The following is a 167,235-nucleotide window of genomic DNA, read 5'->3' as shown; positions in this document are numbered from 1 at the left end:
GAAATCATCATAAGTGCCCACACAGATAATTGATTGCTAATTGTTAAAGAGCGTGCTTCTTATCAGAAGCGAGGCTTTCACCTCAGTGTTCTTGCGAACCGTATTCTTTCAAACCTTGACTTCGTTGCCGTTGTCGCCGTCTGTGGATGCGCATTATAGGGAGTTTAAGAAAGCCTGCAAGCGATATTTTAAAATAAAATACCGTTCGGCGATTTTTTAACCCAAACGGCAGTTTATTGTTTATTTAATCGGCAAATATCAGATAAATGATTCGAAACAGCCTGCTGCAAGCTTACGATTATTGTACTCGGTGACCATTTTTTGCATCTGCTCTTCATCATAAGGCTGCAAATTACTTAAGATCATGCGTTTTTCGCCTTTGCCAATTTGCTTATCGTCTTCTGTCAAAATAAAACTAAGTGTGACATTGCCTCTTTTACCTTCTACATCCAGCTTACTTGCCGCTAAGCTTAGTTTAGGTTTGCTTGTTGGCAACTGGTCAAAAGACAATGTCATGCTCTCATATATTACTAGAGGACGCTGTGGATGAATCATCACGCCCTGCTCTGCCATAAGCGGCTGCAGAATATGTGGGAAATTTTGACCTGAGAATTGTACGTAATCCTGAAACAGCGGTTCAATAACATGTAAGTCATGGCTATGTTCGCCGGAGAAATTGATGCTGAGATACACTTTACCTTGCTCATCACAAACTTGGATAAGACCTTCCTCTAACTTACAATGCAACAGCACATCAGCACTTACCATGCCTGAAAACTGACAGCTTAACTGCTGACTGACACCATAACGCGTTAATAAATAGCTAAACAGCAAATCACCAGGCACACAAAACCGTTTTGCATCCACGTCGTGAATAGGGTTGAAATCCCCCGCTACCTGCTTTGCAAACGTACATGAGTGTTGGCGACTGAAACTGAAAGCGTCACCATGGCGACTAACAAAAGCATCTAACAACATTAACTATTCACTCTATTATTCTTTTAGGCTGATATTCTAGCCGAAATCAGGCGACAGATGGTCTAGCCAGTGGCGTACTGTGGTGACTGTCTGGCCCACGACGTCGTGACACGAATAATGCATTACCGCCAAGTCGTTTAGCTTCGAATTTTGCCGCAGTCGATAAAGCGGCTACATCATGATGGCTATGACAATGCTTTGCATCTGGTAAAGCAATACCAATAGCAAGCGACAATAAAGGGTAAAAGCATGTGTCTCCGGTACGACTTAATGCAGTAATACCACCTTTTTGTACATCGTCATAGGCGTAGTAAGCAGGAATTTTTGCCGCAAACATATCAAGAATGTGTTGGCAAAGGGATTCAATTTGCTCCGACGGGGAAATGACCACAAAATCATCACCTCCAATATGCCCTATAAAGCATTCACAAGCCGCAGCTTGTTGCTGAATGATCTCCGCGAGTAATTGCAACACGGTATCCCCTTTACTGTAACCATAAATGTCATTAAAGGGTTTGAAATGGTTTAAGTCTAAATACGCTACAGCAAAATCGGCTTTTTGATTTAATAATCTATCGATTTCTCGATAGATGGGGACATTACCTGGTAAAAATGTGAGGGGATTGGCATAACGTGCATGCTGCAATTTATGCTCACTCACTTTCTTTAATAATTGACGAACGGAACCAAGGCCTAAATATTCCCCTTTACGGCATATGATGAAAAACCAACTGCCGGTATGATGATCGTCCTCAGCGACAATTTGACTAACATCATCTAGCGAACTATCCGCTTCAACCATGACCACGTTTTTATTCATGATCTGTCCAACCGTTTTTTTGGCATGTAAAGCACGACCATAAGGTTGAGCAAATAGAGCTTGTAATTCGTCGCGACAAATTAATCCCAGCGGGATCTTTTGATTAATCACAGCCATGCTGTGTAAAGAAGGAGTGGAACGAAATAACTCGAATACGTCACTTGCCAGCATATTAAGTGGTACTGTTGGCACCGCTTGCACTAATTGCTCGATATGATCCTGTCCTGCTAACGTAGGCAATGACGAAGCAAACCAATGTTTGGCATGAACAGCCTTAAAGCCAATTTGCGGGCGACCCAATAAATAACCCTGTGCTAAATCTGCGCCTAATTCCCGACACATCATTAACTCTTCCTGCGTTTCAATGCCTTCTGCAACAATTAATGCGCCTGTTGCTTTGGCTAAACGAATGATATTTTGCACAAACGCTTTTTTAGTCGGATCGCGATGAACATCACTGATAAAATAACGATCTATCTTTACGATGTCAGGTTCTAACTCTGACCATAATTTTAAACCAGAAAAGCCGCTGCCTAAATCATCAATCGCAATTAAGAAGCCCAGTTCCCGATAATGATGAACGGCTTTCACCAACAGCGTGGCATCTTCAACTTGGTATTGTTCAGAAATCTCAATGACGACACGCGCCGGATCTAAACCGGCTTGCTGAAGCATAGTTTTAGTTAAGCCACTTGGGTGATCTGCTGTTAATAACAATAATGGATTAACGTTTAAAAAAAGTTTGCCTGCAATACCTGCGTTAGCAAAAGCTTGGATGCTTAATTCACGACAGAGCATTTCTAACTGCTCGAGCGCTTTACAGGCCAACGCTGTTTTAAAAAGTTGCAAAGGTGAATGCAAAGGGCTGTCAGAAGGACCACGAATTAGGGCTTCAAACCCAATCACTTTAGCATCACTTAACGATATGATCGGTTGAAATAACGGCTGCAAGTTGCGTTTTTGCAGGATGTGCTGTAACTCAATACAGGAAGTGTCTGAAATAGCCATTTGCTAGTGTCCAAGTTTATTACTGCAAGAGCATAAGACAACTCTGTGACACTTACATGACTTATTAACTATCCCCTTATGCCTACGACGTCAACGTTAAAATGGCTGCAAAATAAATAATACAAAGACTAAAAGTGCTTGCTTTTTACCCAAAGTCAAACTACTGTATATATCAACAGCCTGTATTTATACACACATCTAATTTAACGCACTGTAATCAACATCTAGGTAAGCGTATGCACACAATACACAACGTTATAGGCGCTAATCAACTTGCGCAACAAGCACAGCATAATAATGCAAATATGATCATCGCCCCGCTAAACTCGCCGTTACAAGCGATGCAGCAAGCTCAAGCAGAATTACAATTATTAAAACTCGTCCACCTGCATGTTGAAACGCCAGGCTGGATTTTAGTCGTAGCGCCAACCATTAAACCCAGTAAAGCATTCTGGGAGGCATGCCAACTGCCGTTAAATAAGATACTTTTTATCCATCCCAAGCAGATAAAAGATATCAATACGACACTCAGTAAAGCGGTACAAAGCCTTACTTGCACCGTCGTAATCAATTTTGCACCCATCAGTGAAAGTGAATGTGCAACAATAATGACATTGGCAAAAAAACAAGAATGCCGTTTTTACGGTTTACACCATACACCACAAGCTAAGCATTAATAAAACACGCTAATAAGCTAAGTTAACGGATCATCTTTATATAAGTAGTCACAACGCTCACGCCAATAAGCGTATTGTTGCAAACGGTCTACCACGTTAAAATGTGTTTTAACGTCAGATGTTGCCGGACCAAACGTTATTTCGTTGTGTTATGTCTAGTGTTTTATGTGTAATAAATACTTATAAGGTGAATATACCCCATGCAGTGTTATTGTTGTTCTGGCAAAACGTTTGCGGCATGTTGCGAACCTTATTTGTTGCACAAAGCGCTACCTCGCAGTTGTGAAGCGTTAATGCGTTCACGTTACAGTGCCTATTGTCTTGGTGATAGTTGTTATCTGATAGCCACACTTGCGCCTGCTCAACGAAAAGAAGATTGCGAAGAAAATATAATGGCGTTTGCCAAAAGCGTACATTTTTATCAGCTATCAATTAGCTTGGCGGAACAACAAGAAACCGAGGGGAAAGTAAAATTTACGGCCAATTTTATCTATGATCAAAAGCAGGATCATATAACTGAATTATCTCATTTTATTTATCTTGATCGTTGGTACTATCAGAGTGGTACGTTAGACAGCACCATCGCGGTAAAAATTGGTAGAAACGATCCTTGCCCATGTCAAAGCGGAAAAAAGTTTAAGCATTGTACCTCGCACAAAACGAGCGGACAAACCTCTGTCTAGACGCCATATCCTTAATTAACCTGTTCTGGCTCATGTAACTGCTGCAGTATTTCAAATAATCCAGTTTCATCAACAGGCGTTTTGCTAGGCAATATGCCGTTTAAATGCCTTCTGGTATGGCTATCTAAATTAGCATAAACATCGCCGTCTATTTTTTTTGGGTTATTTTGTCTCACCCATGGCGCAGGATTAAGCGCATATTCTAATTTGAGTTGCGCTAAACTGATCAAAACAGCCTCACTGTGGTTACGCATCAAACGCGTATCATTTTCTTGCCACGCGAAATCCCTGTTTGGCCTAACCGATAGTTGCTGATAAAGATCATGTTGCGGCTGATGCTGCGCGGGTTCTGGCGTAAAAAAAGCAGCCATTTCGTTGACAGCAGGTGAGAGTACCGCAAGCCATAAAGCAAAGTCAGCGCGATGCTGATTCTGTAAGGCTCGATTTAATTTAGTGTCTAATTGCCACTCGTTAATAATTGGCTGCATTTTTAATACATTTAACCACGACTGCTTGCTTTATCGGCAATCAGTAAAAAAACTTTAGCAAAGCGCTTTACATCAAAACTCAATTTGATAATATGCGCCTGCACTTGTGGATCCTTTTCTGCGTTCAAATCTATATAATTCTCACTCATTATGAAAAATACCCGTTGGGGAAGGTGAGAACCTTCGTCAGGTTCGACAATGCGAAGCATTGAACAGCGACACTTGTGGCGCTGGCCTGCAAGGCGAAGCGTAGCGAGTAATCCTTCCCCCTCCACCATTCCTTTTCTGCGTTCAAATCTATTTAATTCTCACTCATTATGAAAAATACCCGTTGGGGAAGGTGAGAACCTTCGTCAGGTTCGACAATGCGAAGCATTGAACAGCGACACTTGTGGCGCTGGCCTGCAAGGCGAAGCATTGAACAGCGACACTTGTGGCGCTGGCCTGCAAGGCGAAGCGTAGCGAGTAATCCTTCCCCCTCCACCATTTCTTTTCTGCGTTTAAATCTATTTAATTCTCACTCATTATGAAAAATACCCGTTGGGGAAGGTGAGAACCTTCGTCAGGTTCGACAATGCGAAGCATTGAACAGCGACTAAAAAAGCAAAAGCCAGCACTATGCTGGCCTGCTTTAACAATAATCGCCAAATGATTATTACAACGATAATTCTTGAACGAGTTCATTAAGCAACGCACTGGCGCCAATACGCAAGCTTTTTGCATCAGCGTTTTGCCCCGTAATCTGCTCAAACATCTCCAAAATTGCCAGAGCTTGCTCAATCGTTTTAAGACCACCGGAGGCTTTAAAGCCAACGATACGATCAGCTGCGGCAATACTGGTTAAAATAATACGCGCGGCTTCTAACGTGACGCCTACAGGAACCTTACCCGTTGACGTTTTTACAAAATCGGCACCACTGGCAATTACTAACTCTGTCGCTTTAGTAATTTGTTGCGCGGTAACCAACTCTCCTGACTCAATAATCACTTTTAAACAATGTTCACCACATGCTGCCCGCACTGCCGTTAAAAAAGCCAATACGGCCTTTTCATCACCTTTAAGCAATGTATTGTAGGGCATAACACAATCAATCTCTGTCGCACCTAAGGCTAACGCCTTTGCTACATCAGATAGCACACGTTCTATTGGCTGATCACCCTCTGGGAAATTCACTACAGTTGCCAACGCTGCAGTAGGCATGCTGCTTTTTGCAAATGCCGCTGTCGTTTGTAAAAATTGCGGATAAACACAAAAGGCGGCAATGGCCACTGGTGGCTGAGGCAACGAGGTTAACCAATCTTGAACATCCTGCGGTTCATCAGTTTCATTTAAACGGGTTACATCTAATAAAGTGACTAACTGCTGTAAACGTAACGAACTCGTCATAGTCGGGTACTCTGTCAATGTCTAAAAATGGTAGGGGTTAATGTCTTTATTTTTATCGCTGTGAGGGCTATCGCCTCGTAAAATCTTTACATTCTTATCTGTGTCGTAAGTATAAAATACTGCTAAATTTGCTGCTCGCGATATCTCGCGGAATGCAAAAACATGTTACCAGCAAAGCTGATTGGGCAAGAGAGTAAACTATTATCAAGAGTAGATGCAAAAAATTTCAATGGCGGGAATTTTTTTTAAACACTGTAGTCTTACTACATGAAAAGAGTGTTTCAATGTTTAGGTAACTATTCCCTCGTTAACTATCCCCTCCCTTGAAAGATGTCCTTTGATGCCGACCTTCGGGTCGGTTTTTTTATTACTGCTTATTAATTGTTTTTATTCTTACATTAACTCGTGTTGATGCTGCTTTAACCAACTTTGCGCCGCGGCGACATCTGAATAAAACTGTGAAACAAGTTGCCAGAAGTGTGCAGAGTGATTCAAATACTGAAGATGCGCTAATTCATGAATAACGACATATTCCAACACCCAATCAGGCGCTTGCATTAAACGCCAATTAAAGCCAAGCACCCCCTGACTATCGCAATAGCCCCAGCGCCTTTTCCAATTGCCAATTCGTATTGAGGAAGGAAACACCCCCATGCGAATGGACTGTTGCTCAACTACCGTCGCCAACACGTTTTGTGCTTGTAAGGTGAAGAAACGTTGTAATTCACGCTGGATATAGCGCTCGCGTTGTATAACAGCTATCCGCGAGGGAATGGTGAGTTGCAACGCCTGCTTACTTAGCAGCACAGTTCCCCCCGTAGCAAGGGTCCAGTTAAAAGCCAAACGCTTACCATTTACTAAGATGCTGCTGCGTTCAAGCCAACTTAAAACAGGTTGAGATCTCCCGCTTTGGAGGTGTTTCAGCACCCAAGCCTGTTTTTCTTCCAACAGGCGTTTTATGTACTGCGATGACGTGCCCGTGGGTGCTCTTACTTTCAGTTGGCCTTGTACAATAGCCAATTGTATAGAACGACGCCTTGTACTAAATATTAACTCATATTGAAACGGTAACGTATTAGCTACAGCATCTGTCACCCTACCTGCTCCTATTTCGCACTGCTGAGTATTACATGTTATGATCGTAAAAATACGTAGAGTAAGATTTGGATCAACTATGAAAATTATTTCGTTTAATATTAATGGTATTCGCGCACGTTTGCATCAGCTTCAAGCGCTTATTGACAAACATCAGCCTGACATTATCGGCTTACAAGAAATCAAAGTGCAAGACAGTGAGTTTCCTCTCGCAGAAGTGCAAGCCATGGGATATCACGTTTACCATTTTGGACAAAAAGGCCACTATGGTGTGGCGATTTTAAGTAAAGCAGAAGCGATCACGATGCAATATGGTTTTCCTAGTGACGCAGAGGATGCGCAACGGCGTATGCTGATTGGTCAGTTTAGTGTTGCCAATAATAAAACACTGACCGTGTTAAATGGGTATTTTCCCCAGGGTGAAAATCGTGATCATCCCATTAAATTTCCAGCAAAAACACAATTTTATGCCGATTTACAACATTATCTGACCCATCATCATAATAGCAGCACCGATTATCTTGCGGTGATAGGCGATATTAATATTTCGCCTATCGATTTAGATATTGGCATAGGTGACGCCAACGCCAAACGTTGGTTGCGTGAGGGGAAAACCTCATTTTTACCCGAAGAACGTGCTTGGCTACAACAGCTAAAAGATTGGGGGTTAGTAGATACCTTTCGCACCTTATTTCCAGATACTACTGGCCAATATAGTTGGTTTGACTACCGCTCAAAAGGGTTCGATGACAACCGTGGTCTAAGAATTGATGTGGTTATGGCAACACCTCCCTTGGCCGGCTTATGTACAGAAGCGGGTATTGATTATGAATTAAGAGGCTTAGAACGTCCCTCTGATCATGCACCTGTTTGGTCGGTATTTACCCTCTAAACATTCGCCAGCACGTCTCATCATTAAAAGCATGCTTAACCATCAGCATGCTTAACCAAATGTATGACGAATCAGTCTATTATCTATCACCAGTATACTAAAACAGCGACATACTAAAACCAGCGACGCATCACGGTATTGTTTAGTTGCTGGTATGCTTGCTGTAACAGCTTGGCCAGATCAAAATAGCTTTTGGGTATTCCTGGCAGCATTTCAGTCTTGCCGTGTTTTTGGATTTGCTCACGTATCTCGTTGCCCCAGTTAATTAACGCGGGAGGCAGATCGCTATTTGCACGCACGCCAAGCCAGTACCAGCCTTGCAATGGCATAGTGGCAATAAATAACATCATGGCCACTATTTGACCTAAGAATGCGGCTCCAAGCAATTGGTATTGTACGACCGCCGTGATAAACGCTAAAAGTGGCAAATAACGCGCAGCAAAGTGCGTTAATAAAATAATGCGATTTTCAGGGAAAATAGCATTTAGTTCAGGTTTAGTTGGCCAAACCCGGCCATAACGTATGCCAGTACCAATATATTTAAAAAGTTTCACGGGTATGACTCCTACTGCTAGCAAACGTGACAAAACCGCTGTTAACCTACTATGTACTTTAGCACAACTTTGATAGCTACCGCGGCATTATTACTCGGCTTGATTACTGTGACGCTCAATAATTAACCAGCACAAAAAAACCAATACGCTTTAGAAAAGTCGCTCTTTTGCAATACTTGAAGCATAACTCTTGGGAGTTAAAACAAACAATATTCATGCCATCGTTTTATAGTGAATGACTTCATGATCATACATAGATAATCGCACCTTACCAACAAGGTTATCCACAGAATCTGTGGACAACAATCCACGGCTTAATTTGCCGCTTCCAAAACATCCACCACAATAAAAGTACATGAAAAAAACGCTTTGCCCTCATAAACACAAACTAACGGCGAAAACACCAGCATATATTCTGGGATTGAGCGTGATACCTGTTATAAAGGTACAACGTCTTAAACACGATTCTCTTTTTATAAACGTTTCTCTGCTTTTGAACCTATCGAGCAAACGTTCTATTACGGATTAAAATGAGCTGATCTAGTTCAAGCTTTCCGTTATCATCAGAAAGTCTATGAATAGAGGAAGGCTTCGTGTTGCAAACGGCAATCATTTGGCAGCAAGACTGGAAAAACATGCAAGGCTTAGTGATTAAAAGCCCATTTACTGGTCTGGTGATGCCGGCCAATAAACACCCTGAGCCCCTATACCAGCAGGATATTTTACCTAACAGTCTATGTGCAAAATTAGAACATGGCTTAATTATCGCGCCTTTTAATACCATGTTAAGCACCTCACGAGATCTAGGCCGTAGGTTAAGTTTAATGCACAGCTCAGGGCTAATTTTAATCATTGACTTACCTGTTTCAATACGTAAGCTTCAGGGTAAAGGATTACATTGGTTAAGCAAATCGGGTCAAAAAATAGCAGCCGGCAGCCCTTTACTACAGCTAGATTTACCCTTTTTACAGCTTAATATAGGTGAAATTTTCTGTGTGGCCTCATTGCGAGTCCCGACTAAATTCAACACGCTTTATAGCAAACAAGCGCATGTTCAGGCGAATCAAGATCCGTTGTTTGTGTTACCAATACATCAAGAGCAGTCTTAAATTAGCGGTGTAACTGCTTTGCAACCTAATTCCTGCTTTAGATAAGTTGGATCTAGGGCCATGAGCTTGATAAAGTATCTCAACACTATCGGCAACCCTATCCGCCTCGCTAAATAGCAGGGCAGTACAGATAATATTTAGAGAGTAACAGAAGACATAATATGATAATGCTTTATGGGATTAAAAATTGCGACACCATTAAAAAAGCACAGCGCTTTTTAGAACATCTGACACTGCCGTATCAGTTTCATGATTATCGCGTAGATGGCCTTAGTGCATCGCTGTTAGAGCAATTCGCTGATCAACTGGACTGGCAACAGCTTTTAAATACGCGTGGTACAACATGGCGTCAAATATCAGAAGAGCAGAAAAAAGATCTGGATCGTCCCAAAGCACTGGCATTAATGTTGGCTCAACCGGCACTGATTAAACGACCGGTACTGGTCAATGGTGAGCAATATATATTAGGCTTTTCAGAAGCGTCGTATCAACAGCTTAAAACATCAGCATAATTGAGCAGTAAAGCATGACTACATTACATCACCCAGAACACAATGCCACTCTCGCGTTAACGATGGCACTTATTGAAAAACCCTCCGTGACGCCCGACGATGCAGGTTGCCAGCAATTGATGGCTGAGCGTTTAGCGAAAATTGGCTTTGCCATTGAAATGATGCCTTTTCACGATACGCTTAATATGTGGGCCAGACACGGTCAAGGTAAACCGCTTTTTTGCTTTGCAGGGCACACTGATGTGGTACCCAGCGGCCCAGCTGAACAATGGCATACGCCTCCATTTACCCCCACTATTATTGGCGACATGCTTTACGGACGGGGCGCAGCAGACATGAAAGGCAGTTTAGCGGCGATGATCGTTGCTACTGAACGTTTTATTGCATTGCACCCAGAGCCAGCATTTAATCTCGCGTTTTTAATCACCAGTGATGAAGAAGGTCCCTTTATTAACGGTACCCCAAAAGTTATTGAAACATTAGAGGCGCGCCAAGAAAAAATTCGATGGTGCTTGGTAGGTGAACCCTCGAGTGGCAAACAACTCGGTGATGTCATTAAAAACGGTCGCCGCGGTTCATTGACGGGGCATCTTAAGGTAAAAGGAATACAAGGTCATGTTGCCTATCCTCATTTAGCCGATAATCCTGTGCATAAAGCCGCGCCTGCCCTCGCGGAACTTGCAACAACAGTATGGGATAACGGCAATGCGTTTTTTCCAGCAACCAGCTTTCAAATCGCCAATATCAAGGCCGGCACCGGCGCCTCAAACGTTATCCCAGGCGAGCTAAATGTTATGTTTAACTTCCGCTACAGTACTGAGCTTACCGCCCAACAATTAGAGCAACGTACCTGCGCTATTTTGGATAAACATCATCTTGATTACGCGATTGAATGGACCTACAACGGGCTACCCTTTTTGACAGCGGCTGGCGATTTAGTTGAGGCTACGGTAAACGCCATCACGCATGTGCAAGGCATTACACCGCAGTTAGAAACCACAGGCGGCACGTCAGATGGTCGTTTTATTGCCCCAACCGGCGCTCAGGTGATAGAACTAGGCCCCTGCAATGCCACTATCCATAAAATTAATGAATGCGTCGCCATTGCAGAATTAACACAATTGACGGACGTTTATTCAGCGTTGCTGCTAAACTTACAACATAAATTGAGTGCGTAATGGCATTTACACCGACCGCGCAATTCCTCACGGGTCAAGACAGCAGTTCGATGCAATGGATTGATCAACATCATCAATTGCATCAACAGGTTGTCCCAGCATATCAACGTTTGGTAAGCGCAATGGCTGCCGATGGCATAAGGTTAAAAGTGGTATCGTCTTGGCGTAGTTTCGAGCGCCAAGCCCGCATTTGGCAAGCTAAATGTGAGGGACGCCGTCCAGTATATAATGCCTTACAACAAGCACTAAATATCACTCAGTTGACTGGCCTTGCCAAACTCGAGGCCATTATGTTGTACTCCGCTTTACCCGGTGCGAGTCGACACCACTGGGGCACTGAGCTTGATGTTTATGATGCTGCAGCCGTTACAGCCGATTACGAGCCGCAGCTTGCCCCCGCAGAATATGCCCAAGGCGGACCTTTCCATCAGCTAAGTTGTTGGCTCCAAGAGCACGCCGCACAGTACGATTTCTTTTTACCCTATCAACATTACCAAGGCGGCGTTGCAGCAGAGCCATGGCATATCAGCTACAAACCACTTGCCAAAGAATGCCAAGCGGCTTTCAGCTTACCCATGTTGCAGCGCATTCTGCAAACTACTCCTATTGCTGAACAAGAGCAGGTCTTGCTCCATCTGCCACAGCTGTTCGAGCGGTACATTACTAACATTTATCATGAATAATCTATGAACTGGCCACTTTTTTGGGCGTTAACGCTAACATTTGGCTTTATTGTCGGCAATATTATGTTAGTGAAACATTCCGCCAAACAGCGCATGCCCAGTTTAAAGGATCATCAGCAAACTGCTGATGTCGGCCCACAACCATCCCCTACTAAGCTGATGGCTGCTGACACGCTAAATGACAAGGCAAAAATCACTCCGCCGCGTGATCAAACGCCGAATACCCCTGAGTAAAACGCTGTAGCTGATCACGTAAATTCGGTGGCGTACCTTTAATCACTAAGGTGTCTGTTTTAACATCATACTGTACACGTTCACCTAATAGTTTCTCATCAAAACTCAATGACAATCCACCCCCTGCGCCATTAAACTTTACCAACTTTTTAAGCTCTTTTACTTCCACCGGAAACTGTGCTGCCACGTCGAGTTGTTGCTCGGCACAATAATGCAAAAAACCATTTTCTTGTTCGGGATCGAGTACCGCAGATAACTCAGCTAACACCACTTCTTGCCCAGCTTTTGCTCGCTCTTCACAATAATCAAACACCTGACGACGTGCCGAGGTTTTTTCTTCGCCAGCAAACTCTGCAGCTCCCATATATTCCTCTACCGACGCTAAAACCTTGAGGCTATTTGCTCGCGCATCGGCACCTTCTTCACATCCTAAAAAATCTAGGAAAAAATCAGCAACTTTTCGTCCCGCCCGTCCACGGATAAAACTAATGTAGTTACCTTTGTCAGCATTAACATCCAATTCAGTTAGGTCAAAACGCGCCGCTAATTGCATACGACCGATATCTAAATGACGCGACGCGGCTAGCTCTAACTGCTCAGACAATTCGAAGTGATCTTTACTGCCCAGCAAACACACTAACAAATATTCGCTGGCCAAATACTGATAATGCGCTAACAGTAAATAGCCTGTTTCTGGCAATTGATGCTGACTTAACTCCACCACTAATGCATCGGTGGTCGCTTTAGCAAACCCCAAGAAATCAGTCTGCGAACGCTTCCAATCGGTTAACGCGTGGAATACCCGCGTAGATTTATCGTGATTAAAACGTGCATACCCCTTAGCAGGTTTACCGTTATAGGCTAAGTGAAGCTGCTCAACTAAATTGGCCACAGCATGACTATTACCAATCAAAGCCTCGCGATAATGCGCCTGATGTTCCCCACTATCGGTCAACGCAATAAAATTAATCGCCAAGTGCTGCATATCTACCGACATAAGTTTTCCTGTTTTTTCTGAATTCTGTTACTATTCTATCTGTTTAAGTTATGTTTATCTGAGTAATCCATGCCCATTATATCAAAATATTCTACTGACCAGATTGAAACCCTGGTAAATCAGCTACTCGAAACCTTACACGACAAAAAAGCGACCACAGAGCTTAGTTTAATGTGTTTAGGTAACGCCGTCAGCCATGTTATCAATACCTCAGTGCCCGCTGCGCAGCGCGAGGCTGTTGCTAGTTCGTTTAATCAGGCATTAAGTGATGCCGTTTCACAACGTCGCAATTAGTCTGCAATGGTGTTAGAACAAAACCTCTCTTTAGTCAAAAAAGTAAACCGGTTACTAAACTGGGGACATTGGTTTAGCTTTTTTAATATTTTACTCGCCTTGGTAATAACAGCGATGTTTTGGTGGTCAGAACCCCTGCCACAAACCGCATTAGGCTGGATTTATTTAGGACTAAATTGGTTGGGGCATACTGCATTTATTTGCTTTATGTTTTTTATTCTCACCATTTTCCCTCTTTCGTTGATTTTTCCTTATCAGCGACACATTCGAGGCTTAGCCGCTGCGTTAGCCAGTTTGGGACTGGTGGTGTTACTATTTGATGCTTATGTGTATAGCCAACTTGGTTATCACATCGGCAGCGCGTCATTAGATCAAACCATCGATTTATTGCGACAGCAGGTTGTTACCAATCTTAGAAATTTTATTTTAATTGTCTTAGTCGTTGGCGGGTTTTTATTCGCACTAGAACTGTATATCAGTAATTTTTGTTGGAAAAAAATTACGCGTTTAAGCCAATCAGGGTTAGGCAATCCCGCTTTAGCTGTGTTTTTCGGCAGTTTTATGGCAAGCCATATTATGCATATTTATGCGGATGCAACCTTAAATTGGGATATTACTCGACAAGATAATATTCTGCCCTTTTCTTATCCAGCTACAGCAAAGAGCTTACTAGCGCGGTATAAACTGGTTGATCTTACAGAACGAGCACAACGTCAAGCTGATCGACTCAATTTAAACGCGCTTTATCCTAGCGATAATCAGCTAAGCTGTAATTTGCCCATGCAAGGCTCGACGCTGATCCTTCTCACCGATGCCCTGAATAGCACGCAAACCCAATTTCTCCGTGAACAGCAATTACGCCCACATGAACCGCATTTTGTTCCAAACAATATGCCTGAAGCATTATTAAATGTACTTTACGGTCAGTTCATGGCCGAACAAAAAAATCGTCAGGCCTTGCAAGCAGCTCCCGGCTGGCTAGCGCAGATCCCGGCGGATCGTCTTACCATAGTCAATCGGAACGCCACGTTAAACGAGGTGTTGCCATGGGCGACTACAACGTTATCGGCAAGCCCATTCGCCATAGTGTTTGATGCAGATCCACAACAAAACTGGCAAGATTATCAAGATTTTTCCCAGATCGTTGTCGTCCCGTTACAAGGTCAAAATGCGCGTTTTCAATTAGCTCCAGAGGCGTTATTAATCAAGTGGCCATCATTATTTACAACGCTAAAGCAACACAGCAGCCAGCATCTCGATCTTTTACCAACCTTATTACATGCGGCAGGCTGTCAGGTACAAGGTCAATGGCTTGGCGATAATCTGTTTAGTCCAAGCTCACTGCCAAAGTTAAATATCAGTCAGCAAGACATTATTAGTATTCGTAAAGATAAAATGATGATACTCCGACAAGACGGCAGCTCTGGCGTATGGTCAGCGGGTACATTAGTGCCACTTAACGAAAGCTTGGATGTGCCGATGCTTATTGATGCATTAAAACGGCTTGAAGAATAAGGCTATTGCAATTGCTTTGGGCCTTTTAGCCGTGGACGTTTGCCAGCTAACTCCAACTCTGCTAAGTGAAATAAATTAGTAAAAACAATGGGCGGCGCTGGCTCACCAAAACACTCAATAAAAGCTAGCTCCGCTTCTTTAACCACCTGCTGACATAATTGATCATATCGACTATAACCATCATAGCTGTATGGCTCATCTAATTCTGACAATGCTAATTCCCGTTGTCGCCGCATAAAATAATTCATCAGAAATTCGTACTGTTTGATATCTAACCACTCACGGCAATCCATGAACACACCTCAGCTACTGGATAGTTATATGTTTTTCTTACTTGGCAAAAGTATACGTGAGTTAAGCGTGAAGCGATGACTTTTACATATCAAAATAATTGATTAAGGCAATTGCTAATATTCACTTTAATTAATAATGAGAACCGCTATCATTACCTCTAAGCGTCAAACGAGGAGCCGCATCATGATTAAAACATTTACCTTCGCCATTATGCATTTTAGCGTTGCTTTTGGTGTCACTTATTTAATTACCGGCGATCTGGTATTGGGTGGTTTAGTGGCTGTTATAGAACCTGCAGTTAATACCGTAGGCTATTTTTTCCACGAAAAAATCTGGAAGCGATTTGATAACAAAGGCGTCTCAGCGACGCCAATCCTAACCAAAGGCTTTCTTAAGCTATAATGCATTTGGTAATGCCCAACCAAGTAAAATAAGCTCAGCATACAAGACTAAAAACCGTTACAATACGCCCCTAACAGATTGAAATTAAGAGGCGAAGATGATTGCACTGGGTACCCTAAATACATTAACCGTAAAAAAACAGGTAAAATTTGGCTTCTACCTGGACGGTTTAAGCTGGGGTGAGATCCTACTGCCCAACAACGTCGCGCCTGCTGATCTGCAAATTGGCCAAGATATTTCGGTATTTTTATACCTCGACTCGGAAGATCAACTTATCGCCACCACGGAACGCCCGCGTATCATGGTGGGACAAGTTGCCTCGCTCCCGGTTGTTGCCATTACTAAAGTTGGCGCCTTTTTAAACTGGGGGCTAAAAAAAGATTTATTGGTGCCCTTCAGTGAACAGCAAATTCCGCTAAAAGAAGGCCAGCATTATTTGGTTTACTGCTATGTTGATTTAAGTAATCGCATCGTTGCCTCGACTAAACTGGATCGTCATTTACACAAAACCCCTGCGTCTTATCAACTAGGCGATAAAGTATCAATCATCGTCAGTGATCAAACCGATCTGGGTTACAAAGTAATTATTGAACAACAACACTGGGGAGTGTTGTATAAAAATGAAGTGTTCAAGCCACTACGTCGCGGTGATAAGTTAACTGCCTATGTTATGAAAGTCCGGGACGATGGAAAAATTGACTTACGTCTTGTCAGCACAACGCACAAACAAGCCCAAGAGCTTACCGACAATATTCTACATCGCTTGCGGAAGAATGGTGGCAAGCTAGCTCTCACCGACAAAAGTTCACCAGAAGAAGTTTATGCGGCTTTTGGTGTAAGCAAGAAAGCGTTTAAACAAGCGGTTGGAGCATTATACAAAGATAAAAAAATTGTTCTAACAGAACAAGGGCTGATTCTGGTTCCAGAAACAACACCAGACGCGTAACGCACGTCTGAGGCTAAAAATAATCTCGCTTCCGCCGTTTTCTGTTGCCATAACATCCTAACAACACTGCCATTAACTTAACCATAAACAACTCGGCCAGCATAGAAGCTGGCCGAGTGTAGCAACACGAAATAACCGGTGTAAACGTTAAATCACATTGCGGTTTTCAGGTTTTGTTAACACTAAATGCACTGCACTGGTCGCGCGTTCGCGGAAACCACCTTCACAATAGCAAAGATAGAAATGCCATAAGCGAATAAAATTATCGTCATACCCTAGTTGATGCACTGCATCTCGCTCGGCCATAAAATTATCGCACCAATCTTTTAGCGTTTTAGCATAATCAAAACCAATATCTTGGATTTGACGGATCACTAAATCTGTTTTGTCGGCAACAGCATTTGCCATACGGCTGATTGACGGTAAGCAGCCACCAGGAAAAATGTACCGTTTAATAAAATCCACTTCTCTTACATATTGTTGGTAACGATTATCAACCATGGTAATCGCTTGTAACACCATAATGCCGTCTGGTTTTAATAAACTGCTACACTTTTCAAAGTATTCATCTAGGAATTCATCACCTACCGCTTCAATCATCTCGATGGATACCAGTTTGTCAAAGCTGCCTTCAAGCTCACGATAATCTTTAAATAACAAGGTGATCTGCTGCTCTAAACCTAACTCGCGCACCCGAGCTTGAGTGTAATCAAATTGCTCTTGTGAGATCGTGGTCGTAGTTACTTTACAACCATAATGCTGAGCAGCATAAATGGCCATACTGCCCCACCCCGTACCAATTTCAATCAGATGATCACTGGCAGTTAACTGCAAACGTTCACAAATTTGCTGGAGTTTATGCTGCTGTGCTTCTGCTAAGGTAGCAGAGGCGCTGGGATAGACGGCACTTGAGTACATCATGCTTTGATCAAGAAACAATTGATACATAGCGTTACCCAAGTCATAGTGCGCAGCAATGTTGCGCTTCGATTGGGAAACCGTGTTTCGATTGCGATAATTTAGCAATTTAAGCAATGGACGGCTTAAACGCGCCCACGTTGAATCCATTTTGTCTAACACCGCAAGATTGCGCGCAAAGATTTGTACCAATGCTGTTAGATTATCACAACGCCAAAACCCATGAATGTAAGCTTCACCGCCGCCGACAGAACCTGCTAGTACCAGTTTTTGGTAAAAGGCAGGATCGATTACCGTAATCGTTGTTTTTAAATCGGCAGTTTTATCACCAAAATGCTGCTCTACACCCGCTTCTGATACTGTAATCGCGCCATGTTGTAACTGGCTTAAAAAATTTAACGTAAATTTACGACATAATCGGTCAAACCAACCGAGATTATCAAAAACCGCTTTCTCGCTAAGCGACAAACTCATACATCAGATCCCCTGGATTTAGAATGGGCATATATAGGCACCCGTTTTACCAATAACTTTAGTGCTTGCCAATAAATTCGTGTAAATATCTGTACGCTTTGCCATGGTTGGCGGATCAAAATCTTCCGGCGTACGGCTTTAGTTAAATTGAAACGGCGCAGTGTAAACCAAGCACTAAACACCGCTTTTTCTTCGCGAATGTTGGTGATACTGCAAAATAATGTTTCTGTTGGGGCTGGTATCTGCCAACGATACTGCATATCCAGCGGATTAAACGGCGATACATGAAAATCTTTATCGTGTTGATACTGCAATTGCGCTGGTATTAACTGTTGCAAGTAATAATGGCGCTCATTCCAAGGCGTATTGCTCACTTCAGCTAACAAATAGGCAAATGCTGCGTCTTCGCTATAACAGTAATATAAGTTTAGCGGGCTAAAATACAGCCCCCAACTGGCAAGGGGCGATAATAAGAATACCTGTTTAATCGGTTTGTCGCCCCCCAGCTGTTGTACTTTTTGCCGCACCGCATCACTTAAGTCAGCGCTACCTTCCAGAAAATCTTTGCGGCGAAAACTAATTGCCCCAAATCGCTCATACTGAATACCCACTGCGGCTAAGCTATCAGCGTTAAGCTCAGCACAATCTAACCAGTAGGCGCTGTAAGGATAATCAAAGCCATGTACCTTGGGTAAAAATCGTTTATGCCCAACTCTGCCGCAATATACAGCGTGGCCATTAAGCATCAATAACTTACTCCAAGCAAAGCGGCAACATCAACAGCACTGCGGGCTCCATCCTCATGAAAACCATTGTACCAATAGGCCCCGCAGAAAAAGCTGTTGCGTTGACCATTGATCTCAGCCCGACGCTGCTGACAGGCGAGTGTCATGGGGTTATAAACTGGATGCGCATAGTGATAAACCCCTAAAATTTTGTCTTTCGCTATATTTGCCGTATTGTTTAACGTAACACAAAACGTAACGGGAGCTGTTAAACGCTGCAAAATATTCATGTTATAGGTCAGTGTAGAACGATCGCTTCGTTTATTATCTAAATTATAATTCCAAGAGGCCCAAGCGGCTTTGCGTTCTGGCAATAATCGAGTATCCGTGTGTAACACCACTTCATTTTGTTGATAAGCAATCCCGCCAAGCACTGCGGTCTCTTCTACTGATGCATCACGTAACAGCGCTAACGCTTGATCGCTATGACAAGCAAACACCACTTTATCAAACTGCTCGTTTGTGCCGTCGGCATAGTGAATGGTTACGCCCTCTTCTTGACGGCTCACGCCACTGATTCGTTGTTTCAAGCGTAACTTCTCGGTGCCGGTTTTTGCTAATAGCGCCTCTACGTAACGTTTTGAACCCCCTTTAATCACCGACCACTGCGGTCTGTCACTAATATTCAATAAACCATGGTTGTTGAAAAACCGCAGAAAGAATCTAACCGGAAACTTTGGCATATCCGTAAGGCCCGCTGACCATATCGCCGCGCCCATCGGTAGCAGGTAATTATCACGGATCCCCGCGCCAAACGCATGCTTATCTAAAAATGCTCCAAGCTCGAGATCTAAATCAGGATGATCAGCCGCAACCAATTGCTTACCTAATTTATTAAATCGGGTAATTTCTAGGAGCATTTTCCAAAAAGAAGGCCGGAATATATTACGTTTTTGTGCAAACAAACTTGAGAACGTATTACCATTGTACTCTAAATTATGTTGCGTATTTTTGACAGAGAAACTCATTTCAGTTGGCAGACTATCGACACCTAACTCTGCAATAAACTTATTAAAAACAGGATATGTCCAATCGTTAAAAACAATAAAACCTGTATCAATTGCGTATCGCTGACCTTGAACATCAACCTCTACCGTTGCAGTATGCCCCCCCAAGTAATCATTCGCTTCCAGCAAGGTTACATCATGTTTTTGTTGCAACAAATACCAGCTTAGCATGCCAGAAATACCACCGCCGATTACCGCTATACGCATAAAATTCCTTAAATTTAAATATCACAGACTTTATTAGTTATCCGCCATCTTCTGGCGTACTTTGCTCGTTAACCATCCGAGTACAGGCAAATGTTGATAAACCATCTCAGTAAGATCATAGTAATCACGATGATAAATAATCTGATTGTCCTCCCAGCGCAGCGCAGTACAGCCATGCACTATGATTTCAACGCCTTTGCCAATCGCAGGATGGCTTAAGCACATTTGCCAACTTATAAACCCTTGGTTATCCGTTATTACCCCTTGATCAGCAGTAAATTTGGCATAATTAAGACGCTGATAGCCATGTTGCAAATACGAGATTAATGCATCACGGCCATTAATTTGATGCACAGGATCAATAAATTGCACATTTGGATGGTAAATAGTTTCGGTTGAAAGCAAATTGCTATTGGATAATTGATTAAAGTAATCTAAAAAATCCTGTAAACGTTTATCCAACATCGTGTTCGCCTCCAGTTTCTTTTCCTTTTACTGCTGTAAATAAGGCTAAGGTTACTTTACGAGCATTATTGTGATCCACTACCGGCGCATGATATCCCCTCGGCGTAATGGGTTTGTGTGGCCAATGGATCTCTTTTGCCGTTTTTGTCGCTAATGCGGGAATATAGCGACGAATAAAATCGCCTTTTGCATCAAAGCGCTCGCTTTGCGTAACGGGATTGAAAATTCTGAAGTACGGCGCAGCGTCTGTCCCCGTTGATGCTGCCCATTGCCAACCGCCATTATTGGCAGCAAAATCACCATCAATCAGTTTAGACATAAAGTAACGCTCGCCCCAGCGCCAATCGATATGTAAATCTTTAACAAGAAAACTGGCGGTGATCATTCTTAACCGATTATGCATCCAGCCCGTGTTATTAAGTTGCCGCATCGCCGCATCAACAATAGGATAACCGGTTTCACCTTTACACCAGGCCTCAAACAACGTTGGCGCATTAGGCCAAACAATCTTATCCGTGTCAGCTTGAAAAGCATGATGTTTAATCAGCTTGGGAAACGCTACTAAAATATGTTTGTAAAACTCTCGCCAGATCAATTCAGACAACCAGACCGATGCCCCGCTCTTTTCAACTGCTAAAGCATTGTTTGCCTCAAGTTGCAATCGTGCCACACATTGTTGCGCTGAAATCACACCGATGGCCAAATACGCCGATAAAGACGATGTGCCCTCTATAGCCGGTAAATCACGATCATTGGCGTAATCATGAACCTTGGATTGGCAAAAGGCCCGCATCTTATTTAACACATCATGTTCTGTTACTGACCAGGCTATTGAACTGTCATCACCAGGTTGCATGGCGGGCCAGTCAGGTGGCTGAATCGGTTCGCCTTGTTGAGCTAGCGGTTTAGGAAAACACTGCACGCCTTTAGCGGCTAAAGCTGCAAGCCAGTTACGCTTAAAGGGGGTAAAAACCTTATAAATATCGCCTTGTTGGGTTAATACACTGCCCGGAGGCATTACACAGAGACGATCAAACCAATGTACTGGACAGTTAAACTGACTAAGCAACTGAGTGACAGCGCTATCGCGACGCGCTTCGCGTAACTCATATTCTTGCTGGGCATAAAGGGCTACCATCCCCATAGAAAGTAACTGCTGAAATACAGTTACACAGTGCTGATAATCTGTACCTTCAACTGCCCACAGTGGGATATTCAACGTTGATAGCTCAGTGGTTAATGCCACTACACGACGACGTAACAGATCTTGCCTAATCGGCGCCATATCATGTTGTTGCCAACTTTGCGCAGTGGCGATGAAAACAGCCACCACTCGACCATTATCCGCTTGAGCAGCCAGACTTGCTGCATAAAGAGCTTGGTTGTCATGATAGCGTAAGTCATGACGCAACCAAACAACATGTAAAGGCATGTTTATCATTAGGTTTATAACCCCAATTATTATAGATTAGGTGAAACGATCAATCGGTTTATTGCAGAGAATACTCGGTAGTGAACGTAATTCTTTACAGTTTTGACTTTCATCTGGATCAATCATGCCTTAAAAAAACAAAAAACGGCAGTTAACAGTAACTGCCGTTTTGCATTAAGCCTAGTGAAACTAAGTAAACGACAAAGCCAATACGTCGTTCACATTTGACCAGTTAGGATTTGCTCGTACCCGCTTCAACGCGTGATTTAAGCTTTTGCCCTGGCCGAAAGGTCACCACACAGCGCGCTGAAATGGGAATATCTTCGCCGGTTTTTGGATTGCGACCAGGCCGTTCATTTTTGGTGCGCAAATCAAAATTACCAAAACCAGATAACTTAACCTGTTCACCCGATTCAAGTGCGGCTCGGATCTCTTCAAAAAAAGCTTCTACAATCAGCTTGGCATCGCGTTTACTCACGCCAAACTTGGTAAATAAACGTTCTGCTAAATCAGCTTTGGTAAGCGCCATTTACTAATCCCTCAACGTTGCGTCGAAATCATCTTTAAGCACGCTAACCACTTGATTAACAACAAGTTGGATATCTTTATCCTCAAGCGTACGCGCTTTATCTTGTAAGGTCAGCGCAATGGCTAGTGACTTGAAGCCCTCTGCCACACCCTGACCGGTGTATACATCAAACAATCTTAGGTCAACTAACTGATTTACGCCAACTTTTTTTATACTAGCAACAATATCGGCAAATTGCACATCTGATTTCACCACTATCGCTAAATCACGGCGATTTGCTTGATATTTTGACAGCTCTTGCGCTTGAACAATCTGCCGCTCACCTAACGCAGCCAATTCTAATTCAAACAAAAAGGCCTTGCCTTTGATGCCCAGTTTGCGTTCAGCCTCAGGATGTAAAGCCCCTAAGTAACCTGCAAGGTGTTCGTTCACATAGACCGCTGCGGTTTGTCCTGGATGTAATGCACAATGTTCAGCTGCAGTAAAACGCACCGACTGTGGATATGATAATAACGCCAATAAGGCTTCAACATCGGCTTTGAGATCATAAAAATCAACCGGGCGCTCAGCAATACTCCAGTGCTCATTGGCCAGTGAACCAACAATCACCCCGCCGATCACCGGGACTTGTCTAACGCCGCCCTCAGCCGTTGCATCAGGGATAAACTTCAAACCGTATTCAAATAAGCGTAAGCGATTTTGCTGACGACTTTGATTATATTGCACCGCTTGTAATAAGCCCGGCCATAAATTCAAACGCATGGCTGACATATCAGCAGAAATTGGATTAGGTAACACTAAAGCGTGCTGATCGGCAAACAGCGTTTGCTGAACCTTCGGATCAACAAAACTGTAAGTGATAGCTTCCTGATATCCCCGATCCACTAATACCTGACGCATTTGAGGCACGCTTAGCGCAGCTTCTTTAAATGCACGCATTTTTAAAGACGCGGCCGGGGCCACATTGGGGATATTGTTATAACCGTAAACCCGAGCAACTTCTTCAATCAGATCTTCAGCAATACTGATATCAAAACGATAGCCTGGAACCGTCACTTGCCAACCCTCAGCCGTTTCATTAACACCTAAACCAAGACGCGTCAAGATGTCAGTAACTTCGGTTTTGGCCACCTGATGGCCTAAAATACGTACTAACTTTTGCTCAGTTAAACCAATAGGTGCCTTTTGCGGTAAATGCTCGCTGGCCACGGCTTCGGTAATTGGACCTGCCTCACCGCCAACAATCTCAAGGAGTAAAGCCGTTGCTCGCTCCATCGCTGTGCGCTGTAATTCTGGATCAACGCCACGCTCATAACGGTGCGAAGCATCGGTATGTAATCCATATTGTCTTGCTTTACCGGCAATAGCTAAAGGCGCAAAAAAGGCACTTTCTAAGAAGATATCGTTTGTCTCATTGGTTACGCCGCTATGCAAACCACCAAAGATCCCCGCCATGGCTAAGGCTTTCTGCTCGTCAGCAATCAGCAGCGTATTTTCTTGCAGGCTAACTTCATTACCATCCAGTAACACCAGCTTTTCACCGGCAGTTGCCATACGCACTTTAATATCACCGGCAATGTTGGCTAAATCGAAGGCATGCATGGGATGACCCAGTTCGAGCAGAATATAATTGGTGACATCAACAATCGCATCAATGCTGCGCACACCCGAACGGCGTAGCTTTTCTGTTAACCACAAAGGGCTAGTGGCGTTAACGTTTACATTACGAATGACACGGCCTAGGTAACGCGGACAAGCAGCAGGTGCCTCAAGGACTATGGCTTTTTGCTCATCAATCGTAGGGACAACAGCAGTAATCACTGGCTCACACACGGTTAATTTATTTAGTACGCCAACTTCGCGCGCTAACCCTTTAATACCTAAACAGTCGGCCCGGTTTGGCGTTAAATCGACTTCAATCGTTACATCATCCAGCTTCAAATACTGGCGAATGTCTGTGCCAACCGGCGCATCTTGCGGTAGTTCAATAATCCCATCAGAATCTTCTGCCATGCCAAGTTCAGAGAATGAACACAACATGCCATGTGAGGGCTGGCCACGCAGTTTAGCTTTTTTGATTTCAAAATTGCCTGGCAGTACCGCACCTACCGTTGCCACGACCACTTTTAAGCCTAAACGGCAGTTTTTCGCACCACAAACAATATCCAGCAGCTCAGGACCACCAACGTTCACTTGGGTAACTTGCAGTTTGTCTGCATCAGGATGTGGGCCGCAAGCAACCACTTCACCCACTACCACACCATGAAAATCACCAGCAACCTTTTCAATACCATCAACTTCCAAGCCGGCCATCGATAATTGTTCAGATAAGGCCTGAGTATCCAGTGCGGGGTTGACCCATTCACGTAACCAGGATTCGCTAAATTTCATATTTTTAATACTCCGCTTATCTGAACTGCTTTAAAAAGCGCACATCGTTTTCAAAGAATGAACGTAAATCGGTTACGCCGTAACGCAACATAGTTAGACGTTCAACCCCCATACCAAAAGCAAAGCCGCTGTACACTTCAGGATCGATGCCAACAGAACGCAGCACATTAGGGTGCACCATACCGCAACCTAACACCTCTAACCACTTACCATTTTTGCCCATTACATCCACTTCAGCAGATGGTTCGGTAAAAGGGAAAAACGATGGCCGGAAACGGATTTTTAAGTCTTCTTCGAAAAAGTTATGTAAAAAATCGTGCAAAATGCCTTTTAGCTCGGTAAAGCTGACGTTTTTATCCACCATCAAGCCTTCAACCTGATGAAACATCGGCGTATGCGTTTGATCATAATCGTTACGATACACCCGACCCGGCGAAATAATTCGCAGCGGTGGCTGTTGCTGTTCCATGGTACGAATTTGCACGCCCGAGGTCTGCGTACGTAACATCAGTTTAGGGTTAAAGTAAAAAGTATCATGATCGGCACGCGCCGGATGATGCTCAGGGATATTTAAGGCATCAAAGTTATGAAAATCATCTTCAATTTCTGGGCCGTGCTTAGTTTCAAAACCTAGCTCGGCAAAAAAGCTTTCAATGCGCGCGATAGTGCGGCTAACCGGATGTAAACCCCCAGCGTCTAGGCCACGGCCTGGCAAGGTCACATCAATACGCTCTTGTGATAACTTGGCAGATAATTGTGCTTGCTGTAAGGCATCGCGCTTTTCGTTAAGCGCATCTTGTACTTGCTGTTTTAAATCATTAATTTGCTGACCGGCAATTTTACGCTGTTCCGGATCCATTGCCCCTAATGATTTAAGCAGCTCGGTAATGCTACCTTTTTTGCCCATAAAGGTTACTCGAACCTCTTCCAGAGCAGGAATATCACTGGCAGCAGCCACTGCTGCAAGCGCCTCATTTAAAATTGCTGTCAGGTTCATTGTTTTCCTCAACGCCACCAAGATTTACATGGTTCAAAGTTGCTAATAATACACCAGAAATAGCGCTGCTCGCAGGCTAAAGACCAGATTTTTCTATTGAAAACGTGTTTTTTTACTTACTCTTTATCGCGTTACGAAGATTCTTGCAGAATTTCACGAATAAAAGGGATGGTTAACTTTCGCTGATGCACAATCGATGCTTTATCCAGTTTGTCTAGCATCGCGACTAAGGCGCGAATATCGCGATCATGATGGTTAAGTAGATAACGTGCTGCCTCATCTGGCAATTCAATGCCACGTAAGCGGGCTTTTTGCTGAAGCAACTTTTGTTTGTCGTCATCGTTTAACAAGCGTAGTTGAAAACTGGTGCATGCGTGCAAACGCGAAACAAGATCGGGCAACGTAATGCCTAATTGGCGAGGTGCTTGGTTACCAACAATGATCAAGGCCTTACCTTGCTCTACTAACCGATTGTATAAATCAAATAGCGCAACCTGCCAATTCAAATCGCCGGCAATAGCATGAATATTATCTAAACACACCAGATCCAATTGTTCTAGGTTATCTAACATTCGGGGGTTAAGCTGTTCGCAATCCTGTAATGCCAATAATTGACTGGTAAGGCCTTGCTCTTGCGCCTGAACACAAGCCGCATAAAGCAGATGTGATTTACCACTGCCGTTAGCACCAAACAAATACACCGGCGCTTGCCCTGCCGGAGCGCGCAAGTAATGCTTTAGAAAACTCACTGCCGCACTTTGCTCTGCTGCATAAAAGCTATCTAAGGTTTCATCTTCTGGCAATGTCACCGCCAGGGTGTATTGTAATGGCTGCATCTACGATTTAGTAAAGTCAAACTCAGCTAAAATAGCCGGTGTGCTAGAAACAACGTCAAGTTGCTCTTTATCCATTTGTCCCATCAGAGCAGACTCACTATCTGTGCTCCTTTGGGTTAAATTTGGTTCAAATTGTAAGCCTTGTAATAGCTGTTCAGGCGTCATCTGTAAGCTGAGTGTAAAAACGATCTTAGACGATGATTGCTGCGCTATTTCAACCCGACTCACCCCCAACATCGTTGCCAAACGCCGCTCGATAGTCACCACATCTGCCAAGGTGTTTGCACCATTAATTTGTATCGACACGGATTGTTGCGCTGTATTGTTTAATAGAATGGCGTATTGCTGTGCCAATTGTTGGCTTAAACGCCCTGCAAATTGCTGCATCAATTGTGCGGGTTCTGTTGCAACGATCTCATCACGTAATACATTAGCATTGTGCTGGCGTAAAGCCGTTAACCGCCAGCCGGTACCCGTATCGGTATTGGTTTCTTCCAGCAATAAGACTACAGTTTGATCCGCATTATACCGTAAGCTTGCTTGATCAATTTGCGGCCAAAACCCGGCCCAAACATCTGTTTCCGTCAGTGATAATAAATCATCCATATCATACAGCGGTAGTGTAAACGGCAACGCTTGGTCCTGTAAGGCCACTTGTAAACTGCTTAACCAGACATTGTCAGCTTGACGCACAAATTGGCGCTCAGCCCCCCGTTGTTCGACGATCCAGAAAAGTAACTCAGGACGCTGCCCGCCCCAAACCGGGATCTGTAAATTACGCAGTAACTGCTGAATACGCTGCGCGTCAAGCATTACTCGTACTCGATTGCCTTGCTCCGTGCGAAGCGCTTCAAACTGTTTAACATAGCTAGCGACTTGGGTGAGTTCACTGCTGATTTGTGGCTGGCGCATAATGTCAGGCTGGCCGGTTACTCTCACTAATACCTGCTCAAAGGCTTCACGTTGCCACTGTTGTTGTGTTTGTTCAGCATTGACTTCAGCTTGATATAAAGCAGAGATCGAATTTGCATAGGCCAAGTTACTTAGAGTAAAAAATACCCATAACACCAGCACCATCAGCAACTGCTTCACATAAGTGACGAACCATTTTGCTACCAACATGTGTTCTCCTGAGCTAAAACCATCTTTTGAGCTAAGTTAAGCATAAAGCCACCCGCAGGTGGCTTTATCTAACATATTACATCCTGATGCAGCAGCATAAACACCCGGACTAATCGAAATTAATCAAGGTTTACGCCAAGGCGTTGCGCGACTTCTTCATAGGCTTCAACAACACCACCTAGTCCTTGTCTAAAGCGATCTTTGTCTAATTTTTTACGCGTAGCCTGATCCCATAATCGGCAGCCATCCGGTGAAAACTCGTCACCTAAGACAATATCACCATTAAATAAACCAAACTCTAATTTAAAATCAACCAACATCATGCCAGCGTCCGCGAATAAAGCAGATAACACTTCATTTGCCCGGTAAGTTAATTGCTTCATCTTAGCCAGTTGCTCGGCAGTAGCCCAACCGAATGATATGGCTAACGATTCGTTGACCATAGGATCATGCAAAGCATCATTTTTCAAAAAAAGCTCAAAGGTGGCCGGAGTCAAGGCCGTGCCTTCAGTTACGCCTAAACGCCGCACTAATGAGCCAGCTGCATAATTGCGCACAACACACTCTACAGGGATCATCTGCAACTTTTTAACCAATACTTCATCATCGCTTAATAGCTGTTGAACTTGAGTAGGGATCCCTGCTTGTTCAAGCTTTTGCATAATAAAGTAGTTAAATTTGTTATTGATCATGCCTTTACGATCAAGCTGCTCAATACGCTCGCCATCAAAAGCAGAGGTATCATTGCGAAAGTGCAACACTAACAAATTGTCATCTGTGGTGTTATACACTGTTTTGGCTTTTCCACGGTACAGCTCAGTTGTCTTTTGGACCATTTTCCACTCCGATCGGCAGGCACTAAAATCAGGCGCAAAGTATAATGGGCTTTGGCCTGATCGCAAATGACTTTTTAGTGGTTATTATAACTCAGCACCCACAGCACGAATAGTCACCACAAGGGGATCATATAACGCTGTAACCTCAGCAGCAGATAGCAGTTGCCCGTCTTTGTTCAACCACGAAATGGCTGTACCGTTATTCGCATTACGTGACAGCACAATTTGATAATCGCCATTAAGTAGTGGCAAGCTGGCTGGCCCATCTCTGAAGGTAACAGTGCGCCAGAAACCTCTTTCAGGTGTGGTGTAGTTAATATAATACGTAAATACTGAACGATCAAAATCCGTTACCGTGATATTTAGCTCGGGGAAAAGCAATTCAAGTTGTGACCAAACAACATCAATAGGTTGGCTGGTAATCAGCGCCGGGTTACCCGCTTGATCAAGACCAGGCTCTAGCGAGACATCTGCAACTTGGGCACGTTGTTCACGCGCAATTTGTGCTTCTGATATAGCAACTTGGTTAATTACCCGATTTAAAATATTAACTTCATTTGCTTTGATATCCATGGCATTAAGCGCTTCGCCTGGAATAAAATATTCATGCTCTAATAACGTCGTTGTCATACTAAGACTACGACCATGTGGCCGTGGTGCTAATTCAATCGCATAGCGCACTTGATCAACTGCGTTTTCAGATTTCCAAAACCAAAAACCTGCTTCACGCGAGCGTTGGATCCAACCGGTTTCGTAACGTAATCCCGCGGTATCCACCTGTGTTAGGCTGACATTTTGCGCAGCAAAAAACTGCTGCATTTGTGCAATAATAAACGGCTTGATGTCACCGGTATAATCATTACGTTCAAACCACACGCGTGACAAGGTTTCTTCTTCATCTAAACGACTGCTGCTCGCGGTCGCTAAAATTAACGTTGGAGAACGTTTATTAGCAACAACGGCGGCGTTACCTGCAGGAAGCGTAACATTAGGAATATCAAAAGCAGAGGGTTGATTTGGCACCGCCATCCCTTCTGGAATCCGCAGAGTCACCTGCTTTACGTCGTTTGTCTCTGCTGGTGTTTTGTCAAATACTGCACAGCCGCTTAACAGCACACTGGCAGCAACACAACCTTGGGCCCACTTTTGCACCTATACTACTCCTGATAATGAGTTCCGGTCTTGATAATGTATCCCGGCTTGTTGTAATGCCTGTTCGATTATAGCAATGTTAATTGGTTCCAATTGTGTCAGGGGTAAACGCAGAAAATCTGATGTAATAAGCCCCATTCGCCACAATGCCCATTTTGTTGGAATGGGGTTAGATTCGATAAATAAGTCGCGATGGAGCGCTTGCAGGCGCTGATCTTGCGCCACAACCTCAGTTTTATCGCTGCGCGCAGCGGCTTGGCAAATAGCCGACATAGCCGCCGGTGCCACATTGGCAGTCACCGATATCACGCCGTGCCCACCGGCAAGAAGAAATTGTGCAAAAGTGGCGTCATCACCACTGAGTAAACTGAAATCTGTAGGACATACTGCTTGTAACTCAGCTAAACGACTCAATGAACCTGTCGCTTCTTTAATGCCAACGATGTTTGGAATTGTAGCAAGTGCGGCTACCGTTTCTGGCAACAAATCAACTCCCGTTCGGCCCGGCACGTTATATAACACTATAGGTTTGCTGGTTGCCGCGGCCACGGCGGTAAAATGCGCCAGCATGCCTTTTTGGGTGGGTTTGTTGTAAAAAGGGGTTACCGTTAAATAACCATCAATAGGCAAATCGGCAAAAAATTGTGTTTTGGCAATCGCATCACTGGTTGACATGGCTCCATTTCCGGCCAATACCGGAATGTTACCTGCTACTTGGCGACAGACCTTGGCCATAACCGCATATTGTTCGGCAAGGCTTAAGGTAGCCGCTTCCCCCGTCGTCCCCATGATCACTAATCCATCGCTTCCCTGTTCAAGATGAAAGGCGACTAACTGTTGCAAACTATCAAAATCAACCTGACCGTCGGCGGTCATCGGTGTCACCAGGGCAACGATACTCCCACTGAACATGCTACTGCGGCTCCATAAAGATATAAAAAAGAACCCTATGTTAAAGTTAGTAGGCATTAAACACAAGAAAGCATTAGCCCAACCGTTGCTTTAGCTGTGTAGATGACATTCAAATTGGGTATGCTAAACTGCGCGCAAGCTCTTAATTTCATGCTTTTTATCAAGATAACAGGACTATTATGCCCCAACAACTCGTGGTTACGGCTATTGGGCCAGACCGAACCGGTATTGTCAGTAAGCTAGCGCGCTTGGTAACTGAATGTAATTGCAATATTATCGACAGCCGTATGGCCATTTTTGGCAGTGAGTTTACTTTTATCATGTTATTAGCAGGCGATCTGCCCGCCATCAGCCGCATTGAGCATATGCTACCCGCCTTAGGACTCGAACTTGATCTAACCACCATGAGCAAACGTACTACGGGCACACCGAGAACACAGGTTGTCGCGCATTACGTGCTAGATTACTCGGGTCCAGACAGAGTGGGTACACTGGGTGCCATAACAGGATTATTGGCAAGCCATAATATCTATATTGGTTCGTTACAGTCAGAAACCCGGTCTGGCCCAAGTGGCGTAATGATGCGCACTCAAATGACCGTTGAATTACCTGAAGGTATTGCGGCCGTGAGAATCGAAGCGGAATTAACCGTGCTTATGCAGCAACTTGGTCTCACTGGGCACTTTCAAGCACAAATTTAGTAAGCCATAAATAAGGATACCTTATGATTTCTTTAGCAATAGGTGATAAAGCGCCGTTATTCACCTTGTTTGATCAACAGAATCGCGCAGTATCACTTGCAGAGTGTTTATCGCAAAGCCGTGTTTTAGTCTATTTTTATCCCAAGGCCATGACGCCAGGTTGCACCGTTCAAGCCTGCGGCTTACGTGACGTTAAAACCGAATTACAAGCTCATAATGTTAATGTCCTGGGGATTAGCACAGACAGTCCAGCTAAATTAGCTAAATTTGCTGAACGCGATAGCCTTAACTTTACCTTACTCGCCGACGAGGATCATCAGGTTGCAGTTTCTTACGGCGCTTGGGGCTTAAAGAAGTTTATGGGTAAAGAATACGACGGCATCCATCGGCTAAGCTTTTTAATCAATCAAGATGGTACCGTGGCACACATTTTTGATACCTTTAAAACGAAAGATCATCATCAAGTTGTCCTTAATTATCTGCAACAATGAACTTTAGCGCGGCTGGCAGGCATTTGAACGGATAAAGCCTGCCTTCCAATGCCAACCCTTGTTAGCATCATCAAGCAAGATAACTAAATGAATTCCCTGAATAGCTACAGATCCTTTTGTGCTTATTGAATTCGCCATTATTACCGGAGTCAGAAATGAAAAAAACCTTCGCCCTTTCATTATTCGCCACAGGTATGCTATTTGCCACGACGCTGGTCTCGGCGCAAACCATCAATACCGAAAAAGCCACGTTAACCTTAGAAAAGGTGGCTAAAGGTTTAGAGCATCCTTGGGGATTAGCGTTTCTTCCTGACGGCCGGATGTTGGTAACCGAGCGTGCTGGGAAGCTTCGACTTGTTAACACAGATGGCAGCTTAAGTGCCCCGCTTGCCGGCTTACCTGATATTGAAGTGTCTGGCCAAGGGGGATTATTTGACGTACTACTTCATCCCGATTTTGCCAATAACAGTAAAATTTATCTAAGTTACAACGAACCCAGCAGCAATGGCAGCAGCACGGCGGTCGTTTTGGCCACACTCAAAGAAGATCGTATTACTGATTTACAAATGATTTTCAGTGCCGCTCCGAAATTTAGCAGTCGTCATCACTTCGGTGGTCGCCTTGCCATTCAAGATAATCAATATTTGTTTATCACATTGGGTGACCGTGGCCAACGCCGCGATGATGCGCAAACGCTTGATAATCATCATGGTAAAGTGATCCGACTGCACTTAGATGGCAGCGTACCTCAAGACAATCCTTATGTTAAAAACGACGCCGGATTAGCCGATATTTGGTCTTACGGTCATCGTAACATTCAAGGCGCTGCCATACATCCTACCACTGGCGAACTTTGGACACATGAGCATGGACCGCAAGGTGGGGATGAAATTAACGTCGCACGGGCAACTTACAACTATGGTTGGCCAGTTATTACCTATGGTGAAGAATACGGCGGCGGAAAGATTGGCCAAACGGCTAAAGAAGGCATGGAACAACCGCTGCATTACTGGGTACCGTCTATTGCACCCAGCGGCATGACATTTTATTTAAATGATGCCCTGCCCGGCTGGAAAAACAACGTGTTGGTCGGCTCATTACGGTATTTACAATTAGTCCGGCTTGAACTTGATGGTGAAAAAGTCACGCATGAAGAACGTATTATGATTGGACAGCGGATCCGCGATGTTCGACAAGGGCCAGACGGTGCAGTTTACTTGCTCACGGACCAAGCTGATGGCGAAATATTACGCTTAACTGCAGCTAAATAATAATGCGTAATCAGTCCTTAACGTTAACAGCAGCAAGCACGATGTTTGCTGCAACTGCGGCGGCATCAGAGCCTATGATGCCTGCCGAAACGGCTAGAACGGCAGAAGAAACGATTGAAGTTATTATCGTATCGGCCAATCAGCAGCAGCAAAATTGGCTTAATTCTGCGGCAAGCGTAAGCATCAGTACCTTGCCTGAGGCAGGATTATTAATTGATAGTGGCCAGCTTTTGCAAGGGATCCCTGGTTTGCAGGTAGATAGCCGTGCCAATTTTGCGCAAGATACTCGGTTGAGTGTACGTGGCTTTGGTAGTCGCAGCGCCTTTGGTATTCGCGGCCTCTATTTACAACAAGATGGTATCCCGTTGTCAGCACCTGATGGTCAAGGGCAATTGTCCAGTGTGGTACTTGATAAAATTGGTCAAATTGAGGTGTTGCGAGGACCATTGGCAGTGCTATACGGCAATGGCGCTGGCGGTGTTATTTCGCTTAAAAGCCGTGAACAGCTACCATCCTCTGTTGGCACACGTGTGGCGTTTAGTGATATTCACCAACAGTATCAAATAAACCTTAACCAGCAAACTGAACACGATAGCTGGCAGCTGGCAGCAAAGCATTTTGAAACTGACGGCTTTCGCCCCCACTCTGCCGCACGCAAACAACAAGTACAATTTGGTTGGCAGCGTCTACTAAATCCAGATCTTATCTTAAAGATGCGAGTGGATTTTGCCGACGATCCTCGGCTTCAAGATCCACTTAGTCTGTCAGTATCACAATGGCAAACGGATCCAGAACAAACCGCCGCCCCTGCTACGCTGTTTGATACAACAAAAACAACTCGTCAGCAACAGCTTAGCCTATCGTTACAGCAACAAGGTGAAAAACCCTGGCAGGTGGCACTTTGGCAAGGTCAACGTGAAGTCACCCAGCGATTGGCATTTACTGGAGAAGCCATTAGCTCAGCAGGCGGGGATATTGCACTTGACCGTAATTTTCATGGGATAAACGCGCAAAAAACATGGCACCTCAGCTCGCAATTTAATCATTTAATCGGCGGCGCTTGGGTTGAAAGCGATGATGCTCGTCGTGGTTTTGTTAATCAGTTTGGGCAACGTGGTGATCTGCGCAGAAATGAACAAAATGTAGCGGAGAATCGCGATCTGTATTGGCGCTTTAATTATCAACCCAGCGCAGCATGGAATATAGATGGTGGTTTACGCTACACGGAATTGCACTATCAAATAGAGGATTTCTTTATCCAGCCTGGAAATCCAGATGACAGTGGACGTAAAACCTATTACCAACATGCAGCTGCCATTGGCTTAAATTACCAATTTGCGGATGCTTGGGCGTGGTTTGTCAGCACCGGTATTGGATTTGAAGCCCCAACACTGGCCGAACTAGCCTATAAACCGGTGGGTACAGGTTTAAATCTTGAACTACAAGCCAGCGAAAATAGGCAATGGGAAAGTGGTATTAAATATCGCGCGGCAAATACCACGGCCAGTGTCAGTGTGTTCTCAATTCGCAGTAAGGATGAATTGCTGGTTGCCAGCAGTAATAACGGACGAACCAGTTATCGTAATGCAGGGAACACCGCTCGTGAAGGTGTGGAATTGAGTGTGCAGCAAGCTCTTTCACTGCACTTAAAGCATCAATTCAGCTTTACATGGTTAGATGCACGTTTTGTGTCGGCAGAATTGCAAGATAAGCGTTTACCCGGTGTAGCGAAAACAGAAGCCTATTGGCAACTGACCTATCAACCGTGGCTATCGTTGCCGCTTTTTGTAGACTGGGCAAGTAAATACCGCAGTCAAATTGCGATTGACGATAGAAATAGCGCTTTTGCGCCGGAATCTATTAGCTTTGACGCGACACTGTACGCACAACAACAACTTAATCGTTGGCAACTTCGTTATTGGCTGCAGTTGCAAAATGTTACCGATCGGCAAAACATTGGCGCAGTAGTTGTCAACCAAACCAATGGTCGCGCCTTTGAACCTGCCCCTGGACGACAACTTAGTGTGGGCTTAAGTATGGATTACCTTTGGTAAGACTGCTTGCTTTAGCTTTTACGACGTCTTAAACAAAGAGCCCAGCACATGTCTGGGCTTTTATTTTCTTTTATGCTTTGTCGATTATACTTGCTCGGATGGTTGCGTTGCTTCAGAGGGTTCGGCTGGATACACGCGAGTTGACCACGCATTCACTGTGGCTTTTACTAACGAGGCTAATGGGATAGCAAAAAATATGCCCCAAAACCCAAATAATCCGCCAAAAAACAGGACCGCGATAATAATATAAACGGGGTTCAAATCGACAACTTCTGAAAATAACAATGGTACCAGTACATTGCCATCGAGGGCTTGGATAATACCATACGCTAGCATTAAATAACCTAACTCTGCCGTAAAACCAAACTGAAATATCCCAACGACAGCTACCGGTAAGGTTACCACTGCTGCGCCTATATAAGGGATAAGAACAGAAAAGCCAACGAGCACCCCCAATAACAGGGCATAATTTAAACCGAATAACGAAAACACAACATAACTCACGGTACCTACTATTAAAATCTCCAGCACTTTACCGCGAATGTAGTTCATAATTTGCACATTCATTTCGTGCCAAACTTGACTAATTAGCTTACGTTCATTGGGTAAAAACTGGACAAATCCCGCACTAAGTTGGGCCTTATCTTTAAGCATAAAAAAGACCATGACGGGCACCAGTACCAAATAAATAAGTAACGCAACTAAGTCGACAATCGACGCGACAGACATTGATAACATATCTTTACCAAATGCCATCACACGCTCATCCACATTGTGCATCATCAGTAAAATTTGCTCTTCACTGACCATCCCAGGGAATAACTCTGGCAACTCCAAAAGATAAGTGCGCCCTAATTCAATTATTTGCGGTAAATCACGTAATAAGGTGCGGCCTTGGTACCATGCTAATGGCATCACCCACATCAACGCCAAAGTCAACACCCCCATAAATCCCATGACAATGGCAGAGGTGCTCAGTGCGCGGCTTATGCCCAATCGGCATAATCGAGATACAGGCCATTCCAGTAAATAGGCAAAGGCAATCGCGACTAATACCGGCGCTAACATGCCACTTAACCAATAAATACCAAGAAACCCCAGCAGCAACATTAAAAAAAGCGTCACAACTTGGGGATCTGAGAATTTATGGGTATACCACTTTCTTAACCAATCAAACATGTAAACACTCTTTCACGAATAACGATGCGTAGAGTATACCAAGTTCACGATAAAAGTAACGCGTCCCTTTAAGGCAAGCTATTGAGTATGATAGATTATATATAGTGCTAACAGGCTACGAATCGCATGTAGACGATTATGGCAAAGGCAATCGAGATAAAGTTGTAAAAAACGAGCGTATTGACGACGAAAATACGCAAAATACTCGTACTGTAAGCGAAACGAGAAGTGACAAACATACAGTGCCGAAAACGTACTTAATTCCAGCAGTTCGCTGCTTTCAAGGCGAAAGTATTGAACTTCCGCCTTATTTTGCTGACAAATAATCAGTAAAATCACGCGTCAACAGCATGAGACAGGTCTAACGTTATATGATGAGCCTTGCAGTAAAACCGACCCTTGCCCTTTTTTTTCTTGCCTGCTTTTTGCATGCCACACCGGCTCACGCGTTAAGTAAGCTACCAGACATTGGCGGTAACGCTTTCTCAACGTTAACACCCGAAAAGGAAAAGCAATTAGGTGATGTGATGATGCGTCAAACCCGTGGTAGCTTACCCATGGTGTATGATCCGCTTTTAGATGAATATATCAATGCCTTAGGGAACAGACTTGTCGCACGCGCTAATGATGTAAAGTTTCCGTTTAAATTCTACTGGGTTAACAATAGAAACATCAATGCCTTTGCCACCTTGGGCGGCAACATCGCTTCGCACACAGGCACGCTTGCCATTGCCGACAGTGAAAGTGAATTTGCCTCTGTTATAGCACACGAAATTGCGCACGTGACACAACGGCATATTGCCCGCTTTGTAGAAGCACAAAATCAACGCGCCCCGTTGAGTATCGCAGGATTACTCGGCGCCATTGTGTTGGCTACAGTAAACCCTGAAGCGGGCATGGCAGCCATGATGGCCTCACAAGGTGCAGCGCAACAAAGCGCGATTAACTTTACGCGCAGCAATGAGCAAGAGGCTGATCGTATTGGGATGAATATTTTGGCAGAAGCAGGCTTCGATCCAAATGCTGTACCTCAGTTTTTTGCCAAACTCAGTGAGCAAAGCCGTTTCGTAAACCAACAATTAGCATTTTTACAAACGCATCCATTATCACAAGCACGGGTGAGTGATACCCGCTTAAGAGCACAACAATATCCACAACGTTTTGTACCTGACAGTCAGGACTTTACCCTAAGCAAAGCCAGAGTACTGGCACGTTATCACCACGATACAAAAGATGCGTTAACTATTTTCACACGTAAGCTCGCGGCACCAGGTGGAAATACTCGGGCTAATCGCTATGGTTTAGCCGTCGCCTTACTCGATGACAAACAATATGATGCCGCGTTTAAAGAAATTGACGCGTTATTTCAACAAGATCCGCATAATCTATATTATCTTGACGTCTATACCGATATCTTAATTGGCCAGCAGCAATATCAAAATGCTCTAGATCTATTACAGCAGGCTTACCTGTTGCGCCCTAATAATCAAGTCGTGACACTAAACTATGCTAACGTAGCAATAAAATCGGGTAGTTATGGCCTAGCAGTTCATTTACTACGTAATTTACTTTACTACAAAGACGATAATATTTTAGCGTATGATCTCCTTTCTGAAGCGTATAAACTGCAAGAAGATTTTGCTAAGTACTATGAAGCACGCGCAGACTTATTTTATCAATTAGCGAATTATCCAAAAGCAATTGATGATTTGAACGAAGCATTAAATCATCTAAAACCTGAAGCACGGTTAGAAAACCGGCGTATTGAAGCGAAAAAACGTCAACTTCAAGCTGAATTTGATCGCCTGCAACGCATGTAAATTTGTATTGACAGTATTATAGAGACTCTTTTTATATGATAACGCTTTATCACAATCCTCGTTGCTCAAAAAGTCGCGAAGCGCTAGCCCTTTTAACCACGCTTGGGCACCCCTTTACCATCGTAGAGTATTTAAAAACCCCTTTAACGACAACTGAGCTCAAGGCATTACACACTAAACTGGCGTTGCCTGTGCGAAACATGCTTCGAGAGAAAGAAGAGGAATACAACCAGCTTGGTTTGGCCGAAACCTCTCTTACTGATCAACACCTGATAGACGCTATCGCGTTACATCCACGGTTACTCGAGCGTCCAATTGTGGTGCATGGCAATTTAGCGGCAATTGGCCGGCCACTGTCAAATATTACGGCGATTTTATCATGACGTGTACTGTGCTGATCCTTTATTACTCTCGCCATGGCTCAGTAGCCGCCTTGGCTGAAAAAATTGCCAGCGGTGTACAACTTGGAGGCGCTGAAGCAAAAATTCGTTGTATTGCTGGCTTTAATGCCGATACTCCAACAAAACACCCTATTGTGGAGTTAGCAGAACTTCGTAGCTGTGATGGTTTAGCCTTTGGTAGTCCAGTGCGTTTCGGGAACATGGCAGCAGAAGCCAAAGCTTTCTGGGACAATACCACCAGTTGCTGGCTGAAAGGTGAGCTCATCAATAAAGCAGCTGGCGTTTTCACCTCGTCTAGCAGCATGCATGGTGGTAATGAAGCAAACTTACTGAGTATGATGTTACCTTTGTTACATCATGGCATGGTGTTAATGGGGATCCCGTACAGCGAACCCGAATTGCATAAAACGCAGAGCGGAGGTACGCCTTATGGTCCAAGCCATGTTAGTGGTATGACAGCTGACACGCAGCTATCGGTAGAAGAACAACGTTTAGCCTTGGCATTCGGTAAGCGTTTGGCACACTTAAGTTTGGCTTTACATAACAAAGGATTCTCATCATCATGAGTTCACCCTCTCTTACGCCCATGTCTGCTGAAACTCAGCGTTTTTTATTACTTGGACGCCTCGGTTATTGGGGATTATGGCTATTAATTCCCATTTGGCATATTTGGTTGGCACCTGTTAGCTATGGTGCAGATCAAAATTTGAAACCTAGCACGCTTAGCACCTTAATTCTCTTATGGTTACCGTTGTGGTTTCCTATGTGGGGCATAATCACCGGTAAGGCTTACACCTTTGCTTGGGCGAATTTTATTGTAATGATTTATTTTTTGCATAGCTTAACCAATCTCTGGGTCAGTCAGGGGCTGTATTTTTGGCTATCCGTAATAGAGTTGGCATTATCTTGTTTAATGTTTTATGGCTGTACGTATTATGCGCGCAATCGCGGCCAAGAATTAGGGCTTAAAATACCCAAGTTAAAAGATGATCCCGTACGAAAAGTTTAGCGCGACTAAAACAAATCTTGTGGCATTTATAGATTAAGCAATCTGCATCGGTTTATTGCCCGTATAGCCCTTTAACTATGTTATCCCATGTTGGGAAGTTAAACCGGTTATACGAGTAGTACACCATGATTGAACAATTAGCACTATTTCCACTAAGCAGTTTTTTATTACCCAGAGGGAAACTTAAACTGCGCGTGTTTGAGCCAAGATATATTAGGCTGGTTAAAGAGGCTATGAGCAATAAACGTGACTTTGCCATCGCCACGCTTAACCCTTTTGTCAGTCAAAACCATCCAGATAGAATATTAAATCAGATCTGCAAAGTTAAGATTGAAGATTTTGAAGCATTACCCGATGGTCTATTAGGTATTACGCTTCGCGGCATCGGCCGCTATAACATCACAGAGCGCTGGCAAGAGCATGACAAACTGCATGTGGCGCAAGTTACTCCCCAATCCGATTGGCAAGGTGATATTTTGCCTGACGATTTTGCACCGTTAGCCGCATCCTTTGCACGCTTATTGAAAGACTATCCACAATTGGCCGAACTGTATCCCGAGCCAGAACTACAAGATACTTCATGGCTAGCGGCGCGATGGTTAGAACTGCTGCCTATGCAACCGGCGCTAAAAATTAGTATGGCAGCAGTAGAGCCCACTGTGTGTTTAGCACAATTACAGCGTTGGTTAGAACACAATGCCTAATGCTGGCGCCTCTCATGTTGTTAGATCGTAGCGCTTGGCGTTATTCAATACCTAAATACTTATGTACCTGCACACTTAAACGCCAATTGCGGGCAATACAGGTAGCAATTGCCAATTCCGTAGCCCGTTTTTGTTGGCTAATAGGTTGCAAATAAATCAGCTTGTCCTGCGTTGCAGTGTGGTTTAGCAGTGCCACTAACTCATCTATGTGTTTTTGCATGGCAATAGGATGTTTAATTTCATTGGCTCGCTGCATTGCAGACGTTAACACAGCGTATCCGCCTGCCATGTTAATTTTTGGCGCTACGGTTACCCAGCTTGCTGCTGGCACTCTTATTTCAAAAGTGCCACTGGTTTCAATTTGCGTCGTCAAGCCGCCAGCATGCAGTGCTTCACACAACGGAACTAAATCGTACATACATGGCTCGCCGCCAGTGATCACCACATGTTTAGCTTGAAACCCCTGCTCTTGAAAAAGTTGCAGTAGTTCCTCAGGCGTCATTTCAGCCCAATAATCGCTATCAGCACGTTTTGTTATAAGGGTCGCACGCGTTACCTGCAAATCAGGATCGATTTGCCAGGTATGCTTGGTATCACACCAAGAGCAGCCCACTGGACAGCCTTGCAGCCGAACAAAAATAGCTGGCGTACCGGTGTAATACCCCTCGCCTTGAATGGTTTGAAAAACTTCGTTAACCTTATACACCCGCTTTATATTTCCTCTTAGCGCCATCGTTATAGGCTATTAGTGCGTATTGGTCGCTTTTGCACTGACTTTTGCACTATAATGCGCGGCCAATTTTTCGGGCATTATACAAGAGAGTGTGGCTTATGACGCAAAAAGTTGTGGTTATTTATTCTGGCGGTATGGATTCCTATACCGTGTTACACAAAGCCATTCAGGCAGGTCATGAGGTGTATGCCCTCTCGTTTAATTATGGCCAGCGCCATGTAAAAGAATTGATTTGTGCCGAGCAAGTGTGTCGCGAACTGGGGATTAATCATAAAATTGTTGATATCTCGGCAATTAACCAGCTGATCGGTGGCTCTTCTTTAACCAGTGATATTGACGTACCGGAGGGCCATTACGCGGCCGATAATATGAAATCGACCGTGGTACCCAATCGCAATATGATTTTGTTGTCATTAGCCGTTGGCTATGCCGATTCACTGGGCGCACGCGCCGTCTATTACGGCGCGCATTCAGGCGATCACTTTATTTATCCAGATTGCCGTCCTGAATTTGTGCAAAAAATGAATGATGTTTGTCAAATCGCCAATTACGAGCCGGTGGATATTGTTAGCCCCTATTTAGCTCAAACCAAAATTGAAATTTTACGTGATGGTTTAGCCATGGGCCTAGATTACAGCAAAACCTGGACGTGCTATAACGGCCGAGACAAAGCCTGCGGTAAATGCGGTTCTTGCCAAGAGCGTTTAGAAGCTTTTCAATTAAACCAAACGACTGATCCGCTTAGCTATGAATGATCTATAATCGTCATTAAAACAGACAATTTGTTATAACATAGAACAAAAGCGGCCTTGTGATGGCCGTTTTTCGTTTTATACTGTCACGCTTTGCGATACTAAGGTAAAAGGTTGATTTATGTTAAAATTTTGGTTTGCAATTCCTTTCTGGCAGCGCGTATTAGGCGCGTTGCTACTGGGTGTTACCGCGGGTGTGGTGCTGGGTGAGCAAGCAACGGCCTTAAAACCTTTAGGCACATTATTTATTAATGCGATTCGTATGCTGGTTGTGCCGTTAGTCTTTTTCTCTTTAATCACCAGCATTACATCATTATCTGATAATCATAAAATGCAACGTTTAGCCTTTAAAACGGTAGGCTTGTTTTTACTTACCGCGTTTATTGCCAGCCTTATTGGCTTAACCATCGGTAGTTTAATGAATTGGGGCGAGAGCTTGCAATTGGTGGCAACCGAGGTTCGTGAACGCAACATCCCGCCAGTGGCCGATGTGCTCACAGGATTAATTCCAACCAACCCGATTGCCGCCCTTGCTGAAGGTAACGTGTTACAAATTATTTTATTTGCAGCGCTCATTGGCATTGCCATGAATGCCATTGGTGAAAAAGCCGACCCCATGAAAAAAGTCGTGCAATCGGGAGCTGATATTATGTATCAAATAACGCGAATGGTGTTAGAGCTAACGCCCATTGGGGTGTTTGGCTTAATGGCGTGGGTAGTGGGCAGTTTTGGATTAGCAACACTCTTACCATTGGCAAAGTTTATTGGTGCCATCTATCTTGCCTGCTTTATTCATATTTTAGTGGTTTACGGCGGTTTGGTTAAACTCTTTGGTAACATGCGCTATAGGGCTTTCTTTAAAGCCGTTTTACCTGCGCAACTCGTTGCTTACAGCAGCGCCAGTAGCTATGGCACTTTGCCGGTCACCTTTAAAGTCGCCACCGAAGATCTTAAGGTATCTAAAAGCTACGCCAGCTTTGTGCTGCCATTAGGGGCGACCATTAATATGGATGGTTGTGGCGGGATCTTCCCCGCTATTGCTGCAATTTTTATTGCCCATATTTATGGCATACCGCTGGACACTTTAGATTATTTATTAATTGCTGGTACGGCTACCATTGCGTCTGTCGGTACAGCCGGTGTACCGGGTACCGCTATGGTGATGTTAACAGTGACCTTAAGTGTTGTCGGTTTACCCATTGAAGGTATTGCGTTTATTGCAGCTGTCGATCGCATAGTGGATATGATGCGCACCGCAACCAATGTTACCGGTGATTTAATGGTTGCTAGGGTGATTGGTAATCAAGAACACATGCTGGAGCATTCACCTGAAACAACGTTATCTAACGCAGCACGCTAAATAACAACAAAGAACCCAATACAGAGCCCCCTTCTCGTGACTAAAAAAAGCCCGTTAGATTAACTAACGGGCTTTTTTAACCGTGTAATATGGTCTCAATGCAAGAAAACTTACGCCGTAAACAAACTTTGGTGTAACTGCTTAACTACCGCTGGTCCATCGGTATCTTGCACTAAAAAACACAAATTATGCTTAGATGCGCCATGGCAAATTAACCGCATATTGATCCGTTCAAGCGCATTAAACAGCTCACCGGCAATACCTTTACTGCTATGTAAATGGTTACCAATCACGGCTACCAAACTCAGCCCCTGCTCCACACTCACTTCGCTAAAGGTTTTTAGCTCTTCTAAAGCAGGTTCAACATTGGTACTAAACGCGCTGGTCATGCCGCCTTGATCTAAAGTTAGGGCAACACTGATTTCCGATGTTGTTACCAAATCGACCGAAATTTGATGCCGGCTTAAAGTATCAAATACCCGCGTTAAGAAACCTGCCGCATGCAGCATAGCCGGGCTTTTCACCGTAATTAAGGTTTGTGATTTACGCAAAGCAATCGCTCGATACGGTGGACGCTCTTGCACCTCTTTGGCGATCCACGTGCCGCCAGCGGCTGGCTCGCGGCTAGAACCCACAAACACAGCGATATTTTGGCGCATAGCAGGTAATAAAGTGGCCGGATGTAATACCTTGGCACCAAAGGTCGCCATTTCCGCCGCTTCATCAAAGCTAATTTCACGAATACAACGAGCATCACTGGTTAAGCGGGGATCTGTTGTAAAAATACCCACAACATCGGTCCAAATTTGCACGGTAGCCGCGTGTAAGGCTTCCGCCAGTAACGCGGCACTGTAATCAGAACCACCACGCCCTAATGTAGTGGTTTGCTCACTGTCATCGGCACCAATAAATCCCTGAGTAACGATACGATAATCACTTAAAAGCGGTGCTAAATGCACTTCAGCCAGTTCAGCAATAGTGGCTATTTGTGGCTCAGCTTTGCCAAAACGGCCATCGGTGCGCATGATTCGACGAATATCAAAACACAGCGCTTGGCTATCACGCTCAACAAGCACTTGCGCAAACAACACGGAGCTTAAGCGTTCACCAAAAGATTGAATAAGATCTTTATGCGCACTGCTGTAAAGCGCACCGCCATTTTCAATCAAGGCTTTTAACTCACCCAGTAGTAAGGCAATAGGCTCGGCCACCGCCTGTGGATGTTGTAAGCGATTCAACACATTTAAAGTAATAGATTCAATACCGGCATAAGCACCATAGCGCTGCTGCACATCGGTCGTTTGCGTAATATCCACGAGCAAATTGGTCACACCAGAACTGGCGCTCACCACCACCACACGAATATTTTCATCAGCAAGTACAATATCAGCACAACGTGACATGGCATCGAAATCAGCCACGCTAGTGCCACCAAATTTGGCAATAATAAGTTTGGACACGGGGTCTCTCTCCTTAACAGATTAGATAAGCAGAGCATGGCATTTGCTAACACGCAAAACGAGAATAGAAATAGACCGTTGCAGTAAGTAACAAAGGCCAGAAGCTCTCCACCGGATTAAAGGTGACAGTCCTAAGGATTCAGCCTTAGCAACCGGGTGCACAACCACTATTTGTTGTTTACCCTCGGCGCTAAACCCCCTCTTCTATGCTACGAGTAATAGTGCTCTGACATAGAATACCTGGCTAGCGCGCCTCTTCTGGTCTATCGAATACGATTGACGGTGCGCACTCTATCGCGTTTTGCGGTAAATTGCAAACGGCCATTTAGCCATCTAAACGTAAAGATGCACTTTTATTTTATCATCGTCAAGCGAAGTTTATCAATTATAACTTTTTTGGATATATTTTAAGCGCTCTAAAAAGGTTTCCATTTGTTTCTCTTCTTTGGCATCCGCATGCCATTTGTTATGAAAACCTAATGTGAGCTGAACCACGCCATCCGAAAAATAGGCATCATAACCATCATAGCCCTGACTCACCGTGATCCCATCTAATGTAAAGCCTGCGCCCTCTGGGGTAGTCACCGCTTTGCCATATTTTTCAATTTTGCTGTACAAGCTTAATAAAAACTTACCATCAATCTCATTCTGCATAACGCCGCCTTATCCATCCGATTTGAACCCAGTACGCTTTAACGGTATAGTTTGACTGAAAAATAGGAGAAAATAATGAAAAAAACCTTAATTATCGCTGGTCTACTCAGTGTTTTTGCTGCTAATGCGCAAATTGTTCAACCTGCACCACTCGTTTCCATCCCAACGCACGATGCCTTCTTCGATAAATTAAAGGCACTATGTGGCAAAGCCTTTGCAGGTGAAATTGCAGTCGATACCCCTGCGGCACCCGGTTTTGAAGGCGCACTTATTATGCATGTGCGTCGCTGTACCGATACTGAATTACAGATCCCATTTCATGTTGGCGATGATCATTCCCGCACCTGGATTATTACGAAAACTGGTGCAGGTTTATCGTTAAAACACGATCATCGTAATAAAGATGGTTCACATGATGTGCAAACCATGTATGGCGGTCATACAGTAGATGCTGGCTGGCCAAATTCGCAATCTTTCCCAGCTGATCAGTATTCTAAAGAACTTTTTGCTTCTCGTGGTGTGCCACAATCGAACGGCAATACGTGGCAAATGTATGTTTACCCAGAAAAGTTTACGTATCGATTGGTACGAGAAGGCCGCGAGTTTAGAGTAGAGTTTGACCTAACTAAACCGGTGGCTTTGCCTCCTGTACCTTGGGGCTATGCCGACTAATTACCCTGTTTTCGCGATGGCAGTGCTTGGCGGCACTGCTTTTCCTCCTTACAATACTTAAAACAATAAATACCAAGGAACCCCCAAATGAAACACTCCTTTATGCAGCCGGCGCTATGGTTTACCCTCGCCTCTGCTGTCGCGTTAAGTGCCTGTGGTAAACCAGCTGAAACGCCCCCACAGGTTACCCCGGCAACAGCAAGTTCCACCACTGAACTGGTTGACACCGAGTTTAATCCTAAATTAGCGGAATACATTAAAACGCTCTCTGATGATAAATTTCAGGGCCGCGCACCAGCAACCAAAGGCGAAGAACTCACCGTAGCCTATATTGAGGAACACTTTCGCCGTATTGGTTTAAAAGGCATTGACGGCGACAGTTATAAACAACCCGTATCGTTAGTGCAAATTGATCCCAAGCAAGTCAGTGCTATGACGTTAAGCGGCGGAGGCGAACAATTACCCACCACCTTAGCTTACCGTGATGATATGATTGCTTGGACTACGCAAGTGGTTGATTCGGTTGACGTAACAGAAAGCGAAATGGTATTTGTCGGCTACGGTATTGTCGCCCCAGAGTATAATTGGAATGATTACGAAGGGCTGGATGTTAAAGGCAAAACCGTGGTGATGTTTGTTAACGATCCAGGATATGCCACGCAAAATCCAGAACTGTTTAACGGCAATGCCATGACGTATTATGGCCGTTGGACCTACAAATTTGAAGAAGCCGCTCGGCAAGGTGCGGCCATGGCGCTAATTATTCACGAAACCGCGCCCGCCAGCTATGGTTGGGGTGTGGTGGCACATGGTTCACCGATTAAATTTGATTTAATCAAAGAAAATAAAAATATGGACCGTGCCAAGGTTGAAGGATGGATCACGGCTGAAACGGCAGGCAAACTCTTTGCAAATATCGGTACTGATATCGAAGCATTACGGGCGCAAGCCTTATCAGGCGATTTTAAACCGGTACCTTTGCAAGTAAATGCCTCTGTTAGTGTGAATAATAATTTGCGTGAGCTTAATTCAAGTAATGTTGTGGGATATATAGAAGGGAGTAAATACCCTGATGAATTTATCTTATACATGGCGCACTGGGATCACTTAGGGATGGATTTCTCTAACCCAACCAATACGGTGTTTAACGGTGCACAAGACAATGCCAGCGGAACTGGCGCAGTGATTGCGTTGGCAGAATATTTTGCCCAGCAACCCCAGCCTGAACGCTCTATCGCTTTTGTTCTGGTCACCGCTGAAGAGCGCGGCTTATTAGGCTCAGCATGGTATGCTGAAAATCCCGTTTTTCCGCTAGAGAAAACGGTTGCTGCTATTAATATGGATGTTATGAATGTGTACGGGCCGATGAAAGATATGGTCGTGGTGGGATTAGGGAATACCGATCTAGAAGAAATTTTAGTGAAATATACCGAACAGCAAGGCCGGTATGCGGTTAAAGAACCTAACCCAGAAGCTGGCATTGCCTACCGCTCGGACCACTTTAGTCTGTCGAAAAAAGGCGTGCCGATCCTTTATGCCAAAGGCGGTAACGATCATTACCAACTTGGCGCCGAATGGGGTGCTGCGCAGCGCGCTGAATACAATAGCTGCTGTTATCACAAAGTCGAAGACGAATGGAATGACAGCTGGGATCTGCGTGGAGCACAACAAGATCTTTTCTTGTATTATCGCGTAGGGAACGAGCTTGCAAACAGTCGACTGTGGCCTAATTGGTATCAAGGTAACGAATTCCGCGCTATTCGTGATGCGTCTGCAGCACAGCGTAATTAAGGTGCTTCTCTGAGGAATAAAGCAGCTTCGGCTGCTTTATTTTTATGTACTTAAATTCGCTCACTAGAGTTCGGTTACTTGCACTCGGTCACTTGAATTCGATTGCTTGAATTCGGTGAATTGAATTCCGTCGGTTAAATTCATAGAGAATTCAGTTAGTCTGGACTAAAGTTACCCCATGGAGCTCAAAAAGGAGCAGTGATGCGCCGTTTGCTACAATCATTAGGTTTGTTGCTACTGGGTTTACCGGTGGTCTTTGTTGTGGGCTGGTTTTATTTACAGGCCCAACTAAAGCAAGCGGGTATTAGCGAGTGGTCCATCCATCTTGAAAGCCTGTCATTGCATCAATTAACCCTAACTGATGTTCATGCAACGCTTAACCAGCCCACTTATCAGGTACAAGCAACCTTTAAGGAATTACAATTAACGTGGTCCTGGCCAGCATTTTTTCGGTTTAAACCCGAAACATTATTGCTAAACACAGCACAACTTAATTTCTACCCTCCCCTTATCTCTACAGATCCTGATTCTGAAAATCTTAGTGCTAAAAACGATGCCCTTGCAACCCCTGATCCCGTGTCACCGGCTACTCTCAGTGAGCTTGCAACAGGCCATGCAGGTAACCTCGCTGCCATGTTGGCTCTGCCAATTGATTGGGCACTGCCTGAGAATTTACCCCGCTTGATGCAATTAGAGAATGTCACGGTCACACTACCCTGTTTTACAACACGCTGCGATATTCAAGCAGATGGCCTTATCAGTAAGCATGAAAGCGCCTACTGGCAAGCTAAGCTAGCCTTTGCTAGTTCCAGCTATCAGGTACCACTGCGAATCGATTTGCGTTATGAACCGCAAGACACAGAAAACCTATTACAAGCCAGTGTTCAGCTAGAACAACAGTTTGCATTAAGCTTTAAACAGCATGTCAGCGCAGATCGCAACGCACGCACTGACATCACAATTGCATTAGCTCCGCCTTCAGAAGCGCTGTTAGCCTTACTGGACGAATGGTCTTTCGCTATACCTGATGACTGGATCAGCCAGTTTAACCAGCCGATACAGTTATTTGCCTCGGGTGAATGGCGTGTTCCCGATACCTTACCTGCTGCAGTTGGCAACGCGTTTCCTATACCAAGCGGCGATTTCCAATTGATTGCGCGAGCACCAGATGCATTTGTTATCCCAAAGATAGGCTGGTTAAAAGGTGACATAACGACCTCGCTTAGCATTCGCGAGCACCAAGTACGGCAGTGGCAATTAAAGGCTGAACTTATTTTAAGTCACCTTAGCGAAACACTGACTAGTGAAGTACTGACTAGTGAAGCACTGAGTGATCCTATTTTTGAGCAACTGACGTCGGCATTCGAGCAGCCTTTGGCGCCGCTTCACATTACATTTAGCAGCAGTGCAGTAACAAGCGAGGCTGAATTGGCTAACCTCTTGGCAGGCGCCACTGAGGAAGCGGAGAATCATCAGAAAGGGGAAAACAAAGCGGTGCCTCATGCTTTACCCATTAGCATTAAAATACACTCGGCAGCCCCCTTACAGAGTGACATAACTGCGTTATTACATTTAACGTTATTTCCGACGCTTCAACTCGATCTGCAACATGGCGTGATCGCTTTGGCGGCTGATAATCTGCACCTGCCAGCTGGCGCAACATTAAGCGATTTTCGGTTTAACAGCGCGCTGCGAGGCTCAGTTAAGCACGAGACAACGAATAATCAACCGACAACCGATTGGTCTCTATCACTGTCAGACACGACCACACTTAGCGGCTTACTTTTGCTTGTCGATACCCAAGCACAGTTACAACTACAATTATCTAATACCCAATTACGCCAAACACGCCCAAACGATATTACCGTGCAAAGCCAAGCAAACTTAACCATAACAGCCTTGACGAATCCCTATGTGATCACACAAAACTGGCGCTGGCAAAGTGATTTAACCGGCAGCCTAAGCGCCCTAGCGCTAAACGGTGAATTGACCAATGACAGTGGCATAACGCTGCTACATCAGTTGCAGTGGCAAACACCGGGGCAGCTTAAGCTAGAGTGGCAAATGAATGATCTGTTTTTACTGGCAGGTAATCCGTTACAAATGAGCTTAGCGCAGTGGCCGCCGCTGTTAACATTAAATAGAGGACGCTTAGGGGCGACAGGCCAATTACAGCTGGTCGATGAGCAGTTATCAATCAATGCCTTAATACACCTTCGTGAAATCCAAGGTTTATATGATCGAACACTGTTCAATGGTTTAACGAGCCAGCTAGGTGTTAATTATGAACAGAATAGGATCACGCTCGCTAGCCCAAGACTATATATTGCTGACATCAATCACGGTTTACAAATGGGCCCCATAGAACTAGATGCGCAGTATAGCGCCGCTATAGAACAACCACTTAATGGCCAGGTACAGCTTAACAAACTCAGTATGCAATTTATGCAAGGTGACGTAACGCTAGCACCCACATTGGTTGATCTTAGTGCGAGCGAACAACATCTTGTCCTTGTCGTGAATCAATTAGATCTAACAGAATTAGTGCGTCAACATCCCACTAACGATTTATATGCCAAAGGCAAAGTCAGTGGCCGAATCCCACTGCTGTTTAAAGACAATCAATTTAGTGTGCAAAAAGGTAGCCTAGCGGCTGAACAACCTGGTGGGCAGTTACAATACCGCAATGCTGCAGCCACTGCCGGCAATAGCAATCCCGGTATGAAGTTAGTGTTTGACGCTCTCTCCGATTTTCACTTTAATGTGCTTAGTACCGAAATAAGCTATGACCAAGATGGCAAACTGCTACTAGCCTTACAATTACAAGGTGCAAACCCCGCGGTACAACAAGGTCGCGCCATTAATTTAACGATTAATTTAGAGGAAGATTTGCCCGCTATGATTGCCAGTTTACAACTGACCAACAAACTGAACGATACCCTCACCAAACGGGTCCAACAGTACATAAAACGCCAACAAGCAGCGAAGTCCGCTGCAGGAGAAACCCCATGAAGCCACATGCGCTACTTGCGCTCGGAGCCCTTTTCGCTGTTACAGCTTGCACCCCCAGGGTGGAAGTCGCCTTGCCAAATGAGCCCATTAACATCAATCTTAACGTTAAAATTCAGCATGAAATTTATATTCGGGTAGATAAACAACTAGACGAACTCTTCAGCGATGCCAGTGGCTTATTTTAAGGAATAACATATGAAATTCATTAACATGTTGGTAAGAAGCAAGGCGTTAAAAGCACTACTTTTAAGTACTGCATTTGCGATCAGCATGCCCGTTTTAGCCATGAATTTACAACAAGCAATGAGCGCATTGCCCAATGCAAAAATTCAAGGGTTAGTGGGCGAACAACCTAATGGCTATTTGGGTGTCGTGCAAGCAAATAATCAAGACGCCGAAGCTATTGCGAAATTAATAAATGATGCACGTCGCGCCGAATATGCCCGTTTAGCCAAAGATAATAATATTGCAGTTTCCGACGTTGAGGCTATGGCAGGTCAGAAAGCCGTAGAACGCACACAGCGTGGTCACTACATTTTACTTGATGGGAATTGGCTTCAAAAACGCTAACATTGGGAAGGTACACGGCAGAAATATGCGACTTTAGTCGCATGTCTGAACCAAAAGTAATGTTGTACCATATTTAGTTGGTCTTTAACACCCACTAAGAGGTAGTAGCATGAATGCTATTTTGCTGATGTTGATGGGCCTGGGCGCCATGGCGCTCGGGTATTTTGTGTATTCTAAATTTATTTGTGAAAAAATCTTCAAAGTCGATCCAAACTTCCGCACGCCTGCACATGAAATGCAAGATGGTGTAGATTATGTCCCAACCAACAAATACATTTTGTGGGGTCATCACTTTACGTCTGTCGCCGGTGCAGCACCGATCATCGGTCCAGCAATTGCGGTAATTTGGGGCTGGGTACCCGCTTTTTTATGGGTTGTATTTGGTACTATCTTCTTTGCTGGCGTGCATGACGCAGGTGCCATTTGGGCCAGTAGCCGCAACAAAGCCAAATCTATTGGTGCTTTGACAGGCGATATCGTGGGTAATCGTGCCCGCAGTATCTTTATGATCGTTATCTTCCTTGTACTATTGATGGTTAACGCCGTCTTCGCCGTCGTGATTGCCAATCAATTAATCAGCTTCCCAAGTGCTACTGTTCCGGTGTGGGGCGCAATTATTGTGGCGTTAATTATTGGGCAGCTAATTTACCGTAAACTGATTGGTCTGTTAATGGTCACCATTATTGGTGTCGTTGCCTTATATGCCATGATTTACGCTGGCCCCATGTTCCCATTGGCATTACCTGAGAGTGTAATGGGTCTATCGGATCGCCAAGGCTGGATCATTCTGTTATTTGTGTATGCGGCTATCGCCTCTTTGTTACCTGTATGGGCATTGTTGCAGCCACGCGATTATATTAATGGTATTCAATTATTTATCGGTTTGGGTTTGCTCTATGCCGCAGTCATTTTCGCCAGCCCCGATATTGTTGCGCCAGCATTTAACACCGATGTACCAGAAGGTACACCATCGCTGATCCCATTATTGTTTGTTACCATTGCCTGTGGCGCCATCTCTGGATTCCATGGCTTAGTTGCCAGTGGTACCACGTCTAAGCAATTAGACAAAGAACCCGATGTGCGTTTTGTTGGTTATTTTGGCGCCATTGGTGAAGGTTCTTTAGCCTTAGCCGCCATTATTGCTGCAACCGCCGGTTTTGCAACCTTAGCCGATTGGCAAGCCATATATCACAGTTTTGGCCAAGGCGGTGTAGGTGCCTTTATTCGCGGTGGTGCTAATATTCTGCAAGATGGTATTGGCTTAGACGCAGTATTAGCGCAAACGCTGTTAACGGTAATGGTTGTGCTATTTGCGGGTACCACTATGGATACCGGTTTACGCTTACAACGTTACATCTTCCAAGAATGGGGCAGCATTTATAATGTGGGCTGGATGCAAAAAGCCGCACCTGCAACCTTATTGGCCGTAGGCTCGTGCTTGTTGCTCGCGTTCGGTGCGGGTGGCGATGGCTCTGGCGGCATGATGATTTGGCCATTATTCGGCACAACAAATCAGTTATTAGCTGGCTTAACCTTGCTGGTGATCACCGTTATGTTGGTCAAATTAGGTCGCCCAATGTGGTACACCTTAGCGCCATTGATTTTCTTGTTAACTATGACGACTTTGGGCTTATTAATTCAGTTAAAGAGTTTTTACGACAAAGGCGATTGGTTCCTGTTTACCCTCGATATCATCATATTAGTTGCTGCTATCTTGGTTATCCTCGAGTCAGGTTCTACGCTTAACAAACAAATCAAAGCTAATAAAACAGCTAAAAACACTGCATGAAATTCGATGCCGTAAAGGCCTGGTTCCGCCAGGCCAATTTTTATGTTGAAGAGGTCTACAATGCCCCGTATCGCTCCGCTATTGCGCGAGCGCAGCGGGAGCAAGATGATCTTTTTATGCTGCTAATATTTTCTGAAATGATGGGCGTACCCAATCCTGCCAGCTATTACACGCTTGAATTACAACCGCTGTTAATGGAAAGGTTTCATGATTGGCATCTGCGTATGGGGATGGAGCACTCACCATTGGATAATTTTAAATGTTGTTAACTGATAAACGCGTATTATTAATTGGTGGTAAGGGTGGCGTTGGTAAAACAACGGTATCCTCTGCCTTAGCCGTTTTAGCGACGCAGCGAAATAAAAAAGTATTACTGGTCTCAACAGATCCCGCTCACAGTTTAGCTGATGCATTTGCCCGTAACAAAATTGGCGATAATATTACGCGCTTAGCACCTAATTTAGACGCGCTGGAACTGGATCCCGATTTAGAAGTTGAACAGCATTTAGCGCGAGTCACCGCACAGTTAAAACGCTATACGCGGCCAGAGATGTTTGCCGAAATTGAACGGCAAATGCGCCTAACTCGGCAATCGCCCGGTGCGCAAGAAGCCGCCATGTTAGAACGCATTGCCAACACTATTGAGCTGGGTTTAGCCGAGTATGATACGGTTATTTTTGATACTGCGCCAACCGGACATACCTTACGTTTACTGAGCTTACCCGAAGCTATGGCAGCTTGGACGCAAGGTTTATTGAATGCCAACAAGCGCTCTGAAAAGTTAGGTGAGGTACTGGGACACCTTACCCCTAAAGCTGGGCGAGACATCGATAACCCACTCATTGATCCAGCTGAACATGCCACTGCAGGCATGGACGATCGGAACAAAGCCATCACAGAAACATTATTAGCACGGCAGCGGTTATTACAACGCACCCGCGCATTGTTATTAGACAAAACGCAAACGGCGTTACTCTTTGTACTCACGCCTGAAAAACTGCCAATTCTAGAAACGGGTCGAGCCGTAAAAAGTTTACAACTTGAGAAACTGCCTTTAGCGGGTTTAGTGGTGAATCGGATTTTACCCGATGATGCGGATGGACATTTTTTAGCACAACGCCGGCAACAAGAAAAACAGCATCTACAACAAATTGATCGCGATTTTGCGGCATTACCCCGCTACAAAGTCCCTTTACAGGCAACGGATATCCAAGGGTTAGCGGCATTAGAATCCATGGCAACCCTTTTAGCCAACGCCGGGCTTTAAACCGCTAAAAATGTCGCAACGAATACCATAACAAAAAATACCGTAACAAAAACTGTTAATGGTATCGCAAGAAATACCGCCAAATAATCTGAGCAGTGACGACATCACTGCTTAATTTTTAACCGCTTGTTTTGCTTTATCTATTTTATACCCTATCAATAACGTTGCCTAAATGCGCTTTTATTCATGTTCTTTTAATTTAATTTTTACTTGCATAGTATTTAATCATTACTTAGAATGCCGCTTATTGAAAGGCAAGTCATCCGAAAGGATGCACACGCAAAGCTTCGGGTCTAAAGGGTTACCTATGACAGCCGGGCTACCAAGCTCAAACACCCCGTTTGAGATGTATTCTGGTACTGCACACGACTTTTCTTTCATATTATATTAATTAATACTGATCGTCACTGTGACAAACCGGAGTCCAAAATGAAATTCAAGATCATTACTTTAGCAGCTGTATTAACCTCAACTGCCTTTATCAGCACTCCCGTTGCGGCAAACGATCAACTAGCGCAATCTATCTGTGCCTATGTCGCAGCCGACAGTCGCAACAATCTTCGTAAAACCCTATCTGATAACCGTTTACGTTTAAGTAACGTTTACGGCAGCATCGTGTGTGATGGTTTACCTTTAGTACGTTATGCCATTAAGAGTGGCGCTAACGATACTGCCGATTTCATTATTAAACAATTACCTGGTAGCCAAGTTGCCGCCTCAGGCGATGTTGAATGGGCGCAAAACAATGGTTTTGGCAGCTCACCCGTTATCGACGTGTTATTAGCACGCGCAGGTGGGTAATTACCCTCTCCTTGCTTAGTATTAACCGCTAAGCTCCTCTTCAATAAAATAGCACCTTCGGGTGCTATTTTGTTTTCCCACACTTTTATCGTTCACAATCTGTGTTTTAACGCATCAGTTTACTGCATGGCTTAACATCTGCTGTACTTTGTGCCAGTCTGTGCCTGTAACCCTCTTTATAGGTATCATTATGCGCTTATTAACCCCAAGTATTGTGGCACTAGCCGTCAGTAGTTATTTTTCACACGCGGCAGAAACGCCAACAGAGTGGCAGGTTAATGCGCCACAGGGGCAGTTTCAGCAAGTTGACATCAACGTGCAACAAGGCACATGGATGAATGTCAGTGTCAGCCCAGATGGCAGCACCTTAGTGTTTGACCTGCTTGGTGATATTTACACCATGCCTATCAGTGGCGGCCAAGCTACCGCACTAACGCAAGATATCGCTTGGAATATGCAGCCGGTATTTAGTCCTGATGGCCGTGCTATTGCGTTTACCTCAGATCGTGATGGTGGCGATAATATTTGGGTAATGGATAGCGATGGACAAAATGCCCGAGCGGTAACCAAAGAAACATTTCGTTTGTTAAACAGCCCCGCGTGGAGCCCAGATGGGCAATTTATCGTTGCCCGTAAACATTTTACGGCCAGTCGCTCTTTGGGTGCCGGTGAAGTATGGCAATATCATGTAACGGGTGGCAGTGGTGTTATGCTTACCGAGCGGGACAACGATCAAAAAGATCTGGGTGAGCCTGCGTTTTCACCTGATGGTAAGCATATTTATTTTTCGCAAGACGACACACCGGGCAAAACCTTTCACTACAGTAAAGACTCTGAAGCTGGTATCTATACGATTAAACGGTTTGAGCGGCAAACTGGGGACATAGAAGTGATCTTGGGGGGAGCTGGTGGCGCGATTAGACCAACCCCCTCGCCCGACGGCAACTATTTGGCCTATATTCGCCGGGTAGATTTTCAAAGCACGCTATTTTTATACGATCTCAAAAGCGGTGAACACATCAAACTATATGATGGTTTAGATCGTGATATGCAGGAAACCTGGGCCATTCACGGCGTTTACCCCACATTAAGTTGGACCCCAGATAATCGCAGTTTGGTATTTTGGGCGGGGGGCGAAATTAAGCAATTACACCTTGCCGATAAAAAGGTCAAAACGATCCCCTTTAGCGTCTCTACCCAAAAACAAATTCAAACAGCCGTAAGGGTGCAACAAGATCAAGACCAAACACAATTACAAACGAAAATGCATCGTTTTGTGCAAGTCTCACCCGATGGCAAACAAGCTGTTTTTACCGCGTTGGGCCATTTGTACATAACGGACTTAGACGATCCAAAACCACGGCGTCTTACTCGACAAACTACAGACTTTGAGTTTTATCCGCAATTTTCACGTGATGGTCGCGAGTTAGTGTATGTCAGTTGGAACGATCAAACCCAAGGTGCCGTAAATAGCCTTAATTTACGTAATAATCGTCTTACAAAGCTCACCAACGATCCTGGTAAATACGTTGAACCAACCTTTAGTCCAGATGGCAAAACAGTGGTGTATCGCAAGATCGGTGCCGGCAGTTTGTTACCTAAACAATGGTCGTTAAACACCGGACTTTATAAGGTTAGTAGCCGTGGCGGCAATGCTGAGTTAATCGCCAGAAACGGCCGCGCGCCTATGTTCGGCGCCAACAACGAGAAAGTATATGCCATGGATTTTGGCACAACGCCGCGATTAATCAGTATCGATTTAACCAAACATACCCAGCAAACGTTATATACCGCTAAATTTGGCACTGAATTTAAACTGTCGCCCAATGGGCAATATTTAGCCTTTGCCGATCGTTTCAAAGTGTTTGTTACTCCTTTTATTGAACGTGGCAAACCAATTGATATTGGAGCCAATGATAAACAACTTCCTGTAAAACAACTCTCCATGCGGGCTGGCGAGTACATTAGTTGGAATGCCGACAGCAATCAGCTTTACTGGAGCCTTGGACCAGACTTATACCAAGCCAGCACGGCTAACTTATTTACCGCCGATGCAAACGCCAGCCCCGATGCTAAGATCATCAATCTTAGCGTTACCGCACCTATTGATATACCGCGTGGTGTTGTTGCCTTTGTTGGGGGACAAGTAATTACCATGAAAGGCGATGAAGTATTACAAGATGCGGTTGTTGTGGTGGAAAATAATAAGATTATTGCAGTAGGAGAACAAGGTACTATTACCCTTCCTGCGAATGCCAAAATCTTTGATATCACTGGAAAAACGTTGATGCCAGGCTTATTTGACGCCCATGCCCACGGCAGCCAAGGGGTTCAACAAATTACGCCTAAACAAAACTGGCAAAATTACGCCAGCTTAACCTTTGGGGTAACCAGTATTCACGATCCATCAAACGATACCCGCGAAATTTTTAGTGCCAGTGAATTGCAACGCACAGGACAGATCGTTGGGCCACGTATTTTCTCTACCGGTACCATTTTATATGGTGCTGAGGGTGCGGGTTATACTTCCCATATTGATAGCCTAGATGATGCGAAGTTTCACTTAACCCGCTTACAAAAAGCCGGGGCTTTCAGTGTAAAAAGCTATAATCAACCTCGACGTAACCAACGCCAACAAGTGATACAAGCAGCTCGAGAACTTAATATGATGGTGGTGCCCGAAGGGGGATCGTTGATGCAGCACAATCTGACGATGATTGTTGATGGGCACACCACAATAGAACATGCGTTACCTGCGGCGAAAGTGTACGACGATGTTAAACAATTATGGCAAGCCAGTGGCACAGCCTATACCCCTACGCTTAACGTAGCTTATGGGGGTATTTGGGGTGAAAACTATTGGTATGACAAAACGGAAGTATGGAAACATCCTCGCTTAAGCCGCTATGTGCCTATGGACGAACTTGCGCCACGCAGCATGCGCCGACCTACAGCCCCCGAGCATCATTATAATCACTTTAATGTGGTTAAAACCGCAAACGAACTGAAAGACGTGGGAGTGGTGGCCAATATCGGCGCGCATGGTCAACGTGAAGGCTTAGGTGCCCACTGGGAAATTTGGATGTTTGCTCAAGGCGGCATGACGCCCCTAGATGCACTGCGCACTGCCACCCTTAACCCAGCAAAAACATTCGGTATGGATCATCAACTTGGCAGTATTGAAGTGGGTAAATTAGCCGACTTAATCGTGATTGATGGCAATCCATTAGACAATATCCGCGTCAGTGATCAAGTCATTTATACCATGGTGAATGGCCGTTTATTTGACGCTGCAAGCATGAACGAAATTGGCTTGCGGGAGCGGCAGCGACAAGCCTTCTATTTTGAGCCGCGTTAAGCATGGCTAACGGAAATAGATCGGTTTGCGTTGCGTGATCTAAACGTCATAATGGCCCGTCGGTAACAAGTCAGATGCCTAGACTGTATTGTAAAATACAGTCTAGGCAGTATTCCGCCCACCGCAACAGCGCATTTTTGGGGTTTATTTGCGATAAATCAAACGCCTTTACAGAATTAATTTAAAACGCGCGTCATTTTCATCTACACTCACTCCATCGTTTCTACACCACACTTATACCTCAATGGAGCCGCGGTGCTGCACGCTTTTGTTAAACAGCTATTCCATGCACTCAAAAACCTCTCACCTATTGTGGGAGTGGTTTTACTTTTTCAACTAGCCGTTTTTCAGACCTTACCACCAGAGCCCGTAAGTATTGTGGTGGGATTATTCGTGGTTGCCATAGGTATTGCATTGTTTTTGTTAGGGCTTGAGTTAAGCATTTTTCCTGTCGGCAAAAACCTCGCAAACCAATTTGCCCGTAAAGGCTCCCTACCATTATTGTTGTTATTTGGCTTTGCTATTGGTTTTGCGGCTGTTATTGCTGAACCCGCTCTAATTGCCGTTGCTGAGCAAGCACAACAGATCAGCGAAGGCCGCGTAAATGGACTGACATTACGCTTTATTGTTGCTAGTTCCGTGGGTGTAGTCATGGCGCTTGGCGTATTGCGTATTATTCTGGGCTGGCCTATTCATTGGTTGATGATTGGCGGCTATATCGTGGTGTTAACCGTCACTTTCTTTGCGCCGCCTGAAATTGTTGGGTTAGCTTACGACTCCGGTGGTGTTACCACCAATATTGTCACCGTACCGTTAATTGCCGCGCTTGGGCTCGGGTTGGCCAGCTCAATTAAAGGGCGTAATCCCTTAACCGATGGTTTTGGTCTCGTTGCATTAGCAGTGATGGTTCCGATGATCAGTGTGCAATTGTATGGTATTTGGGTGTATCAGTTTAGTCAGGCAACCGCTGTACTCATCACCGACGTAGCGGATAACACGCGGCATTGGTCAGTTAAGGCTATTATCGATTTAGCCACGATGATAAAAGATATCTTGCCCATGATCTTAGTGGTGCTGATTTTTCAATATGGTATTTTGCGCCGCCCCCTTGCGAATAAACTAAAAGTTAGCTTTGGCTTTTTGATGGTATTGTTTGGCTTGTACGCTTTTGTCTTAGGGCTAAAACTGGGCTTATTCCCAGTAGGCACCTTAATGGCAGAACAATTAATCGCGAAGGGAATGAACGGCTTAATTTTACTGTTTGCCTTTATGATTGGTTTTGCAACCACCATGGCAGAGCCCGCGTTAATCGCCATTGGCAATCAAGCTGAAGAAGCCGCTCATGGCAAGTTAAAAGGCGCGGTGATTCGGCTTATTGTCGCGTTTGGCGTAGCCATCGGCATCACCGTTGGCGTGTACCGTATCATTACCGGTGATTCAATTCACTACTATATTATGTTGGGTTATGTGATCGTGGTGATACTAACCGCTTTTGCCCCCCGCTATATTATTGCTCTGGCATTTGATTTAGGCGGTGTGACGACATCCGAGGTAACTGTCCCATTAGTAACCGCCTTAGGCATTGGTTTAGCGTCATCGATTGAGGGACGCAATGTGCTAATTGATGGGTTTGGCTTAATTGCCTTTGCCTCAATTTTTCCAATTATTACGGTAATGCTCTATGCCATTATCGTAGAAAAGTTAAGCAACAGAAGGAGTGCTGCAGCGTGAAATTTTCTGCCATTGTCGTCATAGCGCCAGAAGAGTTGGAACAACAAGCGATAGAAGATGCGAAAGCTGCCGGCGCTACGGGCATTACTATTTTATCTGGCCGGGGTATCGGGGGCGAAGCTAAAAAAACCTTCTTCGGTATGACCTTTGAAGGCAGCCAATCGGTGTTATTGATGATTGTCGCTAAGCATATTTCATTACCTATTTTGAAAAAAATGCAAGCCTTGTTAGTGTCCGAGGGGAAATCGAGTGGTATCGCGTTCACTGTGCCTATTGAGCATTTAACCGGTTTAGATATGGGACAAATCATGAAATTTGAACAACACTTGCATGAGCAGAACTAGGAGCTACATATGTCGATAAGATTGGTTAAAGACTTAATGGTAAAAGATGTCGTTACTATTTCGCCCTTTAGTAGCTTACGTGCTGCACTCACTTTGATGAAGCAACATAACATTAAATCCTTAGTGGTCGATCGCCAAAACCCACATGATGCTTATGGTTTAATTACGTATACCAATATATTAAAAACCATTATTGCCGAAGAAGGCGATATCGATTTAATCAATGTCTACGATGTGTGTATTAAACCGGCTATCGCCATTAGTCAAGAAATGGCGGTAAAGCATGCAGCATCGTTAATGAGCCAACATAAATTGAAACGCTTATTAGTAACTAATGATAATAAATTGGTTGGCTTATTGACCATGGACGATATGGTGTCAGATATTTTACGCCTTATCCAATAAATGGCGTCCTAACGCTAAGGCGAAGTGGCACCTTGTAGTCGTCATTTTTACTTAAGGCTGTGCGCATAAAACTTATAGCGTTACCACCATTGGCTTTAGCCCATTCAGCTTTGCAGTGGCAAGATCAGACCCGCTCAATCTGGCCACCGCAATCTTGTAAAAATGGGATTTAAGGATTTAACAAGATAAGCAACTGATTACGCTGCCCTTCTACATCTAAGCTATCAAAGGGCAAAATCAAATCGTCTTTGCCATTGCCGTTTAGGTCCATTACCCTGACGCGGCTAGCGTCTCGCGGTAACGCTAAAGCCACTTTGTCGCTATTGCGGCTAAATAACCGGCTACTGTCTGGCGCAAAAAAACGGAGTTCCCGCCCGCCCTCGCCTAACACTAGGGCTTTACGTCCATCGCCGCTAACATCCATTAATTCAAATAACGGCATATCGAAGCGCAAATTACTGATACTCACATCAATTTTAGCTTGTTGCCGAAAGTTTGCCTTTGCGGGGTATGTGCGATTTTCTGCCAGTAAGTAAAAATCGACATCTAGATTTGCACTGCCGCGTAGCAGTACCCTGACTATCGTGCCCACACCAATCTGTGTAGTGGGAATATAAAAATCTTGACGCCCATCGCCATTAAAATCAGCAATCACGACCTCGGTGGGTACCGAATCGACCTTAATTTCAGTATCGGCTTGGGCGGGATACACAATCCCCGCTTCACCTTTGCGGCCAAAAAACACCTGGAAGCGGCTACTGCGCTCTAACGCATCAGCAATCAGCTCAACGTTTAGCACAATATCAGGGATCCCATCGCCGTCTAAATCCTTAATATCTTCTAAACTCACAATACTTTGGCCACTGTAACTGCGTCCGGCATCAGAGCGTTGATCCTCTTCTTGTTCAGTTGAAAGCACCAATGGCCAATCAGGTAACCATGGGGTTGTATCAACACTGCCATCGGACTGTTGTAAAAACGCTTCAAATCGACCTTGCTGCACAAACAGCAAATCGATTAATCCATCCTGATTTACATCCATAAGATAGGGACGTCTGCCTGTATAATCGGCACGATTATTATTCCATGTTTGCACTCTGGCACTTACGGGTAAAGCATAATGCTGAAAACTGCCATCAGCTTGCTGTCGATAAAGATGCGTATGCTGAAAATCAGGCACAATAAAATCGCTAAGGCCCGATCCTAACTCAAGCGTAAAAGCACGTTCACGTAATCTTACGGGATCGACCACCCGAAAAAGAGAAAGAGTTTGCACGAGTGGCGAGATAAATCCTGTGGGTGGCGCCTCCGCGGTTCTGGGCTGCTGTTGATAATGGAAAATGCCGTCGGTTGCCAAAAATACCAATTGCTCTGTGGCGTAGCCGGCTAATTTTGCATGACTAAAGTATTGCGCTTGAGCGGGAATAGGTAATGAATAAGTTTGATATGATGCTAAATCTACCGCCGTTAACCAGCGTTCAAACTGACTAAATCCCGACACCATTAACTGATTTTGCCCAGGCAGATGCACAATACTGCCATTCGCAGGATGGGTTAAGGGCACTGTCACGCTTTCTAGTGGAAAGGCAACGCTCGCTGCTGAATACACCATGCTTACACCCAGCATGCTGGCTAAAACCGTTTTTAACACGTTACGCATTCAAGTTCCTAAAGAATTAACTGGACGTTGTTAGGCTTATGATTAAACCATTGGATATTACGGCGCACCATGCGGTAGCGTATCATTTAATTGGCGTAAAATCCGACATGGATTCCCCGCGGCTAACACATCCTCAGGGATATCTTGCGTAACAACAGAACCCGCCGCGATCACCGAGCGCGCGCCAATACGGATCCCTGGGCAAATAATCACGCCACCGCCAAGCCAGACATCGTCGCCAATGGTGATGGGCGCCGCCTGTTCTATGCCGGTTCGTCGTTCAGCCGCCGCAAGCGGATGATTAACGGTGTACAATTGCACCGCCGGTCCAAAGAAGACATTATTACCAATAGTGACAGGGGCAACATCTAAAACCACACAATTGAAATTAAAAAATACCCCATCTCCGATAAACAGATGCTTGCCATAATCACAGTGAAATGGCGGTTCAATAAACACATTATTCCCAACGGCTCCTAGTATGTCGGCCAATAATAACCGCCGTTGTTTGTGATGCGAGGGCGCACTGCTGTTATAGGTAGCAAGTTTTTGCCGAACCGCCAAGCGCATCTGTCTTAGCTCGGGATCCAGTGGATTGTACCAGGCACCCGCAAGCATTTTTTCATATTCGGTCATGGTATTCCGCTATTTTAGAATTAATCAACGTTATCCTTAGTAAAACATCACCCGTTCTTTATGGTCACGACGTTTTACCAAAGCAACTAACCTTAACACAACTTAGGCCTATTGACGTTTGCGGGGCGTTTTGTATTTGTACAAAATAAAAAAAGCCCTGTTACAGCATAACAGGGCAAAGGTTGGGATATTACAGCAAACGGGGAAGAAGCTTAACGCGCGTTGGTACTTTCAAAAATCTTATCTGCTGAGGCCGCCACAAAACCGCTGTATAGCTGGCCATTCGCCAACGGATAGCGCCGCGCAAATTCATAAAAGCAACTGGGGATCTGGGTTTCACCATCCAAAAATTGCACCGGTACAATATCGGCCAAGGTGGCAGATTGCTCTAAAAATACCTCAGGCGTGCCTTTGATCTCGCCGCCAGCGGTATTCAGTAAAAATCCTGCTTGTTTAAGTGCTGCATTTACGTCTTCTAAGGCAGCATATTTTTCTAAATAATTCACGTTTACCGTAAAATGGTTCGCGCGATAGCCCCAAGCGGCAACCCAGGCCGCGTACTCACTTTCAGCCAATAATTGCTGATAGGTGCTGCTGCTTACTTGCCAATGTGTGCCCGAATACAAAAAGTTATCAGCTGATACAGCTTCTTCAGGGATCTGTGCCACCAAGTCTTCAATCGTGCTTTTTAAAGAGGCAGAACATTTATCAAGCAGTAATTCAGAAATAAAAACTTTGGGTAAGGTAGGATCAGCATGTTCAAAATGCTTGGCGTATAACTTTTTCGCCTCAAAATGATATTCGCCTCCCTCTTTATAGCCCAGCGCCAAAAAATGTGCGGCCAATTTATCTAACGATACTTTCGGCAAATTAAAGGTGCGTAAGGCAATATGATCATTAATCACATCATCTTGCTGAGAAGAGCCTAAAAGCGCATGCACTTTTTGCGCTGATGGGGTTACCGAAAGATAGTTTTGCCACAAATTTTCAAATAAAGCGTTAACATCAGTATGCATATGAAATCCCCTGTGAATTGCTGCTGCGTAGTTTATCCCGAAGCGATTAACTTAACGCTGATCCAGATTAATAAAACGGGCAAAATCGCCCTCTTGTAATGCTAACGCCGCAGCGATAGCTGGGCTCAATAGTAACGTCCCCGTAGCGTCATCGAATTTCGCTTGCTTACCGAAGGTTGCTTTAAACTCACCTAACGCCGTATTAGCAATAGCTAAGGTATGTTCGCCTTGTATGTCCACTAGTTTCACTGGCACTTTACGGCTAGAAGCGACCGAACGAATATCGCTTAAATTGGCTTCAACCGTTGGTCCAGCGTCAAATAAGTCTATGTAGCCGCGATGTTTAAAGCCTTCTTTTTCAAGCATTTTTAACGCTGGTTTGGTATTTTCGTGTACTTGACCAATCACCTGCTGCGCTTCCACAGGCAAAAGCCCCACATAAATAGGATGACGTGGCATTAGCTCTGCGATAAACGATTTTTTACCCACACCAATCAGCTTGTCAGCCTCGGGGAATTCTATCGTTAAAAACAATTGCTGCAACCAGCCCCAAAATGGCGGTTCGCCCTGTGCATTCGTCGCGCCACGCATCTCTGCAATCACTTTATCGGCAAAGCGTTGCGGATGTTCGGCCATAAATAAAAAGCGTACCTTTGATAAAAACCGTCCGGCATGATTCCGACGATAGCTTTCACGCAAATACAGCGTACAAATTTCTGAGGCCCCCGTGTAATCATTGCAAAGTGTTAAAGTTTTCAACTGATTTAAAACATTTAATTCAGCACTGTGATGAATAACCGTATTTTGCTGAAAATGGTAAAGGGGGGTTTGTAAGCCGACTGCGGCCTCAATCCCGGTGGTGCCGACAATCTCGCCCGTTTCAGTATCTTCAAGAACAAATAAATACCCTTGATCACCCGGCGCGCTGACCTGCGCGGCAAAGCTGTGCTCTGCATGATGTATTTTTTGCCACAAACGTTCATCGTGCACAGGCAACGAAGTAAAACCATGGCCAGACTCGATGGCAATCTGCTTTAAGGCAGCAAAATCTGCAGCCGTAATAGGCCGAATAATTAACATTTAACAAGGCCTCATAAAAGAAAAATAATAATATCAGCGAGGTATATGTTAACTATTATAGTGGTCAGCAATGTCAATCTGCAGTATCATTTAGATTAAAATAACGGTGTTTAATTGCAATTTGATAAGGTCAATTAGCAAAATGCTAAATAAAGAAGATGAAAAGTTATTGGCGTTATTGCAACGCGATGCCCGTGCGAGTATTTCAGATTTAGCCAGAGCCCTATCATTATCCCGCGCTACGGTGCAACATCGGTTACAAAAGCTGCAAGACAGTGGCGTGATTAAAAGCTTTACAGTAGAGCTCAGTGATAGCTATTTAACCAATTTGGTCTCGGCGCACGTGAGTATCAAGGTAAAACAAAAACTGACAGCGCGAACCAATACAGAATTGCGGCAAATGCCACAAATATCCGCCTTATTTGCCATTAGCGGCGAATATGATTTAATTGCCATAGTCCAAGCACAAAGCACTGAACAACTCAGTCATCTCTTGGATGATATTGGTAATTTAGACGGAGTGGAACGCACGACCTCATCGGTGATTTTAGAAACCAAATTTAAACGTCAGGGCGTGTAATGCTTATAGCATCCGTGTATGCTTTATAACTAAATAGCCTTATGAAATAGCTTGTAGTAACCATTACGCATATTAAACTAGCCTTATCTAAATTTTGAGGTGAATTGTCATGCGTAAATTGATATTAGCGACGGCCTTGGTTGTCAGTACCCTTGCCCATGTCCCAGCACACGCAAAAGAAATTTTAAACAGCAGCTATGATATTTCACGCGAGCTCTTTGCTGAAATTAATCCTCTTTTTGTAGCACATTGGCAAGCAAAGACCGGTGAAACCTTAACGATCAATCAATCGCATGGCGGTTCATCCCGTCAAGCACAAGCCATTATTCAGGGGCTGCGCGCTGATGTGGTTACATTTAATCAAAGCACGGACATCGATATTCTGCATCAACGCGGTAAATTGTTACCCGAAAATTGGCGCGAACGTTTAGCCAATAATAGCTCACCATACTACTCCACCATGGCATTTTTGGTGCGTAAAGGGAATCCGAAGAATATTCAAGATTGGGCCGATTTGACCAATGAAGGCGTAACCCTGGTTTTTCCCAATCCAAAAACCTCAGGTAACGCCCGTTATACGTATTTGGGTGCCTATGGCGCGGCCAAGCAACGGTTGGCAGATGATGCCGCTGCGCGAAGCTGGATGGTTGAGTTTTTAAAACGCGTAGTGGTATTTGATACAGGTGGTCGTGGCGCGACAACATCCTTTATTGATCGTGAACTGGGTGATGTATTAATCACCTTCGAATCTGAAGTGAACAACATTATCAAGCAATACCCTGATCTTGCCTTAGAACGCGTAGTGCCGAAAACCAATATTCTCGCTGAATTCCCCGTAGCTTGGGTTGATCGCAACGTCGCCAGAAATGGTACGGAAACGCAGGCCAAAGCCTATCTTGAATTTTTGTATAGCGAGCAAGCGCAGCGCGTACTGGCCAGCTATTTTTATCGCGTTTACGATAAAACCGTCGTTAATGACACAGCTGCGCAGTTCCCAGAAACGCAATTATTTACTGTTGAAGACCAGTTTGGTAGTTGGGATGCGGTAAATACCACTCACTTTGGCAATAACGCCGAATTAGATAAATTGCTGGCAGAGGGCCGTCGCTAACCATGGCGAAACAAAACGGTAAGCGTGTGCTGCCAGGCTTTAGTGTAAGCCTTGGCAGCAGTTTATTTTTTATTGGCTTGGTGATTTTATTACCGCTCACGGGTTTGGTAATGGAAACGGCCAAACTCACCCTACCTGAATATTGGGCCATTATCAGTGATCCCCGTGTTGTGGCCTCCTACAAAGTGACCGCCTCGGCCGCGTTAGTTGCCAGTATTTTTAATTTGTTTTTTGGGCTTTTAATGGCCTGGATCTTAACGCGTTACCGTTTTCCAGGACGTTTGTTGTTAGATGGCTTAATGGATTTACCTTTCGCCTTGCCCACTGCAGTGGCAGGATTAACCTTAGCCGCATTATTTTCCACCCAAGGTTGGTATGGCCAGTATTTAGCCTTGTGGGATATTAAAGTCTCCTATACCTGGCTGGGAATTGTGGTGGCAATGACCTTTACTAGCGTGCCCTTTGTGGTACGTACTGTTCAACCGGTACTGGAAGAGTTTGGCCCTGAATACGAAGAAGCGTCAGCGACCCTCGGTGCCAGTCCCTTTCAAACCTTTTATCGCGTGATTTTGCCCGAAATAAAACCAGCCCTGTTAACAGGTACTGCGCTTTCATTTACGCGCAGTTTAGGTGAATTTGGTGCGGTGATCTTTATTGCCGGTAACTTGCCTTGGCAAACTGAAGTCACGTCATTAATGATCTTTGTACGCTTACAAGAGTTTGATTACGCCGCTGCTGCGGCCATTGCCAGTGTTGTCTTGCTGGCGTCCTTGATACTGCTTTTCTTAATTAACGGTCTACAGCAACGCTATCAGCACATCACGGGGGCCCTGAAATGAACAATAATGCGGGAAAAGGGATCCGTCGGGTATTAATTGCAACAGGGGTAACCTTAAGCGTTTTACTGTTGCTAACCCCACTACTATTGATTTTTATTGCCGCATTTTCAGCAGGCATCGGCGGGGTTATTCAGAATCTAAGTGATGCCGATATGTTGCATGCCATTGGTTTAACACTCTTAGTAGCAGGTATCACTGTTCCTATTAATTTAGTTTTCGGTACCTTAATTGCATGGTGTGTTACCCGTTTTACCTTTCCCGGTCGGCACCTGTTACTCACGTTAATTGATATTCCGTTTGCTGTTTCGCCTGTCGTAGCGGGCCTCTTGTATTTATTACTTTATGGCAGCAATGGCCCTTTTGCTCACTGGCTAGATGCGGCGGATATGCAGTTAATGTTCGCGTGGCCAGGTTTAGTATTAGTCACTATTTTTGTGTCTTGTCCTTTTGTAGTAAAAGAGTTGGTACCATTAATGTCAACGCTTGGCACCGAGCAAGAAGAAGCGGCCGTATTATTAGGCGCCAGCGGCTGGCAAGTGTTTTGGCAAATCACCCTACCCAATATCCGCTGGGCTTTACTTTATGGCGTAATTTTAACCAACGCACGTGCTGTTGGAGAGTTTGGTGCGGTATCCGTCGTATCTGGAACCATTCGCGGCCAAACCAATACATTGCCATTGCATATCGAACTCCTGCAACAAGACTATAATGCTACTGGTGCTTTTATTGCCGCGGCGTTGTTAACCTTAATGGCGATTGCGACCTTAGTGGTAAAAGCTGTATTGCAATCCGAATTGCATAAGACAAATACATAAGACAAATACATAAAACACCGACCTAAGACTGCTGAATACGCACCTCAGAGTACTGTATTCTTTTTAGCATAAGCTTTACACTGGACATCAGTAACTTAGCACTGGTTAGTCAAGGACTTTAGCGCATGTCTAACGAATTATGGATGGTGCTGGCTTTACTGCTTGGTGCTTTGGTGTGTTTTGTGATCAATAAACCCCGCTCAGATGTCGTGGCGCTGACGATACTTATCCTATTTCCGCTAACAGGCGTCTTGTCGGTCGCGGATACGCTAGCAGGTTTTAGTAATCCCACAGTCATTCTTATTGCCGCATTGTTTGTGGTGGGTGATGCCTTGGTTCGTACTGGTATTGTTTATCGATTGGGGGATTGGCTGGTAAAAACCTCAGGCAGCAGTGAAATACGTTTAGTCATTTTGCTAATGTCTAGCGCTGCCTTACTGAGTTCAGTAATGAGTTCGACGGGTGTCGTTGCGGTTTTTATTCCCGTTGTGCTCAGCGTAGCAGCCCGCTTGAAAATCCTACCTGGTCGTTTATTGATGCCGTTAGCCTTTGCGGCGCTCATTGGCGGTATGTTAACGCTTGTCGCTACCCCTCCCAATATGGTGGTAAATAATGCGTTAATGCAAAGTGGGCAGGCAGGCTTCAACTTTTTTAGTTTTACCCCGATTGGCCTGACCGCACTGATACTTGGTATCGGCTATATGTTGCTGTTGCAACATTGGTTAGCGCCAAAAACAAAGAGCGATACCCCCACACAACAGCGCCTGACGCTGGCCGATTTAGCCAAAACGTATTGTTTAACCGAGCGCGAACTCAGGCTTCGGGTTGCAAGCCATTCACCTTTACTTAACCAGCCGCTTAATGCGCTTGGACTGCGCTCAGAATACGGCATTAATGTGGTAGCGGTAGAGCGATCGCAGAAATTCCGTACCTTATTGCTGCTTGCTACCGGCCAAACAGTGGTTCAGCCTGGCGATATTTTATTAGTCGACTTAGCCGATCCGCAAATGAGCGTTATGCAAGCCTCGGCCATACTCGGCTTAGAGCCGTTGCCCCTAAGCAGCTCTTATTTTAGCTTGCACGCACACGAGCTTGGCTTGGCTGAAGTGGCCTTTCCACCCGAGTCGTCATTACCAGGCAAAAGTATCCAAGAATTAGCATTCCGTAGCCGTTACCGGCTTAATGTGCTTGGGATCCGGCGCAATGGCCAGGCCCTTAATCAGGTGTTGGTAGACGAAAAACTGCAAGCGACAGACACAATCTTAGTGGCGGGTACCTGGCAAGATATTCAGCAGTTACACCAACAAAACCGCGATTTTTTAGTGTTAAGTGTGCCGGCAGAAATTGACGAAATGACGCCAGCAGCGAAAAAGGCGCCACATGCGCTGGCCTGTTTGGCGCTGATGGTGTTTTTAATGGTCAGTGATCTGGTGCCTGCCGTAGTGGCCGTGTTAATTACCTGTTTATCACTCGGCGCCTGCCGCTGTATCGATTTAGCCAGTGCCTACAAAGCCATTAGTTGGCCCAGTATTATGCTGATTGTTGGCATGCTGCCTTTTGCTCAGGCGCTGCAACTGACGGGGGGTGTCGACTTACTGGTAAATCAGTGGCTTAGCCTAATGGGTAACGCCAGTTATCATGCCGTGCTCGCCGCGGTATTTATACTGACCACCCTACTTAGTCTGTTTATCTCTAACACCGCTACCGCTGTTTTAATGGCGCCAGTGGCTATCTCACTGGCCAGCGCCTTTCAGGCGTCGCCTTATCCCTTTGCTATGATGGTGGCGCTAGGCGCCTCAGCCGCTTTTATGACCCCAGTTGCGTCGCCAGTAAACACTTTGGTGCTGGGGCCAGGCCAATTTAAGTTTAGTGACTTTTTAAAAATTGGGACTCCCTTAACGGTTATATTATTAATTATCAGCGTTATAATGGTGCCGTGGCTGTATCCACTCCACCCTAACGGTTAATTAACGTTTACTGGCTGTTTTTTTAAGGAGAAAAATGCTGCTACTGCTGCTTATCCTTTTACCCTTTATCGGCGCTATTGCTGCAGCCTGCATGCCCGCGCATGCTCGCAATCGTGAAGCCTGGTTTGCTGCCGCTATTGCACTGAGCGGTCTGCTGATTACCTTGTCACAGTTTGCCGTGGTAAGTGAAGGGAGTATTTTACGCTACGAGATAGCGTGGTTACCTGCTTATGATCTGAACCTTATCTTTCGCATGGATGGCTTAGCCTGGTTATTCACCGTATTAATTCAAGGTATCTGTTTACTGGTGGTGCTCTACGCCCGTTATTACATGTCACCTAAGGATCCAGTACCCCGCTTTTTTGCATTTCTATTAGCCTTTATGGGTGCTATGCAAGGCGTGGTGCTTTCGGGTAATCTCATTCAGCTAGTAATGTTTTGGGAGCTGACCAGTCTCACGTCTTTTTTACTGATCGGATACTGGCATCACAGACCCGATGCGCGCCGAGGCGCTCGAATGGCCTTTACCGTGACTTCGATTGGCGGCCTGTGCTTGCTAATCGGTGTTTTGCTACTGGGGCATATTGCCGGAAGTTATGATTTAGATAAAGTGTTACTGGCGGGTGAGGTGATTCGCACACATGCATGGTACTTACCCACTTTAATTTTGATTGCCCTAGGTGCACTTACGAAAAGCGCACAATTTCCATTTCATTTTTGGTTGCCACATGCCATGGCCGCCCCCACGCCGGTATCGGCTTATTTGCACTCTGCCACCATGGTAAAAGCGGGTATTTTTTTACTTATGCGGTTATGGCCCGTATTAGCCGGCACGCCAGAATGGACATGGATTATTGGTACTGCGGGCGTGTGCACCATGCTGATCGGTGCCTTTTTAGCCATTTTTCAACACGATTTAAAAGGCTTATTGGCCTATTCCACCATTAGTCATCTAGGGTTAATTACCTGTTTACTGGGTATTGGTACACCATTAGCGATGGTTGCTGCCATTTTCCACACATTAAACCATGCCACGTTTAAGGCCTCACTGTTTATGGCTGTGGGGATCATTGATCATGAAACGGGCAGCCGCGATATGCGCACCTTAAGTGGTTTACGTCGGGTATTACCTTACACAGCGACGTTAGCTATCGTGGCCAGCGCAGCAATGGCCGGTGTTCCGCTACTAAACGGTTTTCTCTCTAAAGAAATGTTTTTTGCAGAAGCCTTATTGGTAGGCTCAGCCTCAAATTGGTGGATGTCGGCCGCAGCGGTATTAATGGCCATTTTTGGTGTGGCCTATTCGCTACGGTTTATTCAGGTATTTTTTGGCCCCTTGCAAAGCGGTGACAATTCAACACCGCATGAGCCGCCCCGTTGGATGCGCTTCCCCGTGGAGCTTTTAGTGCTCTGTTGTTTAATCGTAGGAATATTACCTGAACTCAGTATTGGCTTATTACTGGGTGCTGCAGCACAATCAGTGTTAGGCGACGCGATACCTGAATACAGCTTAGCAATTTGGCATGGTGTGAATTTGCCACTTGTAATGAGTGTGCTGGCGTTTGGTGGTGGTGTGGTGTTTTATCGTTGGCTGGTTGCACGCTGTAATTTAAAACTACGCGATAATGTACCGTTGCTGCATCGCCTAAATGGCAAAGAGGCCTACGAAACCACCATGTTGCTTTTGGCAGCAGGCGCTGCGCGCCTAGAACGCTGGCTTGGAACACGACGACTACAACCTCAATTAGTAATCCTGATCTTATTGGGCATATCGGCTGCATTGCTGATGCTGTGGTATCTGCCGACAACACTGAGCGCGTTGCAATTTACCCCAATAAATCTGCCTTTTGCCTTACTGTGGTTGGTGGGGTGTAGCTGCGCTATCGCCGCGGCATGGCAAGCAAAATATCATCGATTAGCCGCATTAATATTGGTTGGCGGCACAGGTATTGTCACCAGTTTAACCTTTTTATGGTTATCGGCACCTGATGTAGCCTTAACGCAATTAATGGTTGAAACCGTAACCACGATCTTACTTTTACTGGGTTTACGCTGGTTACCCGCCCGTATCTCAGCGCGTAAACTTAATTTAGTGGCCACGTCACGTGATAAACTGCGACGGATCCGCGATCTTAGCCTCGCGATTACCGCAGGTGTGGTACTTACACTTGTCAGTTATATCATTCTTATTCAGCCAGAAAACCAAACCATTAGCCTGTTTTTCCTTGAAAAATCACTCCCTGAAGGTGGCGGAAGCAATGTGGTAAATGTGTTATTGGTTGATTTTAGAAACCTCGATACCTTGGGTGAAATTACCGTTTTAAGCATCGTCGCATTAACCGTTTATGCCCTATTACGACGGTTTAGGCCTGCACCTGAAAGCATGCGGATCCCACCACAGCAAACCAATCCGGTAGATCCTGCTTCAAGCCAATTGCCTGGTGAACAGGCCGCTACTGGCTATTTGCAGGTCCCCGCAGTATATCTGCGCTTACTGTTACCCATTATTATCGTGGTGGCGATTTACTTTTTTATGCGGGGCCATAATTTGCCCGGTGGCGGCTTTATTGCCGGCCTGATTTTCGCCGTTGCCTTAATTATTCAATATATGTTGGCGGGTACCGCCTGGGTGGAAGCGCGCTTAAAATTACAACCTCATCGCTGGATCAGTATCGGTTTAGGGCTTGCCACCCTTTCTGGGATGGGCGCATGGCTATTTGGTTATCCGTTTCTTACCACACATACGGCCCATGTTACGCTGCCGCTATTGGGTGAGTTACATCTACCGAGTGCCTTTGTATTTGATTTAGGCGTATTTGCCGTTGTCGTAGGGACCACCATGCTTATTCTGATTGCGTTGGCACACCAAGCCGTCCGCAGCCATCGTATCCCTGGACAAAGTAATGAATATCGCGCACAACAGGAGCAAAAATAATGGAACTGATCCTGGCATTAGCGATTGGCATTTTATTTGGTTCGGGTGTTTGGCTCGTGTTACGTCCGCGCAGCTTTCAAGTCATAACAGGCTTGTTATTACTGTCTTACGCGGTCAATTTATTTATCTTTATCACCGGGCGGGTGCATATTAATAAACCCCCACTCACCCTCCCCGAGCAGGCGGCAACGGCGATGCAATATGCCGATCCCCTCCCTCAAGGTTTAGTGCTAACCGCTATTGTTATTGGTTTTGCCACAACAGCGCTGTATCTAGTGGTTTTATTGGGCTCTCGCGGCTTAACAGGTACTGATCATGTGGATGGTAAAGAGCGAGAACACGACGAATGAAGCCATTTATTGCCGAGTTACTCATTCTCCCTATTTTGCTGCCATTATTGACAGGCGCGTTGCTGGCATTAATTAATGAACGCCATCACAAAGCAAAATTTGTGATCAACCAAGTCAGTACCTTACTGTTGTTAGTGCTCGCCATTGGCCTATTCTGGTTAACGGATGGTCCTGTTACTGGCGATGATATTTTGGTGTTTTTGGCCGCGAACTGGGCAGCGCCTTTTGGTATCGTATTGGTTGGTGATAGATTAGCCACGTTGTTTATGCTGCTCGCAGCCTTACTCGCCAATTGTGCACTCATTTTTTCTTATGGCCGCTGGGCTAGGCTTGGGGTGCATTTTCATACGTTATTTCAATTATTACTGATGGGGATTAATGGCTCGCTCCTAACTGGCGATCTGTTTAATCTCTTTGTCTTTTTCGAAGTCATGTTGGCCGCATCTTATGGTTTACTGCTGCACGGTTATAATGTGAATCGGATCCGGGCCGGTATGCAATATATCGTCGTAAACTTGATTGCCTCGCTGTTTTTTTTATTGGGAATTGCGTTAGTGTACGCGGCAACAGGCACGCTAAACTTTGCTGATTTGGCTACAAAAATACCGCTGCTTGCCGAAACACAACGTCAGATGCTGCATACCGCAGCAGCTATTTTAGCCGTGGCATTTCTCACGAAAAGCGCTATGTGGCCATTGGGTTTTTGGTTACCCATTACCTACTCTGCCGCATCACCACCGGTTACTGCCATGCTCGTGTTATTAACGAAAATAGGCATATACGTCATATTAAGGCTGCATTATCTGCTGTTTGGTGACGCCGCAGGCGACTCTGCTGGGTTTGGTCAGTCTTTTTTACTGCTTGGTGGATTATTCACCCTGACCTTCGGGGCCATTGGCTTATTGGCGAGTCAAGATTCTGGACGCATTGCCAGCTATAGTGCGGTGATTTCGTCTGGCATCTTACTGGCGTTAATGGGATATGGTGAGGCCATTACGCTCAGCGCTATGTTGTTTTATTTAATCAGCTCAACACTGGCCGTAGCGGCTTTTGTGCTACTAACCGAGCTGATTGAACGCATTTATACTCCTGCAGATAGCGTATTTGCGTTAAGTATGGAGTTTTTTGCTATGGAAGAAGATAAAAAAGAGTCTGCTGGGGTAGTGATCCCGGCCGCTATGGCATTTTTGGGGCTGACCTTTGCAGCTTGCGCGCTCATCATGTCTGGGTTACCGCCGTTGTCTGGCTTTATTGCAAAATTTAGTATCTTGCATCAATTACTGCAAAGTCGAAATGATGTTGCCAGTTGGCTTTTGGTTATCTTATTGATTTTTGCCGGATTAACCGCGATTATTTCATTAATGCGCTTTGGCGTGCGCAGTTTTTGGACAGCCCAAGCAGCCCAAAGTCCGCGTTTAAAAATGAGCGAAGCCAGCCCTATCCTCTTGTTATTACTGCTTTGTATTACCATGACCATTATGGCAGGCCCACTCTATGCGTTATTAGATCGGGTGGCCGACGATTTATTACAAACACATCGCTACATTGAGCAGGTATTGCATACCGCCCCCATATCGAGGAACGATTAATGCAAACCCCTTTTTTACACCGTTGGTTACCCGCACCATTACTGTCGTTAAGTTTGGTTATTATTTGGTTATTATTAAATCAAACGCTCGCCGCAGCACACATACTGTTTGGGACAATTATTGCGATTGTCATCCCAAAAATGACTGGACGATTACGCCCACCGGCAACGCAGCTACGCAAACCTTGGGTGTTTCTAAAGCTACTCTGTTGGTCGACACTGGAGATCCTACGTTCTGCGCTCAATGTCAGTAAAATTATTCTGTTACGTAGGCAACAGAGTATCAATTCGCAGTTTATTAAGGTGCCGCTTGATTTAAAGGATCCCGTCGGGTTAGCCATTTTGTCTTGCTTAATCAATTCCACACCCGGTACCGTATGGATAGAGATCCTTCCCGATACGCATGAATTGTCGTTACATGTGTTTGACTTACAAGATACCCAGTGGTGGATTGATACGATAAAACAACGCTACGAGCAGCCACTACGAGACATGTTTGAACAGGAGCCCAAATGAGATTTTTAGTGGAGATAACCCTGTATTTTTCGCAACTTTGTTTATTGCTTGCAATGTTATGTTGTGCCCTGCGTTTGTTAAGAGGGCCAACCGCACAAGATCGGGTATTAGCCTTAGATACACTTTGGATGATTATTATGCTCTTTACACTGGTGCTTGGGATCAGCTTTGCCAGCCAAGTCTACTTTGAGTTAGCCATGCTTATTGCGCTTACTGGTTTTGTTTCGACCATTGCTCTTGCTAAGTTTTTAATGCGCGGGGAGATCATCGAATGAGTCAGTTACCAGAGACCATTCCGCTGTGGGTAGGTATTCCCGTTATGCTATTTTTGATTATCGGTAGCCTGGTAACATTGATTGGTGCACTGGGCTTGTATCGGCTGCCGCATTTTTATCAACGGATCCACGGTCCAGCCATTACCATTACATTAGGTACTGGGTGTTTTTTGCTGGCCTCAATGGTCTTTTTTACGGGTTTAGCACAGCGTCCTATCGTGCATGAACTGTTGATCACCGCCTTTGTGTTACTTACGGCGCCCGTCAGCGCCATGCTGATCATGCGTGCTGCCGTTTACCGAGATTTACGTAACGACAATAAAAAATCGACAGAAAACTTGTTAGACAGTGCCAAAAAGTAACGTTAGTGGCGATTACAGCTACTTGCTTAAAAGCCCAAAATACCACTTCTGCTTTTAACTCGCCTTGCCCTAAGGATCGCACCACCAGCGAAATATTGTTTAAGGTACCGGTTTCAATAAAGGTCCTATCGGCACTAGCAATGGTAAAAATACTGGTGAAATACAACTGCTGCACATCAGGCTTAATCAGCCAAAAGGCAAAGGGTTAGAGTTAGGGTTAGGGTTGATGAACGCATTTTAATATAACTAAAAATTTATTTTTTATAACTTATTAGAGCTTTTAGCTATTTCAAATAATCAAAGTCATGTTGCATCGCGCATTTGTTCTAAAGAAAGGACTTATGCAATAAGAGCATCGCTATTTATTGCCTTCTGGTTCCGTTATCATTGCAAGCAGTGTTGGTTTAATTAATTCATTCTATGGCAGATTTTTTCCCTATTACCAATCCGGTCGTTGTATTTGCGATTGTTGCCAGCCTGATCCTGATCTGCCCTCTTCTGCTCGCGCGCTATCGCTTACCCGGTATGATAGGGCTATTATTTGCAGGGGCCCTGCTTGGCCCCAATGCGCTAAATGTGCTGGCGCGAGACCAATCCTTTGTACTCTTTGGCACCGTCGGCTTGTTGTATATTATGTTTATTGCTGCACTTGAAATTGATATGCAGCAATTAAAACGCTCAAAATCGCATACGCTGCTGTTTGGCTTACTCACCTTTATTATTCCGCAAGCGACCGGCACCGCCATCGCCTTGCTGCTCGGCTTTGACTGGCTGTCGGCAATATTGCTAGCCAGTATGTTCGCCTCTCATACGTTGCTGGCTTACCCTATTGCCAGCCGCTTAGGCATTAGCCGCAACCCTGCCGTTACCACTGCTGTCGGCGGCACCATTATTACCGATACCCTCGCATTGTTAGTGCTGGCCGTTATCGCTACCATGGCAAAAGGCGAGCTTAGCGAGCACTATTGGCTGCAACTGGGCATAAGTTTAAGCCTGTATATTCTGGCTATTTTATTCTTATTGCCCAAGCTCGCGCGCTGGTTTTTTCGCAGTGTTGGCGGTGATGGTGTGGCCGAGTTTGTGTTTGTGCTGGCAACGGTGTTTATCTGCGCCAGCTTCTCGCACCTGGCCGGCGCGGAGCCGATTATCGGTGCCTTTTTGGCAGGCTTAGCCCTAAACCGCATTATTCCGCACAACAGCACCCTAATGAACCGGCTGCAATTTACCGGTGAAGCGATTTTTATCCCGTTCTTTTTGTTATCAGTTGGCATGCTGCTGGATGTCGGCATTTTCTTTGCCAGCGCCCGCGCTTGGGTAATAGCCTTTGCCATGGTAGCAACAGTGATTTTAACCAAATGGGCCGCTGCAGAGCTGTGCCGACTGTTTTTGGGCTACAGCAAACCGCAAGCGCGGGTGGTGTTTGGTTTAAGCGTGGCCCAGGCTGCCGCCACACTGGCCGCGACCATGGTCGGCTATGAAATAGGTTTGTTTGATGAAGCCGTGGTAAACGGCGCCATTCTTATGATTTTAGTCACCTGCTTCTTAGCACCGTGGTTGGTTGATCGCTACGGCCGGAAAATGGCCTTAAGCCAACAGCAATTACCAGAAGATAACCAAACAGAATCACGCATTCTGGTGGCACTGTCACCCGAGCAACCCGCAGAGCCCTTTTTACAGCTAGCGAAATGGCTGCGTAAACCCGGCACGGTACAACCCGTTTATGCCATGACCATTGTAGAGGAGCAATATAGCCACGACGCTAAGCTACAGCACGCGGAAAAGCTGCTAAGCAGTGCAGTAAGCTATTTAGCCGCTGCCAATATCCCGGCAGAAGCTAAGCTACGAATTGATCTGAATATCACCGATGGTATTTTACGGACACGTCGCGAACTCAGGGCAGGTGAAGTGATTGTGGGCTGGAGTGAACACAGTAGCACGTCTGAACTGTTATTTGGTTCTATGCTAAGCCGCTTATTAGCTGATCCTGCTTATACCCTGCTGGTAAAACGCCAAGTAGCCCCTCTGCAACATGGCAAAAGACTCTGTTGGTTACTACCACCCAATGCCGATTTAGAAGCTGGCTCTGCCGAAGCACTACAATTGATAAAAAGGTTATGTCAGCAACTTGGCCTTGCTTTGCATATTTATTGCCAGATAGAACAACAAACGCGGTTAAAGCTGCGCTTAAAAGCGCTGCCCGATACGCAATGGCATACCGCAACCGACTGGCTACAATTGCCAGCACTACTGCAAAAGCATAACCTCACTGGTGATTTACTGGTATTTTACGGTGTGCGCAAAGATGGCTTGGCTTGGAATAGCCATCTTCCAGAAGTGCAAAACCAATTGGCAATGCAGTTTCCAGCAACCAATATATTGGTAATTTATCCGGCTGAAACGCGTGATGAAATACCACTCGCGTGAAAAGATCAACACCCAGTTTGAGACCACCCCGTCTAACTGGGTATTGCGGAAAATCACTGCTAAGTTGGGCTTTTTAAATCCCTTCGCCCAAAAACACCTTGGTATAGCGCGGTAAAATCCAGGCCGTATCGCCCTGTTTTACATTAAGCTGCTTAAACTGCTCTTTGGGCAATTCTACATGGATCAACTGCTGATCGCTTTCAGCCAATACTTCCAAGCGCACCGCTGGGCCCACAATGGTGACCAGATCCAGCTTCACTTTAATCGCATCGGGCTGCGGCAGGTTAAACACATCAATTTCATGCGGCCGTACATAAGCTAACCCGTCTTGTTCGTCGCTATTGGTGTATTCCGGTGAAGGCACCTTCAAATCGCCAATGCTACTTTGCCCTTGTTTAACCCTGGCATGAAACAGGTTTACATTTCCTAAGAACTCATACACAAAAGGATTTGCCGGGTTGTCATACACCTGCTCGGGGGTGCCATCTTGTTCAATACGGCCTTTGTTCATCACCACTATTCTGTCAGCCACTTCCAGTGCTTCTTCCTGATCATGGGTAACAAAGACACTGGTCACATGAATTTCGTCATGCAGGCGGCGCAACCAGCGGCGTAGCTCAGCGCGTACCTTGGCATCCAGGGCACCAAAGGGCTCATCTAATAACAGCATTTTTGGCTCTACCGCCAAAGCACGGGCTAACGCGATTCGTTGGCGCTGCCCGCCAGAGAGCTGCGAAGGGTAACGGTCTGCCGTCCAGCCCAATTGTACTAGCTCGAGCAGATTATTCACTTTTTTGGCAATGTCTGCTTTAGAGGGGCGGAATTTTTTCGGCTTAACCGTTAAGCCATAAGCAACGTTTTCAAACACGGTCATATGTTTAAACAAGGCATAATGCTGAAATACAAAACCCACGCCACGCTCAGAGACATGCTGGCCGGTAATATCTTCGCTATTAAAACGGATAATGCCGCTATCGGCCTGCTCCAGCCCAGCGATAATACGCAGCAAGGTGGTTTTACCCGAACCAGAAGGCCCGAGCAGCGCCGTGAGCTCGCCGGTTTTAATGGCTAAATTCACGTTATCCAGCGCCACAAAGCTGCCGAAGGTTTTATTGACGTTTTCTATTGCGATGCTCATAACAGCCCCATTAAAGATAGCGTACTAGCATAACGGTATATTCATAAGCTACAAAGCAGGATTCGCTATCGTTTATAACCAGTAAGAATAAGCAAACTTTTACTTATGCTGGTATTACCGGTACCGGAGACCTGTGGATAAACTGGTCAGGCCGGTACCGGAGTTGGGTGGATAAGAGCTGGGTGGATAAGAGTTGGGTGAATAAGCTTTAGTTACGCCACAGTGTCACAGTAGCAGGCCGCTGTTGTTGCCATAATGCTGGCGTGGCGCGCAAGTGATCAATCATTGCTTGTGCTGCGGTTTTACAGTCAACCCCCTCATTACCGCAAGGTAAAGACGCTTGTGCATACTCCACCACAAAGGCCTGTTGCCCTTTGGCATCGGTATTGGCCTGCACCCGCTTAACGGCATAGGCTTTTGGCTGACCGTTCAGCAAAATAATATCCTGCCGATCGGTGCTGTGTTGCTGTACCTGTTGTAGCCGCTGCCAGCCATCATTGCCATTCGCCAGATAGTTCGTGGTGGCTAAGCGATATTGCTGCTCAGGCACTATCGCCTGCCAGTTACCCTCATGTAACACCGCCACCTCAGATAACTGTAAACTGCCATCCAGCCGCTCACTGGCGGTATAACGTAAATGGCTGCTATACGGGAATTTACCGGCATGGGCACCTTGCGGTAAGGTAGCTGCTATGGTTTCTTCCAGTAAGACCAACACATCCGCGCCCGTTACCGTCAGTACACTTAATGGCGCATCAAAGGGTAATACTTCCAGCCGAATATGGCCTTCATAAATGGCGCCAGCTTCAATGTTACTTCGAATATTACCGGCACCGATTAAGCTAAAATCGACCGGCCCCGCTAATAACGGCTGCACCTGAGCCGAATTTAGCCAGCTGTGCATCGCATCGGCTATATGGCCAGCTAGCTCAGAACCATGCTGATCGCTGCCGCCCGTGCCCGGTAAACGGACATGCGTAATGGTACGCTCTGTGCTGCTTATTTGCGCGCCATAAGCCTGTTGCAGTGCAGGTAAGTAGATCTCATTAATTACCTGGCGCAGTGCCGCATCTTCTTCGGTGATACGGGTATTCGGCAAGCTTTGCAGATACGCCAGTTTTTGCGCCAAGGTATCGCCGTTTACTTGGCTGTCGGCCTGACGCAGTGCGCTGCGATAAAGCTCGCGACTAGCCAGTAAGGTATTTTCACCGCGGCAATCGATAATTTGCCCCTGGCTATCAAAACTTACCGTTAAGGCCCCGACCGCCTGCGCAAATTGCCCTGCTTGCACCACGCAGGTAAAACTGTTGCCATTCGGGTTAAGTACCTGCTGGGCATAAGGCCCTTGCAGCCCCAAATACCAATGGCGGAAATCGCCCAGCAAGCTATGCGAATGGCCACCAACAATCACATCAATGCCATTTACCGCTGCCGCAACACGCAAATCACGCTGATTGCCCAAATGGGTAAGCGCCACAATATGGTTAATACCCTGCTGCTGCAAATAATCCACGGTACGCTGTGCAGCTGCCACCTCGGCTTCAAACACTAAAGCACCCGTGTCGGGCACCATGGCGCGCATATCTTCCAGCGCTAAACCAAAAATGGCTAAACGCACCGGGGTTGCCTTGTTCTGCGCCGCGCTTTGCGCTTGCCATTGCGGCTCTGGCAACCAGCGGTTATTGTCCAGTACAAAAATTTGGTAGGGTTTTAAATTGGCCACCTCGGCTAACTGCGGCTCGGCGCTTTTATCCACATTGGCGGCTAACAGCGGAAAATTAATGTTACTGGCAAAATCTGCCAGCTTGGCTAAACCAATATCAAACTCATGGTTACCCAGCGCCATCGCATCCAGCTGCATGCGGTTTAAAATATCGATATTAATTTTTTGTTCAAACAATTCAAAATAGGCACTGCCCTTAAACGCATCCCCGCCGTGCAAAAATAAACTGGGTAAACCGGCAGCTGTTGCGTTTTCGCGTAAGCGGCGCGCTTCGGTTAACAAACGTGGATGACCACCAATAAAGGTATACAGCGGGTTACCATCGCTGCCAACGACTTTGGCGGGCGACGCATCAAACTGCGAGTGCGTATCATTGATATGAATAATTTTTAACTGCAAGCCAACCGCAGGCGCTTGAGTGTTCGCGGCAGCAGATTCAACCGCAGCACGTTCAGTATAGGGTAAACTACAGGCAAAGAGCGCAGAGGTAAGGCTTAGTGCTAACAAAGTACGACAAAGGTTCATGCAACATCCTAAAAAATGCCAACAATAGCGCCTTGCGAATTAACTCAAGGCGCTTACAGCGAAGCTAAAGGCAAAATAAAGCGGGCTGGCAAAACTCACCTACCCCAATACGATACTAATTACAAAATTATACCCAAAATCATTGAAGATACGAGTAGGCGGCAACTGAGCGCATCCCCAAGAGCATAGTTAACCTATGTGACTGGGGTAAGTGAAGGCAGCTAACACCCCCGTATCTACAAAGATTAAGGGGATAGGCTATAAAAGTGCAGCAGACAGCGCTTCAGCCTGCGCTTTAATTTCTGCCATATCACCTTGCTCAGCACCATGGGCTTTTAAGTTACGTAAATGCGCGGGGATCAGATGAAAATGCAAATGCGGCACGGTTTGGCCGGCTTCAGTACCATTTAGCTGCATCAACACTACACCGGTTGCACCTAATACCTGCTTTTGTGCCGCCATGACTTTTTGTACTGTACTTAATAAGGGCGTGGCAAATTCTAGCGGTAATTCTGCCAAGGTCTCAGCGGGATATTTGGGGATCACTAAAGCATGGCCGGCGGCCTGCGGCATAATATCCATAAAGGCTAAGCTATGCGCATCTTCATAAATTTTAAAACAAGGTAATTCGCCGCGCAGAATTTTGGCAAACACATTCTCGTTGTTATAGCTCATAGCGCTCTCCCACTATTAATTGCAGAGGTTTTTCCAAATTATGCCAGTATGTTGTACTGAAAGGTAGGTTATATTACTGCAGCTTGCACTTGCCTCAACTCGACAGCAGCTCAAAAAACCGCACTGTTAAAGCTGAATTTCAGGCTGAACTCAAATGGAGACAGCACAATCTTGCCATCGATTGTGCTGCCCCAGTGTAGATTTTAGCCGTTTGTTAGCACTAGATGCTGGGCATGAAAACGCAGATGCTGCTCAATAAAGCTGGCAATAAAATAATAGCTATGATCATACCCCTCATGTAGGCGGATCTCTGCGGCTACACCTGCGCTATTTGCGGCATTAACCAATGCCTCAGTTTGTAGCTGCGCCGGGTAAAAATTATCGGCAAGGCCCTGATCAACTAAAATAGGCAGCGCACTGCCCTTTGCCGCTAACAGCACCGAGGCATCATACTGCTGCCAATGTGCTTTATCTTCGCCTAAAAAACCCGTTAATGCTTTAATACCCCAAGCGCAGTTTATCGGGTTACAAATCGGTGAGAATGCCGAAATGCTGCGATAACGCTCGGCGTTGCGTAAGCCAATGACCAAAGCGCCATGGCCGCCCATTGAGTGGCCGCTAATGGCTCTTTTATCGCTGATGGGTAATTCTGCCTCCAATAAGGCTGGCAATTCAGCGGCGATATAATCGTACATCTGATAATGCTCAGCAAAGGGCGGCTCGGTGGCGTTAACATAAAAACCGGCACCTAAGCCAAAGTCATAAGCGCCATTGGCATCATCTGGTACGCCCTCACCGCGCGGGCTGGTATCAGGCATAATTAACGCCAAGCCAAGCTCGGCGGCCACACGTTGCGCGCCTGCTTTGCTGGAAAAGTTTTCATCAGTGCACGTTAAGCCCGATAACCAATATAAAGCAGGCACTTTGGCCGCTTCGGCCTGTGGCGGTAAAAACACCGAAAATTGCATCTGGCAGTTAAGCACCGCAGAATGATGGCTAAACCGAATTTGTTTCCCACCAAAGCACAGCTGCTCGCTGACCTTGGTTAACGCTGACGTTGTCATATCTATTCCTATGTAAAAACGCTAAGCTCTAAATACACTGAAAACTCAGCATAAGCTTTGCCAAAGCAAAGCGCTGACGGTTATCAACCAGCACTGTCTTTGTCTAACGCACACAGCTTACCGACTTAGCTTATGCATGCTTATTGAATGACGAGCGCGCAAATTAACAGACAGCGTTATTATAACACGCCAAAACGGAGCTAAGTCTCCGCTTTGGCTCCGCTGCATGCCTACTTCGCCCACTGCATACTAAGACTAAGACTCAGCGTGCTTAAAAGTGAATTACCGTGCGAATAGACTTACCCTCATGCATTAAATCAAAGGCTTTATTAATATCCTCTAATGGCATGGTATGGGTAATAAAGGTATCCAGCTCAAACTCGCCATTTAAATAGCGTTCTACGTAGTCAGGTAATTCGCTGCGGCCTTTTACGCCACCAAAGGCCGTACCGCGCCATACCCGGCCGGTAACCAGCTGAAATGGCCGCGTGGAAATTTCTTGGCCCGCACCGGCGACACCGATAATAACCGATTCGCCCCAGCCTTTATGGCAGCACTCTAAGGCAGAACGCATCACATTCACGTTACCAATACATTCAAAGGAGAAATCGACGCCGCCATCGGTCATCTCTACGATCACTTCCTGAATGGGTTTATCAAAGTTTTTCGGATTAATCACATCGGTGGCACCGAGCTTTTTGGCAATATCAAATTTCGATTCATTGATATCAATAGCAATAATCCGGCTGGCTTTGGCCATCACTGCGCCAATAATAGCCGATAAACCAATGCCGCCTAACCCAAAGACGGCAACCGTATCGCCCTCTTTTACTTTGGCGGTATTCATTACTGCGCCCATACCGGTAGTGACGCCACAGCCGAGCAAACAGACTTTTTCCAGTGGCGCTTCTTTATTGATTTTTGCCAGCGAAATCTCAGGTAATACGGTGTACTCAGAAAAGGTAGAGGTGCCCATATAGTGGTAAATTGGCTTACCGTCTTTCGAGAAACGGGTGGTGCCATCGGGCATTAAGCCTTTGCCTTGGGTGGCGCGAATCGCCTGACACAGATTGGTCTTGCCCGATAAACAAAACTTACATTTGCCACACTCTGGGGTATACAGCGGAATAACATGATCGCCCACGGCAACTGACGTTACGCCCTCACCTACCGCTTCCACAATACCGCCACCTTCATGGCCTAAAATGGCCGGGAAAATGCCTTCTGGATCTTCACCCGATAAGGTAAAGGCATCGGTATGACACACACCGGTAGCAACAATTTTTACTAACACTTCGCCTTTTTGCGGTGGCATTAAATCCACTTCTTCAATCGATAAAGGCTGGCCTGGGCCCCAGGCAACGGCGGCGCGGGTTTTGATCATTTGCATAATGTTATCCTTGTTATCGTAATAGCCTGCATTGTTATGCACTAGGGCGTGTTGACGTTTGCTGGTTGTTTTTGCAGCTGAGTGGCTGGTATTTATACAAGGCAGAGCTTGTGATGTGTAGTTATTCTACATGAACAAGCGATAACGCAGTAGAAATGCCAGCCACACGCTGCCCGGAGGGCTCATCTGGCGGCGCTTTGCTCTTTGTCACTCGTCGTTTATTTAGAATGGCTAAACCGGGTACCGCGTACCGCACTCCTCGTTTCGCGATCAAAACGCCGCCAGAAGAACAAAATCTAACCAGCAAACGTCAACACGCCCTAAGTATAACCTGCTTTTTATCTTTTCCATATCGATATGAATAAGGCTAAAATGCAAATCAGTTTTTCATTAATGCAATAATACTAGGCAAGCAAGGCGCTGCGTCACCTTCACACTGCGCAATATGCACTGGTTTCTCCTAAAAAGGCTAAATATGAAACAATGGACCGGCATTAGCGAATTTGTCGCCGTCGCTGAACAACAAAGCTTTACCAAAGCCGCTAAGCAACTCGCAATGTCGGTTGCACAGGTAAGCCGCAATATTGCAGAGCTAGAAGCCACACTGGCCATTAAGCTGCTGTATCGCAGTACCCGCAGCGTTAGCCTTACCGAAGAGGGGCAATTATATTTACAACACTGTCGGCATCTGGTCAGCAGTTTGGAGGAAGCTAATCGTACCTTGGCAAATTTATCGGCCACCCCGCGCGGTTTAATTAAGCTCACTGCGCCGGTCTATTATGGTGAAACCCATATAGCACCGCTGTTACATCAGTTTTTGTTGCAGTACCCCGATACCGAACTAGACGTTCACCTGACCAATGATAAACTCGATTTAGTACAAGGCGGCTATGATTTAGCCATTCGGCTGGGCACCTTAGAAGACTCCAGCTTAATAGCCCGTAAACTCACCAGTCGCACCCAATATATCGTGGCCTCACCCGAGTATTTGCGCCAACAGGGTACGCCCTCCCAGCTTAGCGATCTTAGCAAGCTACAATGCCTAACCGGCACCGTTGGGCTATGGCGCTTGATGCAAGACGGCAAGCTGATCAGTTACCGGCCGCAAGGGCGCTTAGTCTGTAATAGCGGTGTCGCCCTGCGCGATGCCGCCCTACAGGGCCTCGGTTTAGTGCAACTGCCCGACTATTATGTTGCCGATTATCTGGCGAATGGCTCGCTACACTCAGTATTGGATGCCTTTCGCCAACCGGATGAAGGCATTTGGGCGCTGTATCCACAAAACCGGCATTTATCCGCTAAGGTGCGGCGGCTGGTGGATTTTTTGGCAGAGCAGCTTAAGCATTAACTTAACACCCTTGGTTACAATTTTGTTTGGCATTTTGATTGTATCTGGCGCCACACTTTGCCTATGATGAGATCGTTTTAATCAATTCATTAAACAGTAAAGGATTTCATATGTTTATTACCAATACCGAAACCGTGCCCGGCAAAACTATTATCGACTGCTATGGTGTAGTCTCTGGCAGCACTGTACGCGCCAAGCATGTTGGCCGCGATATTATGGCGGGGATCAAAAATGTGTTTGGTGGTGAGCTACGTGGCTATACCGAACTGTTAAACGAATCTCGCGATGAAGCCATAAGCCGGATGAAAGCGCAAGCCAGCGAAATGGGCGCTAACGCTATAGTTAATGTGCGCTTTTCTACCTCGTCGGTAGCGGCCGGCGCTGCCGAAATTTATGTCTATGGTACGGCCGTCAGAGTGGAGTAAGTTATGATCCCTTTTATTGGCTTTTTAATCCTGCTGTTGCTGGGTTATTTCTTTGGTAAATGGGCCGAGCAACGCCATTTCCAGAGTATCAATATACGCGAGCAGCAATGGGTAAGGCTGCCAAACAGCAATAATCGCGAGCTGCTTATTCCTATGCAGCAAATAGACAAAGCAGAGCTAGTCTGTGGCAGTGTGGTGATCTCCATTGATTACTTCAAACGCTTGTTGGCGATATTGCGCAGTATTGTCGGTGGCCCAGTTGCCAGTTACGAAACGCTGTTAGACAGAGCCCGACGCGAAGCGCTGCTGCGGATGAAAGAGCAATGCACAGGTGCGGTGCAAATTATTAATATTCGGGTTGAAACCTCGAGCATTCATAATGCGGCCGGCAATGGTATTGGCTCGGTAGAACTGCTGGCTTATGGCACAGCAATCTATGGCCAGGCCGCTGAGGGCAGTCAGCAAGCTAATAGCGCCGCCAACTAAAACGGCGAGCTACTTATTATCGCTAGAGCACATCTTTAAAATGGCTTATCAACCTAGGTTACCCAAAACCAACCCTAACATTGGCCGGCAACGGCCTTTGCAGGATCTCTTACTGATCGGTAGCGCCTTGCTGGCGCTGCTGTTTTTACTCTATTGGTTGTTGGGGCTCGCCCTCGACAAAGCATTAAACCACTTGTCACCCGAATTAGAGCAGCAGTGGTTTGCAAACTTTGCAAGCAAGCCTGAACCCAGCCCACAACAAGCCTATTTACAGCAGCTTACCCAAGACTTGCAAAAATGCAGTACCGTACCCTATCCGGTAAATGTCCATTTTATTGATAAAGCCATCGCCAATGCCGGCGTAATGCCAGGCGGTACTATGCTGGTATATCGCGGTTTGCTAGAAAAACTGGATAGTGAAAATGCCCTCGCCTTTATCCTGGCGCATGAGCTCGCGCATTTACAGCACCGCGATCATTTACGCGGTTTTGGTCGAGCGCTGGTGTTAGCGGTCATTACCAGTACCCTTACTGGCAGCAGCGGCGCCGGACAGATTTTTCTGCCGGCAACGGAATTTGGCATGGCACAGCATTCACAACAACGGGAGCTGGCGGCCGATGCTGCTGCACTGACAATGTTAAATTGTCGTTATGGCCACACCGGCGCAGCTGAGGTTTTTTTTCATGCTATGCTGCAGCTAGATACCAGCAAGCTACCCAGCTGGTTTGACAGCCATCCTAAGTTACAACTGAGGCTTGATGCCATACAGCAGCAACGGCAACAGCAAGGTTATTCGAATGGTACGCTAACACCTCTGCCTGCGGTTCTGATGCCCAAATAAGCACCATGTATCGATATTTTAACGGAACTCATATGATTAAAAAGCTTACGCCTCCCGTTATTGCCGTGCTCCTGGCACTGGCCTTACTACTTTGGCTGCTACTTGGCGCAACCTATCAAAGTAAAACAGCGCCTCCTGACGCAGCAACAAAAGCCCCCGAGGCATTGTTCACTGTGCAAAGCCGGCTAAGTGAAGCAGAGCCCTATCCTGCGCAGCTAAAGTTACAAGGGCAATTACAGGCTTGGCATAGCATTGAGCTGCAAGCTCAGACCACAGGGCGTATCGACAAGCTGCTGCGTGATCAGGGCGATGCTGTGCAGCAGGGTGATATTGTACTGGAATTAGCCGATGAAGGCCGCAGTACCCGCTTAATTCAGGCAAAAGCCTTACTTGCCTTACGCCAAAGTGAACTTGATAGTGCCAAAACCTTGCAAAAACGCCAACTGGTTTCAGAAACCGAGATAATTCGGCTTACCAGCGAGCTAAGAAATGCCGAAACTAGCCTAACTGAAGCCCAACTATCCCTAACGCACAGTAAACCGCAGGCGCCCTTTAGCGGCATTTTGGCCAGACGCTTAGTCGAGCCGGGCAGTTTTATTCAAGCCGGTACTGCGCTGTTTCATTTAGTCGATATTCAACAACTCAGAGCAACGGCCCAGGTACCACAACAACAATTAGCGCAGTTGGTGTTAGGCCAAGAGGTTAAGGTACAACTGTTAGATGGTCGCACCCTCCCTGCTCGTTTAAGCTTTATCAGCCCAGCAGCCGATAGTGCAACCCGCAGCTATTATATTGAAGCCACTGTTGCCAACCCTGAGTTACTGCCTTTAGCCGGCGCCAGCGCTACCCTGCATATTACCCTTGCCCCGGTTGCTGCCCATGCCCTGTCTCCGGCGCTATTAAAACTGGATCAAGACGGGCGTTTAGGCGTTTACACGCTAGAGCAACAAAAGGTGATGTTTTACCCGGTTACATTGTTAAGCGCCGATAATAATCTGGCCTGGGTCAGCGGTTTACCGGCACGTGCCGAGCTCATTACCCTAGGGGCAGGCTTTGTTGAGCCCGGGCAGCAAGTTAATGTGAAGGCAGAGGATACAGAATGAGAGCCTTAATTGCCGCTGCCATTGCCCGCAGCCGCGCCAGTTTAATGTTACTGCTATTCTTGTTCGCTGCCGGTATTAGCGCTTATTTGGTGATCCCCAAAGAAGCTAACCCCGATGTGGCTATTCCGATGATGTATGTCTCTATGTCACTGGATGGCATTAGCCCAGAAGATGGTGAACGCTTGTTAGTGCGGCCGATGGAGCACGAATTGCGCTCGCTGGAAGGCATTAAAAAAATGACCTCAACGGCCAGCGAAGGCCATGCCTCGGTGATGCTGGAATTTGATGCCGGCTTTAATGCCGATAAAGCCTTGGCCGATGTGCGAGTAAAAGTCGATGCTGCACGCGCTAAATTGCCAGCCGAAGCAAAAGAGCCCACCGTAAATGAAATTAATGTTGGCCTGTTCCCGGTGTTATCGGTTGGATTATCCGGTCCGGTTCCCGAGCCGATGCTGGTAGCCATTGCTCGGCAACTAAAAGAGCAAATTGAAGGTATTCCAGAAGTGCTGGAAGTGGATATCGGCGGCGATCGGGAAGATGTGCTGGAAATTATCGTCGATCCGCAAGTATTGCAAAGCTACGGCTTAGATTATCAGCAACTCTTCACCTTGGTGTCGAACAATAACCGCTTAGTGGCGGCGGGCAGTCTGGATACCGGTGCCGGGCGTATGGCATTAAAGGTGCCCGGTATTATTGAAAATTTAGACGACGTATTGTCCATTCCGATAAAGGTGACTGGCGATACCGTTATTACCTTTGCCGATGTTGCCACGGTAAACGCCAGTTTTAAAGATCCCTTGGGCTTTGCCCGCATTAATGGTCAGCCCGCTGTGGTGCTGGAAATCAAAAAACGCAGCGGTGCCAATATTATCTCGACCATCGAGCAAACCAAAGCCTTGCTTGAGCAAGCTTCAGCGCAATTTCCGGATGGCATGCAAATTAACTACATTATGGATCAGTCTAAAGAAGTCGAGAACATGCTCTCCGACTTACTGAATAATGTGTTAACTGCGGTGGTGTTAGTGTTGATCCTGATCTTGGCGACCATGGGCATGCGCTCGGCGCTATTGGTCGGCATCACCATACCCGGTGCCTTCTTTGCCGGTATTTTGATGATTTGGATGATTGGTTTTACCATGAACATCATCGTGCTGTTCTCGTTAATTCTGGTCGCAGGTATGTTGGTAGATGGTGCTATCGTGGTCAGTGAGCTGGCCGATCGTAACCTGCAGGAAGGGCAAGATAAAAAAACCGCCTGGCTAAATGCAGCCGATCGCATGGCCTGGCCTATTATTGCCTCCACTTGCACCACCCTCGCGGTCTTTGTGCCCTTATTGTTTTGGCCGGGTATTGTGGGCCAGTTTATGAAATACCTGCCTGCCACCGTTATCCTTTGCTTACTGGCATCCTTACTGATGGCCTTAGTGTTTTTACCGGTCATGGGCAGTCTGGGTAAAGCCCAGCAAAAGTCTGGCAACAATCAAAAACCTGCAGCAAAGCCAAATCGCTTTACCTTAGCTTATCGCCAGTTGCTGCATCGCTTATTACGTCATCCGGGCTTAACCTTAGCCGGGGCGCTGGCTGGCGTGGCGTTAGTCTATTTGGCTTATGGTAAGTTTAATCATGGTTTAGAGTTTTTCCCGTCGGTCGAACCAGAATCCGCGCAGGTGTGGGTGCGGGCACGCGGCGATCTGTCGGTGTACGAAAAGGATACCGTATTACAGCAGGTTGAGCAGCGCTTACTAAATTTACCCGAGGTAAAAGCCCTCTATGCCCGCAGTATGGCTGCGGCCAGTGGTGAGCTCACCGCTGATGTGATCGGCACCTTGCAATTTCAGTTTATCGACTGGCACCAACGCCGCCGCGCCAGTGATATTTTAGAAGAAATGCGCCAGTTAACCGCGGATATTCCCGGCGTGGTATTGGCGTTTCGGCAACAACAAGATGGCCCAGCAGCAGGTAAGCCCATAGAGCTGCAAATCAGTGCGCAAGATCCTGCCCTTACCGAACAGGCGGTAAATGCCATTCTCAAACAAATGGCCAGTATGGAAGGTTTTGTCGATATTGAAGATGATCGGAGTTTACCCGGCATCGAATGGCGCTTAGAAGTAGATCGCGCCGCCGCCGCCCGTTTTGGAGCCGATGTGTTAACCGTAGGTAATGCAGTGCAACTGGTGAGCAATGGTCTTTTGCTGGCAAAATTCCGGCCGGTGTACGCCAGTGATGAAGTGGATATTCGGGTGCGCTTTCCAGAAAGCTGGCGCTCGCTCAGTCAGTTAGAACGCCTTACCGTAGAAACTGGCCGTGGTCAGGTGCCGTTAACTAACTTTGTTACCTTGCGCCCAGCCGAAAAAACCAGTGTTATTCGCCGCATAGACAGCAACCGTGCGGTTACCATTAAAAGCGATCTGGCCCCCGGCTTTCAGGTGACAGAGCGGTTAGCCGCGCTAAAAGACAGTGGCATTAGCCTGCCCGAGGGCGTAATGCTCAAAACCGCCGGTGAAGATGCCGATCAACAAGAAGCCATGACCTTTTTAATCAGCGCCTTTGTGATTGCGATCTTTTTAATGCTGATGATCTTGCTGGTGCAATTTAACAGCTGGTATCAAACATTACTGATTTTATCTGCCATAGTGCTTTCTACAGCAGGCGTGTTATTAGGGCTGCTAATTAACGCCCAGCCGTTTGGCATTGTTATGGTCGGTATGGGGATAATTGGCCTAGCGGGTATCGTGGTCAATAACAATATTGTGTTGATTGACACCTATAATCAACTTAAAGCACAAGGGCTGGACAGCATCAACGCCGCATTGGAAACCGGCACCTTGCGCTTACGCCCAGTGTTACTGACCTCCATCACCACAGTACTTGGCTTGATGCCAATGGTACTAGCGGTTAACGTCAATTTGCTAGAACCGAGTTTAGGTTTTGGGGCGCCTTCCACTATGTGGTGGACACAGCTTTCCAGTGCCATTGCCGGTGGCCTAACCTTTGCGACCTTACTCACCTTATTTTTAACACCCGCCTTGCTAGTGCTGGGAGACAAGCTTCTTAAACGCTAAATAGGCTAGCTTCGGGGTCAGATCATGATCTGACCCCGAAGGTTATGATCTGACCCCGAAGGTTGCTACAACAGGGTCTTGTGCTATTGCCATCGCAGTAACGCTTTGCGAGCTGTTGGTAGCATGCGTACTCGCCTTATCTTCAAACACCTTCTTTAGATACACTCTTTTCAGCAGTGCTATTTTCAACGGTGCTATTGTCAGAAACACTGTTTTCAGAAGTACGGTTTTCAGGGGCGCTGTTATCAAGCGGTGCCACTGCAATATGATCAACTAAGGTAACTTGTTGATATAAGCTTTGGCTGGCCGCCATAAAATCAGTGCTATTGCTTGGTGATGTGACTAAAAACGCTTGAGGTAACAGGTTTGCCTCATAGCGAGGTTGAATATTCGGCCCCGCCGATTGAATGTAAGGAAATAACCAATATGTGCTGGCTAAGGCAAGGGTCAAAATGGCTTGTACACTTTTGCGTTGGATTGCAACTAGACTAAAACCATACCAGAACAAACTCAGCAGTAACATAGTGGGCACCACTTTTTGTAATACCCCAAAGAGCGTGCTGTCACTAAAGTTAAAGCCTAGCCAGTTGGCCATAATATCCCACAACACCCAAGCCGCCACCACCGCATAAACTAAGGCGGCTTGTTGGCGGAAATGAGCATCTTGTCCTCTAAAACGCGCAAACAAAGCCAAAAGCGCCGGCCATAATAACGGGATCAACAGAAAAAACGGGATCACCAATAATTGTCGCTGCCATTTTTCGGCGGCTTCTCCCAAGACATCGATCCAAGTGCCATAAGCCATATCCAAAGCCACGATCAGCAAAACGAGCACCAATAAAGGTAGCGAAGATAATATCCGTAAACTGTGCCAACCTTGCGCAATAATCCGTGTTGGGGCTATAGCGGCATCGCTTAACAATACGCGCAAACGCTGTTGCCCTAACATAAACTCTTGACCATTTGCAGCAATAGACATGAAGTCAATACGCTGCCCTTGGCTATTGACTGTTCCATTGACTGACGCCAGATCACGCATATGCCAATGCCCCTGATCATTGCAACTCAAGACAGCATGCTCAGCACAGCAGTAAGGATCTTGTACAATCACATCATTCTCGTAACTGCGGCCAATCCGAATGTCTGATTGCGTGAACTTATGGATACTAACGGGTTTTCCTTGGCTATTTAATAACTCAACGATTATTGCCATACCACGGTCTCCATAAATTTGCGCGTGAAGGCATCGGCATTTTCTTTACTTACCCCGGCCAAACTAAAACGACTAATAAAACCAAATTGATCGTTAGGTACCGTCGCCGCAAGATAAATCGCATCATACAAATCTGGATACTCTTTGTAAGCACGCACACAGTATACCACTCGGGTAGGATGTGTATTCAGGGCAACAATATCACTGCGACAATTAAAGCCTTCTACATCTCGCGGTGAAGCACGATTATCAGCACGAGCTTGCTGTATACGATTGCGATAATGATGATTGAATTTGAGTAAAGGTAATTGTGAACCGTCTAACCATTCAAACTGCATTTGAATTTTGCCGGTGACAAATTGATTACTTAAAAACACCTCTTCTTGCTGACCACAAAAGGCGGCAGAGGTGCGTAATTCATATTGCGTTTGCGGCGTATTCGTCCGGCCCCAACACGTCATATAGGGCGCAATACTCTCAGGAATTTGTCCTTTACCGAGCGTTTTCATTTGCCAATCGGCTTCGAGTAACGGGGCTAGCATAATGTTTTGGTTATGTAACAGTTGCGAACGAATTTGCGCTTTTAACGTTTGCACTGCTGGGGGAGCCGCCGGAACTTGGGCTAATAAGGCTTGTACTTGCGCTACAGGCACCACAAAACCCAGTTGATTGCCTCCCGTTGCCACATTAACACCCACAACCTGCCCCACGCTATTTACGCTAGGGCCGCCACTCATACCAGGGTTGATGGAGCCTGTAACATGCAATCGAGGATAAAAACTCTGTTGTTTTAAACCGTTATAGGTGCCAGGTACCACCACCATACCTAAATCATGTGGATTACCTAAACTAAAAACCTCAGCGCCTTGCGCAGGCAAGCCCTCGGCTAAAGTAAACACTAAGCCGTCGTGCTTCGGAGCTTTTAATAAGGCTAAATCGTTTACCACGTCTAGCGCTAAAATTTCAAGCGGCTGCAATCCCGCATCACCCATTTTTGCCATTAGCTGATAACTATCAGGGGTAGCAATTCGATTGGCAATAACATGATAATTGGTGATGACCCATTCCGGCGCAACATAAAAGCCACTGCCAAACGCGGCTTTGTGCTGTGTCTGGTTTTCAACCACTTGCACTTCCAGCAGGGCATCTTGATATTGGTTAAATACTTGCTGCGCATTATCGGCTAGTGTGTGCTGGGTAAAGACCAGCAAACCGAAGGCCAAGCTACAACATAAACGCCTGAAAAACATCCTGATCACTCCAAAAATAAGCGTGATTTACCATATCACCAGTACCTAAAATGTCAAAGTAGTATTGCAACAGACGTTTTGATTTTACCCACGACGTTTCTGAATTTAGCAATGCCCTCGATATCGATGTTATCCGATACCAAGCTTACTCAACGATTTCTTCGAGGTTAGCTGATTTAAAATGTTCGCGGAAACGTTGCTCAAGCTCACTAAAAAACGTGATTTGTTGTTTAACACAGTCAGATGGCGTCAAACGCGCCCCTACGCTTGTTACCAAGCTAAGCTGTAAACTTTCCATTTCTGCGGGAAAATCAATATACAGACGTGCTAATCTACTTTCGAATTGATGCTTTGCGGCTTTGGGTAATTCGTTTACTGTGGGTAAAGTAATAGCGTGTTTGCTACGCGCCTTTTCAATGATCTGATTTAGTTCATCAACATAGTGCGAAACGTTATTCGTGGTTGTTGAGGTTAAATAATCACGTAACGCCAAAGGAAAGCTTGTTGTTGAGGTAAAGCTTAAATAAGTATGTGCAGGAGATAAATCGCCATACTCAATACCGTAGGCAATATAAGCCATCATCCTGTGCAGGCTAGCTTCTATCGCCGTATTAACAACACCATGTTTTTTATATTCCATTTCAGCGTCAACGATCTCATGAATCAACCTTCGGGGTCAGATCATGATCTGACCCCGAAGGTTGCTGAAGGTTGCTGAAGGTTGTCAATCTCGCACGAAACGCTTAGCGCATTGCCACTAACATGCTGCTGGGTTGTTCTAGGTATTGCTTCCAGAGATTGGTAAAACGCGCAATGGTGCCGCCGTCGATAATACGATGATCGCCTGACCAGCTAATTTGCATGATTTGCCGCGCGACTACCTGACCATTCGCATCAAACCGTGGTAAGGCTTGTACCTTACCCAATGCGACAATCGCCACTTCCGGTTTATTGATGATGGGCGTTGCGACTGTGCCGCCAATAGCGCCGATGTTGCTGATGGTAATGGTGCCGCCTTTTAGATCGGCGGGGCTTACCCTACCCTCACGGGCTGAATCAGTGAGCTTGCTTAAGGCGTTGGCAATATCGATAATGGATTTTTGCTCACAGCCTTTGACATTAGGTACCAACAATCCCACTTTTGAATCGACCGCTACGCCAATATTGTGTGCGCTAAAGTAGGTTAGCTCAGTACAGTCAGCATTTGGCTGGCTATTCATTACCGGGAATTCGTTTATCGCCAGCGATAAGGCCTTCATAAAGAATGGCATCATCGTCAACTTAACGCCCTGCTTAGCGTACTGATCTTTTAGTTGATTACGCAGCGCGATCAGCTCGGTTAAATCAATTTCTTCGCAGTAAGTAAAGTGCGGAATAGTCGAAACCGATTCGCTCATTTGCCGCGCCATCGCTGCTTTAATGCCACGGATTGGCTCTACGCGGTTACTCGCAGCCTTCGGGGTCAGATCATGATCTGACCCCGAAGTTGAAGCTGCACCTGCCCCTGAAGCTGCGGCGGCCCCATAAGCTGAAACTGTACCTGACCCGGAAGTTGAAGCTGCTAAAGCCGCACCGCCTTTGGCAAAGGCATGCACATCATCTTTAAATACCCGACCTTTTTCGCCAGAACCTGGTACTAGCTGAATATCGATACTCAGTTCACGCGCTAAACGGCGCACCGCTGGGCTGGCTAAAGCTTTAACGCCCTTGGCAGCAGCACTGTTGGCGGGAACCTTCGGGGTCAGATCGTGATCTGACCCCAAAGCCGACCCCGAAGGTGCTGCTGACCCTGGAACCTTCGGGGTCAGATCATGATCTGACCCCAAAGCCGCCCCCGAAGCTGCTGCCGATGCTGCTGCTTCGCCTTGCCGGCGAATCGCGAACAACGGCGCATGTACTTTGGCAATATCGCCTTTAGCGTAATACAGCTTGCTAACCACACCAGCGTATTTAGCCGGGATTTGCACTAAGGCTTTATCAGTCATCACATCACAGACGGGCTGATCTTCCTCGATGTTATCGCCTTCTGCTACTAGCCAATCAACAATTTCACACTCAACAATACCTTCGCCGATATCAGGAAGAATAAAGTCTTCAGTGATTTCGCCGGTTGCTGTGCTGGCATTCGTGACTTCGCTGACCTTCGGGGTCAGATCGTGATCTGACCCCGAAGCTGCTACTGACCCCGAAGCAACCGCCGAAGCCGCCGCCCCTGGGACCATGGGGGTCAGATCGTGATCTGCCCCCTGAGCAGTAGTGTCCACAGTCAGGTGCATTTCAAATAAAGGCGCATGCACTTTAGCAATATCGCCTTTTGCATAATAGAGTTTGCTGACAACCCCACTATGCACGGCAGGAATTTGCACCAAGGCTTTATCGGTCATTACATCACAGACCGGTTGATCTTCACTGATTAATTCGCCTTCTTTGACCAGCCATTCAACAATTTCGCACTCAACAATACCTTCCCCGATATCCGGTAAAATAAAATCCAGTTTCATCGAAAACCCCTTAAAAGTTAACCGAGCGCATAATGGCTTCGAATGTTTTCAGATGATCGGCCACATATTCTTTCTCAAGGGCCAACGGGTAAGGCGTATCTAAACCACACACTCGCTCAATGGGGCTTTCTAAATGTAAAAAACACATTTTCTGGATAGTAGCAGCGATTTCACCAGCAAAACCGCCCGTTAACGGGGCTTCGTGGTTAATCACTAAACGGCCGGTTTTCTTCACTGAGTCGGCCACCGTATCGGCATCCCACGGCAGTATGCTGCGCAGATCAATGACTTCACACGACACGCCATGCTCTGCAGCCATATCCACGGCTTTTTGCACAATTTCCATCTGCGCGCCCCAAGCCAATACGGTAACGTCTTTACCTTGTTGTAGCACTTCCGCTTTACCAATCGGCAGCTCGTAGTACTCTTCTGGTACTTCGCCGATTGAGGCGCGATACAGTTTTTTCGGTTCAAAGAAAATAACCGGATCTGGACAGGCGATAGCGGCCAGTAGTAATCCTTTCGCTTGATGCGGATCACGAGGCACCACGATTTTTAAACCTGGAGTGTGCGCAAAGTAGGCCTCTGGGCTTTGGCTATGATAATGGCCACCCGCAATACCACCGCCATAAGGCGTACGGAAGACTAATCCGCCAACATTAAATTCATTACCTGAACGGTAACGGAATTTCGCCGTTTCATTAACGATTTGATCAAAGGCTGGAAAAATGTAGTCTGCAAACTGGATCTCAGCGACCGGCTTCATGCCTTGAGACGCCATACCATTAGCAAAACCGGCAATGCCCTGCTCGGTTAGCGGCGTATTAAAACACCGTGCTTTACCGTATTTTTCTTGTAGTTTACTGGTAGCACGAAATACCCCACCAAAATGACCAACGTCTTCGCCAAAACACACTACACCATCATCTTTGGCCATGGCCAAATCTAAGGCATTATTAATGGCCTGTAACATATTCATTTTTGCCATTATTCAAATCTCCCGGCAGTAATGGGGTACGCATCCGGGTATTTACGGATATGTTGCTTTAACTCGTCTAATTGTTGCTGTAACGCTGGGATGGGTTCGGCGTAAACATCCGAAATTAAATGCTCAATACCAGGTTTAGCCACTTTCTCTGCCACTTTTAACGCATCTAAAATATCAACCCGTAATTGCTCAGTTTTCGCCTTATCAGCGGCTTCATCTAACCAACCTTGGCGTAACAGCCAAGCTTTGAAGCGCGCGATTGGATCGTTCTTACGCCATAAGGCTTCTTCTTCTTTTGAACGATAACCACTCGGATCATCAGAAGAGGAATGCGCGCCCAAACGGTAGGCAATAGATTCAATTAATACCGGCTCATGGTGCGCCAAGGCGTACTCGCGAGCCATTTTCGTTGCTTGATAGACAGCCAGAATATCGGCGCCATCTACGCGCAAGGTTTTCATACCATAGCCAACACCACGACACGCGATGCCATCCCCAACAAATTGTTCATTCGCGGGAGTAGAAATGGCATAGCCATTATTACGACAAAAGAAAATAACGGGTGCTTTGTGCACCGCGGCCATATTCATGCCCGCATGAAAGTCACCTTCCGACGCAGCACCTTCACCAAAATAACACAAGGTAATGGCGTCTAAGCCGCGCAATTTTTGGGCATACGCATAGCCACTGGCTTGCGGGATTTGTGTACCTAACGGGGAGGAAATCGTCATGTAATTAATGGCCTGACTGCCATAATGCACCGGCATTTGCCGCCCTTTGCCTAAGTCTAACTCGTTTGAAAACAGCTGATTCATAAACTGTTCTAAGCTAAAACCACGATAGCGTAAAGCACCCTGCTCGCGATACTGCGCCATGATCATATCTTGCTCAGTCAACGCCGCGGCGCTGCCAACGGTGGCACCTTCTTCACCTAAACACTGCATATAAAAACTGATACGCCCTTGGCGCTGCGCCGCCAACATACGCTCGTCTAATACTCGGGTAAATACCATGGTATCGTACATCTTTAGCGCTGTGGCTTGATCTAACGTAGGTAACTCAGCCCCGTCATACAGGTTACCATCGTCTTTTAGGATCCTTGAGGTCGGTATTTTTAACGCGTCACCGGCTGTGAACGCAGCACGATGCACCGTGGTAATGGTGGCGTTATTTGGATTAGTCATAAGGCGTCTCTTGGTTGTTAATTTGGTTTTTGATTAAGAAAGAAGCTTAACTCGTTATTTTAGGTTTAGATGCGAATTACCCCTGAATGTGCACGTCGCAAGTCTAATTTTTTGCGCCTGACTTTACCTTTACGTAAACTGCATTGCAACCAGCGACTGGCATAAAAAAACCTGACAGCGCAACACACTGTCAGGTTATATTTACTTTTCGTAAAGTAACCCACACAAAAAGCAGTATGTTTCACTTAAGATGTGCAGTAATACTCTTCGGAACGACCATTAAGATCGCACGCTGACCAATGGCTACTTTGGCATTTGGAAATATTAGCGCTTCACCCTCACGTTCAACCCGATACTCGATATCGCCATCGGTAGCTAACAATGTTCCAATAGGATAGCTGGTGAAATTTTCCACATCGTCGGCAAAATGTAATTTGAAATCTTGCGTTTGCTTATTAATCGCGCGATAAACGTCATAAATGTTAAAATCGATGCTCTCAAAGGCAGGTAATTCTGGCAATGTCGCCGTAAGCAAGGCGCGCAACGTGGTGTTTGCCTGTGCAAACCGACGCATGTCGTTTTGCCCAAAAGGCCTTACTTTACCAAGCTCGATAGTAAAGGCATCCGCACCATGAGCATTAGACGCATAATAACTAAAGGTACTGGCGGCAGACTGCATTAGTAGTACAGTATGTACATCACAGGCTGCCAAAAACTCTAATTGCTGCTTACGCCAAGGTTGGCCATGCAAATAGGGATAGACGGCAAATTTTTCAAACCGCGAGCCGCGAATAGCCGTGTGCAAATCATATAAATAACGTTGTCGCGGCTGTTCGGTATGCTGATAAAATCGGCTAACATAAATTTCTAATGCTTTCGCACGCTGCCGCTCAGCATTAATCAGCCCTGCACCTTTACTATGATGCCCAGAGAACAACCGATTAAGGTTTTCGGTGACTTCACGTTTGCCAAGATTAATGGCTGCAGGGTTACCAAATAAGACTAAAAGCCGCTCAGCCAAGAGTAACTTTTCAGTCAAAATATCACGTACAATGTCGGCACACAGCTCTATTGGCGCGGTTTCATTACCATGAATACCACAACTGAGCACAATATCGTGTTGTCCATACTGCGGTGGCTGAAAATAAATCACCCCAGTATCCCATATTTCAACATGAGTGCCGTTGCTCAACGTAAAATGGCAAGGCGATAAACCGTCAGGATGCGCCAAAGTAAGGGCGAGAAACTCTCCGCTGTCACGTAACTGCTGCGCAATCATCTGTTATGCTCCTCGTTTTGTATGATTATCATTCGCGGTCAATACCATTCGTTCTATTATTCTGGTTTGCTCGCAGGTAACTCAGATTGGTTATACTCAGGTTGTGCTAAAAACTGCTGATTTAACTTAAGATAATTTACAGCGTCGGCACCCGCCCATAAGGTTAAAACTTGAAGAAAAGCCGGATCTTGGCGCACTTGCGGCATCACGCTATTAATTTTATTTAACACAGCATTCCCCCAGGATGTTCTGGCACATCCCACCGCGCCGGCAACATGCTGATCTGCATTTTCGTGCAGTGGCAAAGCAGTAAGGTGTCCTTTACCACTTTGCTGAAAATAATTGGCGACAATAGGATAATCCAAGGTGTAATCGAGCCGATCCGCTTTAATCATTTGCATAATAGCTATCGCCCCGCCACTACCTGGCCGCGCTAAAAACGGTGGGTATTGCTCTAATAACGTTTGTAACACACTGTAACGGCGTCCCGCTGGATAGCCAAAACGCAAGGTATTATCAGCGATAAGCTTGGCAAACTGTAATGGCTCACCAAATTTTTGGCTAAGCATAGTGGCCTTCTCTGCGGTGGTAATAACGTGATGAGGCTGATACATGTGTGTTGGCATAGAGTAAAAGGCAACCTTATCGTGCGTTCCTTTGTAAATCATACAGGGAAAACACAAACCGATCCCCTCTTCTAAGGCTGCAGAGATCCGCGGATGTGGCATCAGCCAAACGCTTCGACGCACGTCTGGCAAAGCCCGATGTACCGCATCGATAAGCACATCACAAATGCCTAAACCTTGGTAAGGGCCATCAATGATATGAAAAGGCGGTGCGTCATTAATCGCCCATTGAATACTTTTTATATCGTTATCTCGGGTGCTTCCCCAAAAAGGCAGCAATAACAGCACCATTATCAACCACAGAACACGCATAATTTACGCTTTAGCAACCAAATCTTTGGGCAGCATAATGTAACAGCCGTGAATTTTCGAGCCTTTTATATCTTTCTACCTGAAAGGATTACCGACAGTATAAGTTCGCATTTGTTAATATATAAAAACGGCAGCCATCAGGCTGCCGTTTTCGGGGGTATTAATCAGCGCGTATACGCGCCTGCAAAATCACGCGCGAATTGTACACGAGGTTAAATTCCATACCCGTTCCACGTAATCTTCAATAGAACGATCTGAGGTGAATTTACCCACTGACGCGGTATTGAGGATCGCTTTTTCTGCCCACAACGACTTATCCCGGTACCAGGTATCGAGTTTTTGCTGAGCAGCAACATAAGACTCAAAATCCGCTAACACTAAATACGGATCACCGCCTTCTAACAAACTGCGTTTAATAGCAGCTAATTCACCTGGCTTACCTGGGGTAAAGTAATCGGTTTCTAACCAATCTAAGATAGCCTTTACCTCAGGATTATTATGATAATACTCATAACTGTTGTATCCCTTCGCATGCAGGGCCTTAACTTCATCTACCGTTAACCCAAAGATCGCAATATTGTCTTCGCCAACTTCTTCAGCAATTTCAATATTAGCACCGTCTAGCGTTCCTACAGTTAAGGCACCGTTTAACGCCAGTTTCATATTACCGGTACCTGACGCTTCTTTGCCTGCAGTAGAAATTTGCTCAGAAACATCTGCCGCTGGAATCATCTTCTCCGCTAAGGTCACCCGATAATTTGGCATAAACACCACTTTAATCCGGTTTTTAACCCGTTTATCGTGGTTAATTTTCTCGGCGACCTTATTAATAGCATAGATAATTTCTTTGGCTAACTTATACCCCGGTGCCGCTTTAGCGCCAAACAGGAATACGCGTGGCACCATATCATAATCTGGATTTTGTAAAATACGACGATACAACGCCAAAATATGTAATAAATTCAAATGCTGACGCTTATATTCATGTAAACGCTTAATTTGAATATCAAACATAGCCGCGGGATCTACATCAATCCGCGTCAGTTTTTTGATCACAGTGGCTAAATCGGCTTTGTTTTGCTGTTTAATCGCCATAAAGCTGTCTTGCATTTGTGGATCTTTGGCATGCTCAGCCAGCTTTTGTAGCTTTTTCAGATCGTTTGGCCAATCCGTGCCCACTTTTTCATCTAAAAGCTTCGCTAAACGCGGATTACAGGCTTTCAACCAACGACGCGGGGTAACACCGTTAGTGACATTGGTAAACTTATCGGGCCACAATGCTACCATTTCTGGAAACAGATCTGACTTCACCAATTTTGAATGGATTTCTGCTACTCCATTCACTTTAAACGAACCCACTACCGACAAGTGCCCCATCCGAACCATGGGCTCATGACCTTCTTCAATGATGGACAGCTTGCGCTTTTTCTCATCATCACCCGGCCATAACACATCAACCTGCTCAACCAAGAAGCGACGGTTAATTTCATAGATAATTTCAATATGCCGTGGTAATACTTTTTCAAATAACCGTAACGGCCATTTCTCTAGCGCTTCTGGCAGTAAAGTATGGTTAGTGTAGGCAAACACTTGCTGACAAATAGCCCAAGCGTCATCCCACGCCATTTCAGCCCGATCGACCAAAATACGCATTAATTCAGGAATAGCTACTGCTGGGTGCGTGTCATTTAATTGAATCACGACTTGCTTAGCAAAATAGCTCCAATCATCAGCATGACGGCGTTTATAACGACGAATAATATCTTTTAATGAACACGAGCAAAAAAAGTATTGCTGAATTAACCGCAGTTCTTTACCGGCATCCGTTTCATCGTTGGGATAAAGGACTTTTGAAATATTTTCGGCTTCAACGTTTTCGCGTGCGGCATCAATGTAACCGCCAGAGTTAAACACATCCCAGTTGAAGAAGTCACTGGCACGGCTCTCCCACAAACGCAGGACGTTCACTGAGCTGCCGTCATATCCCACAATCGGAATATCCCATGGCACGCCTTTGATAATACGCCCTGGGTGCCATACTTTTTTCATCTGGCCTTGTAAATCATACACGGTCTCAACATAGCCATAGACCGCAATTTCTTGGACCGACTCAGGCCGACAAATTTCCCACGGATTACCATACTCACGCCAGCTATCAGGCCGCTCGATTTGTCGGCCATCTTGGAAGCTTTGTTGAAATAAACCGTTTTCGTAATGAATGCCGTAACCAATGGCTGGGTAATTTAACGTCGCCAACGATTCAATAAAGCACGCCGCTAATCGACCAAGACCGCCGTTACCCAGCGCCATGTCTTCTTCTTGATCTTCTAGATCGGCAATGTCCATACCAAGTTCGGCTAACGCCAACTTGGCTTGCTCGTATAAACCTAAGTTATGTAGGTTGTTACTAAACATCCGCCCCATAAGGTACTCAAGGCTAAAATAGTGCAATGCCCGGGTATCTTGCTCATAATGGGTGCGTTGGGTAGTGCGTAAACCATCAAATACTTGCTCATTTACTGCAGCACAGGTGGCACGCCACCAAGCTTGATGATTGGCTTTGTTTAAATCAGTACCCAAAGTTGAATGGAGATGCTTTACGATGCGTTCTTTTAACTGCTCTGTCGCAGTCACGGCGGCTTGGGCCGTTTTAGCTGTTGAGGTCTTTTTCATTGCCAATCCTAAGGTTTTGTCCGCGCAGATAGCGACTTTAAAGCACAATTGTAGAAAAATTACGAAAACGATACCTCAAAATCGTTCTTTTGGCAAAGATTACCCGATAGTTGGTAATTTAATTACATAAATACCGTTTTCGAGTCGACAACACGCCCATGTTTTAAACCTGAGCGTGTTCCACATCTTGCCTGTTAGATCACGGCGATTACAGCTGACTAAAAACAGCCGCAACAAAAGCTTTAGCATCATGCTCAAGCTGTTCTAGATGCGCCTGATCCACAAAGCTCTCTAGATAAATTTTATAAGCATTTTCTGTGCCTGATGGTCTAGCGGCAAACCATCCTTGCTGCGTCACAACTTTCACCCCACCAATATTGGCATCATTACCCGGCGCTTTCGTTAACACGGCTAAGATCGGATCGCCAGCTAACGTTTTCGTACTGACACTGGCCACATTAAGATTTTTTAACGCTGCTTTTTGTGCTGCTGTTGCCGGCGCATCTAAACGTCGATACAAGGGAGAACCCAGCTCGCGTGTTAAGGCCTGATACTGTTGATACGGATCAACACCGGTTTTAGCCAGCATTTCTGCAGCCAGCAAGCCCAAAATAAAGCCATCTTTATCCGTAGACCACACAGTACCATTCAAGCGTAAAAAGCTGGCGCCAGCACTTTCTTCGCCACCAAAGGCAATGGTGCCCTCATGTAATCCTTCAACAAACCATTTAAAGCCTACCGGAACCTCTTTTAGAATACGCCCTCTGGCCGCGACAACGCGATCAATCAAGGCACTGGAGACCAAGGTTTTACCAATGGCTAATTTTTCATTCCATTGCGGTCGATTTGCCAATAAATAGTTAATCGCAACGGCTAAATAATGATTGGGGTTCATCAAGCCCCCACTGCGCGTTACGATACCATGGCGATCAAAATCGGGATCATTTCCAATAGCCACGTCGAATTGATCTTTTAAGGTAATCAGGTTTGCCATGGCATACGCTGATGAGCAATCCATGCGGATCTTGCCGTCTTTATCTAGCGACATAAAACCAAACGACGGATCTAATTTGTTATTGACCACGGTAATATTTAAACCATAGCGTTCAGCTATTTTTGGCCAATAAGCAATACCAGAGCCGCCTAACGGATCTACACCAATACGAATGCCCGCTTTAGCAATGGCGGCCATATCAATGACATTTTCTAAATCATCAACGTAATGTTGAATATAATCAATATGCTGACAATAACCTGATTGCAACGCTAAGGTGTATGGCATCATCTTAACGCCGTCTAGATCCTTAGCGAGTAATTCATTAGCGCGTCGTTCAATCCAATCGGTGGCGTCGGTGTCGGCAGGGCCACCATGAGGTGGATTGTATTTAATACCGCCATCTTCTGGAGGATTATGGGAAGGCGTAATCACAATGCCGTCAGCTAATTGGCTGGTCGCCCCTTGATTTTGCGTTAAAATAGCATGCGAAATAACCGGGGTTGGCGTATACCCTAAGTCCTTTTGAATACAGACTTGAATATTATTTGCTATTAATACTTCTAAGGCGCTGGCAAATGCCGCCTCAGATAACGCATGCGTGTCTTTGCCTAAAAACAACGGGCCCGTTGTGCCCTGCTTTTTGCGGTACTCGGCAATCGCTTGGCAAATCGCTAATACATGCGGCTCATTAAAGGAGCAGGTTAACGCACTACCACGATGCCCAGAGGTACCAAAACTCACTTTGTGCTCAGGATGCAAATGCACATCGGGTTCCAACACATAATAGGCCGTCATTAACCGGCAAACATTGGGAATTAGTTCATTGGGAACAGGCTGACCTGCCAGCGGATGTAATGACATAACCTTTCCTTAATTAGAGTAAATCACGAATGCGTTCAGCATCTTCAGCACTATAGCCCAGTTTTATGGCAGTTTCTGTTAGCATCATCTTTTTTCGGGTGGTATTGGAATTGGTGATCACCCAAAACGCTGTATTAGGGATTTGCTTTGGATTGGTGCTAGTACCTGTCTCGGAAAGCTCTGCCGCAGAATTACCAAAATACAACCGATTACGCCCTTTAATATCTAAGACTTTGTGAAACTGTTTTTTATGCACCCGGGCTAACACTGACAGTAAATACAAAAAACGCCCAACAATATTATGTTCAGCTTGTAAATCTGCGGGTGTTACCAAATCAAAAATATTACCCGCTTTTGACGCATTCACCATGCTAGGTTCTGCAGTTGTTTCAGTGTTAACTGTAACGGTGTTTTCCGCCAGCGAGGTAGCCGCGTTAGCCGCGTTAGCCGTGTTTGCTGGGGTTGCGGCGGGTGCAATCGGCAAGACCACCGGTTGCGGCGCCATTGCTTTTACAGGGGCGCCGGGCAACAAACGACGCAGGATATCAGAAGCACTTTCCCCTATTTTCAGGGTCTGGCCTGCGATGTATTGGTATAAATCGTCGTCTATTTCAATGGTTTTCATAGGTTTAATCCGTAACGTCAAATTCAGAGCATTATATAAAGGGATTGCCACTGACGCCAGTAAGCAATTTTGTTAAAATAGCGCAAATTTTTACAAATGGAAAAACGATGATTTTACATTATCAATGCACGGGCTCAGGTCCAGCCATAGTGTTAATTCATGGCTTATTTGGTAGTTTTGAGAATTTAGGCGTCATTGCCAGAGCGTTAAGCGATGCATTTCAGGTGATCAATATTGATTTACGCAATCATGGTCGCAGCGCACATCACGCTGAAATTAATTATCCATTGATGGCTGAAGATGTTGCCGAAACACTGACGCATCTGAAACTTACTCCCTTTGCTTTTGTCGGCCATTCCATGGGAGGCAAAGTGGCCATGGAATATGCACTGCGCTACCCGAATGCGGTATCACGCTTAGTGTTAGCTGATATTGCGCCTGTTAGCTATGCTGCCCGACATACCCGCATTTTTGCTGGCCTTAATGCAGTTGCGTTAGCAAATGTTAATAGCCGGGCTGAGGCAGATCAACACTTAGCTGAGTATGTGGAAGAAATCGGCGTGCGACAGTTTCTGTTAAAAAGTTTAGAAAAAACAGAAACGGGCTTTCGTTGGCGTTTTAATTTAACGGCGTTAGAGCAGAATTATTCGGCTTTAATTAGCGCACCTCATGCTGCTGGGCAATTTAATGGACCCGCATTATTTATTAAAGGCGCCGATTCTGACTACATTTTACCCGAACATCGGCCACAGATTATGCAACATTTTCCGCATGCTGAAGCCAAAATAATCCAAGGCACCGGACACTGGCTTCATGCCGAAAAACCGGCGGCGTTTAACAAACTGGTTCGGGATTTTTTATTGCGTTAGCACCGAAAATTTTTCTCGGTTTATGCTACAATGCACGCACTTTTTTTGAATGAACTTAGCAAATGAGCTTAGAGCAGTTTGAAACGATTGGATTATGGCTGGGCCTTGGCGCACTGTACTTTTTTATTGTGTTAGCCATTCGCGATGTGCTGAAAAAGAGCGGCGCGCCTAAAATGGGTCAGGTGTTTGTGTGGTTAGTGCTATTTTTATCGCCGTTCGTATTTATTGTTAAAACGATAGTGCAGTATTTTTTCGAATAAGAGGTTATGGATTAATGGCGAAGATTGCCACTGATCGCACCACTATTGATTTGTTTGCGCTCGAAAAACGTCCCGGTAGGCCCAAAACCAACCCCTTGCCACGGGATGAGCAACTTAAACTAAATAAACGCAATCAAATTAAGCGCGATCGTGTAAAGGGGTTAAAGCGTATAGAGTGCAAAGTGCCAGAGCAGTTGTGTGAAAAACTGGATCAGGCCGCCGCCACGGCAAATATGACACGTAGTAATTTTATTGAATATCTTTTAGAACAGGCTTTGGCCAGGTAAGAAGGCAGATAACATGGCAACAGTGGGTATTTTTTTTGGTAGCGATACCGGTAACACCGAACATATCGCCAAGATGATCCAGAAAGAACTGGGTAAGCAACTTATTGACGTGCGTGACATCGCCAAAAGCAGTAAAGAAGATATTGCAAACTTTGATCTCTTACTGCTGGGGATCCCTACTTGGTATTATGGCGAAGCACAATGCGATTGGGACGATTTCTTTCCTGAGTTGGAAGGTATCGATTTTAATAACAAGCTTGTGGCCATTTTTGGTTGTGGTGATCAAGAAGATTACGCCGAGTACTTTTTGGATGCGATGGGCACCTTGCGCGATATTATCGAACCTAAAGGTGCCATTATTGTGGGCCATTGGCCTACGGCAGGGTATAACTTTGTCGCGTCTAAAGCCTTGGTAGATGACAACCATTTTGTTGGTTTAGGCGTTGACGAAGATCGCCAGCCAGAATTAACCGAACAACGCGTTAAAAAATGGTGTAAGCAAGTTTACGAAGAAATGAGCTTGGCGGCATTTGCGGATCTGTAAAGCGCTGCACTGTTCTTCATACTTTTCTTTGTGAATGCTTAGCTTTTTCACCCTAGCGATTTTAGTTAATCATTGTAATAAAGGCCCTGATGGGCCTTTATTATTTGTGAGCTGAATATATAAGCGTATGAGTGTAAGCGGATGATGCGTTTATCCACTTTACTGGCCGCGGTATTTAGGCTTCTTACGCACATACACCGTGCGATTAACTTCACAAACGATAGTATTGTCAGCATCTTTAATGTGCACCAAAAACTGCGGAAAGTACTTTTCGCCTTGCTCGGTGTGCGCCTTAATCTCGTTAACTTTATCATCTGATAGCCAAAACTCTGCCGTCAGTTTGCTTAAACCCGGTTTAATAAAATCAATATCGGCTTGTTTATCCCAAACAATGTATTCCTTTCCCAACGCCCCCATTAACATTAAGGGATAAATTGGATCGGTCATAGCAAACATAGAGCCGCCAAATTGACTACGATTAATATTTTGGGTCCAAGGACGTGACTTTAACTCAACCTTACAATAGCGATAATCGTCGCTCAATACCGCAACCTTGATACCGGTAAAGAAAAAGGGTGGCCAAAAATTTAAAAGATGGCGCATAACTGCCGGTTTAAATGCCCAACGCATAGCTTTCTCTGGTAAGACCTGTTAAAGCTATTGTACCCAAGTGATTTTTTGGCACAAGCATATATTCATAAAGTCATTGAATATATGGTCAATGCCTTTATAATCCCTAACAAGTTCACGTTTAAATAAGAGTACTTATGAACGACCATAATACCGAGTTACGCAAAGCAGGCCTAAAAGTAACCTTACCCCGGGTTAAGATTTTAGAAATTTTACAAGATCCTAAACACCAACATATTAGCGCAGAAGACGTGTATAAAATTTTGTTGGAGCTTGGTGAAGATATTGGCTTAGCGACGGTTTATCGAGTACTTAACCAATTTGACGATGCCGGCATTCTAACCCGCCACCATTTTGAAGGTGGTAAATCGGTGTTTGAACTCACCGGTGCGAATCACCACGATCACCTTGTCTGTTTAAAATGCGGCAAGGTCGTTGAATTCGAAGATGATATTATTGAACGTCGCCAATTAGACATTGCTAAAACCAACGGCATTAAACTGACCCATCACAGCTTATATTTGTATGGTGAATGCGAAGATACCGTGCAATGTAAAAAGAATTCTCAACACAACTAAACAAAAAACCTCCTTGATGGAGGTTTTTTTCTGTCGTTTTTTCTGTCTTTTTCCTGTTTAGAGCGGGCTTATTCTGGCCATCTGTAGGGCATTAATATAATTGCCATACTGAAAGGCATAATCGGTAAGTTCAGCTTCTACTTCAAACCCAAAACGTTCATAGAGCGCTATGGCCGGTTCGTTAGATGCGTAAACCAATAACTCTACTCGACGTAAGGCCAGCCAATTATCAGCCAAATCCAAGGCTGCGCGCAGCAAGGCTGAACCGATCCCCTGCCCTTGATAAGGCTCGGATACGCCCATACCAATTTCTGCCACATGCCGTCGCCGCGGATTTTGCATCACCTGTAAACCAAGCTGCCCCACCACTTGCCCGTCAAGCTCAGCTACCAAATTATAAAAGCCCGGCTGTGGCTCAAACAAACTCTGCCATTTAGCTTGCGGTTGAAACGGTAGCTGTAAAGTATTGGCATAGACGCTGGGCTGATCATAAATAGCTTTAACCGCTGCAATATCGATCGGTTCAGCATGGCGGATCACAGGCAACATAGAACAAGCTCCTTTAACATGCACTGGTTTACCGTGGCTAACTCACTCTAATAGCCTAACGAATTGCACGATAGTAAAATTGCTAACGTAAAAAAGCCAGCAAAATTGCTGGCTTAGAAAGCACCTTTAAATTAGCACCGAGTAACTAAGGTTACAGGGCTGCGTCTAGTTCTGGCAACAAGGTGAATAAATCGCCCACTAAACCATAATCCGCTACTTGGAAAATTGGCGCTTCAGGGTCTTTATTGATAGCAACAATGACCTTTGAATCTTTCATACCGGCTAAGTGCTGAATAGCCCCAGAGATCCCTACCGCAATGTACAAATCTGGTGCTACGATTTTACCGGTTTGACCAACCTGCATATCATTTGGTACAAAGCCGGCATCTACAGCGGCACGAGAAGCTCCAATAGCAGCATTAAGCTTATCAGCAATCCCATTTAACAGCGCAAAATTTTCGCCATTTTGCATACCGCGACCACCTGAAATAATCACTTTCGCAGCGGTAAGCTCTGGACGCTCAGACTTGGTTAACTCTTCACTGATAAAACGTGACACGCCCAAATCTTTGACAATACTCACTGACGCTATTGGTGCAGAATTACCCGTAGCAACAGCAGCAAAAGCCGCACTGCGCACAGTCATAACTTTAATGGCATCCGCAGATTGCACCGTAGCAATAGCATTACCCGCGTAAATTGGCCGCACAAAGGTATCTGCGCTTTGAATAGCAATAACATCAGAAATTTGCGCCACATCTAGCAAGGCCGCCACACGCGGTAACATGTTTTTACCCGTTGTCGTGGCAGCTGCCAAAATATGGCTGTAATCTTTTCCTAATTCAGCCACTAAGGCAGCAACATTCTCTGCCAGTTGTTGGCCATAGGCGGTGTTATCGGCGACTAATACTTTTGTCACACCGGCGAGCTCTGCCGCTTGCCCTGCGGCGGCTTGACACGCTGCACCAGCCACTAAAACATGCACTTCGCAACCCAGCTCATTACTCAGTAACGTTGCAGCGTGTACGGTTTTCAACGTATCCGCTTTTAACGCCGCATTATTGTGCTCAGCAATTACTAAAATCGTCATTAGATCACCTTCGCTTCATCTTTTAACTTGCTTACCAGTTCCGCAACATTGGCTACAGTAACACCTGCTTTACGCGTTTCTGGCGCTTTAACACTAAGCGTTTTTACTTTAGCATCCAAGGCTACGCCAAAACTGTCAGCTGGGCTGACATCTAACGGTTTCTTTTTCGCTTTCATAATATTGGGAAGCGAAGCATAACGTGGCTCGTTTAAGCGTAAATCAGTTGACACCACAGCAGGTAAGCTTAATTCAACCGTTTGCAGACCGCCGTCAATTTCGCGGGTAACTTGCACTTTGCCATCTGCCACAACCACTTTTGATGCAAAAGTGCCCTGTCCCATGCCAGTCAACGCCGCTAACATTTGTGCGGTTTGGTTATTGTCTGAATCTATTGCCTGCTTACCCATGATGATCAGCTGAGGCTGCTCGGCTTCCACCACTTTTGCCAGTAATTTTGCTACTTGCAAAGAATCCAGCGTAAGCTCAGTGTCTAATTGAATGGCCCGATCGGCGCCAAGCGCCAGCGCGGTGCGTAATTGTTCTTGCACCAACTTGTTACCAATAGAGACGGCAACAATTTCACTAGCAATACCGGCTTCTTTTAAACGCACGGCTTCTTCTACAGCGATTTCACAAAACGGATTAAGCGCCATTTTAACGTTGGCTAAGTCCACACCACTGTTGTCGGGTTTTACCCGCACCTTCACGTTGTAATCAATAACCCGCTTTACCGGTACTAAGATTTTCATAATGGCCTCGTTGTTATGCGCCTGCTAAACCTGATGACATTAACACTCTCGCCCTGCGCGTGTTAACCCATCTTTAAATGTCGCGCCTGCTTTACGTGCAGGTAAACTTCTAATTTTTACACTGGCTGACAATCTACTTCCTGTTGACGTTAACGTCAACCTGCAATATTCTGATGCACTAAAATTAATGGCATTTTATGTAAAGATATACATCCATCGCATAAAAAGTCGATAATTGGGCTCAAGGTTCACGTTACAGGCATGGCCACTGGCCTTGTTTATACAACACGATAATAATGCGTCTGCACCATGAGTCTGGACACTAATACAATACGTAATTTACTGGGTCCGATACCACAGTTTAAGAGAGGGTAAAGATGGAAAGAGAAGCCATGGAGTACGACGTAGTCATCGTCGGTGCAGGTCCATCTGGATTATCAGCAGCGATCAGACTGATGCAACAAGCCAATGCTGCACAGCAAACAGTAACCGTATGTGTGGTTGAAAAAGGCTCTGAAGTTGGCGCGCATATTTTGTCAGGTGCTGTGTTTGAACCCCGCGCATTGCAAGAGCTGTTTCCTGATTGGCAAACATTAGGGGCGCCGCTGCACACGCCTGTGACCCATGATGATATCTACTTATTTAATAACGCCGAGCAAGCACGCAAATTACCGGCAACGTTAGTCCCAAACACCATGCATAACAGTGGTAATTATATTGTTTCTGCTGCAAATTTATGCCGTTGGTTAGCTGAGCAAGCTGAAGGGTTAGGTGTCGATATTTTTCCGGGCTTTGCAGCCAGTGACATTATTATTGAAGACAACGTTGTTAAAGGTATTATTATCGGCGATATGGGCCTTGATCGTGAAGGTCAGCCCAAAGACAGTTTTACGCCTGGAATGGCGCTTCATGCCAAATATACCCTGTTTGCCGAAGGATGCCGTGGCCATCTTGGCAAGCAATTGATTAATCACTTTAAGCTCGATGCCGATAAATCACCGCAACATTATGCCATTGGTTTTAAAGAAATTTGGGACGTTCCGGCTGAACAGCATCATGCTGGGCTGGTAGTACATTCTGCTGGCTGGCCATTGGATGATGCCAGTGGCGGCGGCTATTTATATCATGCAGAAGGTCAGCAAGTGGTGGTAGGGCTTATTGTTGATCTTAACTACAGCAATCCGTACCTTAACCCGTTTGAAGAATTCCAACGCTATAAGCAACACCCGATCATTCGTCAATATTTAAAACAAGGCAAACGCGTTGCCTATGGCGCACGCGCCATTGCTAAAGGTGGCCTAAACAGTCTACCGAAAATGACGTTTAACGGTGGTATGCTGTTAGGCTGTAACGCTGGTACCCTAAATTTTGCCAAAATAAAAGGCAATCACACGGCGATGAAATCAGGCATGTTGGCGGCAGAAACCGTTGCACAGGCGTTATTTGCTGGTGATACCGGCGGCAAGGATCTCACCGCGTTTGCTGAACACTTTAGCAATAGCTGGTTGTTTGATGAACTGTACCGTTCGCGCAATTTTGGGGCCGCTATTCACAAATTTGGTACCTTCTGGGGCGGGGCTTATAACACCCTGGATCAAAACCTGTTTGGTGGTAAGTTACCTTTTACCCTCAAAGATGAGCAGCCCGATTACGCCATGCTCAAACCAGCGAGCAGTGTGCAGCCAATTAGCTATCCTAAACCAGACAACACTCTTAGTTTCGATCGATTAAGCTCGGTTTATCTGTCGAATACCAATCATGAAGAAGAGCAACCTTGTCATTTGAAGCTTAAAGACAACAGCATCCCTATTCAGGTTAACTTGGCAAAATTTGCTGAGCCCGCTCAGCGCTATTGTCCGGCTGGCGTATACGAAATTGTTGAAGAGCAAGATAAGGGGCCGCGCTTACAAATTAATGCGCAAAATTGCATTCACTGTAAAACCTGCGATATTAAGGATCCGAGCCAAAACATCACTTGGGTTACCCCTGAGGGCGGCGGCGGCCCAAATTATCCCAATATGTAACGCAATCCAAAATTGTTAAATTAGATTGGAAAACAACAATTATAAACTAAAAAAGGGCTCAAAAATTGAGCCCTTTTTATTAGGGTAACGCCACGCCACGCGCGGCAACATAAAGCTGATACCAATGTTCACGATTAAGTAAGATGTTAGGCGCTTGGGTGCAGGCTTTAATCCGCGTCACATTAGTTGAACCGATCACCGGTTGGATCCCCGCTGGGTGGCGCATTAACCACGCCAGTAAGATCGCTTCGCTACTGCATTGATACTCGGCGGCTAACTGCTGTAGTAATTGACTTACTGCCTGCTCAGTTGCAGTTTGCCCCGCATAGCCTGGGCTATAACGCCCCTGAGCTAAACTGCCCCAACTCTGGATTTGTACCTTATGCAATTGGCAGTATTCCACCGTGCCATAACCAAAGTGTTTATTAGCCCCAGCGGGCATGCCAATCATTACGCCTTCATCTAACCAATGATGCGCCGATAAACTCATCTCAAGTTGATTCACTTTTAAAGGCTGTACCAAGGCACTTTGCAATAACTGCAATTGTGCCCAGCCCATATTCGACACGCCGAAATGACGCACCTTACCTTGCTGCGCTAGTAGTTCAAATGCCGCTGCAACCTCGTCTATGTGCATTAACGGATCGGGCCGATGCAACAATAAGATATCCAAATAGTCGGTTGCTAAGCGGGCTAGCGAGGCCTCTACCGAGGCAATAATAGCGGCTTTCGAGCAATCATATTGTCCCGTTTGCCCCGGCTTAGGCAGCTTTATCGCACATTTTGATTGCAAAATTAGCCCTTGTCGCTGCTCAGGAAAATGCTTTAAGTAACGGCCAAACACGGTCTCGGCTTTACCAAACGTATAAATATCGGCGTGATCAAAAAAGGTAATACCATTCTCTAACGCAGTTTCAATTACTGAAAACGCCAGCTTTTCATCTGCAGCGGAAATAGGGTGTTCATCCCAGCCACCGCCTAATCCCATGCACCCCATCACTAAACGGCTGGCATGTGGTAAGGTAGTTTGGATCGGATAAGTTGGCGAACCTGTTGCGCTCATGTTGCATCCTCTTTTCTACTTAAACTAATTTAACTGATCTTAATGAGACCAAGGCAGCAATGTTAATACTCTTTCTGTTCACACTTTATAAGATTGCAATTAACACAATTACGTTTAATAAAAAGGCGCAAGCATTTTATGCAATGGTGAACAAACCTTGCCCTTGTGCCACGCGCGCCTTAAACTATCGCCCTTTATTTCGTAAGTGAATTTACCAAGGCCATTATGACTGAACCCATGTTAACCCGTTTAAATAAATTTATCAGTGATACGGGGTTTTGTTCACGGCGCGAAGCCGACGCGCTAATTGCAGCCGGTGAGGTTACCGTAAACGGGCAGCCTGCGGCAATGGGGGTAAAAGTCGGTGCGCAAGATACGGTGTTAGTAAAAGGACAAGCGCTGCGAAGCAAACCTACCCGGGTGTACTTAGCTTACCACAAGCCCGTTGGGATCACGTGCACCACTGAGCGGCATATTCATGGCAATATTATTGATGCCGTCAAATACCCCGAGCGAATTTTCCCGATTGGTCGCCTAGATAAACCCTCAGAAGGCTTAATCTTTTTAACCAATGATGGGGATATCGTTAATAAAGTGCTGCGTGCGGGCAATGCGCACGAAAAAGAGTATGTGGTTACCGTAAACAAACCCATTACCGATACCTTTATTCGAAAAATGAGCCAAGGCGTGCCCATTCTCAACACGGTTACATTGCCCTGTCAGGTTACCCAAGTCTCCCGTAATACCTTCAAGATCATTTTAACGCAGGGATTAAACAGACAAATCCGGCGTATGGCTGAATACTGTGGTTATGAGGTAATGAAACTAAAACGCACACGCATTATGCATATCCGCTTAGCCGAGTTAAAGCCGGGTAAATGGCGTTTATTGGATCCCATTGAAATTAAGATGCTGGAACAATTAGTTCAAGACTCAAGTAAAACGGTGCTTCCCCCTCAATCTAATGATGATTTTGAAGAATAACAGTATAACGGCGTAACGTAGTTACGCCGTTTTAACACGATGCACTTATGCCCTGCTACACGACATGTTTATTCACAGCGCCTAATCTCGACACAGGCCCAATTCCCAATCTTTCCACACCGGCTGTAAACCGCGTTGCTGCATCGCCTCAGCCACGGCTGCTGCAGAGCGCTGATCATCGGTACTAAACTGCTCCAGACTGGCCGTTGCATCAGTATAAGCGCCGGGTGCAGTGCGTGAGCCGGCGCTAATACTGGTGATGGCCAAGGGCACCACATGATCACGAAAGTGCGCCGATTCCCGGGTGGATAAACTCAGTTCCAGCTCGGCATCAAATAAGCGCCAAGCGCAGATCAGTTGTACCAATTGTTTATCGCTGATTAAGGTATCGGACTCATGTTGCTGTAGCACCTGATCGGCCAAGCCACCCGCGCAGGGTCGCAGTCGCGGAAACGACATACTGTAACGGCTACGCCAATAATGCTGCTGTAAATAGCGCAAATGTAATGCCAAATAAATGGAGTCTAGCCGCCAGTCGCCTAATCCCAGTAAGGCGCCAAGACCTATTTTATCCACACCTGCCTGACCTAGCCGCTCAGGGGTGGCCAGCCGCCAATCAAAGTCCATTTTTTTCCCTCGGCTATGATGCTGCGCATAACACACCCGATCATAGGTTTCCTGATACACCAGTACACCATCTAAACCATATTGCCGAAGCTCAGCATAATCTTGACTCGACAGCGGCTGTACTTCTAACAGCACATAACTAAAGTAACGTTTTACCAGCGGCAGCACCTGCTTAAAGTAAGCCTGCCCCACTTTTTTCTCATGTTCGCCCGCGACCAGTAATACCGTTGAAAAACCCTGTGCTTTTAATGCCTGACATTCTTGCTCCACTTCGGCGAGGCTTAAGGTACGGCGTTTTAGCGCATTACTCATAGAAAAGCCGCAGTAGCTGCAGTCATTGGCGCATAAATTAGATAAATACAGTGGAATATAAAATTGCAAGGCATGGCCAAAGCGCTGCCGAGTTAATTGCTGGGCCTGCGCGGCCATCTGCGCTAAAAAAGGCGTGGCCGCTGGTGAAATTAACGCGACAAAATCAGCCAGATCACGGCGGCTTTTCGCTAATGCTCGCGTTACTGCAGCCGCATCGGCTTGCCTGATGTGTTGTTGCCAATACTGGCTATCTTGCTTGGCGAGTAACCCACTAAACCCAGCAGGCTCAAACTGTAAAGACTGCACCTCTCCAGTCATAGCCGAAGAAGCTGTCAAACAAGCAAAAGCGGGATGCGTCATAGGCTCTCCAAAAACGCGCTAAGTGGACTGCTAGCTACCGCCTGTTGTTGGCGTGTGGCTAAACCGGCTTGCCGCGCTAAGGCACCGGCTTCGCACGCCAATTTAAAGGCCTTGGCCATAGCAATAGGATCGGCAGCACTGGCTATGGCGGTATTCACCAGCACAGCAGTCGCCCCCAACTCTAAGGCTTCACTAGCATGACTGGGCGCGCCAATACCGGCATCCACAATCACCGGTACGCGGCTTTGCTCAATAATAATGCGCAAAAAATCGCGGGTTTGCAGGCCCTGATTCGAGCCAATAGGCGCCCCCAGCGGCATGACTGCTGCACAGCCTACTTCCTCTAGCCGTTTACACAGTACCGGATCAGCGCCGCAATAGGGCAACACCACAAAGCCTTTGGCCACCAACAGCGCTGCGGCCTTAAGCGTTTCTATCGGATCAGGCAATAAATAGCGTGGATCGGGATGAATTTCTAATTTCAGCCAGTGCGTTTGCAGTGCTTCACGCGCCAACTCTGCCACAAATACCGCTTCTTCGGCGGTACGTGCCCCCGAGGTATTAGGGAGCAATTTTACGCCAAGCGCGTTTAGCACCGGTAAAATCTCATCTTGCCTTGAGATCAAATCCACTCGCCTAAGCGCCATGGTTACCAGCTCGGTACCACTGGCCAGTAAACTTTGTTGCATCACACTGGCACGTTGAAATTTACCCGTGCCGGTCAGTAAACGTGATTGAAAAGTGTGCCCTGCTATCTGATAAGACATCACTAACCTCCTGCAATAGCCGTAAATAACATAATATTATCGCCCTCTTGCAGCGACTGACTGTCCCAATGACTGCGTGGGATCACCTGTTGATTAATGGCCACGGCGATCCCGGCTCTTAGCTGTTGTTGACTGGCTAAAAATACCGCCAGCGTCGTCGGGCTACTCAGCGTATAAGGCTGTTGATTAAATTGGATTTGCATCTTTTTATCTCATTCGTTAAGCGCACAAACTGGGCAATCGGGATCTTGTTGTAGCTGTAACTGACCACTCGTCCCCTGCAATCCATCAAAGTAGCGTAAATGGCCAAACGGAATCACACCGATATTCAATAGATACTGCAGCGCCAGCAGCGCTTGCTGGCAGGCCACCATGCCAACTAAAGGCCCCAAGATGCCACTTTGTAAACAGCTAGGGCTATCTTGCCAATCAGGGTATAAACACTGATAACAGCCCTGTCCTAGCCAAGGTTTAAGCGCCAATAATTGGCCTTGCCAGCCTGTCGCTGCGCCGCTGATCAGCGGCACCTGCTGCGTGTAACAGGCCTGATTAATGGCTAAACGGCTACTGGCGTTATCGGTGCAGTCCAGCACCAGATCCACCTCAGGCAGCAGCACCTGCAGCTCCGCGAGCGTTAAACGCTTGGGCAAGGTACTAATAGCAATCTCCGGATTTTGGGCCGTTAAGCGCGCTTTGGCACAGTCAACTTTATGCAGCCCCACCTCGGCGCTGCTATACAATAATTGTCTGGGTAGATTGCTTAAACTGACCCTGTCATCGTCCGCCAGCAGTAACTGCCCAACACCCGCCCCGGCTAAATAGGACGCGACCACGCTGCCTAAGCCGCCTAAACCGATGATCAACACCTTACTAGCAAATAAGCGCTGCTGCTGCCGCTCATCCATTTCCGGCAGCAGCAGCTGTGCGCTATAGCGCAGCTGCTGAGCAGGTATTAGTTCTGACATACTGCATCCACCTGAACGTTTACCTGTTCCAAACAGTTCGTTGCTAGCAGCGCTGGTGCTGATATCACTGGCTGCTCCTCAGTAAGCTGTGACATTTGCGCTATTTCTTTCGCTTGCGTTATTTCTTTAGCTTGCGCTAGGCGCGCCATCAGTTCTCGCGTGGCTTGCTCGGGTTCGGCCGCTTCGGTAATCGCCGTCACCACGGCAATGCTGTTGACACCGGTAGCGGCCACGGCCGACAACCGCTCCGCATTAATACCGCCAATTGCTACCGTTGGAAAAGGTGCCGCTAACTGCACATACTGCGCTAACCGCGCTAAACCTTGCGGCTTTGAGGGCATTTGCTTGGTTTTAGTCGGAAATATATGGCCAAGCGCAATATAAGATGGCTGCAAGGCTTTGGCCCGCAATAGCTCGGCATAGCCATGGGTAGAGATGCCCAGCCGGATCCCCGCTTGCTGTAACGCATGCAGATCGGCAGTGGCTAAATCTTCCTGCCCCAAATGCACGCCATAGGCACCCAGCTGCAAGGCCAATTGCCAATGATCGTTAATAAACACTTGTGCTTGATACTGCTTACCTAGCGCTATGGCAGCTGTGATCTCAGCAACCAGGTGTGCTGGATCTGCAGCAGCTTTAATCCGTAGCTGGATGGTTTTAATACCCAGCGGTAATAAGCGGGATAACCAAGCGACTGAATCAACGACTGGATAAAGCCCCATGTCAGGGTAAGTCAACGGCGCAAAGGCTGCGGCAGTCGGTTGCAAATCCGTTAAGCTAGCGCCTTGATAGAGCTGCTGTACCTGTGTCGTCGTTAGCCACACGGGAAAATAATCGCTGGCGACGGGCAAAGACAGATGTTCTAAGGTGCCAGGGCCTTTACCGGTAGCATAAGCCGCTTGCAAACTGCGATGTAAATAGGCTTTGGCGAGCACAATGGCATCTGCTAGGGGATAGCCCAGCGCCAGCGCACTGGCAATAGCGCTAGCTAAACTGCACCCTGTACCATGGTTATGTGGTGTCGCTATGCGCGGACTGGCCAGCCAAGCTTGCACCGTCGCCGAGACCAGATAATCCAGTGCTAAGTGTTGGCACCCACTGGCATGACCGCCTTTTACCAAGACCGCAGCGACGCCCTGTGTTAAAAGCGTTTGGGCGGCCGCGATGATTTGCGCTGGCGATGCCACCGGCAAGCCGGTTAAAGCGGCTAACTCGGGTAAATTAGGCGTAAGCAAATGCGCATAGCGGTACAGCTCAGGCAAGCGAGTGCTGGCTTGCTGTCCTTTCAACAGCAAACTGTCACCACAGCTGGCAATAAGTACCGGATCAATAATGATCGGTAGCGTTTTGGGTAAGGTTGCGAACAACTCGGCCAATTGCTGCTGTTGCTCCTGACTCGCCACTAAGCCTACTTTAATGGCCACTGGCGGTAAATCAGCTAGCAAGGTCTGCCACTGCGCTGCCAGCATCGCTGCTGATACCAACTCAACCCGCGCCACTTCCACCGAACTCTGGGCGGTGATGGCGGTGATCAAGGTGCAAGCATGTACGCCAAAAGCGCGCATGGTTAATATATCCGCCTGAATACCGGCGCCCCCGCCGGAGTCCGAGCCAGCAATTGACCACACAATGGGCTTGTGGGCAGCATGCAGTGACGCTAACTCAGTTCCCTGAATCGTTGCTGCTGCTGATGCGGTCAAGCGAGATGACTCAGAGTGTGGCTGCATAATCACGTACATCCTGAGTAATTTTCATTGAGCAGAACTTAGGGCCACACATAGAGCAAAAATGCGCGCTCTTGTTGGACGCCTGCGGCAAGGTTTCATCGTGATATTTGCGCGCCGTGGCTGGATCTAATGCCAGATTGAACTGATCTTCCCAACGAAACTCAAAGCGCGCCTTCGACATCGCATTATCGCGAATTTGCGCGCCTGGATGCCCTTTGGCCAGATCAGCAGCGTGGGCAGCAATTTTGTAAGCAATCAGCCCCTGTTTAACATCTTCTTTATTGGGCAGGCCCAAGTGCTCCTTCGGTGTAACGTAGCAGAGCATGGCACAGCCAAACCAACCGATAAAGGCCGCGCCAATGCCCGAGGTGAAATGATCATAGCCAGGTGCAATATCGGTCGTCAGTGGCCCTAAAGTATAAAATGGCGCTTCATGGCAGTGTTTTAGCTGCTCGTCCATATTTTGTTTAATCAAATGCATCGGCACATGGCCTGGGCCTTCAATCATTACCTGTACATCGTACTCCCAAGCAATTTTGGTCAGCTCCCCCAAGGTCGCCAGCTCGGAGAACTGTGCTTCATCGTTGGCGTCGTAAATCGAGCCTGGACGCAGGCCATCGCCTAACGACAGCGACACATCGTAGGCGGCACAAATTTCGCAAATTTCCCGAAAATGCTCGTATAAGAAATTTTCACGCTGATGCGTCAAACACCACTTCGCCATGATCGAGCCGCCACGCGAAACAATACCCGTTAAGCGTTTTGCGGTCATCGGCACATACGCCAGTAACACCCCGGCATGAATCGTAAAATAATCAACGCCTTGCTCGGCTTGCTCTAACAAGGTATCGCGAAAAATCGGCCAGGTCAGATCTTCGGCCACACCTTTGACTTTTTCTAGCGCTTGATAAATCGGTACTGTGCCAATCGGCACGGGGCTATTGCGGATAATCCAGCTGCGAGTTTGATGAATATCACGCCCCGTCGACAGATCCATCACCGTATCAGCGCCCCAACGGGTAGCCCACACCAGCTTTTCCACTTCTTCTTCAATGCTGGAGGTGACGGCCGAGTTACCGATATTGGCATTTACTTTAACCAAAAAATTGCGGCCGATAATCATCGGCTCGGCTTCAGGATGGTTAATATTGGCCGGAATAATGGCCCGGCCAGCCGCGACTTCGGCACGCACAAACTCGGGGGTAATCTGCTCGGGTAAGGCGGCAGCATAAGGCTGTCCCGGATGTTGTTGCTTTAACAAGGCGCTTTTTACCTGATCGCGCCCCATATTCTCGCGAATAGCAATATATTCCATCTCAGGGGTAATGATGCCAGCACGGGCATAGTGCAATTGCGTCACAATTTTGCCGGCCTGTGCTTTGAGCGGTTGGCGGTTTAAGCGATGCGGTACCGGCGCTTCCAGCTGTTGCTGCTGGCTAAAACGTGAGCTTAATCCGGACAACTGCTCGGTATCCTGCCGCGCTAAAATCCACGGTAAACGGACCGGTGCTAAGCCATCTTCTACACTGATACGGGCTTGCGGATCGCCATAAGGCCCAGAGGTATCATATACTGGCACCGCTTCATTCGGCTCAGTGATCGGGGCTTCCGGCGTGCCGCCCAGCACGGTATCAGAGAGCAAAATTTGCCGCATAGCCACCTGAATATCCGCTCGCGTTCCTTGCAAGTAAAGACGACGTGAATTGGGATAAGCCTCGCCCTGCAGTTCAGCAATAAAATCGCGGGCGGCTTGGCGTTGTAAACGGCGATTCGACACAGCAGCGTCTGCTGGAGTCTCTGCAGAAAATTGTTGTGCAGAAAACTGTTGTGCTGAAGATTGTGTTGAGGTTGAAGTTTCTGGAGCAAGTAAATCTGAAGTTGACATAGCAATCTCACCAAAAGGTTAAGGGAAAATGCTTGTCAGGAGTGTTGGATAGGATTAAATGATCACACTGGTAAACTAAGGCTGACCGAGTGTTTTACCCAGTGTAAAAGCTGCAGGTTGACTTACCGCTGCAGTTCCCTGAAATGCCATATAACTAACATTACTCACATTACTCACAAAAATAACATGATAAATTGCATTATTGGGCAGCGGGATAAAGTGCCATAGGCCTACACTAAGGTATCACTTAACCACTACTTGTTCCCTTCGCAGGTATTAGCCTGATCAGGTTCAACGGATCCCGCAATGCGGTCTCAGCTTTAGGGGAATAATCCCTAAGGCACTCCGACAAGATGTAACTACTTAAAGTTAGTTGTAATAAACATTACCTATTTATAAAACCACATAACGATTAAAAAGAAAAGGCATCGTTAAGAATTTTGCCTAAAGTTATCTGCGCATACTTGACCTAGCTGTACTTGATCTAGCTTTACTTGATCTGGCTTTACTTGATCTGGCTTTACTTGACCTAACTCTACTTGGCATACTTGAACGTGCTTTCAAATTTGTTGTTCTTCGAGGTAAATCAATAAATCAGCTAAGGCCATAGGCCGCGCATAATAATAACCTTGCACGCGATCGCAACCGAGCTCTTTACAAAGTCTTGCCATATCTGGCGTTTCTACGCCTTCTATCACCACAATTTTGCCAATTTGCTTACAGGTATTGACGATCATTTCCACAATCTTACGCTGTTTCGCATCACTTAATAAGTCTTGCGTAAAAGAGCGATCCAGCTTTATCGTATCGGCCGGTAAGCGGTACAAATACGATAAACTCGAAAACCCAGTACCAAAATCATCTAACGCTAACAAACAGCCTAATTGTTTGATCCGCTCTGGCAATAAAAAGGCATTACTTTGCCCTTCTAATAACGCACTTTCGGTTAATTCAACACAAATACGTTCAGGTGCAATAGCAAAATGGCTTAACGCATTATCTAAGAATTGGACATAATCATAACGGCGCAATTGTTGCGATGACACGTTAATTGCGGCGCTTAAACTGGCTAATTGCGGCTCATCACGTAAATCACGCAATACAATCTCTGTCACTTGCTCGCCTAATTGAATGATCTGTCCAGTTTGCTCCGCAATAGGGATAAACTCTGCTGGCGAAATATAACGCCCCTGATCTTGCCAGCGCACCAAACTTTCAACGGCCACCACCTTACCCGTGATAAAATCTATCACCGGTTGATAGAAAACCTCGAGTTGTTTGGCATCTAACGCGGCCTGCAATCTATTACGCATGGCCATGATATGCCGATAATTTTCAGCCATAGATTGCTGATAAAACCGGTAAGTATCGCCACCCGCCTGTTTGGCATAACTCATTGCCACATCCGCCAACTGAGTCAGTAATTGCGAACTTTTACCCTCTTCGGTATTGATGACAATACCGATACTGGCCGTTAGATAAACATTAAACCCCGTCGCAGAGCTAGGCTGAGCTAACTGGAATAACACTTTTTTGGCCAGCGCTTCAGCTGCAGCGGCATCACAATCAGGAATGTACACCAAAAACTCATCGCCGCTAAAACGTGCCAACAGGGTTTGCTCGCCCACTAGAGCTCGGATCCGCAAAGCAATTTCGGCCAATAATCTATCACCCACTTCATGACCAAAACTGTCGTTTATCGGTTTAAATCCATCTAAATCAATAAAAATCATGGCCTGAGGTAACACATATTGCTCAAGGGGAGCGCTTTCAATTGCCTGGTAAAAAGCATCACGACGAAATAACCCAGTAATGTCATCAAATTTTGCTAAGCGCGATAACTTGCCTTTTTCCCGATTCAATTGGCGAGTGCGATCGGCAGCAAGTACAAAGGTGCAACAAAATACCAAGGCGACCCAAAGCACGATTTGATGCAAGCGCGATCTGGCTTGTAAGTCGCTCATATCACTTACAAAAACATAAAAAGCACTGCCATTCCAGTCGGTATCAGATGGTGTTATCTTAAAATAATACTGATAGCGCTTTTGTAACGCTTGCAAACTGGCTTGGTGAAAGGATTGTTCATCGGCAGATAACAATACATCAGGCAGTACTTCTAAATAAATTTTTAGCTGTGCACCAGGTTCAGCCGTATCGATGATTAAGGTATTTTTTAAATTGATCAGCACCACAACAACACGATTATCGTCATCATTTACCGCGATGCTTAGTCGCAGCATTAACATAGGATGTTGGGTGTTCATGGAAGCACTATTGCTAGCTAGCGTAAAACGTGGATTGGGTTCTTTTATCCAAGCTAAAATAGCCGCATTGCTTAATAAGCCTTGTTGCTGAAAATAGTCAGCTTCGCCCACCTTATGCAAGGGATTGGCTTGCTGATCATACACAATTGCACCATAAATCAATTCATAAGAGCGAGATAAGGCCTCTAAGTCAGCAAGCATAAAGTCGTTGCGCTGCGCTGCATTCACCAATTGCCAGCGCGCTTGAGCACGCTCAAATAAACTTTGGGAAAAACGCAGCTGTTGTTGTACCTGACTGGTAATTCGCTGAACTTTTTGCTCCGCCAGACGCGTTTCATACTTTACATCATAAACCGTTAGCGTAAACCATACGCAATACCCTGCTTGAAACATCAGAATCGCAATTAGGGTGCTGCGACTAGGCCACCCAGCACAAGTTAATGCAAAATGTTGGCGTAGCGCTAACGCGATACCGCCGGCAATAAACATAACGGGAATTAAAGACGAGCTAAAAGGGGTTTGTATTTGGCCTGATACGTTAGGTAGCCATAAGCTCAATTGTAAGTAACAACCGTAACTGACGGTACAAAATGCCAATAACCGCCAGAGCCAATTGCTGAATTTAACCTGCACTGGCACCAGCAAAACGGCGGCGGAGAGCAATAATAAACCCGACAAAATGGGTAAGGGAATGCCACTAAACGCCTGCTGCTGTAAATCATCCTCAAGTAAAACGGCTTCAACCGTAATACCAAGCAATAACACTGCCGCAAGCCAAGTCAGTTTTCGCCATTGAAAAACGACCGCGGTAAATCCCAAGCTAACCACCAGACAGGATTTAACCAGTACCAGTGACAACAAAGGGAGCATCAGGTTTTCAATAAACAACTGCTCTACTAACCCCAGCAGAGCAACAATACTAAAAAAACCCGCAATCAGTAGATAAAAAGCCAAGGCGGTAGCACGGCTAATACTATCGTGTAATTTCCAAGTTACAGACAAACTTATACCTTACTATTTTAGCTTTATTTCGCCACACATTTGGCTTTTACAAGTCAACACTTAAGGGCAGACGTACTTATGCCAAAAGCAAAAACTATAATATAAAAAGGATGTTACCTGTCTTAGCCCCGTGTTAGCAAGACAGACTTGGGCTATTTACAGTTTTTTAATTTTTATAAGCGATTTTGACTTTACTTGGCTAACGTCCGCTAACCCCGTATAGTGTCGCCGATAATTTCTCAGGTTTTTAAATATGCTTCAAAACAATCCTCTGTTAGCACAGTTAAAACAGCAGCTTCGTGAATCCTTGCCAACCAAAGAAGGTGTAGTACGCGCCACCGCTAAAAGCTTCGGCTTTTTGGAAATCAGCGATAAAGAGAGCGTGTTTATTGCCCCTCCTCACATGAAAAAGTTGGTCCATGGCGATAAAATATCGGCTCTGATCACCACGGTAGAAGGAAAACCTCAGGCCGAGCCACAACAGCTAATTGAAGCGGCATTAACACAATTCGTCGGACGGGTAAAACGGCAGAAAAATAAACTGCAGGTGGTGCCTGATCATCCGCAGATGCGTGAAGCATTTAAAGCAGAACTCGCAGACACATTAACCAACATTGTATTAGAAGAGGGTGATTGGGTTTTAGCCTCGTTAAACCAACATGCCTTACGTGATACACAATTTTTAGTTACTGTTACTGCACTTATAGCCAAAGCCGATGATCCTGAAGCGCCATGGTGGGTGGTATTAGCACGGCACAAACTGCCAAAAACTGCGCCAGAGGCAAATGAAAACTGGACGCTCGACGATACGCACCCTCGTCACGATTTAACGGCATTGCCTTTTTTTACCATTGATAGCGATAGTACACAGGATATGGACGATGCGATTAGCATTAGCCAAACCGAAACAGGCTGGCAACTCACCGTTGCTGTAGCCGATCCTGACGCATATATTCCTGCAGATTCGCCGTTAGACCAGCTTGCCAAAACCCGTGCATTTACCACCTACTTGCCTGGTCGTAATATTCCTATGCTACCGCGCCAACTTGCAGATGAATTATGCTCATTACACCCTGAACAGCAGCGCCCTGCACTATGCGCGCAATTTACCATTGGCCTTGACGGAAGCTTACAACAGGATGTGATCTTTCAACTGGCTTGGATCAGCTCTAAAGCGCGCTTTAGTTATCAGCTCATTTCTGATTATCTTGAACAGAAAACAGCTTGGCAGCCAGACAGCGCGATAATGAGTGCGCAATTGACACAGCTTGCGGCAATGGCAAAAGCTCGACAAGCATGGCGGCAACAGCATGCTGTGGTGTTTCAAGATAAACCAGATTATCGCTTTGAATTGGACAACGGCAACGTTGTCGCCATACATGCAGAACATCGCCGTATTGCCAATCAAATGGTTGAAGAAGCCATGATTGCGGCGAACATTGCTTGCGGTCAGTTTTTAGCAACGCATTTAGGGTGTGGCTTATTTAACACTCACAGCGGTTTTGATACGACTAAGCTAAACGCGCTAAAAGAGCTCCTAAACAAAGCAGCTTGCCCGATTGAGCCTGAACAACTCTCTACATTAACGGGCTATTGTCAGTTGCGTCGTTGGTTACAACAACAGCCCACAGCCTATCTCGAAAATCGGATTAGACGGTTTCAATCCTATGCGGCAATGAGTGTTACGCCAGAAGCCCACTTTGGCATGGGTTTACCACAATATGCCACCTGGACCTCACCGATCCGTAAATATGGTGATTTAGTAAACCAACGTTTAATTAAAGCGGTGCTCGCACAGCAAAGCCCTGAGCCCCTCAATGACGCCTTAACACAACACTTGGCTGAACAACGGAAAACGCAACGCAAAGCTGAACGCGACATTGCCGATTGGTTATATGGCCAGTTCTTAGCAAAATTTGTGGGTACTGTGCATTCTTTTACGGGTGAGATTATTGACATTAATCGTGCCGGGATCCGAGTAAAAATAATGGAAAACGGCGCGGTTGGGTTTATCCCAATGAGTTTAATCAGTTCAGAAGCGCAGCCTGTTACCGCCAATTGGGAAGAAGGCCGTTGTTATCAAGCAGACAATATCCTTTATGAACTGGGACAAACGCTCATCGTTTGTATCCAGAGTATTGATGCTGATAATCAAAGTATTACGCTGGCTATTTCGTCTTCCGATATAACGGACTCTGCTGCAGAGTCTGAGGTGTCTAGCGCTTAATTAACACTAGATTGCGTTGCGCTGCGCTAATAGTCTATTTCGCAGCGCGAATTCATCAAACTGTCATCGGGGTAACTTAACCTATGATTTTTTAGAGGTGCTTATAAAATTTTTGTTAACTACACGATTTTATAAGTGCTTGTAGGATTTTATAGGTGATGACACTATGATGCTATTCGCATTACTTTTAAGCAGCTTACCTCTCGCAGATTTAGGCCCAAGACCAGGCTACTTAACCGATTTACTCCCCACTGGCACGTTAAAAACACGTCTTAGCCAATGCTTAACACAGCCTGCAACACGCCATCCCTTTTCTATTGGCCATCGTGGTGCGCCTTTGCAGTTTCCTGAACACAGTAAAGCGTCATATTTAGCCGCTATCCGGATGGGCGCCGGTATCTTAGAATGTGATGTTACCTTCACTGCGGACAAACAACTAGTCTGTCGGCATGCCCAATGTGATTTACACCAAACTACCGATATTTTGCTAAGACCCGAACTGGCCGCTAAATGTACCACCCCTTTTAGCCCAGCGAGTAGTGAACACCCCGCCAGCGCCAGCTGTTGCGCCTCAGATATTACCGTTGCTGAATACAAAAGCCTCTGTGCGAAAATGGATGGTGTTAATCCTGCTGCGATCACTGTTGCAGATTATGTCAACGGCAGTCCAGATTGGCGTACCACCTTATATGCCCAATGTGCTGCGCCCTTAACGCACCAAGAGAGTGTTGCGCTGTTTCAAGCGCATGGCGTGATGATGACCCCCGAGCTTAAAGCGCCAGAAGTCAGCATGCCTTACCAAGGCAGTTATACGCAGGAACATTATGCGCAGCAGCTGATTAATGAATACAAAGCCGCTGGCGTCACGCCAGATCACGTCTGGCCACAATCCTTTCACCTCGCAGATATTCGCTATTGGCTCAAACACGAACCTGAATTTGCCAAGCAAGCCGTATTCCTTGATGCCCGTGTTGAAGATGCCGCTTATGATGCTAATAACCCGCAGTTACTCACCCCCAGTTTTGCCGAGCTAAAAGCCGAAGGGGTGAATATTATCGCGCCACCACTTTGGGTATTGGTTACGCTAGAAAATGGCCAAATTGTGCCCTCGCCCTATGCTAAAGCTGCAAAGGCAGCCGGTTTACAGCTGATCACCTGGTCGTTAGAGCGTTCTGGTCCTTTAGCCAATGGCGGCGGTTGGTATTATCAATCGATAGCCGACGTCACCAGCGATAATAGCGTGACGCTGCAATTACTGGATGTATTAGCGAAACAAGTTGGCGTGATCGGTGTGTTTTCAGATTGGCCAGCAACCACCACTTTTTATGCCAACTGCATGTTATAATGTAGCAATTTATGTTAATTTTTAATCAAAAATAAATACAAATGAAATAATTTAGCAATATATATATTACACACTAGCGCCGCTGCATGCTGGCTCAATCAGCATGATTAAAACTAAAAACACAATCGCTAGTGGAGAATTCTGTGCACACTTTTAAAGCCAACTTACTTACCTTAGCCGTACTAAGCGCCATCAGTTTACCGGCGCACGCTGAATTGCTGGCCAATGAGGCCGCTGAAAAAGAAGTCGAAGTGATTTCGGTACTGGGTAAACGTGTTAGCTATGCCAACAACACTACTGACGAAAGTATGAAACTTGCCAAAGCGCCTATTGGCAACGTGATGGATCTTATCGATAACCTGCCTGGCATTAATGTTGGCCAAGGCGATGCCTTTGGTGGTGACGATTACACCACCACCATCAGCATGCGCGGCTTTGTGATAGACCGTGCTGATCAACAACTGGGGATTACGATTGATGGCGTCCCTAATGGCGGTTCAGCTTATGCGGGTGGCAGTAAAGCCAACCGTTATTTAGATGTTGAAAACACCCGTTTGGTAGAAGTGGGTCAAGGTAGCGCCGATATCGCCTCAGCCTCGTTAGACGCACTGGGGGGTACCATAAACTTTGTCTCCGCTAACCCAGAGATGGAAGCCGGTGCACGCTTTGCGTATACCAGTGGTAGCCACAATGCCCGCCGTTATTATGCCCGTTATGATAGCGGTGAAGTTTTTGGTAATACCACGGCTTACTTCAGTTTATCGGATAGTTTTAATAACCGTTGGATGGGTTCAGGTAGCAATGGTAATACCGATCGTTTACATGTTGAATTTAAAAGTGTCACCGAGCTGGATAAAGGGCGCGTGACAGCGCGCGTGTCTTATAACGATGCGCATGAAGATAACTATCAACCCATTTCTTTAGCGCATTTCAATCGGACACCCCGTTGGGATGGTTTAACCACTAACTGGACCGGCAACCCGGATATTGATCAAAATTTTGCCGAAGCCTGGTCAACCCTGCGTGAAAATACCCTAGCATATGTAAAAATGGAATGGTATTTATCTGACAACCTAGAACTCGATGTCACGCCGTATTTGCATTTACAAAATGGACGTGGTGACTGGTTACCGCCCTTCCAAGTTTATGCCACTAATGCCAATGGTGATCGCATCAACCGTGGCAACGGCACAAGACGGGTAAATTATACCCACGTTAATGCAGCCGGCTTACCTATTCTAGATGGCAATAACAGCCAAGCTGGCGCTAAACGTGTGTCTTCATATCGCCACACCCACTATGAAAAAACCCGTTTAGGTACCACCGCAAACTTAAGCTGGGAGCTAGGTAATCACCGTTTACGTACCGGTGTTTGGTTAGAATCGCAAGAACGTAACCAAACGCGTGATTGGCATGATGTGATTGATCCACGGGTTTCGTATGAGTTTAATGACCAACCTTATTGGGTACAGTTTGATGACGATTATCAACATGACGTCACTAAATTCTACCTACAAGATCAAATCACTTTAGGCGATTTGCAATTAACTCTGGGCGTGCAAAAATACTTGGTTGAACTCACGCGGACGGACGACCTTAATGGTAAAGGCAAAGACAGTATTGATAGTGATTCAGACTGGTTACCCAGCGCGGGTGTAGTGTATCGATTAAACGATAAAGTTGAGGTGTTTGCTGGCTACGCTAAAAACTTTAAATCGATATCAGACAGTATTTTAGAGAATAAGAAGACGGCGGATCTGGCCAATCTTAGCCCAGAAACAGCCACCAATATGGACTTGGGTATTCGTTATTTTGGTGAGAATGTTAGCTTCTCCAGCGCTATATATAACGTGAAGTTTAATGATCGCGTGGTGTTGTTACGTTATGCCACCTCTGCCGATGGTACACCGAATTATTTAGCGGCCGGTGACGGTAATTTCGATAACGTGGGTGGTGTAACTGCCCGCGGTTTTGAAACCAGTGTTGACTGGCGTTTACATCAGAACCTGAGCTTGACTAGCGCCATTACCTACAACAGCGCCGAGTACTCAGAAGATGTGTTCGCTAGTAAAACTACGCCAACAGGTCAACCTGCTCTAGTAAAAGATTACCGTGAAGGCGATAAACTGGCCGGTATTCCAGAGAAAATGTTGTCTCTGGCTCTCAACTACCATGATGGTAACTATCGCGCAGGTTTATCTAGCAAATATGTGGCAAGTTATTTTGGTGCTGCAAAACACAGCTATAACAGTCAAGGCGCTGAAGTATGGAATCGTGATGAGATCCCAACACACACCTTACTCAATGCCTACCTAGGCTATGAGAAAGCACTTGATAACAGTAGTCTCTTCAGTGGTGTCGACTTAGCTTTTGTTATCAATAACTTGACTGACAAAAACTATATCACTGGCGGCAGCGAAGGCGCTTACCTGATTGGCGCAGGCCGCACTGCGAGCTTTACTATCAGTTTAAATTTCTAATGTGATCTAAAAACCATTTCTGCAGCAAAGGCCTGTTCTCAGGCCTTTATTTTTTAACTGAAATAATCCCGCAACAAAAACGTCAGCAAATGGTAAGCAATTTGTCTATTTACTGTAATTTAGAGTGTTTACTTTATCGCATCACTTTGATGCAGGAATAAAAAAAATGACATACAACACTCAAAATACCTTTAAAAGAAATACCCTAAGTGCACTCATTTTGGCTTGCTTAGCAAATAACGCTTTTGCCAATACCGTTGACGTTTCGGCAGAAGCCGATATTGAACGGCTAACCGTCACCACGCAAAAACGTGTACAAGCGATTAAAGATGTCCCTGTAACGGTCAGCGCCTTTACCGGTGAAATGCTGGAGCAACTGGGTATTCAAGATTTAGACGTACTGTCGGAAATTACCCCAGGATTAATTATTCAAGAACAAAGCCCAAATAATCCGGGTTTTGTCATTCGCGGTATAACCTCTGATAGCGGTTCGGCTCAAGCCGCGCCTCGTGTCTCGGTATATTACAACGGAACTGATATCTCTCGCTCACGCGGATCGTATTTTGAACTCTTTGATATTGAACGAGTAGAAGTTGTAAAAGGCCCGCAAGCAACGCTATTTGGCACCGCCGCATCGGTGGGTGCACTTAGTGTCTCTACCCGTAAGCCGCAAGAAGAATTTGAGGCTGGCATTACCGCGGGTGTTGGTAATTATGCAGCCAGAAACCTACAAGGCTTTGTTACTGGCGGGCAACAACACATACAAGGTCGTTTAGCATTTACCTATCGCGAGCGCGATGGCTATATTAAAAATATTGCGGCTAATCAACCGGATCTTAATGGTATTGAACGTGTGGGTGTTCGTCCTTCTGTCCGTTTTACACCTAATGATGATGTGACGATCGATGTTATTTATAACTATGAAAAAAATAACGACACCGGTACGTCCTTTAAAAGCCTACGCTTTGCCCCAACTGGCGGCGATACTAGTCCCTTCAGCTTTGTGGAAGCCAGTGGTAGCCCGCTTGCGGCAGAGGTTTTCGGAAAAGCGGATCTTGGCATCGATCGTACGGTAAAAGATGTCAATCTAACGATTAACTGGGACCTCTCCGAGCAATGGCAATTGACGAGTATAACAGCCAAACGACAGTTTGATTCGCTAGAGGTGTTTGATGCCGATGGCACTCAAGCGTGGTTCTTAGAATTTGCTGAAGAGGCCAGTGGCGAGCAAATTAGCCAAGAAATACGTTTAAACTTTAATGGTGATAAAGTAAACAGCTTTTTTGGGGTAAGTTATTTTGATGAAGAAGGCTCGCAACGTGTGCCTTTTAGTACTGAAGAATCGATATATCTTAATTGCGTTGGGCAATTAGCCGCATTAAACGTACCTTGTATCAATGCAAACGGCACGGTGAATATTTTAACACCGGTGTTAACGCAAGGTCGCTTTCAGACACTACCCTATTCAGGCGTATTCCAGAATTATGGTGAAAATCAAGCAGTCTCGGTTTTTGCCGATGTCAGTTATGCCTTTACAGATAAACTAGAGCTTACGGCAGGCTTACGTTATGTTAATGAGGAAAAAACCAGCCGTTATGCCTCAAATTTTGCTAACGCTGTGTTAGCCCCTGTACCTCTCTTGCCCGTTGCATCAACCTCAGGACGAATTTTTAGTGCTGATGGTCGATTTGACAGCTGGTTACCACGCTTTAACGCGCTGTATCGCATCAATGATAATCTAAATATGTATGCTACTGTTTCGAAGGGACGACGTTCAGAAGTCGTCGATGTCGCCTCAGCCAATAGCAGCACAGGTGTTATCCCTCGGATCACCGAAATCCCTGCTGAAACCGTGTGGAATTATGAAGCAGGATTTAAAGGGCAAACTGAAAACAACCGCTTACGCTACGCCATATCGAGTTTTTATCAAGATTATCAAAATTTCCAAGTCACTTTACAGGATGACGCTGGTAACTTTTTTGTCGCCAATGCCGGTAATGCAAAAAATATCGGGGTTGAGGCAGAAATAAAACTCACGCTGAATGCGTCACTAGAATGGTTTAACAACCTGGCGTGGATTGATGCAAAAATTGATGATAACAGCAGCAATGGTAACCTCGCCGGAAATCGTTTCCGCTTGCAGCCAGAATATACCCTTGGCACGGGACTCATGTATGCGCAGGATCTCAATAGTACTTATCGAGTAAACAGCTCGTTAATGTACACCTTTAGAAGCGATATCTTTTTTGAAGAAGCCAACGCACCCGTTGCCGGATTTGATGTAAGTCAGGCTGCTGTGCAATTAACCAGCTTGCGTATAGGTTTTGAAAACACACAGCAAAATTGGTCGGTTACGCTATCTGCTAGTAACCTGTTTGATAAAGCCTACTTAGTGGATGCAGGTAATACTGGGGGCAGCTTTGGCTTCCCAAGTTTTATCGCTGGCGCGCCACGTTTTATCGGCCTTGAGTTCAGTAAAACCTTTATGTAATGGCCATTTCCGCGCGCGCTCTGTAGCCGCGCGGAAATTATCCTCCGCTGTATTTTGTCAAAGGTAAACTATGCAATTATCATTCTGCTCTTGTCTACTAAGTTTAGGGTTATTGACTCATGCAGTTACCGCTGCAGATACCCTGTACTTGCCCCAACCCCCAACTACCCTGCCCAGTTTGTCCATCGCAGGCCCTTATTCTGTAGGCGTGCGCACCCTTAGTATTGTTCATACGGATCAACTTGAGCCGTTGACACAGCACATTGAAGATCGGCCATTAGTATTAGAAGTTTGGTATCCAGCACACATCCAAGCAGCTATGCCTTCTGGAATTACGCAAGTGTCCAGCGTGAACATGGCCATCTATGAAAATGTGACAAAAAGCCATCAAGCGTTTAGTGTTCAGGGAAGCGCCTATCGTGATGCTAAGCCCGACCTGAGTCAGCGCTATCCGCTCGTGGTCTTGTCACACGGCTATACGGGGTATCGTACGTTAATGTATTACTTGGGTGAACATTTAGCATCACACGGTTATGTTGTGGTATCAATTGATCATCCACACTCAACTAATCGCGAGATCGATGCGAAAAATGCCCCATACCGTGGCTTTTTAAATACCTTGTACCATCGTTCGCGCGATCAACAATTTGTCTTATCCCATTGGCGAGCTAATCCAGATCTGTTGGATGGCATGGTAGACACCACTCACGCCGCTGTAATTGGCTATTCGATGGGAGGCTATGGTGCTATCAATACTGTGGGAGGCTGTTTTAATTTTACCGAGCAGCGCATTGCCGCTTTTACAGGCAGTAAAGATCCTCAAGCAAACCAGTCATTACAGGCTTTGCTGAATAGCTGCGCGGGTGGACAATACCAAGAACCTATTGTTGACAGTGCTTGGAAAGCCGCTATAGCTATTGCACCTTGGGGAGGGCAACATCGTTTATTTGCGCCAGAAGCCTTACAAGGTATTAAAGTACCTCTGCTATTTTTTGCAGGTGATCAAGATGATGTGTCTGACTACGCGGGTATGCAATGGCTATACGAACAAACCGGTAGCCCAACAAAATACCTGCTCACCTACCATAATGCTAGGCATAATATTGCACCTCACCCAGCACCTGCTGTTGCACGTAACAATCAGCAGGATTTTGCACACTATCACGAGCCCGCATGGTCTACACACGCCATCAATTACATCAATCAGCATTTTGCTTTAGCCATGCTTGATTGCCATGTTAAAGCGTTATCAGAGTCCTGTCGATATTTGCAGCTAAGCCCAACACCGGTAACGGCTACGCCAAGCGCTGAAGGGCAAAGCGGCTGGTTAGGGTTTCCAGCCCGCTATGACACGGGCCTCTCTTGGCAGTATCAGCAAACCGCGCCTAAGTAAAACCCTTAGGCAGAAAACTGCGCCTGATGTTGCCCAACTTGCTGATAATTTTCAGTTAAAATGGTATCAATAAATTGCCATTCGCACTGAATATTATCAGCACTTATCCGCAGCTGCATAAAACCACGCTGATGTAAATTACACCACTGTAAATCATCAATCAGCATGCTAAACACCGCGGCAACGGCTGGAGCTTGCTCTGGTGCTAATTTTAAATATTTTTCCATACCTGGCGAACTGACACTGGGCGTAGCAAACTCCACCCCCACAATACTGCCCTGCTGATCCGTTAACACACTGTGCCAAGCGTTATGCGTATCGCCTGCCAGTACAACTAAAGGTTTATTTAAAGCTTTCGCGGCAGCATAAAGCTGCTCGCGTTGCCTTGGATAGCCGTCCCACGCATCGAGATTATAGGGCATTTTCTGCGCCAAACGCGCCACATCTTGGGTGTCTGGGGTAACGCCTTGTTGCTGAGCTTGCATGATCCGCTGTTTGGCGTGTGCGAGTGCCGTTAATTTCGTCGGGATTGCCGTAAGATCACGTTCGCGCAATAACTCGGCCGGAACCAGCATTTTAGCCATTAATACTTGCTGACCCAATACCTGCCATTTGGCCTCAGACTGACGTAATTGGCTGGTTAACCAATCGAGTTGTGTTTTACCCAATAACTGGCGTTCTGCTAAAAGATCTGTCTGGAACTGCTGTGCGGCAAACTCGCCCGTTTTAGCATCAAAATAGTTTTTGTATTCTAACTGCTGATCGCGAGCAATAAGCCGCGTATCGAGTAAATGTAAGCTCATCAGCTCACCAAAATGGAAGCTTCGGTAAATTTGAATACTACTATCCCCCATCGGTGGCCGTATTGGTAACCACTCATAATAGGCTTGTACCGCAGCAGCACGCCGCGCAAAAAAATCACCTTCGGTTGCAATTTGGTGGTTTTCTGCGCCGCTATGCCAAGTATCATTGGTAATTTCATGATCATCCCATACCAGATACCAAGGCACTGCCGCATGCAACTGCTGCAAAGCACGATCACTACGGTATAACGCATAACGTTTACGATAATCGGTTAGGCTCAGTATTTCATGGGCATTATCTGCAGCAAGCGTACGACCAAGCTGCACAGCATTTTCGCTGGCATAACCGTCAGCGGCATATTCATATAGGTAATCGCCTAAGTGGATCACCGCATCAATATGCGATTGCTTTGCCGCTTCGCGGTAAACATTAAAATGCCCAGCGGGATAATTTGAACAAGAAAACACTGCCAAAGTTAAAGGTGCTAAGCCTGATGCCGCCAACGTGCGGGTTTGCCCAACAACAGTGGTATTATTGGCGGCAATAAAACGATAATAATAACGTTGACCAGCTTCAAGCTGTTGCACATCAATTTTTAGCGTAAAATCTTTGTCTGCCGAGGTACTAACGTATCCACTTCGTACCACATTATTAAATGCAGCATCGCGTGCGAGCTGCCATCCCACGGTAACAGTGCTAACATCATCACGCTGTGGTATTGCTCGCGTCCAAAGAATAACAGCATCTTGTGTGGCATCACCACTGGCAACACCGACGTCAAAAGTAACATGGCTTAATTGCGCTTGAGAAAATGACGCAGCGCAACCAGTAACCAAAGTAGAAACACTGGCAACCGCAAGCAACGAAGCAGAATATTTTATAAAATCTCGACGAGAAAAAGTTGACATGTTTTTACTCCAGCCAAATAAGCGAAGAGTAAAGATGTAGTGTTGCACTTTGATGAAATTACGAGTGTTTTTAAAATCTTACAGAAGACTCGTGACCATTAAAATACGCTTATTCTCTAAATTAGAATTGCGAATTGCCATCTAAATTTAAGTTATTAATTTTAGATTTACCCAACAGTTTTAACAGTAACGTGCGGAAGAATTTTAGGATGGGATAAAGCAAAAACGACATCGTTTTTGATTTAAAGATGTGATAATTGAGGCGATTGATAATACCAGAGCGACTGGAAAGTAAAGCTAACGCATGAATTGCGTCAGCACCATAATAAAATTGCTGTCCCATTTTTAATACCATGCCCTGATCAATATCCAATCCAAGAGCAGTGATATCTTGCATCACATCACTGCCCTCGCGTGCGTCGATCAGGTGTAAATCACCTACCGTTTTCCTAATAGTGATGAGTTGGCAATACGCCTGGCAGGCAGGACATTCTCCATCATACACTAACAAAATAGGTTCATTTAGCATCGAGAATGCTGGATCCCTTGATCACTTTTCAGGCACATACACTGCCAGAGCTTTAACATAAACTACATGGCGATTTTCTTTAATGCTAGAATTTGCTCCAGTTGAAATTTGATTAAGCGCTCTTACCTCAACAAGATCGTGATCTAAATTACTTAACACCACCGCATTAGCACCAAGTTTAGCCGCTTCTTCCTGTAATAAGGATACGACTTCATCTATTCTACGGGTATCATTCAGTACATATGATGGCATTGAATACGCTGAGAACTGCGCAATTTCCTTGTAAGCCACTGGCGAGGCAGCATAAATAGCAACCTGCTTAGCAGGTATAGGCGCTTTTGCTTCCCCAGTAACATGAGATCTGAGATCATGCTGTTGGGGTAATGCACAACCGGCAAGTGTGAGTACCGAGGTAATCAAAAACGTACCAGCCACTTTACGAGTCAGTATATTACGAACAAGTACTTTAGGATTTGGAATAGCAGATAAACTTAGCATGTTTAAGGTTCCTATTTTTCGATGTGCATTAGATGTGCATTAGATGTGCATTAACTGTACAACATAATCTAGTTGAACGATTAATAAAAAACAACATAAAAATGAATTTAATGTAAATATTTACAAAGTGATTTGTCATTTTCAAGGCTTGCCGAAAAAACATAACACGATATAAAGACCAAAAAACACGAGACTCACTCTTTCAAAAAAGCAAAGGCTAAGATCAATGCCGTTATGCAAACTGATAGAGCTTATTGTCGGGCAGGTAAGTCTCTGAAATTAAGGGCCTTCAACCGAGTTTAGGTATTTCTAAGCCACTTAACTTGGTTTAGTGTGTTTTATATTGACGTATAATGCTGCCAATAGCGGGATCACTACTGAAACACTCATCACCAGCAACGCTTGCAGCAAAGATAAAAAACTCAAACTAAATGCTGCACTAGCCATCAAAATCAGCAAGCCTGTAGTAAAAACACTACTGCCCATTATAAGTCCAACTAAATTTGCATCGCGGTAAGCCATATCATCCCAGCTTGAGAGCAAATTACGCTTCTGCTTAACCGCAACAAGATAACCTAATATCATTAGCGGTATACCGCAAAACACACCAACAATAGTCGCCACCATTAAAGAATCGTCCATAAAGTTATCTCCTTAATAGCAAAAACGTGCTAAAAACAGTTGCAGCGGAGGCAATAAAGTAATCGCCACGCTTTTTAGCCATACTATAATTTGTCATGTTCGTTACGGTAAATCACTACGCTTAAAATAACAACAATCCCCCTCTAAAAGCCTGAAAACATCGTCTTCTAGCTCAATGTAGAGCATCTGCGAAAGTTTTAGCTTTTCAGCAGTTGTAGGAGTTGATTTGTCTTTAGGCAAGTGTATTTCCCTCATTGAATTTAACGAATTCACCTGTCTAGACTGTATGTGCTGTAAATCTTGGGCTTTAAGTAGATGCAGTTGAATATTAGAGTTAAGATCATAATCAACATCGGAGATGCCGATTTTCGCACTAACCATACAATCATCTAAATTATATAGCCAAGGCACAATAATATAATCGACTTGATTTGACTCAAGTAAATTCTGAACGAACTTGCGACCATCCGGAGTAAGGGTAAGTGAATGATCCCATGCTTTACGTTCAAAATAGCTTGAGATCATATTTGCAGGCAACATACCCAGTGATACCGGGATATTGCCCGATTTAGTTATGCCGTTACTGACAAATTTTTCAAAACTGTCTGAAAAGTTTGGTTTAAGCTCTTCTTTTACAGCAATATTATTTAAAACTGTTCCACCCATATAAACATAACAAAATTGATTATTATGCGACTCGGGCGTTAACACACCAATCTTTTTTGAAACTAACGTCTCGTTTTGAGTACTCGCACATCCAGCTAATATGATGATTAAAAAAAATATAATTACACGTAACATCGAAACTCCTTGAAGGGCAATACAAAGCTTAAAGGAGCTGGAGCGTAACCTAAACCGATCCAGCCAGGTTAGTGGCAACAACAACGTATTGTTATGTGCCATTTTCTGCCTTATCAAAAATGACGTTTGTACAGATGGAGCAAGTATCCTCTTGAAACACAAACATGCTACCAAGTAACTTTTTGTGGTACCTGATGGAGGGATGCAAGACCAATTTTATTTTCGTCATCTTTTTTTCACAAGCAAATAGATTCAGGATGATTAACTCGTCGAACTCAAACATAACACTGTTTAGGGCGTTGAACTCTTGAAAGATTTGTCCGTCTTTACTGTCATTCCAACGCCGAAAAACTTTAAAATCAGCAGTCGAGTTAAGCTCAAGTGTGATTGCTATTGTGTCGTTCTCAGTGCCAATCCAAGTACCGAATAATTCGGAATAAACAAAATTTTTATATTCCGCTTCTAAAACATCAATGGCGCTTTGATATTGAACAGGTAGGAAGCCTGTCGCAACTGCCCCTCGAAAGCTATCCAGAATTTTGAAGTGATAATAATGATGATTATTGTATGAAACCAACGCTGCCATGAGAACTTGATAAAATTCTGGCTCGCGCGATTTAACGTCAGAAATTAGTTTCTCATACACTTCACTTCGCACGCATATCATTCCTTCTTTGGCTTTATCTTCATCGAACATCCGCATTATTGGGATGGTTTGGAACACCCAGGCCACCCAATCATGTAAACGCCATTCAATCTTTTGTAAATGAAATTACACTATCCAATAACACACGGTAAATCAATGCTTTTTGAGAGCGCAGTCATGTTGGCAATGTGGAAAACAGGGGGTAAAGCTCGCTATTCTAGAATTGACATAATCACTTCATTATTATGTGTTTTTATAAAGTGCTTATTATTTACAATATTTAAGGATTTTGGGGTGCAAGCTATTGTGGTGCAAAAAAAGGCAGTGTTAATGTTTTATGGCATTGAATGAAGCAGAGTTAGAGAAGACGTTTGGTGAGCATGCCAGTAATTGAGAGCGCAAAAAGTAAAAAAGCCGCTTTAATAAGCGGCTTTTTTGAATTTGGAGCGAGTTACGAGGTTCGAACTCGTGACCTCGACCTTGGCAAGGTCGCGCTCTACCAGCTGAGCTAAACTCGCATATTTAAATTTTAATACTGCTGGTCAGTATTAAATGGTGCCCGGGGCCGGACTTGAACCGGCACGGGGTTTCCCCCGAGGGATTTTAAATCCCTTGTGTCTACCGATTTCACCACCCGGGCAGACAACTTTTTTTAACCTAACGTCACTTACGTAACGGTGTTATGGAGGCGGGTCCCGGAGTCGAACCGAGGTGGACGGATTTGCAATCCGCTGCATGGCCACTCTGCCAACCCGCCACACTGTGTTCCAATGTCAAATTGGAGCGAGTTACGAGGTTCGAACTCGTGACCTCGACCTTGGCAAGGTCGCGCTCTACCAGCTGAGCTAAACTCGCGTTGCGTTGGCTTGTTGATAGCCATCTGCCTTAACACGTGACGCATTCTACTGTTTTAATTAAATCCGTCAATATTAAATTTTTAGTTTTATGACTGTTTGCTTAAAAAGTAACTGACTTGCTGACATAAGCATCAGTACAACCAATTACTGAGTGGCTAAGTCTACCCAGGCAGCACGTAAATACTCGTACATTGACCACAGCGTTAATACCGTTGCGATATACAATAGGGCCATGCCTAATGGTGTAAACCACGCTAATAAGGTTATTTGCGGCTGCCAAATTAAGCCAATAAGCGCCAACATTTGCGCAATGGTTTTGTATTTACCTAGGTTAGAAACGGCAACATTGGCGCGCTTACCTAACCCTGCCATCCACTCCCGTAATGCCGATATCACAATTTCACGGCTTATCATAATGATGGCCGGAATAATGACCCATAAGGTTTTGATATCTACGGCAACCAATACTAAGGCAGTGGCCACCATCACTTTATCCGCCACGGGATCTAAAAAGGCACCGAAGGGCGTAGATTGTTCCAACTTACGCGCTAAATAACCATCTAACGCATCGGTTACCGCGGCTAAACAAAATACTAGGGCTGACCAAAAGCGTGCGTTTTCCAAGCCAGAGTAAAAACAGTAGATAAATACCGGTATCAACATCAGGCGAAACACGGTTAACAGGTTTGGAATATTCCACATAAAAAGGTCTCACACACTCAATGGCTGCTATGCTACTTGTTCTGACAGGCTTGGTAAATCTTTTCTGCCTGTTGTTTTGAAATTCCCGGTACAGAGCTCAGTTCGATAATGGACGCTTTCATCACGCCTTGTAAACCACCAAGATACTGTAGCAAGGCTTGCCGACGCTTTTCTCCAATGCCCTCAATATTTTCTAATGGACTTTTAATCAACGCCTTGCCCCGCTTATTACGATGCCCGGTTATCGCAAACCGGTGCGCTTCATCACGGATCTGTTGGATCAAGTGCAGCGCGGGCGTGTCTTCTGCCAGGTTTAAACTGCGGCCACTGTCCCACAATATTAGCGTTTCTAAACCGGCTTTACGCCCTTCGCCCTTTGCCACGCCAATAAGCAGCGGCTTTTTAGCATGGGGCCATTGGCTAAATTGTTCCAGAGCAATATTTAATTGCCCTAAACCACCATCGATAAACACAATATCAGGTATTTTTTGCGTATCCGTTACTTTGCTATAACGCTTATCAAGGGCAAAACGCATTGCAGCATAATCATCGCCCCCCGTAATACCAGTAACATTATAACGACGATACTCCTGTTTAAAGGGGCCTTCACCATCAAAGACCACACAAGAGGCAATAGTGGCCTGGCCCATGGTATGGCTAATGTCAAAGCACTCCATGCGACCTATTGGTTCCTGTAATGCCAGTAACTGCTGTAATGATTGATAGCGTAAGCGCATTTTTTGCGCCAAAGATTGCCGGCTATCTAAAGCAATGTCGGCATTCTTTTGAGCTAACGATAAATACTGCGCTTTCTCGCCGCGTTTAGCATAAGTTAAACGTACTTTGTGCTCGGCAATCTTACTAATAGCTTCTGCCACAGCGTCATCGTCATTTAGACTTATAGGCAAAACAATTTCTTTGGGAATATGCTGATCACTGTGGCCACTCAGATAAAACTGTAACACAAAGGCGGATAACACTTCAGCGGCATCAGTATCAACCGGTACTTTGGGATAAAACGATTTACTGCCTAAAATTTTGCGATCCCGAATAAAGAGCACGTGTACTACCGCGGTTTGGCCTTGTAAACTAAACCCAATAGCATCGAGTTCTTCGTGATCACCGCTAACGTGTTGTTGTTCTTGTACGCGACGCAGCGCACTAATTTGATCCCGATAAACGGCCGCGGCTTCAAATTGCCAATTCTCGCTGGCATTGGCCATTTTCTTCACTAAATCATCCAGCACCTGCTGATTTTTACCGGATAAAAACAAAGCCGCTAACCTGACTTGCTCGGCATAATCGTCATCAGATATTTTGCCCACACAGGGCGCGCTGCATAATTTAAGCTGATATTGCAAACAAGGCCGTGTTCGCGCCCGATAAAACCCGTCTTCACATTGGCGAATCGGGAAGATTTTTTGTAAGGTTTTTAAGCTTTGCCATACAGCACCCGCATTGGGGTAAGGGCCAAAATACTGCCCTACTACCTTGCGGGGGCCACGATGCGAGCTGATCCGCGGATGTTTATGCCCACTTAATAGAATATAAGGATAGGACTTATCGTCACGCAGCAAGACGTTATATTTAGGCAGGTACTGTTTGATCAGATTATTTTCAAGGATCAGCGCTTCGGTTTCGCTGTGCGTAAGAATAAACTCAACACTGTTGATTTGGCTTACTAGCGCCTTAGTTTTAATGCTGTCAACTTGCGCACGAAAGTAACTGCTTAGGCGCTTTTTTAGATCTTTCGCTTTACCCACATAAATAACATTACCCGCACTATTAAACATGCGGTAAACCCCAGGTTGCTGGGGTACGGTCGCTAAAAACGCTTTCGCATCAAACATAGGAATTTTCAATTAGGCTGGTAAAAAGCATGCTCGGTGATTGTGCACGGCGTTATTACATGTCAATTTTTGCTATATCAATCATGCCATGCCGCAATGCCATGTGAGTTAACTCAACATCACCGCTAATAGACAACTTTTCAAACATGCGATAACGATATGAGTTTACTGTTTTTGCACTCACGTTCAATTGTTCAGCAATATCGGTAACCTTTTGGCCTTGGGTGATCATAAACATAATTTGCATTTCACGATCAGACAGTCCTTCAAACGGGTTGGGCTGTTGATTATTTACTTTTGCCAACGCCATTTTTTGCGCCACTTCATCCGAAATATGTCGAACGCCGTTGTACACTTTTTTAATGGCCATCACCATTTCTTTTGGCGGCGTGTTTTTTGAGATAAACCCCGCAGCCCCCAACTGCATGACTTTAGTGGGTACCGGCTCTTCACAAGAAATAGATAACCCCAGAATTTTGATATCTGGGCAGTAATGTAAGATACGCTTAGTGGCTGTCATGCCACCCATACCGGGCATATTCATGTCCATGAGCACGACATCAGGCTCATGCTGCCGACAAAAATTTACGGCTTCTTCACCAGAACAAGCTTCGCCTATCACCTTGATACCGCGCTCATCCATTAGTATGCGACTGATCCCAGTTCGTACAAGCTCGTGATCATCAACTAACAACACGTTAATCAACTTGGCTTCTCCGTTATACTGGTTTGCTTTAGATGAATAGAGATTCCCGTCTAAAGCTTAGAATTAGAGTAACAACTAGCATAAACCAGCTGCAGATTTTTTACTATCAACATACTTAGCAAAAGCTAAAAATACGTTTAGCAGTGTGCCAGAAACTTAGGCAAGTGCATACTGAAAAAAAACACTTTTTCGTTTCATTTTTAGGGATTTATAGATTGTATTTTAGCGCGCAGAATGTTAACCATTTTGCAATTTAATATCGTCTGGCCAAGACAGCAAAAAGGGAAAAGAACAAGGGCAAGAAGAAAGACAACAAGAAGGATAATTCATAAATATCGCGCACTATAAATCGCAGCAAAAGCTAATGGCAGCGACAAATACAAGCTGATCACCATAGCAATTTAAACAAATCAAAAACTAACGCCAATAACGCATGCTTAAATAAAATAACGCCGGTTTAAATAAGATGTGTGCCTCAAGATGTGAGAACTTGTATAGCTTGAATAGCTTAAATAGATTGAATAGGTTGGATAGGTTGGGCAGAAAGTTAAGATATGAAAATTAGGATAAAACCTGTCAGCTAGAGATAAGAAAAGGAGATTTAAAGGAAGTATAAAAAAGTGCAAAGTGGCGGAGGGAGAGAGATTCGAACTCTCGGTAGGCTACTAACCTACGCCGGTTTTCAAGACCGGTGCATTAAACCGCTCTGCCATCCCTCCGCGATGAACGGCATAGTAAAAACTTGCCTGCGGTTTGTAAAGTGCTAATTAGGTATTTTTAACCGTTTGCTGAGTTTTTCAGCAACAAGATGGTATTTTCGGCAATTATCCTGTTACTCTCTCGTGGTATTTGCCTTGGCGCATAGGAGCTAAAGACTAAGCTTGTTAACGCGCAGGTTTATGCAGGTTTATTTTATACAAGTTTAAATTGGGGGATAAAATAGACACTTCGAATGGGCGGATTAGGCTGAGCTATGCTGCGTTACAAAGCAAAAAACCACCCTAAGGTGGTTTTTAAGAATAAGTGGCGGAGGGAGAGAGATTCGAACTCTCGGTAGGCTACTAACCTACGCCGGTTTTCAAGACCGGTGCATTAAACCGCTCTGCCATCCCTCCAGCGCTGCGTATACTAATCACTTTGTTTCAGAAAATAAAGCTAAAAACAGAAATATTTTTCAACCGCGTGATTTTTGAGCCGTTATCGTGCGTAAAACAGTGGAGTAAGCTGAACTTTATCAGTATCATGCGGTCAAAGCAGTAGAAAACTTGGTCATTAAGGAGACATTTATGTCATACAGAGAAACCAGTAACATCAATACCCTCAGTCAGGGCGTTGAAATTAACAAAGTGTTGCGTAATACCTACTTTTTGTTGGGGTTAACCTTAGCATTTAGTGCACTTACCGCTATGTTGGCCGTCGCCATGAATATTTCGCCTCTAGCATCAATTCTGTGCATGGTTGGCGGATTTATCATGTTATTTGTGGTTAACAAAAAAGCCGATTCTGCTAGTGGTATCTTTTGGGTGTTTGGTTTTGCCGGCTTAATGGGCGCATCATTGGGCCCAATGTTAAGCTTCTACGCCGGTATTCCAGGCGGCCCAGCGTTAATTATGCAAGCACTGGCAGGTACCGCTGTTATTTTCTTCAGCCTTTCTGCCTATGTACTTACCACCCGTAAAGATTTCTCTTTTATGGGCGGGTTTTTAATGGTTGGTTTAATTGTAGTGTTAGTAGCGGCTTTGGCTAATATTTTCTTGGCCATCCCAGCATTAAGCTTAACCATTAGCTCGGTGATCATTTTATTAATGTCGGGATTAATCCTGTTTGATACAAGCCGTATCATCAACGGTGGTGAAACCAACTACATCCGTGCCACAGTGTCGTTATATCTAAACGTATTCAACATCTTTGTTCACCTGTTAAGTATTTTAGGCATTATGGGTAGCGATGATTAATTTGTTTTTAGCGTAAAGCGCAAATTTTGCGCCTTGCGGCTAAGCACGCTAAAATACCCCGCTCTGCGGGGTATTTTTTTATAAAATGCCTTTAATCTAGCCCGAAAATTTAATGCAGGTAATGATACCTTGACCCGCTTTAGTTTGTTACTTACCCAAAGTCCGCTAGCTAACCAAAGCTTTGCTAGTGCGCTACAATTTGCCAACGCAGCAGTTGCACAAGGTTACGCTATTGAGCAAATTTTTTTATATGAAGACGCTGTCCACGCTGCGGCCGCTATGGACTTGCCTACCGACGAACCTAACTTAGCCGCGGCATTGGCGCAATTTTGCCAACAACAGCAGATTGCGCTGTTGTACTGTGTAACCGCCGCCGAGAAACGCGGTGTTGTTGCTGATTCCACGGGTAACTATGTTGCTGCAGGGTTAGCAGAATTTGCGATGCGGCTTGAAAACACTAAATTGGTACAGTTTTAATGGCACAGATCGTAATTATTCAAACTCACTCCCCCTATAACCATGCTAAAGCACGTGAAAGCCTCGATATTATTCTGGCGTTGGCAGCCGTTGATCATCAACTCTGTGTTATTTTTACCGGCGATGCGGTGTACCAATTACCCTCTGTCAACACAGACCAACCCAGACCGTTAAAAGCGTTTCAAAAAAGCTTCGGGCTTTTTGCCTTGTATGAGATTGAGCACTGCCTCGTTTGTGCGAACGCGTTAAGCGCTCGAGGTTTGAGTGAACAGAACTTGCCAGAAGGTTTTATCGCCGTTAGCGAAATTGCGATTAAAGCTGCACTGGCTAACGCTCAACACATTATTCGGTGTTAACATGAAGCTAATTAACCTTATTACCCCCAGTGCAAACCTAGCAGAACTTAGCAGTATTGCGAGTGAACATGACTTGCTATTGCTAAGACAAGATGCGGTATATCTAGTACATAAGGCTGCGCTGCCGTTTCCAGGTAAGGTGCTCGCGCTCGAAAGCGATGTAACATGGCGCAATATTACGCTCCCTGCGTCTATTCGTGCCATTAGCGATGCAGAATGGGTGACGTTAAGCGCTAATGCCAGCCAAAATCTATTATGGTCGTAAACCTGCTTTTCAAATAGCAGCAAGAAAGAGAATTGCATGAACGAACAGAATAATATGATACCCACCCTTAATGTGGGCGATCGCACCCTCGTACTGGATAAAAACGGCTATTTAAATGATTTGGCCGATTGGGAGCCCGCCGTAGCTGAACGATTTGCAGAGCTAGAAAACATCCAGCTTAGCGACGCCCATTGGGAAGTGATCCGTTTTGTGCGAGCATTTTATCAAGAGTTTAATACCTCACCTGCAGTACGTATGTTGGTAAAAGCCATGGCCGCAAAATTTGGTCCAGAAAAAGGCAACAGTAAATACCTTTTTATGCTATTTCCAGAAGGGCCCGCTAAGCAAGCCACGCGCTTAGCAGGCTTACCTAAACCAGCGAAATGCCTTTAACGCGCCCCAGACAAGTAAAACCGGCAGAATAAAAAAACCGCCTAGCACGAGCACAAGGCGGTTATCTAAATCCACGAAACGGCTTACTAAACTGATTAGCGTAAGTGTGTCTTGCCACCCATGTAAGGCTGCAGCACCGCAGGAATAGCCACCGAGCCATCCGCTTGCTGATAGTTTTCTAAAATCGCCACTAACGTACGGCCTACCGCTAAACCTGAACCATTTAAGGTATGCAGCAATTCTGGCTTTTTACCTTCGGCTGGGCGGTAACGGGCTTGCATACGGCGCGCTTGGAAATCACCCATATTAGAACACGACGAAATTTCACGATAGGTGTTTTGTGCCGGTAACCACACTTCTAAATCGTAAGTTTTGCAGGCACCAAAGCCCATATCACCGGTACATAACAACATCACACGGTAGGGTAATCCGAGCAATTGTAAAATTTTCTCGGCGTGCCCAGTTAATTCTTCCAGCGCGTGCATCGATAACTCTGGATGCACCAACTGTACTAATTCCACTTTATCAAACTGATGCTGACGAATTAATCCGCGCGTATCCCGACCGTATGAACCGGCTTCGCTACGGAAACACGGCGTGTGCGCAGTGTACTTACGGGGTAATTCATTCACATCTAAAATGCTGTCACGCACTAAATTGGTCACGGGCACTTCTGCCGTTGGGATCAAGGCCATACCCTGACCTTCTTCCGTAGCCGGTTTAGTGTGAAACAGATCTGCACTAAATTTTGGTAACTGGCCGGTGCCGTATAAACTGTCATGGTTTACCAAATAAGGCACATACAGCTCCGTGTAGCCATGTTGCTCGGTGTGTACGTCTAACATAAACTGCGATAACGCCCGGTGCAATTTGGCCATTTGACCTTTCATTACCACAAAACGTGAGCCAGATAACTTAACGGCACTTTCAAAATCGAGGCCTTCGGCATAAGCCTCGCCTAACGCGACATGATCTTTAGCGTCAAAATCAAATTGCATAGGCACACCAACACGGCGAACTTCCACATTACCGGTTTCATCCGCCCCAACAGGCACTGACATATCGGGTAAATTGGGAATGGTAAGCGCAATACTATCTAGCTCGGCTAATACTGCGTCTAAGCGCTGTTTAGCTGCATCCAACTGCGCACCTAACCCCTCCACTTCAGCCAGTAAGGGGCTAATATCTTCGCCACGCGCCTTGGCTTGGCCAATGCTCTTAGACTTGGTATTCCGTAAATTCTGTAGTTCTTGCGTGTCCATTTGCAATACACGGCGTTGCTCTTCCAACGCTGTTAACGTTGCCACATCCAGCGTTAAGCCACGAGTTGCCAAACGCTCAGCAGTCTGTGCTAGCTCAGCACGTAAAAATTTTGGATCTAACATAGTATTGTCTTCTTATGACCAGCCTATCAGCGTCATTTTGGCAAAGGGGCAACGAGCGTTTGCTTTCCTGCGAGCCAAATGATTTTGCGTATAGCGCTGACGATTAAATGAATAGGGCAGAATATTACCCAGTGCTACGCGAAATTGAAATGCTTTTCCACGTTTTTATCCCTTTCATCCTAAAGGTTGCAGTAGAATTGACTGCGGCGTCTCTCATTTATCGGTTAATTTTTTAGTTGATTGTCGAGTTGATTGTCGAGTTGATTGTCGAGTTGATTGTCGAGTTCATGTTCGAATAAAGGTTCTAAGAGGTTTAAGGTTGGCGTTGCTTTTGACTGTGTGCATCTAACTCACGCAAATAACGCAGTTTTTCTGCAAGCTGTTTTTCCATACCGCGATCGGTTGGCTGATAAAATTGCTCATGCCACAACTCAGGCGGTAAATAGCGTTCTCCAGCAGCATAAGCACCTGGCTCGTTATGCGCATAACGGTATTCCGCACCATGGCCTAATTGCTTTTGCAGCGCCGTGGGCGCATTACGCAAATGCAAAGGTACTGGATAATCAGGCATATCTGCAATCTGCTGCTTTACCCGATTAAACGCAGCATAAACCGCGTTACTTTTCGGCGCCAGCGCCAAATACACTGCCGCTTGCGCAATCGCGCGCTCGCCCTCTGCCGGTCCTACCCGCGAAAAGGTATCCCAAGCATTTAGGGCTAATGTCAACGCCCGTGGATCGGCATTACCAATATCTTCGCTAGCAATGGCCAGCAAACGCCGCGCCACATAAAGCGGATCGCCACCGCCGGCGAGTATGCGCGCAAACCAATACAGCGCTGCATCAGGATCGGAGCCACGCACCGATTTATGAAAGGCTGAAATCAAGTCATAAAATAAATCACCCTCGCGATCAAAGCTGGCAAGTTGCTGTGGCACCACCTGCTTGACCTGTAACGCGGTAATGGTGCTACCCGGTGCGGCCAGCTCTGCCAATTGCTCAAGCACATTTAACAAGCGTCTGGCATCGCCAGCACTCACTTGCAACAGTAATCGTTGGGCATCTGCAGCAATACTCAGCGCTAAGCTGCCTAAGCCGCGAATAGGATCGGTTAACGCTTGCTTTAGTACCTCTGCTAAATCTGCCTCAGTTAATGGCTGCAACACACAAACACGCGCTCGCGATAGCACAGCGTTATTTAGGGCAAAAGCAGGATTTTCAGTGGTTGCGCCAATAAAAATAATGGTGCCATCTTCAATATGCGGTAAAAACGCATCTTGCTGCGCTTTATTAAAGCGATGAACCTCGTCCACAAAAAGCAAAGTACGTTGCTGGTATTGTTGTTGCCGCAACTTGGCCTCACTGATGGCGTCGCGGATCTCTTTTACCCCTGCGGTAACGGCCGATAACCGCTGGATCTGGGCTTTAGCATGCTGCGCAATCAATTCGGCGAGGGTCGTTTTCCCCGTCCCTGGTGGCCCCCATAAAATCAATGAAAAAACGCGTCCGTTTGTAATCGCGTTATAAAGAGGCGTGCCGACAGCAACCAAGTGTTGCTGTCCGACATAATCAGCTAAGGTTTGCGGACGCATCCGGGCGGCAAGCGGCCGGATGTCATCTGAAAAGTCGAGTGGAATGTTGCTCATCGGCAAGAAAGGTTAACGCGCACTTAGGGTTTGCGCTGATCATCAACATCAAGATTATCGGTAACCTTAAACCGAAATAATCCATCTGCTAACCGACCATTTAAGACAATATCACTAAACACATACACGCTTTGCTGCTGATTGATGTCAATCACTTGCATCTCTATCAGCTTATTGTCACTAAAGGTGAGCATAAGCTGTTGCACCGGATTATCTGCACTTAAAGGATGGATAAAAAAACTTTGGGCCTGTTTAGTGACTTGGTACTGTTGCCATAGCGTTTTGTCTGCACTGGTTAGTAGGGCAAAAGGCGTTTGGCCCACTTCACTTTCGGCATTATAAATACTTACTTGTTCCAGTAATTCGTTGTAGAACCACAACGTTTTACCATCACTCACTAACAAGGATGGCTCGGGTGTTTCACTTTCAAACCGAAACCGTGCGTGCTGCTTTAGCGATAAGGTTCCTTCCCCTTCTTGTAACAACTGTTGCTGAATATCGTATACACGCTGGCGATAGGTTGCCGAAAAGGCTTTCACTAGGGCCAATTGCTGCATCAGTTCTGCGCTGGCATCTTCTGCCGCCATACGTTGTTGTCGCATAGCCTGCATGTGCGGCGCAAAATCTGGACGCGGTAACACTTCTACTGTTTGCGCCTGGGGTGTTTGCCATAGCGAGCTGCCAGCAAAACATGCAAACAACACCACTACCGCTTTGAATTTATTCATCAATATCCTCTGTTTGCAGCCGGCACAACCACTTCACGGTTGCCATTATGACCTGGAGCACTTACCACGCCGCTGTGTTCCATTTGTTCCACTAGCCGCGCAGCACGATTATAACCGATTCTAAACTTACGTTGCACACCCGAAACAGAGGCGCGGCGTGTTTCAATGACAAACGCCACTGCTTGATCGTACAACGGATCAGCTTCGCCATCTTCACCTTCGAGTGTTTCGCCGGGTAATAAGTTCTCTTCGGTGGTTTCACCACTTAAGATTTCTGCAATATATTGTGGTTTACCCCGTTTTTTCCAATCGGCGACCACGGCATGCACTTCGTGATCGTCGACAAAAGCGCCATGCACTCGGTTTGGAACCCCAGAGCCAGGCGGTAAATACAACATATCGCCCTGCCCCAATAAGCTTTCTGCACCTTGCTGATCTAAGATGGTGCGAGAATCAATTTTTGATGACACCTGAAACGCGATCCGCGTTGGAATATTCGCTTTAATTAAGCCGGTGATCACATCCACCGAAGGCCGTTGCGTTGCTAAAATCAAATGAATACCTGCCGCCCGCGCTTTTTGCGCAATACGAGCAATCAGCTCTTCTACTTTTTTGCCCACAATCATCATCATGTCGGCAAATTCGTCAATAACCACCACAATTGAAGGCAACTTTTCCAAATAGGGGGCTTCGCCACGCATATCATCCGAAGGCTTCCATAATGGATCTTTTATCGGTTGCCCCTCATTGATCGCGTCTTTCACTTTAAGATTATAGCCCTTAAGATTACGCACGCCCAACGCCGACATGAGCTTATAACGCCGCTCCATTTCGCCTACACACCAACGCAATCCGTTAGCGGCATCTTTCATATCAGTAACCACTTCGGTCAATAAGTGGGGGATCCCCTCGTAAATCGATAATTCCAACATTTTTGGATCGATCATCAAAAAGCGCACATCATCGGGCGTTGATTTATACAACAAGCTACAAATCATCACGTTTACCCCAACCGACTTACCCGAGCCAGTCGTACCGGCAACCAGTAAGTGAGGCATTCTCGCCAAATCAGCCACCACCGATTTACCCGCGATATCTTTACCTAATACCATCGTTAAAGCCGATTTAGATTCGGTAAAAACCTCGTCGCCAATCACTTCCGACAAACGCACAATTTCACGATGCTGGTTGGGTAACTCTAAACCGATATAGCTTTTGCCAGGGATCACCTCTACCACACGTACGCTAATCGCCGATAAGGAGCGTGCCAGATCTTTAGCTAATCCGGTAATTTTGCTCACTTTTACACCCGGTGCTAAATCTAACTCGAAACGCGTCACCACAGGGCCAGGATGAACCCCAACCACTTTGGCTTCTACATTAAAATCTAACAATTTCGCTTCAACCAAACGCGATACGCGCTCTAAATCGGCCGGATCGATAGGATTTACCGCTTTATCTGGCCGATCTAACAAGGCTAGTGAAGGCAGTTCTTCTAACGAATGTGCCACTTCTTCGCTATCATCACTGTCTTCGATTTGCTCGTCTTCATCGGCTGGGAAACGCATTAAGGGATCAAGCTCTTCCGTTTGTTCTTGCTCAAGTTCGCGGAAGGTTTTGCTGACATGCTCAGCATCAAAAGGCTCGTCTACCGCACTAAAGGATAATTGCTCATCGGCCAGCGTATCAATGCTGTAATACGCCTTGGCTTCGGTGCGCTCATTTAAAGGCCGAATAGGTAAGGGTTCTTTGCGCTGCATAGGTTGCTGCACAGATTGCTGCACCGGATTATGCACTGGTTTAGTTGCGGGGCTATAAACAGGATTGTCTACCGCCTGATGCATTGTAGGTTCGTCGGGGAAATCCTCAGCAGAGAAACTAAAGCGTGGCTCGTTTTTATCATCTACATCTGGAAACACAAAATCATCGTCAACCGGCTCAGGCAGGTTTTGCACTTTTACTACCCGTCTGGCTTTAGGTCCCGGTTTAGCCGCGATCGCATCGTCATCGTTTTCGGCTGGCACATTGTCTAACGCAAAAGGATTGGGCTGCGGCTTGCTTCGCAGACGTGCAGGCAAACTTATCAGAAAATTAAAAAACGCAAAACACTGTGCCCCAAGGTAATCGGCTACTGTTAGCCAAGATATGCCGGTGAGCAAGGTCAGTCCCGTGGCAAAACCGCATAACAGAAATAAGCTAGTTCCAATAAAATTGAATAAAGGTAATAGCGTGCCGCTAATTTTGTCGCCTAAAACGCCACCCGACGAAAAATAATAAATGTCATTAAAATTCATACTGCTAATGGCCGTTGCGGCGCACACCGTTAGCAATAAGCCAAACAGTCTTAATCCCAAAATCAAATAATCTAAGCTGAGTAGATCGTGATAACGCTTAAAAAGCAAATAGCCTGAGAAGGCGACTAAAAAAGGCAGTAGATAAGCAATCCAACCAAAGCTGACAAGCAATACATCGGCCAGCCATGCCCCACCCCGCCCAGCATAATTATTAATTTGCTGATGATAGCCCGTTTGCGACCAACTGGGATCGGCCGGATCAAATGACAATAGCGCCAACAACATAAACAGTGCTACACCGGAAAATATAATTAATCCGACTTCCAGTAGACGCTGCACTCCATTTAACGAAAATAACACTCTGCTTTGCAAAAGAAAGGCCCCTAAATTCAAAAATCCATGTCAAAAAACCAGACAAAGTTGCCCATGGCAGCGTCTGGCTCGACATCAATGCTATTGCAGTCTGTTTTAAAGTTGTAGGTTACCAGAGCTGCTGTAAAAGTGCATCTTTGCTTATCTGTGTCCGATGCGTTGTTGCGGTAATTGCAGCACAAAACACGCAATAGCACACTGATTAAACGGGTATTTTAGCGCAGTTAGCCAATGAAGGTTAGTCGGCTCTGGCTGAATAAGCGCTGTATAAACGCCTACCCTTACAACATTGGAACAAAACTGCTTTGCTTTACCTCTTCCATCACCACATAGGTGCGGCTTTCCCGCACGCTGGGTAAACGCAGCAAGGTTTCGCCTAACAATTCGCGATACGCTGCCATATTAGCTACCCGAGTTTTTAATAAAAAATCAAAACTACCGGACACTAAATGGCATTCTTGAATTTCATTGAGCTTTTGCACGGCCTTACTAAACTCGTCAAAATCTTCTGGTGAGGTTTTACTTAAGGTGATTTCTACAAACACTAACATGGCTGCGCCCACTTTGTGAGGATCAACCAACGCGGTATACCCTAGGATGTAGCCCTCGGCTTCTAGCTTACGTACACGCTCTAAACAAGGTGTAGGGCTTAGTCCGACTCGCCGCGCTAATTCTACATTGGCTAAGCGGCCATCATGTTGTAATTCCACCAGAATTTTCCGGTCAATGCGATCTAACTTCTTGATACTCTTATTTAAAGAATACATGTCAGCATAAAATCCCGAGCTTTTTATCAAAACAGGATTTTGCACTATTTAACCAACTTAAAACAAGCAGTAATTCTGGTTTTTTGCCGTTATACTGCGCAAAAATATTTTATACACAAGCAATATTACCCAACCCTACGATCATTGACGATACAGCCCAAAACGCTGCAGCGACAAAGAGCAAAGGGATAACCCAACCAAGGTGAAACTTATGATTATCGGTGTACCAAAAGAAATTAAAAACCATGAATACCGTGTCGGCATGACGCCTGCTAGCGTACGTGAACTTGTTGGTCATGGCCACAGTGTGTTTGTTGAACATAACGCCGGTATGGGCATTGGGTTTACAGACGAAGATTATCAAGCGGTAGGCGCATCGGTGTTGGCAACAGCTGCAGAGGTTTTTGCTAAAGCCGATATGATCGTAAAGGTAAAAGAACCGCAAGCCGTAGAGCGTGCCATGCTACGCGATGGCCAAATTTTATTTACGTATTTGCATTTAGCGCCGGATCCAGAGCAAACGGCTGAGTTAGTTACCTCAAAAGCCGTATGTATTGCCTACGAAACGGTCACTGACAATAAAGGGGGCTTACCTTTATTAGCGCCGATGTCTGAAGTAGCTGGCCGTATGTCTATTCAAGCTGGTGCCCGCGCCTTAGAAAAATCGTGTGCAGGTCGGGGTATGTTACTTGGTGGTGTACCAGGCGTAGCCCCAGCGAAAGTTGTGGTGATTGGTGGCGGTATGGTAGGTGCTAATGCCGCGCAAATGGCTGTGGGCATGGGTGCTGATGTTACCGTTTTAGATCGGAATGTGGATGTATTACGTCGTATCAATGCACAGTTTAACGGCGCGGTAAAAGCCATTTACTCAACAGCTGAAGCCTTAGAGCAAGAAGTATTGGCTGCAGATTTAGTCATTGGTGGTGTATTAGTACCGGGTGCCGCAGCGCCTAAATTGGTAACACGTGATCATATCAAGCGCATGAAACCGGGTTCAGCCATTGTGGATGTAGCCATCGATCAAGGCGGTTGTGTTGAAACGTCTAAACCGACAACCCACGCTGATCCTACCTATATTGTTGACGATGTCGTGCACTATTGTGTTGCCAATATGCCTGGTGCAGTGCCACGTACCTCTACTTTTGCCTTAAACAATGCCACCCTGCCGTTTATTATCCGCCTTGCGAACAAAGGGTATAAACAAGCTCTGCTCGACGATAAACACTTATTAGCAGGCTTAAACGTGTACCGTGGTCATGTTACTAACGAAAGCGTAGCAGAAGCCTTAAATCTGGCCTATGTTGCCCCTGAAGTGGCCTTAAACGTCTAATCATAATTTAGCTGGTAGATCAGCTTAAGTTATTAAAAAAAGCCGGTTTTTTACCGGCTTTTTTATTTTGTTTAACTTTATCTGATTTATTGACCGATAAAGCTATACATTCCGCTCAGACCTGTTATAGTGTTTTCCGGCCTGTAGTACAGACCTATGTAACAACTTGTTTTTGAAAACTTCGCTACACAGCTTCGCTTGTAAGTCATGTCCTGAAGATTCACGCACGTTTGGCCACATAAGTAACAGTCAGGCTAAAAGCGCATTCCGCGTTAAATAACTTTTTAAATTTTTAGGAGTCTCTCATGGCTAAAGTAACTGGTGTAGTAAAGTGGTTCAACGCTGATAAAGGTTTCGGTTTCATCACTCAAGACAACGGCGGCGCAGACGCTTTCGTTCACTTCCGTGCAATCCAAACTGAAGGTTACAAAACCTTAAACGAAGGTCAGCGCGTAGCTTTCGAAATCGAACAAGGCCAAAAAGGCCCACAAGCTGCTAACGTAACTGTACTGTAATAGTACGCTACTTATAGCGCTTATCGGTTTCCGATAGTATAAATGGTCAGCTTAGCTGGCCATTTTTGTTTGAGCGTCTTGGACATCTTATGCTCTCTAACACCCTTCTTATTATCCCCATCTGCCTTATTACCTACTTATTTATTACACATTCATCACGATAATCATCCTCACCCCCAAATCAGCTAAAGAAGCGACTGAAAAACTTGCCGTTGCATTCTTGCCATGAAAAGAGCGACTTAGCCACAATAAAAAAGCCCGCTGAATGCAGCGGGCTTAAAAATATTATGTATGGGGGAATAATGTATGGCCAAGGTTTTAACCTACAGCCAATATCAACGACTGGTTAACGTATACTAAAAGCCCCTACACAGCCCAACGCTATTTTGTCAGAGGTAACGTAGGGTATTTTATCCCAGCCATCTCATTCATTACTCGGGTCACTTGAACGCTGTAACCGAACTCGTTATCGTACCACACGTACAACACGCAGCGATCGCCATCAACAATAGTGGCTTGCGAATCAACGACACCCGCATAGCGTGAACCCACTAAATCCGACGAGACAATTTCTGTAGAACTGGTAAAGTCGATTTGATCTTGCAGTTCAGAGAACAGTGACGTGCGTTGTAAGAAATCGTTCAACTCATCTTTGGTGGTTTCGCGATTTAAATTCAGCGACAAAATGGCCATAGACACATTTGGCGTTGGTACGCGGATCGCATTGCCAGTAAGTTTACCTTTTAACTCAGGTAAGGCTTTGGCAACAGCGCTGGCGGCACCCGTAGAGGTTAATACCATATTTAATGGTGCAGCACGGCCACGGCGCTCAGCTTTATGGAAATTATCAATCAGGTTTTGATCGTTGGTGTAAGAGTGCACGGTTTCCACGTGACCATTACGAATACCGTACTCGTCTTGTAATGCTTTTAACACAGGGGTAATAGCATTAGTGGTACAGCTGGCAGCAGAAACAATTTTGTGTTCGGCCGTGATCATATGCTGGTTTACGCCATACACCACGTTAGGTACATCACCTTTCGCCGGTGCGGTCAGCAATACTTTAGCAGCACCTTTGCTCTGGAAGTGAATGGATAATTCTTTATCGTCTTTAAAAATACCGGTGTTATCAACAATAAGTGCGTTATCAATACCGTATTTCGTGTAATCCACTAGCTCAGGTGAGTCGGCATAAATGACTTTAATAAAGGTACCATTGGCTTTAATACCTTGGTTTTCTTCATCAACCGTAATGCTGCCATTGAAAGGACCATGAATAGAATCGCGGCGCAGCAAGCTGGCACGTTTTTCTAAATCGCCTTTTTTACCGCCACGCACCACTATGGCTTTTAAACGCAATTTGCTGCTGGGACCAGAGCGTTCTAACATTAAACGCGCTAACAAACGGCCAATACGTCCAAAACCATATAACACCACGTCAACCGGTTTAACCTGATCTTCATGATCTAAAATATCGCTTAAAGCATCGGCTAAGTATTGCTCGAGAGTTAATCCTTCCGCAACATTTTTATATAAAAAGGCATACGCTAACTTGCCAATATCTACGCGCCCTGGGGCCAAATTCATTTTGCTAATGGCTTCTAATACAGGAAAGCTTTCACGCAGGCGAAGTTTCTGACCTTCAAAACGTTGTACCGTTTTGTGCGCTTTAATAATATCGATGGTGGTGGAATTGACCAGCGGCCGACCATATACCACCACTTCTATGCCTTTATTGCGATATAGCCGACCAATGATAGGTAACATGTTTTCGGCGTATTCCTGGCGTTCCTGCCAGCTTTTTTGGTACTGTTCTGCGTGTGATAGGGTCATATTAGGCCTTTTACTTCAATAAGATGAATTAATCGGTGTTGCCCTCTCCGCTTTATGTAGGGTACAGCGGTTCGTTGAAGGCGGCCTATTGTAATTGATTATGAAACCTTACCACAACACTTACAGAATGTTTTTAGCCTTTTGTCGCATGGTTAAAGGTAAGCGATACCGAATTAACACAATAACGCTGACCCGTTGGCGCCGGCCCATCGTTAAACACGTGCCCTAAATGCGCGTCGCACTGAGCACATAGAATTTCAATGCGCTGCATGCCATGACTTACATCTTTTTCGTAACGCACTTTACCTGCAATGGCATCAAAAAAACTGGGCCAGCCACAACCGGCATCAAATTTAGTGCTGGCATCAAACAGCTCAACACCGCAGCACACACAATGATAGGTGCCTTGCGCCGTGTGGTGTAATAACTCACCGGTAAAAGGATATTCGGTCCCCTTCAAACGGGTTACCCGATATTGTTCTGCGGTTAAACGCTCGCGCCAAGCTTGATCAGTTAACTTCATGGGGTAGTCTCACAACGATAGAGGAATGAAAGGCTTTATTATCTCGTCATTATAGTAGCATACGCATAATCATGGGTAAGGGTTTTGTATGCCGCCGCGACTGTCAACGTTAAATATCGCAGCAAAGCGAATGGCGAAATCAACTGGCTCGATAGCCTAGCTTACGGTAGCATTGCGTTTAAACGCCCTAACTGAGCTTGTAATGCGTCCATTTTATCGACAACCCCTGTTTATTATTTGCAGTTTAGTCCTCATCACATTGGGTAGCTATCAGCTTATTTTTCAGCAATTACTTAAACAGTCCCAGCAATTATCGCTAAAGCATGGTGTAGAGTTTAATCAATATCTTAACTTGCAACTTACCCGCTTTAGTACCTTAACCGATACCTTGGCACAGCGGCCTGAACTACAACAGTTGTTGCAAAATCCAACCGTAGCGGCGCAACAAACCGCGCTAAGCCAATTACTCGCCGACTTTAACTTAGCCAGTGGTAGCGCCTCTATTTATTTAATGGATCCGCAAGGTGTCGTTCTAGCAAGCAGTAATTATGGCGAACCTGTCAGTTTTATGGCGTATAACTTTGGTTTTCGACCTTATTTTACGGAAACGATACGTGCGAATAAAAGCTATGTCGACTATGGCCTAGGCTGGGTTTCCAACGAACGCGGGATCTATTTTGCGAGCACCGTAAGCAATGCTCAGCAACAGATCCTAGGGGTGTTAACGGTAAAACTTAATATCGATCAACTCGAATTGGCTTATCAATCTATTGCCAGTCAAAGTCCGTTATTATTTATGTTGGTTGACGAAGAACAAACCGTTATCGCCAGTAACCATGAGCCTTGGCGATTAACGTGGTTAGGTGAGGACGCCACCACCCGCCCGCGGCATCCTGGGGTAACGCTGCATGCACTTAAAGTTAAACAACAGGGGCCATTATGGCGTTTAGCCAGTGATCCTCTCCAACAACCCGACCAAAGCAAACAGTACGCCGTAACCGTGAAAGATAATCAGCGTTTGCCTTGGCAGTTGGTGTTATTGCAACCTGCTGCGCCTTTAAAAGTTCAAGCAATACAATTAGCTACTAGCTTATGTTTATTCTTATCGGTGCTGTTATTGGCAATCAGCTTTTGGCGTAGCCGCCGACAGCAACAACGGCAAAAAGCGGTAATGTTCACCCAATTAGAGCTGGCCGTAGCCGAACGTACCGAATCGTTACAACAGAGTAATCAACAATTACAGCATGAAATTCAGCAGCGAAATGAAGCCGAGCAAGGCTTACAACAGGCGCAAGAACAATTATTACAAGCCGCAAAGTTAGCAACCATTGGGCAATTAAGCGCCTCGATTAACCATGAAATCAATCAGCCATTAACGGCGATGCACAGTTACTTACAAAGCGCGCAATTGCTTTTGCAAAAGGCGCGTTACAGTGAGTTAGCGGAAAACTTAGATAAAATCAGTCAAATGCTGCTGCGGTTAAATCATATTGTAAAACAGTTTAAAAGTTTCAGTCGTAAAGCCGCTAATAGCCCCGCGCCAGTGCGCTTAAAACACGTTATTGAAAATGCCTTGGGCATTCTACAACCAGCATTAAAACAACAACAGGCGCAAATCCAGCTACAGGATGTTGCAGCCACACAGGTTAAAGTGGATCCACTGCAATTAGAACAAGTGCTCGTTAATTTGCTTGGGAATGCGCTGCAAGCGGCTGCCCAAAACAGTTCTCCCAGTTTAACAATACAGATTAATCAAAGTGTCGATAAGGCCATTTTACAGATACATGACAACGGCCCAGGAATTCAACCTCATGTAATGGAGCATTTATTTGAACCCTTTTTTACGACTAAGCAAGGCTCGGGATTAGGGTTGGGATTGTCTATTTCTCGGCAAATTGTGCAAAGCTATCATGGCAATTTACAGATTGAAAACCATCCAGCGGGGGGTGCAATCGTCACCCTTACCTTACCGCGTTATATTTCGGAGTAATGCATGAGCACCCAAGCTGAAGTTTGGCTGTTAGACGATGATAACAGTATTTTAGATGCCTTGGCCCAGGGCTTAACACTGGAAGGCTGGCGCTGTAAAACCTTTAATGATCCGGCCACGTTACTTTCTAATCTTACTACGCAATTTGCTGGCGTGATCCTCACTGATTTAAACATGCCACAAATGGATGGCTTATCGGTGCTAAAAGCCATTCAGCAGCGTGATGCCGATTTACCCGTTATTGTGCTTACCGGATACGGTGATATCAGTATTGCTGTCAATGCCATGCAATTGGGAGCGTATAGTTTTATCGAAAAACCGGTTAACCATAACGCGTTGCATAAAACGCTGTTACAAGCTGCCGAAAAGCGCCAATTATGTTTGCAAAACCGTAGATTAAGTGCGCAATTGCGCGAAAGTCGGCGCGGCAGAGTACAACTTATCGGCGACAGCCCCAGCATAAACCAAATGCGCAATTTATTAGATTTGGTTGTAGATACGCCAGCGGATGTGTTGATTGAAGGGGAAACCGGTAGCGGCAAAGAAATGGTCGCGCGTTATTTACATGATAATTCTGAGCGCAGCGATCAACATTTTGTTGCTATAAACTGTGGTGCTATCCCCGAACAATTAATAGAGAGCGAGCTCTTTGGTAGCGAAGCGGGTGCTTTTACTGGCGCCGATAAAAAGCGCATTGGTAAATTTGAATTTGCCAATGGCGGCACTCTATTTTTAGACGAAATTGAAAGCACCCCGTTAAGTGTGCAAATTCGCTTGCTGCGGGTATTAGAAGAACGCAAAGTCACCCCCTTGGGCAGCAATCAGAGTATTCCATTAAATATCCGGGTGGTGGCGGCCACTAAAACCAACTTAGAGCAGCTGAGCCAACAAGGTTCCTTTCGGTTAGATTTGTATTATCGATTAAATCTTCTGCATGTGGCGATCCCGCCGCTGCGGCAACGGCGGCAAGATATTCCGCTGTTATTTAAACATTTTGCCATGTTGGCTGCGGCGCGCTATCACAAACCCGTATTACCATTAAATCAATTTCAATTAGACAGCCTGCTATCACATACCTGGCCAGGCAATGTGCGCGAGCTGCGTAATCTGGCCGAGCGCTTTGTGTTGCTTGGCCCAGAGGGCGCTTTTATGCAACAAGGTCTCCCCTTGCCCGATACCATTGGCAGCGCCATGGGATTAAGTGAGCGCGTCGCTTTTTTTGAACAAATGCTTATTGAAGAGGCGCTAAATGCAACCAAGGGCAGTATCAAAGAGACGATGCAAGCCCTCAATTTACCGCGCAAAACCTTGTATGACAAAATGCGTAAGTTTGGATTATTGCGTAGCCAATTTAAAGATGATGAGCATCCTGACTTACCCGAGTAACACGCAATAGATGGGTGGAAATCCACCCATCTTTAAAAAAAGCCGTTTCATATTCCACCCAAAACACCGCTGCGCCAATTTTAAGCTATTGAATTGCAAATGAAAAAATATTGGCAATCTTCTTGCTTATACACCTCGCCTACAACTATAACGACCGATGACGAGGTAACAATGAAACAGGTAAACCGCACTACACTGGCTTTGGCCGCATTATGTTCTCCTACTTTTTTTATCGCACTCCCTGCATTCGCCAATAGCATTACGCTGCCGGTTCCCAGTGTCACACTCTATGGCAAGGCCGAAGTACAACTTGCTCACACTGATAAAGGTGTTATGCGTTACACTGAACAGGGAACGCAACTGGATATGCCCTTTAGCCGCTTTGGTTTACGCGGCGAGCAAGTATTAAATGAACACATCACTGCGTTTTTCACTTATGAAGTGGATGTACGTGGATTTGATGAAGCGAACACGCAAAGTCCGTTTTCTGCACGCAATACCTTTATTGGGATCAAAGGTAACTTTGGTCAGCTTATTGCCGGTCGTAATGACACCCGCTTAAAAACCAGTGAAGGCGGCGTAGACTTATACAATGAAACCAGCGGCGATATTGCGCAAATATTGCCAGGCCAAGATCGCTTAGGCGATAGCCTGACCTATATTTCCCCCAAATTTGCGGGCTTTGAGCTTTCTGCAACCTATGTATTAGGCCAAGATAATGAGCGACAAAATGGTAAAGACGGCGTTGCGGTAAGTTTAGCCTATGGTGATCGTGCACTAAAATCCCTGCCCTATTACCTGACATTAACCCGCGCGCAAAGCTTAAGTGGGCTTGATGCCACCCGATTATTAGCGCAGCATCAAGTCGGTGATTTTACCTTAGGGGCACTTTTACAATATAGTGAAGCCAGCGAAGGCACAGCCAGCGGTACTGGCGGCTATGTGAGTGTGCAATATACTTATGGTAATTGGCTACCTAAGATCCAAGCCGGACGTGATACCTCAGAATTACGGCAAACCAGCGCGGCGAATCACTACACAGCCGGGGTAGATTATATTTTTAATAGCCAAAGCAAAGCCTATTTTTATGTGACTCAGCTTGAGCTAACAGATACCCGCGATACCTCGGTCGCGCTGGGTTTACAATACCGTTTCTAAGGTTAGGAGCATAATAATGACAACAAGCCCTACAAAAACTCCGATATTTTCTTTGTTACTTGGCCCGCTGTTTATGGCCTTAACACTGCTAGCCCCTGCCCCTTTTGGTATGAATCAAGACAGTTGGTTGGTTCTAGGGTTAACATTTTGGATGGCCAGTTGGTGGATCAGCGAAGCGGTACCTATTCCCGTTACCTCTTTTCTACCCTTGGTAGTCGCACCATTACTGGGCTTAAATACGCTGACAGCCGTTGCACAACCTTATGCGCATCCGCTTATTTTCTTGTTTTTAGGCGGTTTTATCATCTCTATCGCCATGGAACGTTGGTCATTACATAAACGTATTGCCCTACACACCATGCTACTGGTTGGCAGTAAACCCAGCCAGCAAATTGGCGGCATTATGTTAGTAACCGCCTTCTTATCGATGTGGATGTCTAATACGGCCACTGCGGTAATGATGCTTCCCATCGCATTATCTATAATGGAAATGCTAAAACAAGACAAAGAAGATAGCAGTTTTGGGAAAGCATTATTATTGGCTATCGCCTATGCCGCCTCTATTGGTGGCTTGGCTACGTTAATTGGTACCCCGCCAAACGCGTTGATGGCTGCCTTCTTATCGGATAACTATGACATTCAAATTGGGTTTGCCGAATGGATGATGGTAGGGTTACCACTGAGTATAGTTATGCTGTGGTTAAGCTGGTTATGGCTTACTAAAGCGGCCTACAAAGTAGACCAACTTGACGCTGTAGAAACCAAAGGCTTATTTCGTGCACAGTTAAGCCACCTAGGTAGCATGCAGCGTGGCGAAAAGGCCGTATTAATTATTTTTGCTCTCACCGCGTTTTGTTGGATTTTCCGGCCATTGCTGGCTTCAGCTACGGGTTTACCCTTAGATGACACTATTATCGCAATGGCCGCTGCACTGCTAATTTTAGTGTTACCGCTAGATCGTAAAAACACACGTATTCTAACGTGGGACGAGACCCGTAAACTGCCTTGGGGTATTTTAATGCTCTTTGGCGGCGGCTTAAGCTTAGCCGCACTGATCACAAAGAGCGGCTTAGCCAGCTTTATCGCTGATCAAGTTATCTTACTGGGCGATGTACCGTTTTGGGTGATGATTGTGATTGTTACCGCGGTTATCGTGTTTTTAACCGAAGTAACTAGCAACACGGCTACCGCTGCTGGGTTCTTGCCTTTATTGGCGCCAGTTGCCTTAGCGATGTCAGGTACCCCCTTAACCTTAGTGATCCCAGCGGCCATCGCAGCCAGTTGTGCCTTTATGATGCCCGTCGCCACACCACCTAATGCGATTGTGTTTTCATCTGGACAACTCAAAATCTCAGATATGGTTAAAGCAGGTTTTGCCCTTAATATCTTCTCGGTCATTGTGGTCAGTGTTATTACCCTTACTTTAGCCAGATGGGTATTTGGTTTCTAAGCTATACGCGCATGTTAACACCTGAGTTAGCATGCGCGCTCCTCCTTTATTTGGTATACTCTCGCTTCGCGTTTCTCCGCCCCACTGTTAATGTTGAGTAAAGTTACCCATGCGTGTTGTTATTCGTTTATGCTTTCGGCTCGTTCGTCTTATTCTCACCCCTTTTATGCTCCTAGCCGAATGGCTTACTACGCCTAAAGCCATTCAGCGCAGCGAGGCACAGCAAACCCAAGTAGACAACGCCTGTAAGCAACTGGCCCTGTACCAGTTTAAAGGGTGTCCTTTTTGCAATAAAGTACGAAAAGAAATGGCGCGATTGGGCCTTAATATTGAAAAACGTGATGCGCAGCATGTAGTGGTCAACTAATTTTGGCCACATTGTTATAGCTAAGCCAATATCTGCGCTCGCTTTCGTTT

152 protein-coding genes, 6 tRNA genes, 2 other RNA genes, 1 pseudogene and 3 riboswitches are annotated in these 167,235 nt (G+C 45.6%); of the genes and pseudogenes, 81 read left to right on the top strand and 80 right to left on the bottom strand.

The genetic code is table 11. The features are described 5' to 3' along the window. Window positions 1-258: 258 nt before the first annotated feature. Both IE070_RS12910 and IE070_RS12905 read right to left on the bottom strand, forming a co-directional pair. A complete protein-coding gene (locus IE070_RS12910) occupies window positions 259-978 on the bottom strand; it encodes a DUF3581 family protein (protein ID WP_189483605.1) in 720 nt (239 codons plus the stop codon). Between the two features lie 46 nt (window positions 979-1,024). After that, window positions 1,025-2,806, bottom strand: coding sequence for a GGDEF domain-containing protein (locus IE070_RS12905; protein WP_189483604.1), 1,782 nt, complete (start codon window positions 2,804-2,806; stop codon window positions 1,025-1,027). Window positions 2,807-3,042: 236 nt separating this feature from the next. Here IE070_RS12905 and IE070_RS12900 point away from each other — a divergent pair, with 236 nt between their 5' ends. Both IE070_RS12900 and IE070_RS12895 read left to right on the top strand, forming a co-directional pair. Continuing rightward, complete coding sequence (locus IE070_RS12900) at window positions 3,043-3,483, top strand: SulA-like leucine-rich domain-containing protein (protein WP_189483603.1); 441 nt, start codon at window positions 3,043-3,045, stop codon at window positions 3,481-3,483. A gap of 200 nt (window positions 3,484-3,683) precedes the next feature. Continuing rightward, on the top strand, window positions 3,684-4,166 hold the full coding sequence (locus tag IE070_RS12895; protein ID WP_189483602.1) for a YchJ family protein: 483 nt from the start codon (window positions 3,684-3,686) through the stop codon (window positions 4,164-4,166). An 11-nt stretch (window positions 4,167-4,177) separates the two neighbouring features. Here IE070_RS12895 and IE070_RS12890 read toward each other — a convergent pair whose 3' ends face one another. Both IE070_RS12890 and IE070_RS12885 read right to left on the bottom strand, forming a co-directional pair. Further along, window positions 4,178-4,654, bottom strand: coding sequence for a VC2046/SO_2500 family protein (locus IE070_RS12890; protein WP_189483601.1), 477 nt, complete (start codon window positions 4,652-4,654; stop codon window positions 4,178-4,180). An 11-nt stretch (window positions 4,655-4,665) separates the two neighbouring features. Further along, window positions 4,666-4,803: a hypothetical protein gene (locus tag IE070_RS12885; RefSeq protein WP_189483600.1), complete on the bottom strand. Its 138-nt coding sequence runs from the start codon at window positions 4,801-4,803 to the stop codon at window positions 4,666-4,668. 4 nt (window positions 4,804-4,807) lie between these two features. Here IE070_RS12885 and IE070_RS12880 point away from each other — a divergent pair. Then, a non-coding RNA gene (locus IE070_RS12880) (RtT sRNA) lies at window positions 4,808-4,931 on the top strand. A 43-nt stretch (window positions 4,932-4,974) separates the two neighbouring features. Beyond that, window positions 4,975-5,140, top strand: a non-coding RNA gene (locus IE070_RS12875) — RtT sRNA. 169 nt (window positions 5,141-5,309) lie between these two features. On the opposite strand, the gene deoC is transcribed toward IE070_RS12875, so the two are convergent. Both deoC and IE070_RS12865 read right to left on the bottom strand, forming a co-directional pair. Beyond that, the gene (gene deoC / locus IE070_RS12870; protein WP_189483599.1) at window positions 5,310-6,041 is read right to left on the bottom strand and encodes a deoxyribose-phosphate aldolase; all 732 of its coding nucleotides are present in this window, start codon (window positions 6,039-6,041) and stop codon (window positions 5,310-5,312) included. A 393-nt stretch (window positions 6,042-6,434) separates the two neighbouring features. After that, window positions 6,435-7,136, bottom strand: coding sequence for a M48 family metallopeptidase (locus IE070_RS12865; RefSeq protein WP_189483598.1), 702 nt, complete (start codon window positions 7,134-7,136; stop codon window positions 6,435-6,437). A gap of 79 nt (window positions 7,137-7,215) precedes the next feature. Between IE070_RS12865 and xthA the strand changes: the two genes are divergently transcribed. Beyond that, window positions 7,216-8,028 carry an exodeoxyribonuclease III gene (xthA, locus tag IE070_RS12860; RefSeq protein ID WP_189483597.1) on the top strand — a complete coding sequence of 271 codons (813 nt, stop codon included), beginning with the start codon at window positions 7,216-7,218 and terminating at the stop codon, window positions 8,026-8,028. A 113-nt stretch (window positions 8,029-8,141) separates the two neighbouring features. Here xthA and yfbV read toward each other — a convergent pair whose 3' ends face one another. Then, on the bottom strand, window positions 8,142-8,582 hold the full coding sequence (yfbV, locus tag IE070_RS12855) for a terminus macrodomain insulation protein YfbV (RefSeq protein WP_229797062.1): 441 nt from the start codon (window positions 8,580-8,582) through the stop codon (window positions 8,142-8,144). Between the two features lie 593 nt (window positions 8,583-9,175). On the opposite strand from yfbV, the gene IE070_RS12850 reads away from it, so the two are divergent. The 5 genes from IE070_RS12850 to IE070_RS12830 all read left to right on the top strand — a co-directional run bounded on the left by IE070_RS12850 (window position 9,176) and on the right by IE070_RS12830 (window position 12,298). Further along, window positions 9,176-9,691 carry a PTS glucose transporter subunit IIA gene (locus IE070_RS12850; protein ID WP_229797061.1) on the top strand — a complete coding sequence of 172 codons (516 nt, stop codon included), beginning with the start codon at window positions 9,176-9,178 and terminating at the stop codon, window positions 9,689-9,691. A 161-nt stretch (window positions 9,692-9,852) separates the two neighbouring features. Then, window positions 9,853-10,203, top strand: a complete 351-nt coding sequence (locus tag IE070_RS12845; RefSeq protein ID WP_189483596.1) for an ArsC family reductase — start codon at window positions 9,853-9,855, stop codon at window positions 10,201-10,203. A gap of 14 nt (window positions 10,204-10,217) precedes the next feature. Next, the gene (gene dapE / locus IE070_RS12840; protein ID WP_189483595.1) at window positions 10,218-11,381 is read left to right on the top strand and encodes a succinyl-diaminopimelate desuccinylase; all 1,164 of its coding nucleotides are present in this window, start codon (window positions 10,218-10,220) and stop codon (window positions 11,379-11,381) included. Then, window positions 11,381-12,064 (top strand): M15 family metallopeptidase, encoded by a 684-nt coding sequence (locus IE070_RS12835; protein ID WP_189483594.1) that lies wholly within the window; start codon window positions 11,381-11,383, stop codon window positions 12,062-12,064. The genes dapE and IE070_RS12835 overlap by 1 nt, the downstream gene beginning before the upstream one ends. A gap of 3 nt (window positions 12,065-12,067) precedes the next feature. Further along, window positions 12,068-12,298 (top strand): DUF2897 family protein, encoded by a 231-nt coding sequence (locus IE070_RS12830; RefSeq protein WP_189483593.1) that lies wholly within the window; start codon window positions 12,068-12,070, stop codon window positions 12,296-12,298. On the opposite strand, the gene yejK is transcribed toward IE070_RS12830, so the two are convergent. Next, window positions 12,258-13,295 carry a nucleoid-associated protein YejK gene (gene yejK, locus IE070_RS12825; RefSeq protein ID WP_189483592.1) on the bottom strand — a complete coding sequence of 346 codons (1,038 nt, stop codon included), beginning with the start codon at window positions 13,293-13,295 and terminating at the stop codon, window positions 12,258-12,260. The two genes, IE070_RS12830 and yejK, sit on opposite strands and share 41 nt — an antisense overlap. A gap of 69 nt (window positions 13,296-13,364) precedes the next feature. Here yejK and IE070_RS12820 point away from each other — a divergent pair, with 69 nt between their 5' ends. Both IE070_RS12820 and IE070_RS12815 read left to right on the top strand, forming a co-directional pair. Continuing rightward, window positions 13,365-13,589 carry a YejL family protein gene (locus tag IE070_RS12820; protein WP_189483591.1) on the top strand — a complete coding sequence of 75 codons (225 nt, stop codon included), beginning with the start codon at window positions 13,365-13,367 and terminating at the stop codon, window positions 13,587-13,589. A gap of 6 nt (window positions 13,590-13,595) precedes the next feature. After that, on the top strand, window positions 13,596-15,104 hold the full coding sequence (locus IE070_RS12815) for a DUF3413 domain-containing protein (RefSeq protein WP_189483590.1): 1,509 nt from the start codon (window positions 13,596-13,598) through the stop codon (window positions 15,102-15,104). A gap of 2 nt (window positions 15,105-15,106) precedes the next feature. Here IE070_RS12815 and IE070_RS12810 read toward each other — a convergent pair whose 3' ends face one another. Next, a complete protein-coding gene (locus tag IE070_RS12810) occupies window positions 15,107-15,397 on the bottom strand; it encodes a hypothetical protein (protein ID WP_189483589.1) in 291 nt (96 codons plus the stop codon). Window positions 15,398-15,581: 184 nt separating this feature from the next. On the opposite strand from IE070_RS12810, the gene IE070_RS12805 reads away from it, so the two are divergent. Continuing rightward, window positions 15,582-15,800, top strand: a complete 219-nt coding sequence (locus IE070_RS12805; RefSeq protein WP_189483588.1) for a DUF2061 domain-containing protein — start codon at window positions 15,582-15,584, stop codon at window positions 15,798-15,800. A gap of 97 nt (window positions 15,801-15,897) precedes the next feature. Continuing rightward, entirely contained in the window at window positions 15,898-16,746 is an 849-nt protein-coding gene (locus IE070_RS12800; RefSeq protein ID WP_189483587.1) for a CvfB family protein, read from the top strand. Window positions 16,747-16,893: 147 nt separating this feature from the next. Here the strand turns inward: IE070_RS12800 and IE070_RS12795 are convergent, their stop codons facing one another. The 13 genes from IE070_RS12795 to dapA all read right to left on the bottom strand — a co-directional run bounded on the left by IE070_RS12795 (window position 16,894) and on the right by dapA (window position 30,809). Further along, window positions 16,894-18,138 carry an SAM-dependent methyltransferase gene (locus tag IE070_RS12795; RefSeq protein ID WP_189483586.1) on the bottom strand — a complete coding sequence of 415 codons (1,245 nt, stop codon included), beginning with the start codon at window positions 18,136-18,138 and terminating at the stop codon, window positions 16,894-16,896. Further along, on the bottom strand, window positions 18,135-18,884 hold the full coding sequence (locus IE070_RS12790) for a DUF1365 domain-containing protein (RefSeq protein ID WP_189483585.1): 750 nt from the start codon (window positions 18,882-18,884) through the stop codon (window positions 18,135-18,137). The genes IE070_RS12795 and IE070_RS12790 overlap by 4 nt, the downstream gene beginning before the upstream one ends. Beyond that, complete coding sequence (locus IE070_RS12785; protein WP_189483584.1) at window positions 18,884-20,137, bottom strand: NAD(P)/FAD-dependent oxidoreductase; 1,254 nt, start codon at window positions 20,135-20,137, stop codon at window positions 18,884-18,886. Before IE070_RS12785 ends, IE070_RS12790 begins: the two co-directional genes overlap by 1 nt. A 33-nt stretch (window positions 20,138-20,170) precedes the next feature. Continuing rightward, window positions 20,171-20,602, bottom strand: a complete 432-nt coding sequence (locus IE070_RS12780; protein ID WP_189483583.1) for a nuclear transport factor 2 family protein — start codon at window positions 20,600-20,602, stop codon at window positions 20,171-20,173. Next, window positions 20,592-22,034, bottom strand: coding sequence for a deoxyribodipyrimidine photo-lyase (phrB, locus tag IE070_RS12775; protein WP_189483582.1), 1,443 nt, complete (start codon window positions 22,032-22,034; stop codon window positions 20,592-20,594). Before phrB ends, IE070_RS12780 begins: the two co-directional genes overlap by 11 nt. A 232-nt stretch (window positions 22,035-22,266) precedes the next feature. Continuing rightward, window positions 22,267-22,563 (bottom strand): integration host factor subunit alpha, encoded by a 297-nt coding sequence (gene ihfA / locus IE070_RS12770; RefSeq protein WP_189483581.1) that lies wholly within the window; start codon window positions 22,561-22,563, stop codon window positions 22,267-22,269. A gap of 3 nt (window positions 22,564-22,566) precedes the next feature. Further along, the gene (pheT, locus tag IE070_RS12765; RefSeq protein WP_189483580.1) at window positions 22,567-24,954 is read right to left on the bottom strand and encodes a phenylalanine--tRNA ligase subunit beta; all 2,388 of its coding nucleotides are present in this window, start codon (window positions 24,952-24,954) and stop codon (window positions 22,567-22,569) included. Between the two features lie 16 nt (window positions 24,955-24,970). After that, the gene (pheS, locus tag IE070_RS12760) at window positions 24,971-25,951 is read right to left on the bottom strand and encodes a phenylalanine--tRNA ligase subunit alpha (RefSeq protein ID WP_189483579.1); all 981 of its coding nucleotides are present in this window, start codon (window positions 25,949-25,951) and stop codon (window positions 24,971-24,973) included. A gap of 131 nt (window positions 25,952-26,082) precedes the next feature. Continuing rightward, on the bottom strand, window positions 26,083-26,787 hold the full coding sequence (hda, locus tag IE070_RS12755; RefSeq protein ID WP_189483578.1) for a DnaA regulatory inactivator Hda: 705 nt from the start codon (window positions 26,785-26,787) through the stop codon (window positions 26,083-26,085). Next, complete coding sequence (locus tag IE070_RS12750; protein ID WP_189483577.1) at window positions 26,788-27,909, bottom strand: DUF2066 domain-containing protein; 1,122 nt, start codon at window positions 27,907-27,909, stop codon at window positions 26,788-26,790. 119 nt (window positions 27,910-28,028) lie between these two features. Continuing rightward, complete coding sequence (purC, locus tag IE070_RS12745; RefSeq protein ID WP_189483576.1) at window positions 28,029-28,745, bottom strand: phosphoribosylaminoimidazolesuccinocarboxamide synthase; 717 nt, start codon at window positions 28,743-28,745, stop codon at window positions 28,029-28,031. Window positions 28,746-28,829: 84 nt separating this feature from the next. Beyond that, window positions 28,830-29,897: an NlpB/DapX family lipoprotein gene (gene bamC / locus IE070_RS12740; protein ID WP_189483575.1), complete on the bottom strand. Its 1,068-nt coding sequence runs from the start codon at window positions 29,895-29,897 to the stop codon at window positions 28,830-28,832. Then, complete coding sequence (gene dapA, locus IE070_RS12735) at window positions 29,898-30,809, bottom strand: 4-hydroxy-tetrahydrodipicolinate synthase (protein WP_189483574.1); 912 nt, start codon at window positions 30,807-30,809, stop codon at window positions 29,898-29,900. It abuts the gene before it with no gap. Between the two features lie 179 nt (window positions 30,810-30,988). Between dapA and IE070_RS12730 the strand changes: the two genes are divergently transcribed. From IE070_RS12730 to IE070_RS12715, 4 genes are all read left to right on the top strand, one after another. Continuing rightward, complete coding sequence (locus IE070_RS12730; protein ID WP_189483573.1) at window positions 30,989-31,510, top strand: glycine cleavage system transcriptional repressor; 522 nt, start codon at window positions 30,989-30,991, stop codon at window positions 31,508-31,510. Window positions 31,511-31,533: 23 nt separating this feature from the next. Then, window positions 31,534-32,001 carry a thioredoxin-dependent thiol peroxidase gene (bcp, locus tag IE070_RS12725; protein WP_189483572.1) on the top strand — a complete coding sequence of 156 codons (468 nt, stop codon included), beginning with the start codon at window positions 31,534-31,536 and terminating at the stop codon, window positions 31,999-32,001. Between the two features lie 155 nt (window positions 32,002-32,156). After that, complete coding sequence (locus IE070_RS12720) at window positions 32,157-33,272, top strand: PQQ-dependent sugar dehydrogenase (protein WP_189483571.1); 1,116 nt, start codon at window positions 32,157-32,159, stop codon at window positions 33,270-33,272. A gap of 2 nt (window positions 33,273-33,274) precedes the next feature. After that, window positions 33,275-35,326, top strand: a complete 2,052-nt coding sequence (locus tag IE070_RS12715) for a TonB-dependent receptor family protein (RefSeq protein WP_229797060.1) — start codon at window positions 33,275-33,277, stop codon at window positions 35,324-35,326. 84 nt (window positions 35,327-35,410) lie between these two features. On the opposite strand, the gene IE070_RS12710 is transcribed toward IE070_RS12715, so the two are convergent. Then, a complete protein-coding gene (locus IE070_RS12710; RefSeq protein ID WP_189483570.1) occupies window positions 35,411-36,505 on the bottom strand; it encodes an AI-2E family transporter in 1,095 nt (364 codons plus the stop codon). A 371-nt stretch (window positions 36,506-36,876) separates the two neighbouring features. Here IE070_RS12710 and bepA point away from each other — a divergent pair, with 371 nt between their 5' ends. The 5 genes from bepA to IE070_RS12685 all read left to right on the top strand — a co-directional run bounded on the left by bepA (window position 36,877) and on the right by IE070_RS12685 (window position 40,439). Continuing rightward, window positions 36,877-38,325, top strand: a complete 1,449-nt coding sequence (gene bepA / locus IE070_RS12705; RefSeq protein ID WP_189483569.1) for a beta-barrel assembly-enhancing protease — start codon at window positions 36,877-36,879, stop codon at window positions 38,323-38,325. A gap of 35 nt (window positions 38,326-38,360) precedes the next feature. After that, entirely contained in the window at window positions 38,361-38,708 is a 348-nt protein-coding gene (arsC, locus tag IE070_RS12700) for an arsenate reductase (glutaredoxin) (RefSeq protein ID WP_189483568.1), read from the top strand. After that, window positions 38,705-39,292, top strand: a complete 588-nt coding sequence (wrbA, locus tag IE070_RS12695; protein ID WP_189483567.1) for an NAD(P)H:quinone oxidoreductase — start codon at window positions 38,705-38,707, stop codon at window positions 39,290-39,292. The genes arsC and wrbA overlap by 4 nt, the downstream gene beginning before the upstream one ends. Next, complete coding sequence (locus tag IE070_RS12690) at window positions 39,289-39,735, top strand: DUF2069 domain-containing protein (RefSeq protein WP_189483566.1); 447 nt, start codon at window positions 39,289-39,291, stop codon at window positions 39,733-39,735. Before wrbA ends, IE070_RS12690 begins: the two co-directional genes overlap by 4 nt. 125 nt (window positions 39,736-39,860) lie before the next feature. Next, the gene (locus IE070_RS12685; protein WP_189483565.1) at window positions 39,861-40,439 is read left to right on the top strand and encodes an LON peptidase substrate-binding domain-containing protein; all 579 of its coding nucleotides are present in this window, start codon (window positions 39,861-39,863) and stop codon (window positions 40,437-40,439) included. Window positions 40,440-40,479: 40 nt separating this feature from the next. Here IE070_RS12685 and queE read toward each other — a convergent pair whose 3' ends face one another. Next, window positions 40,480-41,145 carry a 7-carboxy-7-deazaguanine synthase QueE gene (queE, locus tag IE070_RS12680; RefSeq protein ID WP_189483564.1) on the bottom strand — a complete coding sequence of 222 codons (666 nt, stop codon included), beginning with the start codon at window positions 41,143-41,145 and terminating at the stop codon, window positions 40,480-40,482. Between the two features lie 125 nt (window positions 41,146-41,270). Here queE and queC point away from each other — a divergent pair, with 125 nt between their 5' ends. Beyond that, the gene (gene queC, locus IE070_RS12675; RefSeq protein WP_189483563.1) at window positions 41,271-41,927 is read left to right on the top strand and encodes a 7-cyano-7-deazaguanine synthase QueC; all 657 of its coding nucleotides are present in this window, start codon (window positions 41,271-41,273) and stop codon (window positions 41,925-41,927) included. 118 nt (window positions 41,928-42,045) lie between these two features. After that, the gene (locus IE070_RS12670; protein WP_189483562.1) at window positions 42,046-43,284 is read left to right on the top strand and encodes a dicarboxylate/amino acid:cation symporter; all 1,239 of its coding nucleotides are present in this window, start codon (window positions 42,046-42,048) and stop codon (window positions 43,282-43,284) included. Window positions 43,285-43,394: 110 nt separating this feature from the next. On the opposite strand, the gene lysC is transcribed toward IE070_RS12670, so the two are convergent. Then, window positions 43,395-44,744 (bottom strand): lysine-sensitive aspartokinase 3, encoded by a 1,350-nt coding sequence (gene lysC, locus IE070_RS12665; RefSeq protein WP_189483561.1) that lies wholly within the window; start codon window positions 44,742-44,744, stop codon window positions 43,395-43,397. 93 nt (window positions 44,745-44,837) lie between these two features. After that, a riboswitch (Lysine riboswitch) is annotated at window positions 44,838-45,010 on the bottom strand. A 115-nt stretch (window positions 45,011-45,125) separates the two neighbouring features. Continuing rightward, window positions 45,126-45,398, bottom strand: a complete 273-nt coding sequence (locus IE070_RS12660) for a DUF3081 family protein (RefSeq protein WP_189483560.1) — start codon at window positions 45,396-45,398, stop codon at window positions 45,126-45,128. 75 nt (window positions 45,399-45,473) lie between these two features. On the opposite strand from IE070_RS12660, the gene IE070_RS12655 reads away from it, so the two are divergent. The 14 genes and pseudogenes from IE070_RS12655 (at window position 45,474) to IE070_RS12595 (ending at window position 61,138) form a co-directional block, all read left to right on the top strand. Beyond that, window positions 45,474-46,070: a hypothetical protein gene (locus IE070_RS12655; RefSeq protein WP_189483559.1), complete on the top strand. Its 597-nt coding sequence runs from the start codon at window positions 45,474-45,476 to the stop codon at window positions 46,068-46,070. An 87-nt stretch (window positions 46,071-46,157) separates the two neighbouring features. Then, a complete protein-coding gene (locus tag IE070_RS12650) occupies window positions 46,158-47,861 on the top strand; it encodes a M28 family metallopeptidase (RefSeq protein ID WP_189483558.1) in 1,704 nt (567 codons plus the stop codon). Window positions 47,862-48,062: 201 nt separating this feature from the next. Next, window positions 48,063-50,873: an intermembrane phospholipid transport protein YdbH family protein gene (locus IE070_RS12645; protein ID WP_189483557.1), complete on the top strand. Its 2,811-nt coding sequence runs from the start codon at window positions 48,063-48,065 to the stop codon at window positions 50,871-50,873. Next, complete coding sequence (locus tag IE070_RS12640; RefSeq protein WP_189483556.1) at window positions 50,870-51,058, top strand: YnbE family lipoprotein; 189 nt, start codon at window positions 50,870-50,872, stop codon at window positions 51,056-51,058. The genes IE070_RS12645 and IE070_RS12640 overlap by 4 nt, the downstream gene beginning before the upstream one ends. Before the next feature lie 10 nt (window positions 51,059-51,068). After that, window positions 51,069-51,443 (top strand): YdbL family probable chaperone protein, encoded by a 375-nt coding sequence (locus IE070_RS12635; protein WP_189483555.1) that lies wholly within the window; start codon window positions 51,069-51,071, stop codon window positions 51,441-51,443. 109 nt (window positions 51,444-51,552) lie between these two features. Beyond that, entirely contained in the window at window positions 51,553-53,232 is a 1,680-nt protein-coding gene (locus IE070_RS12630; protein WP_189483554.1) for a carbon starvation CstA family protein, read from the top strand. After that, complete coding sequence (locus IE070_RS12625) at window positions 53,229-53,501, top strand: cory-CC-star protein (RefSeq protein ID WP_189483553.1); 273 nt, start codon at window positions 53,229-53,231, stop codon at window positions 53,499-53,501. The genes IE070_RS12630 and IE070_RS12625 overlap by 4 nt, the downstream gene beginning before the upstream one ends. After that, a complete protein-coding gene (locus tag IE070_RS12620; protein WP_189483552.1) occupies window positions 53,492-54,499 on the top strand; it encodes an ArsA family ATPase in 1,008 nt (335 codons plus the stop codon). The genes IE070_RS12625 and IE070_RS12620 overlap by 10 nt, the downstream gene beginning before the upstream one ends. Window positions 54,500-54,742: 243 nt before the next feature. Beyond that, window positions 54,743-54,826, top strand: a riboswitch (cyclic di-GMP riboswitch). A 102-nt stretch (window positions 54,827-54,928) separates the two neighbouring features. Continuing rightward, the gene (locus tag IE070_RS12615; protein ID WP_189483551.1) at window positions 54,929-55,300 is read left to right on the top strand and encodes a DUF3718 domain-containing protein; all 372 of its coding nucleotides are present in this window, start codon (window positions 54,929-54,931) and stop codon (window positions 55,298-55,300) included. Between the two features lie 190 nt (window positions 55,301-55,490). Continuing rightward, a complete protein-coding gene (locus IE070_RS12610) occupies window positions 55,491-58,658 on the top strand; it encodes an amidohydrolase family protein (RefSeq protein WP_189483550.1) in 3,168 nt (1,055 codons plus the stop codon). 255 nt (window positions 58,659-58,913) lie between these two features. Next, a pseudogene (locus IE070_RS16810) lies at window positions 58,914-59,585 on the top strand (DUF1538 domain-containing protein); the annotation flags it as partial. A 111-nt stretch (window positions 59,586-59,696) separates the two neighbouring features. Further along, window positions 59,697-60,389: a DUF1538 domain-containing protein gene (locus IE070_RS16805; RefSeq protein WP_229797065.1), complete on the top strand. Its 693-nt coding sequence runs from the start codon at window positions 59,697-59,699 to the stop codon at window positions 60,387-60,389. Next, a complete protein-coding gene (locus IE070_RS12600) occupies window positions 60,386-60,733 on the top strand; it encodes a P-II family nitrogen regulator (protein WP_189483548.1) in 348 nt (115 codons plus the stop codon). Before IE070_RS16805 ends, IE070_RS12600 begins: the two co-directional genes overlap by 4 nt. Before the next feature lie 9 nt (window positions 60,734-60,742). Beyond that, window positions 60,743-61,138, top strand: a complete 396-nt coding sequence (locus tag IE070_RS12595) for a CBS domain-containing protein (RefSeq protein WP_189483547.1) — start codon at window positions 60,743-60,745, stop codon at window positions 61,136-61,138. 169 nt (window positions 61,139-61,307) lie between these two features. On the opposite strand, the gene IE070_RS12590 is transcribed toward IE070_RS12595, so the two are convergent. The 4 genes from IE070_RS12590 to astA all read right to left on the bottom strand — a co-directional run bounded on the left by IE070_RS12590 (window position 61,308) and on the right by astA (window position 65,530). After that, window positions 61,308-62,798, bottom strand: coding sequence for an FG-GAP repeat domain-containing protein (locus tag IE070_RS12590; RefSeq protein ID WP_189483546.1), 1,491 nt, complete (start codon window positions 62,796-62,798; stop codon window positions 61,308-61,310). A 57-nt stretch (window positions 62,799-62,855) separates the two neighbouring features. Continuing rightward, window positions 62,856-63,434 carry a sugar O-acetyltransferase gene (locus tag IE070_RS12585; RefSeq protein ID WP_189483545.1) on the bottom strand — a complete coding sequence of 193 codons (579 nt, stop codon included), beginning with the start codon at window positions 63,432-63,434 and terminating at the stop codon, window positions 62,856-62,858. A 212-nt stretch (window positions 63,435-63,646) separates the two neighbouring features. Then, window positions 63,647-64,450, bottom strand: a complete 804-nt coding sequence (locus IE070_RS12580) for a DUF1338 domain-containing protein (RefSeq protein WP_189483544.1) — start codon at window positions 64,448-64,450, stop codon at window positions 63,647-63,649. A gap of 51 nt (window positions 64,451-64,501) precedes the next feature. Beyond that, window positions 64,502-65,530 carry an arginine N-succinyltransferase gene (gene astA / locus IE070_RS12575; RefSeq protein WP_189483543.1) on the bottom strand — a complete coding sequence of 343 codons (1,029 nt, stop codon included), beginning with the start codon at window positions 65,528-65,530 and terminating at the stop codon, window positions 64,502-64,504. A gap of 142 nt (window positions 65,531-65,672) precedes the next feature. On the opposite strand from astA, the gene IE070_RS12570 reads away from it, so the two are divergent. From IE070_RS12570 to IE070_RS12515, 12 genes are all read left to right on the top strand, one after another. After that, window positions 65,673-66,110, top strand: coding sequence for an Lrp/AsnC family transcriptional regulator (locus tag IE070_RS12570; protein ID WP_189483542.1), 438 nt, complete (start codon window positions 65,673-65,675; stop codon window positions 66,108-66,110). A gap of 109 nt (window positions 66,111-66,219) precedes the next feature. Then, a complete protein-coding gene (gene cysP, locus IE070_RS12565) occupies window positions 66,220-67,221 on the top strand; it encodes a thiosulfate ABC transporter substrate-binding protein CysP (RefSeq protein ID WP_189483541.1) in 1,002 nt (333 codons plus the stop codon). A gap of 2 nt (window positions 67,222-67,223) precedes the next feature. Next, complete coding sequence (cysT, locus tag IE070_RS12560; protein WP_189483540.1) at window positions 67,224-68,060, top strand: sulfate/thiosulfate ABC transporter permease CysT; 837 nt, start codon at window positions 67,224-67,226, stop codon at window positions 68,058-68,060. Then, complete coding sequence (gene cysW, locus IE070_RS12555) at window positions 68,057-68,875, top strand: sulfate/thiosulfate ABC transporter permease CysW (RefSeq protein WP_189483539.1); 819 nt, start codon at window positions 68,057-68,059, stop codon at window positions 68,873-68,875. Before cysT ends, cysW begins: the two co-directional genes overlap by 4 nt. 125 nt (window positions 68,876-69,000) lie before the next feature. Continuing rightward, the gene (locus IE070_RS12550; protein ID WP_189483538.1) at window positions 69,001-70,842 is read left to right on the top strand and encodes an SLC13 family permease; all 1,842 of its coding nucleotides are present in this window, start codon (window positions 69,001-69,003) and stop codon (window positions 70,840-70,842) included. A gap of 34 nt (window positions 70,843-70,876) precedes the next feature. Further along, window positions 70,877-73,777: a monovalent cation/H+ antiporter subunit A gene (locus IE070_RS12545; protein WP_189483537.1), complete on the top strand. Its 2,901-nt coding sequence runs from the start codon at window positions 70,877-70,879 to the stop codon at window positions 73,775-73,777. After that, window positions 73,777-74,127, top strand: coding sequence for a Na+/H+ antiporter subunit C (locus IE070_RS12540; RefSeq protein WP_189483536.1), 351 nt, complete (start codon window positions 73,777-73,779; stop codon window positions 74,125-74,127). Before IE070_RS12545 ends, IE070_RS12540 begins: the two co-directional genes overlap by 1 nt. After that, a complete protein-coding gene (locus IE070_RS12535) occupies window positions 74,124-75,716 on the top strand; it encodes a monovalent cation/H+ antiporter subunit D (RefSeq protein WP_189483535.1) in 1,593 nt (530 codons plus the stop codon). The genes IE070_RS12540 and IE070_RS12535 overlap by 4 nt, the downstream gene beginning before the upstream one ends. Continuing rightward, window positions 75,716-76,231: a Na+/H+ antiporter subunit E gene (locus IE070_RS12530; RefSeq protein WP_189483534.1), complete on the top strand. Its 516-nt coding sequence runs from the start codon at window positions 75,716-75,718 to the stop codon at window positions 76,229-76,231. The genes IE070_RS12535 and IE070_RS12530 overlap by 1 nt, the downstream gene beginning before the upstream one ends. Beyond that, the gene (locus IE070_RS12525) at window positions 76,228-76,506 is read left to right on the top strand and encodes a K+/H+ antiporter subunit F (RefSeq protein WP_189483533.1); all 279 of its coding nucleotides are present in this window, start codon (window positions 76,228-76,230) and stop codon (window positions 76,504-76,506) included. Before IE070_RS12530 ends, IE070_RS12525 begins: the two co-directional genes overlap by 4 nt. Next, on the top strand, window positions 76,503-76,868 hold the full coding sequence (gene mnhG / locus IE070_RS12520; RefSeq protein ID WP_189483532.1) for a monovalent cation/H(+) antiporter subunit G: 366 nt from the start codon (window positions 76,503-76,505) through the stop codon (window positions 76,866-76,868). Before IE070_RS12525 ends, mnhG begins: the two co-directional genes overlap by 4 nt. A 420-nt stretch (window positions 76,869-77,288) precedes the next feature. Continuing rightward, window positions 77,289-79,292 (top strand): cation:proton antiporter, encoded by a 2,004-nt coding sequence (locus IE070_RS12515; protein ID WP_189483531.1) that lies wholly within the window; start codon window positions 77,289-77,291, stop codon window positions 79,290-79,292. A gap of 73 nt (window positions 79,293-79,365) precedes the next feature. Here the strand turns inward: IE070_RS12515 and IE070_RS12510 are convergent, their stop codons facing one another. From IE070_RS12510 to IE070_RS12490, 5 genes are all read right to left on the bottom strand, one after another. Continuing rightward, window positions 79,366-80,430: a sulfate/molybdate ABC transporter ATP-binding protein gene (locus tag IE070_RS12510; protein ID WP_189483530.1), complete on the bottom strand. Its 1,065-nt coding sequence runs from the start codon at window positions 80,428-80,430 to the stop codon at window positions 79,366-79,368. A 208-nt stretch (window positions 80,431-80,638) separates the two neighbouring features. Continuing rightward, window positions 80,639-82,678, bottom strand: coding sequence for a bifunctional metallophosphatase/5'-nucleotidase (locus IE070_RS12505; protein ID WP_189483529.1), 2,040 nt, complete (start codon window positions 82,676-82,678; stop codon window positions 80,639-80,641). 258 nt (window positions 82,679-82,936) lie between these two features. Then, the gene (locus tag IE070_RS12500; RefSeq protein WP_189483528.1) at window positions 82,937-83,353 is read right to left on the bottom strand and encodes an HIT family protein; all 417 of its coding nucleotides are present in this window, start codon (window positions 83,351-83,353) and stop codon (window positions 82,937-82,939) included. A gap of 203 nt (window positions 83,354-83,556) precedes the next feature. Next, a complete protein-coding gene (fghA, locus tag IE070_RS12495) occupies window positions 83,557-84,417 on the bottom strand; it encodes an S-formylglutathione hydrolase (RefSeq protein WP_189483527.1) in 861 nt (286 codons plus the stop codon). A gap of 271 nt (window positions 84,418-84,688) precedes the next feature. Next, window positions 84,689-85,807, bottom strand: coding sequence for an S-(hydroxymethyl)glutathione dehydrogenase/class III alcohol dehydrogenase (locus tag IE070_RS12490; RefSeq protein ID WP_189483526.1), 1,119 nt, complete (start codon window positions 85,805-85,807; stop codon window positions 84,689-84,691). 475 nt (window positions 85,808-86,282) lie between these two features. Here IE070_RS12490 and IE070_RS12485 point away from each other — a divergent pair, with 475 nt between their 5' ends. The 6 genes from IE070_RS12485 (at window position 86,283) to IE070_RS12460 (ending at window position 93,072) form a co-directional block, all read left to right on the top strand. Continuing rightward, complete coding sequence (locus IE070_RS12485; protein ID WP_189483525.1) at window positions 86,283-87,155, top strand: LysR substrate-binding domain-containing protein; 873 nt, start codon at window positions 86,283-86,285, stop codon at window positions 87,153-87,155. Window positions 87,156-87,265: 110 nt separating this feature from the next. Next, entirely contained in the window at window positions 87,266-87,580 is a 315-nt protein-coding gene (locus tag IE070_RS12480; protein ID WP_189483524.1) for a YbjQ family protein, read from the top strand. A 3-nt stretch (window positions 87,581-87,583) separates the two neighbouring features. Beyond that, window positions 87,584-88,066 (top strand): YbjQ family protein, encoded by a 483-nt coding sequence (locus tag IE070_RS12475; RefSeq protein ID WP_189483523.1) that lies wholly within the window; start codon window positions 87,584-87,586, stop codon window positions 88,064-88,066. 40 nt (window positions 88,067-88,106) lie between these two features. Continuing rightward, window positions 88,107-88,907, top strand: a complete 801-nt coding sequence (locus tag IE070_RS12470) for a M48 family metallopeptidase (protein ID WP_189483522.1) — start codon at window positions 88,107-88,109, stop codon at window positions 88,905-88,907. A gap of 32 nt (window positions 88,908-88,939) precedes the next feature. Continuing rightward, entirely contained in the window at window positions 88,940-90,010 is a 1,071-nt protein-coding gene (locus IE070_RS12465; RefSeq protein ID WP_229797059.1) for an efflux RND transporter periplasmic adaptor subunit, read from the top strand. Continuing rightward, the gene (locus IE070_RS12460) at window positions 90,007-93,072 is read left to right on the top strand and encodes an efflux RND transporter permease subunit (protein WP_189483521.1); all 3,066 of its coding nucleotides are present in this window, start codon (window positions 90,007-90,009) and stop codon (window positions 93,070-93,072) included. Before IE070_RS12465 ends, IE070_RS12460 begins: the two co-directional genes overlap by 4 nt. 142 nt (window positions 93,073-93,214) lie before the next feature. Here IE070_RS12460 and IE070_RS12455 read toward each other — a convergent pair whose 3' ends face one another. The 11 genes from IE070_RS12455 to seqA form a co-directional block, all read right to left on the bottom strand. Beyond that, complete coding sequence (locus IE070_RS12455) at window positions 93,215-94,285, bottom strand: FHA domain-containing protein (protein ID WP_189483520.1); 1,071 nt, start codon at window positions 94,283-94,285, stop codon at window positions 93,215-93,217. After that, entirely contained in the window at window positions 94,276-95,535 is a 1,260-nt protein-coding gene (locus IE070_RS12450) for a S1C family serine protease (protein WP_189483519.1), read from the bottom strand. Before IE070_RS12450 ends, IE070_RS12455 begins: the two co-directional genes overlap by 10 nt. A 145-nt stretch (window positions 95,536-95,680) precedes the next feature. Further along, complete coding sequence (locus tag IE070_RS12445) at window positions 95,681-96,175, bottom strand: hypothetical protein (protein WP_189483518.1); 495 nt, start codon at window positions 96,173-96,175, stop codon at window positions 95,681-95,683. A gap of 103 nt (window positions 96,176-96,278) precedes the next feature. Then, the gene (locus tag IE070_RS12440) at window positions 96,279-98,036 is read right to left on the bottom strand and encodes a dihydrolipoyllysine-residue acetyltransferase (RefSeq protein WP_189483517.1); all 1,758 of its coding nucleotides are present in this window, start codon (window positions 98,034-98,036) and stop codon (window positions 96,279-96,281) included. A gap of 10 nt (window positions 98,037-98,046) precedes the next feature. Next, the gene (locus IE070_RS12435; RefSeq protein ID WP_189483516.1) at window positions 98,047-99,024 is read right to left on the bottom strand and encodes an alpha-ketoacid dehydrogenase subunit beta; all 978 of its coding nucleotides are present in this window, start codon (window positions 99,022-99,024) and stop codon (window positions 98,047-98,049) included. Then, complete coding sequence (locus IE070_RS12430; RefSeq protein WP_189483515.1) at window positions 99,024-100,208, bottom strand: thiamine pyrophosphate-dependent dehydrogenase E1 component subunit alpha; 1,185 nt, start codon at window positions 100,206-100,208, stop codon at window positions 99,024-99,026. The genes IE070_RS12435 and IE070_RS12430 overlap by 1 nt, the downstream gene beginning before the upstream one ends. Window positions 100,209-100,449: 241 nt before the next feature. Continuing rightward, window positions 100,450-101,487 carry a succinylglutamate desuccinylase gene (gene astE / locus IE070_RS12425; protein ID WP_189483514.1) on the bottom strand — a complete coding sequence of 346 codons (1,038 nt, stop codon included), beginning with the start codon at window positions 101,485-101,487 and terminating at the stop codon, window positions 100,450-100,452. Between the two features lie 56 nt (window positions 101,488-101,543). Beyond that, a complete protein-coding gene (locus IE070_RS12420; RefSeq protein WP_189483513.1) occupies window positions 101,544-102,425 on the bottom strand; it encodes an ABC transporter substrate-binding protein in 882 nt (293 codons plus the stop codon). Window positions 102,426-102,614: 189 nt separating this feature from the next. Then, complete coding sequence (locus IE070_RS12415) at window positions 102,615-105,098, bottom strand: glycogen/starch/alpha-glucan phosphorylase (RefSeq protein ID WP_189483512.1); 2,484 nt, start codon at window positions 105,096-105,098, stop codon at window positions 102,615-102,617. A 208-nt stretch (window positions 105,099-105,306) separates the two neighbouring features. After that, a complete protein-coding gene (gene pgm, locus IE070_RS12410; protein WP_189483511.1) occupies window positions 105,307-106,956 on the bottom strand; it encodes a phosphoglucomutase (alpha-D-glucose-1,6-bisphosphate-dependent) in 1,650 nt (549 codons plus the stop codon). Window positions 106,957-106,969: 13 nt separating this feature from the next. Next, window positions 106,970-107,581, bottom strand: coding sequence for a replication initiation negative regulator SeqA (gene seqA, locus IE070_RS12405; protein ID WP_189483510.1), 612 nt, complete (start codon window positions 107,579-107,581; stop codon window positions 106,970-106,972). Between the two features lie 107 nt (window positions 107,582-107,688). On the opposite strand from seqA, the gene IE070_RS12400 reads away from it, so the two are divergent. From IE070_RS12400 to fldA, 4 genes are all read left to right on the top strand, one after another. Continuing rightward, window positions 107,689-108,450 carry an alpha/beta fold hydrolase gene (locus tag IE070_RS12400; RefSeq protein WP_189483509.1) on the top strand — a complete coding sequence of 254 codons (762 nt, stop codon included), beginning with the start codon at window positions 107,689-107,691 and terminating at the stop codon, window positions 108,448-108,450. A 62-nt stretch (window positions 108,451-108,512) separates the two neighbouring features. After that, window positions 108,513-108,710, top strand: a complete 198-nt coding sequence (locus IE070_RS12395) for a DUF2788 domain-containing protein (protein WP_189483508.1) — start codon at window positions 108,513-108,515, stop codon at window positions 108,708-108,710. A 14-nt stretch (window positions 108,711-108,724) separates the two neighbouring features. Continuing rightward, complete coding sequence (gene ybfE, locus IE070_RS12390; RefSeq protein ID WP_189483507.1) at window positions 108,725-108,997, top strand: LexA regulated protein; 273 nt, start codon at window positions 108,725-108,727, stop codon at window positions 108,995-108,997. Between the two features lie 13 nt (window positions 108,998-109,010). Then, the gene (fldA, locus tag IE070_RS12385) at window positions 109,011-109,541 is read left to right on the top strand and encodes a flavodoxin FldA (protein ID WP_189483506.1); all 531 of its coding nucleotides are present in this window, start codon (window positions 109,011-109,013) and stop codon (window positions 109,539-109,541) included. 159 nt (window positions 109,542-109,700) lie between these two features. Here the strand turns inward: fldA and IE070_RS12380 are convergent, their stop codons facing one another. Then, entirely contained in the window at window positions 109,701-110,171 is a 471-nt protein-coding gene (locus IE070_RS12380) for a DUF4442 domain-containing protein (RefSeq protein ID WP_189483505.1), read from the bottom strand. A 137-nt stretch (window positions 110,172-110,308) separates the two neighbouring features. Here IE070_RS12380 and fur point away from each other — a divergent pair, with 137 nt between their 5' ends. Beyond that, the gene (gene fur / locus IE070_RS12375) at window positions 110,309-110,749 is read left to right on the top strand and encodes a ferric iron uptake transcriptional regulator (protein ID WP_189483504.1); all 441 of its coding nucleotides are present in this window, start codon (window positions 110,309-110,311) and stop codon (window positions 110,747-110,749) included. A gap of 57 nt (window positions 110,750-110,806) precedes the next feature. On the opposite strand, the gene IE070_RS12370 is transcribed toward fur, so the two are convergent. From IE070_RS12370 to IE070_RS12360, 3 genes are all read right to left on the bottom strand, one after another. Continuing rightward, on the bottom strand, window positions 110,807-111,298 hold the full coding sequence (locus tag IE070_RS12370) for a GNAT family N-acetyltransferase (RefSeq protein WP_189483503.1): 492 nt from the start codon (window positions 111,296-111,298) through the stop codon (window positions 110,807-110,809). Between the two features lie 151 nt (window positions 111,299-111,449). Further along, window positions 111,450-112,388, bottom strand: a complete 939-nt coding sequence (locus tag IE070_RS12365; RefSeq protein WP_189483502.1) for an electron transfer flavoprotein subunit alpha/FixB family protein — start codon at window positions 112,386-112,388, stop codon at window positions 111,450-111,452. Continuing rightward, window positions 112,388-113,137 (bottom strand): electron transfer flavoprotein subunit beta/FixA family protein, encoded by a 750-nt coding sequence (locus IE070_RS12360; RefSeq protein WP_189483501.1) that lies wholly within the window; start codon window positions 113,135-113,137, stop codon window positions 112,388-112,390. The genes IE070_RS12365 and IE070_RS12360 overlap by 1 nt, the downstream gene beginning before the upstream one ends. Before the next feature lie 377 nt (window positions 113,138-113,514). On the opposite strand from IE070_RS12360, the gene IE070_RS12355 reads away from it, so the two are divergent. Continuing rightward, window positions 113,515-115,161, top strand: coding sequence for an electron transfer flavoprotein-ubiquinone oxidoreductase (locus IE070_RS12355; RefSeq protein WP_189483500.1), 1,647 nt, complete (start codon window positions 113,515-113,517; stop codon window positions 115,159-115,161). 79 nt (window positions 115,162-115,240) lie between these two features. Here the strand turns inward: IE070_RS12355 and IE070_RS12350 are convergent, their stop codons facing one another. Next, window positions 115,241-116,224: an aldo/keto reductase gene (locus tag IE070_RS12350; RefSeq protein WP_189483499.1), complete on the bottom strand. Its 984-nt coding sequence runs from the start codon at window positions 116,222-116,224 to the stop codon at window positions 115,241-115,243. Window positions 116,225-116,449: 225 nt separating this feature from the next. On the opposite strand from IE070_RS12350, the gene IE070_RS12345 reads away from it, so the two are divergent. Beyond that, window positions 116,450-117,208 carry a pseudouridine synthase gene (locus IE070_RS12345; protein ID WP_189483498.1) on the top strand — a complete coding sequence of 253 codons (759 nt, stop codon included), beginning with the start codon at window positions 116,450-116,452 and terminating at the stop codon, window positions 117,206-117,208. 81 nt (window positions 117,209-117,289) lie between these two features. Here IE070_RS12345 and thiH read toward each other — a convergent pair whose 3' ends face one another. The 7 genes from thiH to IE070_RS12310 all read right to left on the bottom strand — a co-directional run bounded on the left by thiH (window position 117,290) and on the right by IE070_RS12310 (window position 127,117). After that, window positions 117,290-118,507 carry a 2-iminoacetate synthase ThiH gene (gene thiH, locus IE070_RS12340; protein WP_229797058.1) on the bottom strand — a complete coding sequence of 406 codons (1,218 nt, stop codon included), beginning with the start codon at window positions 118,505-118,507 and terminating at the stop codon, window positions 117,290-117,292. Beyond that, window positions 118,504-119,274: a thiazole synthase gene (locus IE070_RS12335; protein WP_189483497.1), complete on the bottom strand. Its 771-nt coding sequence runs from the start codon at window positions 119,272-119,274 to the stop codon at window positions 118,504-118,506. Before IE070_RS12335 ends, thiH begins: the two co-directional genes overlap by 4 nt. Before the next feature lie 2 nt (window positions 119,275-119,276). Continuing rightward, complete coding sequence (gene thiS, locus IE070_RS12330; protein ID WP_189483496.1) at window positions 119,277-119,477, bottom strand: sulfur carrier protein ThiS; 201 nt, start codon at window positions 119,475-119,477, stop codon at window positions 119,277-119,279. A 9-nt stretch (window positions 119,478-119,486) separates the two neighbouring features. Further along, entirely contained in the window at window positions 119,487-120,239 is a 753-nt protein-coding gene (locus tag IE070_RS12325) for a HesA/MoeB/ThiF family protein (protein WP_189483495.1), read from the bottom strand. Then, the gene (gene thiE / locus IE070_RS12320) at window positions 120,227-121,966 is read right to left on the bottom strand and encodes a thiamine phosphate synthase (protein ID WP_189483494.1); all 1,740 of its coding nucleotides are present in this window, start codon (window positions 121,964-121,966) and stop codon (window positions 120,227-120,229) included. The genes IE070_RS12325 and thiE overlap by 13 nt, the downstream gene beginning before the upstream one ends. Next, complete coding sequence (thiC, locus tag IE070_RS12315) at window positions 121,950-123,743, bottom strand: phosphomethylpyrimidine synthase ThiC (RefSeq protein WP_229797063.1); 1,794 nt, start codon at window positions 123,741-123,743, stop codon at window positions 121,950-121,952. Before thiC ends, thiE begins: the two co-directional genes overlap by 17 nt. A gap of 353 nt (window positions 123,744-124,096) precedes the next feature. Next, window positions 124,097-124,209: riboswitch (TPP riboswitch) on the bottom strand. A 202-nt stretch (window positions 124,210-124,411) separates the two neighbouring features. Then, window positions 124,412-127,117 carry a putative bifunctional diguanylate cyclase/phosphodiesterase gene (locus IE070_RS12310; RefSeq protein ID WP_189483492.1) on the bottom strand — a complete coding sequence of 902 codons (2,706 nt, stop codon included), beginning with the start codon at window positions 127,115-127,117 and terminating at the stop codon, window positions 124,412-124,414. A gap of 253 nt (window positions 127,118-127,370) precedes the next feature. Between IE070_RS12310 and IE070_RS12305 the strand changes: the two genes are divergently transcribed. The 5 genes from IE070_RS12305 (at window position 127,371) to IE070_RS12285 (ending at window position 137,053) form a co-directional block, all read left to right on the top strand. Beyond that, complete coding sequence (locus IE070_RS12305) at window positions 127,371-129,344, top strand: exoribonuclease II (protein WP_189483491.1); 1,974 nt, start codon at window positions 127,371-127,373, stop codon at window positions 129,342-129,344. Window positions 129,345-129,510: 166 nt separating this feature from the next. Beyond that, window positions 129,511-130,689 (top strand): glycerophosphodiester phosphodiesterase family protein, encoded by a 1,179-nt coding sequence (locus IE070_RS12300; RefSeq protein ID WP_189483490.1) that lies wholly within the window; start codon window positions 129,511-129,513, stop codon window positions 130,687-130,689. A gap of 143 nt (window positions 130,690-130,832) precedes the next feature. After that, window positions 130,833-133,169 (top strand): TonB-dependent receptor, encoded by a 2,337-nt coding sequence (locus IE070_RS12295; protein ID WP_189483489.1) that lies wholly within the window; start codon window positions 130,833-130,835, stop codon window positions 133,167-133,169. A gap of 166 nt (window positions 133,170-133,335) precedes the next feature. Continuing rightward, entirely contained in the window at window positions 133,336-135,660 is a 2,325-nt protein-coding gene (locus IE070_RS12290) for a TonB-dependent receptor (protein ID WP_189483488.1), read from the top strand. 70 nt (window positions 135,661-135,730) lie between these two features. Continuing rightward, the gene (locus IE070_RS12285) at window positions 135,731-137,053 is read left to right on the top strand and encodes an alpha/beta hydrolase family protein (RefSeq protein WP_189483487.1); all 1,323 of its coding nucleotides are present in this window, start codon (window positions 135,731-135,733) and stop codon (window positions 137,051-137,053) included. Window positions 137,054-137,058: 5 nt separating this feature from the next. Here the strand turns inward: IE070_RS12285 and IE070_RS12280 are convergent, their stop codons facing one another. From IE070_RS12280 to IE070_RS12210, 15 genes are all read right to left on the bottom strand, one after another. After that, window positions 137,059-138,765, bottom strand: coding sequence for an alkaline phosphatase D family protein (locus IE070_RS12280; protein ID WP_189483486.1), 1,707 nt, complete (start codon window positions 138,763-138,765; stop codon window positions 137,059-137,061). A gap of 121 nt (window positions 138,766-138,886) precedes the next feature. Beyond that, on the bottom strand, window positions 138,887-139,294 hold the full coding sequence (locus IE070_RS12275; RefSeq protein ID WP_189483485.1) for a DCC1-like thiol-disulfide oxidoreductase family protein: 408 nt from the start codon (window positions 139,292-139,294) through the stop codon (window positions 138,887-138,889). 21 nt (window positions 139,295-139,315) lie between these two features. Then, window positions 139,316-139,792, bottom strand: a complete 477-nt coding sequence (locus tag IE070_RS12270; protein ID WP_189483484.1) for a hypothetical protein — start codon at window positions 139,790-139,792, stop codon at window positions 139,316-139,318. A 318-nt stretch (window positions 139,793-140,110) separates the two neighbouring features. Next, the gene (locus IE070_RS12265; protein ID WP_189483483.1) at window positions 140,111-140,434 is read right to left on the bottom strand and encodes a hypothetical protein; all 324 of its coding nucleotides are present in this window, start codon (window positions 140,432-140,434) and stop codon (window positions 140,111-140,113) included. A gap of 102 nt (window positions 140,435-140,536) precedes the next feature. Next, window positions 140,537-141,235, bottom strand: a complete 699-nt coding sequence (locus IE070_RS12260; protein WP_189483482.1) for a hypothetical protein — start codon at window positions 141,233-141,235, stop codon at window positions 140,537-140,539. A 91-nt stretch (window positions 141,236-141,326) separates the two neighbouring features. After that, a complete protein-coding gene (locus IE070_RS12255; RefSeq protein ID WP_189483481.1) occupies window positions 141,327-141,959 on the bottom strand; it encodes a hypothetical protein in 633 nt (210 codons plus the stop codon). A gap of 364 nt (window positions 141,960-142,323) precedes the next feature. Then, window positions 142,324-142,399 (bottom strand) — tRNA-Gly (locus IE070_RS12250). Between the two features lie 35 nt (window positions 142,400-142,434). Further along, window positions 142,435-142,521: transfer RNA gene (locus IE070_RS12245), tRNA-Leu, on the bottom strand. Between the two features lie 43 nt (window positions 142,522-142,564). Next, window positions 142,565-142,638 (bottom strand) — tRNA-Cys (locus IE070_RS12240). 22 nt (window positions 142,639-142,660) lie between these two features. After that, window positions 142,661-142,736 (bottom strand) — tRNA-Gly (locus tag IE070_RS12235). Window positions 142,737-142,882: 146 nt separating this feature from the next. After that, window positions 142,883-143,440 carry a CDP-diacylglycerol--glycerol-3-phosphate 3-phosphatidyltransferase gene (gene pgsA / locus IE070_RS12230; RefSeq protein WP_189483480.1) on the bottom strand — a complete coding sequence of 186 codons (558 nt, stop codon included), beginning with the start codon at window positions 143,438-143,440 and terminating at the stop codon, window positions 142,883-142,885. Window positions 143,441-143,472: 32 nt separating this feature from the next. Further along, window positions 143,473-145,290 (bottom strand): excinuclease ABC subunit UvrC, encoded by a 1,818-nt coding sequence (uvrC, locus tag IE070_RS12225; RefSeq protein ID WP_189483479.1) that lies wholly within the window; start codon window positions 145,288-145,290, stop codon window positions 143,473-143,475. A gap of 55 nt (window positions 145,291-145,345) precedes the next feature. Next, window positions 145,346-145,996 (bottom strand): UvrY/SirA/GacA family response regulator transcription factor, encoded by a 651-nt coding sequence (gene uvrY, locus IE070_RS12220; RefSeq protein ID WP_189483478.1) that lies wholly within the window; start codon window positions 145,994-145,996, stop codon window positions 145,346-145,348. Between the two features lie 628 nt (window positions 145,997-146,624). Continuing rightward, a tRNA-Ser gene (locus IE070_RS12215) sits at window positions 146,625-146,715 on the bottom strand. Window positions 146,716-147,020: 305 nt separating this feature from the next. Then, a tRNA-Ser gene (locus IE070_RS12210) sits at window positions 147,021-147,111 on the bottom strand. A 171-nt stretch (window positions 147,112-147,282) separates the two neighbouring features. Between IE070_RS12210 and IE070_RS12205 the strand changes: the two genes are divergently transcribed. The 5 genes from IE070_RS12205 (at window position 147,283) to IE070_RS12185 (ending at window position 149,442) form a co-directional block, all read left to right on the top strand. Next, window positions 147,283-147,951, top strand: coding sequence for a Bax inhibitor-1/YccA family protein (locus IE070_RS12205; RefSeq protein WP_189483477.1), 669 nt, complete (start codon window positions 147,283-147,285; stop codon window positions 147,949-147,951). 129 nt (window positions 147,952-148,080) lie between these two features. Further along, window positions 148,081-148,428: a DsrE/DsrF/TusD sulfur relay family protein gene (locus tag IE070_RS12200; protein WP_189483476.1), complete on the top strand. Its 348-nt coding sequence runs from the start codon at window positions 148,081-148,083 to the stop codon at window positions 148,426-148,428. Further along, on the top strand, window positions 148,428-148,784 hold the full coding sequence (gene tusC / locus IE070_RS12195; RefSeq protein ID WP_189483475.1) for a sulfurtransferase complex subunit TusC: 357 nt from the start codon (window positions 148,428-148,430) through the stop codon (window positions 148,782-148,784). The genes IE070_RS12200 and tusC overlap by 1 nt, the downstream gene beginning before the upstream one ends. A gap of 1 nt (window position 148,785) precedes the next feature. After that, entirely contained in the window at window positions 148,786-149,049 is a 264-nt protein-coding gene (locus IE070_RS12190; RefSeq protein WP_189483474.1) for a DsrH/TusB family sulfur metabolism protein, read from the top strand. Between the two features lie 36 nt (window positions 149,050-149,085). Further along, on the top strand, window positions 149,086-149,442 hold the full coding sequence (locus IE070_RS12185) for a TusE/DsrC/DsvC family sulfur relay protein (RefSeq protein ID WP_229797057.1): 357 nt from the start codon (window positions 149,086-149,088) through the stop codon (window positions 149,440-149,442). A gap of 95 nt (window positions 149,443-149,537) precedes the next feature. On the opposite strand, the gene serS is transcribed toward IE070_RS12185, so the two are convergent. The 5 genes from serS to lrp form a co-directional block, all read right to left on the bottom strand. Further along, window positions 149,538-150,827, bottom strand: a complete 1,290-nt coding sequence (gene serS / locus IE070_RS12180; protein ID WP_189483473.1) for a serine--tRNA ligase — start codon at window positions 150,825-150,827, stop codon at window positions 149,538-149,540. 313 nt (window positions 150,828-151,140) lie between these two features. Then, window positions 151,141-152,472 carry a replication-associated recombination protein A gene (locus IE070_RS12175; RefSeq protein ID WP_189483472.1) on the bottom strand — a complete coding sequence of 444 codons (1,332 nt, stop codon included), beginning with the start codon at window positions 152,470-152,472 and terminating at the stop codon, window positions 151,141-151,143. Between the two features lie 23 nt (window positions 152,473-152,495). Beyond that, the gene (gene lolA, locus IE070_RS12170) at window positions 152,496-153,200 is read right to left on the bottom strand and encodes an outer membrane lipoprotein periplasmic chaperone LolA (RefSeq protein WP_189483471.1); all 705 of its coding nucleotides are present in this window, start codon (window positions 153,198-153,200) and stop codon (window positions 152,496-152,498) included. Further along, the gene (locus tag IE070_RS12165) at window positions 153,200-155,887 is read right to left on the bottom strand and encodes a DNA translocase FtsK (RefSeq protein ID WP_189483470.1); all 2,688 of its coding nucleotides are present in this window, start codon (window positions 155,885-155,887) and stop codon (window positions 153,200-153,202) included. Before IE070_RS12165 ends, lolA begins: the two co-directional genes overlap by 1 nt. A 260-nt stretch (window positions 155,888-156,147) precedes the next feature. Beyond that, complete coding sequence (gene lrp / locus IE070_RS12160) at window positions 156,148-156,633, bottom strand: leucine-responsive transcriptional regulator Lrp (protein WP_189483469.1); 486 nt, start codon at window positions 156,631-156,633, stop codon at window positions 156,148-156,150. A 211-nt stretch (window positions 156,634-156,844) separates the two neighbouring features. Between lrp and ald the strand changes: the two genes are divergently transcribed. Further along, the gene (ald, locus tag IE070_RS12155) at window positions 156,845-157,963 is read left to right on the top strand and encodes an alanine dehydrogenase (RefSeq protein WP_189483468.1); all 1,119 of its coding nucleotides are present in this window, start codon (window positions 156,845-156,847) and stop codon (window positions 157,961-157,963) included. A 305-nt stretch (window positions 157,964-158,268) separates the two neighbouring features. Further along, a complete protein-coding gene (gene cspE, locus IE070_RS12150; RefSeq protein WP_027670166.1) occupies window positions 158,269-158,478 on the top strand; it encodes a transcription antiterminator/RNA stability regulator CspE in 210 nt (69 codons plus the stop codon). Between the two features lie 381 nt (window positions 158,479-158,859). Here the strand turns inward: cspE and IE070_RS12145 are convergent, their stop codons facing one another. Beyond that, a complete protein-coding gene (locus tag IE070_RS12145; RefSeq protein WP_189483467.1) occupies window positions 158,860-160,311 on the bottom strand; it encodes a glyceraldehyde-3-phosphate dehydrogenase in 1,452 nt (483 codons plus the stop codon). 133 nt (window positions 160,312-160,444) lie between these two features. Then, window positions 160,445-160,834 (bottom strand): peptide-methionine (R)-S-oxide reductase MsrB, encoded by a 390-nt coding sequence (gene msrB, locus IE070_RS12140; RefSeq protein WP_189483466.1) that lies wholly within the window; start codon window positions 160,832-160,834, stop codon window positions 160,445-160,447. Window positions 160,835-161,036: 202 nt separating this feature from the next. Between msrB and IE070_RS12135 the strand changes: the two genes are divergently transcribed. The 5 genes from IE070_RS12135 (at window position 161,037) to IE070_RS12115 (ending at window position 167,185) form a co-directional block, all read left to right on the top strand. Further along, on the top strand, window positions 161,037-162,824 hold the full coding sequence (locus IE070_RS12135; protein ID WP_189483465.1) for a sensor histidine kinase: 1,788 nt from the start codon (window positions 161,037-161,039) through the stop codon (window positions 162,822-162,824). A 3-nt stretch (window positions 162,825-162,827) separates the two neighbouring features. Then, entirely contained in the window at window positions 162,828-164,210 is a 1,383-nt protein-coding gene (locus IE070_RS12130) for a sigma-54-dependent transcriptional regulator (RefSeq protein WP_189483464.1), read from the top strand. 171 nt (window positions 164,211-164,381) lie between these two features. After that, entirely contained in the window at window positions 164,382-165,368 is a 987-nt protein-coding gene (locus tag IE070_RS12125) for a porin (RefSeq protein ID WP_189483463.1), read from the top strand. 16 nt (window positions 165,369-165,384) lie between these two features. Further along, complete coding sequence (locus IE070_RS12120; RefSeq protein WP_189483462.1) at window positions 165,385-166,818, top strand: SLC13 family permease; 1,434 nt, start codon at window positions 165,385-165,387, stop codon at window positions 166,816-166,818. A 109-nt stretch (window positions 166,819-166,927) separates the two neighbouring features. Next, complete coding sequence (locus tag IE070_RS12115; RefSeq protein ID WP_229797056.1) at window positions 166,928-167,185, top strand: thioredoxin domain-containing protein; 258 nt, start codon at window positions 166,928-166,930, stop codon at window positions 167,183-167,185. The last annotated feature ends 50 nt before the right edge of the window (window positions 167,186-167,235 follow it).

The sequence above is a fragment of the Alishewanella tabrizica genome, from assembly GCF_014652375.1.
Taxonomy (GTDB): Bacteria; Pseudomonadota; Gammaproteobacteria; order Enterobacterales; family Alteromonadaceae; genus Alishewanella; species Alishewanella tabrizica.
Note: the sequence above shows the minus strand (reverse complement) of the source record. Positions and strands in the feature narration are given on the sequence as shown.

Coding starts and splice junctions, on each gene's coding strand:
- IE070_RS12430 (WP_189483515.1), bottom strand. CDS start 100,208: ATGACTAATCCAAATAACGCCACCATTACCACGGTGCATCGTGCTGCG.
- IE070_RS12545 (WP_189483537.1), top strand. CDS start 70,877: ATGCTGCTACTGCTGCTTATCCTTTTACCCTTTATCGGCGCTATTGCT.
- IE070_RS12805 (WP_189483588.1), top strand. CDS start 15,582: ATGATTAAAACATTTACCTTCGCCATTATGCATTTTAGCGTTGCTTTT.
- IE070_RS12440 (WP_189483517.1), bottom strand. CDS start 98,036: ATGAAACTGGATTTTATTTTACCGGATATCGGGGAAGGTATTGTTGAG.
- IE070_RS12640 (WP_189483556.1), top strand. CDS start 50,870: ATGAAGCCACATGCGCTACTTGCGCTCGGAGCCCTTTTCGCTGTTACA.
- IE070_RS12820 (WP_189483591.1), top strand. CDS start 13,365: ATGCCCATTATATCAAAATATTCTACTGACCAGATTGAAACCCTGGTA.
- IE070_RS12845 (WP_189483596.1), top strand. CDS start 9,853: ATGATAATGCTTTATGGGATTAAAAATTGCGACACCATTAAAAAAGCA.
- IE070_RS12125 (WP_189483463.1), top strand. CDS start 164,382: ATGAAACAGGTAAACCGCACTACACTGGCTTTGGCCGCATTATGTTCT.
- IE070_RS12800 (WP_189483587.1), top strand. CDS start 15,898: ATGATTGCACTGGGTACCCTAAATACATTAACCGTAAAAAAACAGGTA.
- IE070_RS12660 (WP_189483560.1), bottom strand. CDS start 45,398: ATGCAGAATGAGATTGATGGTAAGTTTTTATTAAGCTTGTACAGCAAA.
- IE070_RS12530 (WP_189483534.1), top strand. CDS start 75,716: ATGCAAACCCCTTTTTTACACCGTTGGTTACCCGCACCATTACTGTCG.
- IE070_RS12595 (WP_189483547.1), top strand. CDS start 60,743: ATGTCGATAAGATTGGTTAAAGACTTAATGGTAAAAGATGTCGTTACT.
- IE070_RS12645 (WP_189483557.1), top strand. CDS start 48,063: ATGCGCCGTTTGCTACAATCATTAGGTTTGTTGCTACTGGGTTTACCG.
- IE070_RS12435 (WP_189483516.1), bottom strand. CDS start 99,024: ATGGCAAAAATGAATATGTTACAGGCCATTAATAATGCCTTAGATTTG.
- IE070_RS12785 (WP_189483584.1), bottom strand. CDS start 20,137: ATGCGTATAGCGGTAATCGGCGGTGGTATTTCTGGCATGCTAAGCTGG.
- IE070_RS12905 (WP_189483604.1), bottom strand. CDS start 2,806: ATGGCTATTTCAGACACTTCCTGTATTGAGTTACAGCACATCCTGCAA.
- IE070_RS12260 (WP_189483482.1), bottom strand. CDS start 141,235: ATGTTACGTGTAATTATATTTTTTTTAATCATCATATTAGCTGGATGT.
- thiS (WP_189483496.1), bottom strand. CDS start 119,477: ATGCAAATCCAATTTAATCAACAGCCTTATACGCTGAGTAGCCCGACG.
- hda (WP_189483578.1), bottom strand. CDS start 26,787: ATGCAGCCATTACAATACACCCTGGCGGTGACATTGCCAGAAGATGAA.
- IE070_RS12480 (WP_189483524.1), top strand. CDS start 87,266: ATGTTTATTACCAATACCGAAACCGTGCCCGGCAAAACTATTATCGAC.
- lolA (WP_189483471.1), bottom strand. CDS start 153,200: ATGAATAAATTCAAAGCGGTAGTGGTGTTGTTTGCATGTTTTGCTGGC.
- IE070_RS12275 (WP_189483485.1), bottom strand. CDS start 139,294: ATGCTAAATGAACCTATTTTGTTAGTGTATGATGGAGAATGTCCTGCC.
- IE070_RS12625 (WP_189483553.1), top strand. CDS start 53,229: ATGAAATTCGATGCCGTAAAGGCCTGGTTCCGCCAGGCCAATTTTTAT.
- msrB (WP_189483466.1), bottom strand. CDS start 160,834: ATGAAGTTAACTGATCAAGCTTGGCGCGAGCGTTTAACCGCAGAACAA.
- bepA (WP_189483569.1), top strand. CDS start 36,877: ATGATGAGCCTTGCAGTAAAACCGACCCTTGCCCTTTTTTTTCTTGCC.
- IE070_RS12395 (WP_189483508.1), top strand. CDS start 108,513: ATGAGCTTAGAGCAGTTTGAAACGATTGGATTATGGCTGGGCCTTGGC.
- deoC (WP_189483599.1), bottom strand. CDS start 6,041: ATGACGAGTTCGTTACGTTTACAGCAGTTAGTCACTTTATTAGATGTA.
- IE070_RS12285 (WP_189483487.1), top strand. CDS start 135,731: ATGCAATTATCATTCTGCTCTTGTCTACTAAGTTTAGGGTTATTGACT.
- IE070_RS12420 (WP_189483513.1), bottom strand. CDS start 102,425: ATGCGTGTTCTGTGGTTGATAATGGTGCTGTTATTGCTGCCTTTTTGG.
- IE070_RS12360 (WP_189483501.1), bottom strand. CDS start 113,137: ATGAAAATCTTAGTACCGGTAAAGCGGGTTATTGATTACAACGTGAAG.
- ald (WP_189483468.1), top strand. CDS start 156,845: ATGATTATCGGTGTACCAAAAGAAATTAAAAACCATGAATACCGTGTC.
- IE070_RS16805 (WP_229797065.1), top strand. CDS start 59,697: ATGATAAAAGATATCTTGCCCATGATCTTAGTGGTGCTGATTTTTCAA.
- lrp (WP_189483469.1), bottom strand. CDS start 156,633: ATGTATTCTTTAAATAAGAGTATCAAGAAGTTAGATCGCATTGACCGG.
- fghA (WP_189483527.1), bottom strand. CDS start 84,417: ATGACAACGTCAGCGTTAACCAAGGTCAGCGAGCAGCTGTGCTTTGGT.
- phrB (WP_189483582.1), bottom strand. CDS start 22,034: ATGCCTTTACATGTTGTTTGGTTGCGTCATGACTTACGCTATCATGAC.
- IE070_RS12190 (WP_189483474.1), top strand. CDS start 148,786: ATGAAGCTAATTAACCTTATTACCCCCAGTGCAAACCTAGCAGAACTT.
- IE070_RS12445 (WP_189483518.1), bottom strand. CDS start 96,175: ATGGAATATAAAAAACATGGTGTTGTTAATACGGCGATAGAAGCTAGC.
- cysT (WP_189483540.1), top strand. CDS start 67,224: ATGGCGAAACAAAACGGTAAGCGTGTGCTGCCAGGCTTTAGTGTAAGC.
- IE070_RS12120 (WP_189483462.1), top strand. CDS start 165,385: ATGACAACAAGCCCTACAAAAACTCCGATATTTTCTTTGTTACTTGGC.
- IE070_RS12615 (WP_189483551.1), top strand. CDS start 54,929: ATGAAATTCAAGATCATTACTTTAGCAGCTGTATTAACCTCAACTGCC.
- bcp (WP_189483572.1), top strand. CDS start 31,534: ATGATTTCTTTAGCAATAGGTGATAAAGCGCCGTTATTCACCTTGTTT.
- astE (WP_189483514.1), bottom strand. CDS start 101,487: ATGATTGCGCAGCAGTTACGTGACAGCGGAGAGTTTCTCGCCCTTACT.
- IE070_RS12485 (WP_189483525.1), top strand. CDS start 86,283: ATGAAACAATGGACCGGCATTAGCGAATTTGTCGCCGTCGCTGAACAA.
- IE070_RS12505 (WP_189483529.1), bottom strand. CDS start 82,678: ATGAACCTTTGTCGTACTTTGTTAGCACTAAGCCTTACCTCTGCGCTC.
- IE070_RS12525 (WP_189483533.1), top strand. CDS start 76,228: ATGAGATTTTTAGTGGAGATAACCCTGTATTTTTCGCAACTTTGTTTA.
- IE070_RS12455 (WP_189483520.1), bottom strand. CDS start 94,285: ATGGCAATAATCGTTGAGTTATTAAATAGCCAAGGAAAACCCGTTAGT.
- IE070_RS12515 (WP_189483531.1), top strand. CDS start 77,289: ATGGCAGATTTTTTCCCTATTACCAATCCGGTCGTTGTATTTGCGATT.
- IE070_RS12835 (WP_189483594.1), top strand. CDS start 11,381: ATGGCATTTACACCGACCGCGCAATTCCTCACGGGTCAAGACAGCAGT.
- ihfA (WP_189483581.1), bottom strand. CDS start 22,563: ATGGCGCTTACCAAAGCTGATTTAGCAGAACGTTTATTTACCAAGTTT.
- IE070_RS12650 (WP_189483558.1), top strand. CDS start 46,158: ATGAAACACTCCTTTATGCAGCCGGCGCTATGGTTTACCCTCGCCTCT.
- serS (WP_189483473.1), bottom strand. CDS start 150,827: ATGTTAGATCCAAAATTTTTACGTGCTGAGCTAGCACAGACTGCTGAG.
- IE070_RS12585 (WP_189483545.1), bottom strand. CDS start 63,434: ATGACCGAATATGAAAAAATGCTTGCGGGTGCCTGGTACAATCCACTG.
- IE070_RS12300 (WP_189483490.1), top strand. CDS start 129,511: ATGATGCTATTCGCATTACTTTTAAGCAGCTTACCTCTCGCAGATTTA.
- IE070_RS12270 (WP_189483484.1), bottom strand. CDS start 139,792: ATGCTAAGTTTATCTGCTATTCCAAATCCTAAAGTACTTGTTCGTAAT.
- IE070_RS12175 (WP_189483472.1), bottom strand. CDS start 152,472: ATGAGCAACATTCCACTCGACTTTTCAGATGACATCCGGCCGCTTGCC.
- IE070_RS12380 (WP_189483505.1), bottom strand. CDS start 110,171: ATGCGTTGGGCATTTAAACCGGCAGTTATGCGCCATCTTTTAAATTTT.
- pgm (WP_189483511.1), bottom strand. CDS start 106,956: ATGTCATTACATCCGCTGGCAGGTCAGCCTGTTCCCAATGAACTAATT.
- IE070_RS12130 (WP_189483464.1), top strand. CDS start 162,828: ATGAGCACCCAAGCTGAAGTTTGGCTGTTAGACGATGATAACAGTATT.
- IE070_RS12355 (WP_189483500.1), top strand. CDS start 113,515: ATGGAAAGAGAAGCCATGGAGTACGACGTAGTCATCGTCGGTGCAGGT.
- IE070_RS12535 (WP_189483535.1), top strand. CDS start 74,124: ATGAAGCCATTTATTGCCGAGTTACTCATTCTCCCTATTTTGCTGCCA.
- IE070_RS12205 (WP_189483477.1), top strand. CDS start 147,283: ATGTCATACAGAGAAACCAGTAACATCAATACCCTCAGTCAGGGCGTT.
- IE070_RS12690 (WP_189483566.1), top strand. CDS start 39,289: ATGAGTTCACCCTCTCTTACGCCCATGTCTGCTGAAACTCAGCGTTTT.
- IE070_RS12510 (WP_189483530.1), bottom strand. CDS start 80,430: ATGAGCATCGCAATAGAAAACGTCAATAAAACCTTCGGCAGCTTTGTG.
- IE070_RS12305 (WP_189483491.1), top strand. CDS start 127,371: ATGCTTCAAAACAATCCTCTGTTAGCACAGTTAAAACAGCAGCTTCGT.
- IE070_RS12815 (WP_189483590.1), top strand. CDS start 13,596: ATGGTGTTAGAACAAAACCTCTCTTTAGTCAAAAAAGTAAACCGGTTA.
- IE070_RS12350 (WP_189483499.1), bottom strand. CDS start 116,224: ATGAGCGCAACAGGTTCGCCAACTTATCCGATCCAAACTACCTTACCA.
- IE070_RS12185 (WP_229797057.1), top strand. CDS start 149,086: ATGAACGAACAGAATAATATGATACCCACCCTTAATGTGGGCGATCGC.
- fur (WP_189483504.1), top strand. CDS start 110,309: ATGAACGACCATAATACCGAGTTACGCAAAGCAGGCCTAAAAGTAACC.
- IE070_RS12750 (WP_189483577.1), bottom strand. CDS start 27,909: ATGTTGGTAGCAAAATGGTTCGTCACTTATGTGAAGCAGTTGCTGATG.
- queC (WP_189483563.1), top strand. CDS start 41,271: ATGACGCAAAAAGTTGTGGTTATTTATTCTGGCGGTATGGATTCCTAT.
- IE070_RS12890 (WP_189483601.1), bottom strand. CDS start 4,654: ATGCAGCCAATTATTAACGAGTGGCAATTAGACACTAAATTAAATCGA.
- IE070_RS12715 (WP_229797060.1), top strand. CDS start 33,275: ATGCGTAATCAGTCCTTAACGTTAACAGCAGCAAGCACGATGTTTGCT.
- dapE (WP_189483595.1), top strand. CDS start 10,218: ATGACTACATTACATCACCCAGAACACAATGCCACTCTCGCGTTAACG.
- purC (WP_189483576.1), bottom strand. CDS start 28,745: ATGGTCCAAAAGACAACTGAGCTGTACCGTGGAAAAGCCAAAACAGTG.
- pheS (WP_189483579.1), bottom strand. CDS start 25,951: ATGAACCTGACAGCAATTTTAAATGAGGCGCTTGCAGCAGTGGCTGCT.
- IE070_RS12335 (WP_189483497.1), bottom strand. CDS start 119,274: ATGTCTTATCAGATAGCAGGGCACACTTTTCAATCACGTTTACTGACC.
- IE070_RS12500 (WP_189483528.1), bottom strand. CDS start 83,353: ATGAGCTATAACAACGAGAATGTGTTTGCCAAAATTCTGCGCGGCGAA.
- IE070_RS12670 (WP_189483562.1), top strand. CDS start 42,046: ATGTTAAAATTTTGGTTTGCAATTCCTTTCTGGCAGCGCGTATTAGGC.
- ybfE (WP_189483507.1), top strand. CDS start 108,725: ATGGCGAAGATTGCCACTGATCGCACCACTATTGATTTGTTTGCGCTC.
- IE070_RS12590 (WP_189483546.1), bottom strand. CDS start 62,798: ATGCGTAACGTGTTAAAAACGGTTTTAGCCAGCATGCTGGGTGTAAGC.
- IE070_RS12465 (WP_229797059.1), top strand. CDS start 88,940: ATGATTAAAAAGCTTACGCCTCCCGTTATTGCCGTGCTCCTGGCACTG.
- wrbA (WP_189483567.1), top strand. CDS start 38,705: ATGACGTGTACTGTGCTGATCCTTTATTACTCTCGCCATGGCTCAGTA.
- IE070_RS12730 (WP_189483573.1), top strand. CDS start 30,989: ATGCCCCAACAACTCGTGGTTACGGCTATTGGGCCAGACCGAACCGGT.
- IE070_RS12145 (WP_189483467.1), bottom strand. CDS start 160,311: ATGACCCTATCACACGCAGAACAGTACCAAAAAAGCTGGCAGGAACGC.
- arsC (WP_189483568.1), top strand. CDS start 38,361: ATGATAACGCTTTATCACAATCCTCGTTGCTCAAAAAGTCGCGAAGCG.
- IE070_RS12620 (WP_189483552.1), top strand. CDS start 53,492: ATGTTGTTAACTGATAAACGCGTATTATTAATTGGTGGTAAGGGTGGC.
- seqA (WP_189483510.1), bottom strand. CDS start 107,581: ATGAAAACCATTGAAATAGACGACGATTTATACCAATACATCGCAGGC.
- IE070_RS12910 (WP_189483605.1), bottom strand. CDS start 978: ATGTTGTTAGATGCTTTTGTTAGTCGCCATGGTGACGCTTTCAGTTTC.
- IE070_RS12885 (WP_189483600.1), bottom strand. CDS start 4,803: ATGAGTGAGAATTATATAGATTTGAACGCAGAAAAGGATCCACAAGTG.
- IE070_RS12635 (WP_189483555.1), top strand. CDS start 51,069: ATGAAATTCATTAACATGTTGGTAAGAAGCAAGGCGTTAAAAGCACTA.
- IE070_RS12540 (WP_189483536.1), top strand. CDS start 73,777: ATGGAACTGATCCTGGCATTAGCGATTGGCATTTTATTTGGTTCGGGT.
- tusC (WP_189483475.1), top strand. CDS start 148,428: ATGGCACAGATCGTAATTATTCAAACTCACTCCCCCTATAACCATGCT.
- cysW (WP_189483539.1), top strand. CDS start 68,057: ATGAACAATAATGCGGGAAAAGGGATCCGTCGGGTATTAATTGCAACA.
- cysP (WP_189483541.1), top strand. CDS start 66,220: ATGCGTAAATTGATATTAGCGACGGCCTTGGTTGTCAGTACCCTTGCC.
- IE070_RS12280 (WP_189483486.1), bottom strand. CDS start 138,765: ATGTCAACTTTTTCTCGTCGAGATTTTATAAAATATTCTGCTTCGTTG.
- IE070_RS12655 (WP_189483559.1), top strand. CDS start 45,474: ATGAAAAAAACCTTAATTATCGCTGGTCTACTCAGTGTTTTTGCTGCT.
- IE070_RS12365 (WP_189483502.1), bottom strand. CDS start 112,388: ATGACGATTTTAGTAATTGCTGAGCACAATAATGCGGCGTTAAAAGCG.
- dapA (WP_189483574.1), bottom strand. CDS start 30,809: ATGTTCAGTGGGAGTATCGTTGCCCTGGTGACACCGATGACCGCCGAC.
- IE070_RS12790 (WP_189483585.1), bottom strand. CDS start 18,884: ATGCTTAATGGCCACGCTGTATATTGCGGCAGAGTTGGGCATAAACGA.
- IE070_RS12780 (WP_189483583.1), bottom strand. CDS start 20,602: ATGTTGGATAAACGTTTACAGGATTTTTTAGATTACTTTAATCAATTA.
- IE070_RS12450 (WP_189483519.1), bottom strand. CDS start 95,535: ATGTTTTTCAGGCGTTTATGTTGTAGCTTGGCCTTCGGTTTGCTGGTC.
- mnhG (WP_189483532.1), top strand. CDS start 76,503: ATGAGTCAGTTACCAGAGACCATTCCGCTGTGGGTAGGTATTCCCGTT.
- yejK (WP_189483592.1), bottom strand. CDS start 13,295: ATGTCGGTAGATATGCAGCACTTGGCGATTAATTTTATTGCGTTGACC.
- IE070_RS12900 (WP_189483603.1), top strand. CDS start 3,043: ATGCACACAATACACAACGTTATAGGCGCTAATCAACTTGCGCAACAA.
- IE070_RS12475 (WP_189483523.1), top strand. CDS start 87,584: ATGATCCCTTTTATTGGCTTTTTAATCCTGCTGTTGCTGGGTTATTTC.
- IE070_RS12830 (WP_189483593.1), top strand. CDS start 12,068: ATGAACTGGCCACTTTTTTGGGCGTTAACGCTAACATTTGGCTTTATT.
- IE070_RS12795 (WP_189483586.1), bottom strand. CDS start 18,138: ATGAGTTTGTCGCTTAGCGAGAAAGCGGTTTTTGATAATCTCGGTTGG.
- thiH (WP_229797058.1), bottom strand. CDS start 118,507: ATGACGCATCCCGCTTTTGCTTGTTTGACAGCTTCTTCGGCTATGACT.
- IE070_RS12610 (WP_189483550.1), top strand. CDS start 55,491: ATGCGCTTATTAACCCCAAGTATTGTGGCACTAGCCGTCAGTAGTTAT.
- IE070_RS12895 (WP_189483602.1), top strand. CDS start 3,684: ATGCAGTGTTATTGTTGTTCTGGCAAAACGTTTGCGGCATGTTGCGAA.
- IE070_RS12630 (WP_189483554.1), top strand. CDS start 51,553: ATGAATGCTATTTTGCTGATGTTGATGGGCCTGGGCGCCATGGCGCTC.
- IE070_RS12135 (WP_189483465.1), top strand. CDS start 161,037: ATGCGTCCATTTTATCGACAACCCCTGTTTATTATTTGCAGTTTAGTC.
- IE070_RS12265 (WP_189483483.1), bottom strand. CDS start 140,434: ATGGACGATTCTTTAATGGTGGCGACTATTGTTGGTGTGTTTTGCGGT.
- IE070_RS12415 (WP_189483512.1), bottom strand. CDS start 105,098: ATGAAAAAGACCTCAACAGCTAAAACGGCCCAAGCCGCCGTGACTGCG.
- IE070_RS12115 (WP_229797056.1), top strand. CDS start 166,928: ATGCGTGTTGTTATTCGTTTATGCTTTCGGCTCGTTCGTCTTATTCTC.
- IE070_RS12550 (WP_189483538.1), top strand. CDS start 69,001: ATGTCTAACGAATTATGGATGGTGCTGGCTTTACTGCTTGGTGCTTTG.
- IE070_RS12490 (WP_189483526.1), bottom strand. CDS start 85,807: ATGCAAATGATCAAAACCCGCGCCGCCGTTGCCTGGGGCCCAGGCCAG.
- IE070_RS12580 (WP_189483544.1), bottom strand. CDS start 64,450: ATGCATACTGATGTTAACGCTTTATTTGAAAATTTGTGGCAAAACTAT.
- IE070_RS12810 (WP_189483589.1), bottom strand. CDS start 15,397: ATGGATTGCCGTGAGTGGTTAGATATCAAACAGTACGAATTTCTGATG.
- thiE (WP_189483494.1), bottom strand. CDS start 121,966: ATGCAGCCACACTCTGAGTCATCTCGCTTGACCGCATCAGCAGCAGCA.
- cspE (WP_027670166.1), top strand. CDS start 158,269: ATGGCTAAAGTAACTGGTGTAGTAAAGTGGTTCAACGCTGATAAAGGT.
- IE070_RS12400 (WP_189483509.1), top strand. CDS start 107,689: ATGATTTTACATTATCAATGCACGGGCTCAGGTCCAGCCATAGTGTTA.
- IE070_RS12325 (WP_189483495.1), bottom strand. CDS start 120,239: ATGTCAGAACTAATACCTGCTCAGCAGCTGCGCTATAGCGCACAGCTG.
- pgsA (WP_189483480.1), bottom strand. CDS start 143,440: ATGTGGAATATTCCAAACCTGTTAACCGTGTTTCGCCTGATGTTGATA.
- IE070_RS12470 (WP_189483522.1), top strand. CDS start 88,107: ATGGCTTATCAACCTAGGTTACCCAAAACCAACCCTAACATTGGCCGG.
- IE070_RS12460 (WP_189483521.1), top strand. CDS start 90,007: ATGAGAGCCTTAATTGCCGCTGCCATTGCCCGCAGCCGCGCCAGTTTA.
- astA (WP_189483543.1), bottom strand. CDS start 65,530: ATGTTAATTATTCGGCCTATTACGGCTGCAGATTTTGCTGCCTTAAAG.
- IE070_RS12710 (WP_189483570.1), bottom strand. CDS start 36,505: ATGTTTGATTGGTTAAGAAAGTGGTATACCCATAAATTCTCAGATCCC.
- uvrC (WP_189483479.1), bottom strand. CDS start 145,290: ATGTTTGATGCGAAAGCGTTTTTAGCGACCGTACCCCAGCAACCTGGG.
- IE070_RS12290 (WP_189483488.1), top strand. CDS start 133,336: ATGACATACAACACTCAAAATACCTTTAAAAGAAATACCCTAAGTGCA.
- IE070_RS12370 (WP_189483503.1), bottom strand. CDS start 111,298: ATGTTGCCTGTGATCCGCCATGCTGAACCGATCGATATTGCAGCGGTT.
- fldA (WP_189483506.1), top strand. CDS start 109,011: ATGGCAACAGTGGGTATTTTTTTTGGTAGCGATACCGGTAACACCGAA.
- IE070_RS12570 (WP_189483542.1), top strand. CDS start 65,673: ATGCTAAATAAAGAAGATGAAAAGTTATTGGCGTTATTGCAACGCGAT.
- IE070_RS12685 (WP_189483565.1), top strand. CDS start 39,861: ATGATTGAACAATTAGCACTATTTCCACTAAGCAGTTTTTTATTACCC.
- xthA (WP_189483597.1), top strand. CDS start 7,216: ATGAAAATTATTTCGTTTAATATTAATGGTATTCGCGCACGTTTGCAT.
- IE070_RS12720 (WP_189483571.1), top strand. CDS start 32,157: ATGAAAAAAACCTTCGCCCTTTCATTATTCGCCACAGGTATGCTATTT.
- IE070_RS12345 (WP_189483498.1), top strand. CDS start 116,450: ATGACTGAACCCATGTTAACCCGTTTAAATAAATTTATCAGTGATACG.
- pheT (WP_189483580.1), bottom strand. CDS start 24,954: ATGAAATTTAGCGAATCCTGGTTACGTGAATGGGTCAACCCCGCACTG.